This is a genomic window from Streptomyces sp. NPDC053665 (assembly GCF_055585285.1).
On sequence record NZ_JBVJKK010000006.1, the window covers coordinates 164,762 to 386,754 of the forward strand.

The following is a 221,993-nucleotide window of genomic DNA, read 5'->3' on the forward strand; positions in this document are numbered from 1 at the left end:
TCATGATCGGCATTGTCCCTCCCGGCCGGTCCGCTCGCGCGTCCCCGGGTCAGCCCCGCGAGGGGCCGCTGCCGGCCAGCACCTCGGGCCGCAGCAGGTCCGCGAGCCGGTCAGCCGGCAGCAGGCCCTTGTCGAGGACGAGTTCGGCCACGCCCCGGCCGGTGGCGAGGGCTTCCTTGGCGATCTCGGTGGCCGCCGTGTAGCCGATGTGCGGGTTGAGGGCGGTCACCAGGCCGATGGAGTTCTCCACGCTCGCCCGCAGCGCCTCGGTGTTGGCGGTGATGCCGGACACGCACCGCTCGGCGAGCGTCACGCAGGCGTTGCGCAGATGGGTGACGGACTCCGACAGGGAGTGCAGGATGATCGGCTCGAACGCGTTGAGCTGGAGCTGTCCCGCCTCGGCGGCCATGGTGATGGCGACGTCGTTGCCGATCACCTCGAAGGCGACCTGGTTGACGACCTCCGGGATCACCGGGTTGACCTTGCCCGGCATGATCGACGAACCGGCCTGCACCGGCGGCAGGTTGATCTCGCCCAGCCCGGCACGCGGCCCGGAGGACAGCAGCCGCAGGTCGTTGCAGCTCTTGGACAGCTTCACCGCGACGCGCTTGAGCACGCCGGACATCTGCACGAACGCGCCGCAGTCCTGCGTCGCCTCCACCAGGTCGGCCGCGGTCACCAGGGGCAGGCCGGTGAGGGCGGAGAGGTGGCGGCGGGCCGACTCGGCGTACCCGGCGGGGGCGTTGAGGCCGGTGCCGATGGCGGTGGCGCCCAGGTTGATCTCGTGGATCAGCTCCACGGCCTCGGCGAGCCGGGCCCGGTCCTCGTCCAGCATGACGGCGTAGGCCGTGAACTCCTGCCCCAGCGTCATGGGGACCGCGTCCTGCAACTGGGTGCGGCCCATCTTGAGCACGTCGCGGAACTCGACGGCCTTGGCGGCGAACGCGTCCTGGAGGACCGCCATCGCGTCGAGCAGCCCGCGCACGGCGAACACCGTGGCGATCTTCACGGCGGTCGGGTAGACGTCGTTGGTCGACTGGCCGAGGTTGACGTCCTCGTTGGGGTGCAGGTGGCGGTAGTCGCCCTTGGCGTGGCCGAGCAGTTCCAGCGCCCGGTTGGCCACGACCTCGTTGGCGTTCATGTTGGTCGAGGTGCCCGCGCCGCCCTGGATGACGTCGACGACGAACTGGTCGTGCAGCTTGCCGGCGCGGATCTCCCGGCATGCCTCGACGATCGCGGCGGCCTTGCGGGGCTCCAGCAGGCCGAGTTCCTCGTTGGCGAGGGCGGCGGCGGCCTTGACCGCGGCCAGCGCGTCGACCAGGTGCGGGTACGCCGAGATGGGCGTGCCCGTGATGGGGAAGTTCTCCGTGGCCCGCAGGGTGTGGACACCCCAGTAGGCCTCGGCGGGAACGTCACGGTCGCCGAGCAGGTCGTGCTCGGAACGGGTGGCGGCGGTCATGAGGGTGAGGGATCCCTTGTCTGAGAAACGGAGCGTGGACGTGCGCCCTTCGGGGGCGCGGGGAACTGCGCGAGCGACCACGGCGGCCCCGCGGCCGCCGGACGGGAGCGGCCCGGCACGAGCTCAGGCGCAGGCAGCACCGGCAGGAGACCCCAGCAGGGGAACGGGCCGCACCCGCCCGACCTCCCGCCCACCTCCGAGCAGCGGCTCACCCTCGAACTCCTTGAGCAGCCCGCGGTCGACGCCGGCCCGGACCAGTGCCGCGGCGGTCACCGGCACCCGCGCCCGGTTCGCCCCGTCGGCGATCTTCACCGCGACGGCCCGGCCGTCGGCCAGTGCGGCGACCTGGACGCCCTCGAAGCCGTCCTTGGACAGCAGTCCCGGCACGGCCCGCATCAGCGCGGCGACGTCCCGGCCGGAGCCGGAGGCCATCTCGGCGTGCTCGCGCATGGCGTCGGCGACGCGGGCCTCGGGCGTGCCCGGGGCGGCCGCGACGATCCGGGCGGTGGCCCGGGCCAGTCCGTGCAGAGAGAGGGAGAACAGGGGCGCGCCGCAGCCGTCGACGCTCACCCGGGCGATGCGCTGCCCGGTGAGGTCCTCGACGATCTCGGCGACGGCCTGCTGGAGCGGGTGGGCCGGGTCGAGGTAGTTCTCCAGCGGCCAGCCGTTGAGGGCGCAGGTGTAGAGCATGGCCGCGTGCTTGCCGGAGCAGTTCTGGGCGAGCCGTGAGGGCAGCCGACCCGCGCGCACCCAGGCGTCCCGGACGGCCGGGTCGTACGGCATGTCGGGGACGTTGCGCAGGTGGTCCTCGCCGAGCCCGGCGAGTTCGAGGATGCGCCGGGCCCCGGCGAGGTGGCGTTCCTCGCCGGAGTGGCTGGCCGCGGCCAGCGACAGCAGTTCGCCGTCCAGCGGGAGTCCGGCCCGGACCATGGCGACGGCCTGGACGGGTTTGATCGCGGAGCGCGGGTAGAAGGCGGCCTCGACGTCTCCGAGCCGGAGCGTGACCTCTCCGTCGGCGTCGAGGACGACGACGGAGCCGTGGTGGACGCCCTCGACGACGCCGTCGCGGACGAGGTGGGCGACGGGGGCGTGTGCGGGTTCGCGGACAAGGGGTGCGTCCGCGGGGGAGCTGCTGAACATCACTGCCTGCTTCCTCTGGAACGGCGCGTCGGTCACGTGCCGGATCCGGTGGTGGACGTGCGGGCGACACGGCCGCGGACGGCGAACCGTCCGGCGACCGGGGCCGCGGCGATCAGCGGCAGGCACAGCACGGTGGTGCGTTCGGCGCCGCCGCCGACGGAACGTTTCTGCACCTCGTCGTGCAGGGACTGCCCGCTCAACGCCCGGCTCCGCCGTCCGCGGGCCCGTCCGCCGTGCGCGGCGAGCGCACGATGTCGGTGAGGGTCGTCTCGACACGGTCGAGGTGGTGGGTCATGGCCGCCACGGCGTCGTCCTCGCTGCCGTCGGTCAGCGCCTCGACGATCGCGCGGTGCTCGCGGTTGGACTGCTCGCGGCGGCCGCCGAGTTCGTTGAGGAAGGCCGACTGGCGGGCCAGGGCGTCCCGGATCCCCTCGATGACCCGCCGGAAGACCGGGTTCTGGGCCGCCTCGGCGACGGCGAGGTGGAACAGCGTGTCCATCGCGACCCACGCGGTGGTGTCCGTCTCCCGCTCCATCCGGTCCATCAGATGGGCCAGGTGGTCGAGGTTCTCCGGGGTGCGGCGCAGGGCGGCGTACCCCGCGACGGGGATCTCGACGTGGCGGCGCACCTCCATCAGGTCGCTGGCCGCGTAGTCGCCGAAGGTCGGGTCCTCGACGGCGGCGGCGACGACGAAGGTGCCCTTGCCGGTGCGGGACACGGTCAGTCCCATGGTCTGCAGCGCCCGCAGCGCCTCGCGCAGCACGGGCCGGGAGACCTCGAGGGTGCGGCACAGCTCCGCTTCGGACGGGAGTTTGTCGCCGATGGCGTACTCGCCCCGCTCGATGGCGCCGCGCAGGTGTGCCAGGACCGCTTCCATGGCGCTCACGCGCCGCACGGGCTGTCCGGCTGTCCGGCTGTCTGACAGGTTCACGGGAGCGATACTCCGGGCCGACGGCTCGTCCTGTCAAGCCGGCCCGTGCCGCCCGCGACGGCCCTTCCCGCCGGTTTCCGCGCCCTGACGCCCTCCGGCACCTCTCGGACGCGCCCCTCACAGGCGCACCAGCGCGGCCCCGGCGAAGGCCGCGGCGACGCCCACCGACACACTCGCGGCGACGTTCAGGGCCGCCCGCAGTCCCGCCCCGGTCTCCGCCAGGCGCAGGGTCTCGTAGGAGAACGTCGAGTACGTCGTCAGCGCCCCGCACAGGCCGGTGCCGAGCAGGAGCTGCAGCTGGGCGCCGGCGCCGGTGAGCAGGCCGAGGACCAGGCAGCCGGTGACGTTCACCGCGAAGGTGCCCCACGGGAAGACCGAGTCGTGCCGGGCCTGGACCGCCCGGTCGGTGAGGTAGCGCAGCGGGGCGCCCACCATCGCGCCGCAGACGACCAGCAGCCAGTTCACGGCGACTTCTCACCCTCCGTGTCCGGGTTGCCGGGATCGTCCCCGCTTTCGGCGCAGCGGATCACCTCGCACGTGTCGACGGTGACGAGCCCGTCGGTGACGAGGTCCTGGAGCTGCGGCAGGAAGGCGCGCACCCGCGGGGCGGTGTCGACGACCACGACCGCCACGGGCAGGTCCTCGCCGAGCGAGAGCAGCCGTGCGGTGTGGATGAGGGAGGAGGCGCCGAAGCCCTCGATGCCGCGGAAGACGGAGGCGCCCGCGAGTCCCGCCGCGTGGGCCCGGTGGACGATCTCCGCGTAGAGGGGCCTGTGGCGCCAGGTGTCGTTCTCGCCGACGATGACGGTGAGCCGCAGGGCCGTACCGGTCGATGCGGTCATGACTGCCTCCTTGCGAGGGCGGCGCGGATCGCCGCGCTGCGGGCGGAGCGGGTCGCCGTCGCGGCGAGCCACACCGCCGCGAGGGCGGCGAGCGGGGTCGCCGCGAGGTAGGCGAGTCCGGTCGCCGCCCTGCCGTCGTCGATCAGCTGCCGGACATCCACCGCGTAGGTCGAGAAGGTGGTGAACCCGCCGAGGACGCCGGTGCCGAAGAAGGGGCGGACCAGCGGGTGGGCCGTCCGGACCTCGGTGATCAGCACCATGAACACGCCGATCACGGCGCAGCCGGCGATGTTCACCCAGAGCGTCGTCCAGGGGAAGGCGCCGTGCGGCGACGGCCACGCGAGGCCCGCCGCGTACCGGGCGGTGGCGCCCGCCGCCCCGCCCAGCGCCACCACGGCGACCACGGGCGCCTGGGCACGCCGGGAGGACGCCCGGCGGGAGCCGGCCGGGCGGCTGAAGGGCTCCTGAGGGGCTGTCACGGTGGTGCGTCTCCTACTCGCCGGGGCCCGGGGGTGCGGGCGTGTGCCGTCGCAAGTAGGGACCGTTGGCGGCGTCCTGCCGCGGTTCGGGTACGGCGGGCCCCACCGCCGCGCCGCGGTGGACCCCCGCGGCCGCGTTCAGGTTAACCCCGGCCGCGCGGCGGGGTCACGTCGAGGGCCGGGCCTTCGGCCCGCCTACCAGCCCTTCTCGAACATGCGGGCCACCTCGGCGATCCGCATGTCGTCCCGGTGGTAGCGCACCACGCCGGCGGACCGGGTCGAGCGCAGCAGGCCGGCCGCCTCCAGCAGGCGCAGATGGGTGAGGGCGACCGGCGCCGCCAGCGCGAACCGCTCGGCCACGTCGTCCACGGTGACCCCGTCGGCGGCGGGTCCGGGCTCCTTGAGCCAGGCCAGGATGCGCAGCCGCGTCTCGTCGGTCGGAGTCCTCAGCATGTCGTGCCCCTGCCCCGCGGCTGTGCCCTCACCGCGCCCTCCCACTGTCTCGCAGCTCCGGCGGCCCTGTCCGGCACTCGCACGCGTTGACCGATACCGAACTGCCGTGGCGCTGAGCGGAGTTCATGATCGGCGGGTGTGCGGGGAGAACGGCCCCCGCTGCCGGTCCCGGACGGGGCCGGACGGGAGCCGGACGAGCCGGACGGGGCCTGACCGACGAGGGCCGCCCACGCGCGACTATCAGCGCCGCACCAGCGCGAGCACACTCAGCCCGAACATCGCGACACCCAGAGGGAGATGGACGGACGGCACGTGCGCGATGCCGAGCACGACCTGGACCGACGCGAGGAGGAGGAAACCCGCCGCGTGCCCTACGGGCCGCGCCGAGCCGCCGCCGGGCTTCCAGGCCAGGACCGCCGCGAGCAGGTACAGCATCGACGCCCCGTACATCACCCGCGCCCCGACGCCGTGCAGCAACTCCCCGTAGGACGAGGTCAGCAGCAGCCCGGCGGAGACCGCCTGGAGGAAGATGGTCAGCGTCTGCAGGGCGATCGCGAACTGCAGGAAGGAGCTGCCGCGCGGTGCCGTCGCCTGTGTGGCCATGTCAGTCCCCTGTTCCGCCCGGCCGGGCAGCAGATCGGTAAGGTCTCACCGGTCCGACGAAGCGGGCGCGCGAAAGGTAAGGCGAGCCGGTGGCCGGGGGGCATCCGATGACGGGGACGGACACGGACGGGACGGCCGGTGAACGGCGCCGGCTCATCAACGTCGCCTACCGCCTGCTGGGTTCGCTGGCCGAGGCGGAGGACGCCGTGCAGGAGGCGTACGCCCGCTGGTACGCGCTGCCCGTGGGCCGGCGGCGGGAGATCCGCTCCCCCGGCGCCTGGCTGACGACCGTGACCGGCCGCATCTGCCTGGACGTGCTCGGCTCTGCACGGGCCCGGCGCGAACGCTATGTCGGCGCGTGGCTCCCCGAGCCGCTGCCCGACCGGGCCGAGTGGGGCCACGGCCGGGCCACCGACCCGGCGGACCTGATGGTCCTGGACGAGTCGGTGACCATGGCCTTCCTCGTCGTGCTGGAGTCGATGACACCCGCCGAGCGGGTGGCGTTCGTCCTGCACGACGTCTTCCGCTACCCGTTCGCCGAGATCGCCGGCGTCCTCGGCCGGACCCCGGCGGCCTGCAAGCAGCTCGCGGCCTCCGCCCGGCGCCGGGTGGGCGCCGCTCCCGCTCCCGCCGCGGCCGGTCAGGCGGACGTGGTCCGGCGGGTGCGGCGGGCCTGGGAGGACAAGGACATCGCGGCCCTCGTGGACGTCCTCGACCCGGCCGCCGTGATGACCGCCGACGGCGGTGGCGTGGCCGGTGCGGCACTGCGTCCGGTGGAGGGCGCCGCCGGCATCGCCCGGTACATGGCGGGGATCGCCGACCGGGCGCCGGGACTCGAACTCCTGGAGCGGTCGGTCAACGGGGTGCCAGGGCTGGTGGCCCGGCGGGCCGGCGCCGTCCTGACCGTCGCCTCGTTCGAGGTCGCGGACGGGCGCGCCACGCGGATCTGGGTGGTGCGCAATCCGGAGAAGCTGCGGCCTTGGGCGCGGGCTGCCTAGGACACCTGCCGATCTCCGGCCGTCCGGGCCGCCGGCGGACCGTGGACGAGCACTGCATGCACACTCATGGAACCCCCCGGCCGGTGTTACCGTGCACCTATGGCAGCGACGACGGCCGGTGTGCGGCTCGAGGAACGGTGGCGGGACATCCTGTCGGCGCACGCGCGCACGATGTGCGAGATCGACCGGGCGCTGCATCCGCACGGCCTCGGCGCCTCCGACTTCGAGGTGCTGGACATGCTGGTGACCGCGGCGGCCGACGAGGGCGCGCAGTGCCGGGTGCAGAACCTGGTGGGGCGGGTCCACCTCAGCCAGAGCGCGCTGTCCCGGCTGATCGCCCGGTTGGAGAAGGACGGACTGGTGACGCGGTCCGTCTGCGTGGAGGACCGGCGCGGGGTGTGGGTGTCCCTCACGGACAAGGGGCGTGCCCTGCACGCCGAGGTGCTGCCGTTGCAGCGGGCCGCACTGGCCCGGACCCTGGGCGAGTAGCGCCCGGGCCCGGACGGGGCGGTTGGCCCTACGGGCGCGCCAGCAGGGTGCGCACTCCCTCCGAGGTGAGCGTCAGGCGGTGCTCCGAACTGCCGTCGATGGTGAGCGACAGGTCGTCGGCCGGCCATTGTGCGGCCAGGGCGCCGAGCGGTACCAGACGGTAGCGGGACACGAACGGCAGCAGCCCGGCCATCTCCATCTCGGAGGTGAACACGGGCACCACGGGCTCGCCGCCCGGCTGCTCCAGCACGGGCAGCGCCACCGCCGAGGGGTTGGCGGCTTCGCCGTCGCTCGCGTCGTCGGGCACGGGGATGAGCACGTCGCTGTTGGCGAGCGCGTCCAGTGCCGCCGCGTCCTCCGTGTTGTCGGCGAGGACGTCCAGAGCCCGCTGGGCGGGCGTGGGCGTGGGGTCGTTTGCAGGTGTCTCCATGGCAGATTCCCTGGTAGCGGCGGTCGTGCGTGCCGCCCGGGACATGATCCGCCCCGGGCGCATTCCTGCTCGCGTACCCGAACGGGCCGGGCGCAACCCTTGCGGATCTTGAGGGTTCCGGGGTCCGTCGGCAGCCGCTCCCCCCGCAACCCGGCGCCCGGGGTCCGCGGGTGTCCGCGGTCCGGGCGGTCGGGGGGGGAGCGCAGCCGGACGGACTACGGTCGCCCTGCGGCGGCGCGGCGCCAGGCGGAGTCCCGCAGCAGCCGCAGGCCGTTGAGGCCCACCAGGACCGTGGACCCCTCGTGGCCGGCGACGCCCAGCGGCAGCGGCAGGTCGCCGGCGAGGTCCCAGACGACGAGCCCGGTGATGAACACCCCCGCGATCACGAGGTTCTGCACGACGAGCCGGCGCGCGCGGCGGGACAGGGCGACGACGGCGGGTACGGCGGCGAGTTCGTCGCGCACGATCACGGCGTCGGCGGTCTCCAGGGCGAGGTCGGACCCGGCCCGGCCCATGGCGATCCCGGTGTGGGCGGCGGCCAGGGCGGGCGCGTCGTTGACGCCGTCGCCGACGACCAGCACACGGCGTCCGGCCCGCTCCAGTTCCCGCACGGCGGTCAGCTTGTCCTGGGGCAGCAGCCCGGCGCGCACGTCGGTGATGCCGGACTCGGCGGCGACCCGCGCCGCGGCCCGGGCGTTGTCGCCGGTGAGGAGCAGCGGAGCGGCGCCGGTGAGCGCGGTCAGGGAGGCGACCGTGCCGGCGGCGTCGGGGCGCAGCCGGTCGGCGATGCCGAGCAGTCCGGCGGGAGCGCCGTCCACGACGACCAGCACCGCGGTGCGGCCGGACTCCTCCAGTTCCGCGGCCGTCGCCGCCGCCGTGTCCGCGAGGCGGGCGGGCGCGCCGACCGCGACCGTGCGGCCGTCGACGACGGCGCTCACTCCGACGCCGGGCGTGGAGGTGAAGTCGTGGGCGGCGGGCACGGGCACGCCGCGTGCGTGGGCGGCCGCCACGACCGCCCGGGCCAGGGGGTGCTCGCTGGGCTGCTCGGCGCCGGCCGCCAGGGCCAGCACCTCCTCCTCGTCGAGGCCGGACCCGGGCAGGGTGCGGACCTCGGTGACGCGCGGGCTGCCCTCGGTGAGCGTGCCGGTCTTGTCGAGGGCCGCCGCGTCCACCTGCCCGAGCCGCTCCATCACCACGGCGGACTTCACCAGGACGCCGTGCCGTCCGGCGTTGGCGATGGCGGAGAGCAGGGGCGGCATGGTGGCCAGGACGACCGCGCACGGGGACGCCACGATCATGAACGTCATGGCGCGCAGCAGCGCCTCGGTGAGGTCCTCGCCGGCGGCCAGGGGCACCAGGAAGACGGCCAGGGTGGCGGCGACCATGCCCAGCGAGTAGCGCTGCTCGACCTTCTCGATGAACAGTTGCGTGGGTGCCTTGGTCTCGGACGCCTCCTGCACCATGCGGACGATCCGGGCGATGACCGAGTCGGACGCGTCGCGCTCGACCCGGACCCGCAGGGCGCCCGTGCCGTTGAGCGTGCCCGCGAACACCTCGTCGCCCCGGCCCTTGGGCACGGGCAGCGGTTCACCGGTGATGGTCGCCTGGTCCACCTCGCCGGCCCCGTCGAGCACCCGGCCGTCGGCACCGATCCGCTCGCCCGGGCGGACGAGGACCGTGTCGCCGACCGACAGCTCCTCCACGGGGACGGTGTGCTCGGTGCCGTCGGGGGCGATGCGGGTGGCGGTGGCGGGGGCCAGGTCGAGCAGTCCGCGGACGGAGTCGGCGGTCCGGGCCGTGGCCAGCGCCTCCAGGGCACCCGAGGTGGCGAAGATGACGATGAGCAGGGCGCCGTCCATGACCTGCCCGATGGAGGCCGCGCCCAGGGCGGCGACGACCATCAGCAGGTCGACGTCGAGAGTGCCGTTCTTCAGCGCCCTGAGGCCCTCCCGGCCCGGCTCCCAGCCACCCGACACGTATGCCAGTGCGTACAGCGGCCCCCAGGTCCAGGAGGGCGCGCCGGTGAGCTGGAGGGGCAGGGCGAGCAGGAAGCAGGCGGTGGCCGCCGCGGCCCACCGGGCTTCGGGCAGCGTGAGCAGCCGGGTGCGCCGCCGTGGTGCGCTCCCGGTGCGCGCGGGCTCCGCCCGGCCGGCGGGCCGCGGCGTGAGGGTGGAGGTCATGGGAGGGGTCCTTCGGGCGGGGACGCGTGAGGCCCCCACCTTACAGGAACACATGAAGACTCATTCATGCCTTCATGTGCCGTCGGCGGCCGTCCGCCTCCCCTGGCGGACGGCCGCCGCGCGCGGCTCAGGTGTCGAAGTCCACCGTCAGTTCGTCCGACACCGGGTACGACTGGCAGGTCAGGACGTAGCCGGCGTCGACCTCGGCGGGCTCCAGGGCGAAGTTGCGGCGCATGTCGGCCTTGCCGTCGGTGACCAGGGCCCGGCAGGTGCCGCAGACGCCGCCCTTGCAGGCGAAGGGCAGGTCGGGCCGGGTCTCCTGGGCGCCTTCGAGGAGGGTGCGCTCGCGGGGCAGGGCGGAGGTGGTGGAGCGCCCGTCCAGGGTGACGGTGACCTGGCTGACCGGCCCGGAGGGGCCCGCCTCGGCGTGGTGGACCTCGCGGACGGGTTCGTCGCCGGCGTAGAACAGCTCCTGGTGGACGCGGTCGGCGGGGACGCCGAGGCCGGCCAGGACCTGCTGGGCGGAGCGGACCATGCCGTGCGGGCCGCACAGCCACCAGTGGCCGGCGGACTCCACGTCGACCAGCGCGTCGACGAGCGCCGACAGCCGCTCGGCGTCGAGGCGGCCGGACAGCAGCTCGGCCTCGCGGGGTTCGCGCGACAGGACGTGGGCCAGCTGGAAGCGCGTCGGGTACAGGTCCTTCAGGTCGGCCAGTTCGTCCGCGAACATCACCGTGCCGGTGCGGCGGTTGCCGTACAGGAGGGTCACGCGCGAGCGGGGGTCGGCGGCCAGGACGGACTCGGCGATGGAGATCATGGGCGTGATGCCGGAACCGGCGGCGATCAGGACGTGGTGCCCGGGGGCGGTGAGGTCCGGGGTGAACGCCCCGGTCGGCGCCATCACCTCGACCAGGTCGCCGGGGCGCACCTCGTGCACCAGCCAGGACGAGAACAGGCCGCCGGGGACGACCCGCACGCCGATGCGCGGGGCCGTGCCCGCGGGTGAGCAGATCGAGTAGGAGCGGCGCTCGTCGCGGCCGTCGATCTCGCGCCGCAGCGTGAGCGACTGACCCGGCGCGAAGGCGAACTCCCCGGCGAGGTCCGGCGGGATGTCGAAACCGACCGCCACCGCGTCCTCGCACAGCGGACGCACCTCGGCGACCCGCAGGGAGTGGAAGACCGGACGTCGGCGGGCACGCGCGGGTACCCCCGGGGAGGGGGCCGGCTCCATCAGGTCCTCCATCAGATCTCCTTGAGGTACTCGAACGGCTCGCGGCAGGCGAGGCAGCGCCACAGGGCCTTGCAGGACGTGGCGCCGAAGCGGGAGGTCTCCTCGGTGTCGGGGTGACCGCAGCGCGGGCAGGGCACCGAGCGGCGGGTCGGCGACAGCACGAGCGGGACCGGTCCCGCGGCGCGGGCGGGTGCGGCGCCGGGCGGGGCGATGCCGTGCTCGGCGAGCTTGCGGCGGCCCTCGTCCGTGATCCAGTCGCTGGTCCACGGCGGGTCCAGGACGGTACGGATCTCCACGCGCGCGTACCCGGCGTCACGCAGCCGGGCGGCCACCCCGGCGCGCATCTCCGCCATGGCCGGGCAGCCCGAGTAGGTGGGGGTCAGGCTCGCGACGACCGTGCCGTCCTCGGCGAGCGACACCTCGCGCAGCACGCCGAGGTCGGCCAGGGTGAGCATGGGCAGCTCCGGGTCGGGCACCTGCTCGGCGATCCGCCGTGCCCGCCGGGCGTCGAGCAGCGTCGTCACCATGTCGCCTCCGGGTGCGCCCGCGCCACGCCCTGCAACTCGGCCAGCAGGGGCACGAGATGCCCGGTGTGCTCGCCGGAGCGGCCCGAACCGGGCAGCGGCCGGTAGACCGGCATGGGCAGTCCGGCCGCCTCGGTCACCTGGCGCAGGACGGCGACGACCTCCTCGCGCACGTCGTACGCGGTGAACAGCTCGCCGAGGTAGGGCGCCACCTGCTCCTGCGCCCTGCGCATCCGCCGGTGCGACTCCTCGGTGCCGTCGCCGAGGCGCACGGCCCATTCCGCGGCGTACTGCCGGTGGTAGGCCAGTTCCTTCACGCCCTTGGCGGCGATCGCCGCGAGGACCGGGTCGGGGTGGCCGGTGAGCCGCTCGAAGTGCGCGAGCCGCCAGCTGGAGAGCACCAGCAGCCGGACGATCGAGAACGCGAAGTCCCCGTTGGGCAGTTCGGCCAGACGGACGTTGCGGAATTCGCCGGCGTCACGGAAGTAGGCGAAGGCGTCCTCGTCGCGGCCCGTGCCGTCGACCTGGCCCGCGCGGGAGTAGAGGAGGCGGGCCTGGCCCAGCAGGTCCAGGCCGATATTGGCGAGGGCCACCTCCTCCTCCAGCTCGGGGGCGCGGGTCGTCCACTCGGCGAGTCGCTGGGCCGCCACCAGGGCGTCGTCGGCCAGGTCGACGCAGAGGCCGGCCAGTTCACCGGCGTCCACGCCGTCCGGGACGGTGGTGTCGACGCCGTGCAGGGGGTCCTCGAAGCCGGTGCCGTAGGCCCAGCGGGTGTCGTCCTCGTGTCCCTCGGCGAGGGTCAGGTAGACGTGGTCGTCGCTCATGCCCTCTCCTTCAGATGTGCGGGACGTCGTCGGGGATGTCGTAGAAGGTCGGGTGTCGGTAGACCTTGTCGGCGCTCGGCTCGAAGAAGGGGTCCTTCTCGTCGCGTGTGGAGGCGGCGATGTGCTGCGAGCGCACGACCCAGATGGACACGCCCTCGTTGCGGCGGGTGTAGAGGTCGCGGGCGTGGGTGAGCGCCATGCGGTCGTCGGCCGCGTGCAGCGAGCCCACGTGGACGTGGTTCAGGCCGCGCTTGCCGCGCACGAACACCTCGTACAGGGGCCAGTCCTGCTTGCCGGCGGTCATGCCACCGCTCCCTTCCGCGTCCGGGACGCCTGCTTGGCGGCGTGGGCGGTGGCCGCCTCACGCACCCAGGCGCCCTCCTCGTGGGCCGTGCGGCGTCGGGTCACGCGCTCCTCGTTGCACGGTCCGTCGCCCTTGATGACCCTCATCAGCTCGTCCCAGTCGGGCGTGCCGAAGTCGTGGTGCCCCCGCTCCTCGTTCCAGCGCAGCTCCGGGTCCGGGAGCGTCACACCGAGCTTGTCGGCCTGCGGCACGGTCATGTCGACGAAGCGCTGGCGCAGTTCGTCGTTGCTGTGCCGCTTGATCTTCCAGGCCATGGACTGCGCCGAGTTGGGCGAGGCCTCGTCGGGCGGGCCGAACATCATCAGCGACGGCCACCACCAGCGGTTCACCGCGTCCTGCACCATCTCGCGCTGCTCGGGCGTGCCGCGCATCATCGTCATCAGCAGCTCGTAGCCCTGCCGCTGGTGGAAGGACTCCTCCTTGCAGATCCGCACCATGGCCCGCGCGTACGGCCCGAAGGAGGAGCGGCACAGCGGCACCTGGTTGCAGATCGCGGCGCCGTCCACGAACCAGCCGATGACACCCACGTCGGCGAAGCTCATCGTCGGGTAGTTGAAGATCGACGAGTACTTCTGGCGGCCCTCGATGAGACGCTCGGTGAGGTCGGCGCGGTCGGCGCCCAGCGTCTCCGCCGCCGAGTACAGGTACAGCCCGTGCCCGGCCTCGTCCTGGACCTTGGCGAACAGGATGGCCTTGCGGCGCAGCGACGGCGCCCGGGTGATCCACTCGCCCTCGGGCTGCATGCCGATGATCTCGGAGTGCGCGTGCTGCGCGATCTGCCGGACCAGTGTCTTCCGGTAGCCCTCGGGCATCCAGTCGCGCGGCTCGATGCGCTGGTCCCGCGCGATCGTCGCCTCGAAGTGCTGCTGGAGAACCGGCTCGGCGCCGTCCGCCCCCGCGGGGCTGGAGTGTGTCGTGTCCATCCGTCCCACTTCCCAACCGACCATTCGTTCGGTCCATGCTATCCAAGCCGGGGCGCCTTGGTAAGCCCCCGGCTCTTGACAGCCCCGGTGGCGGCTTGATTACTTGGCGCCAAGCTAACCGAATGGTCGGTCGGGCTACAAGGTGGTGCGTGAAGTGACCGGAACCGCTGACGCGACGACGCCCGCGGAGGCCATGTTCGCCGCGGACCGGGCCTCCCGGGGCCTCGGGATCGAACTGCTGGAACAGGGCGTGGGCACCGCGGTGCTGCGCATGACCGTGACCGGGTCGATGGTGAACGGCCACGGCATCGCACACGGCGGGTACGTCTTCCTCCTCGCCGACACGGCGTTCGCCTGCGCGTGCAACAGCCATGGTCCGGTGACCGTCGCGGCGGGCGCGGACATCTCGTTCGTCGCCCCCGTGCGCGAGGGCGACATCCTGGTGGCGAGGGCGGAGGAACGCACCCGGTACGGCCGCAGCGGCCTGTACGACGTGACCGTCCTGCGGGGCGACGACGTGGTGGCCGAGTTCCGGGGCCGCAGCCGCACCATCCACAGCACGAGGTCCGAGGAGCCGGCATGACCAGCCACACGCAGACCACGCCGGGCGCCGTGGACCCGGCCGGACGGCGGCGGGGCGAGCCCCTCCCCCACGCCCTCCTGGACGACGCCGAGCGCCTCACCCGCGAGGAACTGCGCGCGCTCCAGCTGGACCGGCTGCGCCGGAGCCTGCGGCACGCCTACGACAACGTCGAGACGTACCGCGCGAAGTTCGACGCGGCCGGCGTGCGGCCCGAGGACTGCCGCTCCCTGGAGGACCTGGCCCGCTTCCCCTTCACGACCAAGGCCGACCTGCGCGACACCTACCCGTTCGGCATGTTCGCCGTTCCCATGGACCGGGTGCGGCGCGTGCACGCCTCCAGCGGCACCACCGGCCGCCCCACGGTGGTCGGCTACACCGAGAACGACCTGTCGATGTGGTCGGACCTGGTCGCCCGGTCGATCCGGGCCGCCGGCGGCCGCCCGGGGCACAAAGTGCACATCTCCTACGGCTACGGGCTGTTCACCGGCGGCCTCGGCGCCCACTACGGCGCGGAGCGCGCCGGCTGCCTGGTGATCCCGGCCTCCGGCGGCATGACCGCCCGCCAGGTGCAGATCATCCAGGACTTCCGGCCCGAGATCATCATGGTCACCCCGTCCTACATGCTGACCCTGCTCGACGAGTTCGAGCGGCAGGGCCTCGATCCGCGGGCGAGCAGCCTGCGCGTGGGCATCTTCGGCGCGGAGCCGTGGACCGAGCAGATGCGCCGCGAGATCGAGGAGCGGACGGACATCCACGCCGTGGACATCTACGGGCTGTCCGAGGTGATCGGCCCGGGCGTCGCCCAGGAATGCGTGGAGACCAAGGACGGCCTGCACGTCTGGGAGGACCACTTCTACCCCGAGGTGGTCGACCCGATCACCGGTGAGGTGCTGCCCGAGGGCGAGGAGGGCGAGCTGGTCTTCACCTCGCTCACCAAGGAGGCCCTGCCGATCGTCCGCTACCGCACCCGCGACCTGACCCGGCTGCTGCCGGGCACGGCCCGGCCCGCCTTCCGCCGCATCCAGAAGATCACCGGCCGCTGCGACGACATGATCATCCTGCGCGGTGTGAACGTCTTCCCCAGCCAGATCGAGGAGATCGTGCTGCGCACCCCCGGGGTCGCACCGCACTTCCAGATCCAGCTGACCCGGCGCGGCCGCCTGGACCACATGGGGGTCCGGGTCGAGAGCCGGCCCGGCACCCCGCCGGAGTCGCGCGAGGCGGCGGCGCGGGCGATCGCGAAGGACGTGAAGGACGGCGTGGGCGTCACGGTCGACGTGACGATCGTCGAGCCGGAGACCCTGGAGCGGTCCGTCGGCAAGCTCAAGCGGGTCAAGGACCTGCGCGAGGAGTGAGGGCCGGCCGGGTGGCGGTCGGGCAGGGGCGTTCAGGAACGGCACCGCACGGGGGTGGCCGGTTCCTCGCCGGGTGTTGCGGGCCCCGCGTGCGCCTCGCCAACGCCGGGCGCCTCCGGCCGGGTGTGCACCGCGTACGCCGAGGTCCGCCCGGTCGCCCCGGTCTCGTGCGACCCGGGGTCCGCCTCGGGTGAGGTGTGCGCCCCGGGCGAGGTGCGCGCCTCAGGTGACGTGTGTGCCCCGGGTGGGGTGTGCGCACCGGTCCGGGTGTGTGCCGTGAGCGCGGTGGACGCACCCGGCTCGGTGGACGCCCCCGGCTCCGTGGAAGTACCCGGCTCCGTGGATGCCCCCGGCTCGGTGGGTGATCCGGGACCGGTCGCCGTCCGGGACCGGACCGGCTTGCGGATCAGCAGCAGGGCCGCGTCGTCGTGCAGCCTGCCGCCCACGTGCGCCAGCAGTTCGCCGTGCAGGGCGTCGAGGGTGCGGGCCGGTTCGGGGCTCACGTGCCGCTGAAGCCCCTCGGCCAGCGGGTAGAAGGCCCGGCCGTGGTCGCGGGCCTCGGTGACCCCGTCGGTGTACAGCAGGAGCTGGTCGCCCTCGGCGAACGGCAGTTCCTGCAGGCCGGGGACCTGGCCCGCGAGGGCGCGCAGTCCGAGGGGCGGGGACGGCAGATCGGGCTCGACCGGCGTCACGGCCCCCGACGTGCGGACCAGCAGCGGGGGCGTGTGCCCGCAGTTCACGATCTCCAGGTGCCCACCCGGCGGATACCCGGCGACGATCGCGGTGACGAAGTCGTCGTGGCCGAGGTTGCGCGCGAGGCTCCGCTCGATCCGCTCGACCACGGCGAGCAGGTCGGGTTCGTCGTGGGCGGCCTCCCGGAACACCCCCACGACCAGGGCGGCGGTCCCCACGGCGGGCAGCCCCTTGCCGCGCACGTCGCCCACGATCAGCCGCACCCCGTGCGGGGTGGGTATCAGCGCGTAGAGGTCACCGCCGATCCGGGCCTCCGCCGCCGCGGCGCTGTAGCGCACGGCCACCTGGAACGGGCCGACGTGGGCCGGTACGGGCTTGAGCAGCGCGTGCTGGGCGGTCTCGGCCACCGAGCGGACGGCCGCGAGGACCCTCTCCCGCCGCCCGCGCAGCACGACCGCCAGGCCGCCCGCGAGGGTGACCGCCACCAGCGCCGCCAGCACGCCGGTCAGTTCCGGCCCGGGCACCTCGTCGCGAAGCCCGAGCACGGCCGCGACCGCCGTGGCCAGCAGGCCGACCCCGGCGACGCCCGTGAGCCCGTTGGTGACGGCGGCGAGGGCGGGCCCGGCGGCGAGCAGGGGGAGCCAGATCGTGCCGGTGTCACCGGTCAGGTCGGCGAGGAGCACGGCGACGACGACCAGGGCGGGCAGGACGGGTGTGCCGGCGGCCAGCCGCGCGCGTGCGCGTCTGCGGGCCGGTGCTCCGGCACCGGCCGCTCGGCTGCCGGACGGCCGTACCGGGCGGTGGTCGCCACCGAGGTCTCGCGCATGGCTCATGTGCTTATCCGTGTCCTTCACCTGTACGCGGGGCGCGGCCGGAAGCGCACCCCCGAATGTCCGTTTCATACAGAAAAAGGGGTGGGCCGGGACGGCGGCAAGGAGACGGTTTTCAGATAGTGAGCGAGAGCCCTCGGGTGACGCGGCTCGCGGTCGGCAGCAGCCGCTCGCGGATCTCCGGCAGCCGGGAGAGGCGGTGCGCCGGGAGGGAGACGCCCAGCGAGCCGACCGTGTCCCCGCTGTAGACGGGGACGGCGACGCAGACCGTGCCGAGGGAGTACTCCTCGAGGTCCGTGACGGCGGGGGCCAGCGGCGGGGCCTCCAGCCGCCTGAGCAGTTCCGGCAGGCTGGTGATCGTCCGCGGGGTGAGGTCGGCGAGGTGGTGGCGGGCCAGGTAGTCCCGGCGGGCCTCCTCGTCCAGCTCCCGCAGCACGGCCTTGCCCAGCGCGGTGGCGTGCCCCGCGTCCTCGAAGCCGACCCACAGGTCGACGCGGGGGGTGCCGGGCCCGTCGACGATCTCGGCGACCCGGATCTCGCCGTCCTCGTAGAAGGTGAGGTAGGCGGCGCTGGCGAGCTCGTCGCGCAGTGCGTTGAGCGTCGGCCGCACACGGTTCAGCAGGGCCTGGGCCCGGCCCGTGGAGCGCAGGGACTGCAGCTTGTCGCCCAGGACGAAGCCGCCGTCGTCCAGCTTCCGCACATAGCCGTCGTGCACCAGGGTGCGCAGCAGGTGATAGGCCGTGGCCAGGGGCAGGCCGGTCTCGCGTGCCAGCTGCTTGGCCGGAGCGCCGTTCTCGTGCGCGCTCACCGCCTCCAGCAGACGCATCGCCCGCTGCACGGAGCCGATGAGCGTGGGGCCGTCTCGCGCACCCATAGGAACAGCCTGCGCCAGGCCGGCACGGCGAGCAAGGTGGACACCGATACGTGCGCAAGCGATGCCCGAGCGGGCAGAAACGGAACAAAGGCGCGAAACGCCGCAAGGGTCCTTCTCGGCTCTTCCCCGAGCGGCCACCATGCCATGTCATGGACATCTTGCTCGTCGCCAGCGCGTTCAACAGCCTGTCCCAGCGTGTGTACGCCGAACTGTCCGACCAGGGCCACCGCCTGGACGTCGTCCTCGCCTCGCACGGCGCCGACGCGGTCCGCGCCGCCGTGCACGAGTTCCGCCCGGAGCTGATCGTCGCGCCGATGCTGAAGTCGGCTCTGCCGGAGGACATCTGGCAGGAGCACACCTGCCTGGTCGTACACCCCGGCCCGCCCGGCGACCGCGGCCCCTCGTCGCTGGACCACGCCCTCACCGAGGGTGCCCGCGAGTGGGGCGTGACGGTGCTCCAGGCCGGGGCCGCCATGGACGCGGGCGACATCTGGGCGGACGGCTCCTTCACGGTCCCGCCGGCGGGCAAGAGCGACGTGTACCGCAACGAGCTGTCCGACGCCGCCACGGCCGCCGTCCTGCAGGCCGTGCGGCGCTACGCCGACGGCGCGTTCAAGCCCCGGCCGCAGAGCGACCCGGGCATCCACGTGGTCTGGCGGGACTTCCTCCGCCAGGAGCAGCGGCGCGTGGACTGGGAGAACGACGACACGGAAACGGTCCTGCGCACATTGCGCGCCGCCGATTCGCAGCCGGGCGTGCTGGACGAGCTGTGCGGGCGCGAGGTGTTCCTGCACGGCGGGCACCCGGAGGACCGGCTGCGCGGGCGGCCCGGGGAACTGCTGGCCACCCGGGCCGGCGCCGTGTGCCGGGCGACCCGGGACGGTGCCGTGTGGATCCCGGAGCTGCGTCCCCGCAAGAGCTCCGGTGATCCGGCTCCGTTCCGCCGCCCCGCAGCCTCGGTGCTGGCCGGGTTCCCCGCGCCGGCCGGCAGCGGCCCGGGCATGCCCGGCATGACGGACCGCCCGTACTGGCTGCCGGAGATCGCGGCCCGGCTCGAACTGCCCGCGGACCGCACGACCTGGACGGACATCCGCTACCGCCAGCAGGGCGACGTGGGCTTCCTGTCCTTCTCCTTCCCGGGCGGCGCGATGAGCACCGTCCACTGCCGCAGGCTGCTCGCCGCCTACCGGTACGCGCTGACCCGCCCCACCTCGGTGCTGGTGCTCGGCGGCGGCCGGGACGTCTTCGCCAACGGCATCCATCTGAACGTCATCGAGGCGGCCGGCGACCCGGCGGGCGAGTCCTGGGCCAATCTGACCGCTCTGAACGACCTGGTCGAGGCCGTGCTGCGTACCACCGACCGGCTGGTCGTCTCGGCCCTCGCCGGCAACGCGGCCGCCGGGGGGCTGATGCTGGCGCTGGCCGCGGACGAGGTCTGGTGCCGCACGGGCGGCGTCCTGAACCCGCACTACCGGACCATGGGCCTGTACGGCTCGGAGTACTGGACGTACTCGCTGCCGCGCCGGGTGGGGGCCGAGACGGCGGAGCGCCTGACGAGCCAGGCGCTGCCGGTGAGCGCGGTGTCGGCCGAGCGGATGGGGCTGGTCGACCGTCTGGTGCCGGTCGCGGCCGAGGAGTTCACCGCGGAGGTGGAACGTCTGGCCGCCGGGACGGTGAGCGACGGCGACCTCGCCCGGCGCATCACCGCCAAGGCCACGGCGCGGCACGCGGACGAGCTCCACCGGCCCCTGGCCGAGTACCGCAGGGCCGAACTGGCCCGCATGCGGGCCGTGTTCTTCGACCCGCAGGCGTCGTACCACGCGCTGCGGTCCGCCTTCGTGCGCAAGGTCCCGGCCGGAGCGGCCCGGCCGCTGCTGGGCGCGGACGGGTGAGGAGGAGGCGGCGCGGCCGGGCGCGGGGAGGCCGACGGCCCGTCGGCGCATGAGCGCGACGGGCCGGGGCGGGGCGTGCGGGCCGGGGCGTCACCGGCGCACGTGGGACAGCCGCCCGGCCAGCGCCGGGATGATCACGGCGGCGGCCACCAGGTGGGACACGGCCAGGACGGCCTGGGTGGACAGGGCCGTGTGCGGGGCGACGGCAGGGCCCGCGAGGGACAGGACGGTGAGCGCGACGGTGGTCACCGTGAACGTACGGGCGGGCCGCCGGGCCCACCGGGCGAGTGCGACCGCCAGGACGATGCCCGCGACCGACCAGAACAGCACCCCGCCGAAGAAGCCGCCGACCGGGATCGGTGCCGCCTCCTTCGCGCCCGGGCTCGCCGCCTCCATGGGGACGCCGGCGGCGCGGGCGGCCAGCGCGAACAGTTCGGTCACGACCGCGCCCGCGAGCGTCGCGAGCAGCCCGACCAGCCAGACGGGACGGGTGGCGAGGAAGCCGGAGATCCTGGCCGGACGGTCCTGCGCGGACGGGTTCTGAGTGGTCGTCACAGTCATGTCGGGCTCTCCTGAGGGGCGTTGGGGCTCGGCGAGCCCTGTGCAGGGGTAGACGGCGCGGTCCGCCGGAACTCATCGGTGCGCGCGGTCCGGTATCGCCGCTGCCGCCCCTGGCCTGCCGCCCCTGGCCGGCGTGGGGGACCGAGCCGTCACGCGGAGCGAGTGCCGCCGGGTGGGCGCACCACGGGGGCCGTACTGTCGGAGGCAGGACGTCCCACCCCCGGAGGCATCGGCAGCATGGACCAGCGGCGGCCCCTCACCGACGAGACGCTGAACGCGGCGGCGGACGCGTTCGAGCGGTTGCGCCCGCGCCTGTTCGGCATCGCGTACCGCGTCCTGGGCAGCGTGTCCGAGGCGGAGGACGTGGTGCAGGAGGTGTGGCTGCGCTGGCAGGGCACCGACCGGGGCGTGGTCCTCGACCACGGGGCGTTCCTGGCCAGGATCACCACCCGGCTGGCGATCAACGTGGCGCAGTCGGCGCGGGTCCGACGCGAGTCCTACGTCGGGCCGTGGCTGCCGGAACCGGTGGACACCAGCGCTGACCCGCAGCTCGGCGCGGAGCGCGGGGAGGCGCTGGAGCTGGCCGTACTGCTGGTCCTGCAGCGGCTCAACCCGGTGGAGCGGGCCGCCTACGTGCTGCGGGAGGCGTTCGGCTACGCGTACGACGAGATCGCGGGCATGCTCGAGCTCAGTCAGGCCAACGCCCGGCAGATCGTCTCCCGGGCCCGCCGGCGTCTGGCCGCCGAACGGCGGGAGCCGGTCGACACCGCGCAGCACCGGCGTCTGCTGGAGGCGTTCGTCGCCGCCGCCCGGGACGGCGACGTCGCCGCGCTGGAGGACGTGCTGTCGGCCGACGTGGTCGCCCACGCCGACGGCAACGGCATGCGCGGCGTGGCCAGGCTGGCAGTGGCGGGGGCCGGGCGGGTGGCCAGGGTCACCGCCTTCGCCCACAGGTTCTTCCCCGGCGCCGAGTACCGCGTGGCCGAGGCCAACGGGCAGCCCTGCCTGCTGCTCCTGGTGGACGGGGCGGCCGTCGCCCTGGTGAGCGCCACGGCGGGGCCGGACGGCATCGACGGGCTGTACTGGGTCCTGGCTCCGGAGAAGCTGCGGGCGTACGAGCGGTCGGCCCGGGGCCGGACCGATCGCGCGTAGGCCGCCGGTCAGCTCCGCTTCAGCCACTCCTCGAAGCGGGTGGCCGCGAGATGCGCGCTGTCGTCACCGGTGAGCACGTCGGGCATGCCGGCGAACAGGCCGGCCTCCTCGTCGGTGACGACCGTGCGGCCGTCCGGCTCGGCCGCCAGGGTCAGTTCGCCGAGCCGGTCGAGGCCGAACACCTCGGGGCCGGCGATGTTGCGGATGCCGTGGGACGGTTCGCCCTGTGCCGCCTCGGCGACGACCGCGGCCACGTCGGCGGAGGCGATGGGCCGCAGCCGGGTGGACGGCAGCCGCACCTCGGTGCCCTGGGTGGACATGTCCATCACCGGAGCGACGAACTCGAAGAACTGCGTGGCGCGCACCAGGCTGTACGGCACGCCGCTGTCGCGCACGGCGTTCTCCTGGGCGACCTTGGCCTCGTAGTAGCCGTAGCCGGGCACTTGGTCGACCCCCACGATCGACAGGGCCACATGGTGGCGGACGCCCGCTTCCTTCTCCGCGGCGAACAGGGTGCGCGCCGACCGGGTGAAGAAGTCCAGAGCCGGTTCGGTGTCGAAGGACGGCGAGTTCGACACGTCCACGACCACGTCGGCGCCCTCGAGGACCTCGGCCAGTCCCTCGCCGGTGAGGGTGTCGACGCCGGTGGAGGGTGCGGCGGGGACGGCCTCGTGCCCGGCCTCGCGCAGGAGGGTGACCACCTGCGAGCCGATGAGTCCCGTACCGCCGACGACCACGATCTTCATCACTGTCTCCGTTTCGCTGAAGTGCTGACTCACCACAGAGACAGAGCGGGGCGCCGGTCTGTGACAGGCACACCGGTCGCGTCCACCGGGCGACCCCGGATCGCTGCACCCCTCTTCCCGGCACCGGCACTGCCGTGCCATGCTCACGCCGCCACACACCTGAACGTTGTTCACTCATCTGAACATGATGAACAAGGAGCGGACGATGGGCGCACCACGACGCGCGGGGATCCTCGCGCTGGCACTGACGGCGTTCCTCACGGGCGTCGCCCCCACCGCCTCGGCCCGGCCCGAGACGGCACACTCCGACCGCGTGCCTCAGACGACCGTGCTGGACGGCACCCGTCTCGAGCACACCAGGACCCGCGTCCGGCACGGCGACCCCCGGCTGCGGCAGGCGGTCCGGGCGTTGCGGGCGCGCGCCGACAAGTGGCTCGACCAGGGCCCCTGGACCGTCGTCGACAAGCCCCGCCCGGCCCCCGGCGGCGACGTCCACGACTACCTCAGCCAGGCCCCGTACTGGTGGCCCACCACGACACCGACCGCCGGCAACCCCTGGGGCTGCCCGTACGTGCAGCGCGACGGCGAGCGCAACCCCGAGGTCGACTCCGGCACGGACCGCCAGGACCTGGAGAAGACGTTCGACTCCGCCTACGACCTGTCCCTCGCCTGGTACTACACCGGCGAGCGGCGCTACGCCCTCAAGGCCGGGCAGGTGCTGCGCACCTGGTTCCTCGACCCGTCCACCCGGATGAACCCGAACCTCGACCACGCGCAGTTCATCCCGTGCAAGTACGACGGCCGCGCCATCGGCATCATCGACTTCTCGCAGTCCTACACCGGCGTCCTGGATGCGCTCGCCCTGCTGGAGACCGGCGCCCCGGGCTGGACCCGGCAGGACCGCGGCGCCATGAGCCGCTGGAACACCGACTTCCTCGGCTGGCTGAAGGACAGCGACTTCGGCAGGCAGGAGGCGGCCGCCGCCAACAACCACGGCACCTTCTACGACCTGCTGCTCGCCGGCCTGGCCCACGCCACCGGCGACGTGGCGCTGGCCCGGCGCACGGTGCTCGACGCACGGGGCAGGCGCATCGCCGTGCAGATCGCGCCGGACGGCGGCCAGCCCCAGGAACTGGCCCGGACCAGGAGCTGGCACTACTCGACGTTCACGCTGGTGGCCCACACCAGGCTGGCGGCCATCGGCCGCCGGGTCGGGGTGGACCTGTGGGCCTACCGGGGCCCGGACGGCCAGAGCCTGTCCAAGGCGGTGGACTACCTGCTGCCCGCCGCGACGGGCGCGGCGGACTGGCCGCATCCGGAGCTGGAGTTCCACCGTTTCGCGGCCACCGATGTCGTGCACGCGGCCGCCGACGCCGGGGACCCGCGGGCGCGCCGGGCCGTTCCGTCGCTGGAGGAGCCGCCGGGCGGTGACCTGTGGGCGCTGCGCCCGGCGGCGGAGCAGCTCGACTCGATCACGGGCTGACGGGTCGAGGGACGCGAGCCGCCGGGGCGGAGACCGGTCAGATCGTGGAGAGGTCGATCGCCCGGTCGACGTCCCGCGGCCGCAGGACGCGCAGGATACCTTCGAGCAGGTAGTAGTCCGCGTACGGCAGGGAGATCTCCACCCCGTCCTCGGCCGGGCGGTTGCGAGTGCAGCGGGCGACCACGGCCTCCGCCCGGGCCGAGTCCCGGGTCAGGCACGTCTCCGACAGGGCCGTGAGCAGTCGCAGTGCGACCTCGCGGTACGCGCCGCGGCCGGTCGCGGCGGCCAGGTCGAGGAGCCCGCAAGCCATGACCGCGCCGGCGGACGCGTCCTTGACGTCGTGCGGCTGCTGCGGCGCGCGGTAGTCCCACACCGGGACGTGGTCCGGGCTCAGCGCGCCGATCGCGAAGTCGGCGAGGCTGCGGGCGGTGGCGAGGAAGTCCCGGTCGCCGGTCCGCCGGTACATGGTGGTGAACCCGTACAGCCCCCAGGCCTGCCCGCGCGACCAGCAGGACGACGGGCTGTACCCCTGGACCGTGTTCGGGCCGATCGGGGCGCCGGTGGCGGGGTCGAAGTCGTAGACGTGCGGGGTCGAGCCGTCCGGGCGCGGGAAGTACCGCCGGGTGGTCCGCGCGTGCTCGACGGCGATGTCCAGGTACGTGGCGTCACCGGTCTGCCGGCCGGCGAAGGCCAGCAGGTCCAGGTTCATCATCGTGTCGATGATGACGCGGCCGGCGTTGTCCGGGCTGTCGAGCGCGCCCCAGGCCCTGATGAAGCGGCCGCGCGGGTTGTACCGCCGGATCAGCGAGTCGGCGGCGCGCAGGGCGCCCGTCCGCCAGGCCTCGTCGCCCGTCAGCCGCCAGGCGGTCACCCAGGAGGGAGTGAAGAGGAAGCCGAGGTCGTGCGTGCCGGTGTCGTACTGGCGCGGGGCGAGCCGGCGCGCCGCGTCCGCGGCCAGGGTGCGGAAGGTGTCGTCGCCGCTGTGCAGCCACGCCATCCAGAGCGTGCCCGGCCAGAAGCCGCCGACCCAGTCGCCGTTCTGCGAGTACACCCACTTCTCGAACTTGGTGCCGACGGGGAACGCGGTCACCTTCGGGGCCACGGCGTGCAGTTTCCCGACGGCGTAGTCGGCGGCCTCGCGGAGCCGGCGCAGGGTGGGTGCGGGCACGGGAGCCCCGCCGGCGGTCGGGGCCGCGGTGGCGGCGCCGTGCGGGCCCGGGGCCGCTGCGGCCGGCGGGGCTGCGGACAGTGCTGCGGCACCGGCCGCCGCGGACAGTACGGCACGACGGGAGACACGCATGCGGATCCCTCCAACTGTGGGGCGTGGGAACGGAGTTGACCGAGCGTCGCATGAACGGCAGCAGCGTGTACACCCACGTGAGAGATGTTCATGATGGTGAACGTCGGGCGTGCGGTGGAGGGACCGGCCGGAGCTACCGGCCTTCGGGGGAATTCCGGCCCGGGGGCGCGGTTCGGGGGGCGCCGGGTGGTACCGGCATGTGGTGTCCACGCCTCCCGGTCCGCCCGCCTCGCCCCCGCCTCCCCTGAACGACGCGCAGGAGCGGGTACCGCGAGTGCTGCGGACCGCCGGTGCCTACGCCTGGCGGCTCATCGCGATCGGCGTCGTCGTCCGGTTCGCCTTCTCCGTGCTCGGCGAGTTCCACCGGGTCGCCGTCGCCGTCTTCCTCGGACTCGTCATCACGGCGGTGCTGCGCCCGGTGGCGGGCCTGCTGGCCCGGTACATGCCCCGGCCGCCGGCCGTCGCCATCGCCCTGATCGGCGGCATCGTCCTGGTCCTCGGCGCGCTGGCCCTGGTCGGCGAGACGGTGGCGGAGCAGCGCACCGGGCTGGAGCGGGAGTTCGTGGCGGGGGTCGACCGGATCGAACGGCAGTTGGAGCAGGCGCCCTTCCACCTTCCGGCCCACATGTTCGACGACCTCCAGTCACGGGTCGGCAGGCTGCTCTCGGAGCACCGCTCCACCCTCATCAGCACGGCGCTGACCGGCGCCAGCCGCCTGGTGGAGGTGCTGACCGTGCTCGCGCTCGCCCTGTTCTGCTCGGTGTTCTTCACCTACTCCGGCGAGCGGCAGTGGCAGTGGGTGTGCGACCAGCTTCCCGAGCGGGCACGCCTGCGCTTCTCGGTCGGGGCCGGAGCCGCCTGGCGGACCTTCACCGGTTACACGCACGGCATCCTGCTGGTGGCGGCGACCAACGCGGTCCTCGTCGGCATCGCCCTGTTCGCGCTGGGGGTGCCGCTGGCGGTGCCCCTGGCGCTGCTGGAGTTCGTGGCCGCGTTCATCCCGCTGATCGGTTCGCCGATCGCCCTCGCCGTGGCGGCGGTGGTCGCCCTGGCCTCCAAGGGTCCGCTGATCGCCCTGGTGGTCGTCGCGCTGATCGTGGTCATCGGCCAGATCGAGGGACACCTCCTGCACCCCCTCGTGATGAGCTGGGCGGTCCGGCTGCACCCGGTGGTGGTCGCGCTGGCCGTCGTGGGCGGGGCGGTCGCGGCGGGGGTCATCGGCGCGGTGGTGGCCGTACCGCTGGTGGCGGTGGTGTGGTCGGTCTACCAGGCTCTGCGCGGCGGTTCCGAGGAGCCCCCCGCCACCCAGAGTGGTCGCGCTCCACACCCGACGCCCTAACTATGGTGTCCCACCACATACGCCCCTGACCTGGCCGTTCCTACGGTGTGGCGACACACAACCGTCCCCGCAGAACGCCAGGAAGTGGTGCCGATGTCGTCGCCCGCGACAGCTCCCCCCGCCCCGTCGAACCTCAAGCGCATCGTCGCCGCCAGTCTCATCGGCACCACCATCGAGTGGTACGACTTCTTCCTCTACGGCTCCGCCGCCGCGCTCGTCTTCAACCAGCTGTTCTTCCCCGACTCCGATCCGCTGGTGGGCACGCTGCTGTCCTTCCTGACCTACGCCGTGGGCTTCGCCGCCCGGCCGCTGGGCGCGCTGGTGTTCGGGCACTACGGTGACCGGCTCGGGCGCAAGAAGCTGCTGGTGCTGAGCCTGCTGCTGATGGGCGGGGCGACGTTCGCGATCGGGCTGCTGCCGACACACGCCACCATCGGCTCCGCCGCCCCGGTGCTGCTCACCGTGCTGCGCCTCGTGCAGGGCTTCGCCCTGGGCGGCGAGTGGGGCGGGGCCGTGCTGCTCGTGTCGGAGCACGGCGACGCGCGGCGGCGCGGCTTCTGGGCCTCCTGGCCGCAGACCGGCGCACCGGCCGGCCAGCTCCTCGCCACCGGTGTGCTGTCCCTGCTGACCGCTCTGCTGTCGGACGCCGCGTTCGGCAGCTGGGGCTGGCGGATCCCGTTCCTGCTGTCCGGCGTCCTGGTGATCGTCGGTTTGTGGATTCGTCTGTCTGTCGACGAATCGCCGGTCTTCAAGGAGGCACTGGCGCAGGCGGAGGCCCGCAAGGCGGCCGCCCGGCCGACGGAGGCGGAGAAGACCCCCCTGGTCGCCGTCCTGCGTCACCACTGGCGCGACGTCCTGGTCGCGATGGGCGCTCGCATGGCGGAGAACATCAGCTACTACGTGATCACCGCCTTCATCCTCGTCTACGCCACGACCTCGGCCGGGGTGTCCAAGCAGACGGCCCTCAACGCCGTGCTGATCGCCTCCGCGGTGCACTTCGCCGTCATCCCCGCCTGGGGCGCCCTCTCCGACCGGATCGGCCGGCGCCCGGTGTATCTCGTCGGCGCGGTCGGGGTCGGGCTGTGGATGTTCCCGTTCTTCGCGCTGATCGACACCGGCGGCTTCGGCAGTCTGCTCCTCGCCGTCACCGTCGGCCTGGTCCTGCACGGCGCGATGTACGCGCCCCAGGCCGCGTTCTTCTCCGAGATGTTCGCGACCCGGATGCGCTACTCCGGCGCGTCCATCGGCGCCCAGTTCGCCTCGGTCGCGGCGGGCGCGCCCGCTCCGCTGATCGCCACCGCGCTGCTGTCCGACTACGGCAGCTCCACACCGATCGCCCTGTACGTCATCGCCGCCGCCCTCCTGACGGTCGTCGCGGTGGCGGCGGCCAAGGAGACCCACCGGCGGGACCTGGCGGACGTCACCGCCCCCGAGGCCGGCGCCACCACCCCGGCCGGGGCCGGGACGGAGGCCGAGCCGGAGGACGCCCGCACCGTCTGACGCACGTGGCACGTGGCTCTGACGCCCCCCGCACGCCCGATGCGTGCGGGGGGCGTCAGGGCCGTTCGGGGGCCGAGAGCCGGTGCAGGCGCAGGGCGAGCTGGATCTCCAGGGCCCGCGCCGGGCTCTGCCAGTCGGCGCCGAGGAGGCGGCCGACGCGCTCCAGACGCTGGGCGACGGTGTTCACGTGCACGTGCAGGTCGTCCTTGGTGCGGGCGGGGCTCATGCCGCTGGCGAAGTACGCGTCGAGGGTGCGCAGCAGCTCGGTCCCGCGCCGCTGGTCGTACGCGACGACCTGGCCGATCGTCCGGTCGACGAAGCCCGGGATGTCCCGGTCGCCGGCCAGGAGCAGCCCGAGGAAGCCGAAGTCCTCGGCGGCGGCGCCGTCACCGCGGCGGCCGAGGAGACGCAGGGCGTCGAGACAGCGCCCGGCCTCGGCGTACGCCGCGGCCACCGCGTCGGGGCGGGCGGCGAGGTCCCCGGCGGGCGCGGAGGCGCCGACCGTGACCGGGGCGTGGACCGCCGTGCCCAGGTGGCGGGCGGCCCGGCGGGCCACGGCGGTGGCGGTGTCTCGGGGGCCGAGGGGCAGCAGCAGGACCGTGCCACCGTCGCGTGCGGCGGCCAGGCCGTGACGGGTCGCTGCGAGGTGCGAGGCGGCGGCGGCCAGACGGCGGCGGGCGTCCGCCTCGTGCTCGGCGTCGCCCCTGCCGTCGGCGGCGTCCTCCAGCCGCGCGGCCAGCACCACGTGCACCGCGTCGAGGTCGGCGTCGAGCCGTGCGGCACGCTCCCGCAGCAGGCGCGGGTCCCGGTCGCGGGCGTCCAGCAGGTCGTCCAGCAGCTCCCCGCGCACGCGCTGTTCGGCGTCGGCGGCGGACCTGCGGGCCAGCAGCAGCAGGGAGGTGACCATCGCGGCCCGCTCCAGAGTGCGCTGATCGACCGGGTCGAGGCCCGGCTGGCCGTGCAGGACGAGCGCGCCGAGCAGCTCCCCGCCGGCGGCCACGGCGGCGATCCAGTCGTCCTGGTGCCGCACCGCGTGGCCCTCGGCGCGGGAGGCCTCCACGGGCCCGGCCGGTGCGGCGGCGGCCTCGGTGAACTCGACCGTGCCGTCCAGGATCTCGGAGACCGCGGCTGCCACGTCGTGCACCCCGCCGCCCCGCAGGACCAGCTCGGCGAGCCGGTCGTGCACGTCGGAGGCGCGCTCGATGACGCCGCTGCGGTCCCGGATGATCTCGTTGGCCCGCTCCAGACCGGCCAGGGCGGACCGGGTCTCGGCGAGCAGGTTGGCGGTGTCGATGGCGGCCGCGGCCAGCGCGGCGAAGGAGCCGAGCAGCGCGATCTGCTCCCGCTCGAAGACCCGGGCGCGCCGGTCCGCCGCGAACAGCACGCCGATGACGTGGTGCCCGAGGCTCAACGGCACGCCGAGGATGGCCACCAGTCCCTCGTCCCGCACGCCCGCGTCGATCGTCAGGGTGTGCTGGAAGCGGTCGTCCTTGAAGTAGTCGTCGGTCACGTACGGGCGCGCGGTCTGGGCGACCAGGCCGCCGAGCCCCTCCCCCATGCCGAGCCGCAGCTGCTGGAAGCGGGCCGCGACGGAACCCTCGGTGACCCGCATGTAGGTGTCGCCGCGCTCCGGGTCGTTCAGGCTGAGGTAGGCGACGTCCGTGCCCAGCAGCGACCGGGCGCGCTGCACGATCGCCTGGAGCACGGCGTCCAGGTCGCGCAGCCCGGCGAGGTCGTGGGCGGTCTCGAACAGCGCGGACAGCTCGGCCTCGCGCCGGCGCCGGCCCTCCAGCTCCGCGCGCACCCGCAGGGCGAGCGGCTTGGCCTGCGCGAGCGCGGCGATCCACTCCGCGGACCGGCCCTCGGCGCGGGCGAGCAGCTCGGGCTGCTCGTAGGCGTCGGCGGAGGCGCCCCTCGCCAGCAGTTCGAGGAACGGCGTCTCGGCACACGCCGGGGACGGCTGCGCCCCGCCCGGCGGCAGCGCGGCGGGGGCCGGCCGCGCCCCGGCGCGGGTCGGCCGCTCGGCGTCTCCGGCCGGCGAGGCCCCGGCTCGGGACGACGGCGGTGCGGCCGTCCCCGCGGGGCGCCCGGCCGGCTGGTCGTGATCACTGGACATGCCCACAGGATTCACCATGACCAGGCCGTCCCGTCAGCCCTGTGGACAACTCCCGGGCGACGGTCACCGGCCCTCAGTGGGCGGTCCAGCCGCCGTCGAGCACGAGCGAGGTACCGGTCACGAAGGACGCCTGCGGCGCGCACAGATACGCCACGGCCTCGGCGACCTCCTCCGGTTCGATCAGGCGCTTGACGGCGCTGTCCTGCAGCAGCACCTCGGACAGCACCCGCTCCTCGGGGATGCCGTGCGCCCGCGCCTGGTCGGTGATCTGCTGCTCGACCAGTGGGGTACGCACATAACCGGGGTTCACACAGTTCGAGGTGACTCCATGGGCGGCACCTTCGAGCGCCGCCGTCTTGGAGAGCCCCTCCAGCCCGTGTTTGGCTGCCACATAGGCCGACTTGTAGGCCGAGGCGCGCAGCCCATGGACGGACGACACATTGACGATGCGGCCCCAGCCCTGTCCGTACATGTGGGGAAGGGCGCCGCGGATGAGCCGGAAGGGCGCCTCCAGCATCACCGTCAGGACCGTGTGGAAGACGTCGGGCGGGAACTCCTCCAGGGGCCGCACGAGCTGGAGCCCGGCGTTGTTGACGAGGACGTCGGTGCCCGCGGCGGCGAGTTCCGCCGCGTCCAGGTCGGTGAGGTCGAGGACGTGCGGTTCGAGACTGCCCGCCAGGCCGCGGGCCTGGTCGGCGAGCCGTTCCAGACCGGCGGCGTCCCGGTCGACGGCTCTCACCTTGGCTCCGGCGGCCGCGAGCCGCAGCGCGCAGGCACGGCCGATGCCGCCGGCGGCGCCGGTGACGAGCGCGGTGCGGCCGCCCAGGTCGAGCGGGGAGGCGTGGGGAGCCATGAGGGCACGGGGCGCGGTCATGCCTCGACCCTAGGCAGCGCCCACGCCTCACCACATGTGGTCAGACCCCACACTTCACCCCGCAGAGGTGGGCTCGAACCATGTGGGGCCGTCGGACAGGGCTTGCTTGATCCGGAACAGTCCGAACTCGTCCAGGGCGGGCAGGGCATCGAGGGCGAACCAGGCGACGTCCAGCGACTCGTCGTCGTTGACCCGGGCCTCGCCGCCGACGGCTCGGCAGCGGAAGGTGATGTCCATGTACTGGCAGATGTCGCCGTTCCCGTAGGTGACGGGTTGCAGCGCCTGGACCAGGACGACCCGTTCGGCGACGCAGTGCACGCCCGTCTCCTCGTACACCTCCCGGACCGCGCAGGCCGCGGGCTGCTCCCCCGGGTCGGGGATGCCGCCGAGCACGGACCACCTGCGGGTGTCGGCCCGGCGGTTGAGCAGCACCCGGCCCTCGTCGTCGAGGACGAGGGCGGTGACACCGGGGAGCCAGAGCAGCTGGTGGCCGGCCGAGGCGCGGAGCGTGCGGATGAAGTCGGGAGTAGCCATGCCCCGACCCTAAGCGGCCGGCCCCGCCGTCCCGGCCGGTTCGGGGCGGTGTGCGCCGGGCGTACGGCTACACGTCACCGGCGCGACGCCCGCGCAGGGCGGTGGCGGCGGCCCAGCCGAGTCCGCCGGCCGCGACCAGCACCAGCGCGATCTCCGGCAGGACCCCGAGCCGGGTGGCCGGGGTCTGCGAGGACCGCAGCGGCACCTTCTGCACCAGCGAGTCGGCCACGAACATCCCGGTTCTCCGGGTGATCGTCCCGTCGGGCATGATGAAGGCGCTGACGCCGCTGGTCACCGGCACCGCCACGGTCCGGCTGTGCTCCACCGCCCGGACGCGGGACATGGCGAGCTGCTGGTAGGTCATCTCGCTGCGGTCGAAGGTGGCGTTGTTGGACGGCACGGAGATCATCTGGGCACCGTCCGTGACCTCGGACCGCACCGCCCAGTCGAAGGCGGCCTCGTAGCAGGTGACCAGGCCGACCTTGGCGCCGTGCATGGTGAACACGCCCGGTTCGGTGCCGCGGGTGAAGTCCTGGCGGACCATCTCGGTCCAGCTCTTGTTGATCGCGCCGATGAGCGGGCGCAGCGGCAGGTACTCGCCGAAGGGCTGGATCTGGCGCTTGTCGTAGGTGTCGACGGGCCCCTCGGCCGGGTCCCAGAGGATCTGCTCGTTGTACAGCCGGCCGTCCCGCTCGACGACACCGCCGACCGAGATCGGCACGCCCACAGCCTTGGCCGCCCCGTCGATGACCGCCCGGGCGTCGGGGTTGGCGAAGGGGTCGATGTCGGAGGAGTTCTCCGGCCACAGCACGAAGTCGGGCCGGGCCGCCTTGCCGGCCTGGACCTCGGCGGCCAGGCGCCGCGTCTCGCGGGCGTGGTAGTCGAGCACGGCGCGCCGCTGGGCGTTGAACTCCAGGCCGGCCCGGGGCACGTTGCCCTGGATGACCGCCACGGTCACGTGGCCGTCCTCGGCCCGGTCGCTGACCAGGGGCCGCGCCGCCACGGCGCCCACGACGGGGAGAGCCAGGGCGATCAGGCCCACGGCCGCAGCGGCGCGCCGCACCTCACCGGTCCTGCGCCGGGCGACGGCCGTCCGGACGGTCTCGTACAGGCCGAAGCCGCACAGGGCGACCGCGAAGCCGAGCACCGGGGTGCCGCCCACCGCGGCGAGCGGCAGGAACACGCCGTCCGCCTGCCCGAACGCGACCTTTCCCCAGGGGAAGCCCTCGAAGGGCACACGCGCGCGTGCCGCCTCGCCGGCGATCCACACGGCGGCGGCCCACACGGGCGCGCCCGGCAGCTTCGACACGGCCGCCACCCCGGCACCGACCGCGCCGACGAACAGCGCCTCGATGGCCACCAGGGCGAGCCACGGCCCGGGCCCGACCTCCACCCCGGTCCACACCAGCAGCGGCAGCAGGAATCCCAGTCCGAAGAGGTAACCGAGACCGAGTCCGGCCTTCCACCCCCGGCCGCGCAGCACCCAGCCGAGGACGGCGAAGGCCGGCAGGGCCAGCCACCACAGGGTGCGGGGCGGGAAGCTGACGTAGAGGAGCAGTCCGGCGAGGGCGGCTGCGGCGGCCGGGACGAGACGCGCGAGCCGGTGGCCCCACGTCCGGACGCCGGGCGCGACACGCGGCTCCAGCCGGTCCGACTCGCCGACGGATGTTGCGGTGACGGTCACCTCCGGAGTGTACGGCGAGTGAAGTCGCAGCCGACAGCACGGTCCACGGCGCCCGGCGGAGCACACCGTCGCGCAGTCCCCATGGCACCTCTGGAGGGCATGGTCCCGCACCCCCGGCGACAATCCGCACCCACACAGTGCTGCCGCCCCGCCCCGCCCCGCCCCGCCCGGGCGCTCGCGCCCGCCCCCACACCACCCGCCTTGTTCATTTCGTCACGGCGCATCCCCAAATCCTTCACCAGCCGTTACGGTGTGCCGAAGCCTCCGCCGTGCGGCCCGCAGCGGTCGTCCGGACGAGGTCGTCACAGGTCAGGGGCTAGGGCGCCGGGGGGCGTGCGGGGTGGGTTCCAGCGGGATGGCGTCCGCGTCCGGTGCGGACGCGGACGGTGGGAGACGCAGCGCGGCGGACGCCGCGGGTGTGGTGGTGCTCGGGGCCTGCGCCGGCTGGTCCCTGATCACGGCGGCCGCGCACGACGGCCGGCCCGAGGGCGTGCTCCTCGCGGTGCTGGCGGTCGCGGCCGGGTACGCGGCGGGCCGGATCGGCGGAGCCGTGGTGCCGGTCGGCGCGCCCGTGGCCGCGGCCCTGGCAGGCATCGCGCTGACCTTGGCGGTGCCGCACCTCGCCCCCGGCCCGCAGATCGGCGCGCCCCTGGGGCACGCCGGGGCCACCGCCGCCGTGCTGACGCTCTCGGCCGGTGCCGCGTGCTGCGCCGCCTGGGGAACCTCCCGTCCGGCCGTGCGGTTCGCCCTGCGGCTGCTCGCGGCCGGAGCGGCCCTGCTGGCGGCGCTCCTCGGCTCCACCGTCGGGTGCGTGGCCTGCGTGGCCGTGCTGCTCTGCTCGGTGGCCACCGGCCGCACCCCGCACCGCGGTGCCGCCCTGGCCGTGCTGGCCTCGGTCGCCGTCCTGGTGACGGGGCTGACCTGGTCGGTCGCCGCATGGGCCGTGCCGAGCGGCTCGGGCGGTGCCGTCGAGGAGCGGCTCACCCCGCACCGCGTGGAGCTGTGGCAGGACGCGTGGCGCCTGCTGGCCGAGGAGCCGGCCCTGGGCGCCGGGCCCGGCCGCTTCGGGGAGCTGAGCGCGACGTCGGCCCATTCGCTGGTGTCCGACGGCAGGCCGCACTCCGCGGCGCTGCAACAGGCGGCCGAGCAGGGCGTCGTCGGCGTGGTCCTGCTGGCGGCGGCGTTCGGCTGGGTCCTCTACGCGCTGTGGCGGGGTCCGCGTCCCACGCCGGTGGCGCTCACGGCGGGCGCGGCCCTGACGGCCCTCGCGACGATCGCGGCGCTGGGCAACGCGCTCAGTTTCACCGCCGTCTCGGTGGGTGCGGGCCTGCTGGCGGGCATGGCCACGGCGCGCCCCCTGCCGGCCGGTCCGGCGAGCCGTACGGCTCAGCCGCGCTCACAGGACGCGGGCCGCGCGGCCGCCTGACGGCGCGGAGGGATCCCGCCCCGCCTCCACCGCACACCTCAGTGCGCGGCCGCTCCCGGCTTGCCGGGCCGCAGCCGTTCCTCGATGACCCGCACGGCCGCCTCCGCGTCGTCGACGGTGACCGTGAACGTGTGGCCGTCCCACAGCTCCAGCACCACGCCCTCGCCGCGTCGCACGACCACCGCCGTCCCCTTCTCCGGCCGCCACCGGTAGCCCCAGCCGCCCCAGTGCCGGGGGGTGACGTGCGAGGTGTACGTGGCGCCGACGACCTGGGAGAGGGGGATGCGCCGGCGCGGCAGTCCCATGTGGCCGCAGCGGACCTCGAGGTGGTCCTCGTCGACCCGGAGGGCGACGTGCACGAAGGCGAGCGTCCCGAAGAGGACCAGCAGACCGGCGGCGATGCACCCGACGACGGCCATCACGAGCGGGGCGATCCCGGACTTCCACGCCGAGTCCACGGCCAGCGCGATGCCCAGGGCGAGGCAGGCGGCACCCGCGAGCGCCAGCAGCCACTGGGCCCGGTTGGTCGCACGACCGGTCCAGACGTCGGGGTACCGATGGGTGGCGTTCTCGCCGTGGGGGTGGTCCCTCATGCCATCGAGGTTACTCACGTTCCGCTGTGTCGGTACCTCGTGGCGGACGGTGACTGCGCCGGCCGGGCGTCACCGCCCGCGTCGTGCGCCGTCGCCCGCTCAGCGCGCGGGCGTGACCGCCTGGAGCAGCCGGCCCTCGGCGTACGCCAGCGCGGGCTCGGGCAGCGCGCCCTCGCGGCCGCTGAGCAGCACGGTGAGGGTGCCGTCGGGTGCGGCGTCCGGGGCGGGCTGTTCCCCGAGCCGGCGCAGGGCCTGGGCGGCCACGGCACCGGCGGAGCCATGCAGCACCAGGGGCGGGCGGCCGGGGCGCTGGACGGCGGCCCGGATGCGCTCGGCGACCAGTTCGTAGTGGGTGCAGCCGAGGACGACGGTGGTCACCTCCTCGGGCGTGAGGGCGGCGGCCGCGCGGACGGCGGCGTCGATCGCCGCCTCGTCCGCGTGCTCCACGGCCTCGGCCAGGCCCCAGCAGGGCACCTCGGTGACGGGCACCCCACCGGCGAAGTCCCGGATCAGGTCGCGCTGGTAGGGGCTGCCGGTGGTGGCCGGGGTGGCCCAGATGGCGAGGTGGCCGCCACCGGCCGCGGCCGGCTTGATCGCGGGCACGGTGCCGATGACCGGGAGCTGCGGTTCGAGGCGGGCGCGCAGGGCGGTCAGGGCGTGCACCGTCGCGGTGTTGCAGCCGACGATGAGGGCGTCGGGGCGGCGTGCGGCGGCCGCTTCGGCGACGGCCAGGGCGCGGCCGGTCAGGTCCTCCGGCGTCCTCGGGCCCCACGGCATGCCGTCGGGGTCCAGGGAGAGCACGAGATCGGCGTCGGGGCGCAGCCGCCGTACCGCGGCGGTGGCCGCCAGCAGACCGATTCCGGAGTCCATGAGCGCGATCTTCACCCGATCACGATAGACGATGAGCCGCTCCGGGCCGGTGCCGTGGTGCAGACTGCGCGCGTGAGCGCCGTTGTGTGGACTGCCGCTGGATCACTGCTCGCCTGGCTGTGGCTGCTGCTCGGCCAGGGCTTCTTCTGGCGCACGGACGTGCGCCTGCCGCGGCGGCGGGACCCGGACGTGTGGCCGCCGGTGTGCGTCGTGGTCCCGGCCCGTGACGAGGCCGCGGTGCTGCCGGCCGCGCTGCCGTCGCTGCTGGGGCAGGACTATCCGGGGCGGGCGGAGGTCTTCCTCGTCGACGACGGCAGTACGGACGGTACGGGGGAGCTGGCGCGCGGGCTGGCGCGGCGGCACGGCGGGCTGCCGCTGACCGTCGCCTCCCCCGGGGAACCGCCCGCGGGCTGGACGGGCAAGCTGTGGGCGGTGCGCCACGGGATGGCCCTGGCACGCGCGCGTGATCCCGAGTACCTGCTGCTCACGGACGCCGACATCGCGCACGCGCCGGACAGCCTGCGCGCGCTGGTGTCGGCGGCCGGGTCCGGCGGGTTCGACGTCGTGTCGCAGATGGCGCGCCTGCGGGTGGAGAGCGTCTGGGAGCGGCTCGTGGTGCCGGCGTTCGTCTACTTCTTCGCGCAGCTCTACCCGTTCCGGTGGATCGGCCGGCGGGGCACCCGCACGGCGGCCGCGGCCGGCGGCTGCGTGCTGCTGCGGGCGGACGCCGCCGCGCGGGCGCGGATCCCGGACGCCATCCGGCACGCGGTGATCGACGACGTGGCGCTCGCGCGGGCCGTGAAGGGCACGGGCGGCCGGGTCTGGCTGGGGCTGGCCGAGCGCGTGGACAGCGTGCGGCCCTACCCGCGGCTGCACGACCTGTGGCGGATGGTGTCGCGCAGCGCCTATGCCCAGTTGCGGCACCACCCCGTGGTGCTGGCGGGGACGGTCGCCGGGCTGGCGCTGGTGTACCTCGTGCCGCCGGCCGCCCTGGCCGTCGGTGTCGCGGCGGGCAGTACGGCCGCGGCGGTCGCGGGCGGCCTCGCCTGGCTGATCATGGCGGGGACGTACGTGCCGATGCTCCGCCATTACGGGCAGCCGTGGTGGCTCGCCCCGCTGCTGCCGTTCACCGCGTTCCTCTACCTCCTCATGACGGTCGACTCCGCGGTGCAGCACTACCGGGGGCGCGGTGCGGCCTGGAAGGGCCGCACCTACGCGCGCCCGGAGGCCCTGCCGGACGAGGGCTGACGGCCGTTCCGGGGCGTCACTTCCTGCCGGGGGTCCAGTTCATGCCCCATCCGTAGGCGTAGTCGACGGTCCGCTGCGGGCTCACGCCCCGCTCGGGCACCAGATAGCGCGCCTCCCGCTGGACGACCAGGTCCCCGCCCGTGTTGGTGATCAGCGCCAGCGCGCACACGAGGGAGGGGACCGTGCACTCGTCGAGGGAGAAGTCGATGGGCGCCCCGTGCTGGGGGCGGAGCGTGACCGTGGCGTGCAGGTCGGCGAAGGAGCGGGCGCCCTCGTAGATGGTGACGAAGACGAGGATGCGCCGGAAGAGGTGCTTGTGGTCGAGGTTGACGGTGAGGTTCTCGCCGGACGCGCTGGCGCCGGTGCGGTCGTCGCCGTCGAGGTGGATGAACGGCGGCCGGTCGAGTGCCCCGAAGGCGTTGCCGAGGGCCTGGACGACGCCCTTGCTGCCGTCGGCGAGTTCGTACAGGGCGCACAGGTCGAGGTCGAGGTCGGAGTGCATCGCGGTGGGGCGGCCGAACTTGCTGCTCCAGCCCGAGAACTGCTTGCGCACCTCCCAGTTGAGGTTCACGTGCAGGGCGCCGGAGGTGCCGCCCTGTTTGGTGAGCGAGACGGAGGGGGCGTTCTTGGTGAGCGTGACCTTGGTGAGGCGGACGGGCTCGGGCGCCGGGGGCGCGGCGGGCGGGGGCGGGGTGGCGGGCCGCGCGGTCACCGGCGGTGCGGGAGGCGAGGGCGCGGCGGCGGGGGCCGGGGCCGCCTGCTGGGGCTCGTCCACGGTGATGCCGTAGTCGGTGGCCAGTCCTTCGAGGCCGCTGCTGTAGCCCTGTCCCACGGCGCGGAACTTCCAGGCGCCCTGCCGGCGGTAGAACTCGCCCAGCACGAAGGCGGTTTCCGTACCGGCGCCCGGGTTGTCGAAGCGGGCGACGGTGGTGCCCGCGCCCGCGTCCCGGACCTCGATGTACAGGCCCGGTACCTGCCCGAACGTGCCGCCGTCCGCGGAGGCGGCGAGGACGACCGTCTCGATGGCGGGCTCCACGCGCGCGAGGTCGACCAGAAGCGTGTCCGTCACCTGTCCGCCGGCGTCGCGCTTGCCCTCGTGCCGGACCGCGCCGGAGGAGTGCGCGGGCTGGTTGTAGAAGACGAAGTCCGCGTCCGAGCGGACCTTCCCGCCGACCAGCAGCAGGGCGGAGGCGTCGGCGTCGGGTACTCCCGGGCCGGTGCGCCAGCCCAATTCGACCCGCAGTTCCCCGGTGGGCACCGGAGTGTTCGACCCCTTCGTCATGTTCATGTCCGCCCCCATTGCCGATCATTGCGCCGGGCCCGTCCCGGACGCCCGTCGAGTTCCGTCCGCACAACCTATTCCTGATCGCCGCGAACTCCCATGCACGCTCGCGCAAACACTGCGGGTCAACCGTCGGTAACCCGCCCGGAACTCGGCCTTTACACGATCTACCCGCCGCTCGGCGCCCCTTTTTGCCGAGTTCGCTCGCATTGGGGATCCCGGGTCACTGCGGGCCCGCAAAACAACCCTCTTATCGGTCTCCCCAACCAGCACATCGTGGGCTTAACTTATGTGCCATGACCTCCCCCCGCTCCACCTATGGCGGCGGCTACTACTCCGCCTCCTTCCCGGACACCCCGATCTACGACAGGCTCGTCGCCGAGCGGGGCACCCCGCAGATCGCCCCGATCCGGGTCCCCGCTCAGTACGACATGCAGGGCGGCAACCTCCCCGCCCTGCCCTCGGCGCTGCCCGCCCTCCCGGCAGCCCCCTCCCAGCCCGCCTACGGCTACCCGCAGGCGCAGCAGCCGGCCCCGCTGCAGCAGGCACCCGCGGCGTACATCCCGCAGCAGGCCACCGCGCCGCGCGGTTACCCCGGCCCGTATCCGCAGCAGCCGCGCCCGGTGGCGCCCGCGGGGTACGAGGCGATGCGCCCCGCGGCTCCGCGACCCGCCCCGGCGCCCTATCAGGACCCGTACCAGAGCCAGCAGTACCGCGGGTACTGAGAGCCGCCCCGGGGGCTGTCGGCGCCTGCTGGCACGATGGCCCCATGGGGAACGCTCACCTGCACTCGATCCACGTCCACCCGGTCAAGGCGGCCCGGGGCCTCGCGCCCGCCGAGGCCGTCGTGGAGCCCTGGGGGCTGGCCGGCGACCGGCGCTGGGCCGTGCTCGACGACGGGGGAAAGGTCCTCACCCAACGCCGGCTGCCCCGCCTCGCCCTCGCCGCCGCCGAGTCGCTGCCCGGTGGCGGCGTCCGGCTGTCCGCACCCGGGATGGAGCCGCTGACGGTGCCCGTCCCCCGGGGTGCGGGCACGGTGCCGATGGAGATCTTCCGTGACAAGGTCGAGGCGGTCCCGGCCGACGGCACCGACGCGCACACCTGGTGGAGCTCCTACCTCGGCGTCGGCGCGCGCCTGGTCCACATGGACGACCCGGCGACGCGCCGCCCCGTCGCGCCGGAGTACGCACGCCCCGGCGACACCGTCTCCTTCGCCGACGGCTTCCCGCTGCTGCTCACCACCACCTCCTCCCTCGACGCCCTCAACACCTCGATCGCGCAGGGTGAACACGCGCAGGAGGGCCCGCTGCCGATGGACCGCTTCCGGCCGAACGTCGTCGTGTCGGGCACGCCGCCCTGGGCCGAGGACGGCTGGTCGCGACTGGCCGTCGGCGAGGTGGAGTTCCGCGTCGCCAAGCCCTGCGGGCGATGTGTGGTGACCACCACCGACCAGGGCAGCGGCGACCGTGGCCGGGAGCCGCTGCACACCCTCGGCCTGCACCGCCGCCTCGACGGCAAGCTCGTCTTCGGCCAGAACCTGGTCCCGCTGTCCCGGGGCACCCTCCGCGTCGGCGACGCAGTCCGCATCCTCGCGTAGCGGTCGCGCGCCGGTCGAGCCGGGCGCCCCGGGCGCGACGGGAACCGGCCCCGCGGCCCGGGCGTTGGCCTTGTGTGAGAAATTCATGAGAGGCCCCGGCGCGCGGTGACGAGGAAGGCCCTCCGCGCGCGGGACCGGGCGTGGACGGCCGCGCGGGGCCGTCCCGGAGCGGGAAGGGGGTGCGGGCCGTGCGAGCGATCAGCGGGCTGTGGCGCTGGCGGCGCAACCCGCTGTGCCGTCCGACCGATCTGGCCGAGGCATGGCTCGCGTTGGCCGCCCTGCTGCTCATCCTCGTGGCCGCGCCGGTGGCCGGCGCGGTCGCCGGTGGCGCCGCCCAGGACGCCCTGCAGCGCTCCGTCCGGGCCCAGCACGAGACCCGCCACACGGTGACGGCGACCGTGGTCCGCACGCTCGACCGCTCCCTGCTGGACGCCGACCCGGAGACGTCCTCGGGCCGGGATCTGCGCACCCGCGTCCTCGCCGAGTGGACGGCACCGGACGGCACGGCGCACCGGGGCACCGTCCTGGCGAGCCTCAGGGACCCGGAGCAGGGCGAACGCTTCCGGATATGGACCGACCGGCACGGCCTGCTGGTGGCCCGCCCCCTCGACGCCGCGACGGCGTCGACGCACGCGGTCCTCGCCGGCGTGGGCGCGGCCCTGCTGACGGGCGCCGCCGTGGAGGCCGGCAGACGGGTGCTCGTGTGGCGCATGGTCCGCCGCCGGTACGCGCGTTGGGACCGGGCATGGGGCAGGGCGGGCCCGGACTGGGGCAGGACGGGCACCGGCAGCTGACAGCCTTCCGGCTCTGGTCAACCCACCGCCCGCGCGCACGCTACGGTGGTCCGGCCGAACCCGTTCGGCACGACCCGCGCGCGAGCGAGCAGGAAGGGCGCGCCGGTGCCGATACCGCGTGCGCGACCGGGCCCCCGGGCCGGGCCCGGTCGCGGCGGCACCGGCAGGACGCGTCCCGAAGGCGAACGAGCCATCAGTACGACCGAGGTGGGGGCACAGCTACACCATGGCACAGGGCACGGTCCAGGTGACGCACACCGGTACGTCGCGGTGGCGGCGCCGCACGGGTGAGTACGCATCGCTCGCCGCGGCCCTGGAGGCAGCGGCCGACGGGGACGTGCTGACCGTCGCGCCCGGCACCTACCGGGAGAACCTCGTCCTGCAGCGCGCTATCACCCTGCGCGGGCCGGAGAACTCCCCGGGCTCGGTGCGGATCGCCCCCGTGGACGGGGTGCCGCTGACCGTGCGCGCCTCCGCCGTGGTGCACGACCTGCACGTGGAGGGCCAGGACGCGACCGCCCCGGCCGTGCTGGTCGAGGAGGGCACGCCTGAGCTGCGGGACGTACGGATCGTGACGCGGTCGGCGGCCGGGATAGAGGTGCGCGGCAACGCCCGGCCGACGGTGCGCCGCTGTGCCGTCGACAACCCGGCGGGCGTCGGCATCGCGGTGGTCGACGGCGCGGGCGGGGTGTTCGAGGAGTGCGAGGTCGTCGCGGCCGGCCAGGCCGGAGTGGCCGTGCGCGGCGGCGCCCACCCCCGTCTGGAGCGCTGCCGGGTGCACCACGCCTCGGGACCGGGGCTGTCGGCGACCGGGGAGAACTCCGCGGTGGAGGCGGTGGGCTGCGAGATCTACGAGGTGCGCGGCAGCGGGGTGCAGATCACCGGCCGGGCCACCGCCCACCTCACCGACTGCGACGTGCACCGCACGACGGCCGACGGGGTCACCCTCGACACCGACGCGGTGCTGACCCTCGCCGACTGCCGCATCCACGACATCCCGGAGAACGCGGTCGACCTGCGCTCGCGCTCCGTCCTCACGCTGACCCGCACGACCGTGCGGCAGTTCGGGCGCAACGGCCTGTCGGTGTGGGACCCGGGCACCCGCGTGGACGCCAACCAGTGCGAGATCTTCGACAGCACGGGCGACTACCCCGCGGTGTGGGTCAGCGACGGCGCCACGGCGGTCCTGGAGTCCTGCCGGGTGCACGACGTGCCGGACGCCCTGTTCGTGCTCGACCGCGGCTCGCGCGCCGACGTCGTGGACAGCGACCTGTCGCAGGTGCGCAACACGGCCGTGTCGGTGAGCGACGGCGCGACCGCGCAGCTCGACGACTGCCGCATCCGGGACGCGGCGACGGGCGCCTGGTTCCGCGACCACGGCAGCGGCGGCACGCTGAGCAACTGCACGCTGTCGGGCACCCAGACCGGCGTCATCGTCACCAAGGGCGCCGATCCCGCGGTGGAGCGCTGCACGGTCGACTCCCCGGCGGAGGCCGGCGTCTACGTCTCGGCCGGAGGCCGGGGCAGCTTCGCGAACTGTCGGGTGACGGGCAGCGGCGGCTACGGCTTCCACGTGATCGACGGCAGCCGTACGACGCTGCGCAAGTGCCGCACGGAGCGGTGCGCCCGGGGCGGCTACGAGTTCGCCGACAGCGGCGCCGACCCGGCGTCCGCGGCGGGACCGGTGGTGGAGGACTGCACGAGCGACGAGAGCGCGGCCCTGCGGGCGTCCGCCGTGCCGGAGACGGCCGTGCAGACGGCGGAGCACTCCCCCGGTCTGCTCGGCGCGGTCCCCGGTCCGCGCACCGAACCGGCGGCCCCCGCCCCGGCGGAACACGCACCGGCCGAGCGGCCCGCCCGCAGCTCCAAGGACGTCCTCGGAGAACTCGACGCGCTGGTGGGCCTGGAGAGCGTCAAGCGGGAGGTGCGCGCCCTCACCGACATGATCGAGGTGGGCCGGCGCCGCGTGCAGGCCGGGCTCAAGGCCGCGTCGGTCAAGCGGCACCTCGTCTTCACCGGCTCCCCCGGCACCGGCAAGACGACGGTGGCCCGGCTGTACGGCGAGATCCTCGCCTCCCTCGGGGTGCTGGACAAGGGCCACCTGGTCGAGGTGTCCCGGGTCGACCTGGTCGGCGAGCACATCGGCTCCACGGCGATCCGCACGCAGGAGGCCTTCGAGAAGGCCCGCGGCGGCGTGCTGTTCATCGACGAGGCGTACGCGCTCTCCCCCGAGGACGCGGGCCGCGACTTCGGCAAGGAGGCCATCGACACGCTGGTGAAGCTGATGGAGGACCACCGGGACGCGGTCGTGGTGATCGTCGCGGGCTACACCGCCGAGATGGAGCGCTTCCTGTCGGTCAATCCCGGTGTCGCCTCCCGCTTCTCACGCACCATCACCTTCAGCGACTACGGCCCGGAGGACCTGCTGCGGATCGTGGAGCAGCAGGCGGAGGAGCACGAGTACCGGCTGGCGCCGGGCGCCGCGGAGGCCCTGCTGAAGTACTTCTCCGACCTGCCCAAGGGCCCGGCGTTCGGCAACGGCCGTACGGCACGGCAGACGTTCGAGGCGATGGTGGAGCGGCACGCGAGCCGGGTCGCCCAGGTCGCCGAGCCCACCACCGACGACCTGACGCTGCTGTTCGCCGAGGACCTGCCCGAGGTGCTGTGAACCCGCCCGCCGCCTAGGCGGCGGGTGGTTCGGGGGTGTCGCGGGGCGGTGGGACGGCCGGCGTGAGCCGGCCCAGCAGCTTGTGGCGCTCCTCGGCGAAGACCGGGTCGGCCCGGTAGTCGGAGTGGCCGAGGATCGGCGCGGGCAGCGGCAGCCGCGCGGTGCGGCCGTAGGCCAGGGGGTCCTTCAACGGGGCGTGGTCGACGGCGGGTCCGCCGTCGCCGGACAGGCGCACCGGGCCGCCGATGGGGTCGGTGAGCCGGTACAGGTTGCGCCAGCAGTCGACCTCGCGGTGCAGGGAGCCGAGCGCGGCGGGCCCGAAGTGCGCCGGGAACCAGCGGCCGTACAGCCGCTCCAGCGGTGAGCCGTAGGTGAGCAGCGCGACCCTCCTGCGGGCGGACGGGGCCAGTTGCCAGGCCGCGGCGGCGGCGAGCACGCTGCCCTGCGAGTGCCCGGAGATGACCAGGCGGCCGCCGGTGGCCCGGGTCCAGGTGGCGATGCGCCAGGTGAGGTCGGGCACCGCGCGCTCGGCGTAGCAGGGCGGGGCGAACGGGTGGGCGGCGCGCGGCCAGAAGGTGCCGACGTCCCACAGGATGCCGATGGTGCGGCGTGCGGCGGCGTCCTTGTAGGCGCGCCGGCCCCAGGTGACGAACAGGATGAATCCGAGGCCGATGAGCCAGGAGCCGAGGGCCTCGGCGGTCTCGGCGGCGCCGTGGACGACGGGGTAGGTGCCTTGTGCGGCCTCGCCCGGCGTCCGGTCGGTGGCGAGCGCCCCCACGAGGGCGCCCGCGCCGAGGAGCAGCGTGACGCCCGAGACGACGGCGACGACGCGGGGTCCGCGGTCGGTGAGCGAGGCCATGGCGCGGGTGTAGGCGATACGGCGGGTGCGGGCCCGGTCCTGGACCTCGTCGGGGTAGTCCCGCGCCACGGCGTCCCGTTCCTCGCGGGCCAGGTGCCAGGCCCGTCGGGCCAGCCAGCCGACCAGCCCGAGCAGCACCACCAGCAGGGGCGGGATGACGGACGCCTGCCAGGTCAGCAGCACCGGCGGGCCGGCGATCACCGTGCCCGTCCCGTCCAGCCAGTCGGCCACGCGCTGCGACACGCCCCCGGACATCACCCCGCCGAGCGCGCAGGCGAGCATCGCCACGGCCGGCCCGCCCAGGCCCCGCAGCACGGCCCGGCGGTCGGGGTCGGTGCGGTGCAGGGCATGGGCGACGACGGCCAGGCAGATCACGAGCAGGCCCTGGACCAGGGCGATCGCGCCGAAGGTGGTGTCACCGGGCAGCCTGCCCGCCGACCTCCACCCCGGGCGCTCCCAGCCGGCGTAGAGCACGGTGAGGGCGAGCAGGACCAGCGCGACGAGCGGCAGGCGCCGAACGTGGCGTTCGTCGAGCTCCCGGTCGAGGCGGTTCTCGCTGCGGCCGCGACGGCACACCACCCAGACCACGGCCAGGGCGCACGCGGTGAGCGCCGCCTCCAGCGCCAGGCCGAGCAGGTGCAGCACGGCCGGGCCGCCGGGCTCGCGGTCGTGCCGGGCGGCGGCGCTGCCGACGGCGGCGGCGACCGTGACGAGCCCGGCGGCGGTGTGCGCGGCACGCAGCCGGGCGACCAGCCGGCGCCCGTACCAGAAGCCCGGCCGGGCGAGGGCGGTTGGTCCGTTCTCCTCCTCGGGCTCGGGGGCGCGGGCGGCGGGCGTGTGGGACTCGTAGTCGTTCCAGGTGCGCCGGGACAGGTACCACAGCAGGACGGTCAGGGCGGTGGGGACGGCGGCGGCCAGGGCGAGTCGGCGGCCGGGGGCGCTCCACCAGCCGCCGTCGGAGACCGTGGGTGAGAGGAAGCCGAGCCAGCTGTGGCGGTCGGCGCACGCGGTGGTGCCGGCGCACTGCCATGCCGCGAGGTCCAGGGCGACCTCGCAGGCCGCCGCGACGAGCAGCACCGTCAGGGTCAGGGCCGTGAGCCGCACCAGCAGGCCGTACAGGCGGACGGTGCGGCGGCGGCCGTGTGCGGTGGGGCGCATCCAGTGGGCGAGGTTGACGACCATGAACGGCAGCAGCAGGAGCCACAGGGCGCGGATGCCGTTGCCGGAGGTGAGGTTGCACCACACATAGGCCTCGGGCACCGGTTCCTCGCGGCGGCGGCCGGGGGTGTCCTCGGCGTCCACGTCGTCGGCGCGCCGGAAGACGGCGGCCGTGTCGTCGCCGGTGATGCGCACCGTCCGCGGGTCGTTGAGCATCTCCTGCGGGGTGGTGCCGCCCACGCCGTGGACCAGCAGTTCCAGGGCGGTCTCCCCCGCCCGCTCCGCGGGGCCGCCGGGTCCGCCGGGTCCCCCGGCCGGGGCCTGTTCCTGCGCACGTTCCACTGATTCGCACTTCCCCGTGACGCGCCGTCGGCTCTGTCCGTGCGGGCACAGGATCTCCACTCCCGCGGCGCCCTACACCTGCTGTCACGGAATCTCCTCGTTCCGTGACACGGGTGACGCGGAGGAGGCGCCCGTGATGGCGTGAACGCGACCAGTGGTCGGTGGCGCCGTCCGGACACCGCCGTGCGAGGATGGGGCGTCCGTGCACCGGAGCCCGGGGGGAATGTCCTGGTGGGCGGGGATGCGCGGGGCATGTCGGGCGGCACTGAGGCGAAAGGACCGGAGCGTACGTGAGCGAGAATCAGAACCTCCTCGCGGAGCAGCGGCGATCCCTGATCCTCGACGAGGTGCGCCGCCGGGGCGGTGTCCGGGTCAACGAGCTCACCCGCAAGCTCGGCGTGTCCGACATGACGATCCGCCGCGACCTCGACGCGCTCGCCCGCCAGGGCGTGCTGGAGAAGGTGCACGGCGGCGCGGTCCCGGTGGTCGAGGCGAGCACCCACGAGCCGGGCTTCGAGGCCAAGTCGGGCCTGGAACTCACCGCCAAGGAGGACATCGCGCGGACGGCGGCGAAGCTGGTCGCGCCGGGCGCGGCCATCGCGCTGTCGGGCGGCACGACGACCTACGCGCTGGCGCAGCAACTGCTGGACGTGCCCGACCTGACGGTGGTCACCAACTCGGTGCGGGTCGCGGACATCTTCCACGCGGCGCAGCGCACGTCGGGTCCGCGCCAGGGCGCGGCGACGGTGGTGCTGACCGGTGGTGTGCGCACGCCCTCCGACTCGCTGGTGGGGCCGGTGGCCGACCAGGCCATCGCGGCGCTCCACTTCGACCTGCTGTTCCTGGGTGTGCACGGCATATCGGTCGAGGCCGGGCTGTCGACGCCGAATCTGGCGGAGGCGGAGACGAACCGGCGGCTCGTGCAGTCGGCCCGGCGCGTGGTGGTGGTCGCGGACCACACCAAGTGGGGCAAGGTGGGGCTGAGTTCGTTCGCCGCGCTGGAGCAGATCGACACCCTGGTGACGGACGCCGGACTGCCGGACGAGGCCCGCGGGGTGGTCACGGAGCATCTGCGGCGCCTGGTGGTGGCCGGCGAGCCGGAGCCCGACGAGGACGAGGACGAGGACCAGGACCTCTGACCGGCCTCCCGGAGAATCTCCGCCCGGCCCCGCGAGGGGCCTCCTCCGGCCGGTAGAGCGACGGAGGGCTGCCCGGTCACGGGGAGACCCCCGACCGGGTAGGGCGACGGGCAGCCCCTCGGGCCAGGCAGAGGTCCGCGACCGGGTGCAGCGACGGACGGCTCCCCGGCCTACGCGGCAGCCCCCGACCCTGGGGCGACGAACTGCCCGCCCGCCACGGCTCGACGCAGAAGGCCCCCAGCAGGCAGCACGACCGACGGCCCACGCCCATGCGAAGGCCCCCGACCGGGTAGAGCCACAGACGGCTGCCCGGTCACCCAAGACGCCAGAGCGGTCCCCCGCCGGCAAGGCATCCGACCGCTCACCCTTCACGCCCGGACCCCGGCCGGTAGCACTGTGCGGCATCCGTCCGCCCGGCACGTCGCCGGAAACGGCGTGCGCCCCGCGTGCGCCCCTCCGGCGCCCTGCCCGTCACGCGCGCCGGGACCTGCCCCCTCTCAGCAGGGCCAGACGCCGGTCTCCAGCAGCGCGTCGATCGCCGCGCTGTACGGCGCGATGTCGAGCCCCTGCGCGGCCAGCCAGGCGTCCGAGTAGTACTTGTCGAGGTAGCGGTCCCCCGGGTCGCACAGCAGGGTCACGACACTGCCCCGCTGCCCCTCGGACACCATCTCCGCCACGATCTTCAGCGCGCTCCACAGGCCCGTGCCGGTGGACCCGCCCGCCTTGCGGCCGATGACCCGCTCCAGGGCCCGTACGGCGGCGACGCTGGCCGCGTCGGGCACCTTCATCATCCGGTCGATCGCGCCGGGCACGAAGCTCGGCTCCATCCGGGGCCGGCCGATGCCCTCGATGCGCGAGCCGCAGTCACAGGTGACATCTGGGTCGCCGGTGGTCCAGCCCTCGAAGAAGCAGGAGTTCTCCGGGTCGGCGACGCAGACGCGCGTGTCGTACTGCATGTAGTGCACGTAGCGCGCCAGGGTCGCCGAGGTGCCGCCGGTGCCCGCCGTCGCGACGATCCAGGCCGGTTCCGGGAACCGCTCCAGGCGCAGCTGGCGGAAGATGGACTCGGCGATGTTGTTGTTCCCGCGCCAGTCGGTGGCGCGTTCGGCGTAGGTGAACTGGTCCATGTAGTGGCCGCCGGTCTCGGCCGCGAGGCGGGCGGACTCCTCGTACATCGTGCGGGGGTCGTCCACGAAGTGGCAGCGGCCCGCGTGGAATTCGATGAGGCGGATCTTCTCGGCGCTCGTCGTGCGCGGCATGACGGCGATGAACGGCACACCGATCAGCTTCGCGAAGTACGCCTCGGAGACGGCGGTCGAGCCGCTGGAGGCCTCGATGACGGGCCGGTCCGGCCTGATCCAGCCGTTGCACAGGCCGTACAGGAACAGGGAGCGGGCCAGCCGGTGCTTGAGGCTTCCGGTGGGGTGCGTCGACTCGTCCTTCAGATACAGGTCGATGCCCCACTGCTCGGGCAGGGGGAACTGCAGCAGGTGCGTGTCGGCCGAGCGGTTGGCGTCGGCCTGCACTCTCCGGACGGCTTCTTTCAGCCACGCGCGGTAGGCGGCGTCACTGTGGTCGACGTCGAGGGTCACGCCGGTGCGGATCGGCTGGGGGGTGCTCACGAGGGTGCTCCTAACGCTGCGCGCCGTCGACGCGTCGCGCGGCCGACACCTCGATCATAAGCACCCGGCGCACGCTTCTCACCTGCATAAACGCATCTTTGAGCCCCCCAAAGCGCCCCCTGGGGCAGGGCCGGTGCAAGGGGGCGCGCACACCTGGGGGCGCATCGGCGGGTGTGCTGCGGGCGCCCCCCGGCCGGGGTCTCGCGGGCACTGGTGCTCGACGCCGGGCGGGGGCAGACTGCACCGCGGGACCGGGACTCCGGGCGGGGTGACGGCGGGGATGGCGACCTGCCGCGGGCACCGCGCCGGAACCGCGGTCCCGGGCACGGCGCACCGCCGTAACCTCGGTGCGCCGGCCTGAGACGGGGACACACCCTGGACGGGCACACTGGCTCGCGAACGAGCCCGTACCGCACTCCGCGTGCAGCGGGGGCGGTGCGCCGAGACGCACAAGGGGGCGGGTGGCATGGCGGAGCCGGAGTTCAGGGCCACGGGCGTGCGGATCGGCAAGCGGCTGCGCTCGCTCACCCGGGCCGGCCAGGTCCGGATCAGCGACGGCCGGCTCGAGTTGCTGACCAGTTACGGCAGCGAGATCGACAGCGCCCCGGTCCAGGCCGTCCGCGCCTCCAAACCCTGGTTCGGTCCCGATGACCGGGCCACGGCGGATCTCAACGGCAACCGGTACCTGCTCACCCTGGGCGATCACGACCCCGCCCCGGGCGAGCCGGGACCGCCGGCCGCACGGCGCTTCATCGAAGCCGTGCGCCGGGCGTCGGGGCGAGACGACTGAGATGCACGCGAGTTGCGGTACCTCACCCCTTGCGCCACTCTGGTCTCACGTCACTCTGGGTTTACCGGCGATAACGCTGCGAACCAGCCCGCCGGCCACGACAGCGGGCGAGAGTGTCACGAAGACGCCCTGCTGGATCCGAACTCCGTGTTCTTCCGGACCTCACGTCGGGGAGTCGCAGCCGTGATCAGCATTCCGAGCAGGCACTGCACGGTGGAGCTTCAGGCCCTGCCGTCGCGGATCGGCCAGGTCCGCAGAATCGTATCTGCGCAATTGCGCTACTGGCATCTGGACGCCCTGATCGACCGGGCCTCGCTCGGCGTGACCGAGCTGCTGTCCAACGTCCACCGCCACGCACAGCCGGACAAGACGTGCACCGTCGAGATAGAGCTGCTGCTCGACCGGCTCACCGTCTCGGTACGCGACGGCGATCCGCGGATGCCCGTGGTCGACGACGCCGAACCGCTGGCGACCTGCGGGCGCGGGCTCGCCATGGTCGCCGCCATGAGCGAGAGCTGGGGCGTCCGGCCCGACGGCGAGTCCGGCAAGGTCGTGTGGTTCACCCTGCCGACCGCCTCCACCGCCCTCGCCACGCCCTCGCGCCGCTCGCGCCACGCCGTCAAGGAGAAACCGGTGCGCAGGTTCGCGGAGGTCGGGCACGCCACCGACGGGCTTCTGCCCGACCATGCTCCCGCCCGGTCCGCCGTTGCCGGTTGACCGGGCGGTGACCACCGTTCGCACGACGGCCGCCGGGTGGCGCACCCCGCGCACCGGTTGACGCGCCCCGCGGGCGCGCCACCGGGGCGCGCGCCACCCGGCGGCGGCGCGCCCGACCCGGCCCGGCCGGCCAGGCCAGGCCAGGCCAGGCCAGGCCGCCGCGCGGCTCCCCACCCCAGGCGGCCTCCGAACTCCCGGCGACCCAGCACCCCCGGCCATCCCGGCGACCCAGCACCCCCGGCACCCCCGGTGACCCCGGCGGCGTCCCCGCGAGCAACTCCCTCGACTCTGTACCTACTGGTATGTACAGTGGACCCCGTGAGCACTTCTGAGCGGCTGATCGAGTCGACGCGCGAACTGCTGTGGGAGCGCGGATACGTGGGCACCAGCCCCAAGGCGATCCTGGAACGGGCGGACGCCGGACAGGGCAGCATGTATCACCACTTCAAGGGCAAGCCCGACCTCGCGCTGGCCGCCATCCGGCGTTCGGCCGAGGAGATGCGCAGCACCGCCGCCGGGATCCTCGACGGCCCGGGTACGCCCTCCGAGCGTGTCGAGGCGTATCTGCGGCGGGAGCGGGACGTGTTGCGGGGCTGCCCGGTCGGCCGGCTGGCCATGGACCCGGACGTCGTCGCGAGTCCCGAACTGCGGGCCCCGGTGGGCGAGACGCTCGACTGGCTGCGCGGACGGATCGCCGACCTCGTCGAAGAGGGCAAGGAGCAGGGCCAGTTCGCGCCCGTCCTGGACGCCTCGGAGATCGCCGCCGCCGTCGTCGCGACGGTGCAGGGCGGCTACGTCCTCGCCCGGGCCTCCGGCTCCCCCGCCGCGTTCGAGGCGGGCGTGCGCGGACTGCTCTCCCTGCTGACACCGCCGACCCCCTGAGGACTGCGCCGTGCATGCCATGCAGTACGAACTCACCCTGCCCGCGGACTACGACATGGGCATCGTCCGTGACCGGGTGGCCCGCCGGGGACACCTGCTGGACGACTGGGACGGACTCGGCCTCAAGGCCTACCTGATCCGCGAACGCGGCGTGCACGGTTCGCCCGTCAGCCAGTACGCGCCGTTCTACCTGTGGAACACCGTCGAGGGCATGAACTCCTTCCTGTGGGGCGGTGGTTTCCAGGGCGTCAGCGACGACTTCGGGCGGCCCTCGGCCCGTCAGTGGACGGGCCTGGCGTACCAGGAGGGAGCGGGCACGCACGCGCGCTTCGCGGTGCGCCGGCGGCACGGCTTCCCCGCCGGGGAACCCCTGGCCGAGGTGGCCCGGGACGCGGCGGACGAGGCCCGGCGGCTGGCCGCGGAGGACGGGACCGTGCTCGCGGCGGCGGCCGTCGACACGAGCCGCTGGGAGCTGCTGCACTTCTCCCTCCGTGAGCACGCGGCGGCCGGCGCCGGCGACGAGGTGTTCGAGGTGCTGCACCTGTCGGCGCCCGGACGCGGACGGCTGCCCCGGGGCCGTCAGTGGTGACCGCCGTCCGGACGGTCCTGGGGGACGTGTCCCCCGGCGACCTGGGGGTGTGCGACGCCCACGACCACCTGTTCTTCGGCACCCCCGTGCTGCCCGGCCAGGAGCTGCGCAGCCGGGCGGCCGCGCGGGCGGAGCTGACGGCGTTCCGGGACCAGGGTGGCGGGACCGTCGTGCAGTGGACCCCGTACGGGCTCGGGCGGCGGGCGGCCGATCTGCCGCCGCTGTCCCGCGAGACGGGTGTGCACGTGGTGGCGGCCACCGGCCTCCACCAGGCGGCGCACTACGACGAGGACACCCTGGCCCGGCTCCGGGGACGGCTGGCAGAGGTCTTCGTGGCCGAACTCACCGAGGGCATCGGGACGTCGGGGGTGCGGGCGGGGCTGATCAAGGTCGCGGGCGGCTTCCACGCCCTGGACGCGCACGCCCGCTGGACCATGCGGGCGGCGGCGGAGGCGCATCACGCGACGGGCGCGACGATCGCCGTGCATCTGGAGCTCGGCACCGCGGCGCCGGACGTGCTCGACCTGCTGTGCGGGGAGCTGGGTGTGGAGCCGCACCGGGTCGTGCTCGGGCACCTGAACCGCTCCCCCGACCCCGTGGTGCACCGGCACGTCGCGGAAACCGGCTGCTACCTGGCGTTCGACGGCCCGTCACGCGCCCACCACGCCACCGACTGGCGGATGCCCGACGCCGTGCGGGCCCTCGCCGACGCCGGGTTCGGCGACCGGCTGCTGCTGGGCGCGGACACCACGACGGCCGCGGCCCGTTCGGTGGACGGCGGCCCCGGGATGCCTCACCTGCTGCGCCGCGTCCGGCCCCGGCTCGTGCGCGCGGTGGGCGAGGAACTGGTCGGGCGCATCCTCACGGAGAACCCGGGACGGGCGTTCGCGGTGCCGTGGCGCTGAGCACCGCGCCCGTCCGTCTCAGCCGCCGGGCTGGTCGCTGTCCTTCATCGAGCCCCAGCCGTGCCAGCGGTCGACCTCCACCCAGGCGCTGACCCGCGGCCGTTCGCGGTCCGGGTAGGGCCCGCCGGTGTAGTGCCGGGCGAGGAGGTCGATGTCCGCCAGGTCCTCGTCGTCGTAGATCTCGGTGACCCGGCCGATGAGCGTGACGTGGGTGTACCAGTCGTCCCCGGCGAGGACGGTGAGGGTGACGCGCGGGTCGCGGCGCAGGTGCTTGAGGCGGACGCGGCCCGCGTCGAGGTTGATCAGTGCCCGGCCGTCCTTCCAGGCGTACCAGGTGGCGGTGGTCACCGGCGCTCCGTCGGAACGCAGCGTGGCCATGACGCACGGGTTGGGCCGGGCGAGCAGGGCCTGGGCCTCGGGCGGCAGCGGCGGCTTGGACATGCGGGAACCTCCTGGGTCTGTCAGCGGGAGTGGTCGTCGAAGCTGGCGAAGTAGGCGGCGGCCATGTCCTCGTCGGCGTGGCCCTGCACCGCGGCGCGCTCCAGCCGCTCGGCGGTGGCCGCGGCGACGTCCAGGCGGACGCCGTTGTCCGCGCCGGCCCGGGCGATGAGGCGGGCGTCCTTGGCGGCGGTGCCGACCGCGAACTGGGGCGGGGTGAGCCGGTCCTCGAGGATGAGGCCGGACTTGGCCCGCAGATAGCCCATGTCGAGCGGGCCGCCGGCGATGAGGTCGAAGAACGCGTCCGGGTCGACGTCCAGGGCCTTGGCGAGCGCCAGGCTCTCCCCGGCGGCGGCCGTGACGGCGAGGACCCAGCTGTTGGCCACGAGCTTCAGCCGGGTCGCGCTGCCCGCCGACCCGTCCTCGCCGGTCCACACGGTGCGGGCGCCCACGGCGTCGAACACCGGCGTCACCCTGTCCCGGCCGCCGGCGGGCCCGGCCGCGAGCACGGTCAGCTGCCCGTCCTCGGCCGGCTTCCGGGTGCCCAGGACGGGCGCGTCGTAGAAGAGCAGCCCGTGCTCGCCGGCCAGGGCGGCCAGACCAGCGACGGCCTCGACGCCGGCGGTGGTCGACTGCACCCAGGCGGTGCCGGCGCGCAGGCCCGGTGCCGCCTCGCGCACGGTCGCCTCGGTCACGGGTCCGTCGTGGAGCATCGTGAGGACGACGTCGGCGTCCCGGACCGCCTCGGCGGGGGTGCCGGCGACGTGCGCGCCCTCGGCGGCGAGCGGTTCGGCCTTGGCCCGGGTGCGGTTCCAGACGCGCACGGTGTGCCCCGAGCGGGCGAGGTTGCGGGCCATCGCCGCGCCCATGATGCCGGTGCCCAGGACGCTGACGGTGAGCTGGTCGGTCATGGTGTCGACTTCCTCGGTGGTGCGGTCGGGTGTGCTGCCCGCGGGACGGGCGTCGTCCGGTGAACGGGTCCCCCCGGCGCGGGGATCATGCACGGCTTGCGCAGGCGGATGCGGCTCCCGGGTGCGCCGGAGGGCCGTCCCCCGCCGCGCCAGGGCGTCACCCCTGCCGTGCCAGGGCCCCGAGGGGATCGTCCAGGACCGGCTGCCAGGCCAGTTCCGCCGCGCCGACCAGGCTGTTGTGGTCGAGGGTGCACGCCAGGATGGGAACGCCGCCGCTCTGCCCCCACAGACTGCGGTCGGCGACCACCGCGCGCAGGCGGGCCGGGTCGGCGTCCAGAAGGGTGCGGTGCAGGCCGCCGAGGATGATGCGGTCCGGGTTGAGGATGTTGACCAGCCCGGCCAGTCCGAGCCCCAGGCGGTCGATGAGGGCCTCGGTGGCGGTGCGGACGGCCGGGTCGTCGTAGTGGTGGCGGATCAGGTTGATCGACTGCTGGAGCAGGGACACCTCGGGGCCCGGGGCGCGTCCCGCCTCCGTGAGGAAGGCCAGCGGATCGGTCTCCACGTCGAGGCAGCCGCGGCTGCCGCAGTGGCAGGGGCGGCCCTCGGGGTGCACGGTCAGGTGGCCGACCTCCAGGGCGAGACCGGAACTGCCGCGGTGCAGACGGCCGTCGAGGACGAGGGCGCCGCCGACGCCCCGGTGGCCGGTGGCGACGCACAGCAGGTCGCGGGCGCCGCGGCCGGCGCCGTGCCGGTGCTCGGCGAGCGCGGCGAGGTTGACGTCGTTCGCGGCGAACGCGGGCCCGCCGAGGCCCGCCGCGCGCACCTGCTCGGCGAAGATGTCCCGCACGGGCGCTCCGGCGGGCCAGGCCAGGTGCAGGGGGTTGAGGGCCAGTCCGTCGGGTTCGGCGACGGCGGACGGCACGGCCAGGCCGGCGCCCACGCACCGCCGTCCGGTCTCCCGCAGCAGCTCGGCCCCGGCGGTGACGACGGAGGCCAGGACCTTCGCGGGGTCGGCGTCGACGGTCTCGCAGCCGGGCGCGGTGGCGACGATCCGCCCGCCGAGCCCCACCAGGGCCGCGCGGAAGCCGTCGGCGTGCACCTGCGCGGCGAGCGCGACGGGCCCGTCCTCGGCGACGGACAGGCGGTGCGAGGGCCTGCCCTGCGAACCGGCCGCGGCGCCGGGGCGGGCGTCGACCCGGATCAGGCCGAGCGCCTCCAGTTCGGCGGCGACCGCCCCGGCCGTCGCGCGGGTCACCCCGAGTTCGGCGGTGAGCACGGCCCGGGTCGGCGCCCGTCCGGTGTGCACGAGCTCCAGCGCGGGTCCGAGCGCCGCGCGCCCCCGGTCGAGCCGCGTCCTCGTGGTGCTCCCGTCCCCCGGCCGGGGGTCCGCCTTCCCGCTCATGAGGGCGAGTCTCCCATGATCCGCCGCGTCGGCCGCTACAGGCCGCTGACCCGCAGCGTGATGTTGAGCCGCCCGCTCAGGCCCAGCCCGGGCGGTGCCGTGCCCGGGTGGATGCGGGGCACCCCGTGGTGGGCGAGCCGGGAGGGGCCGCCGAACACGAACAGGTCGCCGCTGCGCAGCTCGACGTCGGTCCAGGGCCGGTTGCGGGTCTCGGTGTTGCCGAAGCGGAAGACGCAGCTGTCGCCGAGGCTCAGCGAGACCACGGGCGCGTCCGCCTTCTCGTCGCTGTCGCGGTGCATGCCCATGCGGGCGTCGGCGTCGTAGAAGTTGATCAGCGCGATGTCGAAGGCGGGGTCCGGTCCGCCGAGGGTGTCGCGGACCGCGCGGCGGCCCAGGTCGCCCAGGAGGGGCGGGAAGGGCTTGACCGGGGCGCCGTCCCCGTCGGCGACGGTCCGGGCGTAGCGGTAGGGGTACCAGTGCCAGCCCAGGCACACCTGCCGGGCGCTCATCGTGCCGCCGCCGGGGGTGCGGACGGTGCGCAGCCCGGCGGGCGGCCGGGCCCAGGCGCGGCAGGCCTCGACCAGCTCGCGCTGGTCCCGCGCGTCCAGCCAGCCGGGCACGTGCACCGCTCCCGGGGCGATCTGCGCGCGCTCACGGGGGAACAGCTCGGCGTCCATGCCCTCCATGGTGCCCGACCAGGGGCGACGGACCGCTCGGCTAGCCTGGTCGCACGATGGACGACCGTATGACGACCCCGTGGGGCGAACTGGCGCTGACCCGTTTTCCCGAGGACCCGCGTGACCGGCTGCGCGCCTGGGACGCCTCCGACGCCTATCTGCTGAGGCACCTGGCCGGGGAGCGGGTGCCGCTGTCGGGGAACGTCGTGGTGGTCGGTGACCGGTGGGGGGCGCTGGTGACGGCGCTCGCGGCGCACCGGCCGGTCCAGATCACCGACTCGTATCTGACGCAGGAGGCGACGCGGGCCAATCTCGCCCGGGCCGGTGCCGGGCCCGGGGCGGTGCGGCTGCTCACCACGCAGGATCCGCCGCCGGAGCGGGTCGACGTGCTGCTGGTGCGGGTGCCGAAGAGCCTGGCGCTGCTGGAGGACCAGTTGCTCAGGCTGGCGCCGGCCGTGCACGCGGGGACGGTCGTGGTGGGCACGGGCATGGTCAAGGAGATCCACACCTCGACGCTGCGGTTGTTCGAGCGGATCCTGGGACCGACCCGCACCTCCCTCGCCGAACAGAAGGCGCGCCTGATCTTCTGCACCCCGGACCCGGCGCTGGAGCGGCCCGCGGGTCCCTGGCCCCACGTGTACGCGCTGCCGGACGACGCCGGGCCGGTGGCGGGGCGCACGGTGGTCAACCACGCCGGGGTGTTCTGCGCCGACCGGCTGGACATCGGCACGCGCTTCTTCCTGCGCCACCTGCCGCCGGGCCGGGGCGGCCGGGTGGTGGACCTGGGGTGCGGCAACGGGGTCGTGGGGACGGCGGTGGCGCTCGCCGGCCCGGGCGCCGAGGTGCTGTTCGTGGACGAGTCCTTCCAGGCGGTGGCCTCGGCGGAGGCGACGTACCGGGCCAACGGCGTGCCGGGGCGTGCGGAGTTCCGGGTCGGGGACGGGCTGGCCGGGGTGGCGTCGGGCAGTGTCGACCTGGTGCTCAACAATCCGCCGTTCCACTCCCACCAGGCGACGACGGACGCCACGGCCCGGCGGATGTTCACCGGGGCGCGGCGCGCGCTGCGGCCGGGCGGTGAGCTGTGGGTGGTCGGCAACCGTCATCTGGGCTACCACGTCACGCTGCGCAGGCTGTTCGGCAACAGCACGCTGGTGGCGAGCGACCCGAAGTTCGTGGTGCTGAAGGCCGTCAAGCGGTAGCGGCGCCGAGGGTCTGCAGGGTCCTCGCCACCGTCCGGGTCATCGCCTCGCGCGCCACGGTCAGGCAGCCGCGCGGGTCGACGGCGTCGGGGTGCGCGGCGAGGGCGTCGCGGACCGCGCCGGTGAACGCGATGTTCAGGGCCGTGCCGATGTTGACCTTGGTGATGCCCCCGGCGATCGCGGCCGTGAGTTCGCCGTCCGGGACGCCGGAGGAGCCGTGCAGGACGAGGGGCACGTCCAGGGCGGCGGACAGGCGTTTGAGCAGGGCCTGGTCGAGGGCGGCGGTGCGGGTGGTCATGGCGTGGGAGCTGCCGATGGCCACGGCCAGGGCGTCCACGCCCGTGTCGGCGACGAAGACGCGCGCCTCGTCGGGGTCGGTGCGGGCGCCGGGGGCGTGGGCGTCCAGCGGGGCGCCGCCGTTCTTGCCGCCGATCCGGCCGAGCTCCGCCTCGATCCACAGGCCCCTGGAATGGGCCCAGTCGACCGCGGCCCGGGTCGCGGCGAGGTTCTCGTCGTAGGGCAGGCGGGCCGCGTCGTACATCACGGAGCTGAAGCCGGCGTCGGCGGCCTGGTGCAGGAGGGCGTCGCTGCACACGTGGTCCAGGTGCAACGCGACCGGCACGGCGGCCTGTTCGGCGCAGGCGGCGGCCGCGCGGGCCAGCGGGAGCAGCCGCCCCCCGTGGTAGGCGACGGCGTTCTCGCTGATCTGGAGGACGACGGGGGTCCGTTCGGACTCGGCGCCGGCGACGACGGCCTCGGCGTGCTCCAGCGTGATGACGTTGAACGAGGCGACGGCCGAACGGGCCGCGGCGGCGCGGGTGACGAGTTCGCCGGTGGTGGTCAGGGGCACGGGGTCTCCTGGGTGGGGAGGCGGGCGTCCGGCGGGTCAGGGGGTGAGGATCACGGAGCGGGTGAGGTGGCGCGGGCGGTCCGGGTCGAGGCCCCGGGTGGCGGCGACGGCGACCGCCAGGCGCTGGGCGCGGACGAGTTCGGCGAGCGGGTCGAGCTCGCCGCTGATCCACCAGGCGCCGGTGGCGCGCACCTGGTCGGCGAGTCCGTCCGGCGCCTCACCGAGCATCCAGGTCGCCGTGCCCGCGGTGCTGACGCTGATCGGGCCGTGCCGGTACTCCATCGCCGGATAGGCCTCCGCCCAGGCCAGCGCGGCCTCCCGCATCTTCAGGCCGGCCTCGTTCGCCAGGCCGACGGTCCAGCCGCGGCCCAGGAAGGTGAACTGGCCGCAGTCCGCGAGTCCTTCGGGCAGCGGGTCGGCCAGTGCCGTGCGGGCGTCGGCCACCGCGCGGTCGGGGTGCAGACCGACGTGGGCGCGCAGCAGGGTCAGGGCGGTGGTGGCGAACCGGGTCTGCACGACCGAGCGTTCGTCGGCGAAGTCGAGGACGGCCAGGTCGTCCGCGGCCTCCGCGACGGGGGTGCCGGGGTCCGCGGTGATCGCGGTGGTGCGGGTGCGGCCCTTCAGCCGGCCGAGCAGTTCGAGGACTTCGGTGGTGGTACCGGAGCGGGTCAGGGCGACGACCCGGTCGTAGGCACGGCCGTGGGGGAACTCCGAGGCGGCGAAGGCGTCCGTCTCGCCCTGGCCCGCGCCCTCGCGCAGGGCGGCGGCGGCCTGCGCCATGAAGTACGAGGTGCCGCAGCCCACGACGGCGACCCGCTCCCCCGGCGCCGGCAGCACCCGCGCGTGGCCCGGTGCCTCCGCGGCGGCACGGGCCCAGCACTCCGGCTGGCTGGTCAGCTCGTCCTCGACATGCGTCATACGACACCCTCCGGTCTGCTTGTTCCTGCAAGATAGCGCCTGGTTTCGAACATCATCAAGCATCGCGGGCAGACCGGTGCAGTAGGGTCGCTCGGAGATCGAGAGTGGAGGTGCCCATGTCGCGCGACGCCCGCTGGAAGGCGCTGCTGGAACTGCTCGTGGAGCGCGGCCGGCTGGACGTCGAGGACGCGGCCCGCGAGCTCGGGGTGTCGGCGGCGACGATCCGCCGGGACTTCGACCAGCTCGCGGAGCAGCAGATGCTGGTGCGCACCCGGGGCGGTGCCGTGGTGCACGGGGTGTCGTACGAGTTGCCGCTGCGCTACAAGACGGCCCGCCGAGCCTCGGAGAAGCAGCGGATCGCCAAGGCCGTGGCAGATCTGGTGGCGCCCGGTGAGGCGGTGGGCCTGACCGGGGGGACGACCACCACCGAGGTGGCCCGGGCCCTTGCCGTGCGCGGGGACCTGGCCTCCGGCACCCCGGCGCTGACCGTCGTGACGAACGCGCTGAACATCGCGAGCGAGCTGGCCGTGCGGCCGCAGTTCAAGATCGTGCTGACCGGCGGGGTGGCCCGGGCCCAGTCCTACGAGCTGGTGGGGCCGCTCGCGGACGGCGTGCTGGGGCAGATCACCGTCGACGTGGCGGTGCTCGGCGTGGTCGCCTTCGACGTCCGGCACGGCGCCGCGGCCCACGACGAGGCGGAGGCGGCGGTCAACCGGCTGCTGTGCGAACGGGCGGAGCGCGTGGTGGTGGCGGCCGACTCCAGCAAGCTGGGACAGCGGGCGTTCGCCCGGATCTGCGCGGCCGGCACGGTCGACACCCTGGTCACCGACACGGCCGCCGACCCGGGCGCGGTGCGGGACTTCGAGGAGGCGGGACTGCGCGTCGTGACCGTCTGAGGGCGGCTTCACCGGGCCCCGGGGCCTGTCTGACGATTCCCGCCGCCGCCCGGAGTCAGGCGGGAAGTGTCGGTAAGGCCCTAGGCTGGTGCACAGGCGCCTGTCGGGCCAGGGAGGCTGTCATGGGCGTGACGGCGGAAGACAGCGGCGGAGCGGGCGGTCGGCGGTACGTGCCGATCGCCGAGCACGGGCTGATCGGTGATCTGCGCAGCGTGGCGCTGGTGGGGACCGACGGCACGATCGACTGGTACTGCTGCCCGGCGTTCGACGCGCCGAGCGTGTTCGCCTCGATCCTGGACGCCGAGCGCGGCGGCTGCTTCGAGCTGGCGGCGTCCGTGCCGGCCCGCACCAAGCAGTTCTACTTCCCGGACACCAACGTCCTGATCACGCGCTTCTACACCGAGGACGGCCTCGGTGAGGTGCAGGACTTCATGCCGGTCGACGGCGAGTCGTCGGAGGCCGAACGCCACCGGCTGATCCGCCGGGTGGTGTGCGTGCGCGGCTCGGTCCCGTTCCGTACCCGGGTGGCTCCCCGGTTCGACTACGGCACGCGCCCGCACACCGTGCGGCTGACCGGCGAGGTGGCCCTGTTCGAGGCGGGGGACGTCTCCCTGGCGCTGACGGCGACCGTCCCCCTGGAGGCCGACGGCTCCGACGTGCGCGGGGACTTCAAGCTGAGCGAGGGCGAGACGGCGGTGTTCGCGCTGGACAAGGTGGGCGGCGAGGTGACGCCCCGGCACTGCGCGCACACGGAGGCCGAGGAGCAGTTCGCGGCGACGGTGGCGTACTGGCGGCGCTGGCTGGCGGGCTCCCGGTACAAGGGCCGCTGGCGGGAGATGGTGCACCGCTCGGCCCTCACGCTGAAGCTGCTGACCTACGCGCCGACCGGGGCGATCGTGGCCGCGCCCACGACGAGCCTGCCCGAGAACCTCGGCGGGGAGCGCAACTGGGACTACCGGTACGTGTGGGTGCGCGACGCGGCCTTCTGCGTCTACGCCCTGCTGCGGCTGGGCTTCTCCGGCGAGGCCGAGGCGTTCATGAGGTTCGTGAGCCGGCACATCAGCCCCGGGGACGGCGCGCACTCCGGGCCGCTGCAGATCATGTACGGCATCGACGGGCGCACCGACCTGCCGGAGCGGGAGCTGGACCATCTGGAGGGCCATCACGGCTCGGCACCGGTGCGGGTCGGCAACGCGGCGGCCGACCAGCTCCAGCTCGACATCTACGGGGCCCTCATCGACTCCATCTACCTGTACGACAAGTGGGCCCAGCCGATCTCCAGCGACCAGTGGGACGACGTGTGCGCCCTGGTGGACTGGGTGTGCACGCACTGGGACCAGCCCGACGAGGGCATCTGGGAGACCCGCGGCGGGCGCAAGAACTTCCTGTACTCGCGGCTGATGTGCTGGGTGGCCGTCGAGCGGGCCATCCGGATGGCGAACCGGCGCGGGCTGCCCGCCGACCTGCCCCGCTGGCGGGAGTGCCGCGACACCGTCTACCGGCGGATCATGAGCAGGGGCTGGTCCGAGGAGCGCCGGGCGTTCGTCCAGTACGAGGGCGCCGACGTGCTGGACGCGTCCGTGCTGATGATGCCGCTGGCGAAGTTCATCGCCCCGCGCGACCCGAAGTGGCTGTCGACGCTGGACGCCCTCACCGAGGACCTGGTGTCCGACTCGCTGGTCTACCGCTACGACCCGCGCTCCAGCCCGGACGGGTTGCGCGGCGACGAGGGCACGTTCTCCATCTGCTCGTTCTGGTACGTCGAGGCCATGGTGCACGCCGGCCGGATCGACGACGCCCGCCTCGCCTTCGAGAAGATGCTGACGTACGCCAACCATCTCGGCCTGTACGCCGAGGAGATCAGCCACACGGGCCAGCAGCAGGGCAACTTCCCGCAGGCGTTCACCCACCTCGCCCTGATCAGCGCGGCGTTCAGCCTGGACCGGGCCCTCGGCTGAGGCTCAGTGGCCGTGCCCGCCGTCCGGATGCCCCTGGGGGGTGTCCGTCGCGGGCGCCGTGCCCCCGGCCCGCACGGTGAACGCCGCCGTGTGGACCCGCCCGTCGTGCTTGAAGTCGAGGAACAGGCGGTACGACCCGGCGCTCGGGGCGGTCGCGGTGAACGAGATCTCCGGGCCGGGGCGGGTCGAACCGTCCCCGGGTTCGCCGTTCGGGTGGACGTGCAGATAGGCGAGGTCGCCGGCGCGCAGGGCGACCAGGTGGCCGTAGGCGCCCAGGTAGGGCTGGAGGTCGGTGACGGGCCGGCCGTCACGGGAGACCTTCAGTTCCAGTTCGCTCGCCCTGCCGGGGTCCAGCCGGCCGGCCAGCTCGACCTCGTAACCGCCGGCGGTGGTCTCGGCGCTCGGTGCGGGGAGGTCCTGCGGCCGGTAGGGGCCGGTGGCGGCGAGGTCGGCGCCCAGGGTGAGGTTCCCGGCGTCCTTCGCCGCCGGGGTGAAGTCGGCGAAGACGCGGTAGCCGCCGGCGCGGGGCAGGTCGACGGGCGTGCTCCAGGTGCCGTCCGCGGCCCGGGTGGGGTGCAGGTGGCGGTAGGTGACCAGGTCCCGTGAGGCCACGATGAGGTGGAGTTCCTTGTCGTGCTCGCGCTGGTAGGCGGTGAGCGCGCGCCCGGCGGCGTCCCGCACGGTGAAGCGCAGGTCGGCGCGCCGGCCCGCGGTGACGCGCGGGGTCTTCAGGTCGAGGGTGTAACCGCCTTCGGAGATCTGCAGTCCGCCGGCCGGGGGTGTGTCGTGCCCGGCGTGGCCGCGGCCCGGCTCCGCGCGCTCCGGCGAGGGTCCGGAGTGGTCGTCCTCGTGCCGGGGCGGGCCGTCCGCGACGACGGGGTCGACCCCCTGCCCCACGCCGTAGGCCGTGCCGAACGTCGCGGCCAGGGCGACGGCGAAAGTGGTGATCTTCAGTCCGGTGTTCATGGCCGTCGACTCCTTCGGATACCGGTTCGCTCCCGCGACTGCGGGGTCTCCATGCAGCTCACCATACCCCCCGGGGGTACCAAGTCAAGCGGTTCCCACGCTTGCGTCGCATACCCGGTGGGGGTATACAGGAAAACGCGGCGGGGATACCCCCGCCCCGTATTCGTGGATCTCTCAGAGGAGGCACCCGATGCCCGCCACCACCTATGCCGTCTCCGGAATGTCGTGCGGCCACTGCCGGACCGCGGTGACCGAGGCCGTCGGCGAGCTGGCCGGGGTCAGCGGAGTGGAGGTCGACCTCGACGCCGGGCACGTCACCGTCACCGGACCCGGCGAGCCGGACGACGAAGCCGTCGCACGGGCCGTCGACGAGGCCGGCTACGAGCTGACCGGACGGGTCTGACCATGACCACCGCCACCACCGGCGCCGAAGCCGAGGTCGAGCTCGCCATCGGCGGCATGACCTGCGCCTCCTGCGCGGCGCGCATCGAGAAGAAGCTCAACCGCATGGACGGGGTCACCGCCACCGTCAACTACGCCACGGAGAAGGCGAGGATCGGCTACAGCGGCGACGTCTCCGTGCACGACCTGATCGCCACCGTCGAGGCGACCGGCTACACCGCCCAGGAGCCGGCACCCCCCGGCGAATCCGGTCCGTCCGGCGCCGCCGCCGACGAACTGCGGCCGCTGCGCGAGCGGTTGATCACCGCCGTGCTGCTGGCGGTACCCGTCGTCGCCCTGGCGATGATCCCGGCGCTGCAGTTCACCTACTGGCAGTGGCTGTCGCTCACGCTCGCCGCCCCCGTCGTGACCTATGCGGCGTGGCCCTTCCACAAGGCGGCGCTCACCAACGCCCGGCACGGCGCCGCCACCATGGACACGCTGATCTCGGTGGGGGTCTCGGCCGCGTTCCTGTGGTCGCTGTGGGCGCTGTTCCTCGGCACCGCGGGCACGCCCGGCATGACCCACCCGTTCGAGCTGACCATCGAGCGCACGGACGGTGCCGGGAACATCTACCTGGAGGCCGCCGCGGGCGTGACGGCCTTCATCCTGGCCGGCCGGTACTTCGAGGCGCGTGCCAAGCGCAGGGCCGGAGCGGCCCTGCGGGCCCTGCTGGAACTGGGCGCCAAGGACGTCACCGTGCTGGACGGGGACGGCCGGGAACGGCGGGTCCCCGTGGCGCAGTTGCGGACCGGCGACCGGTTCGTGGTCCGGCCCGGGGAGAAGATCGCCACCGACGGGACGGTCCTGGAGGGGTCCTCCGCCGTGGACGTCTCGATGCTCACCGGGGAGTCCGTGCCCGTGGAGGTGCGGGCGGGCGACGCGGTCACCGGCGCCACGGTCAACGCCGGCGGACGACTCGTCGTCCGCGCCACGCGCGTCGGCGCGGACACCCAACTGGCCCGCATGGCGCGGCTGGTGGAGGACGCCCAGAACGGCAAGGCCGCGGCGCAGCGGCTCGCCGACCGGATCTCCGCGGTGTTCGTGCCGGTCGTGATCGCCCTGGCGCTCGGCACGCTGGGCTTCTGGCTCGGCAACGGCGCCGGGCTGACGGCGGCGTTCACCGCCGCGGTCGCCGTCCTCGTCATCGCCTGCCCCTGCGCCCTCGGCCTGGCCACCCCGACCGCGCTGCTGGTCGGCACCGGCCGCGGCGCCCAGCTCGGCATCCTCATCAAGGGTCCCGAGGTACTGGAGTCCACCCGCCGCGTCGACACCGTCGTCCTCGACAAGACGGGCACGGTCACCACCGGCCGGACGACCCTGCTGGCCGTGCACACCGCCGACGGCACCGACGAGGCCGAGGTGCTGCGGCTGGCCGGCGCCCTTGAGCACGCCTCCGAGCACCCGGTCGCCCGGGCCGTGGCGGACGCGGCGCTGGAGAAGCTGGGCACGCTGCCCACGCCGGAGGACTTCGCCAACGTGCCGGGACTCGGTGTGCAGGGCGTCGTCGACGGCCACGCCGTGCTCGTCGGCCGGGAGCGGCTGCTGGCCCAGTGGGCCATGGAGCTGCCGCCGGTGCTGGCCGAGGCACGGGCGGCGGCCGAGGAGGCCGGGCGCACGGCCGTCGCGGTCGCCTGGGACGGTGCGGCACGGGCCGTGCTGGAGGTCGCCGACGCGGTGAAGGACACCAGTGCGCAGGCGGTCGCCCGGCTGCGGGCGCTGGGCCTCAGGCCCATCCTGCTGACCGGTGACAACGAGGCGGTGGCCCGGTCCGTCGCGCGGGAGGTCGGCATCGACGAGGTGATCGCCGAGGTGCTGCCGCAGGACAAGGTCGACGTGGTCAAGCGGTTGCAGGCACAGGGCCGATCGGTCGCCATGGTCGGCGACGGCGTCAACGACGCGGCGGCGCTCGCGCAGGCCGACCTCGGGCTCGCCATGGGCACCGGCACCGACGCCGCGATCGAGGCGGGCGACCTCACCCTGGTGCGCGGTGATCTGCGCACCGCCGCCGACGCGATCCGCCTGGCCCGCCGCACCCTGGGCACCATCCGCTCCAACCTCTTCTGGGCGTTCGCCTACAACGTGGCGGCCCTCCCGCTGGCCGCGTCCGGCCTGCTCACCCCGATGCTCGCCGGGGCGGCCATGGCCTTCTCCTCGGTCTTCGTGGTGGGCAACTCGCTGCGCCTGAGGACGTTCCGAGCGGCATAGCGACGACGGCGCGGGCGCGCGGGTCACCGGGGTGGCCGCCCGCCGAGCGGGCACTCGTCCGGTACCGGCCCGCGGGGGCGCCGAGCGTGCGCCCGGAGTGAGCCGGTACCTTGCTGAAGAAGGCCACTGCGGGGAGAAGCACATGACCGATCCGACGACCACAGCCGCGGACGCCCCTCGTCCGCTCCCGGGGGACGAACCGTCCCCGCTCCGGCCCGTGCGGCTGGCGAAGGCCGTGCTCGGTGATCTCAGGGCCGTGGACGGCGCCCTGTACGCGGCGGTGGCCGCCACTCCGACACCCACGCTCGACCGGGCACTGCGCCATCTGTCCCACGCGGCCGACCACTCGAAGATCTCCTTCGGCATCGCCGCCGCGCTGGCCCTGGCCGGGAAGCGGCCGCGCAGGGCCGCTCTCGCCGGTGTCGGCGCCATCGCCGTGGCGTCAGCCTCGGCCAACCTCCTCGGCAAGCGGCTCGTGCGCCGCGCCCGGCCGGACCGGGAGGCGGCCCGGGTGACGGTGGACCGGCACGTGCGGATGCCGACCTCGGCGTCGTTCCCGTCCGGACACACCGCGTCCGCTGTCGCGTTCGCCACGGCGGTGGGGGTCGTGCTGCCTCCCGCCGCGGTGCCGCTCGGCGCGCTGGCCGGTGCCGTCGGCTACTCACGCGTCCACACGGGCGTCCACTACCCGGGCGACGTGGCGGCGGGCGCGGTCCTCGGCATCGCCAGTGCCGCGGCGGCGCTGGCCGCTGCGGCGGCCACCCCGTCGACGAGGACGCAGGCCCTGCTGGCGGCGGCCCGTTCGTGGCCGCGCCTCGGCATCGGGATCGCCCTGCGCCGCTGAACGAGGCGGCGGCCGGGCACGGGCACCCGGCCGCCGCGAGGTCGGCTCCTCGAACCGACGCCTGGTCAGCCGAAGGCGCGCACCGCCTGGTAGTACGTCCACGCGGTGCTGTTGCAGGAGGTCTTCGTGGCGCCGCCGTACGCGGCGCAGACCCGCTTGAGGTCCTCGTAGAAGGCGCTGTCGATGCGGGACTTGTTGGCGCTGAAGGTGCCGGCCGCCTTGTAGTTGCGGTAGCCGAAGTCGTGCCGGGCGCAGGACAGGGAGAAGGGGAAGCCGAAGGGGTTGTCCGGCGAGGAGGAGCAGTAGTCGGTCGACCAGTCGAAGGCGTACGCGGACCACGCGGCCTGGTTCGCCCGGGCGGCGGCCCAGGTGCTGTAGCTCGACGCGCTGGTCTGCGTCCAGCTCGCGAGCACCTGGGGCTTGTCGGCGGGGGCGGCGCTCGCGGTCGTGGCGGTGCCCACGACGGTGACGAGGGCCAGGGTCGAAGTGGCGAGACCGGTGGCGAGTCTTCGGTGCATCCCACACCTCCATCAGCCGCGGCCCGTCCATCGGACCGCAGGTTCATGACAAGAGGATGACCACGTCCGCTGGACGCTCACACCTGTCGCACCGCAACAGTGCTTGAATTCCGATCGATCGCGGGGAAACGCCAGGCGACCGGACGCCCCGTCAGGTCAGCGGGACACCGGACACGCCGGGAGCCCGGACCCCTGGTGGGTCCGGGCTCCCTCATGGTCGTCCTGCGGGGCCGGTCGCCGTACCGGCCCCGGCGGGTCAGGACTCGACGATCTTGCGCACGTTGTCCACGGAACCGCAGCCGGCCTTCAACTGGCGCTCGCGCTCCTCGAGGAAGGCGACGCCCAGCTCCTCGCGCCGTTCCATCGCCACGTTCTCGCGCGCACCGTTGAGGATGGTGCGCTCCTCCTCGTCGGCGTGGTGGGTGATGGCCTCGACCAGCTCCTCGAGCTTCTCGTCCCACTCGTCGGAGCCGACCTCGTCCACCTGGAGGAGGGCGAGGAGCGCCTCGTTGCCCTCCTCGTGCTCGTGCTCGCCGTGCTCGACCTCGTCGTCGTCGATGTTCTTGTACCGCTTCAGCGCCGGGTACACCTCGGACTCCTCGGCGACCGCGTGCGCGATCAGCAGGTCCGAGAATTCGCGCAGGGCACCCTCACGGTCGGCTTCGACGCTGCGCATCTGACGGAAGAGCTCTTCCATGCGCCGATGGTCCTGGAGAATGAGCTCGACGACGTCGTTCGTGTCGGCCATGAACAGGAACCCCTTTCGTACGGAGAATTGCGTCTTTTCCCTTTACCCCGTTCCCGGCGTTCCGTGCCCGGGGAACGGGCCGGCCGGGTCTACCAGCGGTACCAGCGGCTCCGGCGGCCGCCACTGCCCGCGCCGCGCAGCACGAAACCGAGCAGCCAGACCACCAGCACGATCACCGCGACCCACCACAGCGCCTTCAGTGCGAATCCGGCGCCGAAAAGGATCAGGGCCAGCAGCAGGACGAGAAGCAAGGGAACCATTCTTATCCACCTCCGCCACTGCTGATGCCCGGCCTTTCGCTGAACACACAGCCGCATTGCATCGTTTTTCCAGGTGGCTGACGGGCAGGCGGACGGATTCGACGGCACGGGGGGCGTCAGTCCCGGCCGACGACGACGACCTCGTCCCCGGCCGTCCAGCGGCGCCGCTCGGCCTTGGGCGGGTTGACCCGCACCCCGTGGCCGGGGCCGGCCGCTGCCTCGTCGTGGCTGCGGTAGCCGATGGCGCACTCACCCCGTTGCCGTGCCGCGGCCACGACGGTGGCGAAGGCCGTCTCGCACCCGGGCAGCACGTAGTCGCCCGCCGGCCGCAGGCGGATGCCGGTGCCGTCGGCGGAGAACAGTTCCTCGAAGACCGCGGCCAGGTGCCGGTTCTGGGAGATCTGCGCCATCAGCAGGCCGATGAGCTTGCCGCTGATGATCACGTCGGCGCCCGGGCTGATGGGGGCCAGGGCCCGGTTGCGGTCGTCGACCAGCTCGGTGACGACCGGCAGCTCCCGCCCGGTGGCCTCCTCCAGCTGGCGCAGCAGCAGGAGCGTGACGAGCGTGCGGTTGTCGGGGTGGTCCGTGGTCTGCCCGGGCACGGGGTCCCGGCCGAGGACGATGACGCTGTCGTAGGAGTGCACGTCCAGCCGGCGCAGGGTCTCGGGGCGGGTGACGTCCCCCTGGTGCAGGGTCAGGGCCAGGTCGGTGCCGTGGTGCGCGCCGGACTCGTGCACCTGCCGGACCGTCTCCTCGCCGCAGTCGGCCACCACGTCGACGGCCGACCCGGGCAGGGCGCGGCGGCGCAACTGGTCGACCATGAGCGGCGCCCTGCGGTTCCAGCCCAGCAGCAGGACCCGCTCCGGCCGCGCCGGTGTCGGTGGGCCGGCCGCCATCACCGCCTTGTCGACCCACTGCCCGCACTCGCCGGGCCAGGCCGTGTCGTCGTCGCGGGAGACGACGATGAGCAGATCGTCCGCGGCGATGGCCGTCTGCGGCGGCGGGGCGAGCAGCGGGGTGTCGCCGCGCACCAGTCCCACCACGCTGGAGGTCGGATAGGACAGCAGCGCGTCACCGAAGGTCCGGCCGGTCAGGGACGCCTCACCGACCAGGTAGAACTCGTCGCCCGCGAAGTCCAGCAGCTCCTGGTGGACCAGGGAGAGCCCGGGGCGGCGGGCGGCCTGGACGATCAGCCGGGCCGTGACCGTGTCACTCTCCAGGACGACTCCGCCCGGCCCGGCGGCGAGGACGGCGGCCAGCCGGTAGCGGTCGTCGCGGACGGCGGCAACGACGGGCGGGCGGCTCTTGGCCCCGGCCAGCGCGGCCCGCAGCGCCAGCAGCGTCTTGACGACCTCGGCGTCGGCGTCCGGCTCGTCCCGGGGCAGCACCAGCACGACACCGGCCGTCGCCGGGCTGGTCAGGGTCAGCACGGCCGGGTCGGTCGTGGGGCCGCTGCGGCAGATCAGCCGTGTGCGGCCGAGGGGCCCGGCCTTCGTCCCGAGGGCCTCCTCCATCGCGGTCTTGTCGCGGTCGGCCAGCACCGCCACCGCGGCGCGCCGCAGGTTGGCGTTGGCGGCGACCAGTTCGCCGACCACCGTGAACACCTGCTCCGACCAACCGAGGACCACGACGTGCCCCTGTTCGAGCACGGTCGAGCGGCCCCGCCGCAACGCGGTGAGCCGTTCCGTGAGGGCCGTGGTGATCAGACCGACCAGCGTCGACACGTACAGCAGCGCCACGAGGGCGAGCAGCACCGACATCGTCACGCGCAGCGGCGTGCCGGTCGCGCCGCCCAGCCGCAGGGTCTGCCCCGTCAGGTGCCACACCTGCCCCAGCCGGTCCGGCAGGGCCTCGGGCGCGTCCGGGTCGGTCCACACCACCACCGCGCTGGCCGGGACGACGACCGCCAGGCACAGCAGTGCCATCCACCCGACCAGGGCGGAGGCGCCGCGGGCCAGTGTGCTGTCGAACCAGTAACGGGCCCGGTCACCGAACGAAGTGCGCCGCTGCGCCACCCTTCCCCTTCCGTCGCCCCGGCCCTTCCGTGCGCCGGTGGGCGCCGCTGTGCGCGTGCGGCGCGCGGACGGACGGAGAGCGCGGGTGTGAGTACGCAAGTCGCAGTCTGAGGGCTCGCACCGGACTGCGAGCGCGGTTCCGTCGCGCATTCATCCCTTCGGGTTCACCGAGCGTGCCGAGAGCGCCATCTCTCGCGTGACGTGCGGGTTTTGCCCGGGATTCGCTCCTTGGGGGCAACGCCCGGGCGAAAGGCGGCGGCCCCGGATGGGCGACCGCTACAAAGATCGCCATGACTGAAGATCACGCGGTGGCGCGCCCGGACGGCGGCTTCTCCCGGCGGAGTTTCGCGGCGGTGGCCGGCACGGCCACCGTGGCGACGGCCCTCACCGGCGGTACCGCCACGGCCCTGCCCGCACCGGCCGCGCCACCCGCCCCCGGCGTCGCCCCCGGCGCAGCCCGGGGCGCCGACCCCGAGCGGTGCCTCGCCGTGGCCCGCGCCCTGCTCGTCCTCGACTCGGACGACCGCCCCCTCGTCCCGCGCTACCAGCGCGTCCTGCGGGACGGGCTGCCGGCCCGCCGGGCCCGTCCCAAGGACGTCCTCGTCGTGGGCGCCGGCCCCGCGGGGCTGGTGACCGCCTGGCTGCTGAAGCGGGCGGGGCACCGGGTGACGGTCCTGGAGGCCAACGGCAACCGGGCGGGCGGGCGCGTCAAGACGTTCCGCAAGGGCGGGCACGAGGGCGCCGCGCAGCCGTTCGCCGACCCCCGTCAGTACGCCGAGGCGGGCGCGATGCGCCTGCCCGGCAGCCACCCGCTGGTCATGCAGCTCATCGACCAGCTCGACCTGAAGAAGCGGCGCTTCCACTACGTCGACGTCGACGAGGAGGGCCGGCCCGCCGCGCGCACCTGGATCCACGTCAACGGCATCCGGGTGCGGCGCGCCGACTACGCCCGCTCGCCCCGGCGCGTGAACCGCTCCTTCGGCGTCCCGAAGGCCCACTGGGACACCCCGGCCGCCGCCATCCTGCGCGCCGCCCTCGACCCGGTGCGCGACGAGTTCAGCCGCGTCGGGCCCGACGGCAAGCGCGTCGACAAGCCCCTGCCCGAACGGCTGCGCGGCTGGGCCCGTGTGGTGCAGCGGTTCGGTGACTGGTCGATGTTCCGCTTCCTCACCGAGCACGCCGGCCTCGACGAGCGCACCGTCGACCTGATCGGCACCCTGGAGAACCTCACCTCCCGCCTGCCGCTGTCGTTCATCCACAGCTTCATCGGCTCCTCCCTCATCAGCCCGGACACGCCCTTCTACGAACTGGAGGGCGGGACGGCCGTCCTGCCGGACGCGCTGCTGGAACGGGTGCGCAAGGAGGTGCGGTTCGACCGCCGGGTGACGCGCATCCAGTACCACCACCCCGACCGTCCGGCGCCGGAGGGCGGCCATGTGCGGGGCAAGGGCCCGCACGTGTGGGTCGACACCGTGTCCGAGGGCCGTGACGGCCCGGTCGTCCGCGAGCAGTTCACCGCCGACGTCGCCGTGGTGACCGTGCCGTTCTCCGGGCTGCGGCACGTGCAGGTCGACCCGCCGCTGTCGTACCGCAAGCGCCGCGCGGTCAGCGAACTGCACTACGACAGCGCGACCAAGGTGCTGCTCGAGTTCAGCCGCCGCTGGTGGGAGTTCGACGAGGCGGACTGGAAGCGCGAACTGAACGCCGTGAAGCCGGGCCTGTACGAGGCGTACCGCACCGGCCGGGCGCCCGCGGACGGCAGTCTGCTGGGGGCGCACCCCTCGGTGCCGGGCGGGCACATCACGGCGGCCCAGCGCACGCACTACGCCGCCAACCGCGCGATCGGGCGCGACCAGCCGGAGGCGGCCGGCGTGGTGGGCGGCGGCTCGGTGTCGGACAACGCCAACCGCTTCATGTTCAACCCCTCGCACCCGGTTCCGGGCAGCCCGGGCGGTGTGGTCCTCGCCTCCTACAGCTGGGCGGACGACGCCCTGCGCTGGGACTCCCTGGACGACGAGGCCCGCTACCCGCATGCGCTGTGCGGTCTCCAGCAGGTCTACGGGCGGCGCATCGAGGTCTTCTACACCGGCGCGGGCCGCACCCAGAGCTGGCTGCGCGACCCGTACGCCTACGGGGAGGCGTCCGTGCTGCTGCCCGGGCAGCACACGGAACTGCTGCAGGCGATCCCCGCGGCCGAAGGGCCGTTGCACTTCGCGGGGGACCACACGTCGGTGAAGCCGGCCTGGATCGAGGGGGCCCTGGAGTCCGCCGTCCGGGCCGCCCTGGAGGTGCACACCGGCTAGTCCGTCCCGAGCGAGGGGCCCCGGCGCGCAGGCGCCGGGGCCCTTTCGTCGTTGCGGACGCCCCGGGGGCGGCGGCTGCGCCACGACCGCAATGACCACAACATCCGTTGGTTGCGCAAGCGAGACAGCCCGTCGGCGTCCGGGCACCATGTGGCCCACCTCACCCTCCCCCACAGGGCCTTTCCCTACCCGCAACGACGTACCGACAGGTGGTGGCACTCGTGCGCCTGCGCACCCCCCTCGCCCTGCTCGGGGCCGCCGTGCTCGTGTTCGCCGGGCCGCCGCTGCTCACCGCCGGCAGTGGCTCCGGGACCGGCACACAGATCCCGGGCCTGCGCCTCATGGTCCCCAACACGCCCGGCGGCGGCTACGACATCACGGCCCGGACGGCCGCGAAGAACGCCGAGGACGCCGGACTGACCCACAACATCGAGGTGTTCAACCTGCCCGGCGCGGGCGGCACCGTGGGCCTGACCCGTCTGGTGAGCGAGCACGGCAACGGCAAGCTCGCGATGTCCATGGGTCTCGGTGTGGTGGGCGCCGTCCGGTCCAACGACGCCCCCACGACGCTCGGCGACACCACCCCGATCGCCCGGCTCACCGAGGAGCAGGACGTGGTGGTCGTGGCCAAGGACTCGCCGTACGAGACGATCGACGATCTGATCGGCGCTTGGAAGGAGGACCCGGGCAAGCTGCCGGTGGGCGGCGGGTCCTCACCCGGCGGACCCGACCATCTGGCCCCGATGCTGATGGCGAAGGCCGCCGGGATCCCGCCGAAGCAGGTCAACTACATCCCCTTCGACGGCGGCGGTGAGCTGCTGGCCTCCATCCTCGGCGACAAGGTGGCCTTCGGCGTCTCCGGAGTGGGCGAGTACCTCGACCAGATCAAGGCGGGCGAGCTGCGCCTGCTGGCGGTGACCGGCCCGGAGCGGGTCGAGGGACTGGACGCACCGACGCTGACGGAGGCGGGCTACGACGTGAACTTCACCAACTGGCGCGGCATCGTCGCTCCGCCCGGCCTGAACGACGCGGAGCGCGAGAAGCTCGTGCGGCTGGTCGAGGAGCTCCACGGCTCGGACGAGTGGCGCACGTCGATGGAGCAGAACGGCTGGGACGACGCCTTCCTCACGGGTGAGAAGTTCGGCGCGTTCCTCGAAGCCGAGGACAAGCGCGTGGTGTCGGTGCTGAAGGAGCTGGGACTGTGACGACGACGCCGACCACCGGCGCGCCCCCCGCCGAGCAGGGTGAACGCCGCTCCTGGCTGCGGGAGCACTCCGAACTCGGCGTGTGCGTCCTGCTGCTGGCGCTGGGCGTGCTCGTGCTGACCGACACGCTCACCATGGACGTCGACATCGCCCAGCGCGGCCCCGTCGGTCCGAAGACCGTGCCGGTCGTCGTCGGCGCCGGTCTGCTGGTGATCGCGGCCCTGCTCGCGGTGGACGTGCTGCGCGGCGGCCGGGGCCAGGCCGAGGGCGGTGAGGACGTCGACCTGTCCGAACCCGCCGACTGGCGCACGGTGTCGCTGCTCGCCGGGGTGTTCCTCGGCGCGGCGGTGCTGATCGAGCCGCTCGGCTTCCCCGTCGCGGGCGCGCTGCTGTTCTGGGGCGCGGCGTTCGCGCTGGGCAGCCGCAGGACCGACCGCGATCCGCTCATCGCGGCCGGGCTCTCCCTGCTCACCTACGTGGTCTTCGACAATCTGCTGGGAGTGCCCCTGCCCGGTGGCCCGCTGATGGGAGTGCTGTGACATGAACGCCTTCAACTCCCTCCTGGGCGGCTTCGGTACGGCCCTCACCCCGATCAACCTGCTCTGGGCCGCCGTCGGGGTGCTGCTCGGCACGGCCATCGGCGTGCTGCCCGGCATCGGGCCCGCGATGGCGGTCGCCCTGCTGCTGCCGGTGACGTACGGGCTCGACCCGACCGGCGCGTTCATCATGTTCGCCGGCATCTACTACGGAGCCATGTTCGGCGGCTCGACGACCTCCATCCTGCTCAACACCCCCGGGGAGAGCGCGGCGGTGGTGGCGGCCATGGAGGGCAACCCCATGGCCAAGTCCGGGCGCGGCGCCCAGGCCCTGGCGGCGGCCGCGATCGGGCACTTCGCCGGCGGCATGGTCGGCACGCTCCTGCTCGTCGCCCTCGCGCCGACGGTGGCCGAACTGGCCGTGGACATCGGCGCCCCGGACTACTTCGCCATCATGGTGCTGGCGTTCATCGCGGTGACGTCGGTCCTGGGTTCGTCGCGAGTCCGGGGCCTGGCCTCCCTGCTCATCGGACTCACCCTGGGGCTGGTGGGCCTGGACCAGATGACGGGGCAGCAGCGCCTGACCTTCGGTGCGCTCCAACTGGCCGACGGCATCGACGTGGTGATCGTCGCGGTCGGTCTCTTCGCGATCGGCGAGGCCCTGTGGGTGGCCGCGCATCTGCGGCGCAGCCCGCCCGAGCCGATCCCGGTGGGCCGGCCCTGGCTGGGGCGGGACGACGTGCAGCGGACCTGGAGGTCGTGGCTGCGCGGCCCGTTCATCGGCTTCCCGTTCGGCGCGATCCCGGCGGGCGGCGCGGAGATCCCCACCTTCCTGTCGTACGTGACGGAGAAGCGCCTGTCGAAGCACCGGGACGAGTGGGGCAAGGGCGCCATCGAGGGCGTCGCCGGTCCGGAGTCGGCGGCGTCGGCCTCGGCCGCCGGCACCCTGGTGTCGATGCTGACCCTGGGCCTGCCCACCACGGCGGTCGCGGCCGTCATGCTGGCGGCCTTCCAGCAGTACGGCATCCAGCCCGGCCCGCTCCTGTTCGAGCGCGAACCGGACCTGGTGTGGGGCCTGATCGCCTCCCTGTTCGTCGGCATGGTGCTGCTGCTCGCGCTCAACCTGCCGCTGGCGCCCGTGTGGGCCAAGCTGCTGCGCATCCCGCGGCCGTACCTGTACGCCGGGATCATGTTCTTCGCGGCGGTCGGGGCGTACGCGGTCGGCGGGGAGGTCGTCGACCTGGTGATCCTGCTGATCATCGGCCTGATCGGCTTCGGCATGCGCCGGTACGGCCTGCCGGTGCTGCCCGCAGTCATCGGCGTGATCCTCGGGCCCAACGCCGAGCAGCAGTTGCGGCGCGCCCTCCAGATCAGCGACGGCAGCGTGACGGGCCTGGTCGACACGCCGTTCGCGGTGACGGTCTACGCGGTGATCGCGCTGCTGCTGGCCTGGCCGCTACTGAAGAAGGCGGTGCGGCGCGGACGCACGGCGGCCTGACCCCGCGGGGACGCCCGCGCGGGGGGCGCGGCTCGGACGTGCCGCGCCTCTTTCGCGTCTCGTCCGCGCCGGCCTCTTGACGGTCCGTGGGCACCGGTGGCTACATGCATGGGAGCGCTCCCATGTACGACGGACAGTCCCGTTCCCCCCCACCCGCAGGAGCCCTCATGAGACCCCGCACGACCCCCGCCCCGCGCGTCGCCGTCGCGGCCGCCGCGTTCCTGACCCTTCTGCTCTCCCTCCTCACCGCCGCTCCTCCGGCGGTGGCCGCCCCCATCGGCTTCCACGTCCGTGACGGCCGCCTCCTGGAGGCCGGCGGCAACGACTTCGTGATGCGAGGGGTCAACCACGCCCACACCTGGTACCCCGACCGGATCGGCTCCCTGGCCCACATCAAGGCCAAGGGCGCCAACACCGTGCGGGTCGTCCTGTCCAGCGGCGACCGCTGGACCCGCAACGACACCGCCGACGTGGCGAACGTCGTGGCGCAGTGCAAGCGGAACCGGCTCATCTGCGTCCTGGAGGTGCACGACACCACCGGCTACGGCGAGCAGAGCGGCGCCGTCCCGCTCTCCCGCGCCGCCGACTACTGGATCAGTGTGCGCGGCGCGCTCACCGGCCAGGAGGAGTACATCATCGTCAACATCGGCAACGAGCCGTACGGCAACGTCGGTCACGCCGCGTGGACGGCGGACACCAAGGCGGCGATCGCCCGGCTGCGCGACGCCGGTCTCGCCCACACGCTCATGGTGGACGCGCCCAACTGGGGCCAGGACTGGGCGTTCACCATGCGCGACAACGCCGCCTCGGTGTTCGCCTCCGATCCCGACGCCAACACCGTGTTCTCGGTCCACATGTACGGCGTCTTCGACACGGCCGCCGAGATCACCGCCTATCTCGACCGGTTCGTCGGCGCCAAACTGCCCCTCGTGGTGGGCGAGTTCGGCCATGATCACTCGGACGGCGATCCGGACGAGGACACCGTCCTGGCCGTCGCCGAGCAACTCCGCCTCGGCTACCTCGGCTGGTCCTGGAGCGGCAACAGCGCTGATGTCGGATACCTGGACATGGTCACGGGCTTCGACCCGGACCGGCTCACGCCCTGGGGTCAGCGCCTGTTCAACGGCGTGAACGGCATCGCCGCCACCGCCGAGGAGGCCGCGGTGTACTCCTCCGGGGGAGGCGACACCACGCCCCCGACCGCGCCCGGCGCCCCCACCGCCTCCGGTGTGACGTCCTCCTCCGCCACCCTGAGCTGGGTCCCGTCCTCGGACGCCGGCGGCGTCACCGGTTACGACGTCGTGCGGATCGGCTCCGGCACCGAGACCGCGGTCGCCTCCACGACCGGCACCACCGCCACCCTGACCGGGCTGTCCCCCGCCACCTCCCACACCTTCGCCGTCTACGCCCGTGACGCCGCGGGCAACCGCTCGGCCCGCTCGGCGACGGTGACGGTCACGACCGCGCCGGGCGGCCCGTCACCGTCCTGCGGCGTCGGCTACCGGGTGACGGGCAGCTGGCCCGGCGGGTTCCAGGGCGAGATCGTCCTGCGCAACACCGGGACCGCCGCGGTCGACGGCTGGACGCTGCGCTGGACGTTCGCCGACGGCCAGCGGGTCGACAACCTCTGGGGCGGCACGGTGACGCAGAGCGGGTCCGCGGTGAGCGTGACGGCCGCCCCCTACACCGCGACGATCCCGGCCGGAGGGTCGGTCACGCTCGGCTTCACCGCCACCCGGGGCGCCACCGACTCCGGCCCGGCGGCCTTCACGCTGAACGGCACTGCCTGCTCGACCAGTTGACCGCCGGCCTGGGCCGAGTGCCGCCTCTTTCGGCCGATTCCCGCCCGTGCGTGCCGCCGTGGAGCACGCGCGGGCCGGAGCGGGACTATGCTTCTACACGCTTGTAGAGGCAAGCTCGTACACGTACGTGAAGGAGTGGACGCCACCATGGTGTTCAAACGACTGCTCGGGGCGATCGGTGTCGGCGGACCGACCGTCGACACGGTCCTCGACCCCGCCCCCGTCCGGCCCGGCGGCACGCTCGGCGGCCGGGTCGAACTGGAGGGCGGCAGGGCCGACTTCGAGATCGAGCACATCACCCTGGAACTCGTGGCCCGGGTGGAGGCCGAGCACGAGGACGGCGAGAGCGAGGGCGTCGTCGCCTTCGACCGGTTCACCGTGGGCGGCGGTTTCCGGCTCGCGGAGGGCGAGCGGCGCACCCTGCCGTTCGAGGTGACCCTGCCGTGGGAGACCCCGATCACCGAACTGCACGGCCAGAGCCTGGGCGTCGTCCTCGGCGTGCGCACGGAGCTGTCGGTGGCGGGTGCGAAGGACAAGGGCGACCTCGACCCGCTGGGCGTCACACCGCTGCCCGTCCAGGAGGCGGTCCTCGAGGCCCTCGGCGGTCTCGGGTTCGGCTTCCGGTCGGCCGACCTGGAGCTCGGGCACATCGGCGGTACGGACCAGCGGCTGCCCTTCTACCAGGAGATCGAGCTCGTACCGCCGCCGCAGTACGCCCAGCAGGTGCACGAGATCGAGGTGACCTTCCTGGCCCGGCCGGACGGCATGGAAGTGGTGCTGGAGGCGGACAAGCGCGGCGGCTTCCCGGCACCCGGCCACGACGCGCTCACCCGGTTCGCCGTCTCCCACGACGAGGTCGAGCACCAGGACTGGACGGCGGTCGTCGACGGCTGGCTGCGCCACCTGGTCGAGCACCGGGCCGGGTACGGCGTCCCGGCCGGCCACGGAGCCCTGCCGGCCCACGGTCACGAGGGGCACCACCACGGGGAGCGGCGGCAGGGTCCCGGCATGGGGACCGTGGTCGCCGCGGGGGCGGCCGGTCTCGCGGTCGGTGTCGTCGGCGGCATGGTCGCGAGTGAAGTGGTCGACGAGGTGGGGGACTTCTTCGAGGGCGAGGAGGAGGAAGAGGAAGAGGAGGCCTGAGCGGTCCCGGCGGATGTGCGGGCGCCGCGGGGAGCGGCGCCCGCTTCTCACAGCGGTGTCGCGGCGTGCAGGATGAGGACCATCGTGACGGCCGCGTTGGCCGACGACATCGCCGACACCGCCGTCCCGGCGGCCGCGCCCCAGGCCGCCAGGCCGACGGCCGTGAACACCGGGGGCCAGCTGCGCACGGCGGGCGCCGGACCGAGCAGGGCCGCCACCCGGCGCGGCACCGGCCCGGGCGCGGCCAGGCCCGCGAGGGTCGGCGCCGGGGTGCCCCGCGAGACGAGGGCGGCCGCGCCGATGGCCCGCGCCACCGTGCGCCGGCTGCCGACCACCCGCGCCGCCTCCTCGTCCGCCCACCGCTCGGCCGTGTAGGCCACGGCGGTGCGCAGCGGACGCAGGAACGGGTTGGCCCGGGCGGCGAGTTGCACGGTGAGCAGGAACCGGTCGTGGCGCGCGGTGAGATGGGCCCGCTCGTGGGCGAACAGGGCGCGCCGCTCGGCCGGCCGCAGCCGCTCCAGCAGGGCGGTCGTCACCACGACCCGGCCCCTCCCCCGCCGGAGTGCGCGCCCCGGTCCCCGGCCCGGGTGGGCGGCTCCCGGGCCCCGGGCCGCGGCGGGGCGCCGCGCTCCCCCGCGCCCGGCCCTGTCGCCGGCCCGTCGCCCGCCGGGGGGCAGCGCGTAGGCGTAGGGGACGGCGTCCGGCAGGACCGCCACCTCCGTGTCCGGCAGCCCGGCCAGCGCACGGTGGGCCTGCCTGCGCACCCGGCCGTGCCGCCACAGCGCCCGGGCGCAGGCGGCGACCACCGCGCACAGGGCCGGGATGGCGGCCTTGCCGACGACCTCGTCGAAGGGCACGGCCGCCCGCACCTCCGGGTCCGACCAGCCGTCGGGCAGCGGGTTGCCCGGCAGTTGGGCGGTGCCGACCACCATGACCAGGGCCAGGCACACCGTGCTGCACAGCGCCAGGACCGCGGCCAGGACGGTCAGCAGCCGGGTCGCGGTGCGCGGGTGCAGATGCTGCTCGGCCAGGCGCGCGACCGGCCAGGCCGTGAGCGGCAGGACCAGCGGCAGGAAGACGAAGACCCCCATGCGGCGTCAGTCTTCCCCGTCGCCGTGTTCCTGCTCCAGCAGGTCCCGCAGCAACCGCTCGTCCTCGGGACCGAGCCCGGTGACGAAGCTCGCCAGGACGGCCTCGCGGTCGTTCTCGGCGTCCAGCACCTTGCGCATCTTGCGCGCCGCCAGACCGGCCTGGTCCGCAGCGGGGGTCCAGGCGAAGGACCGGCCCACCCGTTCCCGGGTGACCGCGCCCTTGCCCAGCAGCCGCGTCAGGATCGTGATCACCGTGGTGTACGCGAGGCCGCCGCCGAGACGCTCCTGCACCCAGCCGGCCGTCGCCGGCCCGTCCGCCTCCCGCAGCGCCGACAGCACCAGCGCCTCCAGCTCGCCCTGCCCCCGCCGGGGCCGCTGCCGGTCATCCGTCACCGCCCTGCCTCCTTCGCGCCGCCCTGCGTTGCCCGTGCGGACATCGTATAGACCGGCCGGACCCGTCCCCCATCTTCTACAGTGCTGTAGATTCAATGGTGGCCCGTTCGCCCCGGCCCGATTCACGTAGAAGGAGTGTTCCGTGGGAGTTTCCCTGTCCAAGGGTGGCAACGTCTCGCTCAGCAAGGAGGCGCCGGGGCTCACCGCCGTCCTGGTCGGTCTCGGCTGGGACGTCCGCACGACCACCGGCACCGACTACGACCTCGACGCCTCGGCCCTGCTCCTCGACGCCTCCGGCAAGGTCCCCTCCGACCGGCACTTCGTGTTCTACAACAACCTGTGCAGCCCGGACGGTTCGGTCCGGCACACCGGCGACAACCTCACCGGTGAGGGCGAGGGCGACGACGAGACCGTCGAGGTCGACCTCTCCGCCGTACCCGCCGAGGTCGACCGGATCGTGTTCCCGGTCTCCATCCACGACGCCGAGAACCGCGGTCAGAGCTTCGGTCAGGTGCGCAACGCCTTCATCCGGGTGGTGAACCAGGCGGACGGCCGGGAGATCGCCCGCTACGACCTGTCCGAGGACGCCTCCACCGAGACCGCGATGGTCTTCGGCGAGCTGTACCGGCACGGCACCGAGTGGAAGTTCCGTGCCGTCGGCCAGGGTTACGCGTCCGGGCTGGCCGGCATCGCCTCCGACTTCGGCGTCGGCGTCTGACCCCGCGCCCGGCGACCGCCCCCCGACCGACCGACCGGGAGACCACGTGGCCGCTGCGCCCCGCCTCGCGCCCGAGGACCGCGCCGACTTCGAAGCCGTACTGGACCTGGCCCTCGGCAGCGCCGGCATCCGCGACGCCCTCGGCGCCGACCCGGACGGCCGGGCCGCGGCCCACCTGCGCGCCTACGCGCGCGCCCACGCCGACGCCGTCGTGGCGGCGGCCGGGGAGCCCTACCGGGACCTTCTCGCCGTGCGGCGGGCGGCGCGGCGCCGGCCGCAGCCGCCGTTCGGCACGGGCAGCCTGCTGCCCGCCCTCGCGGTCCTCACGCCCCTGGTGACCGCCGTGGCCGCCGTGGTGCTGCTCGCCCTCGGCGGGACGCTCCACGCCGTCGGGGCGCCCGGACCGCTGCCCGGTTCGCTTCTCGCGAGCGGCTGGACGTTCGCGACGGTCGCCGCCGGGGCCGGTCTGGTAGCGGCGGCCGCGCTGCTGCGCACGGCCCTGGACCGCCGCGTCCCGCCCGCCCCCGACCAGGTGGAGCACGCCCGGCTGGCCTGGCGGCAGGCCCTGCTCGACCGCGGCATGCTGCCGCACCTGCGCCGGCACCTGCTCCCGCACCCCGAGACGGGGATCACGCCGTGCTCCCCGCCCGATACGCTCGCGCCGTGCCCGGCCCGGGTGAGAAAGGACAGGACACCATGTTCGGACTGAGCGAGCTGGCGATCGTTCTCGTCGTCGTCGCCGTTGTCATCGGGATCAAGAAGCTGCCCGAGCTGACCCGTTCGGCCGGCAAGGCGGCCCGCATCCTCAAGGCCGAGGCGCGTGCCGCCAAGGACGAGGAGGCCGGCACGGCCCCCGCGCCGCGGGTGGTCCAGGGCGAGGTCGTCCCGCCGGGCACCGGCCCGACCCCGCCCGGCGCCCGCCCCGCGGGCACCCCGGACCACCCCTGATCCCTCCCCGGCTACAGCGTGCGCTCCAGGCGCTCCGACACGGCCCGGACGAACTTGGCCGGGTCCTTGGGCTGTCCGCCCTCGGCGAGCACCGCGAGGGCGTGCAGCAGCTCCGCGGACTCGGCAAGCTCACTGCGGTCCGCGCGGTCGGCATAGGCCTGGTTGAGGCTCTTCACCAGCGGGTGACCGGGGTTGAGCTCCAGGATCCGCTTGGTGCGCGGCACCTCCTGGCCCATGGCCCGGTACATGTTCTCCAGCGCCGGGGTCAGGTCGTGCGCGTCGGAGACCACACAGGCCGGGGAGACGGTCAGCCGCGTGGACAGCCGCACCTCCTTGATGTCCTCGTCCAGCTGCTCGCGCATCCAGCCGAGCAGCCCGGCGTACTCCTCGGCCTGCTTCTCCCGCTCCTCGCCGGCCTTCTCCTCGCCCTCGGAGTCCAGGTCGATCTCGCCCTTGGTGACGGAGCGCAGCTTCTTGCCCTCGTACTCGCCGACGGCGTCGGCCCACACCTCGTCGACCGGGTCGGTGAGCAGCAGCACCTCGACGCCCTTGGCCCGGAACGCCTCCAGGTGCGGTGAGTTCTCGATGCTCTGCCGGGACTCGCCGGTGATGTAGTAGACGGCGTCCTGGCCGTCCTTCATGCGCTCCACGTACCCGGCGAGCGTGGTCGGCTCGTCCTCGGAGTGCGTGGTCGCGAAGGACGCGACGGCCAGCAGCGCCTCCCGGTTGTCGGGGTCGGTGACCAGGCCCTCCTTCAGGACGGTGCCGAACTCCCGCCAGAACGTGGCGTAGCGCTCGGCGTCCTTGGTCATGAGGTCCTTGACCGTGGACAGCACCTTCTTGGTGAGCCGGCGCTGCATCATCCGGATGTGCCGGTCCTGCTGGAGGATCTCGCGGGAGACGTTCAGCGAGAGGTCCTGCGCGTCGACGACGCCCTTGACGAACCGCAGGTACGGCGGCAGGAGCGCCTCGCAGTCGTCCATGATGAAGACGCGCTTGACGTACAGCTGGACGCCGCGCTTGAAGTCCCGCGTGAACAGGTCGTGCGGGGCGTGCGCGGGGATGAAGAGCAGCGACTGGTACTCGAAGGTGCCCTCCGCCTGGAGCCGGATCGTCTCCAGCGGCTCGCGCCAGTCGTGGCTGATGTGCTTGTACAGCTCGTGGTACTCGTCCTCGGACACCTCCTCCCGCGAGCGCGCCCACAGCGCCTTCATCGAGTTCAGCGTCTCGGGCGCGGGCGCGCCGTCGCCGTCGTCACCGGCGGGGACCATCCGGATCGGCCAGGTGATGAAGTCCGAGTACCGCTTGACGATCTCCCGGATCGTCCACTCGGACGTGTAGTCGTGCAGCTGGTTCTCGGGGTCGGCCGGCTTGAGGTGCAGGGTGACGGACGTGCCCTGCGGCGCGTCGTCGACCTTCTCCAGCGTGTAGGTGGCCTCGCCGCGGGAGCTCCAGCGGGTGCCCTGGTCCTCGCCGGCGCGCCGGGTCACCAGCGTGACCTCGTCGGCCACCATGAACCCGGAGTAGAAGCCGACGCCGAACTGGCCGATGAGCCCTTCCGCGCCGCCCCCCTCCTGGGCCTCCCGCAGCTCCTGGAGGAAGGCCGCCGTACCGGAGTTGGCGATGGTGCCGATGAGGCGGCCGACCTCGTCGTACGACATGCCGATGCCGTTGTCCCGCACGGTGAGGGTGCGGGCCTCCTTGTCGACGTCGATCTCGATGTGCAGATCGGACACGTCGGCGTCGAGCGCGTCGTCCCGCAGCTTCTCCAGACGCAGCTTGTCGAGCGCGTCGGAGGCGTTGGAGACGAGCTCGCGCAGGAAGACATCCTTGTTCGAGTAGACCGAGTGGATCATCAGCTGGAGCAGCTGGCGTGCCTCTACCTGGAACTCAAACGTTTCGGTCGTCATGTTTCGCGCATCCCTCACAGGTCCCACAGTCGCCTGAACTGGTGGCTGTCACTGTAAAACACCAAGTCAGGGCAGGGGCACCGGATGTCAGACGAGGTGGGCGAAGACGACCAGGTTCTCGGTGTAGTCCCGGGCCTGGCGGTCGTAGGCGCCGGCGCAGGTGATCAGCCTGACCTGGGCCTGGGGGGTGTCGCCGTAGACCCGTTCGCTGGGGAAGTCGTCCTTGCGGAAGGACTCCTTGCCGTCGACGACGAAGTCCGCCCTGCTGCCGTCGGCCCGCGTCACGTGGAACTTGTCGCCCTTCTTCAGCTCACCCAGGCCGGCGAAGACGGCCGGGGAGGTCTTGGTGTCCACGTGCCCGGCGATGATCGCGGTCCCGGGCTCGCCGGGCGAGTGGCCCTCGGCGTACCAGCCGACGAGGTTGGTGTCGTCGGCGGGCGGGGGGTCGAGCATGCCGGAGGCACCGATGGCGAGGTCGGTGAAGGGCGCGTCGACGCCGATCTTCGGAATGAGCAGGCGGACCGGCCGCGAGCGGGACATCCGCGGTCCCTCGGCGGACGGCGACGCCGACGCCCCGGGCGGCGTGTAGGGGGCGGCCGAGGCGGCGGGAAGGGCGGGCGGGGCGTGCGGCGCTCCGCCGGCGTCGAAGGAGCCGCCCCGGCCGCCGGTCAGGTTCAGGAGCACCGCGAGCGCGGCCGCCGACCACAGCACCGCCACTATGGCGCGCAGCCGTTTCCGGGACGGCGCGGGTTCGGGGTCGGGAAGGGCAGGGGGGCTGACCGCCATCGATAACCACCTTGTTCAGGGCACAGCAGGGGGCACGGCCCGCACCGGGACGAGCCGGGCCGCCGCGACGCGCGGAGCGCGTGCGGCGGCCGGTATGAGGTCGGGCATCGGTCACGCCACGCCCTGGGCGGCCTTCCGGCGGCGCAGCGCGTACAGACCGGTACCGGCGACCGCCAGCACCGCGAGCCCGCCGGCGGTCACACCCGAGGTGTTGGCCAGCGCGCCGCCACCGGTGTGCATGCCGCCGCGCGGCTTGTCGTGCTTGCCCTCCCAGGAGCCCTTGTCGTGCTTGCCGCTGTACCCCTCGTCGCCCTTGTCGGCGTAGGAGTCGTCCTCGTGCTTTCCGGACCAGCCGCTGTCGCCGTCCTCCTTGTAGCCGCCGTCCTGCTTCTCCCAGTCGTCCGAGTTGACCAGGGCCAGGGCGCCACCGCCGGTGTGCATGCCGCCGCGCGGCTTCTCGTGCTTGCCGCCCCAGGAGGAGTCCTTCTCGTGGTCGCCGTGCTCCTCCTTGCCGTGGTCCTCGTGCTTGCCGTGCTCCTCTTCCTTGCCCTGCTCGTCGTCCTTGCCCTGCTCGTCGTGGCCGCCCTGGTCCTCGGGCTTGCCCTGCTCCTCGCTGCCCTCGTCCTCGGGCTTGCCCTCGTCGTCGCCGGAGTCCCAGTCGCCGTCCGAGGTCACGGCGGTCAGCGCTCCGCCGCCCGTGTGCATCCCGCCGTGCGGCTTGTCGTGCTTGTCGTGCTTGTCGTGCTCCTTGCTGTAGGAAGTGGAGTCGTCGTCCCAGTCGCCCATGACCTGGGCGTAGGCGCCGGGGGCGGCGATCGCGAGGGCCGCCGTGGCCGTGGCCGTGGCGAGCAGCATGCGGGCAGAGCGCATCGGTGAGTCCTTCCGTCGCGAACCGGGCAGTCGGCGCCTCGCCGACTCACGAGACCCGGTCTCGACGTGAACCACCGTCAGTCAGACCGGCCGCTCCCACCATCCGGGACGTTCACACGGGTTACGAGCGCACTCGGTCGGCGGAATCCGGCCACCGGTGACAGGGGGGCGGGGCCGGTGTCCGCGGGAGTCACGGGCGGTCCCGTGCACGGAGGGCGGCGCGAGGGGCGGAGGGGTCAGCGGGGGCCGGGGCTCCGGTGCCCCGTGCGCGGGGGGACCGGGTCGATCAGCTGGGCCGCCATGCCGAGGACGACCAGCCCGCTCGCGATGAGCAGCCCCTGGGCCAGGACGATGCCCGCGCCCAGGAGGACCACCCCGATCGCCAGCCCCCAGCGGGGCCCGGTGCGCCGGTACTCGCGGGGCGGCGCCGGCCGGCCGGTTCTCATGGCGTGGGCGAACCGGGGGTCCTGCCGTTCCAGACGGGTCCGCAGGTCCACGAGGCGCGCGTCGTCGGACTGGGTCACGGCTTCTCCTCTCCGGCGGCCGGCAGCGCCGCAGGCAGGGCACACCGGGGCCAGGGCACGTCGTGGGGTTCGGGTCCGGGTGCGCGGGGAGGCGGCTCACCGGTGACCGGCCGGCCGTTCTCACCTGGGCTCCAGCCTCTCCTCCGGCGACGGCGCGCACCATCGGGCCCGACCCTCATTCTTCCCGGTCGCCGCCCTCCGCGAACGCGGCCCGGTGGGGCGGCTGTTCGGTCCGAGATGGGTCCTGCCACGGATGGCGCGGCGGGAGCGCGGCCCACCGGCCGCCGTCGTTCCCGGATGCGGGCGGGGCGCCCCGAACGGTGTCCGCCTCTCGCACTCCCGCCGGGCGACCGGGCACGACCTGGGCCTTCTCGGGCGCGGCGGGTACGACGTGGCGGCTGTGGCGGGTCTTCGTACCGCTCCTCAGGGTTTCCGCAGCGTGCGGGGCCCGGCCCGACGGGCGGGCGGGGTTGCGGCCGGGCGCTCGGCGGAGGGACCCCGGCCACCCGGGCCCGTCGCCTCGTCCAGGAGGCGGCGGAAGGTGGGGCACTCGAGGTGGCTCGGCGCGGGGCAGGCGGCCGCATGGCGCAACGAGTCGCGCAGTACGCCGAGTTCACGGATCCTGCGGTCCAGTTCGTCGGCCTTGGCGGTGAGCACGTCCCGGTCGATCCGCGGTTCGCCGTCCGGCGCGAACATCCCGGCGATCTCGTCGAGGGAGAACCCGGCCGTCCTGCCCAGCGCTATCAGGGCCAGGCGCTCCAGCACCGACGGGTCGTACTGACGGCGCAGCCCCCGGCGGCCGACCGGGGTGATCAGCCCCTTGTCCTCGTAGTAGCGCAGCGTCGAGGCGGGCACCGCGGCGCGACGGGCCACGTCCCCGATGTCCAGGTGCGTCATTGTCTTGACCTCAAGTCGGCTTGAAGTAGAACGCTGTCATCGCGCTTCCCCGAAGGCAAGCAGAAGGAGAGACCATGGACGCCTCGCGCAGGGACTACGACGAACAGGCCGCCCGCTGGAACGGGCCCTCCGGCCATGCCTGGGTGGAGCTGCAGCAGCTGCTGGACGGGATGTTCCGGCCGATCGAGGAGCTGCTGGTGCGTGCCGTCGCCGAGGAGGGGTCGGCCCGGGTGCTCGACGTCGGCTGCGGTACCGGTGCCGTCACCCGGGCCGTCGCGCGGCGGACCGGGCACTGTGTCGGGGCGGACCTCTCCGCGCCGATGATCGCGGCGGCCCGGGTACTGGCCGAGCAGGAGGATGTGCCGGCGTCGTTCGTGCATGCCGACGTGCAGGAGCACGCGTTCGGACCCGGCGCCTTCGACACCGTCGTCTCGCGCTTCGGCGTCATGTTCTTCCCCGACCCGGTCAGGGCGTTCACCAACCTGCGCACCGCCGTGGCCGACGGGGGCGGGCTGCGGCTGGTGGTGTGGCGGGGGCCGGAGGAGAACCCGTTCATGACGACGGCGGAGCGCGCGGCGGCGCCGTTCGTCCCGGAGCTGCCCGCCCGCCGGCCCGACCAGCCGGGGCAGTTCGCCTTCGCGGACCCGGACCGTGTGCGCGGCATCCTGGAGGCGAGCGGGTGGTCCGGCGTCTCCCTGCGGCCCGTCGACCCGGTCTGCACCCTGCCCGAGCGGGATCTCGTGCGCTACTTCACCCGGCTCGGCCCCCTGGGCACGGTGCTGCCGCAGGCCGACGAGCGGACCCGGGCCGAGGTGGTCGACGCGGTGCGGCCCGCCTTCGACCCCTTCGTGCAGGGCCCCGAGGTCCGCTACACGGCGGCCTGCTGGGAGATCTCGGCGCGCGCCTCCACCTCGAAAGTTTCGTGACGTTCGGCCCTCTTTTCGAAACCGGCCCGTCCGCGCATAGTGGGTTCCGATGACGCGGAGACGAGCACTGGTGGTCCGGGGCGGCTGGGAAGGCCACGAGCCGGTCAAGGCGACGGAACTGTTCCTGCCCTTCCTGCGGGACAGCGGATTCGCCGTACGGGTCGAGGAGTCGACCGAGGTCTACGCGGACGCCGCACTGATGGCCGGCACCGATCTCGTGGTGCAGTGCGTGACGATGTCACAGATCACCACCGCGCAGGTGGAGGGCCTGAGTTCGGCTGTCGCGGCCGGCACCGGCCTGACCGGCTGGCACGGCGGCATCGTCGACTCCTTCCGCGCCTCGGCCGAGTATCTCCACCTGGTGGGCGGCCAGTTCGCGGCGCATCCGGGCAAGGAGCCCTGCGCGCGGCGGGGTGGGGCGGCGGACAACTTCCTGCCGCACACGGTCCGTGTCACCGAGGCGGGCCGGGAGCACCCCGTCACCGCGGGCATCGGGGACTTCGAGCTGGAGACGGAGCAGTACTGGGTGCTGCACGACGACCTGATCGAGGTGCTGGCCACCACCACGCACCCCGCCCGGCCGTGGCAGCCCTGGCAGGAGCCGGTCACGTCCCCGGCGGTGTGGACGCGCCGGTGGGGCGCCGGGCGGATCGTGGTGACGACCCCGGGGCACGACGTCGGCGTGCTCGAGAACCGCCAGGTCCGCACCATCGTCGAGAGGGGCATGCTGTGGGCGGCGCGCACCGCGTCGGTGTCGTAGGACTCGGCGTCATCTCCGGCGTCTACCTGGACACCCTGGCAGGTCATCCCGCCGTGCGGGTCACCGCGGTCGCCGATCTGGATGCCGGACGCGCCGCGGCGGTCGCCGGCCGGCTGCCCGGCGCCCGGGCGCTGCCGGTCGGGCAACTGCTGAGCAGTCCGCAGGTGGACACCGTCCTGAACCTCACCACACCGGCGGCCCACGCCGGGATCGCCCTCGCGGCGATCCGCGCGGGCAAGCACGTCTACGGGGAGAAGCCGCTGGCGGCCGAACTGGACGACGCGCGGGCCGTGCTGGCGGCCGCCGCGCAGGCGGGCGTGCGGGTGGGGTGCGCGCCGGACACCGTGCTGGGCACGGGAGTCCAGACGGCCCGGGCCGCCGTGGAGGCCGGGAGCATCGGGCGCCCGCTGTCCGCCTCGGCCGTGATGGTCACGCCGGGCCACGAGCGCTGGCACCCCCATCCCGACTTCTACTACACGGCGGGCGGCGGCCCGTTGCTCGACATGGGTCCCTACTACGTCACCTCCCTGGTCCATCTGCTCGGTCCGGTGCGGGCCGTGATCGGTGCGGCCGGCCGACTGCGCGCCGAGCGGGTCATCGGCACCGGGCCCCGCGCGGGCGAGCGCATACCGGTGGAGGTGGACAGCCATGTCTCCGGGGTGCTGGAACACGCCGGCGGTGCGCTGACCACCCTCACGACGAGCTTCGACGGGGTGGCCACGACCGCCGCGCCGATCGAGGTCCACGGCGAGGAGGGGACCCTGGCCGTCCCGGACCCGAACCTTTTCGACGGCGCGGTACGGCTGCACCCGCTCGGCGGGTCGGGATGGCACACCCTGCCCGCGTCGGCCGGGTACGAGGAGGGGGCCCGCGGCCTCGGCCTGCTGGACTTCCTCACGCCCGGCGCGCGGCGGGCCGGGGGTGAACTCGCCCTGCACGTCCTGGAGATCATGACCGCCCTGCTGCGCTCCTCGGCCGAAGGGCGGCGTGTGGAGCTGACGACGTCGGCGCGGGTGCCGGCGCCGGTCCCGCTGACCGGCGCTCGCGTCTGGCGCGGCCAGGCCTCGCCCGGCGCGGTGTGAGAGGCGTCAGTCCACGGGCCAGGTGTGCACGGGTGCGTTCATGTGCATGTAGTCCATGTACGTCCTGGTCATCTGCCGCAGCGCCTCACGCCGGTCGGAGACCCCGGCCTTCTCCAGGTGGTGGACCGTCTCGGCCTGCCAGGTCGCGCCGTTGCGGCCGGTGACGCAGCGCTGCTCGATGATGCCCAGCAGCGGCTCGCGCCACGGCGCGTCCATGCCGGCCAGTTCCAGCCCGCGGTGGGCGAGCGGCAGCAGGCGCCGCAACACCAGTTCCGTGACCGGGACTTCGCCCACCCCGGGCCAGTACAGACGGGCGTCGATGCCGTCGCGGGCCGCGGTGTGCAGGTTCTCCTCGGCCACGGCGAACGACATCCGCGTCCACACCGGCCGGTCCTCGTCGACCAGGGCGCGCGTCAGGCCGTAGTAGAAGGCGCCGTTGGCGATGATGTCGGCGACGGTGGGGCCGGCGGGCAGGACCCGGTTCTCGATGCGCAGGTGCGGGCCGCTGTCGGTGACCGCGTAGATGGGCCGGTTCCAGCGGTAGATCGTCCCGTTGTGCAGGGTGAGTTCGCCCAGTTCGGGCACGCGCCCGCTGTTCAGTTCCCGCTGGGGGTCCTCGTCCTCGCACAGCGGCAGCAGTGCGGGGAAGTAGCGGACGTTCTCCTCGAAGAGGTCGAAGACGCTGGTGATCCAGCGCTCCCCGAACCACACCCGGGGCCGCACGCCCTGGGCCTTGATCTCCTCGGGGCGGGTGTCCGTGGCCTGCTCGAACAGGGGGATGCGGGTCTCGCGCCACAGCTCCTTGCCGAACAGGAAGGGCGAGTTGGCCGCGAGAGCGGTCTGCACACCGGCGACGGCCTGCGCCGCGTTCCAGTAGTGCGGGAACTCCCTGGGCGCGACCTGGAGGTGGAACTGCGTGCTGGTGCAGGCGGCCTCGGGCGTGATGGTGTCGGCATAGGTCGCGAGGCGCTCCACACCGTCGACCTTGATCCGCAGGTCCTCGCCCCGCGCCGCGAAGATCTGCTCGTTGAGCAGCCGGTAGCGGGGGTCGCCGGAGAGGGCCGCGCCGCTCACGTCCTGCTCCCCGAGGGTGGGCAGGATGCCGACCATGATCAGGTGGGCGCCCACGGCGGCGGCCCCGTCCTCGGCGTGGTTGAGGGCGTCGCGGATCTCCTGCTCCCAGGCGCCGGGGCCGCCGGCCGTCAGCTCCCGGGGCGGGATGTTGATCTCCAGGTTGAAGCGGCCCAGCTCGCTCGACCAGGCCGGGTCGGCGATCGACTGGAGGACATCGGTGTTGCGCATGGCCGGGAGCCCGTGGTCGTCGACGAGGTTCAGCTCGATCTCCAGCCCGACCTGGGGGCGCTCGCTCTCGAAGCCGGACTCGCGGAGCATCCGCGCCAGCACTTCGAGGTCGGTGTGCATCTTCTCCCGGTACCGACGGCGGTCCTCCCGCGTGAACACCAGGGCCGGCACGTCACGTCCCATCGCCCCTCCTGCCTTCCGGCGGCGGATGCTGTCTCGTCCCAGCGTCGCACCTTGTCCTCTCCCCCGCACCCACCTAGCCTGAGTTTGTGCCGCAAATAAACAAAGCCCGTTCGCACAGTGCCGTGCCGGGCCACGACCGCTCCCTCACCCGACTCCGCACCGCCCTCACCGTCTTCTTCGCCCTGGACGGGTTCGTCTTCGCCGGCTGGGTCGTCCGGATTCCCGCCATCAAGGAGCAGACAAACGCCTCCGCCAGCGCGCTCGGCCTGGCCCTGCTGGGCGTCTCGGCCGGGGCCGTCGTCACGATGACCCTCACCGGGCGCCTGTGCCGCCGGTACGGCAACCACCGGGTCACCGTCGTCTGCGCGGTCCTGCTCTCCCTGAGCGTCGCCCTGCCCCCGCTGACCGGGTCGGCCCTCGCGCTGGGCCTGGTCCTGCTGCTGTTCGGCGCCGCGTACGGCAGCATCAACGTCGCCTTCAACAGCGCGGCCGTCGACCTGGTGGCCGCCCTGCGACGGCCGATCATGCCGACCTTCCACGCCGCGTTCAGCCTGGGCGGCATGCTCGGCGCGGGCCTGGGCGGGCTGGTCGCCGGCTTCCTCAGCCCCACGCGGCACCTGCTGCTCCTGACCGCCGTCGGCCTGATCGTGACCGCCGCGGCGGGCCCCGTCCTGCTGCGGAACGAGCCTCCCCTTCCGCCCGGGCGCGAGCGGCTCCGGGACGGCGCCCCGCGCCGGCTGGACGGCCGCACCCGGACCCTGGTCCTCGTCTTCGGCCTGATCGCCGGGTGCACCGCGTACGGCGAGGGCGCCCTGGCCGACTGGGGCGCCCTGCACCTCGAGGAGGACCTGGGCGCCTCCTCCGGGGCGGCCGCCCTCGGCTACTCCTGCTTCGCGCTCGCGATGACCGTGGGACGGCTGACCGGCACCACGCTCCTGGAGCGGCTGGGACAGACCCGGACCGTCGTCGCCGGCGGCACCACCGCGGCCGCCGGCATGCTGCTGGGCTCCCTCGCCCCGTCCCTGTGGGCGGCCCTGCTCGGCTACGCGGTCACGGGCATCGGCCTGGCGAACCTCTTCCCCGTCGCGGTGGAGCGCGCCGGGGCCCTGGCCGGGCCCAGCGGCGTCGCGACGGCCTCGACCCTGGGCTACGGCGGCATGCTGCTCGGCCCGCCGGCCATCGGCTTCATGGCCGACTGGCTCACCCTGCCGGCCGCGCTGACCAGCGTCGCCGTGCTGGCGGGCGTGGCGGCGGTGGTCGGGGCGCTGGTGGGCATGAGGACCCGAAGCCCCGGCACCTGACCCGCGCCGCCGACCCCATGAGGCTTCCGACGGCCCCGGGGCCTCCCATCCCGCCTCGGACGCGCCTGGGCCCGTATTCCGCCACTCCCATAGCCGGGCTTCTCTCCGCCTCGGACGGGCCCGGCAGCCGGGACCTCTCCGCCTCGGACGCGGCCGGGGCCCGGGTCGCCCTCCGCCTCGGACGTGCCCGGCAGCCGCGACCTCTCCGCCTCGGACACGGCCGGGACGGGGTTTCCCTCCGCCTCGGACACGACCGGGGCGCCCGGGCCTCCTCCGCCTCGGCGCGTCCCGGCCCGGAACGGCCGGACCGCGCGGCGGGCGTTTTCGTGGGCGGGCACCGCCGTTCAGGTGAACGGCCGTTCCGGCGGGAAGTGCGCCCGGGTCCGCAGGTCGTATCGCGGCCAACCTGGGTACCCGTGGCCGCGGCCCTTGTGATCACCGGGCCGCATGCCATGGAGCAGGAGGAAGATCCGTGACCGAACAGCAGCACCCCGGCGAGCAGCACCCGAACCCGGAGTTCCCCTCCCAGGACCAGCCGCACCCCGGTTGGACGGGGCCCATGGACCCGCCGCCGGACCACGGTGAGGAGTCCTACCGGGGCAGCGGCAAGCTGGAGGGCCGCAAGGCCGTGATCACCGGCGGTGACTCCGGTATCGGCCGCGCGGTCGCCCTGGCCTTCGCCCGCGAAGGGGCCGACGTGCTCTTCACCCACCTCGACGACGAGAAGGACGACGCCGCCGAGACCGTCCGGCTCGTCGAGGCCGCCGGGCGGCGTGCCGTGGCCGTCTCGTGCGACATCCGCGAGGAGGAGAACTGCCGGGCGCTCATCGACCGCGCCGTCGAGGAGTTCGGGCGGATCGACGTCCTGGTCAACAACGCCGCCTACCAGATGTCCCAGCCCGACGGCATCGAGGCCATCTCCACCGAGCAGTTCGACCGGGTGATGCGCACCAACCTGTACGGCATGTTCTGGCTGTGCAAGCTGGCCGTGCCGCACATCCCGGAGGGCGGCAGCATCATCAACTCCACGTCGGTGCAGGCGTACAAGCCCAGTCCGCACCTGCTGGACTACGCGACGACCAAGGGTGCGATCGTCACCTTCACGCAGGGTCTCGCGCAGATGCTGATCGAGCGCGGCATCCGGGTCAACGCCGTCGCGCCCGGCCCGGTGTGGACGCCGCTGATCCCGGCGACCCTCCCGGACACCCAGGAGTTCGGCAAGCAGGCCCCCATCGGGCGCCCCGCGCAGCCGGCCGAGATGGCTCCGGCGTACGTCTTCCTGGCCTCGCAGGACGCCTCGTACATCACCGCCGAGATCGTCAACGCGACGGGCGGTACGCCGCTGCCGTAGCGGACCCGCCGCCGCCACGCCGAGAGGCCTCGGGCGTCGGGCGTCAGTCGTCAGTCGTCAGTCGTCCGCCAGCATCCGGGCCAGCACCGCGCGCTGCACGGGGAGCACCTCCCCGTGCAGCGCGCGTCCCTTTGCGGTGAGCGATACCCGGACGCCCCGCCGGTCCTCGGGGCACATGCACCGCTCGACGAGGCCCTCCTTCTCCAGCCGGGCGATCAGCCGGGACAGCGCGCTCTGGCTGAGGTGGACCCGCTCGGAGATCTCCTGCACGCGGTAGGCGGCGGCGTTCTTCGACGGACGGCGTCCCGCGAGGACGTCGAGCACCTCGAAGTCGCTGGCGCACAAGCCGTGTTCGTGCAGTGCGCGGTCGAGCGCGCACTGCGTCCGCGCATGCAGCGCCAGAAGGTCCCGCCACTGTTCCACGAGCGCCTGCTCGGCCCGGGTCACCGCCATGCGCGGCACCGTAACAGAGAACCGGGATCGTTGCACCTGAATTAAATGCGCTTGCATTCCATGCATGCGCATGTAGAGTCCGGGATATGACCTCTCCGCTCATCTCCCCCACGTCTCAGGGACGATGGACTCCCCGGCTCTGGGGCACCCTGCTCGTGCTCTGCGCCGCGATGTTCCTGGACGCCCTCGACGTGTCCATGGTCGGCGTGGCGCTGCCGTCCATCGGGGCCGACCTCGGCCTGTCGACCTCCGCGCTGCAGTGGATCGTCAGCGGCTACATCCTGGGGTACGGCGGTCTGCTGCTCCTCGGCGGACGCGCCGCCGACCTGCTGGGCCGCCGCCAGGTCTTCCTGGTGGCCCTGGGCGTCTTCGCGCTCGCCTCGCTCCTGGGCGGGCTCGTCGACTCGGGGCCGCTCCTCATCGCCAGCCGGTTCGTCAAGGGCCTCAGCGCGGCCTTCACCGCCCCCGCCGGGCTGTCGATCATCACCACGACGTTCCCCGAGGGGCCGCTGCGCAACCGGGCCCTGGCCATCTACACGACCTGCGGCGCCACCGGCTACTCGATGGGCCTGGTCTTCTCCGGCCTGCTGACCGAGGCCAGTTGGCGGCTCACCATGCTCCTGCCCGCTCCCGTCGCGCTGATCGCCCTGTTCGCCGGCCTCAAGCTGCTGCCGCGCACCGAGCGGGAGCGGAGCCGGGGCGGCTACGACATCCCGGGCGCCGTGCTCGGCACCGCCTCGATGCTGCTGCTGGTCTTCACCGTCGTGGAGGCGCCCGAGGTGGGGTGGGGTTCGGCACGCACCGTCGCCTCCTTCGCCGCCGTCGCCGTCCTGCTGGCCGCCTTCGTGACCGTCGAACGGCGCAGTCCCAGCCCGCTGGTGCGGCTCGGCGTGCTCCGCTCCGGACCGCAGGTGCGGGCCCAGCTCGGGGCGTTGACGTTCGTCGGCAGTTACATCGGCTTCCAGTTCCTGGTCACGCTCTACATGCAGCAACTGCTGGGCTGGTCCGCCCTGCACACGGCCCTGGCGTTCCTCCCCGCCGGTGCGCTGGTGGCCCTGTCCGCCACGAAGGTGGGGGCCGTCATCGACCGGTTCGGCACGGCCCGGCTGATCGTGGCCGGCTTCGCGTTGATGGTGACCGGCTATGCCCTGTTCCTGCGCATCGACCTCGATCCGGGCTACGCGACGGTGATCCTGCCGACGATGCTGCTGGTCGGCTCCGGTTTCGCCCTGACCTTCCCCTCGCTCAACGTCCAGGCCACCAACGGCGTCGACGAGCACGAGCAGGGCATGGTCTCGGGGCTGCTCAACACCTCGGTCCAGGTGGGCGGCGCGATCTTCCTCGCCGTGGTGACGGCGGTGGTGACGGCCAACTCCCCCGGGCGCGGCGACGCCTCGCCGCAGGCCGTCCTCGACAGCTACCGGCCCGGGCTGGTGGTCGTGGCGGTGATCGCCCTGGCCGGGCTGCTGATCACCCTCACCGGTCTGCGGCCCCGGCGGAAGCGGCCGCCGGCCGCCGAACCGTCCGTCGTGGTCGCCAAGTCCACCCCGAGGGAGGCGGAGCGCGTCGCCGTGCGCGACTAGCGCGACCGGGGGGAACGCCTCCGCGGTGTGCCCGGCGGGCTGCCTCGCCCGCCGGGCACACCCCTGCTCGACTTCCCTGTCCGGCTCTTCCGTATGACGGGGTGATCAGCGTGCTGGTCCGCTTGCGGGCATCCGCTCAGCCCAGCCAGCCCGGCCGCACCAGCCCCGACTCATAGGCCAGGACCACCAGTTGAGCCCGGTCACGGGCGCCCAGCTTGACCATCGTGCGGCTGACGTGGGTCTTGGCGGTGAGAGGGCTGACCACCAGGCGCCGGGCGATCTCTTCGTTGGACAGGCCGATCCCGACCAGCGCCATCACCTCCCGCTCCCGCTCGGTGAGCCGATTCAGCGCGCCGGCCGCCGCGGGCTCCTTGGACCGCGCCGCGAACTCCGCGATCAGCCGCCGCGTCACCCCAGGCGACAGCAGCGCGTCGCCCGCCACCACCGCCCGCACGGCGCGCAGCAGTTCGTCCGGTTCGGTGTCTTTCACCAGGAACCCGGAGGCGCCCGAGCGGATCGCCTCGAAGACGTACTCGTCGAGCTCGAAGGTGGTGAGCATGACGATCCTGACGTCCCCGAGGGCCGGGTCCCCGGTGATCTCACGGGTGGCCGCAAGCCCGTCCAGCACGGGCATGCGGATGTCCATCAGAACGGCGTCGGGCCGCAGTTCGCGGGTCCGGCGCACGGCCTCCGCGCCGTCGGCCGCCTCACCGGCCACCACGATGTCCGGCTGCGCGTCGAGCAACGCCCGGAATCCCGCCCGGACCAGGGACTGGTCGTCGGCCAGCAGTACGCGGATCACTGGTCCTCCCGAGGTCGTCGCACGCTTCGGTCCGCGGACCGCTCCTCCGCCCCCGCCGTACCGCCAGGCGGTGCCATCGGCAGTACGGCGAGCACCCGGAACCCCCCGTCCGGGCGCGGTCCCGCCTCGATGGTGCCGCCCAGCGCGGCGGCCCGCTCCCGCATCCCGGCCAGCCCGTTGCCGCTGCCGCCCGCGTCGGCACCGGTGGCCGGCCCGTCGTCGTCCACGCGCAGCCGCAGCCGCGTCGCGTCGTACGCCAGGTGCACGCGCGCGTGCCGCGACCCCGAGTGCCGCACGACGTTGGTCAGGGCCTCCTGCACGATCCGGAAGGCGGCCAGGTCCGTGCCGGGCGCGAGCCGGGGCGGCTCTCCCTCGGCCTCGACCTCGACCGCGACCGCGAGCCCCGCGCTCGCGGCCTGGTCCACCAGCTCCGGCAGCCGGTCCAGCCCCGGCGCGGGCGCGCGCGGCGCGGCCCCGGGCGCCCGCAGGGTGTCCAGCACCTGGCGCACCTCGCCCAGCGCCTCCTTGCTCTGGTCCTTGATGGTGGTGAGCGCCGTGCGGGCCTGCTCGGGGTCGCTGTCGAGCAGCGCGAGGCCGACCCCCGCCTGCACGTTGATCACGGAGATGCTGTGCGCGAGCACGTCGTGCAGTTCCCGGGCGATCCGCAGCCGCTCCGCGTCGGCCCTGCGCCGGGCGGCCCCGGCCCGCTCGGCCCGCTCCCGGGCCCACTGCTCACGGCGGAGCCGGGCCAGCTCCGATACCGCGGCGATCGCCACCACCCATGTGGCGACGACGGCCTCCTCGCTCCAGGAGGCGGCGGAGTCCCCCGCGGGCGGCAGCCAGCGGAACAGCCAGTGCGCCAGCAGGACGTGTCCCGCCCACAGCGCCCCCATCGCGGCCCACGCCGCCGTGCGGTGCCCGGCGACGACGGCGCTGAAGCACGCCACGGCGACGGTGAGGAACACCGGCCCGTACGGATATCCGGCACCGAGGTACAGCAGCACGACCGCCGCGGTGCCGAACACCACCGCCACCGGATGGCGCTTGCGCCACAGCAGCAGCACCCCGGCCAGGACCAGCAGCACCCGGGCGTACGGATCCAGGCCCGCCCGCTCGCCGTGCTGCGCACGGTCGGCGAAAGTCGAACCGGCCAGCACGAAGACGGTCACGACCAGGGTCGAGCGCCAGGGCCACCGCGGCCCCCGCTCCTCCTGCCGGTCCCACCAGGCGGGGCCGTACCGCCACCACTGCGGCGGGCCGCCCCGCCCGCGCTGCTCGTCCATACCGGCCACGCTAGACGCCGGCCGCGGGCGCCGGCGTCCGCCGAACGCGGTGATCACCCGTACTCCCCGGGGAGTACGGCCGGGAACGGGCCCGGCCGACAGGCCGTGCCTGCTCCGCGTTCCTCCCGGCCACGCTCGGAGTTCCGTCGCCCGGTGGGCGGCTCCGGCGGAACGCCGGGCGCCGCAGCGGTTCCGGGCCCGCGCGGGAGCGCTGCCGGGGCTGGTGAGCTCGGCCTCGGGTCAACTCGCCCGCGACGCCACGGAGTCCGGACCTGCCGCCGGCGAGCCATCGGCGCGGGGCGCCCGGCCTCGTACGACAGCCGCAGCCCGCCGCGTTCCGGAGAACCGCACCCCGGCGAGCGCGTGGACGCCTGCACCGCGGCCGAGGCGGCCGACGACGGCCGGCCGCCCTCGTACGCGCCGCGCCGGGCCGCTCCCGGCCGCCCGGTCTCCCGGATCACTCCGACGCGGTGGCCCCGGACCCCCCGGTCTCCGCCCCGCGCTCGCCGGCGGCCGCCGCGGGACGGCGGTCCATCACGGACAGGGCACGCTGGGCCAGCGGATGCGTGCGCACGAGTTCTCCCAGCGAGGTCGAGCCCTGCGTGATGTCCCTGAACGCCTTCCAGGCCGGGCGGAAGCCCGTCAGCGCCGCGTGGAACAGCCCGGGACGGCGTTCGAACAGCGTCAGCATCCGCTTGCCGACGCTCATCTCCACCCCCAGCCCGGCCTTGACGGCGAAGGCGTAGTTGAGGGCCTGGCGGCGGGTGTCCACGGCGTCGTGCGCCTCGGCGATCCGCACCGCCCACTCCCCCGCCAGCCGGCCGGAACGCAGCGCGAAGGAGATGCCCTCACGGGTCCACGGCTCCAGCAGCCCGGCCGCGTCGCCGCACACCAGCACCCGGCCGCGCGACAGCGGCGAGTCCTCGGCCCGGCAGCGGGTCAGATGGCCGGAGGAGATGCTCGGCTCAAAGCCCGCGAGCCCCAGCCGTCCGACGAACTCCTCCAGGTACCGCTTCGTCGCCGCTCCTTCACCGCGCGCCGAGATGACCCCCACCGTGAGGGTGTCCCCCTTGGGGAAGACCCAGCCGTAACTGCCGGGCATGGGGCCCCAGTCGATGAGGACCCGGCCCTTCCAGTCCTCGGCGACGGTCTCCGGCACCGGGATCTCCACCTCCAGGCCGAGGTCCACCTGGTCCGTCTTGACCCCGACGTGCGCCCCTATCCGGCTCGCGCTGCCGTCGGCGCCGACGACCGCGTGGGCGAGCAGGACCTCGCCGCCCTGCAAAACGACGGCCACCGTGCGGCGGTCCGGGACGGCCGAGCCGTGCTGCTCGACCCGCTGGACGGTGACCCCCGTACGGAGCTCGGCGCCCGCCTTCTGGGCGTGTTCGACGAGCTGCTGGTCGAACTCGGGCCGGTTGATCAGCCCGAACAGCATGCGCTTGGAACGGCGGGTGCGGGTGAAGCGGCCGTTGTGCGAGAAGGTCACCGCGTGCACACGGTCCCGCAACGGCAGCTCGAAGCCGGGCGGCAGGGCGTCGCGCGAGGGGCCGATGATGCCGCCGCCACAGGTCTTGTAGCGCGGCAGCTCGGCCTTCTCCAGCAACAGCACACGTCTGCCGGCCACCGCCGCCGCGTAGGCGGCCGAAGCGCCCGCGGGTCCCGCGCCCACCACGACGACGTCCCACACCTGCTGCACGTCGTCCGCCGAAGAGTTCTCGCTGCTCACGATGGTCTACTGCTCCCGATCAAGCCGCCTGCCGCTGTCTCCCGCATCCTACGGCGGCGGTCACCGCAGGCCGCTGTGGGAGGATCGGCGCTGTGGGTGCCCCTTACACGGGGACGCGCCCGCACCGCTCGATCAGCGCGTACCGATACGTACGCACCCGTACAACGTCGCACCCACGAGGAGCGTGCCCATGTCGTCGAATCCGGTCGCCGAGACCGTCGCCTCTCTCATGCCCAGGGCGAAGGAGGAGCTGGCCGAGCTGGTGGCCTTCCGGTCGGTGGCGGACTTCGACCAGTTCCCGCGCAGTGAGAGCGAGGGCGCCGCCCGCTGGATCGCCGACGCGCTGACCGCCGAGGGCTTCCAGGACGTGGCCCTGCTCGACACCCCCGACGGCACCCAGTCGGTCTACGGCTACCTGCCCGGCCCGGAGGGCGCCCGGACCGTCCTTCTCTACGCCCACTACGACGTGCAGCCGCCCCTGGACGAGGCGGCCTGGACGACTCCGCCGTTCGAGCTGACCGAGCGGGACGGGCGCTGGTACGGGCGCGGCGCCGCCGACTGCAAGGGCGGCGTCATCATGCACCTGCTGGCCCTGCGCGCGCTGAAGGCCGACGGCGGTGTGCCGGTCCACGTGAAGGTGATCGCCGAGGGGTCCGAGGAGATGGGCACGGGCGGGTTGGAGCGCTACGCCGAGCAGCACCCGGAGCTGCTGGAGGCGGACACCGTCGTGATCGGCGACGCGGGCAACTTCCGGGCCGGCCTGCCGACGGTCACCTCGACGCTGCGCGGCATGACCATGATCCGCGTGCGGATCGACACGCTCGCCGGCAACCTGCACTCGGGCCAGTTCGGCGGTGCCGCCCCCGACGCGCTGGCCGCCCTGATCCGGGTGCTGGACTCGCTGCGCGACGAGGACGGTTCGACGACGGTCGAGGGGCTCGCCCCGGGCACAGCCTGGGACGGACTGGAGTACACGGAGGAGCAGTTCCGGCAGGACGCCAAGGTGCTGGACGGGGTGGAGCTGATCGGGTCCGGGACAGTCGCCGACCGCATCTGGGCGCGCCCGGCCGTCACGGTCCTCGGCATCGACTGCCCGCCCGTCGTCGGTGCCACGCCGTCCGTGCACGCGAGCGCCCGGGCGCTGATCAGCCTGCGCGTGCCGCCGGGCATGGACGCGGGCGAGGCGACGAAGCTGCTCCAGGCGCACGTGGAGGCGCACACGCCGTGGGGGGCGCGGGTGAGCACCGAACAGGTCGGTGAGGGGCAGCCGTTCCGCGCCGACACCTCCAGCCCGGCGTACCGGGCGATGGCGTCGGCGATGGCGGTCGCGTACCCGGGTCAGGAGATGCAGTACGCGGGGCAGGGCGGGTCCATCCCGCTGTGCAACACACTGGCCGGGCTGTACCCGCGGGCGGAGATCCTGCTCATCGGGCTGAGCGAGCCCCAGGCGCAGATCCACGCGGTGAACGAGAGCGTGTCCCCCGACGAGCTGGAGCGGCTGTCGGTGGCGGAGGCGCTGTTCCTGCGCACCTACGCGGCGAGCTGACCGCTCTGCCCTCGGCAGAAGGCGCTCGTCCCGGGACGGGGGCCTTCCCTACGGTCGTCGCATGGACCTGATCGAGTTGCTCCCCCGTCTGCATCTGCTGCGTTTCCCGGTCGGCCAGGCGTACCTGTGGCGTGACGGCGACGCGCTGACGCTGGTCGACGCCGGTCCGGCGGGTTCGGGCGCGGAGATCGCCGAGGCGGTGGCCGCGCTGGGCCACCGGCCGCGGAGCGTACGGCGGATCGTGCTCACCCACTTCCACGAGGACCACGCGGGCGGGGCGGCCGAGTTCGCCGCGCTGAGCGGTGCCGAGGTGCTGGCCCACCGGCTGGAGGCCCCCGTCGTCCGGGGGGACGTCCCGGGCCCCGAGCCGGTGTTCGAGGAGTGGGAGCGCCCGTTGCACGCCCGGGCGCTGGAGCTGCTGCCCGAGGGGGACTTCGCCCGGCCCGGACAGGTCACCGAGGTGTCCGGCGGGGACGTTCTGGACCTGGGCGGCGGGGCGCACGTCCTGCACGCGCCGGGGCACACCGACGGCAGCATCGCCCTCCACCTGCCCGAGCACGGCGTGCTGTTCACGGGCGACACGGTGGCCGCGTCGCCGGTGGACGGCACGGTGATGCCGGGTGTGTTCAACCGGGACGGCGCCGCCGTCCTGACCGCGTGCCGGCGCTTGGCGGAACTCGACACCGACGTCGCCTGCTTCGGCCACGGGGACCCCGTCCGCGGGCGGGCCGGCCGGGCTCTGCGCGAGGCGTTCCCGCCGTGACCGCGCTCAGCGCGTGCCGCCCCCGCGTCATGAATGTGCCGTTCGGGCCGGGCCGCGGACGGGGCCAGGGGCTAACCGACCGGCACCCCTGCCTCCAGGTAGAACGCCGCTCCCCGTTCCCGGGCGCGCAGGGCCCACCGCAGCCGTTCGTAGCGCACCGGCGGCAGCAGTCCGGCGGCCTCCTCCTCGGTGACGAAGCGGCAGTCGCGCAGCTCCGGGCCGGGCAGCAGCAGCCGGGCGGCGTCGGCGGAGTCGAGGAGCCCGCCGTCGAACAGCAGCCGCAGACCGCCGTATCCGGGCGGCTCGGGGCGTTCCCAGTCGACGACGAGCAGGCCGGGTGCCTCGTCGAGGCGGATGCCGGTCTCCTCGGCGACCTCGCGCATCCCGGCGCGTGCCGGAGCCTCGCCGGGTTCGACGACCCCGCCGGGGAACTCCCAGCCGGCCTTGTAGGTGGGGTCGACGAGCAGCACGCGGTCCTGTTCGTCGAAGAGCAGGACACCGGCCGCGAGGGTCTCGGCGGTGGGCTCGGGCGTCTGCACGATGTCGCACAGGGGCGCCGCACCGCTGGTGACCGCCTCCGCTATCCGGGCGGCGGCCTGGCGTGGGGTGAGGTGGCCGGTGTCGACCGGGTGGGCGTCGGCGGTGAGCCAGGAGGCGAGTGCGGCCCGGTAGGGCTCGATGTGGTCGAAGGACCACTGGCGTATGCGCTCTTCCCCGTCGGGCAGGCCCGGTGGGACCTCGCGTCCGGCTATGCGCTCCCGCAGTATCGTTTCGGCCGGGGCGAGCAGGATGTGGCTGACCGCGATCCTGCGGGCCGCCAGCCCACCGAAGATCTCGTCCCGGTACTCCTGGCGGAGCAGGGTCATGGGAACCACCAGGGTCCCGCCGAGCTCGGCGAGCATCGCGGCCGCCGTGTCGATCACGAGCCGCCGCCAGATCGGGAGGTCCTGGAAGTCGCCGACCTCGGCGAGGCGTTTGGGCGGCAGCAGACACCGCAGCGCTCCGCCGATGACCTCGGGGTCGAAGAGCGTACTGTTCGGGATCAGTTCGATCAGTTCCTGCGCGGTGGACGTCTTCCCCGCACCGAACGCGCCGTTGATCCAGACGACGGTCACAGGTCCCCCTCTTCTGTTGGCCCCCTGAGGCTTGCCCGCTCCACCCTGCCACGGAAACCAGCCCCAGTTGAGGGCGCATGACGACGGCGCCGGCGCCCCGGGTGCGGGGGCGCCGGCGCCGTGGGCCGGGGGGCGGGTCGTCAGCCCTTCCGGTTCACCTGGTGACCGTCCTCGCGGTCCAGGGACAGGCTGTCCTTGGCGACGACGGTGTCGTCGAGGGTCTTGAGGGCCTTGTCCACGTTCAGGGTGCCGAGGCCGTCCCCGAGCGCGTGCGACGGGCTGACCGCCGCGACGACGAAACCGGTGGCCAGGGAGGCGATGGCGAGCATGCTGCGCTTCTTCATGCCCGGAACAACGCCCCGACCCACCAAGGGGTCACGCCGTCGTCCGCGACCGGCGCGCCGGCCGGTGCCCCGGTCAGCCGCCGCCCCAGGCGTCCGGTCCCCCACCGCGCCACTCGATCAGCCCCGTCGCCGCCACGTACGCCTCGTCGGCGTCCTCGATGCCCGCCCGGCGGAGGAACTCGGCGACGTCCAGCAGTCCGTAGGCGATCCCGAGGAACTGGTCGTCGACCCGGACCCGCCGGCCGTTGTCCGCGGCGGGCGGGTAGACCACGACGGGTTTCGCGGAAGCCATGCCCCCAGCGTCGGCGGCCCGGGCGGCCGGCGCCCTCCGGAGGGGGCCGTTCGGCCGACCCTCCAGAGCCGCCCGCTCTCAACCTCCCACGTATGCCGCGAGGTGCTGCCCGGTCAGCGTGGAGCGGGCCTCGACCAGGTCGGCCGGGGTGCCCTCGAAGACGACGCGGCCGCCGTCGTGACCGGCGCCGGGCCCCAGGTCGATGATCCAGTCGGCGTGGGCCATCACGGCCTGGTGGTGCTCGATCACGATGACCGACTTGCCGGAGTCGACCAGCCGGTCGAGCAGACCGAGCAGTTGCTCCACGTCCGCGAGGTGCAGGCCGGTGGTCGGCTCGTCCAGGACGTACACGCCGCCCTTGTCGCCCATGTGCGTGGCCAGTTTCAGCCGCTGCCGCTCGCCGCCCGACAGCGTCGTGAGCGGCTGGCCGAGGGTGAGGTAGCCGAGCCCGACGTCGGCGAGCCGCTCCAGGATCCGGTGCGCGGCCGGGGTGCGGGCCTCTCCGGCGGCGAAGAACTCCTCGGCCTCCGACACCGGCATCGCCAGCACCTCGCTGATGTCCCGGCCACCGAGGCGGTACTCCAGTACCGAGGCCTGGAACCGCTTGCCCTCGCAGTCCTCGCACGGAGTGTCGACGCCGGCCATCATCCCCAGGTCGACGTAGATGACCCCGGCGCCGTTGCAGGTGGGGCAGGCGCCCTCGGAGTTGGCGCTGAACAGGGCCGGCTTCACGCCGTTGGCCTTGGCGAACGCCTTGCGGACGGGGTCGAGCAGCCCGGTGTACGTGGCGGGGTTGCTGCGCCGCGAACCCTTGATGGGGCTCTGGTCGACGGCGATCACACCGGCGTCGGCCGGCATCGACCCGTGCAGGAGCGAGCTCTTGCCGGAACCGGCGACACCCGTGACGACCGTGAGGACGCCCAGGGGGACGTCCACGTCGACGTCCTGCAGGTTGTTCGCCGAGGCTCCGCGGATCTCCAGGGCACCGGTGGGCTCGCGGACGCTCTCCTTGATCCTGGCCCGGTCGTCGAGGTGCCGCCCGGTGACGGTGTCGGCGCGGCGCAGGCCCTCGACCGTCCCCTCGAAGCAGACCGCCCCGCCCGCCGTGCCGGCGCCCGGGCCGAGGTCCACGACGTGGTCGGCGACCTCGATGGCCTCCGGCTTGTGCTCGACGACCAGGACCGTGTTGCCCTTGTCCCGCAGCCGCAGCAGCAGGTCGTTCATCCGCTGGATGTCGTGCGGGTGCAGTCCGACGGTCGGCTCGTCGAAGACGTAGGTGACGTCGGTGAGCGAGGAGCCCAGGTGGCGGATCATCTTCACGCGCTGCGCCTCGCCGCCGGAGAGGGTGCCGGCCGGCCGGTCCAGCGCGAGGTAGCCGAGGCCGATCTCGACGAAGGAGTCGAGCGTGCCCTGCAGTGCGGTGAGCAGCGGTGCGACCGACGGCTCGGCCAGCTGCCGGACCCACTCGGCCAGGTCCCGGATCTCCATGGCACACGCGTCGGCGATGGAGAGCTCGCCGATCCGCGAGTTCCGGGCGGCCTCGCTGAGCCGGGTGCCGTCGCACTCGGGGCAGGTGGTGAAGGTGACCGCGCGTTCCACGAAGGCCCGGATGTGCGGCTGCATGGCCTCCTTGTCCTTGGACAGGAACGACTTCTGGATCTTGGGGATCAGACCCTCATAGGTGAGGTTGACGCCGTTGACCTTGACCTTGGTCGGCTCCCCGTAGAGGAAGGCCTGCATCTCCTTCTTGGTGAACCGGCGGATCGGCTTGTCCGGGTCGAGGAAGCCGGACTGGGCGTACAGGCCGACGGTCCACACGTTGTCCGACTTCCAGCCGGGGATGGTGAACGCGCCTTCGGAGATCGACTTCGAGTCGTCGTAGAGCTGGGTGAGGTCGATGTCGGAGACCTTGCCGCGGCCCTCGCAGCGGGTGCACATGCCGCCGGTGCGGGAGAAGGTCGCCTTGACCGTCCTGGTCTTCTCCGCCCCGCGTTCGACGCGGATGCCGCCGGACGCGCTGACGGAGGCGGTGTTGAAGGAGTACGCGCTGGGCGGACCGATGTGCGGCTCGGCGAGCCTGCTGAAGAGGATGCGCAGCATGGCGTTGGCGTCCGTGGCCGTGCCGACCGTGGAGCGCGGGTCACCGCCCATGCGCTGCTGGTCGACGGCGATCGCGGTGGTCAGCCCGTCGAGCACGTCGACCTCGGGGCGCGCCCGGTTGGGCATGAACCCCTGGAGGAAGGCGCTGTAGGTCTCGTTGATCAGCCGCTGCGACTCCGCCGCGATCGTGTCGAACACCAGCGAGCTCTTGCCCGATCCCGAGACGCCGGTGAAGACCGTCAGCCGGCGCTTGGGGATCTCGATGCTGACGTCCTTGAGGTTGTTCTCGCGCGCGCCGTGCACGCGGATCACGTCGTGGCTGTCGGCGACGTGCGGCCCGGGCGGCTGTCCGTGCGTCGTCCTGGCCTTGCTCATGGTGTCTCCATCTGTCGGGCGGGCCTGCCGCGCTCGGGCGATCTCGCCCCCGCGCCGGACCGGTCGGGCAGGGCGCGGGGGGTGCGCTCCCGCGGTGCCGCGGGAGCGCGGTGGGACGGGTCGTGCCGGGTGGCTACCGCGGCTTCTGCTCCTGGATCCGGATCATGTTGCCCGCGGGGTCGCGGAAGGCGCAGTCGCGGACCCCGTAGGGCTGGTCCACCGGTTCCTGGACGACCTCGGCGTCACCGGCCTGGAGCCGTTCGAAGACGCCGTCGACGTCGGTGGTGGCCAGCACGATGCCGCCGTAGGTGCCCTTGGCCATCATCTCGGCGACGGTGCGGCGCTCCTCGTCGGTGACGCCGGGGTCGGCGGCCGGGGGGTGCAGCACGATGTTGGTGTCGGGCTGGCCCGCGGGACCGACCGTGATCCAGCGCATGCCCCCGTAGCCGACGTCGTTGCGCACGTCGAAGCCGAGGGTGTCGCGGTAGAACGCCAGGGCGGCGTCCGGGTCGTCGTGCGGGAGGAAGCTGGCGTGAATGGTGAGGTCCATGGCCATCACGCTAGTTTCGGCTCGCGGTGGGCGCTTCTCGATTCCTGACCGGTCTGGTGACCTGCTTGGCCACGCACGACGGGATGCCCGCGGTGGCGCGTGCGGCCTCGCGCCGGTAGGTGCTGGGCGGCATGCCGACCAGCTCGGTGAAGCGGGTGCTGAAGGTGCCGAGCGAGGAGCAGCCGACCTCGAAGCACACCTCGGTGACGCTGAGGTCGCCGCGGCGCAGCAGCGCCATCGCCCGCTCGATGCGCCGGGTCATCAGGTAGCTGTACGGCGATTCCCCGTAGGCCTGCCGGAACGCGCGGCTGAGGTGCCCGGCCGACATGTGCACTCCCCGGGCCAGCGCCTCCACGTCCAGGGGCTGGGCGAACTCCCGGTCGATCCGGTCCTTGACCCGGCGCAGCCGGGCGAGATCGCGCAGGCGCTGCTCCGGGACGGGTCTGCTGCTGCTCACACGCGTGATCGTGCCACATCGCACGGACATGCGGTCGATTTTCAAGACGGACCGGCCATTCCGGGCCGCACGGCTCGCGTTCCCGTTGCGTACCACGCGCGCCGAACCCCCGGCCGCCGGCACGCCCGCCCGGCGGCACGCCGTCCGACCCGAGGACGGGGGTCGGCAGGGCCGGGGGCCGAAGGCCGGGAGGCCGGGGCCGGGGGCCGAAGGCCGGGAGGCCGGGGCCGGGGGCCGAAGGCCGGGAGGCCGGGGCCGGGGGCCGAAGGCCGGGAGGCCGGGGCCGGGAGGCCGGGGCCGGGGGCCGAAGGCCGGGAGGCCGGGGCCGGGAGGCCGGGGCCGGGGGCCGAAGGCCGGGAGGCCGGGGCCGGGGGCCGAAGGCCGGGAGGCCGGGGCCGGGAGGCCGGAGCCCGGCGGACACGAGGCCAGCGGACAGGGGCGTGTCGGTGAGCGTCCGGGCGACGCGCGGGTGCCGGGGCCGACGGCTTCAGCCGGTCGGCCGGACCGACGCCGGCGGGAGCAGCTCACCGGCGTCACGGCGCTGAGCGTCCTGCCTTACACCGCGGCCCGACCGCCCGCGAGGACGGGTTCCGGCGCACGAGCGTCCTGCCCTACGCCGCGGCCCGATTGCCCGCAGGGATGGGTTCCGGCGCACAAGCGTCCCGCCCTACGCCGCGGCCCGGCCGCCCGCGAGGACGAGTACGCGGGTACGGACGGTGCCTGAACGTTCCTGCCGGGTCTCAGACGCCCGCCGCCGCCGGGTCGGCCCGCTTCGCCAGGGCCGCCGCGGCGGCGCCCACCAGGCCGGCGTCGGTGCCCATCTGGGCGGGAGCGACGGTCAAGTTCCGGACGAAGGACAACGTCGCGTAGGCGCCGAGGGCCTTGCGCAGCGGGGCGAAGAGGACCTCGCCGGCCTTGCCCACGCCCCCGCCGATCACCGCGATGTCGATCTCCACAAGGGTGGCCGTGGCCGCGATCCCCGCCGCCAGGGCCTGTGCGGCCCGCTCGAAGGACGCGACGGCGACCGCGTCGCCGGCCCGGGCCGCGGCGGCCACCGCGGCGGCGGAGGTGTCCCCGTCGGGGCCGGGCCGCCAGCCGTCCTCCAGGGCGCGCCGGGCGATGTTGGGGCCGCTCGCGAGGCGCTCCACGCACCCGTGCGAGCCGCACGGGCACAGATCGCCGTCGAGATCGACACTGATGTGGCCGATGTGACCGGCGTTGCCGGTGGGTCCGGCGTGCAGCCGCCCGCCGAGCACCAGGCCGCCGCCGACGCCCGTGGAGACCACCATGCACAGCGCGTTGTCGTGGCCGCGGGCGGCGCCCTGCCAGTGCTCGGCGGCCGTGATCGCCACACCGTCGCCGATCAGCTCCACGGGCAGGTTGCCGGCGGCGGCGCGGACCCGCGACACCAGCGGGTAGTCGCGCCAGCCGGGCACGTTCACCGGGCTCACCGTTCCCGCCGAGGCGTCCACGGGCCCTGCGCTGCCGATCCCGACCGCCGCGGCCCGCCCCCACAGCGGGGAGGCGGTGAGCTCGCCGAGCACCGCTTCCACGGCCCGCATCACGGTGTCGCCGTCCTCGCGGGCGGGCGTCGGCCGCTGGGCGCGGACCAGGATCCGGCCGCCCCCGTCCACGAGAGCGCCGGCGATCTTGGTGCCGCCGATGTCGAGCGCGGCCACTAGGTCGGTGTGCATCAGTGTCGGATCTCCCCGTGAACCATATGAAAAATGCCGAGAACAGCCATCGAGCAGGGCAAACCACGTACCGGCTCCGCCGTCGGAGGCGGGCCGGAGAGCGCGGTGGACAGTCTCTCCCGAGGCTGACAACGTTGTCCAGGCTCTATGCTCGACGCCACATCCTCATACAACACCCCGGACCTACGCACCCCGTGGACGACAGGACAGGACAGCGCACCGTGCCCCAGACCCACCTCCGATCCGCCACGCGCTACGGCAACCGTCCGACCATGAAGGACGTGGCCGCTCGGGCCGGGGTCGGCCTGAAGACGGTCTCCCGGGTCGTGAACGGCGAGCCCGGCGTCACGCCGGAGACGGAGCGACGGGTCCAGGAGGCGATCGACGCCCTGGGGTTTCGCCGCAACGACAGCGCGCGGGTGCTCCGCAAGGGCCGCACCGCCAGCATCGGACTGGTCCTGGAGGACCTCGCCGACCCGTTCTACGGACCGCTGAGCCGCGCCGTGGAGGAGGTCGCCCGGGCGCACGGGGCCCTGCTGATCAACGGCTCCAGCGCCGAGGACCCGGACCGGGAGCAGGAACTGGTGCTCGCCCTGTGCGCGCGGCGGGTGGACGGGCTGGTGGTCATTCCCGCCGGGGACGACCACCGGTATCTGGAGCCGGAGCTGAAGGCGGGGGTGGCCACGGTGTTCGTGGACCGCCCGGCCGGGCACATCGAGGCCGACGTGGTGCTCTCGGACAACTTCGGCGGTGCCCGCGACGGGGTCGCCCACCTCATCGCCCAGGGGCACCGCAGGATCGGCTTCATCGGCGACATGCCCCGCATCCACACGGCCGCCGAGCGGCTGCGCGGCTACCGGGCCGCGATGGAGGACGCGGGGATACCGGTGGCGGCCCCCTGGATGTCCCTCGGCGTCACCGACCCCGAGCGGGTGCGCCGGGCCGCCGAGGAGATGCTGTCCGGCCCCGACCCGGTCACCGCGATATTCGCCGGCAACAACCGCGTGACGGTCACCGTGATCCGGGTGCTCGCCGCGCACTCCCGCCGCGTCGCCCTCGTGGGGTTCGACGACATCGAGCTCGCCGACCTGCTCCAGCCGGGCGTCACGGTCGTCGCCCAGGACGCCGCGGCCATCGGCCGCACCGCGGCGGAACGTCTCTTCCGGCAGCTCGACGGCTCCTCGGTCACGCCCGAGCGCATCGAGCTGCCGACCCGTCTGATCACCCGCGGCTCGGGCGAGCTGCCGCCGGCGGACTGAGCGGTCGTGGGCGGGCAGGTGGACCGCACGCTGCGGGCACTCGGACTGGACGGGGTGCCGCGCCAGGAGCCGCTGCTCTATCCCGGCGCGTGGCCGGCCGCTTCGGGGCTGCTCGACGGCGACCGGTTCCTGCCGCTGGACCGCCTCCGTCACGAGGACCGCACGCCGGTCCTCGCCATCGGCTCCAACGGCTGCCCGGGCCAGCTGCGGCACAAGCTGCGCGAGGCCGGGACGACGTCGCCGCTGCCGATGGTGAAGGCCCGGGTCACCGGTGTCGACGCGGGGGTGTCGGCCCACGTCAGCCGCGCCGGGTACGTCTCGGCCTCGCCGGTCCTCGCGCCGGGCACGGTACGGGAGTTGTTCGTCCTCTGGCTCGACGGGGGGCAGCTCGCGGCGATCGACGCCAGCGAGGGCGTGCCCATGCCGGGCGGCAACTTCGACCGGGCGTGGCTGCCCGACCCCGGCGTCACGGTCGAACTCGCCGACGGCAGCCGCCTGCCCGGGGTGTTCGCCTACGTCAACCGGCACGGCGTCCTGCACGACGGCACCGGCGCGCGGCGGGTCCACCCGGGCCAACGGGAGCTGCTCGGCGGCCTGCTGGCGGAACTCCCGCGGCTGCGGGAGCTGTTCGGCACCCTGCCCGAGGAGTTCTGTGCCCGGGCCCGGGCCGACCGGCGGCTGTGCGAACGGGGTACGCGGCTGTTCGCCGAGGAGGGCCTGGTGACGGCGTCGGGGCTCGAACGGTACGCGGCGGTGTGGTCGGCGCGGGCCCAGCAGTACGGCAGCCCGGGAACCGGTGCGACGCCGCCGCCCCCGACGTAGACGCCGCCGGCCCCCACGTCCCGGCGGCCGCCGTCGACCGTGCAGGTGCGCGGTTCACCGACCGTGCAGGTGCGCGCTTCCTCGACGGCGGCTGCGGCAGGGCCGGCCCGTGCCGGTGCCACCGGGCCTCAGGCGGACGCCGTCAGGTCCCCGCGCCGGGGCATCGCGAAGCCCTCCAGGTCGGCGCGGGTCAGACCGGTCAGCCGGGCGACCTCCCCGATGTCCAGCGCGCCGCAGTCCAGGCCGCGCAGCAGGTAGCCGCTGAGGGCCTTGGCGGTGGCGGGCTCGTCCATGACGTCGCCGCCGGAGCGGTTGGCGTAGCGGGTGAGCCGGGCGGCGGCCTGCTCGAAGCCCTCGCGGTAGAAGGCGAAGACGGCCGCGTACCGGGTGGGGATGTGCCCGGGGTGCATGTCCCAGCCCTGGTAGTACGCGCGGGCCAGGGCGCGGCGGGTGAGGCCGTAGTGCAGGCGCCAGGCGGCGTGGACCTTCTCGGTGGGGCCGACGGGCAGGACGTTGGTGGAGCCGTCGCAGACCCGTACGCCCGTGCCGGCCGCGGCGACCTGCATGACGGCCTTGGCGTGGTCGGCGGCCGGGTGGTCGCTGGCCTGGTGGGCGGCGGAGACGCCGAGGCAGGCGCTGTAGTCGAAGGTGCCGTAGTGCAGTCCGGTGGCACGGCCCTCGGCGGCCTGGATCATGCGGGCGACGGTGGCGGTGCCGTCGGCGGCGAGGATGGACTGGCTGGTCTCGATCTGGATCTCGAAGCCGATGCGGCCGGGTTCGAGGCCGTGGGTCTTCTCGAAGGCGTCCAGCAGCCGGGCCATGGCCGTGACCTGCTCGGCGTAGGTCACCTTGGGCAGGGTGAGGACCAGCCCGGCGGGCAGGCCGCCGGCCTCGATCAGGCCGGTGAGGAAGATGTCGAGGGTGCGGATGCCCCGGGCGCGCACGGGCGCTTCCATGCACTTCATGCGGATGCCCATGTAGGGGGCGGCGGTGCCCTGCGCGTACGCCTCGGCGACGATGCGGGCGGCGCGGGCGGCGGCCTCGTCCTCCTCGGCGTCGGGGCGGTTGCCGTAGCCGTCCTCGAAGTCGACGCGCAGGTCCTCGATCGGCTCGCGCTCCAGCTTGGCGCGCACCCGGGCGTGAACGGGTTCGGCGAGGTCCTCGGGCAGGCCGAGGACGGCCGCGAGGGAGGCGGCGTCCGGGGCGTGCTCGTCGAGGGCGGCCAGGGCCCGGTCGCCCCAGGTGCGCAGCGTGTCGGCGGCGAAGGCGTCACCGGGCACGTAGACGGTGTGCACGGGCTGGCGGGTGCCGGGGTCTCCGGGGTAGCGGCGCTCCAGTTCCGCGTCGACCGGCGCGAGGGCGGCGCTGATCTCCTCGCTGACGGCGCCCGCGAGGCTCGTCGCCACCTTCTCCTGCTGGCCCTGACCCATTCCGGAACCCTCCTGTTTTCCACTCTGCGGAATCAACAATCCGTAGAGCGAAGTTATCGGCCGACCTCCGGCCTGGTCAACACCGTCGGGACGGTGATCCCGCATCCATGCCCCGCAATCGCTGCAATCCCGCCCCTCTCTTCCGTATTCAGCAGACAACCATCATCCTGACGTGCGAAGGAGTGGATCACGTGCCGAACGAGGCCGGAGTGACGCGCCGACACGGGCTCAAGGCGGTGGCCGCGGTCGCCGCCGCGGGACCGCTGCTCACCACCGCGGGCCCGACCCGGTCCGCCGCCGCCGGCGAGCACCCGGGTGCCCTGGACGTCATGACGTTCAACGTGCGCTTCGCGACCGTCGTCGACGAGACACCGCCCTGGTCCGTGCGCCGGCCGGTGATGCGCGAGCTGCTGCGCCGCGAGAGACCCCACGTCATCGGCACCCAGGAAGGGCTCTACGGCCAGGTGCGCACGATCGAGAAGGATCTCGGTGCGCACTACGACTGGATCGGCACCGGACGCGGGGGCGGCAGCAAGGACGAGTTCATGGCGATCTTCTACGACACGCGCCGACTCGACCCGATCGAGTTCGATCACTTCTGGCTGTCGGACACCCCGTACACGATCGCGTCGAACACCTGGGACGCGGACTGGCTGCGCATGGTGACCTGGGTGCGCTTCGCCGATCTCGCCGACGGCGGCCGGGAGTTCTACGTCCTCAACACCCACCTGGACAGTGTCAGCCAGTACGCCCGCACACGCTCCGCGGGGCTCATCGGCGAGACGATCGCCGGCTGGGACCGCTCACTGCCCGTCGTCGTCACCGGCGACTTCAACGCGCCCGCCCACCACAACCGGGTGTACGACCTCATGCTGGGGATCGGGCTGGTGGACGCCTGGGACGAGGCGGCGGCGCGGGGGCCCGCGTACGGGACGTACCACCGCTACCGGGCGCCCGTGCCCGGCGGGCGGCGCATCGACTGGATCCTCACCACCCCCGGGGTGACCACGCACCGGGCCTGGATGAACACCTTCAGCCTGGGCGGGACCTACCCGAGCGACCATCTGCCCGTGCAGGCCTCGATGACCCTGGGATGAGCAAGGGCCCCCGTGACCGGCCGGTCACGGGGGCCCTGCTGCCGCCGGGGGGCGATCAGCCCTTGCGGGCCTTGATCTCCTCGGTCAGGGCCGGGACGACGTCGAACAGGTCGCCGACGACGCCGTAGTCGACGAGGTCGAAGATCGGGGCCTCGGCGTCCTTGTTGACCGCGACGATCGTCTTCGAGGTCTGCATGCCGGCACGGTGCTGGATCGCGCCGGAGATGCCGTTGGCGATGTACAGCTGCGGCGAGACCGACTTGCCGGTCTGGCCCACCTGGTTGGTGTGCGGGTACCAGCCGGCGTCCACCGCGGCACGCGAGGCGCCCACGGCCGCGCCGAGGGAGTCGGCGAGGGCCTCGATGATCGCGAAGTTCTCCGCGCCGTTCACACCACGGCCGCCGGAGACCACGATCGCGGCCTCGGTCAGCTCCGGGCGGCCCGTCGACTCACGCGGCGTGCGGCCGGTGACCTTGGTGCCGGTGGCCTGCGCGGAGAAGGACACGCTCAGCGCCTCGACGGTGCCGGCGGCCGGGGCGGCCTCCACGGCGGCGCTGTTCGGCTTGACCGTGATGACCGGAGTGCCCTTGGAGACACGGGACTTGGTGGTGTAGGACGCGGCGAACACCGACTGGGTGGCCACCGGACCCTCGTCGCCGGCCTCCAGGTCGACGGCGTCGGTGATGATGCCGGAGCCCAGGCGCAGCGCCAGGCGGGCGGCGATCTCCTTGCCCTCGGCGGAGGACGGCACCAGCACGGCGGCCGGGGAGACGGCCTCGTGGGCGGCCTGGAGGGCGTCCACCTTCGGCACGACCAGGTAGTCGGCGTACTCGGCGGCCTCGTGCGTGAGGACCTTGACCGCGCCGTGCTCGGCGAGGGCGGCGGCGGTGTCACCGGCGCCGTTGCCCAGCGCGACGGCGACCGGCTCGCCGATGCGGCGGGCCAGGGTCAGCAGCTCCAGGGTGGGCTTGCGGACGGCACCGTCCACGTGGTCGACGTAGACGAGAACTTCAGCCATGGGACTTCTTCTCTCCTGCTTGCGAAAGATGAGGGACGGTCGGCGATCGGGCTCAGATGAACTTCTGGCCCGCGAGGAACTCAGCGAGCTGCTTGCCGCCCTCGCCCTCGTCCTTGACGATCGTGCCCGCGGTACGGGCCGGGCGCTCGGTGGCGCCGTCGACGACCGTGTAGGCGCCCTCCAGGCCGACCTCCTCGGCCTCGAGGTCGAGGTCGGACAGGTCCCAGGACTCCACCGGCTTCTTCTTGGCCGCCATGATGCCCTTGAAGGAGGGGTAGCGCGCCTCGCCCGACTGGTCGGTCACGGACACGACCGCCGGCAGGGAGGCCTCCAGGTTCTCCGAGGCGGCGTCGCCGTCGCGGCGGCCCTTGACCGTGCCGTCCTCGACCGAGACCTCGGAGAGCAGGGTGACCTGCGGGACGCCCAGTCGCTCGGCGAGCAGCGCGGGGACGATGCCCATGGTGCCGTCGGTGGAGGCCATGCCGGAGACGACCAGGTCGTAGCCGGCCTTCTCGATCGCCTTCGCCAGGATCAGGGAGGTGCCGATGGCGTCGGTGCCGTGGATGTCGTCGTCCTCGACGTGGATCGCCTTGTCGGCGCCCATGGACAGCGCCTTGCGCAGGGCGTCCTTGGCGTCCTCGGGGCCCACCGTCAGGACGGTGATCTCCACGTCGTCGTCGGAGTTCTCGGAGATCTGCAGCGCCTGCTCGACCGCGTACTCGTCGAGCTCGGAGAGCAGACCGTCCACGTCGTCCCGGTCGACGGTCAGGTCATCGGCGAAGTGCCGGTCGCCAGTGGCGTCGGGCACGTACTTCACAGTGACAACGATCCTCAAGCTCACGCCGGCTCTCCTACTGCATCGTCATTTCTCGGCTGCCTCTTGCAGGCAGCATAGGCGCCTCAAGCGGCCGATCCCGGTCGGGGCGACCCACGCTCCGAGCGAAATATTACTCGTCAGTACACAGAGTTCGTTCCCGCTAAGCAAGCGCTTTGAACTGTGACCTTCGCAACGCAGCGTAACCGGAACTCGACGGTCGCGCAGCCCGGCGGAGAGGCGCCGGTCAGCCGCCCAGCCGGTGGAAGGAGCCCTGGTGGTAGAGCAGGGGGCGGTCGGTGCCCGTGGCGGCCCCGTGCACCACCTCGGCGATGACGAGCCGGTGGTCCCCGGCGGGCACCCGGGCCACGATCCGGCCCACCAGCCAGGCGGACACGCCGTCGAGCACAGGGACGCCCTCGGGGCCCTCGCGCCAGTCGGTCGGCGGGGCGAAGCGGTCGGCGCCGCTGCGGGCGAAGGTGGCGGCCAGCTCCTGCTGGTGCTCGCCGAGCACGTGGACGCCCACATGCCCGGCCCCGGCCAGCGCGGGCCAGCTGGAGGCGCCGGTGCCGACCCCGAACGAGAACAGGGGCGGCTCGGCGGACACCGAGGTCAGGGAGGTGGCGGTGAAGCCCACCGGGCCGTCCTCGCCACGGGCGGTGACGACGGCGACGCCCGCGGCGTGCCGCCGGAAGACCGAGCGCAGCAGGCCGGTCGTGGTCAGGAGGTCCGCAGGCATGCGGTCAGGCTGACGATAAATGGTCGGCGCAGTCAAGTTCGTTCCCGGTTGTGGGAGATGACTCACTGACTGCCTCACGCCCCGTCCACCGCCTCGCCGAGCGCGGCGATCACGTCGGCCTTGCGGGGCTGCCCCACCGCCCTGCGCACCACCCGGCCGCCGACGTCGAGGACCAGCACCGTCGGTGTCTTGAGGACGTCGAGCCGCCGCACGAGGTCCAGGTGGGCCTCGGCGTCGATCTCCACGTGCGCCACACCCGGGACCAGCCCGGCCACCTCGCCGAGCACCCGCCGGGTCGCGCGGCAGGGCGCGCAGAACGCGCTGGAGAACTGCACCAGCGTCGCCCGCTCCCCCAGCTGTGCGCCCAGATCCGCCGCGTCGAGCCGCTTGCCGTCGTCCCGCCCGCGCACCCGCACCCTCCCGCTCCGTCGCCTGTGCAGCACTCCGAGGGCGCTCGCCGCCACGAGCACCGCCACGCACACCACCAGTCCGGTCATCACCTGCTGCAAGCGTTCACGAGACCGCAAAGATTCCCGCCCCCTCACGTGCACCGAGCTGCGGAATGCTTGGTTCCCATGGACATCGACGCAAGAGGACCGCGTTTCGGCGCGGTCGTCACGACCGTGGTGCTGGCGGTCGTCCTGATCACGGGCAGCGCCTGGCTGCTGGCCTGGCAGACGCTGGCGTTCCTGCTCGGCGCGGCGGGCGGGGTGCGCCGCTCGCCGTACGGCGTGCTGTTCGCCCGGTTCCTGCGGCCCCGGCTGGGGCCGCCGACCGCGTTCGAGGCGCCCGAACCGCCGCGGTTCGCCCAGGCGGTGGGGCTGCTCTTCGCCGGGCTGGGACTGGTCGGCTTCGCCGTGGGACCCGGGTGGCTGGGACTCGCGGCGACCGGCGCGGCGCTCGCCGCCGCCTTCCTCAATGCGGCGTTCGGGTACTGCCTGGGCTGCGAGTTGTACCTGCTCGTGCGGCGCGCGACCGTGCGCGCGGGGTAATGGGCACGTAAAAGCACGAGGTGAGATCCACGAGCGACGTGACGAGAATCTCGCCTGCCGCGGGCACGAGGACTGGCTACCCGGCCGTTCTTGGGGCACCATCTGCGACAAGCCGTAAACCTACGGCTGCGTAACTTGTCCGCTGGGAATCCCTTCCCAGGCAGAGCAGGAAGGGTCCGAACCGCCCATGGCAGAGCTCGTCTACCGTCCCGTCGTCGGCTTCGCCCGCACGCTGTTCAAGGTGTGGGACCTCAAGATCGACTGCCAGGGTTCGGAGAACATCCCGCGCTCGGGCGGCGCCGTACTGGTCAGCAACCACATCAGCTACCTGGACTTCGTCTTCAACGGCCTGGCCGCGCTGCCCCAGAAGCGCCTGGTGCGGTTCATGGCGAAGGAGTCGGTCTTCCGGCACCGGATCTCGGGTCCGCTGATGCGCGGGATGAAGCACATCCCGGTGGACCGCAAGCAGGGCGAGGCGGCGTACGCGCACGCCCTGGACTCACTGCGTTCGGGCGAGATCGTCGGGGTGTTCCCCGAGGCGACGATCTCGCCGTCGTTCACGCTGAAGAGCTTCAAGTCGGGTGCCGCACGCCTGGCGCAGGAGGCGGGCGTGCCGCTGATCCCGATGGCGGTGTGGGGCACGCAGCGGCTGTGGACCAAGGGCCACCCGCGCAACTTCAAGCGCAGCCACATCCCGATCACGATCCGCGTGGGCGAGGCGATCGAGGCTTCGCGTGACAAGTACGCGGGTGCCCTGACCCGGCAGGTGCGCGAGCGCGTGCAGGAACTGCTGGAGGCCGCCCAGCGCGCCTACCCGGTGCGCCCGAAGGGCCCGGACGACACCTGGTGGATGCCGGCCCACCTCGGCGGCACGGCCCCGACGCCGGAGCAGGTCCGGGCGGCGGAAGCGCACTGACGCCCCCGCCGCCCCCGCTCAGGCGGACCCGGGGGCGCGGACGTCGAGGTCGGCACCCGGGCTGAACTCCGCCAGCAGCTCGGCGAGTTCCCGCGCGGCGTCCTGCACCTCGGCGACGGGCAGCGGCGCGAGGCTCTCCAGCAGGAAGACCCCCGACGTCGTCCGCTCGGTCAGCCGGGTGCGCGGCCCCTGCCGCCAGTTCCAGCGCCGGCAGGTGACGCCCCGGTCGTCGCACCAGACGACCTCGCCCGGGTCCGGGTGCTCGACGACCTCCTCGCCGCCGGCGACAGTCACGAACTCCTCCTCGCCCGTGGCGCGGACCAGGCGCATCTCGCCCTCGATCCGGTCGAGGTCCTCACCGCCGACGGGGATCAGACGGGCGACGGACACGGCGTTGTAGAGGTCGACGAGCAGGTTGATGCGGGGCAGCCCCGCATCCGACAGGGCCCGCCGGGCCAGCGCCTCGGCGGAGTTGCGGGTACGGGAGGGCTTCGAACCGAAGGCCGTGTACGTCTCGCGCCAGGCGGCCATGTGCGGGTCCTCGTGCGGTGCGCGGCCGTCCAGGCGGGCCGCGAGCCGCCGGGCAGCGTCGTCCAGCAGGGCCGAACTCGCCTCGGTGCTCGGCCCGTTGACCAGGCCGTGCGCCTCGATCGCGACATGGGTGAAGCCGGGCGCGAGGGCGCGCACGCGGTCCGACACGGTCAGGGTGAGTGTCATGGTGGGGGCCTTGCCTCGGGGGTGCGGTCGGGGACGGCCGACCGGATTCCCCGTCTGGGGTGCGTATCCCGGACGACCGCCGCGGTGCAGCATACAAGACCAGAAAGTCCATCCGATTGGACTTCAAGCGATGCAGGACGCCCACGGCTCCACAATCGGTGCCGCTGCCCACGCACAAAGGCGTCCGCCGCGCACCCCCCGGGGGAGGTGCGCGGCGGACGCCCGGATCCGTGAGTACCGCGGATCCCCGCTCGCTAGCGGGCCATCTCCTCCTTGAGCGCCGCGAGGAACGCGTCCACGTCGTCCTCGGTCGTGTCGAAGGAGCACATCCAGCGGACGTCGCCCGCCGTCTCGTCCCAGAAGTAGAAGCGGAACCGCTTCTGCAGGCGCTCGCTCACGTCGTGCGGCAGCCGGGCGAACACCGCGTTGGCCTGCACCGGGTAGAGGACCTCCACCCCGTGCACCGAGCGCACGCCCTCGGCCAGGCGCTGGGCCATCTCGTTGGCGTGCCGGGCGTTGCGCAGCCACAGGTCCCGGGCGAGCAGGGCCTCCAGCTGCACCGACACGAACCGCATCTTCGAGGCGAGCTGCATGGACAGCTTGCGCAGGTGCTTCATGTGGCTCACGGCGTCCTGGTTGATCACCACGACCGCCTCGCCGAACAGGGCGCCGTTCTTGGTGCCGCCCAGGGAGAGCAGGTCGACGCCGGCCGCGCTGGTGAGCGTCCGCATGGGGACGTCCAGGGTGGCGGCGGCGTTGGCCAGCCGGGAGCCGTCCAGGTGCACCTTCATGCCGTGCGCGTGGGCGTGGTCGCACAGCGCCCGTATCTCCTCGGGCGTGTAGACCGTGCCCAGCTCGGTGGCCTGGGTGATCGACACGACCTGCGGCATCGCGCGGTGCTCGTCGTCCCAGCCGTACGCCTGCCGGTCGATCAGCTCGGGGGTGAGCTTGCCGTCGGGCGTCGGGACGGTGAGCAGCTTCAGCCCGCCGACGCGCTCGGGCGCGCCGCACTCGTCGACGTTGATGTGCGCGCTCTCGGCGCAGATCACCGCGCCCCAGCGGTCGGTGACCGCCTGGAGGGCGACGACGTTGGCTCCGGTGCCGTTGAAGACCGGGAACGCCTCGGCCGTCGGGCCGAAGTGGCTGCGCACGAGGTGCTGCAGGTTCTCGGTGTACACGTCCTCGCCGTAGGCGACCTGGTGCCCGCCGTTGGCCACGGCCAGGGCGGCGAGCACCTCCGGGTGGACGCCGGCGTAGTTGTCGCTGGCGAAACCGCGGATGTCGGGGTCGTGGTGGCGTCGTGCGTCGGTCTTCGGCGGGTTCACGGCTTCTCGGTGAGCCACAGACGTTTTCCGTTCACTTCGGCGGCGGGCTTGTCCCAGACCTCGGTGATGGCCTCGGCCAGGTCCTTGACGTCGGTGAAGCCCGCGAACTTCGCGTTGGGGCGGTCGGCGCGCATGGCGTCGTGCACCAGCGCCTTCACCACCAGGATCGCAGCCGCCGAGGTCGGGCCCTCGGGGCCCCCGGCCTTGCGGAAGAAGTCGGCCATGGCCAGCGTCCACGCCTCCGCGGCCGCCTTGCCGGCGGCGTAGGCGGCGTTGCCCGCGGTGGGCTTGCTGGCCCCCGCGGCGCTGATCAGCACGTAGCGCCCGCGGTCGCTGCGCTGGAGCGCCTCGTGGAAGGCGAGCGAGGTGTGCTGCACGGTGCGCACCAGCAGCATCTCCAGGAAGTCCCAGTCGTCGAGGCTGGTCCTGGTGAAGGTCTCGCTGCCGCGCCAGCCGCCGACGAGGTGGACCAGGCCGTCGACGCGGCCGAAGTCCTTCTCGATGCGGTCGGCCCAGTCACGGGTGGCCTGCAGGTCGAGCAGGTCGACCGTGTCACCGGTGACGGTCGCGCCGCCGGTGGCGTAGCCCGCCGCGTCGACGGCTTCCGCCAGCCGCTCCGGATCGTTGTCGGAGCCGATGACGGTGGCTCCCGCCTCGGCCAGCCTGAGCAGTGCGGCCCGGCCCGCGGGCCCGCCCGCTCCGGCCACCGCGATCACCGCACCGCTGAGCGCCCCGTTCCCCGCCATGTTCTTCGCCTCCTGAGCAGTGTTCTCGGTACGCCGATCGCTCACGCGGCGATCCGCTCGGTGCTGTCCGCCGTGATGCCCTTGGTGGAGGCGATCACGTTCTTCAGCTTCTTGGACAGTGCCTCATAGAACATGCTCAGCGGAAACTCGTCCGGAAGCACGTCATCGACGAGCTTGCGCGGCGGCTGCGTCAGGTCCAGGGCGTCGGGACCCTTGGCCCACTTGGAGCCCGGGTGCGGGGAGAGATAGGTGGAGACGAGCTCGTAGCCGGCGAACCAGTGGACGAGCTTGGGACGGTCGATGCCGTCGCGGTACAGCTGCTCGATCTCGCCGCACAGCTGGTTGGTGACCTGCGGGGCCCGCTCCCAGTCGATGGTGAGCTTGTTGTCGGTCCAGCGGACGACGTCGTGCTTGTGCAGGTACGCGAAGAGGAGCTGGCCGCCGAGGCCGTCGTAGTTGCGCACGCGCTCGCCGGTGACGGGGAAGCGGAACATGCGGTCGAAGAGGACCGCGACCTGCACGTCACGGGCCTGCGGGACGCCCTCCTGGGCGAGCTTCACGGCCTCCTTGAAGGCGGTGAGGTCGCAGCGCAGTTCCTCCAGGCCGTACATCCAGAACGGCTGGCGCTGCTTGATCATGAACGGGTCGAAGGGCAGGTCGCCGTGGCTGTGGGTGCGGTCGTGGACCATGTCCCACAGGACGAAGGCCTCCTCGCAGCGCTTCTGGTCGTGGACCATCGCGGCCACGTCCTCGGGCAGCTCCAGGCCCAGGATGTCGACGGCGGCGTCGGTGACGCGCCGGAAGCGGGCCGCCTCGCGGTCGCAGAAGATCCCGCCCCAGGTGAACCGCTCCGGGGCCTCGCGCACGGCGATCGTCTCGGGGAAGAGGACGGCCGAGTTGGTGTCGTAGCCGGCCGTGAAGTCCTCGAACGTGATGCCGCAGAACAGCGGGTTGTCGTAACGGGTGCGCTCCAGCTCGGCCAGCCAGTCCGGCCAGACCATGCGCAGCACGACCGCTTCGAGGTTGCGGTCCGGGTTGCCGTTCTGCGTGTACATCGGGAAGACGACCAGGTGCTGGAGGCCGTCCGCCCGGTGCGCGGCGGGCTGGAAGGCCAGCAGCGAGTCGAGGAAGTCCGGCACCTGGAAACCGCCGTCGGCCCACCGCGTGAGGTCCTTGGCCAGGGCCTCGTGGTAGGCGCGGTCGTGCGGGAGCAGCGGGGAGAGCTCCAGGACCGCGTCGACGACCTCGCGGACGGCGAGCTCGGCGTCGGCCGTACCGGGCGCACCCTCGGCGCCGAAGTCGATCGACCCGTCCTTCGACTGCCAGGGCCGTATCCGCTCCACGGCATCCTTGAGCACGGGCCACGCCGGGTGCTCCACCACCCTGGCCACGGGAGGAACCGTCTCCTCCGAACCCACTTGCACAAGAATTTCCGTCATGTCACACCCTCCACGGGAGAATCTCACGTATGCAGACCGTATACACACGAGGTTCCGTCCAGCAAGGGTCGCCTCGGGAAAATATCCTGCCTCACCCGGTCCTTCACCGCACTTTTTCCTGTCGACCATGCTTGTGCCCGGGCCCGCGACGGGCATGCCCGCACCTCTGCGCGCAGGGCCTGTCCAGGCGATACGGTCGGGTGGGCCGTCAGGCCCCCACAGCCGCCTGTCGACGGAAGAGAGTGGTGTCTTGAACTTCCTCACGATCGGTCACCGCGGAGTCATGGGTGTGGAGCCCGAGAACACCCTCCGGTCGTTCGTCGCCGCCCAGGAGGCGGGGCTCGACGCCATCGAACTCGATCTGCACCTGAGCAAGGACGGCGCGCTCGTCGTCATGCACGACGCGGACGTGGACCGCACCACCGACGGCACCGGGGCGATCGCCGAGAAGACCCTCGCGGAGCTGCGGACGCTGGACGCGGGCCGGGGCGAGCGGGTGCCGGTCTTCGAGGAGGTCCTGGAGGCCGTGCGGGCGCCCCTCCAGGCAGAGATCAAGGACGTGCAGGCGGCGCGCGCCCTCGCGGAGGTGATGAACGCGCGCGGGCTGGCCGGCCGGGTGGAGGTGTCCTCGTTCCACGACGAGGCGGTGGCCGAGATCGCCCGTCTGGTGCCCGGGGTGCGCACCGCGCTGGTGGCCAGCCGCTACGGCACCGACGTCGTCGACCGCGCGGTGGCGGTGGGGGCGGCGACCGTCTGCCTGAACATCCGCCGGCTCACCCTGGAGATCGTGGAACGGGCCCGCGCGGCCGACCTGCGGATCCTGGGCTGGGTGGTGAACACGCAGGACCACCTGCGCCTGGTCCGGGCGTTCGGCCTCGACGGCGCGACCACCGACCACCCGGACATCAAGCGCACGGGCCGTTTCACGGCGTAGGGCCGGTCCCGGCGGGCCCGGGGCCGCTCGCCGCGCTAGCCGAGCCGCTTCACCAGCAGCTCGAACTCCAGGTCGTCGCGCTGCGGGACGCCGAACCGCTCGTCGCCGTAGGGGAAGGGGGTGGTCCGGCCCGTGCGGCGGTAGCCGCGCCGCTCGTACCAGGCGATCAGGTCCTCCCGCACGGAGATCACCGTCATCTGCATCTCCGTCACGCCCCAGGTCTCCCGGGCCTGCCGCTCCGCCTCCGCGATGATCAGCTTGCCCAGCCCGGCGCCCTGGAGCGCGGGGCTGACCGCGAACATCCCGAAGTAGGCGTGCTCGCCCTGGTGCTCCAGCTGGCAGCAGGCGACGATCCGGCCGTCGCGCTCCACGGTGACCAGCCGACTGTCGGGCGACTGGACGACCTCCAGCACCCCCTGCGGGTCGGTGCGCTGCCCTTCCAGGATGTCCGCCTCGGTGGTCCACCCGGCCCGGCTGGAGTCGCCCCGGTACGCCGACTCGATCAGCGCGACCAGTTCGTCCACGTCGGCGTCCGTGGCGTCCCGGAAGGTCAGTGCGGTGGCGGCGGTCTCCATGGGCGTACGTCTCCGTTTTTCCTGGCGCGGCTCGGGCAGGGACGAGCGTAACCCCGCCGGTAGGCTCCGCCGCATGGTGCATGTACTCGGCAGCCGCGTCCTGCTCCGCCCCACCGACCCCGTGCGGTCCCGGGCCTTCTACGGCGGGCAGCTGGGCCTCGCCGTGTACCGGGAGTTCGGCACGGGTCCCGAGCGCGGCACGGTCTACTTCCTCGGCGGCGGCTTCCTGGAGGTGTCCGGCCGGGCCGCCTCCCGCCCGGAGCCGTCGGTGCGGCTGTGGCTCCAGGTGGACGACGCGGCGGCGGCCGAGGAGGAACTGCGTGCCGAGGGCGTGGAGATCGTGCGGCCCCCGGTGCGCGAGCCGTGGGGGCTGATCGAGATGTGGATCGCCGATCCGGACGGCCTCCCGATCGTCCTGGTCGAGGTCCCGGCGGACCACCCGATGCGCCACCGGCCGGGCATCTGAGGCGGCCGGCGCCCGGTGCCCCACCGGCGTCCCCGGATGGCACCCGCTCGCGGCGGCGGCTTAGCGTGCTGGAGGGGGTCGTCTCCTGCGGAAGGAACGCCATGAAGCTCGACGCACCGGTGACCGGCGGGCCCTGCTGGGCGGAGCTGGGCACCAGCGACCTGGAGGCGGCCCGGCGGTTCTACACGCGCCTGTTCGGCTGGCGGCCCGAGACCGACCCCCGCCCGGAGGCGGGCGGCTACACCGTCGCCCACCTCGGGGACGCGGCCGTCGCCGCCCTCGCCCCCCTGTACCAGCCGTCCCAGCCGGTGGCGTGGAACGTGGCGTTCGCCGTGACGGACGCGGACGCCGCGGCCCGTGCGGTGACGGAGGCGGGCGGGGTGGTGCTGCTGGGCCCGGTGGACGTGTTCGACGCGGGCCGCTTCGTGGTGGCCGCCGACCCGGGCGGCGCGGTGTTCCAGCTCTGGCAGGCGGGGGCCTTCCCGGGCGCCGGGCTGTTCAACGCGCCCGGCGCGCTGGGCTGGGTGGAGCTGTTCACCCGCGACCCCGAGCAGTCCGTGGCGTTCTACGGGCGCGTGTTCGGCTGGGGCGTCAGCGCCTCGGACCGCTACACGCAGTGGGGCCTGGACGGCGCGGACTTCGGCGGCATGGTGACGATGGACGACAAGTTCCCGCCGGAGGTGCCGCCGCACTGGCTCCCCTACTTCGCCGTCGACGACGTGGACGGGGCGACCGCCGTCGTCCAGCGGCACGGCACCGTCCTGATGGTCCCGACGTCCGTGCCCGACGGCCCGCGCATCGCGGTGCTGCGGGACCCACAGGGGGCGATGTTCGGGGTGTATCCGGCGGAGTACGAGTTCTAGCGGAGTACGCGTTCTAGCGGAGTACGCGTTCCAGGCGAGCGGGAGCGGGACGCGGCGCCCCGGCCCCGGCGCCCCCGTGCCTCGTACCCGGTGCTCCGTGCCCCGTGCCCCGTGGTGTCCTCAGGGCCGCAGCGCGCCCAGACGGCCCTCCAGCTGGCCGAGCAGGTCCCCCAGCAGTGCGGCCAGTTCGCCCTGCTCGGGGGCGTCGAGGCCGGACAGCGCGGCGGCCTCGTAGGCGAGCTGGGAGGGGAGGATCGCGTCGACCAGGTCACGCCCGGCGTCGGTGAGGCGGAGATGGACCACCCGGCGGTCGCGGTCGTCGCCGCGGCGCTCGACCAGGCCGCGCTCGGCGAGCTGCTTGAGCCGCTTGGTGACGGCGGCCCCGGAGGAGAACGTCTCCCGGGCCAGTTCCCCGGGGGTCAGCTCGTGCCCGGTCCGGCGCAGCGCGCCGAGCAGGTCGAACTCCGGCCGGCTGAGCCCCGCCCGGCGCAGGGGCGCGTCCTCGGCCTGCTGGAGGAGCGCGGCGCAGCGGTTGATCCGCCCGATGACCTCCATCGGGCCGGTGTCCAGCTCGGGATGCACCGACCGCCACTGGTGGACGACCGCGGCCACGGTGTCGCCCCGGCGGGCGGGGGCCGGACCGGACGTCGTGCCGTCGCCCGCTCGGGGGGCGCGCGCGGGCCGGTGCCCGGCGACCGAGTCCTCACCGGCGGGACCGCCTCGCGCGGTGCCGGCGGCCCGGTCCACAGCGGACGGCCGTTCCCCCGCGCCCGGCCCGGCTCCGGCCCCCTGGCGGGGACCGGCCCCCGGGCCGTTCCCTGCGGGTGACGATCCCTCGGTCGGCGTCATGCCCGTGCGTCCTCCGTCTCCGTGCCCGCGCTCCGCCGCGGGAGCAGTCCCTGGCGTCGTGCCGTAGCGGCGAGCGTACGGTGTCCGGACCGCTCGGTGAGCACGACCCTCTCGTGGGGCAGCGCCCGCTGCCACCACTCCCCGGCCGCGGCGTCCGCGGTGGCCCGCAGGGCGGCCAAGGCGGCGGCGAGGGCACGGCGGGCCGATTCCAGGGCGGCCGGGGCGGGGTCGGGTTCGGCCAGCAGGCGGGCGGCGTCCTCGCGGGCCCGCTCGGCGGCCGCTAGGGCGCGCTCCACCCGGTCGCCCGCGCGGCGGTCGGTCACCGCCACGGCGGCGGCGAGACCGACCAGCGCCCCGACGACGGTGTCCACGACCCGCTCCTTCATCAGCTCCCCCGGCGCCTGGTACTTGGCGAACTCCGTGACGAGCAGGGCCATGGGCGTCACGCACACGCTGCCCAGCCAGTAGTTCCGGCTGATCAGCACCTCGGCGCCGAAGCTGAACGCCAGGCAGCTGAGTACCAGGGCCGCCGGGCCCAGGTGCGCCAGCGGGACGACGGCCAGGAAGACGAGGACGCCGGCGACGTTGCCCACCACCCGCTGCACGGCGCGGCTCCAGGTCAGGGTGATGTTGGCCTGGTAGAGCGAGGCAGCCGTGACCAGCGCCCAGTACGGCCGGCCGACGCCCAGCGCGAGGGAGGCGTAGCCGGCGAGCGCACAGCCGAGTGCCGTGCGGGCGGCGAGCGGGGTCAGCGGGCCGAGGCGGGCCCACAGCGGCCGGGCCGCCTCGACGCCGGCCAGTTCCTCGGCGGCGGCCGGAGCGAGCCCGACCCGCGGCACCGGCCCGTTGCCGCGCAGCGCGTCGGCCCAGGCGCGCAGCCTCCCGGCGTCCGCTTCCGCCGGTGCGGCGAGGGCCACCTCGGCGCGGACGACGAGCCGCTCCAGTGCGCGCCGGGTGCGCGAGGGGGCCTTGGTGGACAGCAGCGACTGCCAGGCGGCCTGCACGGCGGCGTACCCGGCCGCGCGGGCCCGGGCCGCGTCGCCGCCCGTCCCGGCGGTGGCGGCGCAGGCGGCGGCCGCCTTCAGTGCGGCGGCGGTGGCCCGCCGCTCCGGGCCGTGCGGGCGCAGCAGTCCCGGTGCCATGCAGACCAGCCAGGCCCAGACGCCGGTGGCGGCGGCGAGCGCCAGGTGGCCGGGGACCTGGGCGAGGGTCTGCGGCGCGAACAGGGACGCCGAGGTGACGAAGGCGAGCACGACGTTGCCCGGCGGGCCGACGCGGGTGGCGTCGCACAGCACCTTCTGCGCGGCGGCGAGCAGCGCCCCGACGGTGACCAGGAGGGCGGCGCTGTCGGTGAGCGAGGCCGCGACCAGGGCCACCGCCAGACCGCCGACCATGCCCAGCACCACCCACAGCAGGGCCCGGGCCCGGGCCGCGTAGGGGCGGTTGTGGGTGTACAGGGCGCACAGGGACCCCGCCATCGTGTACATCGCCAGGTCGAGTCGCCCGAGCGCGAGCAGCGTCAGGTTGGGCGGCGCCATCGCGGCGACCACGCTCAGCGCGGGCTTGAACCAGATCTCGGAGGGCCGGCCGAGGCGCAGCACTCCCGCCAGTGGGAGACGCCGTGGGGTCGTCGAGGGGGCGGGGGTGGGGGGCGCGGTGCTCATCCCTTCACATTAACAGGTGTTTTACTCGTAAAACATCAGGGTCCGTCCGCCGTGCTCCCCGAAACGCTCCCCGTGTACACCCTTGCGCTCGCTTGCGCACCGTCCGGCCCGGGCATCGAATGACCGACCGCCGATCGGGGGAGGTACGCGTGCACGGACCGGCATCGTCCGGCTGGCTGCTGGTGGCGCTCTGCGCGGTGACCGGCGCCTACTGCCTGGTGCGGATGCGCAACGGGGCCGAGGGGGAACGGGGCACCGCGGGCGGTGAGGCGCTGATGGGCTTCGGGATGGCCGTCATGGCGGTCCCGGCCGCGGCGTTCACACCACCCGCGTGGGCCTGGCCGGTGTACGCGGTGATGTTCGGGGCGGCGGGCCTGCACGCGCTGTGGGCCGCGCGGGCCGGGGCGCACCACCTGCACCATCTGGTGGGGGCCGGGGCGATGGTCTACATGTCCGTCGTCATGGCGGGGTCTCCCGGCCACGCGCACGGCGGGAGCGGCTCGGGGGTTCCGCTGCTGACGGGCATGCTGCTGCTGTACTTCGCCGGGTACGTGCTGCTGGCCGGGACACGGCTGGTGCCGGTCGCGGCCGTGGCGGGGAGCGGCGGTGCGGGCCGGGGCTCGCCCGCGAGCGGGTGGGGCGACCGACCGGAGCTGGCGCGAGCCTGCCGCCTGTCCATGGGGATGGCGATGGTGGCGATGCTGCTGACGCTGTGACACCGCAGACCCCGGCGGCGGCGAGCCGCACCCGGACCTGCCCGGGTCCGGGGGCGGTTCACGCCGGTTCGCCCGTCCGCGGAGCAGTTCAAGCCGACGGCTGCGGATTTCGTTGCCTGCGTCACTTTGCCCCCGCGAGCCGTACCGCCGGTGGGTGATGCCCTCATAGGCTGCGGCCATGATGCTCCCCGCGGCGCTACTGCTGCTCGGCGCCCTGACGGCCGTGGTCGCTCCCCGGCTGCTCGCCCGGGCGGACTGGCCGGACCGCGAGCCGGTGGTGGCGCTGTGGGTCTGGCAGTGCGTGGTGGCGGCCGTGCTGGTGTGCTGCGCGCTGTCGATGACGCTGAGCGCGGCGGCCGCCTGGGACGCGGTAGGCGGGCACGTCTTCGCGACGGCGCCCGGCCCGGTCGTCGAGGCCTACGCCCTCGGCACGGCGGGCACCTGGGCGGCGAGCACCGCGGTGGCGCTGGCCTGCGCCGGGCTGTGGAGCGCGGCGATGCTGGTCCGCGAGATCGTCCGGGCCCGGGCCCGGCGCCGCCGGCGCCGCGCCGACCTCCTGGTCCGGGCCCCGCTGATGCCGGGCGAGGTGGCGGTCTCGGGTCGGCTCGTCGTCCTGGAGAGCGAGCGGCCCGACGCCTGGTGGGTGCCCGGCACACCTGCCCAACTGGTCGTGACCACGGCGGCGTTGCACCGGCTGAAGGGCCGGCAGCTGGACGCCGTCCTGGCCCACGAGCAGGGTCACGCCCGTGCCCGGCACGACTGGCTGCTGAACTGCTCCTCCGCCCTCGCGGGCGGCTTCCCGCAGGTGCCGGTGTTCGCCGCGTTCCGCGACGAGATGCACCGCCTGGTCGAACTCGCCGCCGACGACACGGCGTCGCGCCGCTTCGGCCGGCTGACCACGGCCCTGGCCCTGGTCGAACTGAACGAACACCGGGGCGTGTTCGGCCCCTGCCCGACCCCCCAGGCCCATGTCCCGGCCCGGGTGCACCGGTTGCTCACTCCCCCGGACCGCCTGCCCCCCTCGCGGCGGCTGCGCCTGACGGCGGCGGCCGCGCTGGTGCCGGTGGTGCCGGTGCTGCTGGCGTTCGTACCCGGGCTGCGCGCCCTGGGCTGACCGGGGCCGGGGCGGGGCCGGATGGACGGGAGGCGTCCGGAGCAGGTCGTCCGGGTGGCGGGAGATCGTCCCCGCGCTGGTTTCGGAACCCCGGGTTCGGCGACTATCGCTGTATGCACACCTCGTCCGTCGACTCCCCGCCCCGCCCGGAGCACCGCGTCACCGCCACGCTCGCCGGTGCCCTGGCCGTGTGCTCGGCCCTGCTGCTGACCCTCGTCGCGGCGAGATGGAGTCCTCTCGTCACCGCGGACGGCGACATCGCGGCCACCACCCACCGCTGGGCGGTCGAGGAGGGCGGCCTCACCCAGGCGTGCCGCATCCTGACCGACTGGGTCTGGGACCCGTGGACGATGAGGCTGCTGTGCGCGGCCGTGGTCGTGGCGCTGGTGGTGCGGTTCGCGGCACGCTGGACGGCGGTGTGGCTGGCCGTGGCCGTGGCGTTCGGCACGCTGCTGCAGCAGGGCGTCAAGGCGGCCGTGGACCGGCCCCGCCCCGTGTGGCCCGACCCGGTCGACTCGGCCCACTACGCGGCCTTCCCCTCGGGTCACGCGATGACCGCCACCGTGGTGTGCGGACTGCTGCTGTGGCTCCTGCACCGCCACGGCGTCACCCGGGCGGTGTGGCGCACGGCCCTGGCCGTGGCCGTCGTCTCCGTGGTGGGCGTGGGCCTGACCCGGATCTGGCTGGGCGTGCACTGGCCGTCGGACGTGATGGGCGGCTGGCTCCTGGGTGCGACGGTCGTGGCCCTGGCGGTGTGGGCGCACACGCGGTGGCAGCCGGGGCGGATGGACGCGCAGGACTGAACGGGTCCGCGCCCGGCCGGCCACCACCCGGCCCGTCGCGCCCGGCGGGCCCCGCCCACCGGCCTCCGCAATCGCCGACGGGCGCGGGGCGGCGCCTCATAGGATCGCCCCATGAACGCCGTGCTGTTCGACTTCTCCGGGACCCTCTTCCGGGTCGAGTCCACCGATGCCTGGCTGCGCGGGGCCATGGTGGGCAGCCGGACCCCGCTCTCCGACACCGAGTTGACCGCCGCGGCACGGGCGCTGGAGGCGGTCGGGGCGCTCCCCGGCGGCGGGGATCCGGCCCGGGTCCCCGCGGAACTCGCCGAGACCTGGCAGGTCCGCGACCGCAGCGCCGCACTGCACCGGGCCGCCTACACCGGCCTGTCCCGCCAGGTCCTGCTGCCCGACCCGGCGCTGCACGACGCGCTGTACGACCGGCACATGACCCCGGCCGCCTGGGCCCCCTACCCGGACGCCCCGCAGGTGCTGCGGGCCCTCGGGGAGCGCGGCATCCCGGTGGGGGTGGTCAGCAACATCGGCTGGGACCTCCGGCCGGTCTTCCGGGAGCACGGCCTGGACCGCTACGTGGACACCTACGTCCTGTCGTTCGAGCACGGTATCCAGAAGCCCGATCCGCGCCTCTTCGCGACCGCGTGCGAGGCGCTGGGGGCCGATCCCCGCAGGACGCTCATGGTCGGGGACAACCGCGTGGCGGACGGCGGCGCCGGCGCCCTGGGGTGCGCGGTGCACTTCGTGGACCATCTGCCGGTGGCCGACCGGCCCGCCGGACTGCTGCCCGTGCTGGAGCTGGTGGGCTGAGCCCGGGCGACGTGGACGCACCATGCGTTCCGGCGAGAGGTGGTAGCCCGGGGCGACCACCGGGGCGTTCGCACGTCTGCCTCGGACGATCCCCCGCGTCGCCCGAGGCAGACGGCATCGCCGGCCAGGACCGAGCGGTCCGGCCGGACACCCTCCGAGTATAGTTGGCTGGCAGCCAGTCAACGCAGGAGTTACAGGATGTCCCCGCGCAGCGCCTCGGTCAATGAAGAGTTGCGGCGGCGTTCCCGGGAGCGGCTCCTGCAGGCGGCGGTCGAGCTCGTGGGCGAGCGCGGCTACGAGGCCACCACGCTCGGCGACATCGCGGACCGGGCCGGCTCGGCGCGCGGCCTGGTGTCGTACTACTTCCCGGGCAAGCGGCAGCTGGTCCAGTCCGCCGTGCACCGGCTGATGCACCGCACGCTGGAGGAGGCGCTGGAGCGCGAGCCGCGCACCGACGACGGCCGGGAGCGGATGGCCCGGGCCATCGACGCCGTCCTGGGCCTCGCCCGCGACCGGCCGGTGCTGATGCGCCAGCACATGGCGGGGATCCTGGACACCGAGGGCTTCATGCAGTGCCCGGAGCAGCGCCGGCTGGCGGAGCTGCTGCGCGACACGATGGCGCGGCACGGCTCCGAGGACGTCGACCGGGACTACCCCATGATGCGGGCCCTGCTGATGGGCGCGGTGTACGCGGCCCTGGTGCCGGGCGTGCCGATGCCGGTCCCGGTGCTGCGGGCCGAGTTGTTCAAGCGCTACCGGCTCGACTGGGAGCTGGGTCTCCCGCCGGAGGCCGGGGCCTCCGGCGGGGACTGCGACGACGATCTGTCGCGGTTCTTCGCGACGGGGGCCGCACCGCGGTGCGGCCCGGCGGATCAGTCGAAGTAGTCGGGCTGGGTTTGCACGTTGAGCTCACGCTGGTGGACCCGGCGGGCCGGATCCGTGCGCCGGTCGTCGACCTTCAGCACGTCGAAGCCCCGGGCGATCTCGTTCGAGTAGATGTAGCCGTTGTAGTAGTACGCCGACCAGGAGCCGGCCGTCGTGATCGTGTCGGTGGTCAGCGGGCCGCGGTCGAAGTAGGCGATCTCCTTCGGCCGGTCCGAGTCGGTGAACTCCCAGACGGAGACACCGCCCTGGTACCAGGCCTGGACCATGATGTCCCTGCCCTTGACCGGGATGAGCGAGCCGTTGTGGGCGACGCAGTTCTCGGTGTCCGCCTGGTGGCGGGGGATCTTGAAGTAGCTGCGGAAGACGAGCTTGCGCTGGTCGCCCTTGCCGACGATGTCGTAGATGCCGTCGGCGCCGCGGTTCGGGCCGACCTGGGCGTTGCAGGTGGCCCCGCCGCCGCCGCCCAGCTCGTCGGTGAAGACGACCTTGTTCGCCCGCTGGTTGAACGTCGCGGAGTGCCAGAACGCGAAGTTGACGTTGTCCTGGACCCGGTCGATGACCTTGGGGCGTTCCGGGTCCTTGATGGAGAAGAGGATGCCGTCGCCCATGCAGGCGCCCGCGGCCAGGTCCTCGGACGGGAGCACCGTGATGTCGTGGCAGCCCGTGGTCTTGGAGACCCCCGGGTTGACCGGGCCGCCCGGGTTGCCGCCGCCGTCCGGGCCCTCACCGGGGAACAGCACGGGGAAGCCGACGACCTGGGCCTTCTCGGGGGCGTGGCGCGGCACCTTGATGACGGAGATGCCGTCGTGCGGCGGCTGGCAGTCGGGGTAGGCGGCGTTGGGCGAGTACGAGGAGACGTACACGTACACGTTGCGGCGCTCGGGCACCAGCGTGTGGGTGTGCGAGCCGCAGGCGGTCTCGACGGCGGCGACGTACCTCGGGTTGCGCTTGTCGCTGATGTCGAAGACCTTCATGCCCTCCCACGAGGACTTCTCGGTCGCCGGCTGGGTGGTGCTGGAGCAACTGCTGTCGCTGCGCGAGGAGTCGGTGGACAGGAACAGCAGGTCACCGGAGACGGAGATGTCGTTCTGCGAGCCGGGGCACAGGACTTCGGCGACGGTCCTCGGCGCCCTGGGGTTGCTGATGTCGAAGATGCGGAAGCCGTCGTAGTTGCCGGCGAAGGCGTACCTGCCCTGGAAGGCCAGGTCGGAGTTCGTGCCCTTCAGCGCGTCCTTGGGGACGTGCGCCACGTGCCGGATGTTGTCGGACCGGACGATCTCGTCCTGGCCGGGTATGTCGCCGTTCCGGATGGCGTCGCGCACCTCGGCCTGGGCGTTCCTGGAGACCTCCTTCGGCGCGGGCGGCGCGTCCCCGGGGTCGGGGGTGGCCCCTGCCGGAGCAGCCGTGAGGAGCGCGGCCAGCATTCCGCCGGCGGCTGCGACGACTCCCAGTCGTCTGCGGCGTGTTCTGCGGTCGTTCAACAGGATCACTGTTTTCCTCCCTGGTTCCGTTCGCTGCGGAACGGTTCACGCACCACGCAGTATCGTCTTCGCCATGCACATACCAATAGGGGGCAACAGAATCGCAATGAAGTTTTGCGATCAATGACCCGCGGAAGCGTGCCAGTACGCCGTCGGCACCACGCGGTGCGCCCCAACCCGCCCGCCCCAGGAGGTCGTTGTGCTCTTCCGCCGTGCGTCCCGTACGTCCCGCGCGTCCGCCGTCGTGACGGGGCTGGTCGTCCTGACCGTGCTCGGCGCGGGAGGCTGCGACTCGGGCTCGGACGGGAAGGCGGCGGACGGCCCGGCGGTGATCGCGCCGGGCGGGCCCGGTGAGGCCAACCGCACCCTGTCCCCCGAGGAGGTGGCGGACCGGCACGCGGAGAACGACTCCCCCAACTCGGCCGACGTCTCCTACGTCCGCATGATGATCCAGCACCACACGCAGGCGCTGGAGATGACCGGACTCGTGCAGGAGCGGGCCGAGTCGAAGGACGTCGAGCGCATCGCCGAGCGCATCGCGGCCGGGCAGAAGCCGGAGATCGAGGCCATGAAGGGCTGGCTGAAGTCGTACGGCAGACCGCTGAGGGCCGAGCGGCACGACCACGCGGCGATGCCCGGCATGGCGGCCGAGGCCCAGCTGAAGAAGCTCCGCGCGGCCGAGGGCAGCGCGTTCGACCACCTCTTCCTCACCCTGATGACGACCCATCACCAGGGGGCGATCACCATGGCCACGGAGGTGAAGGGGGAGGGCAACAACATCCGCGTCGAGGAGATGGCGGACGAGGTGATCGCGCAGCAGACGAGCGAGATCACCCGTATGCGGAACATGCTCTGAGCGGCTCGCCCGGCGCGGCCGGGTGGGGGTCCGGCCGGGCGCCGTGCGGGCCGGAAGGTCAGCGTCTGGCCCGGCGCGCCGGCAGCAGACCGGCGTCCCTGGCCTGGCCGATCAGCCTGAGGGAGGTGCGGCGGCCATGACCGGTCGCGGACATCACGGCGAGGACCGGGTCGGTTCCGGACCGCTGGGCTGCGCGGTACTCCCGGGCGACGAGCTGCCGCCCCTCGGCGCCACGCGGGGGTACCGGCCTCGCCCGGCGGCCCGGGCCGTCTCCCCCGGCCTCGGGCCCGGCGGCGCACGCCCCGGCGACCGACTCCTCGATCCAGTCGGCGAGCACCGCCAGATCGTCCAGGGTCAGCGCGGGCTGGGCGCGCACCTCCTCGACGCAGACGGTTCCGCCGGCCACCAGTGCCAGCGCGTCGACACGGGCTCCGTCCGCGAAGGCCAGACGCAACTCGAACCAGCGCGTGGCGCCCTCGCTCTCCCGCACTTCCCACGCGGGGCGCACGGACACCGCACCGTCCGCGGGAGAGCGATCAGAAAGATGAAGAAAGGATGCTTCGACCACACACGGAACGTAACCGCATGATCACATTCCCTACAGATCGGACACGCGTCCCCGGCGGCGCACTGCACCCTGTCAGCGCAGCCGCGGCGGCGGCGCACGCGTACTTCCGACCGCCCGGACGCCCGCCGGACCGTCAGTCCGCGAGGCGGGCGGCCTGCCGGGCCGCGGCCTCCAGCAGTGCGTCCAGCAGACCGGGGAACAGGGCGTCCAGATCGTCGCGCCGCAGCCCGTTCATCTTGGCGGTCCCGCGGTACACCTGCCGGATCACCCCGCTCTCCCGCAGCACCCGGAAGTGGTGGGTCGTCGTCGACTTGGTCACCGGCAGCTCGAAGTGGGAGCAGGACAACTCCCCCACCGCGGCGGCCAGTTCCCGCACGATACGCAGCCGCATCGGATCGGACAGCGCGTGCAGCACACCCTCCAGCCGGACCTCGTCCCGTGCGGGATGCGGCAGAGCACGGCTACTCACGGCGGGGGTCGTCACGACGGCCTCACTTCCTCGGGAGTTCCCATGGTACGAGAACCTTCGTAGTTTGACACTCGCCGTACTACGAAGGCTATCGTACGAGGAGACCTCGGCCCCCTGACGAACGGAGTCCGCCGTGACCGCGCTCTTCGAGCCCTTCACCCTGCGCGATGTGACGATCCCGAACCGCGTGTGGATGCCCCCGATGTGCCAGTACTCGGCCGCGCCGGAGGGTCCGGAGGCCGGCGCCCCGACCGACTGGCACTTCGCCCACTACGCCGCCCGCGCCACCGGCGGCACGGGCCTCGTCATCGTCGAGGCCACCAGCGTGTCCCCGGAGGGCCGCATCTCGCCGTACGACCTCGGCATCTGGAACGACACGCAGGTGGCGGCCTTCCGCCGGATCACCCGCTTCCTGCGGGAGCAGGGCACGGTCCCGGCGATCCAGCTGGCCCACGCCGGCCGCAAGGCGTCGACGGAGCGCCCGTGGAAGGGCGGCGCCCCGGTCGGCCCGGAAGGCCACGGCTGGGACTCCGTCGCCCCCAGCGCGATCGCCTTCGACGAGCGGCACCCGGTCCCGGCCGAGCTGACGGCCGCACAGATCGGGGACGTGGTGCGGCAGTTCGCGGACGCGGCCCGGCGGGCACTGGCCGCCGGCTTCGAGATCGCGGAGATCCACGGCGCCCACGGCTACCTGATCAACGAGTTCCTCTCACCCCACTCCAACCAGCGCACCGACGCCTACGGCGGCTCCTACGAGAACCGCACCCGCTTCGCGCTCGAGGTCGTCGACGCCGTTCGCGCCGTCTGGCCGGACGACAAGCCCCTGTTCTTCCGCATCTCGGCGACCGACTGGCTCGACGAGGGCGGCTGGACGGCGGACGACACCGTTCGCCTCGCCGGCGATCTGCGCGCCCACGGAGTCGACCTGCTGGACGTCTCCACCGGCGGCAACGCCTCCGGGGTCCACATCCCCACCGGCCCCGGCTACCAGGTGCCCTTCGCCGCCCGGGTCCGCGCCGAGACGGGCCTCCCGGTCGCCGCCGTCGGCATGATCACCGACGCCGAGCAGGCGGAGAAGATCCTGGCCAACGGCGAGGCGGACGCCGTCCTGCTGGGCCGTGAACTGCTGCGCAACCCCTCATGGGCCCGGCACGCCGCACGGGAGCTCGGGGGCGAGGTGCACGTGCCGGACCAGTACCACCGCTCGGTCTGAGCCGACCCCCGCACCCGCCGTCGACCCCCGCACGCCCCGCGGACCGGCCGCACTCGCCGTCGACCGGCCGCGCTCGCCCCCCGGGGCGCGAGCGCGGCCGGTTTCGCCGTTCCGGGGCGAGCACTCCCCCACCATGACGGCCGACCCCGACCGGCCGGACGGACGGCCGGATGTGTTCTGCGCGAGGCGTTGACCAGAAAGCGCTTACCGTCTACGTTCCGTTCAGTGGGTTGACCCGGATGCGTCCGCACAGGGCGCCCGCCGCACCCTGCCCGACGCCATGAGCTGCACGCCTTGGTGGATGTAGATGCATACCGGGACACACACGCAACCGCACCGGACGACAGCTTGACCGTCGTCCGTGTACATGAACCACCCGAACCTGATCGGCCCCCACGACAGAAGGAATCGGGACCATGACGATTGCGACCCGACCGCGCGCCCGCGGGCGCGCACCGATCGGCACTATGGCCATCCTCGGCCTTTCCATTGGCATGGTCATGACCATGCAGGCCCCGACGGCGAGCGCCGCCACCTGGCCCACACCCAACGGCAGCCAGGGCACCTCCTCCACCATCGCCGTGTCCGGCACCAAGGACTACGGGATGAAGCGGTACTACGGCACGGGCGACCTGGCCGGCGACGGCCAGGAGGAGGGCCAGGACCCCATCTTCCGGCTCGCGGACGGCGCGGTGCTGAAGAACGTCGTCCTGGGTGCCCCGGCCGCCGACGGCATCCACTGCGAGGGCAGTTGCACGCTGCAGAACGTCTGGTGGGAGGACGTCGGCGAGGACGCCGCGACCTTCCGCGGCGGCACCGGCGCCACCTACCACGTGATCGGCGGAGGGGCGAAGAAGGCGGCGGACAAGGTCTTCCAGCACAACGGCGGTGGCACGCTCAACATCTCCGGCTTCGCGGTGCAGGAGTTCAAAACGCTCTACCGCTCCTGCGGCGACTGCTCCACGCAGTACACCCGCAAGGTCAACCTCGACACCATCGACGTGACCGGCACGGGATCCACCGCGCGGCTCGTCGGCATCAACGTCAACCGCAACGACGTGGCCACCCTGCGCGGCATCACGATCCGCAACGACTCCGCGCGCAAGGTCGTGCCCTGCCAGAAGTACAACAACAACACCGCGGTCGGGTCCGGCCCGGACAGCAAGAACTGCCTGTACTCCACCTCGGACATCACCTACCGGTAGTCCGGGGAGACCTCCCCCCACGGTGACGGCGGCCGTGCGGAGCGCCCCGGCGGGCGCTGCGCACGGCCGTCCACGTCGTGGCACCCCCGCCCCAGCCGGTCGAGCCGACCGGGCGCCTTCCGGGCGCCTTCCGGGTGCCTTCCGGGCGCCTTCCGGGTCATGTGCCGCGCACGCGCGCGTGCACCGCCCCGGTCAGCTCCCGCTGGTAGGCGGTGTAGGCGGCACGCAGTTCGTCCCCGGGCCAGTCGGCCGGCAGGAGGCTCGGGGGCAGCACCGGATCGGCGAGCAGATGCCGGACGACCGCGGCGTACGCGGTGAGGCGGTCGGCGGGCCGGTCCGCCCCGGCGATGTGGGCGAGGAGGTCCCGGGCCGTGCCGGACCAGGTGTCCAGGGGCCACAGCGACGCGGTGAGTTCGCGGGCGGGGCGCTCGGGCCGGGCCGTGTACCGCTGGACGACCTCACCCAGGTCCGCGGGGAGCTCCCGGGCGAGATTGGCGGGCCTGAGCCAGACGCCCTCGCGCAGTTCGGCCAGCCGCAGGCCGGTCAGCCGGGTCCTCAGATCGGCGCGTGCGGCGGGCCCCCGGCCGGTCGCGGTGACGACGGCCATCTCCCAGTCGCCGTCCCACGCACGCGTGCGGGGCCGTACGGCGTCGTCCTGGCGGCGCTGACGGTCCAGCAGACGGTCGTTGAGACGGTAACCGGCGTCGGTGCGCCGCAGATCGCCGGCGGCCACCATCCGGCTGAGCGCCGCGCGCAGGGTGGAACCCCCGACGCCGAACCCCTCGACGAGCGGCACCAGCTCCCGGGTCGCCAGCTCCGGGGGGTGCGTGCCGAGCAGCAGGCTCAGCACGACCGACCGCGCGGACAGGGGGCGCAGATCGAGCGCGCCGGACCGCGCGGGCACGTTCCTGGGCATGGTCACGTACTGTACGCGGCACCCTGCGATGTTGCACTATTGCTGCGGCCGTAGAAGGAGTGCAACACTCGGCGCATGGTCTCGACACCAGAGGAACCGCGGGCGTACGGCTCACCCGCCACGCACGACGTCACCAACCAGGCCCCGCCCCTCACCCCGTACGACGCCTCCGAGGACGCGGCACTGCTGGAGGGGCTGCGGCGGGAGGGCGCCGGCTGGGCCGAGGCGGACCTGCGGCGGCTGGGCCGGCAGGCCGGCAGCGTCCAGGCGCAGGAGTGGGCGGATCTGGCCAACCGGCACGAGCCGGAGCTGCACACGCACGACCGGTACGGCAACCGCGTCGACGAGGTCCGGTTCCATCCGAGCTGGCACCACCTGATGCGGACGGCCGTCGCGGAAGGACTGGCGGGCGCGCCCTGGGCGGAGGACCGGCCGGGCGCGCACGTCGCCCGGACGGCCGGCGGCCTGGTCTGGGGCCACACCGAGGCGGGACACGGCTGCCCGACCTCCATGACGTACGCGGCCGTCCCCGCCCTGCGCCGCCAGCCGGAGCTGGCCAAGCTCTACGAGCCGCTGCTGACCAGCCGCGAGTACGACCCCGCCCTGCGCGAGCCCACCGAGAAGCGGGGGCTGCTCGCCGGCATGGGGATGACCGAGAAGCAGGGCGGCTCCGACGTCCGCACGAACACCACGAGGGCCACGCCCACGGCCGAACCCGGGGTGTACACCCTGCGCGGGCACAAGTGGTTCACCTCCGCGCCCATGTGCGACGTGTTCCTGGTGCTGGCCCAGGCCCCGGACGGTCTGTCCTGCTTCCTGGTGCCGCGCGTGCTGCCGGACGGCACCCGCAACACGTTCCGCATCCAGCGCCTGAAGGACAAGCTGGGCAACCGGTCCAACGCCTCCTCGGAGCCCGAGTTCGACGGCACGGTGGCCTGGCTGGTCGGCCCCGAGGGGCACGGCGTCAAGACGATCATCGAGATGGTCAACTGCACGCGTCTGGACTGCGTGACGATGTCGGCCGCGTTGATGCGCAAGTCCCTGGTGGAGGCGGGGCACCACGCGCGGCACCGCAGGGCGTTCGGCGCACGGCTGCTGGACCAGCCGCTGATGCGCAACGTCCTGGCCGACCTCGCGCTGGAGTCGGAGGCCGCGACAGCGCTGACACTGCGCCTGGCCGGGGCGGCCGACCGGGCCGTCCGGGGGGACGCGCGGGAGAGCGCGTTCCGCCGGATCGCCACGGCCGTGGGCAAGTACTGGGTGACCAAGCGCGGTCCGGCCTTCACGGCCGAGGCCCTGGAGTGCCTCGGCGGCAACGGCTACGTCGAGGACTCGGGCATGCCCCGGCACTACCGCGAGGCACCCCTGCTGTCCATCTGGGAGGGCTCCGGGAACGTCAACGCGCTCGACGTGCTGCGGGCGCTGGGCCGCGAACCCGGCACGGCCGACGCCCTGTTCGGCGAACTCGCCCTGGCACGCGGCGCGGACGCCCGGCTGGACGCGGCGGTGGCACGGCTGAAGCAGCAGCTGACGGAGGCGACGCAGACGACGGCACGCCGCCTCGTCGAGGACATGGCTCTGGCGCTCCAGGGCTCGCTGCTGGTGCGGTACGCCCCGCCCGCGGTCGCCGACGCCTTCTGCGCGACCCGGCTCGGCGGCGACTGGGGGCACGCCTTCGGGACACTGCCGGAGGGGGCGGCCCTCGACGCGGTCGTGGAGCGGGCGCTGCCCGGCGACTGACCCACAGTCAGCCAACCAGCAGACAGATTGCGCACAGTCACCCCCTGCTTCCGCTTCGTTGTCGGTGCCGTGGTGCAGACTCCCCGTCAGTCGGCACTTCGCCTGGGGAGGACAACGTGTTCAGGGGGATCGACGAGGTCGACTGGGCCTCGCTGCGGCACGCGGACGGCAGTGCGCAGGACATGCCCGGACTGCTGCGGGGACTGGCCTCCGCCGATCCCGCCGAGCGGGGGACCGCGCTCGACGGGATGTACGGCGCCGTGCACCGGCGGGGGGACGTGTACGACGCGACACTCGCGTGCGTCCCGTTCATCCTCTCGCTCGCCGTCCGCGAGGAGGTGCCGGACCGGGCGGAGGTCCTGGAACTCCTCGTCAGCATCGGCGACCTCGGCGGTGACGGCGACGCGCTCGCCGCACGGGCCCGGGCCGCGCTCCGCGCGCGTGCCGAGGTGTTCGTACGGCTCGCGGGGGACGCCGACAGCGGGGTGCGCCGGGTGGTGCCGGGGGCGCTGGTGCGGTTCCTCGACGGGCCGGGCCGGGTGCTGTCGCTGCTGCGGGAGCGCATCCTCGTGGAGCGGGACGACCGGGTGCTGACGGCCCTGGCGGAGGCCCTCGGCCTGTTCGTCCGGCGGCACGGGCACGCCGCGGCCCGGTCGCCCCGCCGGCACCGGTTACGCCTCGGCCCCGACCACGGCGCCGAGGCCGTGCGCCTGCTTCAGGCGCTGAGCGGGCCTCCGTACGGCCCGTCCCTGCGGCTCGCCGCCCTCGGCCAGCTCGCCGGGTGCGCCCCCGGGCGGCTGCCCGGCGATGTGGTCCCGGTCGCCGTCGGGCTGCTCAGGGAGAGATCCGGTCGGCGGACCGCGCAGGGCCACGCCTGCGGCGATCCCGGCCCCGAGACCCTCGCCGGGCGGCTGCGGCGGCTGCGTCCGTCCGACGAGGAGGGCTCCCGGCTGCTGCGCGCCCTGCACTCCGGGCTCGGGAGCCGCCTGGCCGACCGGGCGGAGTTGCTGTGCGGGCAGTTGTCGAGTCCCGACCCCGTCGACCGGTGCAACGGGGTGTGGATGGCGGCCGGGTTCGTCCGGGAGTGGCGCGACGGTCACGAGCGGCCGGTCGCCCTCGTCGGTGCGCAACTCGGGTGCCGCGAGGACCGGTTGCACGATGCCGCGGTGACCGTCCTGGCGGAGTTGCACGCCCTCGCGGCACCCGCCGCCGGGCCTCTGCACGCCCTGGTGACGTCCCGCCCCGAGTTCCGCATACGGCACGGCGAGCGGGGCGGCCCCGCTCTGGGCGGTGCGCTCAAGGCCCTCGCGCGAGCGGGCGACGCGCGTGCCACGCCGGTGCTGGCCGAGGTGCTGGCCGGTCCGGTCGTGCCGCACGATCTCGGCCGGGTCATACCCCACCTGGGCCCGGCGGCCGCGCCCCTTGCCCCGGCCCTGCGGCGACGGCTCGCCCGCGTGCCGCCGGACAGCCCCTGCACCCACGAGCAGGCCGTCCCCCTGCTGGCGGCGCTCGGGTCCCTGGGCGACGTCTCCTCCCTGCCTTGGGTTCTGCGGCTGCTGCGTGGCATGCCGGAGCGGGCGCGGGGCCGTGAGGCCGTCGTGCACGCGGCGGTCGACGCCCTGGGCGCCTTCGGTGGGGAGGCGCGGGAAGCGGTCCCGGACCTGCGGGCGTTGCTGGTGACCGGCTGTGCCGTCGCCGCCGCGGAGGCCCTGTGGTCGGTCACCGGAGACGCGGACGCGGTCGTGCCCGCGCTGCTGCGGGAGGTGGCGGCGCCGGGGAGGGACCGGCGGCGCCGCGCGGCGGCCGTCCTCGCGCGGCTCGGACCGGCGGCCCGGCCGGCCCTGCCGGAACTGCGCCGCCTGGCGGGCTCCGGCGACCCGCTGGAGCGAGCGACGGCAGCGTGCGCGGTGTGGCGGACCACGGGCGAAGCGGACCGGGTCCTGCCCGTCCTCCGCGCCTGCTGGACCGACCATCCGCACACGCGCGTGGTGATCGCCGGGTGCGCCGCCTCCCTGGGGCAGGAGGGCGCACCCCTGCACGGCCTGCTCCGCGAGGAACTCGCCTCCCCCCGGCGGCACAGAACCGACCTCGCGGGCGGCCGCGCCCTCCACGAGGACCTGGTGCTGCTGCGGCTGTGCGGGGAGGCGCTGGGGGCGGCGGGGTAGGCACGTCGGGGGGCCGGGGTGCGGCGGGGCACGGACCTGTCGGGACCGGGCGAGGAGAAGTGCCGCTGCGCTTCGTCCCGGGTTGCCGCGGCGTCCGTGGGACGGGGCCGCGGCGCCGGCCGGGGCGAAGCACGCGAAGCAGCCCCGTGGAGGTGCTTCGCAGGGTGGCGTGGGGCCCGGCGGCGGTGGGCCCGTGGCGTCGGCCGTCCGTCCGGGTCCTCACCCCGCGGTGCGGCCCCACAGCGGGTCGAAGCGGGCCCACGCGGCGTCCCAGGAGTCGATGCGGCGGCGCTCCAGGCGGCGGCCCACCACGCCGCCGAAGAGCAGCGGAACGGCCGCGGCGCAGACGCCCGCCACCCCGCCGGTCAGCACCGCGCGGAAGCGTGCCTGGGACGCGGTCAGCGGGCGGGTCACCCGGCGGCCCTCCGGGTCCGTCCACACGGTGACGGGCGTCCCGGCGGGGCTGCCCTCCGGGACCCGGAGCAGGCCGGTCCGCACGGAGCCGTCGGGCGCCGTCCACCGGGCCGTCGCCCAGACCTGGTCGGCAGGGGACGAGCCGCGGTCCCGGACCGGCGCTCCCGGAGCTCGCTCGGCGAGGCGGGCCATCGCGGGACGCCACTCGACGCGCTCACGGGCCAGTCCCTCCTCGACCGAGCGGCACACGTGCGTCCCGGCGAGCACCCCGGCGACGACGGTGAGCGTCCACACGCCCAGCAGGACCCAGGTCTCCAGCCTGTCGGCCGGGCGTTTGAGCGGATTGCGGCGCCAGCGCCACAGCCACATCGTCGGACCCCGCCATGCCATCGAGGGCACCTCCTCACCGGCGGCCGGTGGGGCCGCCGTCCTCCCCATACGCGCCGGGGCCTGCCGATGCTCAGTGCACCGACCCAGGTGGGAGGCGGGCGCCGGCGCGGCAGCGCGCGACACCCCGCTGACCTGCGCCGCAACCCGGTCCGGAGGTGACTGTCAGTGGTGGGGTGCAGACTGGCCGATGTCGGAGGAGAAGGCGTCGACGGTGACGCCGCGGAGGTGATCGGCATGACCGAGGTACTGCTCGCCGTGGGCACGCGCAAGGGCCTGTTCATCGGGCGCCGCCGGGACGGCGGGGCCTGGGAGTTCGACGAGAGTCCCAACTTCAACGCGCAGGCCGTGTACTCGGTCGCCATCGACACCCGCACCGCGTCCCCGCGGCTGCTGGCCGGCGGCGACAGCGCGCACTGGGGCCCGTCCGTGTTCCACTCCGACGACCTCGGCCGGTCGTGGACCGAACCGGCCCGGCCGGCCGTCAAGTTCCCCAAGGACACCGGCGCGTCCCTGGAGCGGGTGTGGCAGCTGCACCCGGCGGCGGCCGAACCCGACGTGGTGTACGCGGGTACGGAACCGGCCGCGCTGTACCGCTCGGAGGACCGGGGCGAGACGTTCGACCTCGTGCGGCCGCTGTGGGAGCACCCGACGCGCGCGAAGTGGGTGCCGGGCGGTGGCGGCGAGGGCCTGCACACGGTGCTCACCGACGCGCGCGACCCCGGAGCGGTGACGGTGGCCGTCTCGACCGCCGGAGTGTTCCGCACCCTGGACGGCGGCGCGAGCTGGTCACCCTCCAATTCCGGTGTGTCGGCGGTGTTCCTGCCCGACCCGAACCCGGAGTTCGGCCAGTGCGTGCACAAGGTCGCCCGGGACGCGGCGGACCCGGACCGGCTGTACCTGCAGAACCACTGGGGCGTGTACCGCAGTGACGACGCGGGCGCGCACTGGACGGACATCGGCGAGGGCCTGCCGTCGACGTTCGGTTTCGCGGTGGCGGCCCATCCGCACCGGGGCGACACGGCGTACACGTTCCCGATCAACGCCGACGCCGACCGGGTCCCGGCGGACCGCCGCTGCCGGGTCTACCGGACGGCGGACGCGGGCAAGAGCTGGGAGCCGCTGTCGGCGGGCCTGCCCCGTGACGACCACTACGGCACGGTGCTGCGGGACGCGATGTGCACGGACGACGCGGACCCGGCGGGCGTCTACTTCGGCAACCGCAACGGCGAGGTGTTCGCCTCGGCGGACGACGGGGACAGCTGGCAGCAGGTGGCCTCGCACCTGCCGGACGTGCTGTGCGTACGCGCAGCGGTCGTCGGCTGAGTCGAACGGGGCGTCCCGCTGAGGCGGCCGACGGGCCCCGCCCGTGGTCCGGGGCACCCCGGCGACCGCCGGTCGCGGTCGCCGAAACTGCGCAAGGGGCGGCCCCGGCGGCGCGGCGAGGTTACGGAAGCCGCCAGTCGACCGGCTGGCCGCCCAGCTTCATCAGCAGGTCGTTGGCCCGGCTGAACGGGCGTGAGCCGAAGAAGCCGCGGTCAGCCGACATCGGTGAGGGGTGGGCCGACTCGATCGCCGGGAGGTCGCCCAGCAGGGGGCGCAGGTTGCGCGCGTCGCGGCCCCACAGGATCGACACCAGCGGCTTGCCGCGTGCGGCCAGCGCCCGGATCGCCTGCTCGGTGACCTCCTCCCAGCCCTTGCCGCGGTGCGCGCCCGGTTTGCGGGGCGCGGTGGTGAGGGCCCGGTTGAGCAGCAGGACACCCTGCCGCGTCCACGGTGTGAGGTCGCCGTTGGACGGGCGGGGCAGGCCCAGGTCGGAGTGCATCTCGCGGTAGATGTTCTCCAGGCTCCCCGGCAGCGAGCGCACCTCCGGCGCCACGGCGAAGCTCAGGCCGATGGCCATCCCCGGTGTGGGGTAGGGGTCCTGCCCGACGATCAGGACGCGGACGTCGTCGAAGGGTTGCTGGAAGGCGCGCAGGACATGGGCGCCGGCCGGCAGGTAGGTCCGGCCCGCCGCTATCTCGGCCCGGAGGAAGTCCCCCATGGCGGCGATGCGTTCGGCCGCGGGTTCCAGGGCCTTCGCCCACCCTGCTTCGACAAGTTCGTGCAACGGTCGTGGTGCCACGACGCGTCACTCTACTGGCAGACACCGTGCACCGGCGCCGGCGCCGGGTCGTCGCCCCCTGCCGCGGGCACGCCGCTAGTGTTCCTCCCCGTCGAGCTCGCGGGCCGGGGCCGGGCGGAAGGCGCGGCCGGCCCGCCGTGAAGGAGGGGTCGTGTCGCGTCCCGTGGACTGCGGGTTCCTCGCCGTGGACTCCGGCGGGTCCGGCCTCCGGGTGGTGGTGGGGACCGCCGGGCGCGGGCCGCTGACCCGGCGGTCCTCCGCCGAACCGGTCCGCACCGGCGCCCGGGGCATCGACCCCGAGCACTTCCTGTCGCAACTCCTGCCGCTCGCCCGCGCGTCGGCGGCGGAGGCCGGTCCGGTACGGCTGACCACCGCCGTCGTGGGCGCGGCCGGGCTCGCCACCCTGGGCGAGGCGCTGCGCGCGGAGCTGCCCGGCGCCCTGGCGCGCGAACTGGGTGTGCGGCGGCTGGCGCTGGCCGCCGACGCGGTGACGGCCTACGCGGGTGCCCTGGGCACCCGTCCGGGTGCCGTCGTCGCGGGCGGCACCGGCCTGATCGCGATCGGCACGGATCTGGCCGGCTGGCGCCGGGCGGACGGCTGGGGGCACCTGCTGGGCGACTGCGGAGGCGGGGCGTGGATCGGACGGGCCGGGCTGGAGGCCGCGCTGCGCGCCCACGACGGCCGGGAGGGCGGCTCCGCCCGGCTGCTGGCCCGTGCCGAGGAGGCGTTCGGGCCGGCGGCGGAGCTGCCCGGCGCGCTGTACCCGCGTCCCGACCGGCCCGCCGTCCTCGCGTCCTTCGCGCCCCGGGTGGCTGAGTGCGCCGACGAGGACCCGGTCGCCGCGAGCATCCTGCGTGCGGCGGCCCGGCACATGGCCGACTCCCTGGCAGCGGTGTGCCCGCGCGGCGGGGAACCGTACGTGGCGGCCACCGGCGGACTGTTCAGGATGGGCGAGGTGCTGCTCGGACCGCTCGACGAGGAACTGGCGCAGCGGCTGCCGCAGGTGCGCCGGGTGCCCGCGGAGGGAGATCCCCTGCACGGCGCGGTGCGCCTGGCGACCGAGCTGAGCGCCGGCTCCCTCGCCCTGCCCGAGGACGAGGCCCTGCTCAGCGTGACCACCCTGACGGGCGATTGACCCCATCACACCCGAACCGTACGCAACTCATCCGACAAAACGGGACGGATACCGCTCACCTGCACCCTCCCCGAACAGGGGAGCCCAGGAAGCCAGTAACATGCGACGCCATGAGTTCCCCCACTGGGCCCGCGTCCGGCCTGCCAGTACGAATGCCGCGCCCCCGCCAGCCCGGACGGCACCGCCGCCCCGAGCCGCTGGTGGCTCCCGAGGGCGCGCCGGCGCTCGTCCTCGCGGTCCCGGGCACGCCCAGCGGTGCCACGCGCGGCCTCGCCGAGGAGGTCGTGAGCATCGCCCGCTCCGAGCTGCCCGGCCTCGACGCCCGCATCGGGTACCTGGACGGGGACAACGAGGAGTTCCCGACCCTGCAGTCGGTGCTCGCGTACGCCGCCGAGGAGCGCACCGCCCGCTTCGAGCAGGCGCGCGCCGCGGGTCTGGACGTGCGGGAGCCGGACGGGCCGGTCGCCGTCGTCGTGCCGCTGCTCGCCGGCCCGGACAGCGCGCTGCTGCGCCGGGTCCGCCAGGCCGTGATGGAGAGCCGGATCGCCGCCGAGCTGACGGACGTGCTCGGTCCGCACCCGCTGCTCGCCGAGGCGCTGCACGTGCGGCTGTCGGAGGCCGGTCTGGCGCGTGCCGACCGCGCCCGGCTGTTCACCGTGGCGACCGCCGCCGACGGCATCGTCCTGGCGTCCGTGGGCGGTGACGAGGCGGTGCAGGCGGCCGGGATCACCGGCATGCTGCTCGCCGCCCGCCTTGCGGTGCCGGTGATGGCGGCGGCCCTGGACCAGGAGGGTTCCATCGCGTCCGTGGCCGAGCAGCTGCGTTCCTCCGGGTCGCAGCAGCTGGCCCTCGCGCCCTACCTGATCGGCCCGGAGATCGAGCCGGGACTGGTCCAGGAGGCCGCGAAGGAGGCCGGGTGCTCGGCCGCGGAGTCGCTCGGTGCGTACCCGGCGATCGGGAAGCTGGCCCTCGCCAAGTACACGACCGCCCTCGGCATCACGCCGCAGCAGGCTCAGAGCACGCCGGCGCGCTGACGCCCGGCGTCCCACCGCACGCAGAAGGCCCGTTCCGGCGCGGAACGGGCCTTCGTCGTGTATGCCGGGCGCGGTCAGCCGATGACCACGCAGGACGCGGCCGGGAGCTCGACCGAGCCCTCGCGGCGGGGGACGCCGGTGTCGGGGTCCACCGTGAACCAGGTGACGTCGCCGGAGCGCTCGTTGGCGACGTACAGCCGGCGGCCGTGGGCCGTGAGGGCCCGCGGCCAGTGGCCTCCGCAGGGCACCATGGTGACCAGCCGCAGGTCCTCGCCCTCGACGGCGAGGACGGACAGCACGTCCTCGCCGCGCGTGGCGGTCCACACGAAGCGGCCGTCGCGGGAGACGGCGATGCCCGACGGGTAGGCGTCGCCCGCCGGCGCGCCGGGCAGGACGCCGGTTTCCGCGAGGGGGGTGAGCACGCCCGCGGTCGCGTCCCAGCGGCAGACGGTGACGGACGGGTGCAGCTCGTTGACGACGTACGCGCGCGTGCCGTCCGGGTGGAAAGCCAGGTGCCGGGGTCCCGAGCCGGGCTCCAGGGCGGTCTCCCGGTGCAGGACCGGAACACCGTCGGCCAGGGTGCACACCCGCACCGAGTCGGTGCCGAGGTCGACGCTGACGGCCCAGCGGCCGCTCGGGTCGGCCTGCACCTGGTGGGCGTGCGGTTCCCCCTGGCGCTGCGGGCAGGGCCCCGATCCGGTGTGCCGCAGCGCGCCGGACGCCGGTCCGGTGAGGGTGCCGTCGGGGTGCAGGGGGACGGCGGTGACGCTTCCGGAGCCGTAGTCGGCGGTGAGGACGTGTCCGGCGAACACGCCGAGGTGCGTGGGCCCGCCCCCGACCCGGACGGCGGGCCCGGCGGGTTCCGGCTCGTCCCCGCCGACCCGGTACGCCGTCACCGTGCCCTCGGAGGTCTCGCTGACGGCGTACAGCGTGCCGCCGCCGGGCGCGAGGGCGAGGTAGGAGGGGTCGGCGAGGTCGTCCAGGCGGCTCAGGACGGTCAGTGCGCCGCTGTGGGCGTCGACCCGCGCGGTGACGAGGCCGGGGCCGCCGGCCGTCGTGAACGATCCGATGTACGCCCGTCTGCCGTCCGTCACCGCTGTCCCCTCTCGTCGCGAGCCGTCCGGAAGGCCGCGCAGCCGATCATGCGCGGTCTAGACCAACGGGTCAAGGGCGCCCTGGTGTCCTCAGGCGCCGACCAGTGGGGAGCCCGAGGGGGCGCGCAGGGGCCGGGCGAGTTCGGCGAGGGCCCGCTCCAGGCCGTGGAGGTGGGCGAGAGCGGGCTCCGAGACGGCCGGCCCGTCGGCGTCGAGGGTGATGTCGCGGCCCTCGGTGAGGGCCTCGACCGCCGTCTCGACGCGCGCGCAGGCCGCGGCGAGGCGGGCGTCGTGGGAGGCCTCCGGGTCGGCGGCGACGGCGACCAGGCCGCGGATCTCCCGGGCGCAGTCGTCGAGGAGGTCCAGGACGTGCCGGGCCCGCCGCTTGCGCCCGAGCACGGGGTTCAGGGGGTGCACCAGCGGGGCGACCGAGAGCCGCACCCGGGCGAGGAGCTGCTCCAGTTCCGCCACGCGCGGGGCCGGGTCGGCGTCGGGCGCACCCGCCAGGCGCCGGGCGGTCTCGGTGGCGCAGGCGTGCACACAGCCCAGCGCGCGCCGGATCCAGGCGTCGGTGACGCTGTGGGTGGTGACGGGCAGGACCAGGATCACGGCCAGGACCGCGCCCAGCGCCCCGACGACGGTCTCGGCGAGCCGCAGGGCGAGCAGTCCGGGCCCGAGCACCCCGAGCAGGCCGTACAGCAGCCCGGCGAGCAGGGTCACCCAGAGCATCATCCAGGTGTAGGAGACGGCCGCCGTGTAGAAGATGCCGAAGACGCAGACGGCCGCGAGCAGGGCGGTGCCGACCGGGTCCCCGTGGACGGGCACGGCCACCAGCAGGCCGAGGCCGATGCCGATGACCGTGCCGAGCAGCCGCCGGAAGCCGCGGACCAGGGTCTCGCCGCGCGAGGTGGTGTTGACGAAGATCCACCAGGTGGCGCCGACGGCCCAGTACCAGCGCTGCCCCGACACCAGCTGCCCCACGATCAGGGCGAAGCCGGCGCCCGCGGTGGCCTGGACCGCCTGGCGGGTGGTGACGCGGGCCAGGCCGGTGCCGCCCGGCGGGGCGGGCGGCACCGGCAGGGGCAGGCGCCGCTCGTAGCACCACAGGCCGAAGCGCACCGCGGCGGCGGCCAGGACGGACAGCAGGACCGCGGCGTACAGCTCGGGCAGCTGGCCGGTCGTGGCGTGCAGGAACTGCGCCACGAAGAAGTTCATGAAGGCGAAGACGCCGAGGCTGTGGCCGCGCGGACCCCACCGGCGCGCGTACACACCCGCGCCGACCACGGCGAGGAAGGTGAGGTCCCGGGCGACCGGATGGTCGTGGAGGACGGCCGCCGCGGTGAGGACGGGCAGGCCGACGGCGGGCAGCAGCGCGGTGGTGACGGCCTGGCCGCGGACGGTGGCGTCGGTGACGGTGAACAGGGCGAGCAGGGCGGCGAGGCCGCCGGTGACGGCGCCCGTGAGGGAGTGCCCGGCGAGGCCGCTCAGGGCGACCGCCAGTGCGATGCCGAGCACCGCGCGCGTGGCGAACCGCAACCGCGTCCGCCCCGGATCCGGGGCCGTGAACACCCTCTTCAGCACCGCCTACCGCCTCCTTCGTCCCCGCACGTGGCGTGGGCATGGAAAAGGCGCCGCGGAGTCCGCAGCGCCATCGACTCACCCATATCAGCATCCCGTCCGCCAGTGGCTCAACTCGCTGCTTCTAGACTGGGCCATTGGCACAGCCGGGACCGCACGGAAGCGGCCATGGCAGAGCCATCGGACGAGGAGGACGTGCGATGCCCGTGGACGAGCTCGACACCCGCATCCTGCGGCTGCTGCTGGAGCAGCCGCGTACCAGCGTGCGCGAGTACGCCCGGATCCTCGGTGTCGCCCGGGGCACGCTCCAGGCGCGACTCGACCGGCTGGAACGGACCGGGGTGATCACCGGCACCGCGCCGGCCCTCTCCCCCGCCGCGCTCGGGCATCCGGTGCTGGCGTTCGTGCACGTCGAGGTCACCCAGGGGCATCTCGACGAGGTGGGCGACGCGCTGGCGGCCGTGCCGGAGATCGTCGAGGCGTTCTCGATCACGGGTGGCGGGGACCTGCTGGCGCGGGTGGTGGCGCGGGACAACGCGCACCTGGAGGACGTCGTCCAGAAGCTGATCAGCATGCCCGGGGTCGTACGCACCCGCACCGAGGTCGCCCTGCGCGAGCGCGTCGCGCACCGGCTGCTCCCGCTGGTGGAGTCGATCGGGCGGTCGGCCCGGGGATGACCTTTGAGAGCATGGCGGCATGAGCAGGCTCCGCGGCCTTTCGGTCATCTTCGATCTCGACGGAACGCTGGTGGACAGCGAGCCGAACTACTACGAGGCCGGCCGGCAGACCCTCGCCGCCCACGGCGTCCCCGACTTCACCTGGGCGGACCACGAGCGGTACGTCGGCATCAGCACGCAGGAGACCGTCGCGGACTGGAAGGAGCGGTACGCCCTGCCGGCCACGGTGGAGGAGCTCCTCGCCGCGAAGAACCGGCGCTACCTGGACCTGGCGCGCGGCGCCACCCGCGTCTTCCCGGAGATGCGCGCCTTCGTGGACCTCCTGGCCGCCGAGGAGGTGCCCATGGCCGTGGCCTCGGGATCCTCGCCGGAGGCGATCGCGGCGGTGCTGACCGGCACCGGCCTCGACGCGCAGCTGCACACGGTGGTCTCGGCCGACGAGGTCGCGCACGGAAAGCCCGCACCCGACGTCTTCCTCGAGGCGGCCCGCCGCCTCGGCGCGTCCCCGGCCGACTGCGTCGTCGTCGAGGACGCCGCTCCGGGCGCCGCCGCAGCGCACGCGGCCGGCATGCGCTGCATCGCCGTCCCGTACGTCCCCGCGCAGGCCGCAGCCCCGGAGTTCGCCACGGCCGGCCTCCTGCTGCGGGGCGGACAGCGGGAGTTCACGGCGCGCGGCGCCTACGACTGGCTCGTGGAGTCGGCTGCCCCGTCCTGACGCCGGGCGGGTGTACGAACTTTTTTGCGGCGGAGGTGATTGTTTCGCCTGCGCCGTCCGTACCTCCTGCTGTTGGGCCGTTCATCTCCAGGAGGCACGATGCGCATCTCGCGCAGCACGGCAGGAACCGCGTTCGTGGGCGGTGCGATGATCCTTACGCTCACCGCGCTCGCCTATCCCAGCATGCTGGGCGTGCAGAACACGGCTTCCAGCCAGGACCGCATCATCGCGAACACCCAGTGGGGCCCGCTGACCGAGGCGGACCGCGACTTCGTGGTCCGGGTGCGTGCGGCCGGGCTGTGGGAGTACCCGCTGGGTCAGATGGCGATGGAGAAGGGCACGACGCCGGCGATGAAGGAGGTCGCCAAGCACCTGCTGGTGGGACACGGCCGCCTCGACGCGTCGTGCCGCAAGCTCGGCACGGACCTGGGCATCACGCTGCCGAACGAGCCCTCCCCGCAGCAGCAGCAGTTCGTGGCGACGGCCGAGAGCGCCTCGGGCAAGGAGTTCGACTCCACGGCGGTGACGATCATGCGCGTGGCGCACGGGGGCATCTTCCCCACGATCGCCAAGATCCGGGCGACCACCCGCAACAGCCTCGTGCGGGAACTCGCCGACCAGACCAACGACACCGTGCTCGACCACATCACGATCCTGGAGAAGACCGGCCTGGTCAATCACGAGCAGGTGGCCTTCCAGATCACCGCCCCGGCGAAGCTTCCGCAGGACCAGACGACGCCCCCGCCGCCGCAGGCGGGCGCGCCGGTCCGGGTGCTGCCGGTCCCCGAGAACCTGAAGGACTTCCAGACGGTCGCCCCCAACCCGACCTTCGCGCCGCAGCCGTCCCCGACAGCGGGCTGAGCGGGGAGCGCGGGGTCCGGGCCGGGCCCCGCACGCGTGCGGACGACCCGGGTGCGCCGCCCCGGTCGCGGGCCGGGCCGGACGGGGCCCGGGCCGGACGTCGGCGCCGGGTACCCGGCCCCCGGGCGTCAGGAGCGCCGACGGGGCTTGCCGCGCTTGCCGCTCCCCTTCCCGGCGCCTCCGCCGGCCTGCCGCGTGCCTCCGGCGCCCTTCGAGGTGCCGCCTCTCGACGCGCCGCCCTTGGCCGTGCCCTTCGCGCCTCCCGCGGCGCCGCTCCCGCGGCGGTCGGCGCCGGAGCGTCCGCCTGCCGCAGGCTTGCGCCGCGTCCCGTCCTGCCCCGCGCGCCGGGACTTCTCCTGGGCCGGGGGCTGCGTGCGGCCCCGCGTGCTGTTGACCGTCCGGCCGCGGACGATGCCGATGAAGTCCTCGACGAGGTCCGTCTTCGCGTCCTCGGGCCAGGCGAGAGCCACGCTCGACCCCGGTGCCTCCTCCAGGGGACGGTGCGTGAGGTCCTTGCGGTGGTGCAGACGGGCCAGTGACAGGGGGACGATCAGGACGCCGATGCCGGCCGCGACCAGCTCGATCGCGTCGGCCGTGGTGGCGGGCCGCTCGACGGCGGGCCGCCCGGGCAGGCCGTGCTCCCAGTCGAGGACGTCGTCGAGGGGGTGCAGCACGATGTCGTCGGACAGGTCCTGCGGCGTGACCTCGTCGACGGCCGTGACCAGATGGTCCTTCGGCACGACGACGACCGTCTGCTCCGTGTACAGGGGGATCGCGCTGAAGACCGCGCGGTCCACGGGCAGCCGGACGAGGCCCGCGTCGGCCTCCCCCGCGCGCAGCCGTCCGGCCGCGTCCGGCGCGGGCACCTGCGTGAGCTCCAGCGGGACTTCGGGGTGCCGCCGGCTCCAGACGCGCACCCACTTGTCGGGCATCACCCCGGGGACGTAGGCGAGCCGGAACGCGGGGGATGCTGCCGAGTCTGTCACCCGGCCAGGTTACCGGCCCAGGTCAGCGACCGTGACGCCGCGCAACCGTCCCCGTCCGGCCGCGGGCGGTGGCCGTGGTCGGAGGCACGGCGCACGCTCGATACGCTGGACGGCATGACGTCGCACCAGAGCACCCAGACGATGAAGCCCGCCACCGCGGCGAAGAAGCTGGGTGTGTACCTCGAGGCCACCCCCGCCGAGTTCCGGGAGGGTGTCGTCTCACGCGCCGAGCTGAACGAGCTGCAGGCGAACCCCCCGCAGTGGCTGCGGGAGCTGCGGCGCGACGGGCCGCACCCCCGCCCCGTCGTCGCGGCCAAGCTGGGCGTCTCCATCGCGGGTCTCGCCCGCGGTGGCGTGACCGAGCCGCTCACCACCGAGCAGATCGAGGCGCTGAAGCAGGAGAACCCCGAGTGGCTCCAGCGGGAGCGCACGACCCAGGCGGAGGTCCGCAAGGAGGCCGCCCGCATCAAGAAGAAGCACGCCGAGCGCGGCTGACCCGGCGCGCTCCCGCACGGCCCCGACCGGTCTCCCGGTCGGGGCCGTCGTCGTGCCGCCGCGGTCCGCCGGTGCGCCGGTCCGGACCGTGTCACTGGGCGCACGGATGTGACCGGCGTCGTACGGATCGGACCCTCGGGCGTCCGCTTCCGACCGTTGCCCCACCGGCCGGAACGCCAGGCCGCGCCACCCCTTCCGGGACGTAGAAATATCTACCAGCATGGCTGTGGCCGGGCGGGACGCGGAGCACCGCGGGCCCCCGGTCCGTGTCCCGCGCGCCCGCGGACGCGGAGCCGCCGACCGTGCCTGGGGTGAGCATGCGGAGCGTCATGGGGAAACAAGCCGTCGAGTGGCTCGCCGCGGCCGCCACCGACCCGCAGGCGTGCAAGCGGGAGTGGGACCACGGCTCGGGCACGGTGCTCGTGGAGGCCGGGCGGTACTGGGACGTGCTCAGCGTTCCCGACCGGCTGGGACTGCTCGCCCTGGACATCCTGTGGCGCGATCCGCCGAACCTGCCCGGCCCCACCCTGGTGGACTCCGCCGCGCGCCGGGTGGGGTTCCTCCTGCCGCCCGACCCGGTCAGCGAGTGGGTCGGGGACGGGGTCCGGCACGTGGGGCGGGGCTCCTGGATCGCCGTGCCCCCGCCGTACCGCCCCGCCGGACGGCTGGAGTGGCTCGTCCCGCCGGACGGTTCCGGCGCGCTGCACGCGCCCGGCACTCTGGAAGCGGCGTTGCGGAAGGCCACCGGCACGCTCGCCGTGCTGACTCCGGCCAGTGCGGAGCCCGCGGCGACGGACGGCTGGTGAGCCGGCGTTCCGGGCGGAAGCGGGCCGGCCCCGGGGCCGGCTGCGGCCCCGGTGGCACCGGCGCGTCAGATCTCGCTGTCGGCGGGGGCGGCGAAGGAGACCCATTGCCCGTCGCGGTGTTCCGGCACGGCGTCGGAACTGACCGGCCCCTCGGTGGCCGGTGCCGCGCGAAGCGCCGGATGTCCCGTGTAACCGCTGGTGAGTCGGGCGTACGAGCGGGACGCGGCCTGGTCATCGGGCGGGCGCCGCACCGTCTGCGTGCTGTCCATGCCCGGTCAACGCGGCACCACGCGCCGGTGGTACGCGGTGCCGGTCCCGTTCCGCCGGACCGGGTGAACCCGTCACCCGGACGGCGGCACCCGGCCACCGGGGCGAACTGCCGCCGGACGGTTGGCTGTTCGTACCGCCGGACCGTCCGCTGTTCGCACGGCCGGTCTGCTCGCTCGTACGGCCGGACCGTTCGCCGTCCGCGCTGCCCGACCGCTCGACCGGGGCGGGCGCGTCCGGTAACACTGACCTGACGCCGGGACGACGGTACGACGGCAGGGAGAGCCCATGTCACAGCGCCCTGACCTCCGACAGCGCAGGAGTGTGCTGGAGCACGAGTGGTCACGCTGGGTGCCGCGGCTGAGCGTCCCGGGGACGCGGCCGGGCGGCAGCCCGAGCCTGCGGCACGAGGTGACGGAGTCCTGGGCGCGTTCGCTCGGCAGCGTCGATCCGGGCCGGGACAGCGCCCCGGTCGCCGACGGCGGGGCGGTGCGGCAGCGGTGGACGTCCTCGCCGCTGTACGGCCCGGTCACCGGCCTCGCCGGGGAACTGCGCAGCATCGCCGAGGACGCCGGGTTCGTCACCGCCGTCACCGACGAGTCCGGCACCATCCTGTGGACCTGCGGCGGCCCGACCATGCGGCGCCGGGCCGAGCGGGTCAACTTCGCCCCCGGCGGCCGCTGGGACGAGCAGGCGATGGGCACCAACGCCCTGTCGCTCGCGCTGCGCACGGGGCGTCCCAGCTCCGTCTTCTCCGCCGAGCACCTGGTGTCGGCCCTGCACGGCTGGGTCTGCTACTGCGCGCCCGTACGGGCTCCCGACGGCCGGGTCCTCGGCGTGCTCGACCTGTCCACCACCTGGGACCGCTCGCACCCGCTGGCGATGTCGACCGTGCGGACCCTGGTGTCGACCGTCGAGGCCCGCCTGACAGCCGAGCCTCCCCGGCCGGGCCGGCTGCGGATCAGGTGTCTGGGTGCCGAGCACGCCGTCCAGGGAGGACGCCGACTCGCCCTGCGCCCGCGGCAGTTGGAGATCCTGACCCTGCTCGCGCTGGAGCCGGGCGGCTTCCCGGCGGAGCGGCTGCGCGCCGCGCTCTACGGGGACCGGCCGGTGACGTCCTCCACCGTCAAGGCGGAGATCTCCCATCTGCGCCGGGCCCTGGGCGGTGGTGTCTCCGCCCGGCGCTACGCCCTGACCGTTCCCGTGGCGTGCGACGCCGTCGAGGTGCTGCGCGCGCTGGAGCGGGGCGACATCGACGGCGCGCTGCACCACTACGGCGGCCCGCTCCTCCCCCGCTCCGAGGCCCCCGGCATCGGCGAGTGGCGCACCCGCCTGGAGGTGGCCGTCCGCGAGGCCGTCCTGGCGAGTCCCCGCCCGGAGCACGCGCTGCGCCACGGCGAACTGGCGCCGTACGACACGGAGATCCACGAGCACGCGCTCGGGCTGCTGGGTCCGCGGGACGCCCGGCGCGCGATCGCGGCGGGCCGGCTGACGGCGGCCCTGGGCGACTGACCCTCCGACCGGGCACCGGTTGCCGCTCCGGCGCACCAACCTTGCGCCAACCTCCGCGGAGCACAGTCGGGGACGTCACGACGGCACGGGCCGTCGCCAGCCCTTCACCGAGGAGAGCCGCCATGGTGTACGCGCAGCCCGGAACGGACGGCAGCATCGTCACCTTCGCCCGCCGCTACGACAACTTCATCGGAGGCGCGTGGACACCCCCCGTCGAGGGCCGCTACTTCGAGAACCCGACTCCCGTGACCGGCAAGGTGTTCTGCGAGGTCGCCCGCTCGACCGCGGCCGACGTCGACCTCGCCCTGGACGCGGCGCACCGGGCGGCCGACGCGTGGGGCCGCACCTCCACCGCGGAGCGCGCGAGGGTGCTCAACCGGATCGCGGACCGCATCGAGGAGCACCTGGAGAAGATCGCCGTCGCGGAGACCTGGGAGAACGGCAAGCCGGTCCGCGAGACCCTGGCCGCCGACATCCCCCTGGCCGTCGACCACTTCCGGTACTTCGCCGGGGTGGTCCGCGCCCAGGAGGGCAGCATCGCGCAGATCGACGCCGACACGGTCGCCTACCACTTCCACGAGCCGCTGGGCGTGGTCGGGCAGATCATCCCCTGGAACTTCCCCGTCCTGATGGCCACCTGGAAGCTGGCGCCCGCGCTGGCGGCCGGCAACTGCGTCGTCATCAAGCCGGCCGAGCAGACACCGGTGAGCCTCCTGTACGTCGTCGACCTGATCGCCGACCTGCTGCCGCCGGGCGTGCTCAACGTGGTCAACGGCTTCGGTGTCGAGGCGGGCAAACCGCTGGCCTCCAGTCCGCGGGTGGCGAAGGTGGCGTTCACCGGCGAGACCACGACCGGCCGCCTGATCATGCAGTACGCCAGCGAGAACATCATCCCCGTGACGCTGGAACTGGGCGGCAAGAGCCCGAACATCTTCCTGCCCGACGTCATGGCCGCCGACGACGACTTCCTGGACAAGGCGGTCGAGGGATTCGTGATGTTCGCCCTGAACCAGGGCGAGGTCTGCACCTGTCCGTCCCGTGCGCTGATCCCGTCGTCGATCTACGACGACTTCATGGCCCGCTGCGTCGCCCGTACCGAGGCCATCGTGGGCGGCGACCCGCTGGACCCGGCCACCATGATCGGCGCGCAGGCGAGCAACGACCAGTACGAGAAGATCCTCTCCTACCTGGACACCGGCAGGAAGGAGGGCGCCGAGGTCGTCACGGGCGGCAACCCCCGGACGGTGCCCGGCCTGGAGGGCGGCTACTACGTCGAGCCGACCGTGTTCCGCGGTACCAACGAGATGCGCATCTTCCAGGAGGAGATCTTCGGCCCGGTCGTGTCGGTCACGACCTACGACTCGGTCGACGAGGCGCTCGAGATCGCCAACGACACCCTGTACGGGCTGGGCGCCGGTGTCTGGAGCCGCGACGGCAACACCGCGTACCGTCTGGGCCGCGGGATCAAGGCGGGCCGCGTGTGGACCAACTGCTACCACGCGTACCCCGCGCACGCGGCGTTCGGCGGCTACAAGAAGTCGGGCATCGGGCGCGAGACCCACAAGATGATGCTGGACCACTACCAGCAGACCAAGAACCTGCTGGTCTCCTACTCGCCGAAGAAGCTGGGCTTCTTCTAGAGCCGCGCGGCGGGGCGCCCGGCGGCGAGGTGGTGCGCCGGGCGCCCGGTGGGACGGTGCCGTCAGGTGCGGGTCCAGCGTTGGTTGCCGCCGCCTGAGCAGGAGTACAGCTGGATCAGGGTGCCGTTGGCCGTCCCGGCCGAGGCGGCGTCGAGGCAGAGGCCGGACTGGACGCCGACGATGGATCCGTCGGAGGCCAGGCGCCACTTCTGGTTGTCGCCGCCCCAGCAGCTGTAGATCTGGACCTTGGTGCCGTTGGAGGTGCCGGCGGCGTCCAGGCACTTGTTGCCCAGGACCCGCAGCTCACCGGCGTCGGTGTAGGTCCACTGCTGGTTGGTGCCGCTGTGGCAGTCCCACAACTGGAGCTGGGTGCCGTCGGCGGTGCTGGTGCCGGGCACGTCGAGGCAGCGGCCCGACGCCGCGTTCCTGATCTGCCCGGAGTCCGCGGGGGGCGTGGTGGAGCCGCCGTTGAGCGCGTCGAGGACGGCGGTGTAGGCGGGCTTCTTGCTGCCGTTGCCGTTGAACAGCAGCGGCGTCTGCTCCGCTCGCCAGGAGTCGGTGTCGCGCACGCCCCAGACGGTGACGCCGAGGCAACGCGGAACGGCCAGGCAGTCGTTGGTCACAGCGGCGTAGGTGGAGGCCGGGGCCCCCTGGATGTCGAGCTCGGTCACGGCCACGTCGACACCGAGGGCGGCGAAGTTCTGCAAGGTGGTGCGGAAGTTGCTGTTGTAGGGGCTGCCGCTGTTGAAGTGCGACTGGAAGCCGACGCAGTCGATCGGCACGCCGCGCTGCTTGAAGTCCCGGACCATGGCGTACATCGCCTGGGTCTTCGCCCACGTCCAGTTCTCGACGTTGTAGTCGTTGTAGCAGAGCTTGGCCGCCGGGTCCGCTGCGCGCGCGGTGCGGAAGGCGACCTCGATCCAGTCGTTGCCGGTGCGCTGGAGGTTGGAGTCGCGCCGGGCCCCCGAACTGCCGTCGGCGAAGGCCTCGTTCACGACGTCCCACTGGGCGATCTTGCCCTTGTAGTGCGCCATCACGCCGTTGATGTGGCTGATCATCGCCTGGCGCAGCTGGCTGCCGCTGAGACTCTGCATCCAGCCCGGCTGCTGGGAGTGCCACGCCAGCGTGTGACCGCGCACCTGCTTGCCGTTCTGCACCGCCCAGTTGTAGACGCGGTCGGCTGCGGTGAAGTCGAACTGGCCCCGCTGCGGTTCGGTGGCGTCGATCTTCATCTCGTTCTCGGCCGTCACCGAGTTGAACTCGCGGGCCGCGATCGACGTGTAGGCGGAGTCGCCGAGCTTGCCCGAGGCGATGGCGGTGCCGAAGTAGCGGCCGCTCTGCGCCGCCGCGGCGCCGAGCGTGCTCTCGGCGGCGTGCGCGGGTGGCGGCGCGACCAGTGCGGCGACCGCGCACAGGACGCCGACGATCAGCGCCGGTAACAGCCGGCGGATCGTCCGGTGGGCTGCGGGTGCGGGTGGGGCGTACACGCCCATGGCTGTGCCTCCAGAGTAGAGATCACGGACTGTCGGATGGGCAGGGGAAGGCGCCGCTCGACAGGGACGGCCCGGCCCGTGGGTTCGACATCTCGAACTGCGGTCGGGCGCTCGGTGGGAAGCGTGCGGGATTGACCGTGACTCGTCAACACCTGACGCCGAGAAAGTTTCTCACTTCCGTTCGAAACATTCGAAGCCCTGGTGCAGCGTCTGTTTGCAGACACCTCGGCTCCAGACCTTGACCGACGCACTCCGGATTCCTAGCTTGTGCCGTCAATGATTCGGGGATCGATCGAAAGTTTCGACCGCCCTCAAGGAGGCCTCGCATGTGGTTCCGCCATCCGTTACCGGTCCGCCCAGGGCGCCTGCTCGCCGTCCTCACGCCCCTGTTGCTCCTGGTCACCTTCCTCGGCGCCCAGCCCGCCGGTGCGGCGACCGTGGACCCCGGCGCCTCCTACGTGCTGGTCAACCGCAACAGCGGCAAAGCCCTGGACGTGTACAACCTGGCGACCGAGGACGGCGCCCGCATCACCCAGTGGACGAGGAACGACCAGAACCAGCAGCAGTGGCAGTTCGTCGATTCCGGGGGCGGCTACTACCGCATCAAGTCCCGCCACTCGGGCAAGGTGCTCGACGTGCACAACTGGTCCACGGCGAACGGCGGTTCGATCGTGCAGTGGGCCGACCTGAACGGTGTCAACCAGCAGTGGCGGCTGGTCGACAGCTCCGACGGCTACGTGCGGCTCGTGTCGCGCCACAGCAACAAGGCCCTGGAGGTGCAGGGCGGTTCCACCGCCGACAACGCCGACATCGTCCAGTACGACGACTGGGGCGGTGCGAACCAGCAGTGGCGGCTCGTGAAGACCGGGTCCGACGGCGGGTCCGGGACCTGTGAACTCCCGTCGGCGTACCGCTGGAGCTCGACGGGCGCGCTGGCGCAGCCCAGGCAGGGATGGGTCTCGCTGAAGGACTTCACCGTCGCCCCGTACAACGGCAGGCAGCTCGTCTACGCCACCACGCACGACACCGGGACGCGGTGGGGTTCGATGAACTTCGGCCCGTTCACCGACTGGTCGCAGATGGCCTCGGCCGGCCAGAACCCGATGTCGAACTCGGCCGTCGCCCCCACGCTGTTCTACTTCGCCCCGAAGAACATCTGGGTGCTGGCCTACCAGTGGGGCCGGACCGCCTTCTCCTACCGCACCTCCAGCGACCCCGCCGACCCGAACGGCTGGTCGTCCGAGCAGGTGCTCTTCTCCGGGAGCATCACCGGATCCGGGACCGGGCCCATCGACCAGACGCTCATCGGTGACGGCACGAACATGTACCTGTTCTTCGCCGGCGACAACGGCAAGATCTACCGGGCCAGCATGCCCATCGGCAACTTCCCGGGCAGTTTCGGCTCGACGTCCACCGTGGTCATGAGCGACACGACCAACAACCTGTTCGAAGCCCCGCAGGTCTACAAGCTGCAGGGCCAGAACCGCTACCTCATGATCGTCGAGGCGATCGGCTCACAGGGCCGGTACTTCCGCTCGTTCACGGCCACCAGCCTGAACGGCTCCTGGACGCCCCAGGCCGCGACGGAGAGCAACCCCTTCGCGGGCAAGGCCAACAGCGGTGCCACCTGGACGAACGACATCAGCCACGGCGAACTGATCCGCACCACCGCCGACCAGACCATGACCGTCGACCCCTGCCACCTGCAACTCCTCTACCAGGGCCGCAGCCCGGCCTCGGGCGGTGACTACGGCCTCCTGCCCTACCGCCCGGGCCTGCTGACCCTGCGTTAGGCCCGCTGGAGGGCTGCCGGACTCGTGCCCCCGTGACGCGGTCCACGGCGCGCGCGGTCGCTCAGCCCAGTTCGCCCTCCAGCCACCGCAGGACTTCCGGGGTCACCGGGTCGGTGAGGTCGGTGAACTCCTCGTGCTTCTTCAGGTACTTGGCCACGTAGGGGCAGACCGGCACGATCCGCTTCCCGGAGGCGCGCACGTCGGCGAGGGCCCGGCCGACCAGTTCCGAGGCCAGCCCGCGGCCGGCGAAGCCGTCGTCGATCTCGGTGTGGAAGAAGACGCGCTGCTCACCGCGGTCGCGGTAGGCCGTCAGCCCGGCCCGCCGGCCGTCGACGAGGATCTCGTACCGCTGCCGCTCGTCCACCCGCTGCACGGCGGGGGCGGTGGAGGACTCGCTCATGGGATGCCTTTCCTACGGGGAGTTCGACGGCCGGCACTCAGTGGTGCCGGGGATTGCGGCGCGGGGTGATGACGGCGTTCGGCAGGGCGGGTGCGGGCAGTCGCCCTCCGGGGTAGCCCTCGACGGTGCCGAAGCGGCCGGAGTCCGCCTGCCAGTCCTCGCGCGCACGGACGATGTCCTCGTGGCTGCGGCCGATGAAGTTCCACCACATCACGATCTCCTCCTCGAACGGCGGGCCGCCGAGCAGGACCGTGCGCGCCGGGGTGCCGGAGTCGTTCGCCACGGTGAGGGTGTCGGTGCCGCGGGGGAGGTAACCGAGGTCGGTCGGGCGCAGCGCGGTGCCGGACAGGCGGACGTCGCCGCTGTCGACGAGCAGGCCGTGCTCGAACGCGGGGTCCACCGGCAGGGTGAGGGTGGCGCCCGGCCCGAGGACGATCTCGGCGCCCAGCAGGGGCGTGAAGGTGCGCACCGGCGAGGTGCTGCCCACGAGCGAGCCGAGGAAGACCTTGATCTCGGCGCCGTCCCGGCGCACGGTCGCGGGCACGTGGTGCTGGAAGTCGCGGGCGGTGTGCCGGTGCGCCTCGGGCAGGGCCACCCACAGCTGGACGCCGTGCAGGACGGTGGTGCTCGCGGTGGAGACCTCCGAGTGGGCGATGCCGTGGCCGCCGGTCATCAGGTTCATCTCGCCGGGCCGGACCAGGGCGTGGGTGCCGAGCGAGTCGCGGTGCTCGATCTCCCCGCTGAACAGCCAGCTCACCGTCTGGAGGCCGGTGTGGGGATGCGGGGGCACGTCCATGCCGGTGCCGGAGGCGTCGACCGGGCCGTAGTGGTCCGCGAAGCACCACGCGCCGATCAGGGTACGGGCGCGCTGCGGCAGGGTCCGGCGCACGAGCAGGGCACGCGGGCCCCCGAGCGGCACCTCCCGGGCCGACAGCACCTCGACCGCGGCACCCTGCCCGGCCCCGGCGTCGCCGGCCACCGCCCCGCACTTCAGCGCCGCCGGTTCGGCTTCCACGTTGCTCACCGGGACCACCTCTCGACCGCTCTGGTTGTCACATCAACTATGATGCCACGCAGGCAGGTCGGCGGCCACGGCACACCGGTGCCGCGACCGCACGGCCCCGAGGGAGGCGTGACGTGAGCGACTGGACCACCGGCCCGGCCCATCCGAGGATCTTCGTCGACAAGCGGAGCCCCGAGGCCTTCCGGGCCATGGTGCGGGCCTCGGAGGCGGTCAGGGCGACGGCCGCCGGGGCGGGACTGGACCGCACGACCGTGGAGCTGGTCAACCTCCGCGTGTCCCAGCTGAACGGCTGCGCCTACTGCCTCGACCTGCACACCCGCAAGGCCCTCGAGGCGGGCGAGTCCGCACAACGGCTGGGCGTCCTGCCGGCCTGGCGGGAGACGGAGGTGTTCACCGCCGTGGAGCGGGCGGCCCTGGCGCTCGCCGAGGCGACGAACGATCCCACGGACACGGCCGCGCAGACGTCCGCCTACGCGACGGCCCGCGAGGCCCTGACCGAGGAACAGATCTCCGCGGTGGTCTGGGTGGCGATCACCATCGGCGCGTTCAACCGGGTCTCGGTCATGAGCGGACACCCCGTGCGGCGCGCCTGACGGCGTCAGTCCTCCTCGTCCATCCGGGCGAGGACGCGCTCGGACAGCTCGGCGAGCACCCGCAGTTCGGCCGGGGTGACGTGGTCCAGGAAGAGGGCGCGGACGGCCTCCACGTGACGCGGTGCGGCGGCCTCGATCGCCGCGCGCCCCGCCTCGGTGATCACGACGAACGCGCCCCGCCCGTCCTCGGGGCACTCCTCGCGCACCACCAGACCACGTCCGGCCATCCGCGCGATGTGGTGGGACATGCGGCTCTTCTCCCACTCCAGCGCGCGGGCCAGGTGCTGGTACCGCTGCCGCCCGTCGGGCGTGTCCGTGAGGTGGACGAGCACGGCGAAGTCGGCCGACGACACCCGGGACTGCGACTGCAGCAGCCGTCCCAGGCGCCCGCCGAGCCGTTCCTGCAAGCGGACGAAGCCGCGCCAGGCGCGCTGCTCCTCCGGTGTCAGCCAACGCACTGTCTCCGCCATGGCACGAGTGTAGGCATGGATGACGGATCATCCACTTGCCGTACCGGCGGCTGCGCCCGGGTCCCGCCCCGGCGGGGAGGGCTCAGCCACGGCCCGCCGCGGAGGCGAACCCGAGCCAGGTGTGGCGGTTGTTCCACCAGCACCAGCCCACCTTCGGGGCGTTGCGGCGCTCGCGTCCGTCGCGGCCGGTGCCGTTGCTGATCCAGACGGCCGGGGTGCGCGCGTCGAAGGTGCCGTCGGCCTTGCGCAGCCGGGAACCGATGGTCATGAAGCAGCGGTTGCGCTCCAGGGCCTGCGGCTGCTGCAGGATCCAGTGGATGCCCTCGGTGAGCACGAGCGGGGTGCGGTGCTCCGCGGTGAGGGCGGGAAGCGCCTCGTCCGGACTCCAGTTGGCCAGGTGGTCGCCGCGGTCGACGCCGGAGACGAAGTAGAGGGCGGCGTCGGGCAGTTCGACGGCGTACGGGGTGAACGCGTCGACGTCGGCCATGTCGACCACCACGAAGCCCGGCTTGCCGTCCCGGCGCAGCAGCGGCGCGAGGGCGGAGGCGGGCGCCCGGTCGGGATGGACGGCCAGGAGCGAGCCGTCGCTGCCGGCCCGGGCGGCGAAGTCGCGGATCTCGTCGGCGGCCAGTCCGGCGATGTCGTGCACCCCCAGCTCGATCAGCCGTTCCGCCTGGGCACTCGGGGCGGGAAGCGCGGGCAGGACGGCGGACGGGGCGGTCGCGGTGTGCGGCATGAGGCTCCTCGAGTCAGCGGCACGGCAAAGGTGAGCCCCGGTGGAACGAGGGGGCGGACGAAAGTGTTCCCCTTCGCGTCGGAAGCTTGCGACGAAAGTGTTCCCCTTCGCGTCAGAAGGTTGCGACGAAAGTGCTTCCCCCCGCGTCAGAAGCCCGCGCCGTCGGTGCCGGCGGATCCTCGCCGCTGCCACTCGCGGGGCGTCACGCCGTAGGCCGCGCGGAAGACGCGGCTGAAGTGGCTCGGGCTGACGAAGCCCCAGCGCCGGGCGACCGCCGCGACGCTCTGCTCCCCCGGTCCGGGACGCAGGAGGTCCCGGCGGCACCGCTCCAGCCGCTGCGTCCGGATCCACTCCCCCACGGTGACACCGTCCGCCTGGAACAGCTTGTGCAGGTACCGGACGGACACGAAGTGCGCGGCGGCGATCAGCGGCGGGGACAGCTCCGGGTCGGACAGGTGGCGCAGGATGTGGTCCTTGACGCGCACCAGCGTGGCGGCCGCGGCCTGCGGCTCCCGGGGCGCGTGCCGGCCGCCCCGTTCGTCGATCAGCACGGCCAGCAGGTCGAGGGCGGTCGCGGCGAACCGGCGGCCGGCGCAGGGGTCGAGGTGCGGCGCCTCCCGGGCCAGGCGCGCGAAGTAGGAGGCGACCAGGGCTGCGCCGCCCTCCCGCCCGGAGAAGGCGGTGGCCGTCACCGCCCGCAGGTCCTCGTCCCGCACGCTCAGGTCCCCGCGCGGGAACTGGAACGAGGTGAAACGGAAGGGGCCCTGCACCTTCTTGCGGAACGGACGCGCCGCGTCCGACAGGGAGAACTCGCCCGGCCCGATGCGGGTCTCCCGGCCGTCCTGTTCCTTGAGGGAGGCACCGCGCTGCTGGAGGGTGAGGATGAGGGCGTCCTCGCCGTCCCGGGCGATCAGCCGCCGGCTGCGCGTCACGACCTGGGGGCCCGCCTGGACCTGCGAGATGCGCAGGGAGCCGAGACGGTCGCCGGCGATCCTCCCGGGCGACGGCTCGTCCTGGAGGAGCCGCACGTCGAGCGGGACGAACGTGTGCGACACCGCGTGGTGCCAGCGCTCCGCGCGGTCGGCCGGCGGCAGTGACGCGGTGGAAAGGACGACGGGCACCTGGCTCCCCCTCGGACGTCGTCGGGGCCGGCGGCACGGGCCGGCCGCAGACCCCGATGATCTCACCCCGCGCACCTGCGGCGGGGTGGGAACGGTCCGAGGGAGAGGCCTACTTGGCCAGGAAGGCGAGGAGCGCCGCGTTGACCTCCTCGGCGTGGGTCCACAGCAGTCCGTGCGGGGCGCCCTCGATCTCCACGTAGTCGGCGGCGGCGAGCGCCTTGTGGAAGGGCCGGCCGGTTCCCTCCACCGGCAGGATGCGGTCGGCGGTGCCGTGCAGGATCAGGGCGGGCACGTCGATCGCCGGGATGTCGGCGCGGAAGTCGGTGTACCAGGTGGCGGGGGCGGCAGCGGCGGCGTGCGAGCCGCCCCGGGCGGCCACCTGCCAGCTGTTGCGGACGGCCTCCTCGCTGATCCGGGTGCCGAGGTTCTCGTCCAGGTTGTAGAAGTCCTTGTAGAAGTCGGTGTAGTAGGCGTAGCGGTCCGCCTTCACCGCGGCGATGATCCCGTCGAAGAACTCCTTGGGGGCGACGCCGTCGGGGTTGTCGTCGGACTTCAGCAGGCAGGGCTCCAGCGAGGCGAGGAAGGCGGCCTTGGCGACGCGTGCGGAGCCGTGGCGCGCGAGGTAGCGGGCGACCTCGCCGGTGCCCATGGAGAAGCCGACGAGGACGGCGTCCCGCAGGTCGAGGGTCTCCATCACGGTGTTCAGGTCGTCCGCGAAGGTGTCGTAGTCGTAGCCGGTCGTCGGCTGCGAGGACTGCCCGAAACCGCGCCGGTCGTAGGTGATCACGCGATGGCCGGCGTCGAGCAGGACGGCGCTCTGCCGTTCCCAGGAGTGGCCGTCGAGCGGGAAGCCGTGGATGAGCACGACCGGCTGCCCGGAGCCGTGGTCCTCGTAGTACAGGTCGATGGCGGTGGAGTTCTCCTGGCCCACGGTGATGTACGGCATGGGGCGCGTCCTCGCTTCCGGGCGGCTGGTGACGGTTCGGCATCACGCTAGGCCGCGGGGCTGCGGCCCGGTTGCCGGGGAGTGCACGGCGCCTTGCCCGTGCGTGCACATCCGCCCGGTGGCTCGCGCGGTCACTCGGGCAGCGGCCGGTCGTCCACCACGTGCTTCATCACGAGCGTGGAGTTCAGCCGCTGCACGCCGGGCAGGCGGGCGAGTTGACGGTCGTAGAGCTGCTGGAAGGCGGCCAGGTCGGTGGTGGCGACGCGCAGCAGGTAGTCCGGGTCGCCGAACAGGCGCTGTGCCTGGAGGACGTGCGGGACGGCGGCGACGCCCTCCTCGAACGCGGAGACCGTGTCGGCGTCCTCCCAGCGCAGCGTCACGAAGACCAGCGCCTCGAAGTTCAGCCCCACGGCAGCGGGGTCGACCACCGCGCGGTATCCGCGGATGGCGCCCTCGCGCTCCAGGTCGCGCAGCCTGCGGTGACAGGGCGAGACGCTGAGCTTCACCCGGGCCGCCAGCTCGGTGACGGTGAGACGGCCGTCCCGCTGTAGCTCGGTGAGAATTTTCCGGTCCAGGGCATCCATGGAGAAGATTCTGCCTCAGATCCCGCGATCAAGGAGAAAAGAAGGGAACACCTTCGGTCCGATCCGGCCTAGCCTTCCTCTCGCACCACGGCACGTGAGAGGGATCGCTTCATGGACACGACGACGCTGGCGGCCTTCCTGGCCATGGATCTGCTGCTGGTGTCCACACCGGGCGCGGACTGGGCCTACGCCGTCACCGCGGGTCTGCGGGACCGGACCGTCGTTCCGGCGGTGGCCGGGCTGGTGGCCGGATACACGGGCTACACCCTGCTGGCGGTCGCGGGCCTGGTGGTGCTCGTGGCCGGGTCGGCGACCCTGCTGACCGCGCTGACCGTCGCCGGGGCGGGCTATCTGGTGTGGCTCGGCGGGGGCCTCCTGCGGCAGCCGGCCGCCCCCGCCCCCACCGGGGAGGCGACCGGTGCGGACGGCTCCTCGGCGCTTCGGGTGATGCTCCGGGGGGCCGGGACCAGCGGGCTGAACCCGAAGGCGCTGCTGCTGTACTTCTCGCTGTTCCCCCAGTTCATCGACCCCGCAGGCGGCTGGCCCGTCGCTGGGCAGACCGGTCTGCTGGGCGCGCTGCACATGACCGTGTGCGCCGTCGTGTACCTCGCCGTCGGCGTCCTGGCCCGCAGGGTGCTGCGGGCCAGGCCGGCCGCGGCGCGGGCCGTCACCCGCGTCTCCGGCGTGCTGATGATCGGCATCGGCGCCGTGCTGCTGGCCGAGCGCGTGGCGGTCGCGTGGCCCTGAGCCGTTCCGGTGCCCGGGGACGGCGGGCGGACTCCCCCCGCCGTCCCCGCGGCCGTGCGCCGATCGCCGGCTTCCCCCCGGCCATGGACGCGCCCGCAGCGGCCGGTGGCGCGACAATCGGGGCAGGAGCCCGTGAGCGGTCGAGAGGCGTCAACCGGAGGCACCGTGGAGGGACGCGTACCGGAGGGCCTGGCGGTCGTCGTCGACGCCGGCGGGGCCGTCATGGTGTGGAGCGACGGCGCCCGCCTGCTGCTCGGGTTCGACTCCGCCGACGTGGTGGGCAGGCCCGTCACCGACCTGCTCGCCGCCGCGCTCCCGGAGTCCACGCGGCGGCATCTGGCCGACGGGCGCCGCTGGGCCGGTGAGGTGGCGCTGCGTCACCGGGACGGCGACCGCGTCGTGGTCCGGTTGCAGGGGACGCCGCTGCTGGACGCGGACGGCGGGCGGCTGTGGCTCGTGACCGGGACGGCGCCGGTGTACCGGGCCGGACCGGCCGAGCAGGCGACCCTGCCCCTGTGGGACCTCACGCTGGCCCAGCTGCCCGTGCCGGTCGCGGTCTACGACCGGGACGCCCGGCTGGTCGCCGCCAACGAGAGCATGACCGAGGTGATGGGCCGGACCGAGGAGGAGATGAAGGGCCTGACCCTGTGGGAGATCGAACCCCACCCGCCCTTCGACGCGTACGACCGCCTCCAGCGCGAGGTGCTGCGCACCGGCGAGATGATCTTCCACGAGTCGCACGACAAGGCTCCCGGCGAGACCCGGCCGCACGCCTGGTCGATGTTCATCTCTCCGCTCAAGGACGGGACCGGCGCGGTGCGGGGCGTGTCGGCGACCGTGTTCGACACGACGGAGCAGTACTGGGCCCGCCGCCGCCTGGCGGTGCTCAACGAGGCCAGCACACGCATCGGCAGCACCCTCGATGTCACCCGGACGGCCGAGGAACTCGCCGAGGTGGCCGTGACCGGCGGGTTCGCGGACTTCGTCACCGTGGACCTGCTGGAGTCCGTCGCCGTGGGCGACGAGCCCGGCCCGCTGCCGCCGGACACACCGGTGACGGTTCGGCGCACCGCGCAGCGGTCGGTGCTGGAGGGCTGCCCGGAGTCGGTGGTCCCCTCGGGCGGCACCACCCGCTACCCGGTCGGGACGCTGCCCCTGCGCACCCTGGCCGCGGGCCGGGCCACCCGGCACCGGCCGGGTGATCCGCAGCTGCAGGAGTGGCTCGGGTCGTCCACCGCCCGCGCCGAGACCGTGGCCAGGCACATGATCCACTCGGTGATGCTGGCGCCGCTGAGCGCCCGGGGCGTCACCCTGGGCCTGGTGCACTTCCTGCGGCACCGGACGGCGGAGCCGTTCAGCGAGGACGATCTGCTGCTCGCTGAGGAGATCGTCACCCGGGCCGCGGTGAGCGTGGACAACGCCCGCCGCTTCACCCGCGAGCGCCGCACCGCACTGGCGCTCCAGCGCAGCCTGCTGCCCCGGCGGCCGCCGGCGCTGGCGGCCGTGGAGGTCGCCTACCGCTATCTGCCGACCGGCTCCGGCGCGGACATCGGTGGCGACTGGTTCGACGTCATCCCGCTGTCCGGTGCCCGGGTCGCCCTGGTCGTCGGGGACGTGGTGGGCCACGGTGTGCACGCCTCGGCCACGATGGGCCGGCTGCGCACCGCCGTCCGCACGCTCGCGGACGTCGATCTCCCGCCCGACGAGCTGCTCACCCAGCTGGACGATCTGGTCATCCGCCTGGACCGGGAGGAGGGCCCCGGGGTGCACGGGACGGACACGCCGTCCGGCCAGGTGGGCGCCACCTGCCTGTACGCCGTGTACGACCCGGTCTCCCGGCGCTGCACCGCGGCCCGCGCCGGGCACCCACCGCCCGCGCTGGTCACGCCCGGCGGCGCGGTGCGGCTGCTGGACCTGCCGGCCGGACCGCCGCTGGGTCTGGGCGGTCTGCCCTTCGAGGCCGTGGAGCTGCCGCTGGAGGAGGGCAGCCTGCTCGCCCTCTACACCGACGGTCTCCTCACGGCGCCGGAGCAGGGCATCGAGGACGGGGCCGCCCTGCTGTGCCGCGCGCTGGGCGAGCGGGCGGGCACCCTCGACGAGACCTGCGACCGGGTGCTGCACACCGTGCTGGACGGCAGGCCCGCCGACGACATCGTGCTGATGCTGGCCCGGACGGCCGCGCTCGACGCGGCGCAGGTGCGCACCTGGCGGCTGTCACCGGAGCCGGCTGCGGTGGCCCGGGCCCGCAAGATGGCGGGTGAGCAACTGGCCGCGTGGGGCCTGCTGGAGGCCGAGTTCGCCACCGAGCTGATCGTCAGCGAACTCGTCACCAACGCCCTGCGCTACGGCGGCGCTCCCATCGAGCTGCGGCTGATCCGCGACGCGAGCCTGATCTGCGAGGTGTCCGACGGCAGCAGCACCGCACCGCACCTGCGCCGGGCCCGGGTCTTCGACGAGGGCGGGCGGGGGCTGATGCTCGTCGCACAGCTCGCCGAGCGCTGGGGCAGCCGTCAGACGGCCACCGGCAAGACCATCTGGGCCGAGCAGTCCCTGACCGCGGACGGGATGTGACGCGACCGGGCTCCCCCGGGTTCGGCGGGGCCGCGGCGGCGCAGAAGCCGAAGTCGGGGACGGCGACCGGCTGGTGCGCGCCGCATGCGACGACGCGTGCCTGCTGCGGGCACACGGCCCGCACGGGGCTTGCGGTCCCGCACCCGTGCGGGCCGATACTGGGCACCTGGCCACCCGCCGTGCCCGGGAGGGACCGCATGACCGTACGCACGGGACGCGTCGAACTGACCGCCGAGGCGGAGGAGTTGCTGCGGCGCCTGACCGCGGCGCACGGGCCGGTGATGTTCCACCAGTCCGGCGGCTGCTGCGACGGCAGCGCGCCGATGTGCTACCCGCGCGGCGAGTTCCGGGTGGGCGCCTCCGACGTCCTGCTCGGCCAGGTGGGCGGCGACACCCCGTTCTGGATGAGCGGCGACCAGTTCCGGTACTGGTCGCACACCCACCTCACCGTGGACGTCGTCCCCGGCCGGGGCAGCGGCTTCTCCCTGGAGGCCCCCGAGGGCGTCCGCTTCCTGCTGCGCTCCCGCCTCCTGACGGACGAGGAGCTGCGCCGCATCGAGTCGGAGCCACCGCTCCCGACCGGCGCCGACGAGATCGTCTAGCGCGAGGGATCTCCCGACGGGCCGGTTCCGGCCCGCGTTTCGCCGTACGCCGGCGAATGCGCCGTGCGGGGCGGCGGCATGGCCAGGGTCTCCTGGCGTGGGGAATGCGTCCCCCGCGCGAACGCGCCGCGACGGTGATGACCCCCGCGCTTCCCGTGCACCTGTGCGCCCCCTCGCAGAAAGGGTTCACCAGATCGGCGGCAGGCGCGGACCGGGCAGGACTCGGTGAGCATCGCGTCGGTGCACCGTCACCGCATCAGCCCGTCGACCAGGACAGGTGGTTCTCGATGAGCGGCGTCACTTCCCGGACCGAGCCGGCGTGGACGGCCGGTTCTGCACCAGGCATATTCCCTTTTCTCAGCCACGGTATCGCCCTGGCCCGGCGACCGCTGGACTTTCTGAATTCCCTGCCCCAGCACGGCGATCTCGTCGCATTGCGCCTCGGCCCCCAGCGCGCCTGGATGGTCTGCCACCCCGAGTTGGTCCACCACGTCCTCAAGGACAGCGCGACGTTCGACAAGGGAGGCCCGCTGTACGACCGGCTCGGCGCCCTGATGGGCGAGGGCCTGGTGACGTGCCGTCAGGACACCCACCGCCGCAAGCGCAGGGTGCTGCAACCCGCCTTCCGGCGCTCGCGCGTCACCGGCTGTGCCGACCTGATCGCCGAGGAGGCGGAGGCCACCTGCCGCAGCTGGCAGCCGGGGCAGGACGTCCGGGTCAGCGCCGAGATGACCGCCCTGACGACGAGGGTGATCAGCCGCGTCCTGCTGTCCGACTCGCTGGACGAGGCCACCGCCGCCGAGGTGCGGGACTGCCTGACCGTCATCGTCCGCGGCCTGTTCGTCCGCACCATCGCCCCGGTCGACGCGCTCTTCCGACTGCCCCTCCCGGCCAACCGCCGCTACCGGCGGGCCGTGGACCGCGTGCACGCGATCATCGACGCGGCCATCGCGGAGCGCACCGCCGGCCCGCCCCGCGACGACGTGCTGGGCGCCCTCCTGGCGGCCGGACGCGAGGACGGCACACCGGCCCTCACCCCGCAGGAGATCCACGACCACCTGGTGACGCTGCTGCTCACCGGGGTCGAGGCGCCCGCGCTGTGTCTCGCCGACGCCTTCGCCCTCCTCGCCCGCAACCCCGAGGCGGAGCGCCGGCTGCACGATGAGGTCGACACCGTGCTGGGCGGTCGGTCCCGGCCCACCTCGGCCGATCTGCCGCGCCTCCCGTACACCCGCTGCGTGGTCTCCGAGACGCTGCGCCACACCTCGCCCGGCTGGCTCTTCACCCGGGTCACCACCCGGGAGACGGATCTGGCCGGGTGCCGGCTGCCCCGGGGGGCGACCGTGCTGTACAGCCCCTACCTCCTGCACCACGCGCCCGGCACGTTTCCCGAGCCCGAGCGCTTCCTGCCCGAGCGCTGGCTGCCGGGGTGTCCGACCGCCGAGCAGCGGCGCGCCTGGATGCCGTTCTCCGCGGGTGGACGCACCTGCCTGGGCGACGAGTTCTCCCTGACGGAGGCCACGCTGGTGCTCGCGACGGTCGCCGGTCACCGGCGCCTTCGGCTGCTGCCGGGTCCCGCCGAGCGGCAGCGCCCGGCGATCACCCTCGGGCAGCGGGCCCTGGTGATGAGGTGTGAGCCGCGCACCCGCGGACAACGGCGGGCGGACGCGGCCCCCTCCGGCACCGCGAGCGAGGGAACGGCGGGTGACGGCCATGTCGGTCGCGCATGAGGAGAGGGCCGTCGAAGAACCCGGCGAGGCCCGTGCGTCCAGCCTGGTGGAGCTGATCGACGCCCACCTGCACATGCCCTACCCGGCCCGGCGCAACCCCCATGAGGCCCAGGCGGCGGCGGGCGTCGGCCGCTGGCTGGCCGAGTGCGGACTGGCCGGCGAACCGGGGGTCGCGGCGATGATCGCACGGACCCGTCCGGCGGAACTGGCCTCGTACAACGGCCCGGACATGGATGCCGGGCTGCTGCGCATCGCGGCGAACCAGATCGCGTACCAGTTCGTCTTCGACGACCGCGCGGAGGAGATCGGCCGGGAGTCACCGGAGGCGCTGCTGCCGATGCTGGCCGAGAGCGTCGGTGTCCTGCGCGACGGCAGGCCGCCCGGCACCGCACTCGGAGCCGCCCTGGCCGACCTCCACGAGCAGGTCCGGCTGCGCTGCACCCCGGCCCAGGCGGCACGCTGGGCCTGGAAGAGCCGCGAGTACGTGCACGGGCTGCTGTACGAGGCGGTCGCGCAGGCCGGCGCCCGTCCCCCGAGGAACGACCTGTGCGGGGCCATACGGTCCCTCACCGCCGGAGTCGAGCCCTTCCATCCCCTGTGCGAGGCGGCGCAGCCCGCCGAACTGCCCCCGGAGGAGCTGCACCACCCCGCGGTGCGGCGGCTGAGCCGGCTGACGGCCGACGCCGCGGTCTGGATACCCGACCTCTACTCGGCGGTGAAGGAGCGGCGCTCCGGCGGGGTCATCAACGTGGCCCTCGCGTACGAACGCAGCCGGCGGTGCTCCCTGCCGGCGGCCGTCCTGCTGGCCGTGCGGCAGATCAACGACACGATCCGTGAGGTCGAGCGGCTCCGGGCGGCCGTCGCGTCCGTGCTGAGTCCGGCCGGAGCCGGCTATGTGGACGGCCTGATCGGCTGGATCGGCGGCTGCTACCACTGGTCCCGCACCGTGCCGCGCTACGCGGACGCGGCGGCCCTGATACCGGATCCGGCGCTCCGGGGAAAGCGGGGTTGACCGACGTTACCCGAAGGAGGGAGGCCCCCTTCCCGCACTCCGAGCGATTCACCCTTTCCAGTTGCGCGATCCGTCATATCAGGCCATTACCGCACCTGTACGGGCATACGCTCGGCCTGTCTCCCGGAGGCCGACGACAGAAAGTGGTGCGGCACATGGAGCAGGATCTTGGGCAACCCGTACCCGAGACCCGGCCGTTGCTCGAGCGTGCACGCGAACTGCGAGCTCTCGAAACAGCCTTGGCGGAACTGCGGTACGCGGTCGACGGTGTGCCGCGCGCACGCAGCAGGGGGCTCCTGGCGTTCACCGGGTCGGCCGGACTGGGCAAGACGGCGCTGGTCACGCAGGCCCGCGCCCGGGCCGCGGCGCGCGGCTTCACGGTGTTCTCCGGCAGGGGCGGCGAGAAGGACCAGAAGCTCGCGTTCCACGTGGCGCGCCAGCTCGTGCAGCCCTCTCTGGCGGCACTGGACACGGAGAAGCTGCGCCAGGCCCTGGGCAGTTGGTACGACGTCGTCTCGGCGGCCCTCGGCCTGGAGGCGAAGGGTGCTGCCCGGCTGCCCGATCCGGACTGCGTGCGCGAGGGGCTGGACTGGGTGATGACCCGCCTCGTCGTCCGCAGGGCTCCCGCGGTCCTGCTTCTGGACGACCTGCACTGGGCCGACGCCGAGTCCCTGGGCTGGCTCGCCTCGTTCGCCTCCCGGGCCGACGATCTGCCCCTGCTGGTCGTGGCCGCCTACCGGCCCGACGAACTGCCACCCGAGGGTGCCGCGTTGCGCACGCTCGGCGGACGGCACGGCAGCCGCTCCTTCCGCCTGGAGCGGCTGAGCGCGGACGGCGTGGCGCGGATCGTCAGGGACGAGCTCGGGCGGGACGCCGAGGACCGGTTCTGCAAGGAGTGCTGGTCGGTCACCGGCGGCAGCCCCTTCGAAGCGGTCGAACTCGCCATCCGGCTGGGCGAGCAGAACCTGCGGGGCACCGAGGGCGACCTGACCGCCATGCGGGAGATCGCCGCGACGGTGAAGGGCCCGGGTCTGCACGAGAGGCTGCAACGGCTCGACACGCGAACGGTCCGCTTCGCGCAGACCGCCGCGGTCCTCGGCTCGCCCTTCTGCCCGCGGCGCGCCGCCGCCATCGCGGTGCTCGGCGACGAGGACGCGGCCCGGGCCGTCGCGGATCTGCGCGCCGCCCGCTTCCTCGCCGAGGGCGAGGGCCCGAGGGGCGAGCTGGAGTTCGTCCACCCGCTGATCGCCACCTCCGTCTACCGGCACATCCGCTCGGGCTTCCGGGTCCTGCTGCACAACCTCGCCGCCGAGTCGCTGCGCACCTCCGGCGAGAGTCCCACCGCCGCCGCACGGCACCTGCTGGAGGTGCCGTGCGAGGGCAGACCCGAGGCGGTGGCGTGCCTGCGCGAGGCCGCACGCGAGAGCCTGGGCGCGGGCGCCACCGACGCGGCGCGGAGGCTGCTGACCCGCGCGCTGCAGGAACCGCCGCTGCCGGAGGACCGGGCCGCGACCCTGTACGAACTGGCCTGCTGTACGTTCCTGATCGAACCCACCGCCACCGTGCGCCATCTGCGGGAGGCTCTGAAGCAGCCCGGCATCGACCCCGATCTGCACGCGTCCATCGTCTGCACGCTGACCCAGGCACTGGCCCACACCGACCGGCTGGCCGAGGCCGCCACCGTCGCGGCCGAGGAGGCGCGCAGGGCCGCGCATCCCCGGGTGCGGCTGCGCATGCAGGCCGACCACTTCGTGTGGAGCATGGTCCGCACGGACGACGCCGACGCACCGGCCCGCTCCCGTGCCCTGGCCCGGCTGGCCGCGCAGCTGCCCGGCCGCAGCCTGGAGGAGCGCTGCATCATGGGCCTGCGCGCCTGGGACGCCATGAAGCGCGGCGAACCGCGGGAGACCTCCCTCTCCTTCGCCGAGAAGGCCCTCGACGGCGGCATGAGCTGGACCGACGAGAACCACGGCTTCGAAATCCCCGTCTCCGTCGCGCTGGTGTTCATGTACGGGGATCAGCCGCGGCGGGCCGAGGAGCTGTTCGGCAAGGGCATCGCCGCATGCGTGGGCAAGGGCTGGCGCGGCTCCCACCTGGCGCTGGGGCAGACCCTGGCGGGTTACATCCGCTACCGCCGGGGATGTCTCGCCGAAGCCGAGAACCTGGTCCGGGAGGGCCTGCGGATCGCCGAGAAGGTCGACGGGGCGGTCCCGGCCCGGTGGTTCGCGCTGGGCGTCCTCATCCAGACCCTGCTGGCCCGCGGGCGCGTCGGCGAGGCGCGTCGGGTGGCGGACGGGTCCCGGTACGCCACCGAGGTGCCGAACGCCGTCATCTACCCGGACCCGCGCACGGTGTACGCGGAACTGCTCATCGCGGAGGGCCGGCCGGAGGAGGCCGTGCCCCTGCTCACCGGCGTCGGCGCCTGGCTGGACCGGCGGGCCTGGCGGAACCCGGCCTGGTGCCCGTGGCAGCTCCACCTGGCCTCCGCGCTGGCCCCGGCGGCCCGCGAGGAGGCCCTCCGGCAGGCCGGTGACGCCGTGCGCCGCGCCCGCGACTTCGGTGCCGCCTCGGTCGTCGGACAGGCGCTGCACACACTGGCCGACGTCACCGGCGGGCCGGCCGCGCTCGACCTGTACGACGAGGCCGTCGACCATCTCGAACGGTCGCCCGCGGGCTACGAACTGGCGCGCGCCCTGGTGGATCAGGGGGCGGCGCTGTCGCGCGACGGGCGCCTGCAGCAGGCCGCCGACCGGCTGTACCGGGGCCTGGAGGGCGCGGTGCACTGCGGCGCCGAGGCCCTCGCCGCGCGGGCCAGGCAGGAGTTGTCGGCAGCGGGGATGCGTCCGCTGCCCCTGCGCTACGCGCAGACCGATCTGCTCACGGCGCACGAGCGCAGGGCCGCCGAGATGACGGCCCGGGGCCGCCCGGCGCCGGCGGTGGCGCAGGAGCTGCGGATCACGGAGGAGGGCGTGCGGCGGCAACTGTCCTCGGTGTACCGCAAGCTCGGCACCGACGCGGCCGGACTGGCCGACGCGCTGGCGGCCTCCCCGCCGCCGGGACGGTGAGGGCCGCCGGGCTCACATCGGGCCGGGGGTCGCCCCGCCCTTGAGGCGTTCCAGGTCGGAGGGGCGGACCTGGATGACGACCAGGGCGATCAGGGCGGCCACGGCGGTGAAGACGGCTGCCGTGACGAACGCGGCCGAGACGCCGGCGGTGAGGATCTCGTCGGACCAGGGTTTGGGCAGCTGCCCGGTGCGCTCGAACCGCAGGCGTTCCACCGGCGTCGCCTGGCGCAGGAAGGCGGGGACCTGCTTCTCGGCCTCGTTGGTGCTGGCCGTGCCGTACATCGTCACCAGGATGGACAGGCCGAGGGAGCCGCCGACCTGCTGGGTGGCGTTGAGGAGGCCGGACGCCGCGCCCGTCTCGGGGGTGGGCACGTTGGACAGGGCCATGAGGGTCAGCGAGACGAACTCCATGCCCATGCCGAGGCTGAAGACGAGCATCGGCCCGAGGACGCTGCCCGCGTAGGTGGAGTGCACGTCGGTCAGGGTGAGCCAGGACAGTCCGGCCGCCGCCAGGATCGCGCCCATCACCATGAACGGCTTGGGTCCGTACACGGGCAGGAACCGCGAGGCCAGTCCGGCGCCGACGGCGATGACCGCGCTGACCGGCAGGAAGGCGAGACCTGCGGCCAAGGGGCTGAAGCCCAGCACGTTCTGCACGAACAGCGTGAGGAAGAAGAACATCCCGAAGATCGCGGCGGCGAGGCACAGCATGATGCCGTAGGTGCCCGCGCGGTTGCGGTCGGCGAACATGTGCAGCGGCGTGATGGGTTGTCTGGAACGCCGCTCGATCAGGATGAAGGCGATCAGGAGCACGACCGCCCCGGCGAACGAGGCCAGGGTGAGCGGATCCCGCCAGCCGTCCTGCGCGGCCCGGATGAACCCGTAGACGAGCAGCACCATGCCCGCGGTGGAGGTGAGGGCGCCGACGATGTCGAAGCGCCCGGGATGGCGCTCGGACTCGCGGATCCACTTGGGGGTGGCGAGCACGATGAGCAGGCCGATGGGCACGTTGACGAACAGCACCCACCGCCAGTTGAGCCACTCCACCAGCATCCCGCCCGCCAGCAGGCCGATCGCGCCGCCGCCCGCCGAGACCGCGGCGAAGACCCCGAACGCGCGGTTGCGTTCCGGTCCCTCGCGGAACGTGGTGCTGATCAGGGCGAGGGAGGTCGGGGAGGCGATGGCACCGCCGACGCCCTGGAGGGCGCGTGCGCCGAGGAGTTGGCCGGGGTTCTGGGCGAACCCGCCGAGCAGGGAGGCGAACACGAAGAGCAGCACGCCGAAGACGAACACCCGCCGCCGGCCCAGGATGTCACCGGCCCGGCCGCCGAGGAGCAGCAGGCCGCCGAAGGTGAGCGTGTAGGCGTTCACCACCCACGACAGGCTCGTGGTGGAGAACTCGAGGCTGCTCTGGATGTGCGGCAGGGCGATGTTGACGATGGTGATGTCGAGAACCACCATCAGCTGGCATGAGGCGATGACCAGAAGCGCCATGACGTTTCCGCCACCACCGGTCTCCTTGGTGGTGGTCGCCTGTGGTGCGGCCGGCTGCGGGCTGCTGCCTGCGGTGTCCACCGTTCGACGGTACGCCCGCCCCATGGGCCTCACCACTCGACCGGACGCGCGGGCGGCCCGACCTGAAATCCGCGGTGCGGGCGGCGATAATCCGAGCGTGATCCGCGTTCTGCTCGTCGAGCACACCCGTCTCGTGCGGGGAGCGTTCGCCGCCCTGCTGTCGCACGAGGACGACATCGAGGTCGTCGCCGAGGCCGACGGCGAGGGGGACGTGCTCGCCCGCGCGGTGGCGTGCCGGCCCGACGTGGCCGTGATCGACGTGGACTCCCGCGAGGGCGAGGAACTGGCGGTCCGGGGTGAGCTGCGGGAGCGGCTGCCGGAGTGCCGGATGCTGCTGGTGATGGCCTCGACGACACCCGAGCGGCTGCGCCGCATGCTGGATCTGCACGCCGCCGGTGTCATCAGCACCAACGCCCCGCCGGACCGGCTGGTGTACGGGGTCCGCAAGCTGGTGCGGGGGCAGCGCTTCGTCGACCCGGAGTTCGCGCTGGCCGCGCTGGACGCGGGCGTGAACCCGCTGACGCCGCGCGAGGTGGAGGTGCTGCGGCTGACCGCCGACGGCACGCCCACGCGGGAGATCGCCGAGCGGCTGTGCCTGTCCGTGGCGACGGTCCGCAACCACCTGTCGGCGATCACGCGCAAGACGGGCGGCCGCAACCGCATCGACGCCATCCGGATCGCCACCGAGTCGGGCTGGGTCTGAGCGCCCGCCCCCCCCCCTTGCCGCCCCCTGCTCCGGGTGTCCGGCTCTCCAGGTCTCCAGGTGTCCTGGTGTCCGGGAGCGCCCCTGAACGCCCCCGGACAGAGGAACGGCCGGGCAGGTCATCGAGGTGTACCTGCCCGGCCCCCGCGGGCCCTCGCGCCCTGTCCCGGGATCTGCCACGAGCATGGCAGAGCGGGCACGGCGCCGACCAGCACCGTTTGTCACGCCTTCGACGTGAAGCCGTCATCGGCCACCCGGGAGGAACGCCGGTACGGGATGGGTGTTCGGTTCGCCCGGGAGCGAGGACGCGGCGGGGTCAGCCCAGGAAGCTCAGCCGCACCGTGCGGTCCGGGTTGTCCTTGTTGGTGTCCACCAGGCACACCGACTGCCAGGTGCCCAGTTGCAGCCGGCCGTCGACGACCGGCAGGGTCGCGTGCGGCGGGACCAGGGCGGGCAGGACGTGGTCCCGGCCGTGGCCCGGGCTGCCGTGCCGGTGCTGCCAGCGGTCGTCGGCGGGCAGCAGGGTGTGCAGCGCGGACAGCAGGTCGTCGTCGCTGCCGGCACCGGTCTCGAGGACGGCGATCCCGGCGGTGGCGTGCGGCACGAAGACGTTGAGCAGGCCGTCGCGGCCGGCGGCGGCCTCGCGCAGGAAGGACTCGCAGTCGCCGGTGATGTCGAGGACCCTCTCCGCGGATCCGGTGCTGACGTTCAGGACTCGAGTGGTGAAGGCATCAGACATGCCCTCCATCCTGGCCCATGCGTCCGCCGCCTCCGGGGCGCCCCGCCCGTCGGGAAGATCCACGCCCCCCGGGACTGTTGGTAGAAATGTGAACAACCCGCGTGAGGTCGAGACCGTTGTCATCGGCGCCGGCCAGGCCGGTCTGGCGGCCGCCTACCACCTGCGGCGCTCCGGCTTCGAGCCGGAGCGCGACTTCGTGGTGCTGGACCACTCCCCCGGCCCCGGGGGCGCCTGGCAGTTCCGCTGGCCGTCGCTCACGTACGGCAAGGTGCACGGGATGCACGCGCTGCCGGGCATGGAGCTGACGGACGCGGACCCCGCGCGGCCGTCCGCCGAGGTGATCAGCGAGTACTTCGACCGGTACGAGCGGGCCTTCGACCTGCGGGTCAGGCGCCCGGTCGGGGTGCGGGCCGTGCGCGAGGGCACGGGCGGCCGGCTGCTGGTGGAGACCTCGGACGGCACCTGGTCGACGCGGACGCTGGTCAACGCCACCGGCACCTGGGACCGGCCGTTCTGGCCGCGCTACCCGGGTCAGGAGACCTTCCGCGGGCGGCAGCTGCACACCGCGCAGTACCCCGGGCCCGAGGAGTTCACCGGGCAGCGGGTCGTCGTGGTGGGCGGCGGCGCCTCGGGCACCCAGCATCTACTGGAGATCGCCGGGCACGCGGCGGCCACCACCTGGGTGACCCGGCGCCCGCCCGTGTTCCGCGAGGGTCCGTTCGACGAGGGCGCCGGCCGGGCCGCGGTCGCGCTCGTCGAGGAGCGGGTCCGGCAGGGACTGCCGCCCCGCAGCGTCGTCTCGGTCACCGGGCTGCCGCTGAACGACGCGATCCGGCAGGGCATCGAGGACGGGGTGCTGGACCGGCAGCCGATGTTCGACCGCATCACCCCGGCAGGCGTGGAGTGGAAGGACGGCCGGCACGTCGACGCCGACGTCATCCTCTGGGCCACCGGTTTCCGCGCCGCGATCGACCACCTCGCCCCGCTGCGGCTGCGCGGCCCCGGCGGCGGCATCCGCATGGAGGGCACGCGCGCGGCCGCGGACCCGCGGGTCCACCTGGTCGGCTACGGTCCCTCGGCCAGCACGATCGGAGCCAACCGCGCGGGCCGTGCGGCGGTCCGCGACATCAGGCGGTTGCTGAGCGGGGAGCGGGCCGCGGCGTAGCCCGTCCGCCCTCGCCTCATCCGGCCGCCCGTGCCCCGGCGCTCTTCTGGTGGGCGTTGAACTCCGCGACGTTGCGCTGGTGTTCCTGGTAGTCGGCGGTGAAGCGGGTGTCGCCCGGGCGGACCGTGACGAAGTACAGCCAGTCGCCGGGGGGCGGGTTGACGGCCGCGCGCATCGCCTCCTCGCCGGGGTTGTCGATGGGCGTCGGCGGCAGCCCCATGCGCTGGTACGAGTTGTAGGGGCTGTCCATCCGGGTGTCGCGCAGCGTCGTACGGAGGGTGGAGCGGCCGAGGGCGTAGTTGAGGGTGGAGTCCATCTGCAGCGGCATGCCGCGCTCCAGGCGGTTGAAGACGACCCGGGCGACCTTCCCCATGTCCGCCTTGGTGGCCGCCTCCGCCTGGACGATGCTGGCGATCGTGACGGCCTGGTAGACGTTCATGGCGTTGCGCTGCGCCCCCGCGGCGATGGGCGCGCCGTTGAACTTCTCGTTGGCGGTGTCGACCATCAGCGTCAGCAGCTTCTCGGGCGTGGTCTTCCCGCCCAGCGGGTAGGTCGCCGGGAAGAGGTAGCCCTCGGGGTTGCCGTCGGCGTCGTTCGGCAGTTTCAACGCGGCCTTGGCGACGACCTTCTTCGTGCTGCCCGCGGGCAGTTCGAGGGCCTTGTCGACGGCCGTGTAGACCTGCGTCGCGCGCCAGCCCTCCGGGACGACCAGGGCCGTGGGCCGAGGGTCCTCCTCGGGAGTCAGCGTCAGCAGCGGCACCGCCACGGCGGTACCGACCACGACGGCTCCGGTCGCGACGAGGGCGATGCGGCCCCGGCGCGTCAGTCGAATCGTGCTCCGTGGCGGAGTGTTCTTCTGCATGCGGGCACGGTAACCCGCATATCGTCACAAACCCGGCATATTTTCATTTTGTCGGTTGCAGTTGGGCGTCCCGGCGTACCAGCGCGGCGTACCGGCCGTCCTGTTCCAGCAGTTGTTCGTGGGTGCCGCGTTCGACCGCGCGTCCCGCGTCGAGGACGACGATCTGGTCGGCGCCCCGCACGGTGGAGAGCCGGTGGGCGATGGTCAGCGTGGTGCGGTTCGCCGTCAGGGCGTCGATCGCATCCTGGACGGCCGCCTCGGTCCGGGTGTCCAGCGCGCTGGTCGCCTCGTCGAGGATGAGGACCGGCGGGTCGCGCAGGATGGTGCGGGCGATGGCCAGGCGCTGCTTCTCGCCGCCGGAGAAGCGGTGCCCGCGCTCGCCTACGACGGTGTCGTAGCCGTCGGGCAGGGAGGCGATGTGGTCGTGGATCTGGGCCGCCTCCGCCGCCCGCCTGAGTTCCTCGTCGGTCGCGTCCGGCTTGGCGAAGCGCAGGTTGTCGGCGACCGAGGCGTGGAAGAGGTACGTCTCCTGCGAGACGACGCCGACCGCCCGGGCCAGGGTGTCGAAGTCGAGGTCGCGCACGTCGACCCCGTCGAGGGTGACGCGCCCGTCGGTCACGTCGTACAAGCGGGGCACCAGGTAGCCGAGCGTCGACTTGCCGGCCCCGGTCGGACCGACCAGGGCCAGACTGCTCCCCGCCGGCACGGTGAGGTCGATGCCGTCCAGGATCGGGCCGCCCTTGTCGCCGTAGCCGAAGGAGACGCCCTCGAAGCGGATCTCGCCCTTGACGCGGTCGAGACGGACCGGATCGGGGCGCTCGGTGATGTCGACCGGCAGGTCGAGGTACTCGAAGATGCGCTGGAAGAGGGCGAGCGAGGTCTGGATCTGCACGCCGGTCGACAGCAGGCTCACGGCCGGGCGGAACAGGCCCTGCTGGAGCGAGACGAACGCCACGATCGTGCCGATGGACACCTTGGGACCGCCCATCTGGAGGGCCATGCCGGCGGTCCAGTAGATGACGGCGGGCAGGGCGGCCATGACGATGGTGATGACGGCCATGCGCCACCGGCCGGCCATGCTGGAGCGCACTTCGAGGTCGACGAGTTCCTCGGACTCGTCGGCGAAGGACTTCGTGAGGGAGTCGGAGCGGCCCATGGTCCGCCCGAGCAGGATGCCGCTGACCGAGAGCGACTCGGTGACGGTGGCGGCCATGGCGGCCATCTGCTTCTGGCGCCGGGTGGTGATCTTCCGGCGTTCGTCGCCGACCCGGCGGCTGATCCACACGAAGACCGGCAGCAGCACCAGCGAGACGATCGTCAGCCGCCAGTCCAGGGCGATCATCGCGACGATGGTGGCGACCACGCTGGTCAGGTTGGAGACCAGGGAGGTCGCCGTGGAGGTGACGGTGGCCTGCATGCCGCCGATGTCGTTGGCGATGCGGGACTGCACCTCGCCCGTGCGGGTGCGGGTGAAGAACGCCAGGGACATGCGCTGGAGCCGGCCGTACACGGCGGTGCGCAGGTCGTGCATGACGCGCTGTCCGACGGTCGTGGAGATCAGGGTCTGCAGGACCCCGAAGACGCTGGTGAGGACGGCGCCGAGGATCATGCCGAGGGCGAGCAGGCTGAGCAGGCCGGTGCGCCCCTGGGGGATCGCGACGTCCAGGATCTCCTTCAGCAGGAAGGGCGTGGCGACCGAGACGAGCGACGCGGCGCCGACCAGCAGGCCGACGACGGCGAGGCGACCCCGGTAGGGGCGGAACAGGGCGAGGATGCGGCGGACCTGCCGGGGCTGCTCCTGCATGCCGTCGGGCGGGGTCCAGGCGATGGCGTGGTCGGGACGCATGGGCTCCTTCGCGGGGGGTGTCGCCGGGGGCGTGGCGGGTCGCGGGTCGGATCGTAGTTCATTGTTACCTAGACTCACAATGAACGTCATCCTGATATTGTTCCCCGCATGACCATGCCCGACCCCGACGGACCGCTCGCCGAGCAGTTGCTGCGGCTCACCCGCCGGGTGCACCGCATCCAGAAGCGCCATCTGCAGCAACGCGAGCTGGGCGTCACACCCGCCCAGTCGCGTCTGCTGCGCACGCTCGCGCACTGGGGTTCGCCGCCGCGCATGGCCGATCTCGCGGAGCGGCTCGAAGTGGTGCCGCGCGCCGTGACGACCCTGGTGGACGGGCTGGAGGCGAGCGGGCTGGTGCGGCGCGTGCCCGATCCCGCGAACCGGCGCGTGATCCGCATCGAGCTCACGGACGAGGGCCGGTCCACGCTGCGCGAGCTGCACGCCGTGCGCAGGTCGGCGGCGGAGGAGATCCTCGCTCCGCTGACGGGGGATCAGCGCGAGACGCTGGGCGCGCTGCTGGACACGCTGATCGACGGGGCACCGGCGGAGCGCTGCTGAGGGGCGCGGGGCGCTGGTGACGGGCGTCGACCGCTGGTGACGGGCGTCGACCGCTGCTGACGCACGTTGGGCGCGGAAGCGACACTGCGGGTGCCGAAACGCCCTAGGCGGCCAGGTCGGCCCTGTCGCCCATCACCACCACAGGATGCTGTCGCGGATCGAGCGTGCGCAGCAGGTACTTCATCGCCGACTCGGACACGCTGACGCAGGCCGACGTGCCGCTGCCGTGGTCCATGTGCAGCCAGATCCCGCCCCCCCTCTCCTGACCCTCCGGCCGGGTCGGGTCGTTGGGCGGGGTGCCCTTGACGCGGTTGTAGTCGATGGCGATGACGTAGTCGAAGTCGTGCCAGTGCGACTTGGCCCACCAGCGCGGGGCCGCGAAGGCGGCGGAGCGTGTGTACGGGAGCCCGGAGCCCGGGTCCGGCAGCACGCCGCCTGCGTCGCTGAGGGTGAACACGCCCACGGGGCTGCGGTCGTCGTCCTCGTGGTGGTCGGTGGTCCAGCCCTTCTTGCCGTTGTGTCCGGCCCAGTCGCGCTCCCGCTGCCAGGCCGAGCCGTGCTTGGTGTACAGGACGACCTTGGAGTCGGCGGAGTTCTTGCCGTCGCCGTAGACCGCGACGACCTGGCGGGATCCGGACGGGATCTGCCGCTGGAGCCGGTCGCCGACACCGGGGATGCGGGTCGGATCGGCCGTGGTCGCGTGGGGGCGTGTCGCCGGGCGCCCGGTGTCCGTCCGGCCGTCCTTCGCACCGCCGCACGCGGACAGGGCCGTCACGAGGGAGGCGACGACCGCCGTCGCGGCCACCGCTCGTCGTACGCCACCACTGTGCATCGCTCCGTTGTTCATCGCCCCATGGTCGCACCCGCGCTCCGGCGAGGACGGGCCGAGGTCGCACAGGCGGCCGGTTGCGTGCGGTGGACGGAAAACCGTTTGCCTCCGACCGCGTCGCACCGCGAACCTGTCACGGTTTGCTGCCTTCGGCCCGCACCCCCTCGCCCTCCTCTCCCCCTCGCTTTTGCTCTCGCTCTCGCTCTCGCACCTCGTCCTCACCCCTTTCCGCCTGACACGAGCCACTGGGACGTCATGAAGATCCAAGACCTTCCGTACCCCGACCCGGGCGTACCGGACGCGCGTTCGGGTTCCCGCTTCCTGTGGTGGCTGTTCCGCAACCAGCTCGGCGGGCAGACGAAGGCGCTGGCCTGGGGCCTGCTGCACTTCGGCTGCGTCGCCGCGCTGCCGTTCTGCGTGGGCGTCGCCGTGCAGGCAGTCGTCGACCGGTCCGGGTCGCAACTCGCCCTGGCGGGCGGTCTGCTGGCGCTGGCCTGCGCCGGAAGCGCGGTCGGCGACACCTTCCTGCACCGCGCGGCCGTCACCAACTGGATCACCGCGGCTGCCCGGGTCCAGCAGCTCCTCGCCCGCAAGGCCGCACGGCTGGGCTCGGCGCTGACCCGGCGGGTGGCGGCCGGCGAGGTCGTGGCGGTCTCCACGGGGGACGTGGAGAAGATCGGCTGGTTCGTCGAGGCGCTGTCCCGGTTCACCGCGGCCGTGGTCACCGTCGTGCTGGTCTGCGGGGCGCTGCTGGTGCACCAGCCCGCGCTCGGCGTGGTCGTCGCCCTGGGGCTGCCCGTGGTGGCCCTCGCCGTGCTCCCGCTGCTTCCGCGCGCCACCCGGCGGGCCGACGTGCAGCGCGAGAAGGCGGGCCGCGCCACCGAGCTCGCCTCCGACACCGTCGCCGGTCTGCGCGTCCTGCGCGGCATCGGCGGCGAGGAGCTGTTCCTCGACCGCTACCGCGACGCCTCCCAGGAGGTCCGGCACGCGGCCGTGCGCAGCGCCCGCATGTGGTCCCTGATCGCCGCGATCCAGGTGCTGCTGCCCGGGCTGCTGCTCGTCGGCCTCGTCTGGTACGGCGTGCACCTGGCACGCCAGGGCCGGATCACGGTCGGCGAACTGGTCACCGTCTACAGCTCGGTGATGATCCTCAGCTACCCGCTGCGCCACTTCGAGGAGATCGCCATGGCGTACTCCTTCTCCCGCCCCTCCGCGCGACGGGCCGCGGGCGTGCTGGCGCTGGAGCGGGCCACGGGCACACGGGCGGCCGGTTCCCTCTCGGGGGACCTGCACTCCCTCTCGGGGGACCTGTACGACCCGCAGACCGGGCTGCTCGCCCCCGCCGGGCGTCTCACGGCGGTGGTGTGCGGTGACCCGGACGCGGCGGGCCGGCTGGCGGAACGCCTGGGCGGGCACCCGTCGCAGCAGGGCACCTCCGCGCTGCTCGGCGGCGTCCCGCTCGACGAACTCCCGCTGGACGACGCCCGGTCGGCGGTCCTCGTCCAGGACAAGGACCCGGTGCTGCTGTCGGGCACACTGCGGGAGCTGCTCGACGTACCCGCCTCGGGCGAGGTCGAGCCCCGGCGGGCCCTGACGGCGGCGCAGTGCGACGACGTGCTGGCGGCGCTGGCACAGGGCTCGCTGGAGGCCGCCGATCCCATGGACGCGCGGATCACCGAGCGCGGCCGGTCCCTGTCCGGCGGTCAGCGGCAGCGGCTCGCCCTCGCCCGCTCACTGGTCACCGACCCGCAGGTCCTCGTGCTCGACGAACCGACCTCGGCGGTCGACTCGCACACCGAGGCCCGGATCGCCGCGGGCCTGCGGGACGTGCGCGCCGGGCGTACGACCGTGGTGTTCACCTCCTCCCCGCTGCTGCTGGACCGGGCGGACTCGGTGGTGTTCCTGCACGGGGGCGAGGTGGTGGCGGCCGGGACGCACTGCGAGCTGCTCCGGGGCGAGCCCCGCTACCGGTCGGTGGTCACCCGCGAGACGGACGACGAGGCCGCGCGGGACACGACGGCCCCTTCGGCCGTGCTGCGGGCGGAACTCACCGGGGCGGACATGCTGCGGAAGCTGGAAGAGATCGAGGAGAAGGCATGATCGGCGTCGCACCACCGGCCTACGACCCGGCGGCCCCGACGACGGCGAGCACCCTGCCGGTCGGCGCCCCCGCGACCGTCCGCGCCTACGTCACCGAGCTGCTGCGCCGGCACCGGCGCGCGTTCGCGGCCCTGGTCGCCGTGAACACCGTGGCCGTCATCGCCTCCATGGCCGGACCGTGGCTGCTGGGCGGGCTCGTGGAGCGGGTCTCCGACGGGACCCGGGAACTGCGCCTGGAACTCACCGCGGGCCTCTTCCTGGCCGCGCTGCTCGTGCAGGCCCTGTTCGTCCGCCAGGTGCGGCTGCGCGGCGCGATGCTGGGCGAGCGGATGCTGGCCGACCTGCGCGAGGACTTCCTCGTCCGGTCGGTCGGGCTGCCGCCCGGTGTGCTGGAACGGGCCGGCACCGGCGACCTGCTGTCGCGGATCACCACCGACATCGACCGGCTCGGCAACGCCATGCGCGAGGCCGTGCCGCAGCTGTCGATCGGTGTGGTGTGGGTGGTCCTGCTGATGGGCGGGCTGGTCGTCACCGCGCCGCCGCTGGCCCTCGCCGTGCTGGTCGCCCTGCCGCTGCTGATCGCCGGCTGCCGCTGGTACTTCCGCCGGGCGCCCGCGGCGTACCGTTCGGAGGCCGCCGGGTACGCCGCCGTGGCCGCCGCCCTGGCCGAGACCGTCGACGCCGGGCGCACGGTCGAGGCACACCGCCTCGGCGACCGCCGCATCGCCCTGTCGGAGCGCCGCATCCAGGAGTGGACCGCCTGGGAGCGGTACACGCTGTGGCTGCGCTCGGTGCTCTTCCCCGTCATCAACGTCACCCACTTCACCGTCCTGGGCGCGGTGCTCATGATCGGGGGCGTGTTCGCCCTGCAGGGGTGGATCGACGTCGGCCAGCTCACCACCGGCGCGCTCATCGCCCAGATGCTCGTCGACCCGGTCGGGCTGATCCTGCGCTGGTACGACGAGCTCCAGGTCGCCCAGGTCTCCCTGGCCCGGCTGGTGGGCGTGCGGGACATCGAGCCCGACCAGGGCGATCGCACCGTGGCGCCGGAGGGACGGCACGTGCACGCCGACCGGGTGCACTTCGGGTATCTGGAGGGCGTGGACGTCCTGCGCGAGGTGTCATTGCAGGTCGCCCCCGGCACACGGCTGGCCCTGGTCGGTCCCTCGGGCGCGGGCAAGTCCACGCTGGGGCGGCTGCTCGCCGGCATCTACGCGCCCCGGGACGGCCGGATCACCCTGGGCGAGGCCGAGCTGTCCCGGATGCCCGCCGAACGCGTCCGCGAGCACGTGGCGCTGGTCAACCAGGAGCACCACGTCTTCGTGAGCTCCCTGCGCGACAACCTCCGGCTGGCCAGGTCCGGGGCCGTCGACGCCGAGCTGTGGGCCGCGCTGGGGGCCGTCGACGCGGACGGCTGGGCCCGGGCCCTGGAGGACGGCCTGGACACCGAGGTCGGCTCGGGCGGCCTGGGCCTCACGCCCGCCCAGGCCCAGCAGATCGCGCTGGCCCGCCTGGTGCTGGCCGACCCGCACACCCTGGTCCTCGACGAGGCGACGTCCCTGCTCGACCCGCGTGCCGCCCGCCACCTGGAACGTTCCCTGGCTCGGGTCCTCGACGGCCGCACGGTCGTCGCCATCGCCCACCGGCTGCACACCGCGCACGACGCGGACGTCATCGCCGTGGTCGAGAACGGGCGGATCAGCGAACTGGGCAGCCATGACGAACTGGTCGCGGCGGACGGCGCGTACGCGTCCCTGTGGCGGTCCTGGCACGGCTGAGGGGCGACGGGGCGCAGCCGCCGCCGGCGCCTGGCGTTGCGGGGTCCCGCGGCTCGGTGGAACTCTGGAGACAGGCACCGGCTCGGGGAACGCCGGAGGGGCCGCGACAGCAGCGGCACCCCGGCGGGCCCGGATCCCGCCGGGGGCGCCGGCACCTGCCCCGTCCGGTGCGGCGGCGGCCCGGCGCGGGCCCTGGTGCGAGCGGGCCCGTCCCACCCCCTGGAGGTACCCGTGAGCAGCTCCGACGGCTGGGGAGACGACGTCTACCAGCCGGAACAGAACGAGCAGAGAGAGGACACGGGGGTGCTCGACTCCGAGGACACCCTGGACTACGACGGAGTCGACGATCCTCTCGACCGGGGCTGGTCCCCTCCGGAGCGGCCCTGGGCCGTCGAGCACCTGGGCGTCACGGCGGCCGAACGGCTGCGCGGGGAGACACTCGACCAGCGGCTCGCGGAGGAACTGCCGGACGGCGCGGCCGACGACGGCGACGGGATCGGGGACTGCGCGGGCACCGACGGGGAACTGCTGGACAACGAGGTCGGCGCGGCCCGTTCCGGCCGGCTGGTCGCCCCCGACGAGGGTGCCCACGAGGACGAGGAGGCCGCGCTGGTCGCCTTGGACGTGGGCATCGACGGTGCCGCGGCGTCGGCCGAGGAGGCCGCGGTGCACATCGTCGACGAGGACACCCTGCCCGGCTGATCCGGCCCCGCCCCGCCGCCCGCCCCGAGCTCTCCGTCACCTAGTCGCCCGAGGAGCATCCATGCAGCAGGACAAGCACCCCGACTACCACCCCGTCGTCTTCCGCGACCGCGCCGCCGGGTACGCGTTCCTCACCCGGTCCACCGCCACCAGCGACCAGACCATCGAGTGGGACGACGGTGAGACCTACCCGGTGGTGGACGTGGAGATCTCCTCGGAGAGCCACCCCTTCTACACGGGCAAGGCCCGCACGGTGGACACGGAGGGCCGCGTCGCCGCGTTCGAGCGGCGCTACGGCGGCAGCGGCTGAGCTCCCGCGGCCGGCCACCGCGGGTCGGGCCGCAGGGACCACCCGCTGCCCGCACGCCCGCACGCCCGCACGCCCGCGAGGCGGTCAGATCACGTTGAGCGCCGCCGCGCAGCCCACCCCGCCGAGCAGCATGAACACCGGCATCAGTACCTTCAGCTCCACCCAGCTGCCCGCCCGGAAGCGCATGAACTTCGGCGGACCGACCGGGTACCAGCGCTTGCGGCCGACGGGGATGGGCCACAGGATCGGGCAGCCGGAGACGGTGAGGGCGTCGCCGATGTCGTGCACGATCGCGCCGAGCACGACCGGCAGTCCCAGCCACAGGTACTCCTGGCCCGGTGCGGTGAACAGCCAGTCCGCGCCGTTGCCCGGCTGGTCCAGCACGCCCGCGAGGATCCACGCGGTGGTCGCGGCCAGGAGCCACACCAGGACCTCGCTGCTGGAGCCCCGGGTGGCACGCCACAGCAGGCCCTCGATGGCCAGCACCATGTGCACGAAGAGGATCGCCAGGACGCCCCAGCGGTCGCCGGTGAGGGCCACCACCGACGTGCCCGCCCCGATCAGCACCGCCCACAGCCAGGTGTGGGTGAGCGTGCGGTGCCCGCCGGAGCGGCGCGGGTCGCCCTGCTTCTTCGTCGCCTTGTAGACGGCGTAGGACAGCTTGTCGACGATCTCGCACAGCCAGCGCGACACCGGCCCGAAGGACCGGGAGATCGTGGCCGCCTTGTGGTCGAGGTCCGGAGCGAGGGCGGCACCGGCGCAGATCAGCGCGCCGACCAGGAGGACCGGCCAGGGCATCGTGTGCCCGGCGGCGGCCGAGGCCGCACCTACGCCGAGCCAGGCGGCGGCGCCCGACAGTGAGTGTGCTGGTCCCATCATGGCCGTTGCCCGCCCCATTCCTCATGTGCCGCTGTCCAGTTGACCGGGAGCGCCGACGCGCGGTCGGCGCCCCAGCGTAGCGTTCGTGATCTTCGGGACCGCAGCCGATTCCCGCATCGGGCACCGGGCCAGGCAAGATGGGGGCGTGACCCTCATCGATCAGCTGCCGCGGACCGCCGACCCCGACGCCCTGTACGAAGCCTTCGAGTCGTGGGCCGGCGAGCGGGGGCTCACGCTCTACCCCCACCAGGAGGAGGCGCTGATCGAGGTGGTCTCCGGCGCGAACGTGATCGTGTCGACGCCCACCGGGTCCGGCAAGAGCATGATCGCGGCGGGCGCGCACTTCGCGGCCCTCGCGCGCGACGAGGTCACCTTCTACACCGCCCCGATCAAGGCGCTGGTGTCGGAGAAGTTCTTCGAACTGTGCAAGATCTTCGGTACCGAGAACGTCGGCATGCTCACCGGTGACGCCTCGGTCAACGCCGACGCCCCCGTCATCTGCTGCACCGCCGAGGTCCTCGCGTCGATCGCGCTGCGCGACGGCAAGGACGCGGACGTCGGCCAGGTCGTGATGGACGAGTTCCACTTCTACGCGGAGGGCGACCGCGGCTGGGCCTGGCAGATCCCGATCCTGGAGCTGCCGCAGGCGCAGTTCGTGCTGATGTCGGCGACGCTCGGTGACGTGTCCTTCTTCGAGAAGGACCTCACCCGCCGCACCGGCCGCCCCACAGCGGTGGTCCGCTCGGCCACCCGCCCGGTGCCCCTGTCCTACGAGTACCGCTACACCCCTCTCACCGAGACGCTCACCGACCTGCTCCAGGCGCGGCAGGCGCCCGTCTACATCGTGCACTTCACCCAGGCCCAGGCGGTGGAGCGGGCGCAGGCGCTGATGAGCATCAACATGTGCTCGAAGGAGGAGAAGGAGCAGATCGCCGACCTGATCGGCAACTTCCGCTTCACCACCAAGTTCGGCCGCAACCTCTCCCGTTACGTCCGGCACGGCATCGGTGTGCACCACGCCGGCATGCTGCCCAAGTACCGCCGCCTGGTGGAGAAGCTCGCGCAGGCCGGCCTGCTGAAGGTCATCTGCGGCACCGACACCCTCGGCGTCGGCGTCAACGTGCCCATCCGCACGGTGCTGTTCACGGCCCTCACCAAGTACGACGGCACGCGTGTCCGCACCCTGCGCGCCCGGGAGTTCCACCAGATCGCGGGCCGCGCCGGGCGGGCCGGTTTCGACACCGAGGGCTTCGTCGTCGCCCAGGCGCCCGAGCACGTCGTGGAGAACGAGAAGGCCCTCGCCAAGGCCGGCGACGACCCGAAGAAGCGCCGCAAGGTCGTCCGCAAGAAGGCCCCCGAGGGGTTCGTCGCCTGGTCCGAGCAGACCTTCGAGAAGCTCATCGCCTCCGAGCCGGAGCCGCTGACCTCGCGGTTCCGCGTGACGCACACCATGCTGCTGTCGGTCATCGCCCGGCCCGGCAACGCCTTCGAGGCCATGCGCCACCTCCTGGAGGACAACCACGAGCCGCGCAAGCAGCAACTGCGGCACATCCGCCGGGCGATCGCCATCTACCGCTCGCTGCTCGACGGCGGCATCGTCGAGAAGCTCGACCAGCCGGACGCCGAGGGCCGCATCGTCCGCCTCACGGTCGACCTCCAGCAGGACTTCGCCCTCAACCAGCCGCTGTCCACCTTCGCCCTGGCCGCCTTCGAACTGCTCGACCCCGAGTCGCCGTCGTACGCGCTCGACATGGTGTCCGTCGTGGAGTCGACCCTGGACGACCCGCGGCAGATCCTCGCCGCCCAGCAGAACAAGGCGCGCGGCGAGGCCGTGGCCCAGATGAAGGCGGACGGTGTCGAGTACGAGGAGCGCATGGAGCGGCTCCAGGACATCACCTACCCCAAGCCCCTGGAGGAACTGCTCTTCCACGCGTACAACACGTACCGCAAGAGCCACCCCTGGGTCGGCGACCACCCGCTGTCGCCGAAGTCGGTCATCCGGGACATGTACGAACGCGCCCTGTCCTTCACCGAGTTGGTCTCCCACTACGAGCTGGCCCGCACCGAGGGCATCGTGCTGCGCTACCTCGCCAGCGCCTACAAGGCCCTCGACCACACCGTCCCCGACGATCTGAAGTCCGAGGATCTGCAGGACCTGATCGAGTGGCTGGGCGAGATGGTGCGCCAGGTCGACTCCAGCCTGCTCGACGAGTGGGAGCAGCTCGCCAACCCGGAGGAGATGACCGCCGAGGAGGCCCAGGAGAAGGCCGACGAGGTCAAGCCCGTCACCGCCAACGCGCGGGCCTTCCGGGTCCTGGTCCGCAACGCCATGTTCCGCCGGGTCGAACTGGCCGCCCTCGACCAGGTCGGCGAACTGGGCGAGATGGACGCCGAGTCCGGCTGGGACGCCGAGGCGTGGGGCGAGGCCATGGACGCGTACTGGGACGAGTACGACGACCTCGGCACCGGTCCCGACGCCCGCGGGCCGAAGCTGCTCATCATCGAGGAGGAGCCGGAGAACGCCCTGTGGCGGGTCCGGCAGATCTTCCACGACCCGAACGGCGACCACGACTGGGGCATCAGCGCCGAGATCGACCTCACCGCCTCGGACGCCGAGGGCCGTGCGGTCGTCCGCGTCACCGACGTCGGCCAGCTCTGACCGGCCCGGCAGCAGCAGCGAACACAGGAGAACCGTCCCATGACGACGAACCCCGCCGAGAGTCTCGTCGACCTGCTCGACCTGGAGCAGATCGAGGTCGACATCTTCCGCGGCCGCAGCCCCGACGAGTCCTTGCAGCGGGTCTTCGGCGGGCAGGTGGCGGGCCAGGCGCTGGTCGCCGCCGGCCGCACCACGGAGGGCGACCGGCCCGTGCACTCGCTGCACGCCTACTTCCTGCGACCGGGCCGGCCGGGCGTGCCGATCGTCTACCAGGTGGAGCACGTGCGCGACGGGCGCTCCTTCACCACCCGGCGGGTCACCGCCGTGCAGCAGGGCCGAACGATCTTCAATCTCACCGCGTCCTTCCACAAGCCGGAGGAGGGCAGCTTCGAGCACCAGCTGCCGCCGGCCCGCAAGGTCCCCGACCCGGAGTCCCTGCCGACGGTCACGGAGGAGATCCGCGAGCATTTGGGCGCCCTGCCCGAGCAGCTGGAGCGGATGGCCCGCCGCCAGCCCTTCGACATCCGCTATGTGGACCGGCTGCGCTGGACCACCGAGGAGGTCCGGGACGCCGAGCCGCGCAGCGCCGTGTGGATGCGCGCCGTCGGGCCGCTCGGCGACGACCCCCTCGTGCACACCTGCGCCCTCACCTACGCCAGCGACATGACCCTCCTGGACGCCGTGCGCATCCCCGTCGAGCCTCTGTGGGGGCCGCGTGGCTTCGACATGGCGTCGCTGGACCACGCCATGTGGTTCCACCGTCCCTTCCGGGCGGACGACTGGCTGCTCTACGACCAGGAGTCGCCCATCGCGGTCGGCGGTCGTGGCCTGGCCCGGGGCCGGATCTACGACCTGGAGGGGCGGCTGGTCGTCTCCGTCGTCCAGGAGGGCCTCTTCCGCAAGCTGGGCTGAGCCGGCCTTCACCGGTACGGGCCCAAGGGGGTGGGCCCCGGATCGCGCCCGGGGCCCGGCCCGGTGACCATGGCAGAGGAAGGGCCAGCCGGCGTCACGCGCCCGCCGCCACCGGGAGGTGACCACGCTGCACACCGTGCTCCCCGTTCTGTTCGCCGTCTGCGCGGCCCTCAGCAATGCCGTCGCGACCGTGCTGCAGCGCAAGGCGGCGCTCACCGTGCCGCGTGCGCAGGGCTTCCGGGCCGGGCTGATGCTCGACCTGCTGCGGCGGCCGGTCTGGCTGGCCGGCATCGTCGCGGTGATCGGCGCCGCCGTCTGCCAGGCGCTGGCCCTGGCGACGGGGCCGCTGACGATCGTGCAGCCGCTGTTCGTTTTGGAACTTCCGCTCACTCTGGTCGTCGCCTCTCTGCTGATGCACCGGCATCTGCCCGGTGCGGGCTGGGTGGCCGTCGCGATGGTGGTGGCCGGGCTCGCCGTGGCCCTGGCCGCGGCCTCTCCGTCCGGAGACCGCACCCATGTACCGCTGGACCGCTGGATTCCCGCGCTGGCCGTGTGCGCGGGGGTGGTCGTGGTGCTTTCCCTCGCCGCGCTCAAGCGCCCCGAGGGCCGTGCCCGTGCCGCATGTCTGGGGGCGGCCACGGCGATCAGCTACGCGGTGACCGCCGCGCTGATGAAGGCGGCCACCCACATCCTCGACGAGCAGGGACTCGTGGCCTTCCTCACCACGTGGCAGACCTATGCCTTCGCCCTGACCGGCGTGTGCGCGCTGTTCCTGCTGGAGAACGCCATGCAGGCCGGCCCGCTGGTCGCCTCCCAGCCGGCGCTCACTCTCGGCGACGCGCTGGTGAGTCTCGCCCTCGGCATCCTGCTGTACGAGGAGACGGTCCGGTCGGGGTGGTGGCTGGTGCCCCAGTTGTTCGGGGTCGCACTGATCGCCGCCGGGGTGCTGGCGCTGTCCCGCATTCCGTTCACGCAGTCGCTGGTCGCCCCGGACGAGGGCGCGGAGCAGGAGCCGGTGGCGGCACCCTGACGACGGCGCTACCGGCGGCCTCTGCGGCGGAGGCGGCTCAGCAGGCCACCCGGGCGGGCTCCGGTGTTGGACCCGGTGCGGGACTCGGAGCGGGACCCGGGGCGGGTGGCGAGGGAGGGGCCGGGGTGGGTGGCGCCCCCGGACGGCGCGTGGGAGCCGGGTGCCCGGCGTGTGACGGTCGAGGCGGGCCGCGGCAGGGGCGCCGGCGTGTGCCGCACGGCGGGAGAGGGAGCCGCGGGTCGTTCACGTGCCGTCTCCAGCGTGTGCGCCAGGTCGGCTCGGAACCAGGCGACTTCGTCCGGTTCGCTCGCGGTCATGAGCGCCGCGGCCAGCTCGGCGGCGGGCGATCCCGGGGCGCCGTGCGAGGGAAGGCGGGGGCGGCACCGGTCCAGTCGTGCGCGCTCCCCGGGGTCCGGCACGACCTCCGCGACGTCGGCCGGATCGAGGAGGGAGGCGACAGCCGCGGCTCGCGCCCACGGGTCCTCCCCGGCCTGCCGGGTCAGGAACCCGATGTGACGTCCGCGCCAGTTGCGGGGCCGCCGGTCCGTTCCCGCCTTCTGCGCTTCCCGCATCTCGGGTGGTGTCCGCCGTCCGGTCAGCAGCTGGGCGTTGCCCGCTTCGGCCGCGAACCGGCCCAGTTCCTCGGCCAGGTAGAGCCAGACGACGGTGCGGTAGCGGTTGAGGTAGAAGCGGACCGGCACCAGCAGGCCGAAACGCGCCAGCGCCGTGAACCTCGTCGGAGCCACTCCCATGAGCTCGGCGCCCTCATGGGTGCCCACCGTGGCAACGCGCCGGCACAGGTCGTCCGAGGAGCCCTCCTCGGCACGCAGCCGGTCGATCTCCGACCGGGCCACGCGTCGTCCTGGGCCACCCTCGTCGGGCACGGTACGGATGAGGCCCAGGTTCACCGCCAGATCGAACTCGCCGCGTTTGAGGTCGAGTTCGCGGGCGGCCCGGCTGGGGGCGCAGGATGCGCCGTCGGTGGTGGTGCTGATGCGTGACATGGTCGGTCTCCCCCGTGGAGTGGCGGCTGACGCCGGACGCGATCGCCGTGCAACAGACCGTATCCGTTTCACGACCGAGCGTGCCCGGCCTGTGGATAACTCCACGGAGAACGACAGAATCGCAGGTCAAAGATCTCTTGTCGGCTTCTGCTCGGGCTGGCGCGCGTCCACGTCGAGATGCTCGCCGACCCGGTTGACCAGAAGCGTCATCTCGTAGGCGATCTGGCCTATGTCGGCTTCGGCGCCGCTCAGGACGCACAGGCAGCTGCCCGTGCCCGCCGCGGTGACGAAGAGCACCGCGTCGTCGAACTCGATCATCGTCTGGCGTACCCCGCCCGCTCCGAAGTGCCGTCCTGATCCCTTGGCCAGGCTGTGCAGTCCGGACGACACGGCGGCGAGGTGCTCGGCGTCCTCGCGGCGCAGTCCGGTGCTCGACCCGGTCACCAGGCCGTCGTTGGACAGGACCAGTGCGTGCCGCACGTCGTGGACGCGTTCGGTCAGATCGTCGAGCAGCCAGCCCAGCCCCTGGTTCTGCGGCATCTTCCGTTCTCCCCGTTTTCTCCCCGTACGATTCCCCTCCTTTTCGGAGGATCTCCATGCCAGCCTTCCCCACGACCGGGGCCGGGGCAAGGAGGATGGACGCCATGGCAGAGAAGATGACCGATGCGCAATGGCGGGAGTTCGTGTCCCACGGCACCCGCACCGGAAAGCTCTCGACCGTCCGGGCCGACGGCAGTCCGCACGTGGCGCCGATCTGGTTCGTGATGGACGGGGACGAGCTGGTGTTCAACACCGGCAAGGAAACCGTGAAGGGGCGCAACATCATCCGGGACGGCCGGGTCGCCCTGTGCGTCGACGACGACCGGCCGCCGTACGCGTTCGTCGTGGTGCAGGGCCGTGCCCGCGTCTCGGAGGACCTCGACGAGGTGCGCCACTGGGCCACCCGGATCGCGGCTCGCTACATGGGCGCCGACCGCGCCGAGGAGTTCGGTGCCCGCAACGGTGTTCCGGGCGAACTCCTCGTGCGCGTGACCGTCGACAAGGTCCTGGCCGAGGCTGACGTTGCCGACTGAACGCGCGACGGCGTCCAGCCGGCGGAGCCGGCGAGCGGCGGCTCAAATCACGGAGTCGAGCAGCCGGGCGGTGTGCATGCGCCCGGCGTACTCGACGAGCCGGATCAGCACCTCCTTGCCCGAGTCGCGTTCACGCGCGTCGCACAGCACCACCGGGGTGCCGCGGTCGAGATCGAGGGCGCGCGAGACGTCCGGGGCGCCGTGCATACGGGCACCCGCGAAGCAGTTGACGGCCACCACGAACGGGATGCGCCGGTGCTCGAAGTAGTCGACGGCGGGGAAGCAGTCCTCCAGACGACGGGTGTCGGCGAGGACCACGGCACCGAGCGCCCCCTGGGCCAGCTCGTCCCACAGGAACCAGAACCGGTCCTGGCCGGGGGTGCCGAACAGGTACAGCGAGAGCCCGGACCTGATGGTGATCCGCCCGAAGTCCATGGCGACGGTCGTGGTCGTCTTGTGGTCCACTCCCTCGGTGTCGTCCACCGAGCGGCCGGCTTCACTGAGCAGTTCCTCGGTGCGCAGGGGGCGGATCTCGCTGACGGCACCCACCAGGGTCGTCTTGCCCACGCCGAACCCGCCGGCGACCAGAATCTTCAACGCCAGTGCGGTGGTGTCGCCGCCCGCGGCGTCGGAGTGCTCGGAGACCATTGATCACTTCTCTCGGGAGTGCCGGCAGGGTTGACGTGGTGCAGGTGGGGTGGAGGACCGGCGGGGCGAGCGACGGTCGGCGTCCGGTGGCCATGTGTGGTGGCCGCCGGTCACAGGGCTTTGAGCCCTTCGATCACCTCGCGGAGGATGCGTTCGTCGGGCAGTTGCGCGGGGGGAACCGGGCGGCTGACGGTGACGCAGCCGAGTTCCAGGAGGTCGCCGAGGAGAACCCGGATCACGCCCACCGGCAGGTCCGTGCCGGCGGCGAGTTCGGCGACCGACTGGGTCTCGGTGCGGCACAGGCCGAGGATGTTGCGGTGTTCCGGGCCGAGCGGGGCGTCGTCCGTGCCCTGCGCGGCCGGATCCAGGGTGACCAGCGCGATCAGGTCGAACCGGACGCCCTCGGGGCCCGGCCGGGTCCGGCCGCCCGTCAGCGCGTAGGGGCGGACGAGCGGACCGGCCTCGACGTCGTACCACTGGCTGCCCTGGTCGAGCGGGGCGCCGGTCATGTCCTCGGTCATCTGCGCGGGCCGTTCTGCTCGTTCATCCGGCGGTCGGTGGGTGGGTGCCGACGCGGGGCGCGGTGCCGAGATGCTCGCCGACGCGCTTGACCAGGCGTGCCATCTCGTAGGCGACCAGGCCGATGTCGGCGGTGACGGCGGTGAGCAGGGCGAGGCAGGATCCGTCGCCCGCGGCGGCCACGAACAGGAAACCCTCGTCCATCTCGACCATGGTCTGGCGCACGCCGCCGGCCCCGAAGTGCCGTCCCGCTCCCTTGGCCAGGCTGTGGAAGCCGGAGGCGACCGCGGCGAGGTGTTCGGCGTCCTCGCGCCGCAGGTCGCTGGAGGCGCCCACCGCGAGGCCGTCGTTGGACAGCACGACGGCGTGCCGGATCTCGCTCACGCGGAGCGTCAGATCGTCCAGCAGCCAGTCGAGTTCGCCGGAGCGCCGGGCGGTGTGCGTGCTCGGGTCCTGGATCATGCGGGGTCTCCTTCGCTGCTTTCGTGGCCCGCCGCCGGGTGGGGCGCCGGTCCGCGCCCGGGTCGCCTGCCTCCGCCGCGCGCCCAGCCGTCGCGGTAGGCGGCCATGCGGTCCCGTACGAGTTCGGGTGTGCGCGTGTCGTCCCGCGGGGCGGGCGTCGCGTGCGGTTCGTCGGGGCGTCCTTCGCGCAGTTGGGGGGCGAGACTGGCCTGGCGTACCCGCCGCGGAAGATCGTCGGAGTGGTCGGGCTGCTCCGGGGGTCGGTGCAGTCGCAAGGTGGCGACTCCTGGTGGTGGGGTGCGGCTCGTGGACTCGCCGTGCCCCGGGGCCTCGGTGCGGCTCCTCGGGTCGGCGCGGCTCACCGTCCCGGTACGGCCGTCGGGCTCGGCACGGCTCTCCGTCCCGGTGCGGCCGTCCGGCTCGGTGTGGCTCTCCGGGACGGTGTGCCTTGGCGTCCCGGGGTGGTCCGAGGCGGTGAGGTGGTGGGTGTCCTCCGTGTGGCTCGCCGTCCCGGTGGCGGCGGGTACCGAGGCCATGAGGGCGCGCCGGTCGGCCTGGGCGGGGACGGGGTCGTGGAGGCGGCTGCCGTCGGGCACGCGCGCGTGGGCCGCTTCGCCGTACGGGCTGGTGCGGGTCGTCCCGGCAGGGGAGCGTTCGGCCGTGTCCGCGTGCAGCAGTGCGGTGGGCAGCAGGACGACGGCGGTGGTGCCGCCGTACGGCGAGGTCCGCAGGTGGACCTTGACCTCGTGGCGGGCGGCGAGCCTGCTGACGACGAACAGCCCGAGCCGGTCGCTGTCGAACAGGTCGAGCGCCTCGGACTGCGCGATGCGGCGGTTGGCCTCGGCGAGGGTCTCCTTGCCCATGCCGAGGCCGCGGTCCTCGACCTCCACGGCGTAGCCGTTGCCCACGGGTTCGCCGGTGACGCGCACGCGCGTGTGGGGCGGTGAGAACTGGGCCGCGTTCTCGATGAGTTCGGCGAGCAGGTGGGTGAGGTCGGCGACGGCCGCACCGGCCACGGACGCCTCGGGGAGCTGCCGTACCTCCACGCGCGCGTAGTCCTCCACCTCGGAGACCGCGGCGCGGACGACGTCGGTGAGCGAGACGGGCGTGCGCCAGGCCCGTCCGGGCGCGGCTCCGGAGAGGATGATCAGGCTCTCGGCGTGGCGCCGCATGCGGGTGGTGAGGTGGTCGAGCCGGAAGAGGTCGCCGAGTTCGTTCGGGTCGTCGGAGCGGCGTTCCATGCTGTCCAGCAGGCTGAGTTGCCGGTGGACGAGGATCTGGCTGCGGCGGGCGAGGTTGACGAAGACGCCGGAGATGCCGCTGGCGAGTTCCGCGCGTTCCACCGCGGCTCGCAGGGCGGCGCGGTGGACCGTGCCGAGGGCCCCGGCCACCTGGCCGGTCTCGTCCTCTGCCGGCGGGGTCGACGGCACCTCGGCGTCGATGTCGATGTCCTCTCCGGCGCGCAGTTTCCGCATGGCGTCGGGGAGTTTGCGCCGGGCGATCTCCAGCGCGGTGTTGCGCAGGCTCACGAGTTCCACCACCAGGCCGCGTCCGATGCGCACGGAGATGACGAGCGAGGCGGCGACGGCAGCGAGACCGAACAGGACGGCGGCACCGGCTGGCGTGAGCAGGCCCCGGCTGAAGGGGTCGGCCCGCTCCGCCACGCTGCGCGCCGCGTCGCCCTCGATGGTGCGCATTCCGTTCTGCACGCGCGTGTGGGCGGTGGTCCAGGTGTCCGCGGGGACCGCGTCCACCGCGCGGGCGCCGGATCCGGCGGCGAGCACCTTGTCCTCGACGGCGCCCAGACTGTCGTGGGCGCCGTCGCTCTCCAGGCTGCCCCAGGCGGCTCGTTCGGTGCCGCGCAGGTCCGCCACGGCCGAATCGGTGAGTGTGCGGCGCACCTGGACCGCGCCGGCGAACAACCGGAGCCGTTCCCCGTCGAGCGCACCGCTCAGGCGGGCGCTCGCCAGCACCGCGTCCTCCTGCGCCAGCGCCTCGCCCGCCCGTGAGAACTCCAGCAGCACGCGTGCGTCGGAGCCGAGGGCGGCGTCCTGGATGCCGGTGAGGGAGCCGACCGCCCCGAAGGCCGCGGCGAGGGTGCTCGTGTACCTCTTGTACGCGTCTTCCCAGCCCACGCGCCGGTCGAGCACCGCCGTGCGCAGTGGCTCCAGTTGTTCGGCGCCGGTGACGAACTCCCGGAGGCGGGGGGCGACGGCGGCGGGCAGTTCCTCGCTGTCGGCGACGGTGCTGCTCCGGCCGAGCCGGAGTCTCGCGACGGCCGCGTCGGTGCGGCGGGCCAGTTCGTCCAGTTCGTCGGCGCGTACGGCCGACGGGTCGGTGGCGCGGCGGACCGCCGCCGCGCGTTCGGCCTGGAGCGCGGCGACCGCGGTCGCCACGGGGACGCGGACGGCGGCGTCCACGCGCTGCACCTGCCGCAGTCGTGAGACGTCCTGGGCGGTGGTGACGGTGGCGTACGCCCACAGGGCCAGCAGGGACACGACGGGCACCATCAGGAGGCAGACGATCTTGGCCCGCACGGTCCGCGGACGCACCCGCCAGCGCTCGGCCCGCGCGGGTATGCCGTCCGCGCCTTCGCCCTCGGGTGTCTCGGGTCCCTCCTCGGCCGGTGGCCCGGCGTGTGCGCGACGGCCGCGCACGGGCGGGGGCGGCGTCTGGGCGCCGGCTGTGGGCGTCCTCCGGGGTGTGCGCATGGACTCCTCGCTCGGGAGTGGTCGGGGTGCCGCCGGGGCCGCGGCGGGGCGGAGTGCGGCAGCCGGGCCGCACGGGGAGTCGCTAGGAAGGGGCGGTGCCGACCGTCCGCTGGGCCGACGCGGTGGCCTCGCGTTCCCCGACGGCCGGTGACAGCGCCACGAAAGCGGAGGTCAGGAAGAGGTAGGACCCCAGGCCGACCGCGAGGGGGAAGATGAACTGCATCGCCGTGGCGCCGGGCAGGATGTCGGACGACGGCGTCACCCGCACCGCCACCGCGAACATGCCGGTGTAGTGCATGCTGCTGACGGCGGCACCCATGATCAGGGAGGCCACGGTGACCGCGACGGGTGACTTGATGTTGAGCGCCGCCCACAGCGCCGCCGTGGCGGCGACGACGGCGATGAGGACCGACAGCCCGACGAGCAGCGGGTCGTACGTCACGTCACCGTGCAGCCGTACGGCCGCCATGCCCAGGTAGTGCATGCTGGCGACGCCGACGCCGGTGGTGAGTCCGCCGAGGACGAGGGCGCGGCCGCGGTCGCGGCTGTAGCCGACGGCGAAGACGCCGGCGCAGACGACGACCATGGCGACCATCAGGCTCAGCAGGGTGAGCGGCACGTCGTAGCGGATGTCGGTGCCGGCGACGCTGAATCCGAGCATGGCCACGAAGTGCATGGTCCAGATGCCGGTGCCGATCGCCGAGGCGGCGGTGAGGAGCCAGTTGCGGCGCGAGCGTCCGGTGGTGGCGAGCGCGCGGACGGTGCAGCGCAGCCCCAGCGCGGCGCCGGTGCAGGCCATCACGTACGACAGCACGGGGGTCAGCCACCCCAGGGCGGCGTGGTCCAGGTGTCCCATGGCCCCGGGACGCTAGACCCGGGTATGCCGCGTGAAGGGGGCGCATTTCGAAAGTAGTTGCAATGTGGCGCAAGGATGCTGCGGAACGATCGGGTCGCGCTCGAACGTGTGCACCGAGGCGTCATCCGTGCCGGTGAGGAATCATGCCGTACATGAGCGACGACCAGACGCGTGTCCAGGAGTTCTTCACAACCCGCGCCGCAGACTGGGACAGCCGGTTCCCCGACGACGGGCCGGCCTACGCGGCCGCGGTGGCGGAACTCGGGCTGCGGCCGGGGGGCCGGGTGCTGGACGCCGGGTGCGGTACGGGCCGTGCCCTGCCGCCGCTGCGTGATGCCGTCGGGCCCTCGGGTGTCGTGCTCGGGGCCGACCTGACACCGGCGATGCTGCGCGAGGCCGTGCGGGCAGGACGGGACCGGGACGGGGCGCTGCTCCTCGCGGACGTCGCCGCTCTTCCCCTGCGGTCGGGCTCACTGGACGCCGTGTTCGGTGCGGGGCTCGTCTCGCACCTGCCGGACCCGGCCGCGAACCTGCGTGAACTCGCGCGCGTGGTGCGCCCCGGCGGACTGCTGGCCCTGTTCCACCCGATCGGCAGGGCTCGCCTCGCGGCCCGGCACGGCCGTGCGCTCACCCCGGACGATCTGCGCGCCGAGCCCCGTCTCGGTCCGCTGCTGGCCGGTGCGGGCTGGCGGCTGACGTCGTACGTGGACGAGGACGACCGCTTCCTCGCGCTGGCCGTGCGCTCGGACACCTGACCGTGCCTGGGGTACGCGTCGAGCGGTGGGCGAGGCGAACGTCGTGGTGACTTCGGCCCGGGATGTGCGAGCCGGTTGCGGTCCGCGTCTCACCCGTTCCCGGCATCCGGGGCCTTTCCGTGCCGCACGGGGCAGCCCCGCAGACCGGGGACCGGACGGGTGCCCAGGTCGGCGATCCGGTAGCCGTTCGGGTAGGACTTGATCTCACGGTTCTGGCGTGCGAAGTGCGGGGATCGGCGGGGCGGAAGCAACCGGACGGCGCGGCCCCGCAGCCGGACGGCGCGACGCACCCACGCGCGCGTGGCGGCGCTCGGCGGGGTGTACCGGAAGGCCCGCAGGAGGGAGTCGTCGAGAAGCGAGAGGGTCGTGGTGCGCAGCAGGGGCGCGAGCGGCGCCGGGTACCAGGAGGCCATCAGGTCGAGCGTGGCGTCCGAGACGCGCCGTGCCTCCTCGTCCCAGGCGAAGTGGGCCGCTTCGTAGGCGTCGAGCACCGCCTCGAACTCCTCGTAGGTGCCGGGGATGTCCTTGATGCCCATGTGCCGGCCCAGTGTGCGGTAGTGGACGACGGAGGCGACGATCTCGTGGCGTGACATCCGCCGCCAGCCGTAGGCGTCGATCCACCGCTTGGGCATGACCACGAAGGTGCACAGGACATAGCGCATGTCGTCGTCGCTGATGTCGTAGCTGCGGTGCATCCCGTTGATCCGGCGGATCGCCGTCCTGCCCTGGTCACTGCCGAAACCGTGCTCCACGACGGTGTCCAGGAGCAGCGCGGTGTCGTCGTAGCGCTTCTGCGCGCGCTCGGTGAGCTCCGCCGTGCGGGCGAGCAGCCGGCCGATGCTCGGGACGGCGTACGTGCGATACAGCGCCAGCTCCAGCGCCCTGGTGTGGTCCCACGGGAATTCGTAGGCCACGCTCAGCCGGTAGATGTCCGTGGCCTGCCGGTTCGGGTCCATCTGCCGGATCTGTTCCAGACGCGCGAATCGCTTCACCGTGCCGTCCCCCTTCTGCCCCGAGTCCCGCAACTTTACGTTGGACAAGCCGAGATGACGGTATGGCGCCGACACGACGGCACGGCAGTTCGCGCACACCGGTGGAAGGGTGGTCGACATGTGGGGCAGGGTCCGCAAGGCCGGGGACAAGGTCGCGCACGCCTTGCGCACGGAACCGAAGGCCGGCGGGGGCGGGCGTCCGCACAACCTGTTCGAGGCCGCGGCGTCCTACGTCACGGCCTGCGTCGAGGACGACCAGGACCGGGCCGAGGAGGCGGCCGGCTGGGTGTCGCCGGAGGCCCTGTCGTTCGGCGTGAACGAACTGGCCTGCCGGGCCGTGATCGCCCTCGCGCGAGAGCGGGGCCGGTCACCCGAGACGGTGGCCCGGGAGCTGCTGGGGCTGCCGACGGGGTGACACATCCCTCCGCGGCGGCCGATTCGCCCCCGTCCGCCGGAAAACTGCAGCTCGCGCGGCCGACCGGGTCGTGACAAGCGGCTTCCGGGCGCACTAGGGTGCGCGCGGTTGGACGAACCGATGGGGAGGCTGGGATGGCCGGGACGGACGAGGTCGCCGTCACCGCCGAGGACGACGCGCTCTACGTGCTCACGGCGGTGCTGCTGACGCCGGCGAAGTTCCCGAGTGTGCTCGGCGACGACTACCCCGAGGCCTGTGCGGCGCTCGGTCTCGCCCCGCTCGCGGACGGGTACGGGCTGGTGCTCGGCCAGGACGGCGAGGGTGCCCGGTGGACCGTGGTCACCGACGACGTCTCCCTGGTGGCCGTCGCGATCGCGTCGTGGGACTGCGGCATGGAGTACGAGCTGTCCCCGGACGAGCGCACGGTCGTGTCCGCGCTGCCCGGCTGGCCGCTCGCGGTCGCCGTCGCGGCGCCCGGTGTGCCCGCACCGCACGATCCGGGCCCGGACGTCGACGACCGCCCCCCGCTGACTCCGCCCGACACCGGCGTCTGGGGCCCGGCCCAGCGACGCCTCGGAGCGGACGAGATCGCCCTGCAGTGGGCGATGTGGCGGGAGCAGGTCGAGGCGGCCTACCCCCGGCCCACCGCGTCCGCGAGCGAGGACGGCGGGGCGCAGGGCGATGCGCAGGTCAGCACGCAGAGCGGCGCGCAGGACAGCGCCCAGGGCAGCGGCGACGCGCAAGGCGGCGGGGAGAACGGGCGGAGGGCCGGCCACAGCGGCATCCGGCGCGCTCTCGCCGAAGCGCGCACCTACCTGGACACGCCACCGCCGCTGGGCCGGGTCCGTTCCTCGTTCGCCCCCGGTGACGCCCGGATCCTGCGGGCCGACGGCCCGGGCTGGTCCCTGGTCGCCCGGACCGACGACATCGCCTTCGTGCTGCTCGACGACGAGCCGGGCGAGGTCCTGCCCGTGGGCAGGGGGCCGGAGCTGCCGGGGCTCCTCGAAGCGCTGGACAAGATGGCCGTACGGCCCAACTGAGCGTCAGTGGGTGGCGGCCCTGCGCGTTCCCGGGCGCCTCACCGGCCGAGTTCCTTGCGTGTGGCACGGCGCAGCCTGCGCCGCTGTGACGGGTCCAGGGTGAGGTAGGCCGCGGCCGGAACCCCCAGCACGATCAGGAGCGCCGCCCACCAGGGCAGCCAGATCAGCAGGACCAGGCCGACCGCCACACCTCCCACGGCGATCTTGGCGTTGTTGGACATGTCGTCGCCTCCTTCGCGGCTGGTGCCGCTCTCTGTCCCGAGAACGGGCCCGCGCCCGCGCCGGTTCCGATCCGCGCCCCTGAGACATCCCTGAGGCCGGACCCCGAGGCGCCCCTGAGACTCCACGGTGACCCGGCTCACAGTCTTGTCATATCCGTGCGCGGCAGGAGTGCTGTACCCTCGGCGACTCCGACCCGCTAGTCAAATTTGAGGACTCAGCCATAACCGAGCAGTCGACACCCCGGGAATCCTCCTCCGCGCCCCTCGAACTGACCCGCTGTCACGCCGTGTTCCTGCCCGGCGACCCGCCGCGCACCGGCGGCATCGCCTTCTGGCGGCCGGACGGCACGCTTCCCCCGGTTTCTGGGCCGTCGCCCGAGTCGGAACCGGCCCTCCGCGACCTGACGGTCGTCGATCTCGAGGTCGTCGTCGCCGGTGACGACGGGGTCGAGAGAGCGACGGTGCCCGCCGCCCTGCTGCCGCTGCGCACCGCCCTTCCGGTCCTGACACGCGTGCGTGCCGAAGCCGGGGACCACCGGTCGGCGGTGTTCTGGCGCGCGGCCGTCCTGCACGCACTGCATCTCCTGTCGCGCGGGCTGCTGCTGCCGGGGCTGTCGCCGGCTGACCACGACGCCTGGCGCGCCGGACCGCTGCACGCCGAGGACGTCGAGGCCGTACGCCGCCTCGCCGCCGCGATGCCGCCCGAGGCGCATGCCGTGCCACTGGACGGGCCGGGACCCTTGCGGCTGCCCCGGCCGGAGCCGCTCCTGAGGGCCTTCTTCGACGCAGTGGCCGACACCCTGCCCCGCTCCCCCGCCGTGCCCCTGGTAACCGGCACGGAGGCCTACGCGTCGCTCACCCCGGTGCACCTGCCCGGGCAGCGTGCCTGGGCCGCCGACATCGCCGCCGGCCACGACGCGGGCGTACGGCTCTCGTTGCGGATCGAGACGGACGGGCTGCCGGACATCGAGGCGGAGGCCTCCGGAGGCACTGGGACGGACGGACACGAAGGCACTGGGGCGGACGGAAACGGCGGCAGTGGGGCGGACGGGTCGGGCGATCCGGAGGGTCTCGGCGCGGACGTGGCCTTCCGGGCCGTGTTGCAGGTCCACAGCGTCAGCGACCCGGCACTTGTGGCGGACGCCGCGGACCTGTGGGCCGGCGGCGAGGCCTTCGGCCCGCGCGCGCGGATGGACGTCCTGCTCGCGCTGCGGCGGGCGGCCCGGGCCTGGACGCCGCTCGCTCCCCTGCTGTCGGCGGCCGTGCCGGACGCGGTGGCGCTCGCCGACGAGGAGGTCGTCGACCTGCTGGGCGCCGGGGCACGGGCCCTGGCGCTGGCCGGGGTGGAGGTGCACTGGCCCAGGGGACTGACCCGGAAGCTCACCACGCGCGCGGACGTGGGGCCCTCCGACAGCGGAACGCAGCCGGACGACGTGCGGGCCGGGCGGAGTTCCGGGGTGGCCCCGTCGTTCCTCTCCGCCGACGCACTGCTCTCCTTCACCTGGTCGTTCGCGCTGGGGGACCGGCAGCTCAGCCGCGCGGAACTGGACCGCCTCGCCGAGGCCAAGCGCCCCGTGGTGCGACTGCGCGACCAGTGGGTCCTGGTCGACCCGCAGGAGGTACGCCTGGCCCGCTCCCGGCAGGACCACAAGGTCACCCCGGTGGACGCGCTGGGCGTGGCTTTGACGGGCTGGGCCGAGGTCGAGGGCCACCGAGTGGAGGCGCAGCCCACGGGGTGGCTCGCGCAGCTGAAGGAGCGGCTCGCCGATCCCGAGGCGCAGCAGCCCGTCGAGCAGCCCGCCGCCCTCGCGGCCACCCTGCGCGACTACCAGCGGCGGGGGCTCAACTGGCTGGCGAGCATGACCTCGCTCGGGCTGGGGTGCTGTCTCGCCGACGACATGGGGCTCGGCAAGACGATCACCCTGATCTCCCTGCATCTGCACCGGCAGACCGACGCGCAGTCCGCGGGGCCGACCCTCGTGGTCTGCCCGACGTCCCTGATGGGCAACTGGCAGAGGGAGATCGAGCGGTTCGCCCCGGGCGTCCCCGTGCGGCGTTTCCACGGCCCGCGGCGCTCCCTGGAGGACCTCGCACAGGGCGAGTTCGTCCTCACCACGTACGGCACGATGCGCCTGGACGCGGGCCGGCTCGGTGAGGTGCCGTGGGGCATGCTCGTGGCGGACGAGGCCCAGCACGTGAAGAACCCGTACTCCTCCACCGCGCGCGAGCTGCGTTCCATCGGCGCACGCGCGCGCGTGGCCCTCACCGGCACCCCGGTGGAGAACAACCTGTCGGAGCTGTGGGCGATCCTCGACTGGGCGACTCCGGGACTGCTGGGCCGGCTCGGCACCTTCCGGCGACGGTACGCGGAGGCGGTCGAGGGCGGCCGCGACCCGGGGGCCGCCGACCGCCTGGCCCGGCTGGTACGGCCGTTCCTGCTGCGCCGCCGCAAGTCGGACCCGGGCATCGCCCCCGAGCTGCCGCCGAAGACGGAGACGGACCACGCCGTGCTGCTCACCCCGGAGCAGACGGCGCTCTACGAGGCCGTGGTGCGCGAGGCGCTGGCGGAGATCTCCGGCGCGGGCAGCATGGCCCGGCGGGGCCTGATCGTGAAGCTGCTGACCGGTCTCAAGCAGATCTGCAACCACCCGGCCCAGTACCTCAAGGAGGAGCGACCGGTGGTCTCCGGGCGCTCCGGGAAGCTGGAACTGCTGGACGAGCTGCTGACCACGATTCTCGCCGAGGGGGCCGGTGTCCTGGTCTTCACGCAGTACGTGCAGATGGCCCGCCTCCTGGAACGCCATCTGGCCGCGCGCGGGACGCCCTCGCAGTTCCTGCACGGTGGCACGTCCGTCGCCGAACGGGAGGCCATGGTGCGACGGTTCCAGGACGGTGAGGTGCCGGTGTTCCTGCTGTCGTTGAAGGCGGCGGGCACCGGGCTGAACCTGACCCGGGCCGAGCACGTGGTGCACTACGACCGCTGGTGGAACCCTGCCGTCGAGGCGCAGGCGACCGACCGCGCGTACCGGATCGGCCAGACGCGGCCGGTGCAGGTGCACCGCATCATCGCCGAGGGAACCGTGGAGGACCGCATCGCCGAACTCCTGGCCCGCAAACGGGAGCTCGCGGACGCCGTGCTGGGCTCCGGCGAGTCCGCGCTGACCGAACTGACGGACGCCGAACTGGCCGACCTGGTCGAGCTGCGAGGGGGCCTGCGATGAACCGGTACGACGACACCCCGGAGCGGACGTTCGCCGCGCTGCCGCCCGCCCGCGGCAAGGCGTTCGCCGCGAGCTGGTGGGGCCGGGCCTGGCTTCAGGCGCTGGAGGACACCGCGCTCGACCTGGCGCAGCTCAAGGCGGGCCGCCGGCTGGCCCGGGCGGGAGCGGTCGGCGCGGTGTCGGTGCGCCCGGGCCGGCTCACGGCCGTGGTGCAGGACCGCGACGGCACGGCCCACCGGGCCGATGTCCTGCTGTCCGAGCTCTCGCCCGCGCAGTGGGACCGTTTCCTGGACATGACGGTGGAGCGGGCCGGTCATGTCGCGGCGCTGCTGGACCGGGAGATGCCGCCGCACCTGGTCGAGGACGCGGCGACCGCGGGTGTCGACCTGCTGCCCGGGATCGGTGACCTGGAACCCGAGTGCGACTGCGACGCCTGGGACCACTGCGGGCACACCGCGGCGCTCTGCTACGAAGTCGCTCGGCTGCTGGATCAGGACCCGTTCGTCCTGCTGCTGATGCGGGGACGGACCGAACCCGCCCTGCTGGAGGACCTACAGGCGCGCAGCGGGGCACACGCCGTCCCGGAGCCCGCCCAGCCGGAGGGCGTGGACGCGGCCGAGGCGTACGCCGCCGGCGACATCCTGCCCCCGCTTCCCGCCCCGCCCTGCCTGCCGGACGAGCCGGGGACGTCGCCCTCCCTCGACACCGAGACTCCGCCCGCGCCCGGCGTGGACCCGCCGGCACTGGAGTACCTGGCGGCGCGCACCGTCGTGCACGCCCATCGGCTGCTCGCCCAGGCGCTCGGGGGCGAACCAGGGGCGCGGTTGACGGTCGGGCAGGACGCGGTGCGGCTGGCCGCGGGTGATCCGGCGCGGGAGGTGGCCGACCGGTTGGCCGCCGGGTCGGGGCGCGGCCGCGAGGGACTGGCGACGGCCGTGCGCGCCTGGCGGCTGGGCGGCCCGGACGCCCTGTCCGTACTCGACGAGGAGTGGCAGGTCGAGGGCGAGGCCCTCGCACGCGCGCGTGCCGCCCTGGCGGCGGCCTGGGACCCGGACGAGCGGCCCGAGCTGCGGGCGCGGGGCAACCGGTGGACGCCGGCCGGCTCGGCGACCCAGCTGCGTCTCGGCCGTGACGGCCGCTGGTGGCCCTACCGCAAGGAGCGCGGCCGCTGGCAGCCCGCCGGAGAGCCCACCCGGGACCCGGCCACGGCTCTGGCCGCCGCGGAGCCCTCGCCAGGGGAAGGGGACGGGGACGGGGACGGGCCGTGAGGATGACGCCCGACGGGCTCACCTGACGGTGTCGTGAGTCCGGCGCCAGGGCTCCGGTCCGGCGGGCCGGAGCCCTGGCGCGAGGCGCGCGTGAGGAAACCGACCGGCGGGACCGGCGGGGTCTTCACGCACGTAACCGCACGAACAGAGTGCACGCTCGCGTGCCGGCACGGACCGAGGCCGCGTGCGTGTGGCCGCACGGACAGGAGCTGCGCGCCTGTGGCCGCACGCACCGTGACCACGCGTGCCTGGTGGCACGCACCGAGACCACCAGCGTGCGGCGGCGCGCACCGGGGCCACGCGCGCGGCGGCATGCCCCCCGGCCGCGCGCGCGGCGGCGCGCACCGGGGCCACGCGCGCGTGCAGGTCAGCCGCGGGCCCCCAACAGGTGGTCCATGGCCAGCTGGTCCAGGTGCTCGAACGCCATGCCGCGCGCGGCGGCGGCCTCGACGTCGAACGACTCGAAGGCGGTCCGGTCGGCGAGCAGGGCCTGGAGGCCGTCCGCCGCGGTCGGCTGCGCCAGCTCGTCCAGCCGGGCCGCGCGCAGCGCCTCCTGGACCTCCGGGTCGGCGCGGAACGCGGCGGCGCGCTCCTTGAGGATGAGGTAGTTGCGCATGCAGCCGGCCGCCGAGGCCCACACGCCGTCGAGGTCCTCGGTGCGCGGGGGCTTGAAGTCGAAGTGGCGCGGGCCGGTGTATCCGGCCGACTCCAGCAGGTCGACCAGCCAGAACGCGGCGCGCAGGTCTCCGGCGCCGAAGCGCAGGTCCTGGTCGTACTTGATGCCGGACTGGCCGTTGAGGTCGATGTGGAAGAGCTTGCCCGCCCACAGTGCCTGGGCGATGCCGTGCGGGAAGTTCAGGCCGGCCATCTGCTCGTGCCCCACCTCGGGGTTCACGCCGTACAGCTCGGGGCGCTCCAGGCGCTCGATGAACGCCAGCGCGTGGCCGACGGTCGGCAGCAGGATGTCGCCGCGCGGCTCGTTCGGCTTCGGCTCGATGGCGAAGCGCAGGTCGTAGCCCTGGGACGTGACGTACTCGCCGAGGAGGTCGAAGGCCTCCTTCATCCGGTCCAGGGCGGCGCGGACGTCCTTGGCGGCCCCGGACTCGGCTCCCTCGCGGCCACCCCAGGCCACGTACACCTCGGCGCCGAGTTCGACGGCGAGGTCGATGTTGCGGATGGTCTTGCGCAGGGCGTAGCGGCGTACGTCGCGGTCGTTGGCGGTGAAGGCGCCGTCCTTGAAGACCGGGTGCGTGAAGAGGTTGGTGGTCGCCATCGGGACCTTCATACCCGTGGCGTCCAGCGCCTGCCGGAAGCGCTTGATGTGGTTCTCGCGCTCGGTGTCGCTCGAGCCGAACGGGATCAGGTCGTCGTCGTGGAAGGTGACGCCGTGCGCGCCGAGCTCGGCCAGGCGCTGCACCGACTCGGCCGGGTCCAGGGCGCGTCGGGTGGCGTCGCCGAAGGGGTCCCGTCCCTGCCAGCCGACGGTCCACAGGCCGAAGGTGAACCTGTCCTCGGGGGTGGGCTGGTAGTTCATGCCGCGGCTCCTTGCTCGCTGAGGCTATTTCGTCATGCCGGTTTACAAATTAGTATGCGAGCACCTTCCTGGGAAGGGACAAGGTGCCCCGAACAACAGGCACGTGCCGCGCGCAGTAGGGAGAAACCCGATGTCAGCAGCCGAGGGTCCGCTCGTCGTCGGCGTGGATTCGTCCACCCAGTCCACCAAGGCGCTGGTCGTCGACGCGGCCACCGGCCGGATCGTCGCCAGTGGCCAGGCGCCCCACACGGTCACCTCGGGAGCGGGGCGCGAGAGCGATCCGCGCCAGTGGTGGGACGCGCTGCGCGAGGCGCTGCACCAGTGCGGCGAGCCGGCGCACGAGGCCGCCGCGGTCGCGGTCGGCGGCCAGCAGCACGGCCTGGTCACGCTGGACGGCAGGGGTGAGCCGGTGCGGCCCGCCCTGCTGTGGAACGACGTGCGCTCGGCGCCCCAGGCAGGGCGGCTGACGGAGGAGCTGGGCGGGGCGAAGGTCTGGGCCGAGCGCACCGGCAGCGTTCCCACGGCGTCCTTCACGGTCACCAAGTGGGCGTGGCTGGCCGAGCACGAGCCGGAGTCCGTCCGCGCCACGAAGGCCGTGCGCCTCCCCCACGACTACCTGACCGAGCGGCTCACCGGGCAGGGCACCACGGACCGAGGCGACGCCTCGGGTACGGGCTGGTGGTCCTCGGGTACGGAGGCGTACGACGAGGAGATCCTGGCGCGCGTGGGTCTGGATCCGTCGCTGCTGCCGCGCGTGGTCCGGCCCGGCGAGATCGCGGGTACGGTCCGCGACGGCCACGATCTGCCGTTCTCCAAGGGCACCCTGGTCGCCCCCGGAACCGGCGACAACGCCGCGGCGGCGCTGGGCCTCGGGGTCCCCCCGGGTGTCGCGGTGATGAGCCTCGGCACGTCGGGCACGGTGTACGCGGTGTCGCGCAGGCGGCCCGCCGACCCCACGGGCACGGTGGCCGGCTTCGCCGACGCCCGGGGCGACTGGCTGCCGCTGGCCTGCACCTTGAACTGCACGCTCGCCGTGGACCGCGTGGCCGTGCTGCTGGGGCTGGACCGCGAGGCCGTCGAGCCCGGCACGGCCGTCACGCTGCTTCCATTCCTGGACGGTGAACGCACCCCGAACCTGCCCCACGCCTCGGGGCTGCTGCACGGCCTGCGCCACGACACGACCGCCGGCCAGCTCCTGCAGGCGGCCTACGACGGTGCCGTGCACTCGCTGCTCGGCGCTCTCGACCTGGTGCTCGACGAGGACGCGGACCCCTCGGCGCCCCTGCTGCTGATCGGCGGAGGTGCCCGGGGCACGGCCTGGCAGCACACGGTGCGGCGCCTGTCGGGACGCCCGGTGCAGGTGCCCGAGGCGAAGGAACTGGTGGCCCTGGGCGCCGCCGCCCAGGCGGCCGGACTGCTGACCGGCGAGGACCCGGCCGCCGTCGCACGCCGTTGGGGCACCGCCGACGGTCCGGTGCTGGAGGCCGTCGAGCGGGACGAGGAGACGCTGGCCAGGATCGCCGGGGTACTCTCCGACGCGGCTCCGCTGCTGGAGCGTCCCACCCGCACCGACTGAGGACTGGCTCAGGCATGACCGCACCGCTGCACGAGGCCCACCCCACCGGGCGGCGACGCGCGCTGCCCGACACCCAGCAGGGGATGCGCCGCCGCAATCTCGCCCGGGTCATGCACGCCGTCCGGGCCGAGGGGCCGCTCTCGCGGGCCGCCGTCGCCTCGCGGATCGGGCTGACCCGGGCCGCGGTGTCGACGCTCGTCGACGAGCTGATCCGCGCGGGGCTGCTGGAGGAACTGGGACCCGAGCGGCCCGGCCGGGTGGGCCGGCCGGGCTCCGCTCTGGCGGTCAGCGGACGTGGCCCGGCCGGGATCGGCGCGGAGGTCGGCGTCGACCACCTCGCCGTCTGCGCGGTCGACCTCACCGGCACCACCCGCGCGCGGGCGATACGGCAGGGGGCGAACCGCGGCCGCTCCCCCGAACCCGTGATCGCGGAACTGACCGGACTGATCCGCCAGGTCGTCTCCGAGGCGGAGAGCGAGGGACTGTGGCCGGCGGGCCTGGCTGTGGCCGTGCCGGGCCTGGTGGCGCGCGACGGCCGGACCGTGGTCCGCGCACCCAACCTCGACTGGCGCGACGCCGACCTGGGCGCGCTGCTGCCGGCGGATCTGCCGCCGACCGTCGACAACGAGGCCAACTTCGGGGCGCTGGCCGAACTCTGGCTCGGTGAGGACACACCGGGCGACTTCCTGCACGTGTCGGCGGAGATCGGCATCGGCGCCGCGCTCGTCGTGGACGGCGGACTGCTGCGTGGAACCCGCGGGTTCGCGGGCGAGCTGGGACATGTGCCGGTCCGCCCCGACGGACCGGAGTGCGGGTGCGGGGGCCGGGGTTGCCTGGAGCAGTACGCCGGTGAGGAGGCGGTGCTGCGGGCGGCCGGCCTGGAGCCCGACCGGGACCGGGTGGGAGCGCTCGCCGGTCGTGCGGCGGACGGCGACGAGAACGTCCGCCGCGCCCTGCGGGACGCCGGATCCGCACTCGGAGTCGCCCTGACCGGCGCGGTCAACCTGCTCGATCCGGAGAGCGTCGTGCTGGGCGGGGAGCTGTCCGGGCTGGCGCCGTGGCTCCTGCCCTCCCTGCGCGAAGAGTTGGCGCGTCGCACAGCGGGTCCCGCCTGCCCGGTGTCCGTGTCCCGACTGGGGCCGGAAGGCCCTCTGCTGGGGGCCGCGCACTCCGTGGTGCGGGCGGTCCTCGACGACCCGGCGGCCTTCGCCGCGCAGCGGTGAGGGCGCTCCCACCCCACCCGCATCCTGTCGTCCCCGCCACTTCCGAGGTCCGCAATACCCCGTGCGGGTGAGCGCGTTGTGCACATCACCGGTCCTGTCCACGGAAAGCCGACGCTTCCCTCCGACCGCCCGCCAGGCGCCGTAACTTGATCGACGCGAGCCGCACCGACCGCGGCCACCGCCACCCCAGTCGATCGCACGGCACCGTCCGTCGGCCCCGGAAGGAACCCCGCATGAACCGCACGACTGCCATGCCCAGCAGGCGAGGCATCCTCGAGGGCGCCGCCCTGACCGCCCTGACCGCCCTCCCGTCTGCCCTCTTCCCGGCCCGGGCCGCCGCCGCCGGAGCACGGGCGGCCGTCGACCACCCCGGGGCCGCGTGGCACCCGGCGAGCCGGTCCAACTACACGCCCGCGAACCGCCCCCGGGCCCATCCGCTGAAGTACGTCGTCATCCATGTCGCGCAGACGACCTACGCCGGCACACTGTCCGTGTTCCGCGATCCGCGCGAGAGGGTGTCCGCCCACTATGTCGTGCGGTCGTCGGACGGGCGTGTGGCGCAGTGCGTACGCGAGTCCGACATCGCCTGGCACGCGGGCAACTGGGACTACAACACCCGCAGCATCGGCATCGAGCACGAGGGCTGGGTGGACCGGCCGGGCTGCTTCACCGACGTCATGTACGAGCGGTCGGCCCGGCTCACCGCGGCGATCTGCGGGCGGTACGGCATTCCCCGCAACCGCGCGCACATCATCGGGCATCATGAGGTGCCCGGCAGCGACCACACGGATCCCGGCCGGCACTGGGACTGGAGGCGCTACCTCAGACTCGTGCGCGACCACTCCTGAACGCGGGCCCGCACGCGCCGGACCACCTCACGTCCCGGTTACGAATCGCTCAACCCCTGGTTGCGGACGGGTGATCGCGCGACCATAGGGCCATGAGTCTGGCCCAGCGCGCCATCGAGCGCCTGCAGGCCTGGCCCGACCTCATGGCGGGCCCGGCGAGTTGCGGTACCGGACGGGCGTTGCGCTCCGTCCACGACGAGATCGTCCACTTCCACTCGGCCCGGGACGTCGACCTGCATCTCACGGACAGAGCCATACGGCGCTTCCACCACAACCTCTCCGACTCCAGCGCCATCCACCTGGTCCCCGGATCGGACTGGGTGACGGTGCACCTCGACTGCGAGGCGGACGTCGACCTGCTGCTGAGCCTGCTGAGCATCGCCCTCAAGGCACACCAGGCCCCGCCCGCGGACCGCGGGCCTCGGCTCGCCGGGTGCAACTTCCACCGGGTCAGGGTGCTCCCCCGGGACGCCGTCGCGGGCGGCTGAGCCTTGGCGGAAGAGGCGGAGGACGGGGCCGGCGCCGTGCACGCGGAGGGCGCCCTCGTGGCGGAGGAGGCCAACGCCCGGGCCTGGGACGCGTACGGGGCACAGCACCTGCGGCGGGGCACGGTGCTGCCGGAGGTGGAGCGGATCGACTGGGGTTTCGAGGGCGGGGGGCCGGATGCGGGGATCCTCGGCGAGCTGACGGGCCGCCGGGTGCTCGACCTCGGATGCGGTCCGGCGCGGCACGCCGCCCATCTGGTCCGGGCCCACGGCGCGCAGGTGGACGCGGTCGACAGCGCGGAGGGGCAGTACGCACGGGCGCGCGCCCGCTACGGCACTCTGCCCGGGCTGCGGCTGGTCCTGGCGGACGCGGTGGAGCATTTGCGCTCGGCTCAGCCGTACGACGTGGTCTATTCGGTCAACGCCGTGCCGTACGTCGATCCGCACCGGCTGCTGCCCGCCCTGGCCGGGGCGCTGAAGCCGGGCGGCCGGCTCTGCTTCACGGTGCTGCACACCAACTCGGACGGTGACGGGCCGTCGGACCGGGTCCGCGCGCGGCCCGAGATCCTGCGGCTGGCCGGCGGCGGTGAGGTGACGGTCCACATGTGGGTGCTCACGCCCGGCCTGTGGACGGAGCTGCTCACCGAGTACGGGCTGCGGGTGGAGCGGGTCGACGTCCTCGAGGCGCCGGAGGAAGGCAACCGCGCTTCCTCTTTGCTGTTCCAGGTGACCAGGCCCGTCCGTGTGTCGTCCCGGCCGCGCGTGGGCAAGCCGCCGCCCGCCCACGCGGCGCTCGGGGTCGGTGTCGTGCTGCACGGTCCGCGCGGCCTGCTGCTGGGCCGTCACCGGCGCGGGACGTGGGAGCTGCCGGGCGGCACGGTGGAGCCGGGCGAGTCGCTGCGGGAGACGGCCGTGCGCGAACTCCGCGAGGAGACCGGGATCGAGGCGCGGCCGGAGGACGTCCGGTTGCTGGGGACGCTGCTGGACGAGGTCGGTGGTGTCGTCCGGGTGACCGTGGCGGCCGAGGTCACGGCATGGCGGGGCGAACCGGCGGACCAGCCCGGCGAGAGCGTGGGCCGCTGGCGCTGGTTCGCCCTGGACCGGCTGCCGGAGCAGCTGTTCGTGTGCAGTGCGCAGGCCCTCACCGCGTGGCGGCCCGGCCTGCCCGTCGACCACGCCCCCGCCCACTTCACTCCGTACGCCACCGGAACGGGCGACGGCTGAGACACCCGGAGGGGTGCGTTTTTTCAGCCGTTCCCGCGTGGCCGCCGCACAGCCGGCCCCGCCCGGCCTCCCGGTCTGGTGCACTGCCCCCGGAAGTCCCGACGGTCGACGAGGCATCAGGGGGCACGGTGGCAGGTCGTCACAAGCGGCGCAGGGCAGGCAGATCGGTTCTGGCGTTCCTCACGGCGTTCGGTGCGCTGGCCGGTGCGGGTCTGGCGGGGGCGGCCCCGGCCGACGCCGCCGTCGCCAAGCGGGCACGGGTGGCGCCGGGCGTCACCTACGAGGAGTTCGACATCGACGCGGCCAAGGGGGTGGCGCACGCGCACGTGCTGCGGGTCGATCTGGGCAACCCGCAGGTGCGGGTCGACCTGCTGTACCCCGGGGCGGTCGCCTCGCGGGCCCAGGTGTCGAGGATGGCCGACGCCCAGGGCGCGGTCGCCGGCGTCAACGGCGACTTCTTCAACATCAGCGAGGCACAGCACCCCGGCGTCGAGGTGACCGGCGCGAGCGTGGGGCCGGCGATCGCGGCCGGACGGACCCTCAAGGCGGCGGTGCCGAAGGGGCAGCGCTTCGGGCCCGCCCTGCCGTCCGGTACGACCACGGAGGACGTGCTGGCCGTGGACACCGACGGGCGGGCGCGCCTGGACCGGCTGGCCCTGGACGGCTCGGTCGGCACGGCCGACGCGCAGCTTCCTTTGGGCGGGCTCAACCAGTACGCGCTCCCGGTCGGTTCGGTCGGCGCGTTCACCTCGGAGTGGGGCAGCGCCTCGCGCGTGCGCGCCACCTGCGGCACGGACACGGACCGGGCGGCGCCGTGCAGCACGGACACCTACGAGGTGACGGTCCGCGACGGCGCGGTGGTGTCGGCCGCCGACACCCCGGGCAGTGGGCCCATCGCGGCGGGGACTACCGTGCTGGTGGGCCGGGAGGCGGGCGCCCAGCAGCTGCGGAAGTTCGCCACGGGCGAGGAGGTCCACATCGAGCACCGTCTGGTGTCGGCCGCGGGCGGCGCCGCGTACCGCCTCGCGCTGGGCGGCTATCCGGTGCTCAGCGGCGGTAGCCCGTTGCCGGGGCTGGACGACACCACGTCGGCGGTGCGCACGGCCGTGGGGATCGCGGACGGCGGGCGGCGCCTGCTGCTGCTCGCGCTGGACGGGGCGGCCGCCTACCGCACCGGGCTGACGATCGCCGAGGTCGCCGGGACCATGCGGGAACTGGGCTCGGACGACGCCTTCAGCCTGGACGGGGGCGGGTCGTCGACGCTCGTCGCCCGGAAGGCGGGCGCGAGCGCCGTCTCGGTGCGCAACCACCCCAGCGGCGGTGCCGAACGGGCCGTGGCCAACGGCATCGGCGTCTTCTCCGGGACCTGACGTCAGGGCCGCAGGCCGCTGACGATGTCCGCCGTCGCGGTCAGGCCGCTGTGGATGGTCGGGGCGATGCTGGTGCTGGCCAGGGAGAACCCGAGCAGCAGGCAGACCAGCGCATGGGACACCTTCAGGCCGCCGTTGCGCAGGAAGATCACCGCCAGGATCGAGAGCAGCAGCACCACAGAGATGGAAATGGCCATCGTCGACTCCTCCGCCACGCCGCCTTGTCCGGTTCACGGCGTTCGGCCGCAAGTGTGGCGTAGCGGAGGGTTCGTCGGTGCGGCTGGCCTGTCCGCCGAACGTGTGGTGTCCCCGCGCTCCCGGCGGGCCTACGCCGTGCGCCGGGCGTCCAGGAAGCTCTCGAGTCCGGCGAGGTCGTCGGTGTTGAGGTGGTCGACGCCTGCGGCGAGCAGTTCGCCCCAGACGGCGTCGCGGGCGGCCCCGGGCTGGTCCGGGGTCGCCCAGAACCGCACCGCCTGCCCGCGCCGGTGGGCGGTGGTGACGATGGCCCGCAGTTTCCGCCGCTCGGCGTCGGGGAAGGTGCCCACGCCCTGCCACGTGAAGTTGAGCGTCCAGTTGTCGCTGACGAGCGGGATGAGGGAGGCCGGCGCCGGGCCGCCGAGGTCGGCGAGACGGCCGTCGTAGAAGGCGCGCCGGACGGTCTGGGCCTCCAGGGGAGCGCGGGCCGCCCGGTCGCCGGAGACGACGACGGTGACCGGGCCGGGGCGGACCCTTCCGTGGGCGTAGGTGGTGAACAGGTGCCGGTGGCGCCGGAGGTGACGGTCGAGTGCGAGGTAGGTCGACGCGCCCTCGGTCTTGATGTCGACCAGCAGTTGCAGCGAGCCGCGGTGACCGCGGTACACGGAGCCGTGGTGGGCGCGCACCCGGGCGGCGAGCGGGTCGAGGTAGAGGGACTCCAGGGTGCGGGACGGGTCCACGTCCTGCGGGTCGTGCGCGACCAGGAGCCGGTCGCCGACGAGGTGGATGTCGGCCTCGACGCTGCCGAAGCGGTGGTCCAGGGCGTCGTACAGGGGGCGGGGGTGCTCGTAGTCGTTGTGGGCGTGGGCGCGCCACAACGGGCGGGGCCTGTGCCGACGTTCGCCGGCCAGGGCGTCCGCGGCGGGGAGGGCGACCGTGCCCGTGAGGGCGGCGCCGAGGGTGGTGAGGGCTCTGCGACGGGTGGTGAGGGCCATGCTCTGCCTCCCTGGAAGTGCCGTACGGGAACCCTGTGAGTATGCGGTCCCACACTCCCAACCAGCAGGCTGGTGCGTCGAGTTGGCCGGACTGCCGCCGTGCGTTCACCTCGTCGGGTCCGGGCGCACCGAAAAGCCCGCCCCTGGTGGGGCGGGCTTCACCGCGGTCGCCCGGTCCGCCGCCGGACCCGAGGTGCCGGGAAGGAGGAGCCTCAGGGCGCCTGGAGGTCGACGAGCGCGGCCACGGCCTGGCGGTGGGCGCCGGCCGTGCCGAAGACGATCGAGTCGGCCTTGGCGCGCTTCAGGTAGAGGTGCGCCGGGTGTTCCCACGTCATGCCGATGCCGCCGTGCAACTGCACCGCCTCCTCGGCGGCGTGGACGGCCACGGGTGCCGCGTACGCCTGGGCGACCGCGACGGCGAGGTCGGCGTCCTCGCCGGTCGCCAGGGCGTCGGCGGCGTTGCGGGCGGCCGCGCGGAGGTTGACGACCTCCAGCCACAGCTGGGCGAGGCGGTGCTTGAGCGCCTGGAAGCCGCCGACGGGCCGGTTGAACTGCTTGCGTTCCTTCAGGTAGCGGACGGTCTCCGTCAGCGTCCATTCGGCGAGCCCGAGTTGCTCGGAGGCGAGCAGCCCGGCCCCGGCGCGCAGGCCACGGCGCACGGCGGGTTCGGCGTCGCCGAGCAACGTGCCCGGTGTGCCGTCCAGTTCGACGGTGGCCAGGGGCCGGGTCAGGTCGAGCGACACCTGCGCGGCGATCGTCGCGGCGCCGGCGTCGACCGCGTACAGGCCGCCGTCGTCGGCGGGCACGAGCAGGACGTCCGCGACGGCCGCGTCGGCGATGCCGGTCAGTGTGCCGTGCAGCAGCCCGTTCTCGTGCCGGACCGTACGGTGGACGGCGCCGGGCGCGGTGTGCAGGGCGACCGCGAGGGCGCCGATCGCCGTGCCGGTGGCGAGGTCGCGCAGCAGGTCGTCCGCGCCGCAGGCGAGCAGCGCCTCGGTGGCGACGACCGCGCTCGTCAGGTACGGCACGGGGGCGACCGCGCGGCCCAGTTCCTCCAGCACCACGGCGGCTTCCCGGTGGGTGGCGCCCTGCCCGTCGAGTTCCTCGGGCACCAGCAGACCGGCCAGGCCCATGCCGTCGGTGAGGGACTTCCACACGGCCAGGTGGTGCGGGGTGTTCGACTCCGTGCGGGCGATGACGCCGGGGGCGTCGCAGTGGTCGGTGAGCAGGCCGCGGACGGCCGCGCGGAGCGCCTCTTCCTCCTCGGAGTACAGCAGATCGCTCATCGGGCCAGGTCCTTCCAGGCGACGTCCTTGTCGGTGCGCGGCTCGGGGGGCAGTCCGAGGACGCGCTCGGCGACGATGTTCAGCAGGACCTCGCTGGTCCCGCCCTCGATGCTGTTGCCCTTGGAGCGCAGGTAGCGGTAGCCGGCCTCGCGGCCGGTGAAGTCGACCAGTTCCGGGCGCCGCATGGTCCAGTCGTCGTACGACAGGCCCTCCTCGCCGAGGAGTTCGACCTCCAGGCCGCTGATTTCCTGGTTGAGGCGGGCGAAGGCCAGCTTCATGCCGGCGCCCTCGGGGCCGGGCTGGCCCGCGACGAGTTGCTGGCGCAGCCGCTCGGCGGTGAGGCGGGAGACCTCGGCCTCCACCCAGAGCTTCAGCAGCCGCTGGTGCAGGTCGTGGGTGCGCAGCTCTGGCCGCTCGCGCCAGGTGGCGGAGACGGGCCCGATCATGCCGCCCTCGCGGGGCAGTCGCATGCCGCCGATGGCCA

Annotated in this window: 212 protein-coding genes and 1 pseudogene (2 of these 213 running past the window's edge); 102 read left to right on the plus strand and 111 right to left on the minus strand. The window is 73.7% G+C overall.

The window, feature by feature from the left end:
• From ACZ6ZN_RS23985 to ACZ6ZN_RS24030, 10 genes are all read right to left on the minus strand, one after another.
• On the minus strand, positions 1-13 hold the 5' end (the start) of the coding sequence (locus ACZ6ZN_RS23985; RefSeq protein WP_469649256.1) for a glutaminase. Its footprint begins 920 nt before the window's first position; only the first 13 of its 933 coding nucleotides appear in the window; the start codon lies at positions 11-13; its stop codon lies off the left edge, out of view.
• Positions 14-49: 36 nt separating this feature from the next.
• Complete coding sequence (gene aspA, locus ACZ6ZN_RS23990; RefSeq protein WP_398108367.1) at positions 50-1,459, minus strand: aspartate ammonia-lyase; 1,410 nt, start codon at positions 1,457-1,459, stop codon at positions 50-52.
• A gap of 123 nt (positions 1,460-1,582) precedes the next feature.
• Positions 1,583-2,599: an asparaginase gene (locus tag ACZ6ZN_RS23995; protein ID WP_451878676.1), complete on the minus strand. Its 1,017-nt coding sequence runs from the start codon at positions 2,597-2,599 to the stop codon at positions 1,583-1,585.
• Positions 2,600-2,631: 32 nt separating this feature from the next.
• Positions 2,632-2,799, minus strand: coding sequence for a hypothetical protein (locus tag ACZ6ZN_RS24000; protein WP_469649258.1), 168 nt, complete (start codon positions 2,797-2,799; stop codon positions 2,632-2,634).
• Positions 2,796-3,476, minus strand: a complete 681-nt coding sequence (locus ACZ6ZN_RS24005) for a FadR/GntR family transcriptional regulator (protein WP_469649833.1) — start codon at positions 3,474-3,476, stop codon at positions 2,796-2,798. The genes ACZ6ZN_RS24000 and ACZ6ZN_RS24005 overlap by 4 nt, the downstream gene beginning before the upstream one ends.
• A gap of 171 nt (positions 3,477-3,647) precedes the next feature.
• Positions 3,648-3,995, minus strand: coding sequence for a fluoride efflux transporter CrcB (gene crcB, locus ACZ6ZN_RS24010; RefSeq protein ID WP_469649260.1), 348 nt, complete (start codon positions 3,993-3,995; stop codon positions 3,648-3,650).
• Positions 3,992-4,372: a DUF190 domain-containing protein gene (locus ACZ6ZN_RS24015; RefSeq protein WP_469649264.1), complete on the minus strand. Its 381-nt coding sequence runs from the start codon at positions 4,370-4,372 to the stop codon at positions 3,992-3,994. The genes crcB (ACZ6ZN_RS24010) and ACZ6ZN_RS24015 overlap by 4 nt, the downstream gene beginning before the upstream one ends.
• Positions 4,369-4,851 (minus strand): fluoride efflux transporter CrcB, encoded by a 483-nt coding sequence (crcB, locus tag ACZ6ZN_RS24020; RefSeq protein WP_469649266.1) that lies wholly within the window; start codon positions 4,849-4,851, stop codon positions 4,369-4,371. Before crcB (ACZ6ZN_RS24020) ends, ACZ6ZN_RS24015 begins: the two co-directional genes overlap by 4 nt.
• Positions 4,852-5,046: 195 nt before the next feature.
• Positions 5,047-5,304 (minus strand): ArsR/SmtB family transcription factor, encoded by a 258-nt coding sequence (locus ACZ6ZN_RS24025; RefSeq protein WP_398108373.1) that lies wholly within the window; start codon positions 5,302-5,304, stop codon positions 5,047-5,049.
• Between the two features lie 240 nt (positions 5,305-5,544).
• Entirely contained in the window at positions 5,545-5,907 is a 363-nt protein-coding gene (locus ACZ6ZN_RS24030; protein WP_469649270.1) for a hypothetical protein, read from the minus strand.
• A 107-nt stretch (positions 5,908-6,014) separates the two neighbouring features.
• Between ACZ6ZN_RS24030 and sigJ the strand changes: the two genes are divergently transcribed.
• Both sigJ and ACZ6ZN_RS24040 read left to right on the plus strand, forming a co-directional pair.
• Positions 6,015-6,905 carry an RNA polymerase sigma factor SigJ gene (gene sigJ / locus ACZ6ZN_RS24035; RefSeq protein ID WP_469649272.1) on the plus strand — a complete coding sequence of 297 codons (891 nt, stop codon included), beginning with the start codon at positions 6,015-6,017 and terminating at the stop codon, positions 6,903-6,905.
• 99 nt (positions 6,906-7,004) lie between these two features.
• Entirely contained in the window at positions 7,005-7,394 is a 390-nt protein-coding gene (locus tag ACZ6ZN_RS24040; protein WP_398108376.1) for a MarR family winged helix-turn-helix transcriptional regulator, read from the plus strand.
• Between the two features lie 28 nt (positions 7,395-7,422).
• Here ACZ6ZN_RS24040 and ACZ6ZN_RS24045 read toward each other — a convergent pair whose 3' ends face one another.
• The 7 genes from ACZ6ZN_RS24045 to paaA form a co-directional block, all read right to left on the minus strand.
• On the minus strand, positions 7,423-7,824 hold the full coding sequence (locus ACZ6ZN_RS24045; RefSeq protein WP_469649275.1) for an SseB family protein: 402 nt from the start codon (positions 7,822-7,824) through the stop codon (positions 7,423-7,425).
• A 215-nt stretch (positions 7,825-8,039) separates the two neighbouring features.
• Positions 8,040-10,004 (minus strand): heavy metal translocating P-type ATPase, encoded by a 1,965-nt coding sequence (locus ACZ6ZN_RS24050; RefSeq protein ID WP_469649278.1) that lies wholly within the window; start codon positions 10,002-10,004, stop codon positions 8,040-8,042.
• A gap of 127 nt (positions 10,005-10,131) precedes the next feature.
• Entirely contained in the window at positions 10,132-11,247 is a 1,116-nt protein-coding gene (gene paaE, locus ACZ6ZN_RS24055; RefSeq protein ID WP_451878684.1) for a 1,2-phenylacetyl-CoA epoxidase subunit PaaE, read from the minus strand.
• The gene (gene paaD, locus ACZ6ZN_RS24060; RefSeq protein ID WP_398108379.1) at positions 11,247-11,762 is read right to left on the minus strand and encodes a 1,2-phenylacetyl-CoA epoxidase subunit PaaD; all 516 of its coding nucleotides are present in this window, start codon (positions 11,760-11,762) and stop codon (positions 11,247-11,249) included. The genes paaE and paaD overlap by 1 nt, the downstream gene beginning before the upstream one ends.
• Positions 11,756-12,583, minus strand: a complete 828-nt coding sequence (gene paaC, locus ACZ6ZN_RS24065; protein ID WP_469649282.1) for a 1,2-phenylacetyl-CoA epoxidase subunit PaaC — start codon at positions 12,581-12,583, stop codon at positions 11,756-11,758. The genes paaD and paaC overlap by 7 nt, the downstream gene beginning before the upstream one ends.
• Positions 12,584-12,593: 10 nt before the next feature.
• Positions 12,594-12,887 carry a 1,2-phenylacetyl-CoA epoxidase subunit PaaB gene (gene paaB, locus ACZ6ZN_RS24070; RefSeq protein ID WP_469649285.1) on the minus strand — a complete coding sequence of 98 codons (294 nt, stop codon included), beginning with the start codon at positions 12,885-12,887 and terminating at the stop codon, positions 12,594-12,596.
• The gene (gene paaA, locus ACZ6ZN_RS24075; protein ID WP_469649287.1) at positions 12,884-13,870 is read right to left on the minus strand and encodes a 1,2-phenylacetyl-CoA epoxidase subunit PaaA; all 987 of its coding nucleotides are present in this window, start codon (positions 13,868-13,870) and stop codon (positions 12,884-12,886) included. Before paaA ends, paaB begins: the two co-directional genes overlap by 4 nt.
• Before the next feature lie 193 nt (positions 13,871-14,063).
• On the opposite strand from paaA, the gene paaI reads away from it, so the two are divergent.
• Both paaI and paaK read left to right on the plus strand, forming a co-directional pair.
• Positions 14,064-14,453: a hydroxyphenylacetyl-CoA thioesterase PaaI gene (gene paaI / locus ACZ6ZN_RS24080; protein WP_469649835.1), complete on the plus strand. Its 390-nt coding sequence runs from the start codon at positions 14,064-14,066 to the stop codon at positions 14,451-14,453.
• The gene (gene paaK, locus ACZ6ZN_RS24085; RefSeq protein ID WP_451878687.1) at positions 14,450-15,808 is read left to right on the plus strand and encodes a phenylacetate--CoA ligase PaaK; all 1,359 of its coding nucleotides are present in this window, start codon (positions 14,450-14,452) and stop codon (positions 15,806-15,808) included. Before paaI ends, paaK begins: the two co-directional genes overlap by 4 nt.
• Positions 15,809-16,176: 368 nt before the next feature.
• On the opposite strand, the pseudogene ACZ6ZN_RS24090 reads toward paaK, so the two are convergent.
• Positions 16,177-17,334: pseudogene (locus tag ACZ6ZN_RS24090) on the minus strand (PP2C family protein-serine/threonine phosphatase); the annotation flags it as partial.
• 112 nt (positions 17,335-17,446) lie between these two features.
• Positions 17,447-18,205, minus strand: a complete 759-nt coding sequence (locus ACZ6ZN_RS24095; protein ID WP_451878688.1) for an IclR family transcriptional regulator — start codon at positions 18,203-18,205, stop codon at positions 17,447-17,449.
• 149 nt (positions 18,206-18,354) lie between these two features.
• Between ACZ6ZN_RS24095 and ACZ6ZN_RS24100 the strand changes: the two genes are divergently transcribed.
• On the plus strand, positions 18,355-20,097 hold the full coding sequence (locus ACZ6ZN_RS24100) for a hydrogenase maturation protein (protein ID WP_469649292.1): 1,743 nt from the start codon (positions 18,355-18,357) through the stop codon (positions 20,095-20,097).
• 90 nt (positions 20,098-20,187) lie between these two features.
• Here ACZ6ZN_RS24100 and ACZ6ZN_RS24105 read toward each other — a convergent pair whose 3' ends face one another.
• Positions 20,188-20,658: a DUF6069 family protein gene (locus ACZ6ZN_RS24105; RefSeq protein WP_469649294.1), complete on the minus strand. Its 471-nt coding sequence runs from the start codon at positions 20,656-20,658 to the stop codon at positions 20,188-20,190.
• 237 nt (positions 20,659-20,895) lie between these two features.
• On the opposite strand from ACZ6ZN_RS24105, the gene ACZ6ZN_RS24110 reads away from it, so the two are divergent.
• Positions 20,896-21,810 (plus strand): RNA polymerase sigma-70 factor, encoded by a 915-nt coding sequence (locus ACZ6ZN_RS24110; protein WP_469649296.1) that lies wholly within the window; start codon positions 20,896-20,898, stop codon positions 21,808-21,810.
• 8 nt (positions 21,811-21,818) lie between these two features.
• On the opposite strand, the gene ACZ6ZN_RS24115 is transcribed toward ACZ6ZN_RS24110, so the two are convergent.
• Positions 21,819-22,556: an SDR family oxidoreductase gene (locus ACZ6ZN_RS24115; protein ID WP_469649300.1), complete on the minus strand. Its 738-nt coding sequence runs from the start codon at positions 22,554-22,556 to the stop codon at positions 21,819-21,821.
• A 205-nt stretch (positions 22,557-22,761) separates the two neighbouring features.
• Between ACZ6ZN_RS24115 and ACZ6ZN_RS24120 the strand changes: the two genes are divergently transcribed.
• Positions 22,762-24,039 carry an alginate lyase family protein gene (locus ACZ6ZN_RS24120; protein ID WP_469649303.1) on the plus strand — a complete coding sequence of 426 codons (1,278 nt, stop codon included), beginning with the start codon at positions 22,762-22,764 and terminating at the stop codon, positions 24,037-24,039.
• Positions 24,040-24,076: 37 nt separating this feature from the next.
• On the opposite strand, the gene ACZ6ZN_RS24125 is transcribed toward ACZ6ZN_RS24120, so the two are convergent.
• Complete coding sequence (locus ACZ6ZN_RS24125; RefSeq protein ID WP_469649305.1) at positions 24,077-25,339, minus strand: glycoside hydrolase family 88 protein; 1,263 nt, start codon at positions 25,337-25,339, stop codon at positions 24,077-24,079.
• A gap of 244 nt (positions 25,340-25,583) precedes the next feature.
• On the opposite strand from ACZ6ZN_RS24125, the gene ACZ6ZN_RS24130 reads away from it, so the two are divergent.
• Both ACZ6ZN_RS24130 and ACZ6ZN_RS24135 read left to right on the plus strand, forming a co-directional pair.
• A complete protein-coding gene (locus ACZ6ZN_RS24130) occupies positions 25,584-26,678 on the plus strand; it encodes an AI-2E family transporter (protein ID WP_469649837.1) in 1,095 nt (364 codons plus the stop codon).
• A gap of 93 nt (positions 26,679-26,771) precedes the next feature.
• Positions 26,772-28,178 (plus strand): MFS transporter, encoded by a 1,407-nt coding sequence (locus ACZ6ZN_RS24135; protein WP_451878576.1) that lies wholly within the window; start codon positions 26,772-26,774, stop codon positions 28,176-28,178.
• A 55-nt stretch (positions 28,179-28,233) separates the two neighbouring features.
• On the opposite strand, the gene ACZ6ZN_RS24140 is transcribed toward ACZ6ZN_RS24135, so the two are convergent.
• The 4 genes from ACZ6ZN_RS24140 to lnt all read right to left on the minus strand — a co-directional run bounded on the left by ACZ6ZN_RS24140 (position 28,234) and on the right by lnt (position 33,386).
• Entirely contained in the window at positions 28,234-30,294 is a 2,061-nt protein-coding gene (locus ACZ6ZN_RS24140; RefSeq protein ID WP_469649309.1) for a helix-turn-helix domain-containing protein, read from the minus strand.
• Positions 30,295-30,367: 73 nt separating this feature from the next.
• Positions 30,368-31,168, minus strand: a complete 801-nt coding sequence (locus ACZ6ZN_RS24145; protein WP_398108393.1) for a 3-hydroxybutyrate dehydrogenase — start codon at positions 31,166-31,168, stop codon at positions 30,368-30,370.
• Positions 31,169-31,222: 54 nt separating this feature from the next.
• Positions 31,223-31,702: an NUDIX hydrolase gene (locus ACZ6ZN_RS24150; RefSeq protein ID WP_398108394.1), complete on the minus strand. Its 480-nt coding sequence runs from the start codon at positions 31,700-31,702 to the stop codon at positions 31,223-31,225.
• A 67-nt stretch (positions 31,703-31,769) separates the two neighbouring features.
• Positions 31,770-33,386 (minus strand): apolipoprotein N-acyltransferase, encoded by a 1,617-nt coding sequence (gene lnt, locus ACZ6ZN_RS24155; RefSeq protein ID WP_469649313.1) that lies wholly within the window; start codon positions 33,384-33,386, stop codon positions 31,770-31,772.
• Positions 33,387-33,741: 355 nt separating this feature from the next.
• Between lnt and ACZ6ZN_RS24160 the strand changes: the two genes are divergently transcribed.
• A complete protein-coding gene (locus ACZ6ZN_RS24160) occupies positions 33,742-34,812 on the plus strand; it encodes an O-antigen ligase family protein (protein WP_469649839.1) in 1,071 nt (356 codons plus the stop codon).
• Between the two features lie 38 nt (positions 34,813-34,850).
• Here ACZ6ZN_RS24160 and ACZ6ZN_RS24165 read toward each other — a convergent pair whose 3' ends face one another.
• The gene (locus ACZ6ZN_RS24165; protein WP_398108397.1) at positions 34,851-35,405 is read right to left on the minus strand and encodes a hypothetical protein; all 555 of its coding nucleotides are present in this window, start codon (positions 35,403-35,405) and stop codon (positions 34,851-34,853) included.
• A 99-nt stretch (positions 35,406-35,504) separates the two neighbouring features.
• A complete protein-coding gene (locus ACZ6ZN_RS24170; protein ID WP_398108398.1) occupies positions 35,505-36,290 on the minus strand; it encodes a glutamate racemase in 786 nt (261 codons plus the stop codon).
• Positions 36,291-36,329: 39 nt separating this feature from the next.
• On the opposite strand from ACZ6ZN_RS24170, the gene ACZ6ZN_RS24175 reads away from it, so the two are divergent.
• Positions 36,330-37,523 carry a glycosyltransferase gene (locus ACZ6ZN_RS24175; protein ID WP_469649316.1) on the plus strand — a complete coding sequence of 398 codons (1,194 nt, stop codon included), beginning with the start codon at positions 36,330-36,332 and terminating at the stop codon, positions 37,521-37,523.
• Between the two features lie 16 nt (positions 37,524-37,539).
• Here ACZ6ZN_RS24175 and ACZ6ZN_RS24180 read toward each other — a convergent pair whose 3' ends face one another.
• Positions 37,540-38,805 (minus strand): TerD family protein, encoded by a 1,266-nt coding sequence (locus tag ACZ6ZN_RS24180; protein WP_469649841.1) that lies wholly within the window; start codon positions 38,803-38,805, stop codon positions 37,540-37,542.
• Between the two features lie 296 nt (positions 38,806-39,101).
• Between ACZ6ZN_RS24180 and ACZ6ZN_RS24185 the strand changes: the two genes are divergently transcribed.
• From ACZ6ZN_RS24185 to ACZ6ZN_RS24200, 4 genes are all read left to right on the plus strand, one after another.
• Positions 39,102-39,530 carry a DUF6643 family protein gene (locus ACZ6ZN_RS24185; protein ID WP_469649318.1) on the plus strand — a complete coding sequence of 143 codons (429 nt, stop codon included), beginning with the start codon at positions 39,102-39,104 and terminating at the stop codon, positions 39,528-39,530.
• A gap of 44 nt (positions 39,531-39,574) precedes the next feature.
• Positions 39,575-40,402 (plus strand): MOSC domain-containing protein, encoded by an 828-nt coding sequence (locus ACZ6ZN_RS24190; RefSeq protein WP_469649320.1) that lies wholly within the window; start codon positions 39,575-39,577, stop codon positions 40,400-40,402.
• A gap of 188 nt (positions 40,403-40,590) precedes the next feature.
• Positions 40,591-41,196, plus strand: coding sequence for an Rv1733c family protein (locus ACZ6ZN_RS24195; protein ID WP_398108402.1), 606 nt, complete (start codon positions 40,591-40,593; stop codon positions 41,194-41,196).
• Between the two features lie 226 nt (positions 41,197-41,422).
• Positions 41,423-43,864, plus strand: a complete 2,442-nt coding sequence (locus ACZ6ZN_RS24200) for a right-handed parallel beta-helix repeat-containing protein (RefSeq protein WP_469649323.1) — start codon at positions 41,423-41,425, stop codon at positions 43,862-43,864.
• 13 nt (positions 43,865-43,877) lie between these two features.
• Here ACZ6ZN_RS24200 and ACZ6ZN_RS24205 read toward each other — a convergent pair whose 3' ends face one another.
• A complete protein-coding gene (locus tag ACZ6ZN_RS24205; protein WP_469649325.1) occupies positions 43,878-46,223 on the minus strand; it encodes a hypothetical protein in 2,346 nt (781 codons plus the stop codon).
• A gap of 290 nt (positions 46,224-46,513) precedes the next feature.
• Between ACZ6ZN_RS24205 and ACZ6ZN_RS24210 the strand changes: the two genes are divergently transcribed.
• A complete protein-coding gene (locus ACZ6ZN_RS24210; protein WP_469649327.1) occupies positions 46,514-47,362 on the plus strand; it encodes a DeoR/GlpR family DNA-binding transcription regulator in 849 nt (282 codons plus the stop codon).
• 497 nt (positions 47,363-47,859) lie between these two features.
• On the opposite strand, the gene cds1 is transcribed toward ACZ6ZN_RS24210, so the two are convergent.
• Positions 47,860-48,984, minus strand: a complete 1,125-nt coding sequence (cds1, locus tag ACZ6ZN_RS24215; protein ID WP_469649329.1) for an L-cysteine desulfhydrase Cds1 — start codon at positions 48,982-48,984, stop codon at positions 47,860-47,862.
• Positions 48,985-49,450: 466 nt separating this feature from the next.
• Between cds1 and ACZ6ZN_RS24220 the strand changes: the two genes are divergently transcribed.
• The 5 genes from ACZ6ZN_RS24220 to ACZ6ZN_RS24240 all read left to right on the plus strand — a co-directional run bounded on the left by ACZ6ZN_RS24220 (position 49,451) and on the right by ACZ6ZN_RS24240 (position 52,867).
• Positions 49,451-49,774: a hypothetical protein gene (locus tag ACZ6ZN_RS24220; protein ID WP_398108407.1), complete on the plus strand. Its 324-nt coding sequence runs from the start codon at positions 49,451-49,453 to the stop codon at positions 49,772-49,774.
• A gap of 183 nt (positions 49,775-49,957) precedes the next feature.
• A complete protein-coding gene (locus tag ACZ6ZN_RS24225) occupies positions 49,958-50,491 on the plus strand; it encodes an ATP-binding protein (protein ID WP_398108408.1) in 534 nt (177 codons plus the stop codon).
• A 318-nt stretch (positions 50,492-50,809) separates the two neighbouring features.
• Entirely contained in the window at positions 50,810-51,373 is a 564-nt protein-coding gene (locus tag ACZ6ZN_RS24230; RefSeq protein WP_469649332.1) for a TetR/AcrR family transcriptional regulator, read from the plus strand.
• A 10-nt stretch (positions 51,374-51,383) separates the two neighbouring features.
• Positions 51,384-51,962 carry a DUF4865 family protein gene (locus ACZ6ZN_RS24235; RefSeq protein WP_469649335.1) on the plus strand — a complete coding sequence of 193 codons (579 nt, stop codon included), beginning with the start codon at positions 51,384-51,386 and terminating at the stop codon, positions 51,960-51,962.
• Positions 51,959-52,867 carry a phosphotriesterase family protein gene (locus ACZ6ZN_RS24240; RefSeq protein WP_451878630.1) on the plus strand — a complete coding sequence of 303 codons (909 nt, stop codon included), beginning with the start codon at positions 51,959-51,961 and terminating at the stop codon, positions 52,865-52,867. The genes ACZ6ZN_RS24235 and ACZ6ZN_RS24240 overlap by 4 nt, the downstream gene beginning before the upstream one ends.
• A gap of 18 nt (positions 52,868-52,885) precedes the next feature.
• Here the strand turns inward: ACZ6ZN_RS24240 and ACZ6ZN_RS24245 are convergent, their stop codons facing one another.
• The 4 genes from ACZ6ZN_RS24245 to ACZ6ZN_RS24260 all read right to left on the minus strand — a co-directional run bounded on the left by ACZ6ZN_RS24245 (position 52,886) and on the right by ACZ6ZN_RS24260 (position 56,295).
• Entirely contained in the window at positions 52,886-53,308 is a 423-nt protein-coding gene (locus tag ACZ6ZN_RS24245) for a PPOX class F420-dependent oxidoreductase (RefSeq protein ID WP_398108411.1), read from the minus strand.
• Between the two features lie 20 nt (positions 53,309-53,328).
• Positions 53,329-54,216 (minus strand): NAD(P)-dependent oxidoreductase, encoded by an 888-nt coding sequence (locus ACZ6ZN_RS24250; RefSeq protein WP_469649337.1) that lies wholly within the window; start codon positions 54,214-54,216, stop codon positions 53,329-53,331.
• A 157-nt stretch (positions 54,217-54,373) separates the two neighbouring features.
• On the minus strand, positions 54,374-55,618 hold the full coding sequence (locus ACZ6ZN_RS24255; protein WP_469649339.1) for an ROK family protein: 1,245 nt from the start codon (positions 55,616-55,618) through the stop codon (positions 54,374-54,376).
• Between the two features lie 35 nt (positions 55,619-55,653).
• On the minus strand, positions 55,654-56,295 hold the full coding sequence (locus ACZ6ZN_RS24260; RefSeq protein WP_398108414.1) for an alpha-ketoglutarate-dependent dioxygenase AlkB family protein: 642 nt from the start codon (positions 56,293-56,295) through the stop codon (positions 55,654-55,656).
• A 56-nt stretch (positions 56,296-56,351) separates the two neighbouring features.
• On the opposite strand from ACZ6ZN_RS24260, the gene ACZ6ZN_RS24265 reads away from it, so the two are divergent.
• A complete protein-coding gene (locus ACZ6ZN_RS24265; RefSeq protein ID WP_469649343.1) occupies positions 56,352-57,494 on the plus strand; it encodes a methyltransferase in 1,143 nt (380 codons plus the stop codon).
• On the opposite strand, the gene ACZ6ZN_RS24270 is transcribed toward ACZ6ZN_RS24265, so the two are convergent.
• Positions 57,484-58,344 (minus strand): class II fructose-bisphosphate aldolase, encoded by an 861-nt coding sequence (locus ACZ6ZN_RS24270; RefSeq protein WP_469649346.1) that lies wholly within the window; start codon positions 58,342-58,344, stop codon positions 57,484-57,486. The genes ACZ6ZN_RS24265 and ACZ6ZN_RS24270 overlap by 11 nt on opposite strands.
• A 36-nt stretch (positions 58,345-58,380) precedes the next feature.
• Positions 58,381-59,262 (minus strand): SIS domain-containing protein, encoded by an 882-nt coding sequence (locus tag ACZ6ZN_RS24275; RefSeq protein ID WP_469649348.1) that lies wholly within the window; start codon positions 59,260-59,262, stop codon positions 58,381-58,383.
• Between the two features lie 116 nt (positions 59,263-59,378).
• Between ACZ6ZN_RS24275 and ACZ6ZN_RS24280 the strand changes: the two genes are divergently transcribed.
• On the plus strand, positions 59,379-60,158 hold the full coding sequence (locus ACZ6ZN_RS24280) for a DeoR/GlpR family DNA-binding transcription regulator (protein ID WP_398108418.1): 780 nt from the start codon (positions 59,379-59,381) through the stop codon (positions 60,156-60,158).
• Positions 60,159-60,280: 122 nt separating this feature from the next.
• A complete protein-coding gene (locus ACZ6ZN_RS24285; protein WP_469649350.1) occupies positions 60,281-62,116 on the plus strand; it encodes a glycoside hydrolase family 15 protein in 1,836 nt (611 codons plus the stop codon).
• 3 nt (positions 62,117-62,119) lie between these two features.
• Here ACZ6ZN_RS24285 and ACZ6ZN_RS24290 read toward each other — a convergent pair whose 3' ends face one another.
• Entirely contained in the window at positions 62,120-63,082 is a 963-nt protein-coding gene (locus ACZ6ZN_RS24290; protein ID WP_469649352.1) for a hypothetical protein, read from the minus strand.
• Positions 63,083-63,272: 190 nt separating this feature from the next.
• Between ACZ6ZN_RS24290 and ACZ6ZN_RS24295 the strand changes: the two genes are divergently transcribed.
• The 3 genes from ACZ6ZN_RS24295 (at position 63,273) to ACZ6ZN_RS24305 (ending at position 66,575) form a co-directional block, all read left to right on the plus strand.
• On the plus strand, positions 63,273-63,485 hold the full coding sequence (locus ACZ6ZN_RS24295) for a heavy-metal-associated domain-containing protein (RefSeq protein WP_398108421.1): 213 nt from the start codon (positions 63,273-63,275) through the stop codon (positions 63,483-63,485).
• Positions 63,486-63,487: 2 nt separating this feature from the next.
• Complete coding sequence (locus ACZ6ZN_RS24300) at positions 63,488-65,731, plus strand: heavy metal translocating P-type ATPase (protein WP_469649355.1); 2,244 nt, start codon at positions 63,488-63,490, stop codon at positions 65,729-65,731.
• Positions 65,732-65,873: 142 nt separating this feature from the next.
• Positions 65,874-66,575 (plus strand): phosphatase PAP2 family protein, encoded by a 702-nt coding sequence (locus tag ACZ6ZN_RS24305; RefSeq protein ID WP_469649357.1) that lies wholly within the window; start codon positions 65,874-65,876, stop codon positions 66,573-66,575.
• 65 nt (positions 66,576-66,640) lie between these two features.
• Here ACZ6ZN_RS24305 and ACZ6ZN_RS24310 read toward each other — a convergent pair whose 3' ends face one another.
• The 4 genes from ACZ6ZN_RS24310 to ACZ6ZN_RS24325 form a co-directional block, all read right to left on the minus strand.
• Positions 66,641-67,093, minus strand: coding sequence for a phospholipase (locus ACZ6ZN_RS24310; protein WP_398108424.1), 453 nt, complete (start codon positions 67,091-67,093; stop codon positions 66,641-66,643).
• 256 nt (positions 67,094-67,349) lie between these two features.
• Entirely contained in the window at positions 67,350-67,841 is a 492-nt protein-coding gene (locus ACZ6ZN_RS24315; RefSeq protein ID WP_398108425.1) for a hemerythrin domain-containing protein, read from the minus strand.
• An 89-nt stretch (positions 67,842-67,930) separates the two neighbouring features.
• On the minus strand, positions 67,931-68,101 hold the full coding sequence (locus tag ACZ6ZN_RS24320) for a hydrophobic protein (protein ID WP_398108426.1): 171 nt from the start codon (positions 68,099-68,101) through the stop codon (positions 67,931-67,933).
• A gap of 116 nt (positions 68,102-68,217) precedes the next feature.
• The gene (locus ACZ6ZN_RS24325; protein ID WP_469649362.1) at positions 68,218-70,116 is read right to left on the minus strand and encodes a CASTOR/POLLUX-related putative ion channel; all 1,899 of its coding nucleotides are present in this window, start codon (positions 70,114-70,116) and stop codon (positions 68,218-68,220) included.
• A gap of 290 nt (positions 70,117-70,406) precedes the next feature.
• Between ACZ6ZN_RS24325 and ACZ6ZN_RS24330 the strand changes: the two genes are divergently transcribed.
• The 6 genes from ACZ6ZN_RS24330 to ACZ6ZN_RS24355 all read left to right on the plus strand — a co-directional run bounded on the left by ACZ6ZN_RS24330 (position 70,407) and on the right by ACZ6ZN_RS24355 (position 78,603).
• The gene (locus tag ACZ6ZN_RS24330) at positions 70,407-72,419 is read left to right on the plus strand and encodes a flavin monoamine oxidase family protein (RefSeq protein WP_469649364.1); all 2,013 of its coding nucleotides are present in this window, start codon (positions 70,407-70,409) and stop codon (positions 72,417-72,419) included.
• A gap of 221 nt (positions 72,420-72,640) precedes the next feature.
• Positions 72,641-73,624, plus strand: coding sequence for a Bug family tripartite tricarboxylate transporter substrate binding protein (locus tag ACZ6ZN_RS24335; RefSeq protein WP_469649844.1), 984 nt, complete (start codon positions 72,641-72,643; stop codon positions 73,622-73,624).
• Positions 73,621-74,163, plus strand: coding sequence for a tripartite tricarboxylate transporter TctB family protein (locus ACZ6ZN_RS24340; RefSeq protein ID WP_451878600.1), 543 nt, complete (start codon positions 73,621-73,623; stop codon positions 74,161-74,163). Before ACZ6ZN_RS24335 ends, ACZ6ZN_RS24340 begins: the two co-directional genes overlap by 4 nt.
• Before the next feature lies 1 nt (position 74,164).
• A complete protein-coding gene (locus tag ACZ6ZN_RS24345; protein ID WP_469649367.1) occupies positions 74,165-75,658 on the plus strand; it encodes a tripartite tricarboxylate transporter permease in 1,494 nt (497 codons plus the stop codon).
• Positions 75,659-75,825: 167 nt separating this feature from the next.
• A complete protein-coding gene (locus ACZ6ZN_RS24350) occupies positions 75,826-77,460 on the plus strand; it encodes a cellulase family glycosylhydrolase (RefSeq protein WP_469649369.1) in 1,635 nt (544 codons plus the stop codon).
• A 147-nt stretch (positions 77,461-77,607) separates the two neighbouring features.
• Positions 77,608-78,603 carry a sporulation protein gene (locus ACZ6ZN_RS24355; RefSeq protein ID WP_469649371.1) on the plus strand — a complete coding sequence of 332 codons (996 nt, stop codon included), beginning with the start codon at positions 77,608-77,610 and terminating at the stop codon, positions 78,601-78,603.
• 47 nt (positions 78,604-78,650) lie between these two features.
• Here ACZ6ZN_RS24355 and ACZ6ZN_RS24360 read toward each other — a convergent pair whose 3' ends face one another.
• Together ACZ6ZN_RS24360 and ACZ6ZN_RS24365 are read right to left on the minus strand one after the other, a co-directional pair.
• Entirely contained in the window at positions 78,651-79,694 is a 1,044-nt protein-coding gene (locus ACZ6ZN_RS24360) for a M56 family metallopeptidase (RefSeq protein WP_469649374.1), read from the minus strand.
• 6 nt (positions 79,695-79,700) lie between these two features.
• Entirely contained in the window at positions 79,701-80,087 is a 387-nt protein-coding gene (locus ACZ6ZN_RS24365) for a BlaI/MecI/CopY family transcriptional regulator (RefSeq protein ID WP_398108434.1), read from the minus strand.
• Positions 80,088-80,229: 142 nt separating this feature from the next.
• On the opposite strand from ACZ6ZN_RS24365, the gene ACZ6ZN_RS24370 reads away from it, so the two are divergent.
• Genes ACZ6ZN_RS24370 through ACZ6ZN_RS24380 form a run of 3 tightly spaced genes read left to right on the plus strand, consistent with a single transcriptional unit; the run spans position 80,230 to position 81,753 of the window.
• Positions 80,230-80,805 (plus strand): TerD family protein, encoded by a 576-nt coding sequence (locus tag ACZ6ZN_RS24370; protein ID WP_469649377.1) that lies wholly within the window; start codon positions 80,230-80,232, stop codon positions 80,803-80,805.
• A 46-nt stretch (positions 80,806-80,851) separates the two neighbouring features.
• A complete protein-coding gene (locus ACZ6ZN_RS24375) occupies positions 80,852-81,514 on the plus strand; it encodes a hypothetical protein (protein WP_398108436.1) in 663 nt (220 codons plus the stop codon).
• Positions 81,502-81,753: a twin-arginine translocase TatA/TatE family subunit gene (locus tag ACZ6ZN_RS24380; RefSeq protein ID WP_398108437.1), complete on the plus strand. Its 252-nt coding sequence runs from the start codon at positions 81,502-81,504 to the stop codon at positions 81,751-81,753. Before ACZ6ZN_RS24375 ends, ACZ6ZN_RS24380 begins: the two co-directional genes overlap by 13 nt.
• An 11-nt stretch (positions 81,754-81,764) precedes the next feature.
• On the opposite strand, the gene htpG is transcribed toward ACZ6ZN_RS24380, so the two are convergent.
• The 5 genes from htpG to ACZ6ZN_RS24405 form a co-directional block, all read right to left on the minus strand.
• Positions 81,765-83,663, minus strand: coding sequence for a molecular chaperone HtpG (gene htpG / locus ACZ6ZN_RS24385; RefSeq protein ID WP_469649382.1), 1,899 nt, complete (start codon positions 83,661-83,663; stop codon positions 81,765-81,767).
• 87 nt (positions 83,664-83,750) lie between these two features.
• Complete coding sequence (locus ACZ6ZN_RS24390) at positions 83,751-84,449, minus strand: class F sortase (RefSeq protein WP_398108439.1); 699 nt, start codon at positions 84,447-84,449, stop codon at positions 83,751-83,753.
• Positions 84,450-84,560: 111 nt separating this feature from the next.
• Entirely contained in the window at positions 84,561-85,319 is a 759-nt protein-coding gene (locus ACZ6ZN_RS24395) for a hypothetical protein (RefSeq protein ID WP_398108440.1), read from the minus strand.
• A 236-nt stretch (positions 85,320-85,555) separates the two neighbouring features.
• Entirely contained in the window at positions 85,556-85,843 is a 288-nt protein-coding gene (locus ACZ6ZN_RS24400; protein ID WP_469649386.1) for a DUF3040 domain-containing protein, read from the minus strand.
• Between the two features lie 423 nt (positions 85,844-86,266).
• Complete coding sequence (locus tag ACZ6ZN_RS24405) at positions 86,267-86,740, minus strand: helix-turn-helix domain-containing protein (protein WP_469649389.1); 474 nt, start codon at positions 86,738-86,740, stop codon at positions 86,267-86,269.
• A 74-nt stretch (positions 86,741-86,814) separates the two neighbouring features.
• Between ACZ6ZN_RS24405 and ACZ6ZN_RS24410 the strand changes: the two genes are divergently transcribed.
• Genes ACZ6ZN_RS24410 through ACZ6ZN_RS24420 form a run of 3 tightly spaced genes read left to right on the plus strand, consistent with a single transcriptional unit; the run spans position 86,815 to position 89,508 of the window.
• Positions 86,815-87,666 carry a class I SAM-dependent methyltransferase gene (locus ACZ6ZN_RS24410; protein ID WP_469649391.1) on the plus strand — a complete coding sequence of 284 codons (852 nt, stop codon included), beginning with the start codon at positions 86,815-86,817 and terminating at the stop codon, positions 87,664-87,666.
• A gap of 49 nt (positions 87,667-87,715) precedes the next feature.
• A complete protein-coding gene (locus tag ACZ6ZN_RS24415; protein ID WP_469649395.1) occupies positions 87,716-88,426 on the plus strand; it encodes a ThuA domain-containing protein in 711 nt (236 codons plus the stop codon).
• Positions 88,396-89,508, plus strand: coding sequence for a Gfo/Idh/MocA family protein (locus ACZ6ZN_RS24420; RefSeq protein WP_469649398.1), 1,113 nt, complete (start codon positions 88,396-88,398; stop codon positions 89,506-89,508). Before ACZ6ZN_RS24415 ends, ACZ6ZN_RS24420 begins: the two co-directional genes overlap by 31 nt.
• A 6-nt stretch (positions 89,509-89,514) precedes the next feature.
• Here ACZ6ZN_RS24420 and ACZ6ZN_RS24425 read toward each other — a convergent pair whose 3' ends face one another.
• A complete protein-coding gene (locus ACZ6ZN_RS24425; protein WP_451878616.1) occupies positions 89,515-90,993 on the minus strand; it encodes a glutamate-cysteine ligase family protein in 1,479 nt (492 codons plus the stop codon).
• A gap of 122 nt (positions 90,994-91,115) precedes the next feature.
• On the opposite strand from ACZ6ZN_RS24425, the gene ACZ6ZN_RS24430 reads away from it, so the two are divergent.
• Positions 91,116-92,294, plus strand: a complete 1,179-nt coding sequence (locus ACZ6ZN_RS24430) for an MFS transporter (protein ID WP_469649401.1) — start codon at positions 91,116-91,118, stop codon at positions 92,292-92,294.
• A gap of 472 nt (positions 92,295-92,766) precedes the next feature.
• Complete coding sequence (locus ACZ6ZN_RS24435) at positions 92,767-93,645, plus strand: SDR family oxidoreductase (RefSeq protein ID WP_469649404.1); 879 nt, start codon at positions 92,767-92,769, stop codon at positions 93,643-93,645.
• 57 nt (positions 93,646-93,702) lie between these two features.
• On the opposite strand, the gene ACZ6ZN_RS24440 is transcribed toward ACZ6ZN_RS24435, so the two are convergent.
• Positions 93,703-94,098 (minus strand): MarR family winged helix-turn-helix transcriptional regulator, encoded by a 396-nt coding sequence (locus ACZ6ZN_RS24440; protein ID WP_469649407.1) that lies wholly within the window; start codon positions 94,096-94,098, stop codon positions 93,703-93,705.
• Between the two features lie 86 nt (positions 94,099-94,184).
• On the opposite strand from ACZ6ZN_RS24440, the gene ACZ6ZN_RS24445 reads away from it, so the two are divergent.
• On the plus strand, positions 94,185-95,681 hold the full coding sequence (locus tag ACZ6ZN_RS24445) for an MFS transporter (protein ID WP_469649409.1): 1,497 nt from the start codon (positions 94,185-94,187) through the stop codon (positions 95,679-95,681).
• A gap of 136 nt (positions 95,682-95,817) precedes the next feature.
• Here ACZ6ZN_RS24445 and ACZ6ZN_RS24450 read toward each other — a convergent pair whose 3' ends face one another.
• The 3 genes from ACZ6ZN_RS24450 to ACZ6ZN_RS24460 all read right to left on the minus strand — a co-directional run bounded on the left by ACZ6ZN_RS24450 (position 95,818) and on the right by ACZ6ZN_RS24460 (position 99,495).
• Complete coding sequence (locus ACZ6ZN_RS24450; protein WP_469649412.1) at positions 95,818-96,483, minus strand: response regulator; 666 nt, start codon at positions 96,481-96,483, stop codon at positions 95,818-95,820.
• Positions 96,480-97,766, minus strand: coding sequence for a sensor histidine kinase (locus ACZ6ZN_RS24455; protein WP_469649415.1), 1,287 nt, complete (start codon positions 97,764-97,766; stop codon positions 96,480-96,482). The genes ACZ6ZN_RS24450 and ACZ6ZN_RS24455 overlap by 4 nt, the downstream gene beginning before the upstream one ends.
• A gap of 457 nt (positions 97,767-98,223) precedes the next feature.
• The gene (locus ACZ6ZN_RS24460; RefSeq protein ID WP_469649418.1) at positions 98,224-99,495 is read right to left on the minus strand and encodes a geranylgeranyl reductase family protein; all 1,272 of its coding nucleotides are present in this window, start codon (positions 99,493-99,495) and stop codon (positions 98,224-98,226) included.
• A 190-nt stretch (positions 99,496-99,685) separates the two neighbouring features.
• Between ACZ6ZN_RS24460 and ACZ6ZN_RS24465 the strand changes: the two genes are divergently transcribed.
• Together ACZ6ZN_RS24465 and ACZ6ZN_RS24470 are read left to right on the plus strand one after the other, a co-directional pair.
• Complete coding sequence (locus tag ACZ6ZN_RS24465) at positions 99,686-101,041, plus strand: M20/M25/M40 family metallo-hydrolase (RefSeq protein WP_469649421.1); 1,356 nt, start codon at positions 99,686-99,688, stop codon at positions 101,039-101,041.
• A 61-nt stretch (positions 101,042-101,102) separates the two neighbouring features.
• The gene (locus ACZ6ZN_RS24470; RefSeq protein WP_469649423.1) at positions 101,103-101,804 is read left to right on the plus strand and encodes an MBL fold metallo-hydrolase; all 702 of its coding nucleotides are present in this window, start codon (positions 101,103-101,105) and stop codon (positions 101,802-101,804) included.
• A gap of 71 nt (positions 101,805-101,875) precedes the next feature.
• Here ACZ6ZN_RS24470 and ACZ6ZN_RS24475 read toward each other — a convergent pair whose 3' ends face one another.
• From ACZ6ZN_RS24475 to ACZ6ZN_RS24505, 7 genes are all read right to left on the minus strand, one after another.
• On the minus strand, positions 101,876-102,919 hold the full coding sequence (locus ACZ6ZN_RS24475; protein ID WP_469649425.1) for an NUDIX hydrolase: 1,044 nt from the start codon (positions 102,917-102,919) through the stop codon (positions 101,876-101,878).
• A gap of 140 nt (positions 102,920-103,059) precedes the next feature.
• Entirely contained in the window at positions 103,060-103,263 is a 204-nt protein-coding gene (locus tag ACZ6ZN_RS24480) for a hypothetical protein (RefSeq protein WP_398108457.1), read from the minus strand.
• Positions 103,264-103,336: 73 nt separating this feature from the next.
• Positions 103,337-103,555, minus strand: coding sequence for a hypothetical protein (locus ACZ6ZN_RS24485; protein ID WP_398108458.1), 219 nt, complete (start codon positions 103,553-103,555; stop codon positions 103,337-103,339).
• 78 nt (positions 103,556-103,633) lie between these two features.
• Positions 103,634-106,030: an ATP-binding cassette domain-containing protein gene (locus ACZ6ZN_RS24490; protein ID WP_469649428.1), complete on the minus strand. Its 2,397-nt coding sequence runs from the start codon at positions 106,028-106,030 to the stop codon at positions 103,634-103,636.
• Between the two features lie 133 nt (positions 106,031-106,163).
• Positions 106,164-106,580, minus strand: a complete 417-nt coding sequence (locus ACZ6ZN_RS24495) for a VOC family protein (protein WP_398108460.1) — start codon at positions 106,578-106,580, stop codon at positions 106,164-106,166.
• Between the two features lie 10 nt (positions 106,581-106,590).
• Positions 106,591-107,067: a helix-turn-helix transcriptional regulator gene (locus tag ACZ6ZN_RS24500; protein ID WP_398108461.1), complete on the minus strand. Its 477-nt coding sequence runs from the start codon at positions 107,065-107,067 to the stop codon at positions 106,591-106,593.
• A 710-nt stretch (positions 107,068-107,777) separates the two neighbouring features.
• Positions 107,778-108,731: an ROK family protein gene (locus ACZ6ZN_RS24505; RefSeq protein ID WP_398108462.1), complete on the minus strand. Its 954-nt coding sequence runs from the start codon at positions 108,729-108,731 to the stop codon at positions 107,778-107,780.
• Between the two features lie 194 nt (positions 108,732-108,925).
• Between ACZ6ZN_RS24505 and ACZ6ZN_RS24510 the strand changes: the two genes are divergently transcribed.
• Together ACZ6ZN_RS24510 and ACZ6ZN_RS24515 are read left to right on the plus strand one after the other, a co-directional pair.
• Positions 108,926-109,990 (plus strand): LacI family DNA-binding transcriptional regulator, encoded by a 1,065-nt coding sequence (locus tag ACZ6ZN_RS24510; protein ID WP_398108463.1) that lies wholly within the window; start codon positions 108,926-108,928, stop codon positions 109,988-109,990.
• 6 nt (positions 109,991-109,996) lie between these two features.
• Positions 109,997-110,812, plus strand: coding sequence for a hypothetical protein (locus tag ACZ6ZN_RS24515; protein WP_469649432.1), 816 nt, complete (start codon positions 109,997-109,999; stop codon positions 110,810-110,812).
• 128 nt (positions 110,813-110,940) lie between these two features.
• On the opposite strand, the gene ACZ6ZN_RS24520 is transcribed toward ACZ6ZN_RS24515, so the two are convergent.
• Positions 110,941-112,242 (minus strand): DUF6986 family protein, encoded by a 1,302-nt coding sequence (locus ACZ6ZN_RS24520; RefSeq protein ID WP_398108465.1) that lies wholly within the window; start codon positions 112,240-112,242, stop codon positions 110,941-110,943.
• Between the two features lie 191 nt (positions 112,243-112,433).
• Between ACZ6ZN_RS24520 and ACZ6ZN_RS24525 the strand changes: the two genes are divergently transcribed.
• Positions 112,434-113,339, plus strand: a complete 906-nt coding sequence (locus ACZ6ZN_RS24525) for an endonuclease/exonuclease/phosphatase family protein (RefSeq protein ID WP_469649435.1) — start codon at positions 112,434-112,436, stop codon at positions 113,337-113,339.
• A gap of 55 nt (positions 113,340-113,394) precedes the next feature.
• Here the strand turns inward: ACZ6ZN_RS24525 and ACZ6ZN_RS24530 are convergent, their stop codons facing one another.
• The 4 genes from ACZ6ZN_RS24530 to ACZ6ZN_RS24545 form a co-directional block, all read right to left on the minus strand.
• Positions 113,395-114,357: an electron transfer flavoprotein subunit alpha/FixB family protein gene (locus tag ACZ6ZN_RS24530; protein ID WP_398108467.1), complete on the minus strand. Its 963-nt coding sequence runs from the start codon at positions 114,355-114,357 to the stop codon at positions 113,395-113,397.
• Between the two features lie 52 nt (positions 114,358-114,409).
• On the minus strand, positions 114,410-115,198 hold the full coding sequence (locus ACZ6ZN_RS24535; protein WP_398108468.1) for an electron transfer flavoprotein subunit beta/FixA family protein: 789 nt from the start codon (positions 115,196-115,198) through the stop codon (positions 114,410-114,412).
• Positions 115,199-115,418: 220 nt separating this feature from the next.
• Positions 115,419-115,910, minus strand: a complete 492-nt coding sequence (locus ACZ6ZN_RS24540) for a flavin reductase family protein (protein ID WP_398108469.1) — start codon at positions 115,908-115,910, stop codon at positions 115,419-115,421.
• A gap of 74 nt (positions 115,911-115,984) precedes the next feature.
• Positions 115,985-116,407: a thioredoxin family protein gene (locus tag ACZ6ZN_RS24545; protein ID WP_469649847.1), complete on the minus strand. Its 423-nt coding sequence runs from the start codon at positions 116,405-116,407 to the stop codon at positions 115,985-115,987.
• 78 nt (positions 116,408-116,485) lie between these two features.
• On the opposite strand from ACZ6ZN_RS24545, the gene ACZ6ZN_RS24550 reads away from it, so the two are divergent.
• Both ACZ6ZN_RS24550 and ACZ6ZN_RS24555 read left to right on the plus strand, forming a co-directional pair.
• Positions 116,486-116,902 (plus strand): DUF4395 domain-containing protein, encoded by a 417-nt coding sequence (locus ACZ6ZN_RS24550; protein WP_398108470.1) that lies wholly within the window; start codon positions 116,486-116,488, stop codon positions 116,900-116,902.
• A gap of 187 nt (positions 116,903-117,089) precedes the next feature.
• A complete protein-coding gene (locus ACZ6ZN_RS24555; protein ID WP_398108471.1) occupies positions 117,090-117,818 on the plus strand; it encodes a lysophospholipid acyltransferase family protein in 729 nt (242 codons plus the stop codon).
• 18 nt (positions 117,819-117,836) lie between these two features.
• On the opposite strand, the gene ACZ6ZN_RS24560 is transcribed toward ACZ6ZN_RS24555, so the two are convergent.
• From ACZ6ZN_RS24560 to ACZ6ZN_RS24575, 4 genes are all read right to left on the minus strand, one after another.
• On the minus strand, positions 117,837-118,535 hold the full coding sequence (locus ACZ6ZN_RS24560) for a B3/B4 domain-containing protein (RefSeq protein ID WP_469649442.1): 699 nt from the start codon (positions 118,533-118,535) through the stop codon (positions 117,837-117,839).
• 254 nt (positions 118,536-118,789) lie between these two features.
• Entirely contained in the window at positions 118,790-119,860 is a 1,071-nt protein-coding gene (locus tag ACZ6ZN_RS24565; protein WP_451878210.1) for a threonine aldolase family protein, read from the minus strand.
• A complete protein-coding gene (locus ACZ6ZN_RS24570) occupies positions 119,857-120,606 on the minus strand; it encodes an SDR family NAD(P)-dependent oxidoreductase (protein ID WP_398108716.1) in 750 nt (249 codons plus the stop codon). The genes ACZ6ZN_RS24565 and ACZ6ZN_RS24570 overlap by 4 nt, the downstream gene beginning before the upstream one ends.
• Before the next feature lie 41 nt (positions 120,607-120,647).
• The gene (locus ACZ6ZN_RS24575) at positions 120,648-122,045 is read right to left on the minus strand and encodes a DUF6421 family protein (protein ID WP_469649445.1); all 1,398 of its coding nucleotides are present in this window, start codon (positions 122,043-122,045) and stop codon (positions 120,648-120,650) included.
• Between the two features lie 250 nt (positions 122,046-122,295).
• On the opposite strand from ACZ6ZN_RS24575, the gene ACZ6ZN_RS24580 reads away from it, so the two are divergent.
• A complete protein-coding gene (locus ACZ6ZN_RS24580; protein WP_398108475.1) occupies positions 122,296-122,979 on the plus strand; it encodes a glycerophosphodiester phosphodiesterase in 684 nt (227 codons plus the stop codon).
• 35 nt (positions 122,980-123,014) lie between these two features.
• On the opposite strand, the gene ACZ6ZN_RS24585 is transcribed toward ACZ6ZN_RS24580, so the two are convergent.
• A complete protein-coding gene (locus ACZ6ZN_RS24585; protein WP_469649447.1) occupies positions 123,015-123,554 on the minus strand; it encodes a GNAT family N-acetyltransferase in 540 nt (179 codons plus the stop codon).
• A 73-nt stretch (positions 123,555-123,627) separates the two neighbouring features.
• On the opposite strand from ACZ6ZN_RS24585, the gene ACZ6ZN_RS24590 reads away from it, so the two are divergent.
• Both ACZ6ZN_RS24590 and ACZ6ZN_RS24595 read left to right on the plus strand, forming a co-directional pair.
• Positions 123,628-124,020 (plus strand): VOC family protein, encoded by a 393-nt coding sequence (locus tag ACZ6ZN_RS24590; RefSeq protein ID WP_469649449.1) that lies wholly within the window; start codon positions 123,628-123,630, stop codon positions 124,018-124,020.
• 101 nt (positions 124,021-124,121) lie between these two features.
• A complete protein-coding gene (locus ACZ6ZN_RS24595) occupies positions 124,122-124,883 on the plus strand; it encodes a VOC family protein (RefSeq protein WP_398108478.1) in 762 nt (253 codons plus the stop codon).
• A 120-nt stretch (positions 124,884-125,003) separates the two neighbouring features.
• On the opposite strand, the gene ACZ6ZN_RS24600 is transcribed toward ACZ6ZN_RS24595, so the two are convergent.
• Together ACZ6ZN_RS24600 and ACZ6ZN_RS24605 are read right to left on the minus strand one after the other, a co-directional pair.
• Positions 125,004-125,495, minus strand: coding sequence for a MarR family winged helix-turn-helix transcriptional regulator (locus tag ACZ6ZN_RS24600; RefSeq protein WP_398108717.1), 492 nt, complete (start codon positions 125,493-125,495; stop codon positions 125,004-125,006).
• Positions 125,496-125,728: 233 nt separating this feature from the next.
• Positions 125,729-127,396: an FUSC family protein gene (locus ACZ6ZN_RS24605; RefSeq protein WP_469649451.1), complete on the minus strand. Its 1,668-nt coding sequence runs from the start codon at positions 127,394-127,396 to the stop codon at positions 125,729-125,731.
• A gap of 149 nt (positions 127,397-127,545) precedes the next feature.
• Between ACZ6ZN_RS24605 and ACZ6ZN_RS24610 the strand changes: the two genes are divergently transcribed.
• The 5 genes from ACZ6ZN_RS24610 (at position 127,546) to ACZ6ZN_RS24630 (ending at position 131,715) form a co-directional block, all read left to right on the plus strand.
• Positions 127,546-128,112 (plus strand): DUF5134 domain-containing protein, encoded by a 567-nt coding sequence (locus ACZ6ZN_RS24610; protein ID WP_469649453.1) that lies wholly within the window; start codon positions 127,546-127,548, stop codon positions 128,110-128,112.
• Positions 128,113-128,290: 178 nt separating this feature from the next.
• Positions 128,291-129,226, plus strand: coding sequence for a M56 family metallopeptidase (locus tag ACZ6ZN_RS24615; protein ID WP_469649457.1), 936 nt, complete (start codon positions 128,291-128,293; stop codon positions 129,224-129,226).
• Between the two features lie 113 nt (positions 129,227-129,339).
• The gene (locus ACZ6ZN_RS24620) at positions 129,340-130,029 is read left to right on the plus strand and encodes a phosphatase PAP2 family protein (RefSeq protein ID WP_451878203.1); all 690 of its coding nucleotides are present in this window, start codon (positions 129,340-129,342) and stop codon (positions 130,027-130,029) included.
• 111 nt (positions 130,030-130,140) lie between these two features.
• The gene (locus ACZ6ZN_RS24625) at positions 130,141-130,830 is read left to right on the plus strand and encodes an HAD family hydrolase (protein WP_469649460.1); all 690 of its coding nucleotides are present in this window, start codon (positions 130,141-130,143) and stop codon (positions 130,828-130,830) included.
• A gap of 198 nt (positions 130,831-131,028) precedes the next feature.
• Positions 131,029-131,715 (plus strand): TetR/AcrR family transcriptional regulator, encoded by a 687-nt coding sequence (locus ACZ6ZN_RS24630; protein WP_398108484.1) that lies wholly within the window; start codon positions 131,029-131,031, stop codon positions 131,713-131,715.
• Here ACZ6ZN_RS24630 and ACZ6ZN_RS24635 read toward each other — a convergent pair.
• On the minus strand, positions 131,703-133,205 hold the full coding sequence (locus tag ACZ6ZN_RS24635) for an LVIVD repeat-containing protein (protein ID WP_469649463.1): 1,503 nt from the start codon (positions 133,203-133,205) through the stop codon (positions 131,703-131,705). The genes ACZ6ZN_RS24630 and ACZ6ZN_RS24635 overlap by 13 nt on opposite strands.
• A gap of 190 nt (positions 133,206-133,395) precedes the next feature.
• Here ACZ6ZN_RS24635 and ACZ6ZN_RS24640 point away from each other — a divergent pair, with 190 nt between their 5' ends.
• A complete protein-coding gene (locus tag ACZ6ZN_RS24640; protein ID WP_469649467.1) occupies positions 133,396-134,052 on the plus strand; it encodes a DUF305 domain-containing protein in 657 nt (218 codons plus the stop codon).
• Between the two features lie 58 nt (positions 134,053-134,110).
• Here ACZ6ZN_RS24640 and ACZ6ZN_RS24645 read toward each other — a convergent pair whose 3' ends face one another.
• Both ACZ6ZN_RS24645 and ACZ6ZN_RS24650 read right to left on the minus strand, forming a co-directional pair.
• Positions 134,111-134,566, minus strand: a complete 456-nt coding sequence (locus ACZ6ZN_RS24645) for a DUF6214 family protein (RefSeq protein WP_469649469.1) — start codon at positions 134,564-134,566, stop codon at positions 134,111-134,113.
• A gap of 187 nt (positions 134,567-134,753) precedes the next feature.
• Positions 134,754-135,104, minus strand: a complete 351-nt coding sequence (locus tag ACZ6ZN_RS24650) for an ArsR/SmtB family transcription factor (RefSeq protein WP_398108488.1) — start codon at positions 135,102-135,104, stop codon at positions 134,754-134,756.
• Positions 135,105-135,222: 118 nt separating this feature from the next.
• On the opposite strand from ACZ6ZN_RS24650, the gene ACZ6ZN_RS24655 reads away from it, so the two are divergent.
• Both ACZ6ZN_RS24655 and ACZ6ZN_RS24660 read left to right on the plus strand, forming a co-directional pair.
• Positions 135,223-136,302, plus strand: coding sequence for an NADH:flavin oxidoreductase/NADH oxidase (locus ACZ6ZN_RS24655; protein WP_469649472.1), 1,080 nt, complete (start codon positions 135,223-135,225; stop codon positions 136,300-136,302).
• Positions 136,303-136,718: 416 nt separating this feature from the next.
• A complete protein-coding gene (locus ACZ6ZN_RS24660) occupies positions 136,719-137,507 on the plus strand; it encodes a pectate lyase (RefSeq protein ID WP_469649475.1) in 789 nt (262 codons plus the stop codon).
• Positions 137,508-137,664: 157 nt separating this feature from the next.
• Here the strand turns inward: ACZ6ZN_RS24660 and ACZ6ZN_RS24665 are convergent, their stop codons facing one another.
• On the minus strand, positions 137,665-138,423 hold the full coding sequence (locus tag ACZ6ZN_RS24665; RefSeq protein ID WP_469649477.1) for a PaaX family transcriptional regulator C-terminal domain-containing protein: 759 nt from the start codon (positions 138,421-138,423) through the stop codon (positions 137,665-137,667).
• Positions 138,424-138,498: 75 nt separating this feature from the next.
• Here ACZ6ZN_RS24665 and ACZ6ZN_RS24670 point away from each other — a divergent pair, with 75 nt between their 5' ends.
• Complete coding sequence (locus ACZ6ZN_RS24670) at positions 138,499-140,163, plus strand: DNA alkylation response protein (protein WP_469649480.1); 1,665 nt, start codon at positions 138,499-138,501, stop codon at positions 140,161-140,163.
• Positions 140,164-140,279: 116 nt separating this feature from the next.
• Positions 140,280-142,328: a HEAT repeat domain-containing protein gene (locus tag ACZ6ZN_RS24675; protein WP_469649482.1), complete on the plus strand. Its 2,049-nt coding sequence runs from the start codon at positions 140,280-140,282 to the stop codon at positions 142,326-142,328.
• Between the two features lie 219 nt (positions 142,329-142,547).
• Here the strand turns inward: ACZ6ZN_RS24675 and ACZ6ZN_RS24680 are convergent, their stop codons facing one another.
• Positions 142,548-143,132, minus strand: a complete 585-nt coding sequence (locus ACZ6ZN_RS24680) for an Rv1733c family protein (protein WP_469649484.1) — start codon at positions 143,130-143,132, stop codon at positions 142,548-142,550.
• Positions 143,133-143,297: 165 nt separating this feature from the next.
• Between ACZ6ZN_RS24680 and ACZ6ZN_RS24685 the strand changes: the two genes are divergently transcribed.
• Complete coding sequence (locus ACZ6ZN_RS24685) at positions 143,298-144,455, plus strand: WD40/YVTN/BNR-like repeat-containing protein (protein ID WP_469649487.1); 1,158 nt, start codon at positions 143,298-143,300, stop codon at positions 144,453-144,455.
• A gap of 121 nt (positions 144,456-144,576) precedes the next feature.
• Here the strand turns inward: ACZ6ZN_RS24685 and ACZ6ZN_RS24690 are convergent, their stop codons facing one another.
• A complete protein-coding gene (locus ACZ6ZN_RS24690) occupies positions 144,577-145,254 on the minus strand; it encodes a uracil-DNA glycosylase (RefSeq protein ID WP_398108496.1) in 678 nt (225 codons plus the stop codon).
• 163 nt (positions 145,255-145,417) lie between these two features.
• On the opposite strand from ACZ6ZN_RS24690, the gene ACZ6ZN_RS24695 reads away from it, so the two are divergent.
• Positions 145,418-146,389, plus strand: coding sequence for an N-acetylglucosamine kinase (locus tag ACZ6ZN_RS24695; RefSeq protein WP_469649850.1), 972 nt, complete (start codon positions 145,418-145,420; stop codon positions 146,387-146,389).
• A gap of 110 nt (positions 146,390-146,499) precedes the next feature.
• Positions 146,500-147,423: a sirohydrochlorin chelatase gene (locus tag ACZ6ZN_RS24700; protein WP_398108498.1), complete on the plus strand. Its 924-nt coding sequence runs from the start codon at positions 146,500-146,502 to the stop codon at positions 147,421-147,423.
• A gap of 74 nt (positions 147,424-147,497) precedes the next feature.
• Here the strand turns inward: ACZ6ZN_RS24700 and ACZ6ZN_RS24705 are convergent, their stop codons facing one another.
• Both ACZ6ZN_RS24705 and ACZ6ZN_RS24710 read right to left on the minus strand, forming a co-directional pair.
• On the minus strand, positions 147,498-148,517 hold the full coding sequence (locus tag ACZ6ZN_RS24705) for a lactonase family protein (protein WP_469649490.1): 1,020 nt from the start codon (positions 148,515-148,517) through the stop codon (positions 147,498-147,500).
• A gap of 90 nt (positions 148,518-148,607) precedes the next feature.
• Entirely contained in the window at positions 148,608-150,098 is a 1,491-nt protein-coding gene (locus ACZ6ZN_RS24710; protein WP_451878190.1) for an FUSC family protein, read from the minus strand.
• 197 nt (positions 150,099-150,295) lie between these two features.
• On the opposite strand from ACZ6ZN_RS24710, the gene ACZ6ZN_RS24715 reads away from it, so the two are divergent.
• The 3 genes from ACZ6ZN_RS24715 to ACZ6ZN_RS24725 all read left to right on the plus strand — a co-directional run bounded on the left by ACZ6ZN_RS24715 (position 150,296) and on the right by ACZ6ZN_RS24725 (position 152,348).
• Positions 150,296-150,772: an Lrp/AsnC family transcriptional regulator gene (locus ACZ6ZN_RS24715; RefSeq protein WP_333929967.1), complete on the plus strand. Its 477-nt coding sequence runs from the start codon at positions 150,296-150,298 to the stop codon at positions 150,770-150,772.
• 19 nt (positions 150,773-150,791) lie between these two features.
• Entirely contained in the window at positions 150,792-151,487 is a 696-nt protein-coding gene (locus ACZ6ZN_RS24720; RefSeq protein ID WP_469649492.1) for an HAD family hydrolase, read from the plus strand.
• A gap of 99 nt (positions 151,488-151,586) precedes the next feature.
• Entirely contained in the window at positions 151,587-152,348 is a 762-nt protein-coding gene (locus ACZ6ZN_RS24725; protein ID WP_398108502.1) for a DUF4142 domain-containing protein, read from the plus strand.
• A gap of 128 nt (positions 152,349-152,476) precedes the next feature.
• Here ACZ6ZN_RS24725 and ACZ6ZN_RS24730 read toward each other — a convergent pair whose 3' ends face one another.
• Positions 152,477-153,334, minus strand: a complete 858-nt coding sequence (locus ACZ6ZN_RS24730; protein WP_469649495.1) for a LysR family transcriptional regulator substrate-binding protein — start codon at positions 153,332-153,334, stop codon at positions 152,477-152,479.
• Between the two features lie 114 nt (positions 153,335-153,448).
• Between ACZ6ZN_RS24730 and ACZ6ZN_RS24735 the strand changes: the two genes are divergently transcribed.
• A complete protein-coding gene (locus ACZ6ZN_RS24735; protein WP_398108504.1) occupies positions 153,449-153,829 on the plus strand; it encodes a DUF5997 family protein in 381 nt (126 codons plus the stop codon).
• A gap of 317 nt (positions 153,830-154,146) precedes the next feature.
• Positions 154,147-154,635, plus strand: a complete 489-nt coding sequence (locus tag ACZ6ZN_RS24740; RefSeq protein ID WP_451878214.1) for a hypothetical protein — start codon at positions 154,147-154,149, stop codon at positions 154,633-154,635.
• A 65-nt stretch (positions 154,636-154,700) separates the two neighbouring features.
• On the opposite strand, the gene ACZ6ZN_RS24745 is transcribed toward ACZ6ZN_RS24740, so the two are convergent.
• On the minus strand, positions 154,701-154,904 hold the full coding sequence (locus ACZ6ZN_RS24745) for a hypothetical protein (RefSeq protein ID WP_469649498.1): 204 nt from the start codon (positions 154,902-154,904) through the stop codon (positions 154,701-154,703).
• 286 nt (positions 154,905-155,190) lie between these two features.
• Between ACZ6ZN_RS24745 and ACZ6ZN_RS24750 the strand changes: the two genes are divergently transcribed.
• Positions 155,191-156,414: a GAF domain-containing protein gene (locus ACZ6ZN_RS24750; RefSeq protein ID WP_469649501.1), complete on the plus strand. Its 1,224-nt coding sequence runs from the start codon at positions 155,191-155,193 to the stop codon at positions 156,412-156,414.
• Between the two features lie 122 nt (positions 156,415-156,536).
• Positions 156,537-158,054, plus strand: coding sequence for an aldehyde dehydrogenase (adh, locus tag ACZ6ZN_RS24755; RefSeq protein ID WP_469649503.1), 1,518 nt, complete (start codon positions 156,537-156,539; stop codon positions 158,052-158,054).
• Between the two features lie 62 nt (positions 158,055-158,116).
• On the opposite strand, the gene ACZ6ZN_RS24760 is transcribed toward adh, so the two are convergent.
• Entirely contained in the window at positions 158,117-159,547 is a 1,431-nt protein-coding gene (locus ACZ6ZN_RS24760; protein WP_469649505.1) for an endo-1,4-beta-xylanase, read from the minus strand.
• Between the two features lie 326 nt (positions 159,548-159,873).
• Between ACZ6ZN_RS24760 and ACZ6ZN_RS24765 the strand changes: the two genes are divergently transcribed.
• Positions 159,874-161,340 (plus strand): non-reducing end alpha-L-arabinofuranosidase family hydrolase, encoded by a 1,467-nt coding sequence (locus ACZ6ZN_RS24765; protein ID WP_469649507.1) that lies wholly within the window; start codon positions 159,874-159,876, stop codon positions 161,338-161,340.
• 61 nt (positions 161,341-161,401) lie between these two features.
• Here ACZ6ZN_RS24765 and ACZ6ZN_RS24770 read toward each other — a convergent pair whose 3' ends face one another.
• Both ACZ6ZN_RS24770 and ACZ6ZN_RS24775 read right to left on the minus strand, forming a co-directional pair.
• Positions 161,402-161,740: a GNAT family N-acetyltransferase gene (locus ACZ6ZN_RS24770; protein WP_469649510.1), complete on the minus strand. Its 339-nt coding sequence runs from the start codon at positions 161,738-161,740 to the stop codon at positions 161,402-161,404.
• A 37-nt stretch (positions 161,741-161,777) separates the two neighbouring features.
• Positions 161,778-162,764 carry a pirin family protein gene (locus tag ACZ6ZN_RS24775; RefSeq protein ID WP_469649512.1) on the minus strand — a complete coding sequence of 329 codons (987 nt, stop codon included), beginning with the start codon at positions 162,762-162,764 and terminating at the stop codon, positions 161,778-161,780.
• 113 nt (positions 162,765-162,877) lie between these two features.
• Between ACZ6ZN_RS24775 and ACZ6ZN_RS24780 the strand changes: the two genes are divergently transcribed.
• On the plus strand, positions 162,878-163,357 hold the full coding sequence (locus ACZ6ZN_RS24780; protein ID WP_469649515.1) for a carboxymuconolactone decarboxylase family protein: 480 nt from the start codon (positions 162,878-162,880) through the stop codon (positions 163,355-163,357).
• 5 nt (positions 163,358-163,362) lie between these two features.
• Here the strand turns inward: ACZ6ZN_RS24780 and ACZ6ZN_RS24785 are convergent, their stop codons facing one another.
• The 5 genes from ACZ6ZN_RS24785 to ACZ6ZN_RS24805 all read right to left on the minus strand — a co-directional run bounded on the left by ACZ6ZN_RS24785 (position 163,363) and on the right by ACZ6ZN_RS24805 (position 167,214).
• A complete protein-coding gene (locus tag ACZ6ZN_RS24785) occupies positions 163,363-163,827 on the minus strand; it encodes a MarR family winged helix-turn-helix transcriptional regulator (protein ID WP_398108513.1) in 465 nt (154 codons plus the stop codon).
• Between the two features lie 82 nt (positions 163,828-163,909).
• A complete protein-coding gene (locus ACZ6ZN_RS24790) occupies positions 163,910-164,563 on the minus strand; it encodes a DUF5701 family protein (RefSeq protein ID WP_469649518.1) in 654 nt (217 codons plus the stop codon).
• A gap of 146 nt (positions 164,564-164,709) precedes the next feature.
• Positions 164,710-165,684 (minus strand): AraC-like ligand-binding domain-containing protein, encoded by a 975-nt coding sequence (locus tag ACZ6ZN_RS24795; protein ID WP_469649521.1) that lies wholly within the window; start codon positions 165,682-165,684, stop codon positions 164,710-164,712.
• Between the two features lie 109 nt (positions 165,685-165,793).
• Positions 165,794-166,630, minus strand: a complete 837-nt coding sequence (locus ACZ6ZN_RS24800; RefSeq protein ID WP_451878176.1) for an alpha/beta fold hydrolase — start codon at positions 166,628-166,630, stop codon at positions 165,794-165,796.
• A 131-nt stretch (positions 166,631-166,761) separates the two neighbouring features.
• Positions 166,762-167,214, minus strand: coding sequence for an Lrp/AsnC family transcriptional regulator (locus ACZ6ZN_RS24805; RefSeq protein WP_451878175.1), 453 nt, complete (start codon positions 167,212-167,214; stop codon positions 166,762-166,764).
• 111 nt (positions 167,215-167,325) lie between these two features.
• Between ACZ6ZN_RS24805 and ACZ6ZN_RS24810 the strand changes: the two genes are divergently transcribed.
• From ACZ6ZN_RS24810 to ACZ6ZN_RS24835, 6 genes are all read left to right on the plus strand, one after another.
• Positions 167,326-167,961 carry a LysE family translocator gene (locus ACZ6ZN_RS24810; protein WP_469649525.1) on the plus strand — a complete coding sequence of 212 codons (636 nt, stop codon included), beginning with the start codon at positions 167,326-167,328 and terminating at the stop codon, positions 167,959-167,961.
• A 165-nt stretch (positions 167,962-168,126) separates the two neighbouring features.
• The gene (locus tag ACZ6ZN_RS24815; protein WP_469649528.1) at positions 168,127-170,532 is read left to right on the plus strand and encodes a SpoIIE family protein phosphatase; all 2,406 of its coding nucleotides are present in this window, start codon (positions 168,127-168,129) and stop codon (positions 170,530-170,532) included.
• 197 nt (positions 170,533-170,729) lie between these two features.
• Complete coding sequence (locus tag ACZ6ZN_RS24820; protein ID WP_469649531.1) at positions 170,730-171,134, plus strand: DUF779 domain-containing protein; 405 nt, start codon at positions 170,730-170,732, stop codon at positions 171,132-171,134.
• Between the two features lie 287 nt (positions 171,135-171,421).
• Positions 171,422-172,864, plus strand: coding sequence for a cytochrome P450 (locus tag ACZ6ZN_RS24825; protein ID WP_469649534.1), 1,443 nt, complete (start codon positions 171,422-171,424; stop codon positions 172,862-172,864).
• Entirely contained in the window at positions 172,848-173,876 is a 1,029-nt protein-coding gene (locus ACZ6ZN_RS24830) for a (-)-alpha-amorphene synthase (protein WP_469649536.1), read from the plus strand. Before ACZ6ZN_RS24825 ends, ACZ6ZN_RS24830 begins: the two co-directional genes overlap by 17 nt.
• Positions 173,877-174,031: 155 nt before the next feature.
• The gene (locus ACZ6ZN_RS24835) at positions 174,032-176,941 is read left to right on the plus strand and encodes an ATP-binding protein (RefSeq protein ID WP_469649539.1); all 2,910 of its coding nucleotides are present in this window, start codon (positions 174,032-174,034) and stop codon (positions 176,939-176,941) included.
• 12 nt (positions 176,942-176,953) lie between these two features.
• Here ACZ6ZN_RS24835 and ACZ6ZN_RS24840 read toward each other — a convergent pair whose 3' ends face one another.
• Positions 176,954-178,435: an MFS transporter gene (locus tag ACZ6ZN_RS24840; RefSeq protein ID WP_398108720.1), complete on the minus strand. Its 1,482-nt coding sequence runs from the start codon at positions 178,433-178,435 to the stop codon at positions 176,954-176,956.
• Between the two features lie 178 nt (positions 178,436-178,613).
• Between ACZ6ZN_RS24840 and ACZ6ZN_RS24845 the strand changes: the two genes are divergently transcribed.
• The gene (locus tag ACZ6ZN_RS24845) at positions 178,614-179,219 is read left to right on the plus strand and encodes a response regulator transcription factor (RefSeq protein WP_398108521.1); all 606 of its coding nucleotides are present in this window, start codon (positions 178,614-178,616) and stop codon (positions 179,217-179,219) included.
• 316 nt (positions 179,220-179,535) lie between these two features.
• On the opposite strand, the gene ACZ6ZN_RS24850 is transcribed toward ACZ6ZN_RS24845, so the two are convergent.
• A complete protein-coding gene (locus tag ACZ6ZN_RS24850; protein WP_451878167.1) occupies positions 179,536-179,958 on the minus strand; it encodes a secondary thiamine-phosphate synthase enzyme YjbQ in 423 nt (140 codons plus the stop codon).
• 88 nt (positions 179,959-180,046) lie between these two features.
• On the opposite strand from ACZ6ZN_RS24850, the gene ACZ6ZN_RS24855 reads away from it, so the two are divergent.
• Positions 180,047-181,123, plus strand: a complete 1,077-nt coding sequence (locus ACZ6ZN_RS24855; protein ID WP_469649542.1) for an NAD(P)-binding domain-containing protein — start codon at positions 180,047-180,049, stop codon at positions 181,121-181,123.
• A 16-nt stretch (positions 181,124-181,139) separates the two neighbouring features.
• On the opposite strand, the gene mltG is transcribed toward ACZ6ZN_RS24855, so the two are convergent.
• Positions 181,140-181,985, minus strand: coding sequence for an endolytic transglycosylase MltG (gene mltG / locus ACZ6ZN_RS24860; protein WP_398108524.1), 846 nt, complete (start codon positions 181,983-181,985; stop codon positions 181,140-181,142).
• A gap of 43 nt (positions 181,986-182,028) precedes the next feature.
• Entirely contained in the window at positions 182,029-183,831 is a 1,803-nt protein-coding gene (locus ACZ6ZN_RS24865; protein ID WP_469649547.1) for an ABC transporter ATP-binding protein, read from the minus strand.
• Between the two features lie 108 nt (positions 183,832-183,939).
• Between ACZ6ZN_RS24865 and ACZ6ZN_RS24870 the strand changes: the two genes are divergently transcribed.
• Positions 183,940-184,389: a MarR family winged helix-turn-helix transcriptional regulator gene (locus tag ACZ6ZN_RS24870; protein WP_398108526.1), complete on the plus strand. Its 450-nt coding sequence runs from the start codon at positions 183,940-183,942 to the stop codon at positions 184,387-184,389.
• Positions 184,390-184,492: 103 nt separating this feature from the next.
• On the opposite strand, the gene ACZ6ZN_RS24875 is transcribed toward ACZ6ZN_RS24870, so the two are convergent.
• Entirely contained in the window at positions 184,493-185,221 is a 729-nt protein-coding gene (locus ACZ6ZN_RS24875) for a L,D-transpeptidase family protein (protein ID WP_469649853.1), read from the minus strand.
• Positions 185,222-185,473: 252 nt separating this feature from the next.
• Here ACZ6ZN_RS24875 and ACZ6ZN_RS24880 point away from each other — a divergent pair, with 252 nt between their 5' ends.
• From ACZ6ZN_RS24880 to ACZ6ZN_RS24895, 4 genes are all read left to right on the plus strand, one after another.
• Positions 185,474-187,318, plus strand: a complete 1,845-nt coding sequence (locus ACZ6ZN_RS24880) for an ABC transporter transmembrane domain-containing protein (protein WP_469649550.1) — start codon at positions 185,474-185,476, stop codon at positions 187,316-187,318.
• Positions 187,315-189,096, plus strand: a complete 1,782-nt coding sequence (locus ACZ6ZN_RS24885) for an ABC transporter ATP-binding protein (protein WP_469649553.1) — start codon at positions 187,315-187,317, stop codon at positions 189,094-189,096. Before ACZ6ZN_RS24880 ends, ACZ6ZN_RS24885 begins: the two co-directional genes overlap by 4 nt.
• A gap of 231 nt (positions 189,097-189,327) precedes the next feature.
• Entirely contained in the window at positions 189,328-189,798 is a 471-nt protein-coding gene (locus ACZ6ZN_RS24890; protein ID WP_451878161.1) for a DUF5709 domain-containing protein, read from the plus strand.
• Between the two features lie 61 nt (positions 189,799-189,859).
• Entirely contained in the window at positions 189,860-190,108 is a 249-nt protein-coding gene (locus ACZ6ZN_RS24895) for a type B 50S ribosomal protein L31 (RefSeq protein ID WP_369198500.1), read from the plus strand.
• Between the two features lie 84 nt (positions 190,109-190,192).
• On the opposite strand, the gene ACZ6ZN_RS24900 is transcribed toward ACZ6ZN_RS24895, so the two are convergent.
• Entirely contained in the window at positions 190,193-190,987 is a 795-nt protein-coding gene (locus ACZ6ZN_RS24900) for a metal-dependent hydrolase (RefSeq protein ID WP_398108531.1), read from the minus strand.
• Between the two features lie 145 nt (positions 190,988-191,132).
• Between ACZ6ZN_RS24900 and ACZ6ZN_RS24905 the strand changes: the two genes are divergently transcribed.
• From ACZ6ZN_RS24905 to ACZ6ZN_RS24915, 3 genes are all read left to right on the plus strand, one after another.
• Positions 191,133-193,646 carry a DEAD/DEAH box helicase gene (locus ACZ6ZN_RS24905; protein ID WP_451878159.1) on the plus strand — a complete coding sequence of 838 codons (2,514 nt, stop codon included), beginning with the start codon at positions 191,133-191,135 and terminating at the stop codon, positions 193,644-193,646.
• 39 nt (positions 193,647-193,685) lie between these two features.
• A complete protein-coding gene (locus ACZ6ZN_RS24910) occupies positions 193,686-194,558 on the plus strand; it encodes an acyl-CoA thioesterase (RefSeq protein ID WP_369198503.1) in 873 nt (290 codons plus the stop codon).
• Positions 194,559-194,685: 127 nt separating this feature from the next.
• A complete protein-coding gene (locus tag ACZ6ZN_RS24915) occupies positions 194,686-195,588 on the plus strand; it encodes a DMT family transporter (RefSeq protein ID WP_451878211.1) in 903 nt (300 codons plus the stop codon).
• 8 nt (positions 195,589-195,596) lie between these two features.
• Here the strand turns inward: ACZ6ZN_RS24915 and ACZ6ZN_RS24920 are convergent, their stop codons facing one another.
• Positions 195,597-196,592 carry a DUF6397 family protein gene (locus tag ACZ6ZN_RS24920; protein ID WP_469649559.1) on the minus strand — a complete coding sequence of 332 codons (996 nt, stop codon included), beginning with the start codon at positions 196,590-196,592 and terminating at the stop codon, positions 195,597-195,599.
• A 126-nt stretch (positions 196,593-196,718) separates the two neighbouring features.
• On the minus strand, positions 196,719-197,132 hold the full coding sequence (locus ACZ6ZN_RS24925) for a roadblock/LC7 domain-containing protein (RefSeq protein ID WP_398108535.1): 414 nt from the start codon (positions 197,130-197,132) through the stop codon (positions 196,719-196,721).
• Positions 197,133-197,236: 104 nt separating this feature from the next.
• On the opposite strand from ACZ6ZN_RS24925, the gene ACZ6ZN_RS24930 reads away from it, so the two are divergent.
• Positions 197,237-197,665: a PPOX class F420-dependent oxidoreductase gene (locus ACZ6ZN_RS24930; protein WP_469649564.1), complete on the plus strand. Its 429-nt coding sequence runs from the start codon at positions 197,237-197,239 to the stop codon at positions 197,663-197,665.
• A 42-nt stretch (positions 197,666-197,707) separates the two neighbouring features.
• On the opposite strand, the gene ACZ6ZN_RS24935 is transcribed toward ACZ6ZN_RS24930, so the two are convergent.
• The 5 genes from ACZ6ZN_RS24935 to ACZ6ZN_RS24955 form a co-directional block, all read right to left on the minus strand.
• Positions 197,708-198,313 carry a GTP-binding protein gene (locus tag ACZ6ZN_RS24935; protein ID WP_469649566.1) on the minus strand — a complete coding sequence of 202 codons (606 nt, stop codon included), beginning with the start codon at positions 198,311-198,313 and terminating at the stop codon, positions 197,708-197,710.
• Positions 198,314-198,423: 110 nt separating this feature from the next.
• Positions 198,424-198,834, minus strand: a complete 411-nt coding sequence (locus ACZ6ZN_RS24940; RefSeq protein ID WP_398108538.1) for a DUF742 domain-containing protein — start codon at positions 198,832-198,834, stop codon at positions 198,424-198,426.
• 22 nt (positions 198,835-198,856) lie between these two features.
• On the minus strand, positions 198,857-199,294 hold the full coding sequence (locus ACZ6ZN_RS24945) for a roadblock/LC7 domain-containing protein (protein WP_451878157.1): 438 nt from the start codon (positions 199,292-199,294) through the stop codon (positions 198,857-198,859).
• Positions 199,291-202,005, minus strand: coding sequence for a sensor histidine kinase (locus ACZ6ZN_RS24950; protein ID WP_469649570.1), 2,715 nt, complete (start codon positions 202,003-202,005; stop codon positions 199,291-199,293). The genes ACZ6ZN_RS24945 and ACZ6ZN_RS24950 overlap by 4 nt, the downstream gene beginning before the upstream one ends.
• A gap of 82 nt (positions 202,006-202,087) precedes the next feature.
• Positions 202,088-202,861 (minus strand): MHYT domain-containing protein, encoded by a 774-nt coding sequence (locus ACZ6ZN_RS24955; protein WP_451878155.1) that lies wholly within the window; start codon positions 202,859-202,861, stop codon positions 202,088-202,090.
• Positions 202,862-203,013: 152 nt separating this feature from the next.
• On the opposite strand from ACZ6ZN_RS24955, the gene ACZ6ZN_RS24960 reads away from it, so the two are divergent.
• Positions 203,014-203,616 (plus strand): class I SAM-dependent methyltransferase, encoded by a 603-nt coding sequence (locus ACZ6ZN_RS24960; RefSeq protein WP_398108541.1) that lies wholly within the window; start codon positions 203,014-203,016, stop codon positions 203,614-203,616.
• An 89-nt stretch (positions 203,617-203,705) separates the two neighbouring features.
• Here the strand turns inward: ACZ6ZN_RS24960 and ACZ6ZN_RS24965 are convergent, their stop codons facing one another.
• A complete protein-coding gene (locus ACZ6ZN_RS24965) occupies positions 203,706-204,608 on the minus strand; it encodes an oxygenase MpaB family protein (protein WP_469649573.1) in 903 nt (300 codons plus the stop codon).
• A 118-nt stretch (positions 204,609-204,726) separates the two neighbouring features.
• Here ACZ6ZN_RS24965 and ACZ6ZN_RS24970 point away from each other — a divergent pair, with 118 nt between their 5' ends.
• Positions 204,727-205,023: a hypothetical protein gene (locus tag ACZ6ZN_RS24970; RefSeq protein ID WP_451878152.1), complete on the plus strand. Its 297-nt coding sequence runs from the start codon at positions 204,727-204,729 to the stop codon at positions 205,021-205,023.
• 134 nt (positions 205,024-205,157) lie between these two features.
• The gene (locus ACZ6ZN_RS24975) at positions 205,158-206,063 is read left to right on the plus strand and encodes a hypothetical protein (RefSeq protein ID WP_469649576.1); all 906 of its coding nucleotides are present in this window, start codon (positions 205,158-205,160) and stop codon (positions 206,061-206,063) included.
• Between the two features lie 38 nt (positions 206,064-206,101).
• Here the strand turns inward: ACZ6ZN_RS24975 and ACZ6ZN_RS24980 are convergent, their stop codons facing one another.
• Positions 206,102-206,284 (minus strand): hypothetical protein, encoded by a 183-nt coding sequence (locus ACZ6ZN_RS24980; protein ID WP_398108545.1) that lies wholly within the window; start codon positions 206,282-206,284, stop codon positions 206,102-206,104.
• 287 nt (positions 206,285-206,571) lie between these two features.
• On the opposite strand from ACZ6ZN_RS24980, the gene ACZ6ZN_RS24985 reads away from it, so the two are divergent.
• Both ACZ6ZN_RS24985 and ACZ6ZN_RS24990 read left to right on the plus strand, forming a co-directional pair.
• Positions 206,572-209,505: a DEAD/DEAH box helicase gene (locus ACZ6ZN_RS24985; protein WP_469649579.1), complete on the plus strand. Its 2,934-nt coding sequence runs from the start codon at positions 206,572-206,574 to the stop codon at positions 209,503-209,505.
• Complete coding sequence (locus tag ACZ6ZN_RS24990) at positions 209,502-210,773, plus strand: SWF or SNF family helicase (RefSeq protein WP_469649581.1); 1,272 nt, start codon at positions 209,502-209,504, stop codon at positions 210,771-210,773. Before ACZ6ZN_RS24985 ends, ACZ6ZN_RS24990 begins: the two co-directional genes overlap by 4 nt.
• 367 nt (positions 210,774-211,140) lie before the next feature.
• Here ACZ6ZN_RS24990 and xylA read toward each other — a convergent pair whose 3' ends face one another.
• Entirely contained in the window at positions 211,141-212,307 is a 1,167-nt protein-coding gene (gene xylA, locus ACZ6ZN_RS24995; RefSeq protein ID WP_469649583.1) for a xylose isomerase, read from the minus strand.
• Between the two features lie 130 nt (positions 212,308-212,437).
• Between xylA and xylB the strand changes: the two genes are divergently transcribed.
• From xylB to ACZ6ZN_RS25025, 6 genes are all read left to right on the plus strand, one after another.
• Positions 212,438-213,883, plus strand: coding sequence for a xylulokinase (gene xylB / locus ACZ6ZN_RS25000; protein ID WP_469649586.1), 1,446 nt, complete (start codon positions 212,438-212,440; stop codon positions 213,881-213,883).
• A gap of 14 nt (positions 213,884-213,897) precedes the next feature.
• Positions 213,898-215,106 (plus strand): ROK family protein, encoded by a 1,209-nt coding sequence (locus ACZ6ZN_RS25005; protein WP_469649589.1) that lies wholly within the window; start codon positions 213,898-213,900, stop codon positions 215,104-215,106.
• Positions 215,107-215,339: 233 nt separating this feature from the next.
• Entirely contained in the window at positions 215,340-215,954 is a 615-nt protein-coding gene (locus tag ACZ6ZN_RS25010; RefSeq protein ID WP_469649591.1) for an N-acetylmuramoyl-L-alanine amidase, read from the plus strand.
• A 92-nt stretch (positions 215,955-216,046) separates the two neighbouring features.
• Entirely contained in the window at positions 216,047-216,442 is a 396-nt protein-coding gene (locus ACZ6ZN_RS25015; RefSeq protein ID WP_398108552.1) for a luciferase domain-containing protein, read from the plus strand.
• Between the two features lie 123 nt (positions 216,443-216,565).
• Positions 216,566-217,663, plus strand: a complete 1,098-nt coding sequence (locus ACZ6ZN_RS25020; protein ID WP_469649856.1) for a bifunctional class I SAM-dependent methyltransferase/NUDIX hydrolase — start codon at positions 216,566-216,568, stop codon at positions 217,661-217,663.
• Positions 217,664-217,791: 128 nt separating this feature from the next.
• Complete coding sequence (locus ACZ6ZN_RS25025; RefSeq protein WP_469649593.1) at positions 217,792-219,033, plus strand: phosphodiester glycosidase family protein; 1,242 nt, start codon at positions 217,792-217,794, stop codon at positions 219,031-219,033.
• A 2-nt stretch (positions 219,034-219,035) separates the two neighbouring features.
• On the opposite strand, the gene ACZ6ZN_RS25030 is transcribed toward ACZ6ZN_RS25025, so the two are convergent.
• The 4 genes from ACZ6ZN_RS25030 to ACZ6ZN_RS25045 form a co-directional block, all read right to left on the minus strand.
• Positions 219,036-219,230 (minus strand): hypothetical protein, encoded by a 195-nt coding sequence (locus ACZ6ZN_RS25030; protein WP_333929917.1) that lies wholly within the window; start codon positions 219,228-219,230, stop codon positions 219,036-219,038.
• A gap of 129 nt (positions 219,231-219,359) precedes the next feature.
• Entirely contained in the window at positions 219,360-220,223 is an 864-nt protein-coding gene (locus ACZ6ZN_RS25035; RefSeq protein WP_469649595.1) for a phosphatidylinositol-specific phospholipase C/glycerophosphodiester phosphodiesterase family protein, read from the minus strand.
• A gap of 212 nt (positions 220,224-220,435) precedes the next feature.
• Positions 220,436-221,509, minus strand: coding sequence for an acyl-CoA dehydrogenase family protein (locus ACZ6ZN_RS25040; RefSeq protein ID WP_469649597.1), 1,074 nt, complete (start codon positions 221,507-221,509; stop codon positions 220,436-220,438).
• Positions 221,506-221,993, minus strand: partial view of an acyl-CoA dehydrogenase family protein gene (locus ACZ6ZN_RS25045; RefSeq protein WP_398108556.1) — the end only. 691 nt of this gene lie beyond the right edge of the window; 488 of the gene's 1,179 nt are visible here — the last part of the coding sequence; the start codon falls outside the window, past its right edge; the stop codon is at positions 221,506-221,508. Before ACZ6ZN_RS25045 ends, ACZ6ZN_RS25040 begins: the two co-directional genes overlap by 4 nt.

Excerpts from the sequence above, each read along its gene's own strand:
- ACZ6ZN_RS24110 (WP_469649296.1), top strand. The coding sequence starts at position 20,896 with ATGGACCAGCGGCGGCCCCTCACCGACGAGACGCTGAACGCGGCGGCG.
- ACZ6ZN_RS24140 (WP_469649309.1), bottom strand. The coding sequence starts at position 30,294 with ATGTCCAGTGATCACGACCAGCCGGCCGGGCGCCCCGCGGGGACGGCC.
- ACZ6ZN_RS24445 (WP_469649409.1), top strand. The coding sequence starts at position 94,185 with ATGACCTCTCCGCTCATCTCCCCCACGTCTCAGGGACGATGGACTCCC.
- ACZ6ZN_RS23995 (WP_451878676.1), bottom strand. The coding sequence starts at position 2,599 with ATGTTCAGCAGCTCCCCCGCGGACGCACCCCTTGTCCGCGAACCCGCA.
- ACZ6ZN_RS24005 (WP_469649833.1), bottom strand. The coding sequence starts at position 3,476 with ATGGAAGCGGTCCTGGCACACCTGCGCGGCGCCATCGAGCGGGGCGAG.
- ACZ6ZN_RS25040 (WP_469649597.1), bottom strand. The coding sequence starts at position 221,509 with ATGAGCGATCTGCTGTACTCCGAGGAGGAAGAGGCGCTCCGCGCGGCC.
- ACZ6ZN_RS24875 (WP_469649853.1), bottom strand. The coding sequence starts at position 185,221 with ATGCACAGTGGTGGCGTACGACGAGCGGTGGCCGCGACGGCGGTCGTC.
- ACZ6ZN_RS24840 (WP_398108720.1), bottom strand. The coding sequence starts at position 178,435 with ATGGCGCTTCTGGTCATCGCCTCATGCCAGCTGATGGTGGTTCTCGAC.
- ACZ6ZN_RS24720 (WP_469649492.1), top strand. The coding sequence starts at position 150,792 with ATGAGCAGGCTCCGCGGCCTTTCGGTCATCTTCGATCTCGACGGAACG.
- ACZ6ZN_RS24050 (WP_469649278.1), bottom strand. The coding sequence starts at position 10,004 with ATGACCTCCACCCTCACGCCGCGGCCCGCCGGCCGGGCGGAGCCCGCG.
- ACZ6ZN_RS24570 (WP_398108716.1), bottom strand. The coding sequence starts at position 120,606 with ATGGCGGGGAACGGGGCGCTCAGCGGTGCGGTGATCGCGGTGGCCGGA.
- ACZ6ZN_RS24315 (WP_398108425.1), bottom strand. The coding sequence starts at position 67,841 with ATGGCCGACACGAACGACGTCGTCGAGCTCATTCTCCAGGACCATCGG.
- ACZ6ZN_RS24545 (WP_469649847.1), bottom strand. The coding sequence starts at position 116,407 with ATGACCGGACTGGTGGTGTGCGTGGCGGTGCTCGTGGCGGCGAGCGCC.
- ACZ6ZN_RS24345 (WP_469649367.1), top strand. The coding sequence starts at position 74,165 with ATGAACGCCTTCAACTCCCTCCTGGGCGGCTTCGGTACGGCCCTCACC.
- xylA (WP_469649583.1), bottom strand. The coding sequence starts at position 212,307 with ATGAACTACCAGCCCACCCCCGAGGACAGGTTCACCTTCGGCCTGTGG.
- ACZ6ZN_RS24745 (WP_469649498.1), bottom strand. The coding sequence starts at position 154,904 with ATGGACAGCACGCAGACGGTGCGGCGCCCGCCCGATGACCAGGCCGCG.
- paaB (WP_469649285.1), bottom strand. The coding sequence starts at position 12,887 with ATGACCGCCGGCAAGCAGGACTGGCCCCTGTACGAGGTGTTCGTGCGC.
- ACZ6ZN_RS24790 (WP_469649518.1), bottom strand. The coding sequence starts at position 164,563 with ATGCCGCACACCGCGACCGCCCCGTCCGCCGTCCTGCCCGCGCTTCCC.
- ACZ6ZN_RS24820 (WP_469649531.1), top strand. The coding sequence starts at position 170,730 with ATGACCGTACGCACGGGACGCGTCGAACTGACCGCCGAGGCGGAGGAG.
- ACZ6ZN_RS24265 (WP_469649343.1), top strand. The coding sequence starts at position 56,352 with ATGGACGACCGTATGACGACCCCGTGGGGCGAACTGGCGCTGACCCGT.
- ACZ6ZN_RS24100 (WP_469649292.1), top strand. The coding sequence starts at position 18,355 with ATGGACATCTTGCTCGTCGCCAGCGCGTTCAACAGCCTGTCCCAGCGT.
- ACZ6ZN_RS24040 (WP_398108376.1), top strand. The coding sequence starts at position 7,005 with ATGGCAGCGACGACGGCCGGTGTGCGGCTCGAGGAACGGTGGCGGGAC.
- ACZ6ZN_RS24590 (WP_469649449.1), top strand. The coding sequence starts at position 123,628 with ATGGTGCATGTACTCGGCAGCCGCGTCCTGCTCCGCCCCACCGACCCC.
- ACZ6ZN_RS24550 (WP_398108470.1), top strand. The coding sequence starts at position 116,486 with ATGGACATCGACGCAAGAGGACCGCGTTTCGGCGCGGTCGTCACGACC.
- ACZ6ZN_RS24825 (WP_469649534.1), top strand. The coding sequence starts at position 171,422 with ATGAGCGGCGTCACTTCCCGGACCGAGCCGGCGTGGACGGCCGGTTCT.
- ACZ6ZN_RS24330 (WP_469649364.1), top strand. The coding sequence starts at position 70,407 with ATGACTGAAGATCACGCGGTGGCGCGCCCGGACGGCGGCTTCTCCCGG.
- ACZ6ZN_RS24480 (WP_398108457.1), bottom strand. The coding sequence starts at position 103,263 with ATGAAGAAGCGCAGCATGCTCGCCATCGCCTCCCTGGCCACCGGTTTC.
- ACZ6ZN_RS24895 (WP_369198500.1), top strand. The coding sequence starts at position 189,860 with ATGCAGCAGGACAAGCACCCCGACTACCACCCCGTCGTCTTCCGCGAC.
- ACZ6ZN_RS24305 (WP_469649357.1), top strand. The coding sequence starts at position 65,874 with ATGACCGATCCGACGACCACAGCCGCGGACGCCCCTCGTCCGCTCCCG.
- ACZ6ZN_RS24410 (WP_469649391.1), top strand. The coding sequence starts at position 86,815 with ATGGACGCCTCGCGCAGGGACTACGACGAACAGGCCGCCCGCTGGAAC.
- ACZ6ZN_RS24095 (WP_451878688.1), bottom strand. The coding sequence starts at position 18,205 with ATGGGTGCGCGAGACGGCCCCACGCTCATCGGCTCCGTGCAGCGGGCG.
- paaK (WP_451878687.1), top strand. The coding sequence starts at position 14,450 with ATGACCAGCCACACGCAGACCACGCCGGGCGCCGTGGACCCGGCCGGA.
- ACZ6ZN_RS24945 (WP_451878157.1), bottom strand. The coding sequence starts at position 199,294 with ATGATCCAGGACCCGAGCACGCACACCGCCCGGCGCTCCGGCGAACTC.
- ACZ6ZN_RS24585 (WP_469649447.1), bottom strand. The coding sequence starts at position 123,554 with ATGGAGACCGCCGCCACCGCACTGACCTTCCGGGACGCCACGGACGCC.
- ACZ6ZN_RS24950 (WP_469649570.1), bottom strand. The coding sequence starts at position 202,005 with ATGCGCACACCCCGGAGGACGCCCACAGCCGGCGCCCAGACGCCGCCC.
- ACZ6ZN_RS24740 (WP_451878214.1), top strand. The coding sequence starts at position 154,147 with ATGCGGAGCGTCATGGGGAAACAAGCCGTCGAGTGGCTCGCCGCGGCC.
- ACZ6ZN_RS24275 (WP_469649348.1), bottom strand. The coding sequence starts at position 59,262 with ATGACGCATGTCGAGGACGAGCTGACCAGCCAGCCGGAGTGCTGGGCC.
- paaA (WP_469649287.1), bottom strand. The coding sequence starts at position 13,870 with ATGGACACGACACACTCCAGCCCCGCGGGGGCGGACGGCGCCGAGCCG.
- ACZ6ZN_RS24260 (WP_398108414.1), bottom strand. The coding sequence starts at position 56,295 with ATGGACGCCGAGCTGTTCCCCCGTGAGCGCGCGCAGATCGCCCCGGGA.
- ACZ6ZN_RS24405 (WP_469649389.1), bottom strand. The coding sequence starts at position 86,740 with ATGACGCACCTGGACATCGGGGACGTGGCCCGTCGCGCCGCGGTGCCC.
- ACZ6ZN_RS24355 (WP_469649371.1), top strand. The coding sequence starts at position 77,608 with ATGGTGTTCAAACGACTGCTCGGGGCGATCGGTGTCGGCGGACCGACC.
- ACZ6ZN_RS24700 (WP_398108498.1), top strand. The coding sequence starts at position 146,500 with ATGAGTTCCCCCACTGGGCCCGCGTCCGGCCTGCCAGTACGAATGCCG.
- ACZ6ZN_RS24835 (WP_469649539.1), top strand. The coding sequence starts at position 174,032 with ATGGAGCAGGATCTTGGGCAACCCGTACCCGAGACCCGGCCGTTGCTC.
- ACZ6ZN_RS24765 (WP_469649507.1), top strand. The coding sequence starts at position 159,874 with ATGTGGTTCCGCCATCCGTTACCGGTCCGCCCAGGGCGCCTGCTCGCC.
- ACZ6ZN_RS24575 (WP_469649445.1), bottom strand. The coding sequence starts at position 122,045 with ATGACGGAAATTCTTGTGCAAGTGGGTTCGGAGGAGACGGTTCCTCCC.
- ACZ6ZN_RS24250 (WP_469649337.1), bottom strand. The coding sequence starts at position 54,216 with ATGACCGACCAGCTCACCGTCAGCGTCCTGGGCACCGGCATCATGGGC.
- ACZ6ZN_RS24625 (WP_469649460.1), top strand. The coding sequence starts at position 130,141 with ATGAACGCCGTGCTGTTCGACTTCTCCGGGACCCTCTTCCGGGTCGAG.
- ACZ6ZN_RS24980 (WP_398108545.1), bottom strand. The coding sequence starts at position 206,284 with ATGTCCAACAACGCCAAGATCGCCGTGGGAGGTGTGGCGGTCGGCCTG.
- ACZ6ZN_RS24150 (WP_398108394.1), bottom strand. The coding sequence starts at position 31,702 with ATGGCTACTCCCGACTTCATCCGCACGCTCCGCGCCTCGGCCGGCCAC.
- ACZ6ZN_RS24505 (WP_398108462.1), bottom strand. The coding sequence starts at position 108,731 with ATGCACACCGACCTAGTGGCCGCGCTCGACATCGGCGGCACCAAGATC.
- ACZ6ZN_RS24105 (WP_469649294.1), bottom strand. The coding sequence starts at position 20,658 with ATGACTGTGACGACCACTCAGAACCCGTCCGCGCAGGACCGTCCGGCC.
- ACZ6ZN_RS24660 (WP_469649475.1), top strand. The coding sequence starts at position 136,719 with ATGACGATTGCGACCCGACCGCGCGCCCGCGGGCGCGCACCGATCGGC.
- paaD (WP_398108379.1), bottom strand. The coding sequence starts at position 11,762 with ATGGTGACGACGCTGCTCGACGCCCGGCGGGCACGGCGGATCGCCGAG.
- ACZ6ZN_RS24470 (WP_469649423.1), top strand. The coding sequence starts at position 101,103 with ATGGACCTGATCGAGTTGCTCCCCCGTCTGCATCTGCTGCGTTTCCCG.
- ACZ6ZN_RS24670 (WP_469649480.1), top strand. The coding sequence starts at position 138,499 with ATGGTCTCGACACCAGAGGAACCGCGGGCGTACGGCTCACCCGCCACG.
- ACZ6ZN_RS24940 (WP_398108538.1), bottom strand. The coding sequence starts at position 198,834 with ATGACCGAGGACATGACCGGCGCCCCGCTCGACCAGGGCAGCCAGTGG.
- htpG (WP_469649382.1), bottom strand. The coding sequence starts at position 83,663 with ATGACGACCGAAACGTTTGAGTTCCAGGTAGAGGCACGCCAGCTGCTC.
- ACZ6ZN_RS24760 (WP_469649505.1), bottom strand. The coding sequence starts at position 159,547 with ATGGGCGTGTACGCCCCACCCGCACCCGCAGCCCACCGGACGATCCGC.
- ACZ6ZN_RS24910 (WP_369198503.1), top strand. The coding sequence starts at position 193,686 with ATGACGACGAACCCCGCCGAGAGTCTCGTCGACCTGCTCGACCTGGAG.
- ACZ6ZN_RS24255 (WP_469649339.1), bottom strand. The coding sequence starts at position 55,618 with ATGAGCGGGAAGGCGGACCCCCGGCCGGGGGACGGGAGCACCACGAGG.
- ACZ6ZN_RS24390 (WP_398108439.1), bottom strand. The coding sequence starts at position 84,449 with ATGGCGGTCAGCCCCCCTGCCCTTCCCGACCCCGAACCCGCGCCGTCC.
- aspA (WP_398108367.1), bottom strand. The coding sequence starts at position 1,459 with ATGACCGCCGCCACCCGTTCCGAGCACGACCTGCTCGGCGACCGTGAC.
- paaI (WP_469649835.1), top strand. The coding sequence starts at position 14,064 with ATGTTCGCCGCGGACCGGGCCTCCCGGGGCCTCGGGATCGAACTGCTG.
- ACZ6ZN_RS24180 (WP_469649841.1), bottom strand. The coding sequence starts at position 38,805 with ATGACGAAGGGGTCGAACACTCCGGTGCCCACCGGGGAACTGCGGGTC.
- ACZ6ZN_RS24615 (WP_469649457.1), top strand. The coding sequence starts at position 128,291 with ATGATGCTCCCCGCGGCGCTACTGCTGCTCGGCGCCCTGACGGCCGTG.
- ACZ6ZN_RS24360 (WP_469649374.1), bottom strand. The coding sequence starts at position 79,694 with ATGGGGGTCTTCGTCTTCCTGCCGCTGGTCCTGCCGCTCACGGCCTGG.
- ACZ6ZN_RS24440 (WP_469649407.1), bottom strand. The coding sequence starts at position 94,098 with ATGGCGGTGACCCGGGCCGAGCAGGCGCTCGTGGAACAGTGGCGGGAC.
- ACZ6ZN_RS24620 (WP_451878203.1), top strand. The coding sequence starts at position 129,340 with ATGCACACCTCGTCCGTCGACTCCCCGCCCCGCCCGGAGCACCGCGTC.
- ACZ6ZN_RS24025 (WP_398108373.1), bottom strand. The coding sequence starts at position 5,304 with ATGCTGAGGACTCCGACCGACGAGACGCGGCTGCGCATCCTGGCCTGG.
- ACZ6ZN_RS24970 (WP_451878152.1), top strand. The coding sequence starts at position 204,727 with ATGTGGGGCAGGGTCCGCAAGGCCGGGGACAAGGTCGCGCACGCCTTG.
- ACZ6ZN_RS24560 (WP_469649442.1), bottom strand. The coding sequence starts at position 118,535 with ATGACACTCACCCTGACCGTGTCGGACCGCGTGCGCGCCCTCGCGCCC.
- ACZ6ZN_RS24725 (WP_398108502.1), top strand. The coding sequence starts at position 151,587 with ATGCGCATCTCGCGCAGCACGGCAGGAACCGCGTTCGTGGGCGGTGCG.
- ACZ6ZN_RS24425 (WP_451878616.1), bottom strand. The coding sequence starts at position 90,993 with ATGGGACGTGACGTGCCGGCCCTGGTGTTCACGCGGGAGGACCGCCGT.
- ACZ6ZN_RS24595 (WP_398108478.1), top strand. The coding sequence starts at position 124,122 with ATGAAGCTCGACGCACCGGTGACCGGCGGGCCCTGCTGGGCGGAGCTG.
- ACZ6ZN_RS24200 (WP_469649323.1), top strand. The coding sequence starts at position 41,423 with ATGGCACAGGGCACGGTCCAGGTGACGCACACCGGTACGTCGCGGTGG.
- ACZ6ZN_RS24750 (WP_469649501.1), top strand. The coding sequence starts at position 155,191 with ATGTCACAGCGCCCTGACCTCCGACAGCGCAGGAGTGTGCTGGAGCAC.
- xylB (WP_469649586.1), top strand. The coding sequence starts at position 212,438 with ATGTCAGCAGCCGAGGGTCCGCTCGTCGTCGGCGTGGATTCGTCCACC.
- ACZ6ZN_RS24145 (WP_398108393.1), bottom strand. The coding sequence starts at position 31,168 with ATGACCGCGCCCCGTGCCCTCATGGCTCCCCACGCCTCCCCGCTCGAC.
- ACZ6ZN_RS24715 (WP_333929967.1), top strand. The coding sequence starts at position 150,296 with ATGCCCGTGGACGAGCTCGACACCCGCATCCTGCGGCTGCTGCTGGAG.
- ACZ6ZN_RS24455 (WP_469649415.1), bottom strand. The coding sequence starts at position 97,766 with ATGGACGAGCAGCGCGGGCGGGGCGGCCCGCCGCAGTGGTGGCGGTAC.
- ACZ6ZN_RS24770 (WP_469649510.1), bottom strand. The coding sequence starts at position 161,740 with ATGAGCGAGTCCTCCACCGCCCCCGCCGTGCAGCGGGTGGACGAGCGG.
- ACZ6ZN_RS24920 (WP_469649559.1), bottom strand. The coding sequence starts at position 196,592 with ATGTCACGCATCAGCACCACCACCGACGGCGCATCCTGCGCCCCCAGC.
- ACZ6ZN_RS24850 (WP_451878167.1), bottom strand. The coding sequence starts at position 179,958 with ATGTCTGATGCCTTCACCACTCGAGTCCTGAACGTCAGCACCGGATCC.
- ACZ6ZN_RS24925 (WP_398108535.1), bottom strand. The coding sequence starts at position 197,132 with ATGCCGCAGAACCAGGGGCTGGGCTGGCTGCTCGACGATCTGACCGAA.
- ACZ6ZN_RS24300 (WP_469649355.1), top strand. The coding sequence starts at position 63,488 with ATGACCACCGCCACCACCGGCGCCGAAGCCGAGGTCGAGCTCGCCATC.
- ACZ6ZN_RS24520 (WP_398108465.1), bottom strand. The coding sequence starts at position 112,242 with ATGGGTCAGGGCCAGCAGGAGAAGGTGGCGACGAGCCTCGCGGGCGCC.
- ACZ6ZN_RS24880 (WP_469649550.1), top strand. The coding sequence starts at position 185,474 with ATGAAGATCCAAGACCTTCCGTACCCCGACCCGGGCGTACCGGACGCG.
- ACZ6ZN_RS24015 (WP_469649264.1), bottom strand. The coding sequence starts at position 4,372 with ATGACCGCATCGACCGGTACGGCCCTGCGGCTCACCGTCATCGTCGGC.
- ACZ6ZN_RS24930 (WP_469649564.1), top strand. The coding sequence starts at position 197,237 with ATGGCAGAGAAGATGACCGATGCGCAATGGCGGGAGTTCGTGTCCCAC.
- ACZ6ZN_RS24990 (WP_469649581.1), top strand. The coding sequence starts at position 209,502 with ATGAACCGGTACGACGACACCCCGGAGCGGACGTTCGCCGCGCTGCCG.
- ACZ6ZN_RS24540 (WP_398108469.1), bottom strand. The coding sequence starts at position 115,910 with ATGCCTGCGGACCTCCTGACCACGACCGGCCTGCTGCGCTCGGTCTTC.
- ACZ6ZN_RS24975 (WP_469649576.1), top strand. The coding sequence starts at position 205,158 with ATGGCCGGGACGGACGAGGTCGCCGTCACCGCCGAGGACGACGCGCTC.
- sigJ (WP_469649272.1), top strand. The coding sequence starts at position 6,015 with ATGACGGGGACGGACACGGACGGGACGGCCGGTGAACGGCGCCGGCTC.
- ACZ6ZN_RS24380 (WP_398108437.1), top strand. The coding sequence starts at position 81,502 with ATGTTCGGACTGAGCGAGCTGGCGATCGTTCTCGTCGTCGTCGCCGTT.
- ACZ6ZN_RS24125 (WP_469649305.1), bottom strand. The coding sequence starts at position 25,339 with ATGCGTGTCTCCCGTCGTGCCGTACTGTCCGCGGCGGCCGGTGCCGCA.
- ACZ6ZN_RS24285 (WP_469649350.1), top strand. The coding sequence starts at position 60,281 with ATGGGCGTGACGGCGGAAGACAGCGGCGGAGCGGGCGGTCGGCGGTAC.
- ACZ6ZN_RS24630 (WP_398108484.1), top strand. The coding sequence starts at position 131,029 with ATGTCCCCGCGCAGCGCCTCGGTCAATGAAGAGTTGCGGCGGCGTTCC.
- ACZ6ZN_RS24735 (WP_398108504.1), top strand. The coding sequence starts at position 153,449 with ATGACGTCGCACCAGAGCACCCAGACGATGAAGCCCGCCACCGCGGCG.
- ACZ6ZN_RS24165 (WP_398108397.1), bottom strand. The coding sequence starts at position 35,405 with ATGAGGGACCACCCCCACGGCGAGAACGCCACCCATCGGTACCCCGAC.
- ACZ6ZN_RS24245 (WP_398108411.1), bottom strand. The coding sequence starts at position 53,308 with ATGTCCAAGCCGCCGCTGCCGCCCGAGGCCCAGGCCCTGCTCGCCCGG.
- ACZ6ZN_RS24805 (WP_451878175.1), bottom strand. The coding sequence starts at position 167,214 with ATGGATGCCCTGGACCGGAAAATTCTCACCGAGCTACAGCGGGACGGC.
- ACZ6ZN_RS24680 (WP_469649484.1), bottom strand. The coding sequence starts at position 143,132 with ATGGCATGGCGGGGTCCGACGATGTGGCTGTGGCGCTGGCGCCGCAAT.
- ACZ6ZN_RS24280 (WP_398108418.1), top strand. The coding sequence starts at position 59,379 with ATGTCGCGCGACGCCCGCTGGAAGGCGCTGCTGGAACTGCTCGTGGAG.
- ACZ6ZN_RS24030 (WP_469649270.1), bottom strand. The coding sequence starts at position 5,907 with ATGGCCACACAGGCGACGGCACCGCGCGGCAGCTCCTTCCTGCAGTTC.
- ACZ6ZN_RS24295 (WP_398108421.1), top strand. The coding sequence starts at position 63,273 with ATGCCCGCCACCACCTATGCCGTCTCCGGAATGTCGTGCGGCCACTGC.
- ACZ6ZN_RS24900 (WP_398108531.1), bottom strand. The coding sequence starts at position 190,987 with ATGATGGGACCAGCACACTCACTGTCGGGCGCCGCCGCCTGGCTCGGC.
- ACZ6ZN_RS24960 (WP_398108541.1), top strand. The coding sequence starts at position 203,014 with ATGAGCGACGACCAGACGCGTGTCCAGGAGTTCTTCACAACCCGCGCC.
- ACZ6ZN_RS24865 (WP_469649547.1), bottom strand. The coding sequence starts at position 183,831 with ATGCGTCCCGACCACGCCATCGCCTGGACCCCGCCCGACGGCATGCAG.
- ACZ6ZN_RS24220 (WP_398108407.1), top strand. The coding sequence starts at position 49,451 with ATGGCGGAGCCGGAGTTCAGGGCCACGGGCGTGCGGATCGGCAAGCGG.
- ACZ6ZN_RS24135 (WP_451878576.1), top strand. The coding sequence starts at position 26,772 with ATGTCGTCGCCCGCGACAGCTCCCCCCGCCCCGTCGAACCTCAAGCGC.
- ACZ6ZN_RS25015 (WP_398108552.1), top strand. The coding sequence starts at position 216,047 with ATGAGTCTGGCCCAGCGCGCCATCGAGCGCCTGCAGGCCTGGCCCGAC.
- ACZ6ZN_RS25010 (WP_469649591.1), top strand. The coding sequence starts at position 215,340 with ATGAACCGCACGACTGCCATGCCCAGCAGGCGAGGCATCCTCGAGGGC.
- ACZ6ZN_RS24935 (WP_469649566.1), bottom strand. The coding sequence starts at position 198,313 with ATGGTCTCCGAGCACTCCGACGCCGCGGGCGGCGACACCACCGCACTG.
- ACZ6ZN_RS24465 (WP_469649421.1), top strand. The coding sequence starts at position 99,686 with ATGTCGTCGAATCCGGTCGCCGAGACCGTCGCCTCTCTCATGCCCAGG.
- ACZ6ZN_RS24350 (WP_469649369.1), top strand. The coding sequence starts at position 75,826 with ATGAGACCCCGCACGACCCCCGCCCCGCGCGTCGCCGTCGCGGCCGCC.
- ACZ6ZN_RS24115 (WP_469649300.1), bottom strand. The coding sequence starts at position 22,556 with ATGAAGATCGTGGTCGTCGGCGGTACGGGACTCATCGGCTCGCAGGTG.
- ACZ6ZN_RS24045 (WP_469649275.1), bottom strand. The coding sequence starts at position 7,824 with ATGGAGACACCTGCAAACGACCCCACGCCCACGCCCGCCCAGCGGGCT.
- ACZ6ZN_RS24160 (WP_469649839.1), top strand. The coding sequence starts at position 33,742 with ATGGCGTCCGCGTCCGGTGCGGACGCGGACGGTGGGAGACGCAGCGCG.
- paaC (WP_469649282.1), bottom strand. The coding sequence starts at position 12,583 with ATGAGCGACGACCACGTCTACCTGACCCTCGCCGAGGGACACGAGGAC.
- ACZ6ZN_RS25035 (WP_469649595.1), bottom strand. The coding sequence starts at position 220,223 with ATGGCCCTCACCACCCGTCGCAGAGCCCTCACCACCCTCGGCGCCGCC.
- adh (WP_469649503.1), top strand. The coding sequence starts at position 156,537 with ATGGTGTACGCGCAGCCCGGAACGGACGGCAGCATCGTCACCTTCGCC.
- ACZ6ZN_RS24530 (WP_398108467.1), bottom strand. The coding sequence starts at position 114,357 with ATGGCTGAAGTTCTCGTCTACGTCGACCACGTGGACGGTGCCGTCCGC.
- ACZ6ZN_RS24830 (WP_469649536.1), top strand. The coding sequence starts at position 172,848 with ATGTCGGTCGCGCATGAGGAGAGGGCCGTCGAAGAACCCGGCGAGGCC.
- ACZ6ZN_RS24870 (WP_398108526.1), top strand. The coding sequence starts at position 183,940 with ATGACCATGCCCGACCCCGACGGACCGCTCGCCGAGCAGTTGCTGCGG.
- ACZ6ZN_RS24310 (WP_398108424.1), bottom strand. The coding sequence starts at position 67,093 with ATGCACCGAAGACTCGCCACCGGTCTCGCCACTTCGACCCTGGCCCTC.
- ACZ6ZN_RS24415 (WP_469649395.1), top strand. The coding sequence starts at position 87,716 with ATGACGCGGAGACGAGCACTGGTGGTCCGGGGCGGCTGGGAAGGCCAC.
- ACZ6ZN_RS25030 (WP_333929917.1), bottom strand. The coding sequence starts at position 219,230 with ATGGCCATTTCCATCTCTGTGGTGCTGCTGCTCTCGATCCTGGCGGTG.
- ACZ6ZN_RS24605 (WP_469649451.1), bottom strand. The coding sequence starts at position 127,396 with ATGAGCACCGCGCCCCCCACCCCCGCCCCCTCGACGACCCCACGGCGT.
- ACZ6ZN_RS24185 (WP_469649318.1), top strand. The coding sequence starts at position 39,102 with ATGACCTCCCCCCGCTCCACCTATGGCGGCGGCTACTACTCCGCCTCC.
- ACZ6ZN_RS24955 (WP_451878155.1), bottom strand. The coding sequence starts at position 202,861 with ATGGGACACCTGGACCACGCCGCCCTGGGGTGGCTGACCCCCGTGCTG.
- ACZ6ZN_RS24885 (WP_469649553.1), top strand. The coding sequence starts at position 187,315 with ATGATCGGCGTCGCACCACCGGCCTACGACCCGGCGGCCCCGACGACG.
- ACZ6ZN_RS24810 (WP_469649525.1), top strand. The coding sequence starts at position 167,326 with ATGGACACGACGACGCTGGCGGCCTTCCTGGCCATGGATCTGCTGCTG.
- ACZ6ZN_RS24555 (WP_398108471.1), top strand. The coding sequence starts at position 117,090 with ATGGCAGAGCTCGTCTACCGTCCCGTCGTCGGCTTCGCCCGCACGCTG.
- ACZ6ZN_RS24290 (WP_469649352.1), bottom strand. The coding sequence starts at position 63,082 with ATGAACACCGGACTGAAGATCACCACTTTCGCCGTCGCCCTGGCCGCG.
- ACZ6ZN_RS24395 (WP_398108440.1), bottom strand. The coding sequence starts at position 85,319 with ATGCGCTCTGCCCGCATGCTGCTCGCCACGGCCACGGCCACGGCGGCC.
- ACZ6ZN_RS24800 (WP_451878176.1), bottom strand. The coding sequence starts at position 166,630 with ATGCCGTACATCACCGTGGGCCAGGAGAACTCCACCGCCATCGACCTG.
- ACZ6ZN_RS24665 (WP_469649477.1), bottom strand. The coding sequence starts at position 138,423 with ATGCCCAGGAACGTGCCCGCGCGGTCCGGCGCGCTCGATCTGCGCCCC.
- ACZ6ZN_RS25005 (WP_469649589.1), top strand. The coding sequence starts at position 213,898 with ATGACCGCACCGCTGCACGAGGCCCACCCCACCGGGCGGCGACGCGCG.
- ACZ6ZN_RS24495 (WP_398108460.1), bottom strand. The coding sequence starts at position 106,580 with ATGGACCTCACCATTCACGCCAGCTTCCTCCCGCACGACGACCCGGAC.
- ACZ6ZN_RS24120 (WP_469649303.1), top strand. The coding sequence starts at position 22,762 with ATGGGCGCACCACGACGCGCGGGGATCCTCGCGCTGGCACTGACGGCG.
- paaE (WP_451878684.1), bottom strand. The coding sequence starts at position 11,247 with ATGGAGGACCTGATGGAGCCGGCCCCCTCCCCGGGGGTACCCGCGCGT.
- ACZ6ZN_RS24320 (WP_398108426.1), bottom strand. The coding sequence starts at position 68,101 with ATGGTTCCCTTGCTTCTCGTCCTGCTGCTGGCCCTGATCCTTTTCGGC.
- ACZ6ZN_RS24500 (WP_398108461.1), bottom strand. The coding sequence starts at position 107,067 with ATGTCCGTGCGATGTGGCACGATCACGCGTGTGAGCAGCAGCAGACCC.
- ACZ6ZN_RS24190 (WP_469649320.1), top strand. The coding sequence starts at position 39,575 with ATGGGGAACGCTCACCTGCACTCGATCCACGTCCACCCGGTCAAGGCG.
- mltG (WP_398108524.1), bottom strand. The coding sequence starts at position 181,985 with ATGCAGAAGAACACTCCGCCACGGAGCACGATTCGACTGACGCGCCGG.
- ACZ6ZN_RS24490 (WP_469649428.1), bottom strand. The coding sequence starts at position 106,030 with ATGAGCAAGGCCAGGACGACGCACGGACAGCCGCCCGGGCCGCACGTC.
- ACZ6ZN_RS24785 (WP_398108513.1), bottom strand. The coding sequence starts at position 163,827 with ATGGCGGAGACAGTGCGTTGGCTGACACCGGAGGAGCAGCGCGCCTGG.
- ACZ6ZN_RS24485 (WP_398108458.1), bottom strand. The coding sequence starts at position 103,555 with ATGGCTTCCGCGAAACCCGTCGTGGTCTACCCGCCCGCCGCGGACAAC.